The sequence below is a fragment of the Fodinicola feengrottensis genome, assembly GCF_010993775.1.
Classification (GTDB): domain Bacteria; phylum Actinomycetota; class Actinomycetes; order Mycobacteriales; family HKI-0501; genus Fodinicola; species Fodinicola feengrottensis.
Genome location: NZ_WOTO01000008.1, coordinates 1 through 199,274, shown reverse-complemented (window position 1 = coordinate 199,274; position 199,274 = coordinate 1). Strand labels below are relative to the sequence as shown.

Here is a 199,274-nt window from a genome sequence, read left to right as displayed (position 1 = left end):
GGCAAGGAGGGTGAGTGAGGCAAGGAGGGGCGGGTCTTCGCCAGTGATGTCGAGGTGCTGCACCACCGAGACATCGCCGAGCTGACCGTTGCCGAACGTGATCACCTGCGGCAGTTGATGACTACCCTCCGGCTGGATCCGCCACGCCGGCGGGCGCTGCGGTCCAAGCCGTCCCGGCGGGGCCGGCTGGACGCCAGCCGTACGGTCCGGGCGATGCTCGCCACCGGCGGCGAACCGGCTCGGCTCCGGCACGTACGGCGGGGTGACCGGCCGCGCCGGGTGGTGCTGTTGATCGACGTCTCAGGTTCGATGAGTCCGTACGCGGACGCTCTGCTGCGGTTCGCGCACGCGGTGGCCCGACGCAGTCCGGGCAGCACCGAGGTCTTCACCGTCGGCACTCGGCTGACCCGAGTGAGCCGGCAGTTGCGGTTGCGTGACCCGGAGGCGGCGCTGGCCGCCGCCGGCCGGGCCGTACCGGACTTCCACGGCGGCACCCGGCTCGGCGAAAAACCCTGCGTGCGTTCCTGGACCGCTGGGGTCAACGCGGGATCGCCCGCCAGTCAGTCGTCGTACTCTTCTCGGACGTGTGGGAGCGGGGAGACACCGACCTGCTGGCCGAGCAGATGGCCCGGCTGCGCCGACTGGCCCGTGCGGTGTTCTGGGTGAACCCACACGCCGGCCGGCAGGGTTACGCTCCGGTGCAGTCGGGAATTGCGGCGGCGCTGCCGCATGTTGACCTGTTGTTAGCGGGTCACAGTTTGGCTACTTTGCGGCGGCTGTGGTCACATGTCCTGAATTCGGCCGCCCCAGCCGGGTCCGTCCGGACGGAGGTTCCGCATGCGTGATGTCCTGGACGAGCTCTATCGACGCTGGCAGGCGGGCGAGTCGGTGGGGTTGGGAACGGTGGTGTCCACCTTCCGCTCGGCGCCCCGCCCGGCCGGCGCTGCCATGCTGGTCGGGACCGATGGCACCGCCAGCGGCAGCGTCTCCGGCGGCTGCGTCGAGGGAGCCGTTTACGAGTTGGCGAACGAGGTGCTTGGCGACGGGGAGCCGGTGCTCCAGCGGTATGGCGTCAGCGACGACGATGCCTTCGCGGTGGGTCTGACCTGCGGTGGCATCCTTGACGTATATGTGGAAAAGATCGATTCCGGCACCTTCCCCGAGTTGTCGCGGGTGGTGGAGTCCGTCCGTACCGAAGAGCCGGTGGCCGTCGCGACCGTCGTGCGCCACCCGAATCCGCGGTGGCTCGGCCGCCGGTTGGTCGTCGTCTGGCCCGACCGGGTCGCCGGCGGCCTCGGCTCCGAGCGGGCCGACGCGGCGGTCCTGGACGACGCTCGCGGCATGCTCAACTCCGGCCGTACCGGCTCGCTGCAATACGGCCCGGACGGCCAGCGGCGCGGTGAGGGCATGTCGGTCTTCGTGAACTCTTTCGAGCCACCGCCCCGAATGTTGGTTTTCGGCGCGATCGACTTCGCTTCCGCGATGGCGAAACTGGGCTCGTTCCTGGGATATCGCGTCACGGTCTGCGACGCGCGGCCGATTTTCGCTACCAACACCCGCTTCCCGGACGCCGACGAGGTGGTCGTCGACTGGCCACACCGCTACCTGAAGGCCGAGGCCGACGCCGGTCGAGTGGACAACCGCACGGTGGTCGCGGTGCTCACCCACGACCCGAAGTTCGACGTACCGGTGCTGGAAGTGGCCCTGCGGCTGGAGCTGGCGTACGTCGGCGCGATGGGATCCCGTCGCACTCACGACGACCGGCTCAAACGCCTCCGCGAAGCCGGGTTGACCGAAACGGAACTGGACCGGCTGGCCTCCCCGATCGGACTGGACCTCGGCGCTCGTACGCCGGAGGAAACCGCTGTCTCGATCGCCGCCGAAATGATCGCCCTGCAGTGGGGTGGCCAAGGTCTGCGCCTCGCCGAAGTCAGCGGCCCCATCCACAGCTGACGGCGGCAGTTCCGGCCGCTGGGCCGGTGCGGGACTCGATAGCGCGAAAAGTGGGTGGGGCGCGAAAAACTGTCGTACCCCTCCGGCAGATTTGCCCCCACCCAGTGACGGGTGGGGGGCGGGTTCGAGGACCGACGTTCAACTAAAAATTAAGGTCCACCTCTCGACCCACCCCCCGCCCGTTCAAAGGGAGGGGGAAAGAAAAACAGACACCTACGACAATTTCGCGCACCACTCGGCGTGTCGCGGGTGAGGTGAGTGGGCCGGTTGGTCACGAGCCCCGGGACTCCGGGTGGGGTGACCTGTCCGATCGGCGCGGTTCTGTTCCGCAGGCAAGGGACAATCGGCGGAATGTCTCCGCACCTGCGGAAACGCGGCTCCCGGCCGGGTGATCGGCACTTGTCTGAGCAGTCCGGGCGGGGCAGGCTTCGGGGTGAGCCGGATCACCCTGAGGGTGACTCGGCCGGCCGTGTCCGAACCGCCGCGGCAGCGGCGGCGAGTCCAGCACTGGAGGCCGGAATGCGCATCACCGTCACAGTGGACGGCACCAGCTACACCGACGATGTCGAGCCGCGCACGCTGCTGGTGCACTACCTGCGCGAGCAGGTGGGCAAGACCGGCACCGTGATCGGCTGCGACACCAGCAACTGTGGAGCCTGCACCGTGCATCTGAACGGCCAGAGCGTGAAGTCGTGCTCGGTGCTCGCGGTCCAGGCCGACGCCGCTGACATCACCACCATCGAGGGCCTCGCCAAAGATGGCCAGCTGCACCCGGTCCAGCAGGCATTTCACACACACCACGCGCTGCAGTGCGGCTACTGCACCCCGGGCATGATCATGCAGTCGATCGACCTGCTGACGGAGAACCCGGATCCGTCGGAGGAAGCCGTCAGGCACGGCCTGGAGGGAAACCTCTGCCGTTGTACGGGCTATCAAAACATCGTTCGAGCCGTGCAGGACGCGGCCGGCAAGGTCCGTGCCGCGCAGACGCCGGCCGAGCAGCCCGCGGGGAGCCAGTCATGACTTCCGTCGCCGAGCCCGAAGTCGGAAAAGCCCGTACTCGCAAGGAAGACGCCCGACTGATCACCGGCCGGACCCGCTGGACGGACAATCTCGTGCTGGCCGGCATGCAGCACATTTCGATGGTCCGCAGCCCGTACGCGAGCGCCCGCATCACCGGCGCCCATGTCGAGGCCGCTCGGGCGATGCCGGGTGTCAGCGCTGTCTACACCGGTGCTGACCTGGACGCAGAACAGTCCGGCCTGCCTTGTGGCTGGCCAATAAACGCCGATGACACGCCACCGCGGCACGTGTTCGCGGTCGACACGGTACGGTTCGCCGGCGAGATCGTCGCCGTCGTGGTGGCCCGTACGGCGGTGGCCGCTCGCGACGCGGCCGATGCGGTGGAGATCGACTACGAACCGTTGACGCCGGTCCTGGACCTGGAATCCGCGCTGTCTGAGGGATCCCCGCTCGTACACGCCGAAATGGGCAGCAACAAGTGGGCCTTCTTCCCGTTCGACGCGGCTGCGGCCGGCAGCGGTGGCGACGCCACCGTGGCGATCGCGGCCGCCGAAGCCGATCCTGACCAGATCGTGGTGAAACGCCGTTTCCGCCAGCAGCGGTTGATTCCGGCTTTCATGGAGCCGCGTTCTGTGGTCGTCGACCCGACCAGCGAACAGCTGACCGTGTGGTCGTCGACCCAGGTCCCACACATTCTCAAAACCATGATGTCGGTGACTTTGGGCCTGTCGGAAAGCAAACTGCGGGTCATCGCGCCGGACGTGGGCGGCGGTTTTGGCGGCAAGCTGCAGGTCACGCCGGAGGAAGTCCTGTCCGTGCTGGTGTCCCGCCGGCTCGGCCGGCCGGTGAAATGGACCGAGACCAGGTCCGAGTCGCTGGTTTCCGCGCACCACGGCCGGGATCAGATCCAGGACATCACCATCGCGGCGAAGCGGGATGGCACGATCACCGCGCTAAGGGCCGAGTTGATCGCTGACATGGGCGCGTATTTCGGCCTGTTCACCCCTGCCGTGCCGGTCTTCGGCTGCTTTATTTTCCCAGCCATCTACAAGATCCCGGCTTATTTGTTCACATGTACGGACGTGATGACCAACAAGACGCCGACAGACGCGTACAGAGGTGCTGGCCGCCCGGAGGCCACTTTCGCGATCGAGCGGATCGTCGACGAGCTCGCGGTGGAACTCGGCCGGGAACCGCTGGAACTGCGCGAACAGAACTGGATCAAGAACACCGAATTCCCGTATACGAACGCCGGCGGCCTGACGTACGACTCGGGAAACTACGAGGCGGCGACCGAAAAGGCGAAGGAGATCTTCGACTACGACGGGTTGCGTGCCGAGCAGCGGCGCCGCCGGGAAGCGAAAGACCCGGTGCAGTTGGGTATCGGGATTTCCACGTTCACCGAAATGTGCGGGCTCGCGCCGTCCCGGCTGTTGGGCGCTCTGGGCGCCGGTGCCGGTGGTTGGGAGCACGCGAGCGTACGAATGTTGGCCACTGGCAAGGTGGAGGTGGTCACTGGTTCGTCGCCACACGGCCAAGGCCACGAGACGGCATGGAGTCAGATCGCCGCGGACCAGTTGGGCGTTCCGTTCGAGGACATCGAAGTGTTGCATGGCGACACGCAGTCCTCCCCCAAGGGCCTCGACACGTACGGTTCCCGGTCATTGCCGGTCGGCGGCATCGCTTTGGTCAAGGCGTGCGAAAAAGTCGTCGCCAAGGCCAAACGAGTGGCCGCGCACCTGCTGGAGGCGTCCGAGGACGACGTCGAATTCGACGCCGGCAGGTTCAGCTTCGCGGCACCGACGCCGGGGTGCAGATCCAGGAAGTCGCGTTCGCCACCTTCCTGTCGCACAATTTCCCGGAGGGTATGGAACCGTCGCTGGACTCCGATGCCACCTTCGATCCGGAGAACTTCTCTTTTCCACATGGCACCCATTTCTGTGCCACCGAGGTCGACACCGAAACCGGCAGGGTCCGCATTCGCAAGTACGTTTGTGTGGACGACGTGGGCAAAGTGGTCAATCCGCTGATCGTAGAGGGACAGGTGCACGGCGGTCTCGCGCAGGGCATCGCGCAGGCGCTCTACGAAGGTGCCACGTACGACGAAAACGGCACGCTCACCACCGGCACGTTCGCCGACTATCTGCTGCCGTCGGCCGCCGACCTCCCGCATTTTGATACTGACCGTACGGAAACCCCGGCGACCACGAATCCGTTAGGTGTCAAGGGAGTGGGCGAGGCAGGCACCATCGCATCCACCCCGGCGGTGGTCAACTCCGTATTGGACGCGACCCGCCACCTGGGTGTCTCCGATATCGAGATGCCGTTGACACCGATGCGAGTGTGGGCAGCTGTCCATAGTGGACAGTCAGCGGCCGGTGGCGGCCTCGGGTCGATCGACGCGAGTGGAGGTGCCCGGTGATCCCGGCGGCATTCGAGTACGTCGCACCGTCCACTGTGGACGAAGCGGTGCAGGCCCTGGTGGCGGCCGGTGAGGACGCGAAGGTGCTCGGTGGCGGGCAGAGCCTGCTGCCGGTGCTACGGATGCGCCTCGCCGCACCGGAAATGGTGGTGGACCTCGGAAAGATCGAGGAGCTGCGCGGGTATTCGGGAGGATGGCGACGCGCTGGTGGTTGGTGCGATGACCACCCATTACGAGGTCGACCGCAGCCCACTGATCGCCGAGCACGCTCGGTTGATTGGGGCGGCTACCGCCACCGTCGCTGACCCGCAGGTCCGCCACCGCGGCACTTTCGGTGGTGCGCTGGCGCACGCGGACCCGGCCGGTGACCTGCTCGCACCCGCGCTCGCGGTGGAGGCCGAAATGGTCATCGCCGGCCCGGACGGGCGCCGGACGGTGCCAGCCGCCGAGTTCTTCGTCGACTACTTCACCACCGCGCTCGCCGCCGACGAGATCCTGGTGGAGATCCGGCTGCCGAAGCTGACCGGTTGGGGGGCGCACTACGAGAAATTCAACCGGGTGGCGCAGGCCTGGTCGATCGTGGCGGTCGGTGCTGCCGTACGAGTAGAGGGCGACACCATCGCGCAGGCCCGCGTGGGGCTCACCAACATGGCGTCCACTCCCGTACGAGCAACTGCCGTGGAGAACGCGTTGGTTGGCCAGCCGGCGACCGTGGAATCCATCCGCGCGGCCGCCGAACACGCCGCTGAGGGCACCTCGCCCGGCACCGACAGCAATGCGGACGCCGACTACCGCCAGCACCTCGCGAGAGTGCTGACCGGGCGTGCGTTGGTGGCCGCTGCCGGAGGCTAGTTCCGCGAGACAGTTAGGGTTGGTCGCGGAGCACATCCGACAAGGAGTCTGCGGCCCGCGGTGCCGCGGGGAGGTTGCACAGTGGAGCTGGAACACGAATTCTCCGTACCGGCGCCCATAGACGTGGTGTGGAAAGCGCTGACCGACCCGGAGAAGGTGGCGCCCTGCATGCCCGGCGCCACCCTCACCGAGGTCGACGGCAAGTCGTTCGCCGGCAACGTCAAGGTCAAGCTGGGTCCGATTTCGCTGCTCTACAAGGGCACCGGCGAGTTTGTGGAGATCGACGACGCGGCTCACAAGGCAGTCATCAAGGCGTCCGGCAAGGACAGCAAGGGAAACGGTACGGCCGCCGCCACCATCACCGTCACCCTGACCGAGGACGGTAAAGCCACCAAGGCCACGTCGACCACCGATCTGAACGTGACCGGCCGCCCGGCGCAGTTCGGTCGCGGGCTGATCAAGGACGTCAGTGACCGGCTGCTCGGGCAGTTCGCGGACGCGCTCGCGAAGCGGCTCGGCGACGAGCCGGCCGCCCCACCGCCGGCTGCCTCTGCGACCAAGCCAGCCGAGACCGCCGAGCCAACCGCAGTCGCCGGTCCGGCCGAGACCGCTGAGTCCGTACCGGCCGTGGCGCCGCGTCGGGACTTCGCGGACGAGCCCATGGTCGAGCCGATCGATCTGCTCGGCACCGCCGGCGGACCGTTGATGCAGCGGCTGGTGCCGATCGTGGCGGTGGCCGGGGTGGCCCTGCTGATTTTCGTCGTCGTACGTCGGCGCCGGAAACGCCGCGTCTAGCAGATTCGGTTTCGAGAGTCGTGAGGCATGTGCGGCGCGAAACTGTCGTAGGTGTCTGTTTTTCTTTCCCCCTCCCTTTGAACGGGCGGGGGGTGGGTCGAGAGGTAGACCTTAATTTTTAGTTGAACATCGGTCCTCAAACCCACCCCCCACCCGTCACTGGGTGGGGGTGATTTTTCGGATGGGGTACGACAGTTTCGCGCCGCACCTGGTGTTCGCGGGGACCGCGATCAGGCGCGTTTTTGGTCCGTACGGGAAAGCAACCGGCGGTCCCAGCGGGAGGCCAGCAGGCTGTACGCGACGCCGACGACCGCGTAGCCGAGGGCGACGCCGACCAGCACGGCGTAGGACTTTCCGGTGTCCGGCAGGGTCATCGCGCCGATCAGCAGGCCGGCCACCATCGCGACGTTGAAGAGCGTGTCGTATGCGCTGAAGACCCGGCCGCGAAAGTCGTCCTCGCATTCGACCTGCACCGACGTGTCCGTGACGATTTTGATGCCCTGGCCGGCGAGGCCGACCAGCAAGCCGCCGACGACCATGCCGGCAGGGTGAAAGGGCAGGCCGCCGGCGAGTTCGGCGGCTGCGGCGGCGACCAGCAACAGGGTGACCCAGCTCCGGGAAGCGATCTTGCGGGTCGCCCATGGGGTGACGACGGCGGCGATGAACGAGCCGGTCGCGATGGCGACGCCGACGTAAGCGACGCCGGTGAGGCCGCTGTGGAAGTAGTTGCGGCACAGCAGCAACGTAAGGATCGTCAGTACGCCGAAAAGCACCCGGTGGCCAGTGATCGCCAGCAGCAGATAGCCGGTGCTCCGCCGCTGGCCGACGTGCCGGATGCCGGCGGCCATCCCGCGTACGACGGACGACACGGTTTCCCGGCGAGCTCGTTCGTGTGCGTCGGGACCGAGTTGGTCCGATGTGAAGCCGGTCGCGAGCAGGGCCGCGATGAGGCAGCCGAGCAGCGCCGAAGCGGCCACCACCGCGTAGCCGTGATCGCCCCGCTCGGTGAAGTGTTTCAGGGCGATGCCGAGGCCGCCGCCGAGCGCGAAGAAAAGTGTGCCACCGGTGCTGGACACCGAGTTCGCGGTGACCAGTCGGTCCGGGTCGGTGACGTGCGGTACCGCGGCGGACAGGGCGGACAGCATGAACCGGTTGACGCTGAGAATCACCACCAGCGCGAACAGGAAAAAAACGGGATGCCCTGATCGCCGAACCACACACGCCGGCGACCACCGGCATCATGAGCGTACGCAGCAGGCTCGCCACCACCAGGATGTTCCGCCGCCGGAAACGGTCGATGAGGACGCCGGCGAACGGACCCACGAGCGAGTAAGGCAGCAGCAGAATCGCGAACCCGAGGGCTACTTTCAGTGCGTCCGCCTGTCGATCCGGGTTGAACAGCACCGACCCGGCGAGACTGGCCTGGAAAACCCCGTCCGCGACCTGGGTGGCGAACCGGACGGCTAGCAACCGCTGGAAGTCACCGCGAGCGAGGATCGCCCGCAAGTCGGTGACTGCCGTGGTTGCCATCCAGTCAGCCTAGGCGAGCGGCGCACTCCGCCGATTCGCCCGCGAGAGCGATCCGCGACGACATCTCAGGTATCACTGAAAACTGTCCGAGAGTCCACCACCGGGCGGGTGATTTCTGGCAGCATCGCCGACCGTGGGAGAAACGGCGGTTTCGACAGGCTGGCGGACGTCGATGGTGGCCAGCGGCTTGGTGCTGCGACGCGGTCGTACGCCCGAGCAGGACCGGCTCCTGCTGGTACGGCAGAGCCGGGCCAGCGGCGAGCGGTGGGAGTGCCCCGGCGGCGGTCAGGAGCCTGGCGAGCTGCTGGAGCAGACGGTGGTCCGGGAGGTGGACGAGGAGGCCGGGATCCAGACCGTCGCCGGTCCGCTGGTCTGCAGTTACCTGCTGGTCAGGCCGTCGGTACGGCGAAACAGCGTCGGCGCGTTCTTCGTCGCCGAGCCGGTCGACGACGGTGTCGACCCGCTGACCCGAGTGCCGGATGAGATCACCGAGGCCGCATACCTGGACCCAGCCGACGTGCCGGCGGAGCAGCTCGGCCCGGTCACGTCGGTCGTCATCGCCCGCTGGTGGCCGCACCGGCGTGGCCAGCCGCCGGAGCCGTTCCACGTGGCGGTCCAGCGGATCGACTCCGGCTACCGCCGGCTGGTTTAGCGCTCCACCTCGCCGCGGATGAACTGCTCGACCGCGTCCCGTGCCTGCGAGTCGGAATACTGCTCCGGTGGCGATTTCATGAAATAGCTGGCCGCCGAGAGCAGCGGGCCGCCGACCCCGCGATCCTTCGCGATCTTGGCGGCCCGAATGGCGTCGATGATGATGCCGGCCGAGTTCGGTGAATCCCAAACTTCCAGCTTGTATTCCAGATTCAACGGGACGTCCCCGAAAGCGCGGCCTTCCAGGCGTACATATGCCCATTTACGGTCGTCCAGCCACTGCACGTAGTCAGACGGTCCGATGTGGACGTTGCCGGCGCCGAGGTCGTGGGGGACAACTGCGAGGTGACCGACTGAGTTTTGGAGACCTTCTTGGATTCCAGCCGCTCCCGCTCCAACATGTTCATGAAGTCCATGTTGCCGCCGACGTTGAGCTGCATCGTACGATCCAGCACCACCCCGCGGTCCTCGAACAGTTTCGCCAGCACCCGATGGGTGATGGTGGCACACCGACCTGGGACTTGATGTCGTCACCGATGATCGGTACGCCGGCCTCGGTGAACTTCGCCGCCCACACGGGGTCCGACGCGATGAAAACCGGGAGGGCGTTGACAAACGCGACGCCCGCGTCGATCGCGCACTGGGCGTAGAAGCGGTCGGCCTGCTCGGATCCCACCGGGAGATAGGAAACCAGGACGTCCGCGCCGCATTCACGCAGTCTCCCGACCACGTCGACCGGATCGCCATCGGCTTCGGTGATTGTCTGCTGGTAGTACTTTCCCAGCCCGTCCATGGTTGGCCCGCGCTGCACGGTGACACCGGTCGGTGGCACGTCCGCGAGTTTGATGGTGTTGTTCTCGCTGGCGAGGATCGCGTCCGCGAGATCATGGCCGACTTTCTTCGCGTCCACGTCGAAAGCGGCGACGAACTCCACGTCATTAACGTGGTAGTCGCCGAACACCACGTGCATCAGCCCGGGCACCCGGCCACCGGGGTCCGCGTCCCGGTAATACTGCACGCCCTGCACCAGCGAGGAGGCGCAGTTTCCCACGCCGACAATGGCGACCCGTACCGATCCCATGTTTGGAGCCCTCCTGTTATTCGTTGTCAGTCTTGGTGATCCGCGGCGGCCGGCCGGCCCGCTCGGTGGCGATCAGTTCCTCCAGCCAGCGCACCTCCCGGTCCACCGACTCCAGGCCGTGCCGCTGGAGCTCGAGGGTGTACGCGTCGATCCGGTCCACCGTCCGGGCCAGCGCGTCCCGGAGGGTGTCCCGGCGCTCCTCGACGCGGCGCCGGCGGCCCTCCAGGATGCGCAGCCTGGTCGCCGCGTCCGTTCGGGAGAAGAACGCGAAGTGCACTCCGAATGCCGCGTCGTCGTACGTCTCCGGGCCAACCGCGGCCAGTAGGCCGGCGAACCGTGCCTTGCCGTCCGCGGTAAGCGTGTAGACCACCCGACCGCGGCGACCGGTCAGCGGTGGCGGCTCGTCGGCCGGATCAGGCTGGCGCTCGGAGATCCAGCCGGCGCACTGCATCCGGCGCAGGCTCGGGTAAAGCGATCCGTACGAAATGGCGGCCCGGAACGGACCGAGCAGCACCGAGAGCTGTTTACGAAGTTCGTACCCGTGCATGGGACTTCGGTGCAGCACCCCGAGGATGGCCAGTTCCAGCACGGCAACCCCCCTCGGACGCGCGATATATCGAGACGATACATCGAAACGAGACCCACCGGAACGCTGTGAATCCACTGTGGGTTGACCCGGTCCGTACGCGTGCAAGCTCCCCCAGGCCGTTATGGGCGCTGAGAATTTGATCACCGGACGAACGGGGTGGTCCCGGCGTAGTCTCGCCCCCGTGAGGACCCGACGACTGGTTGTTGACTACGCACTTCAGCGCCGTGCGCTGTTGCGCGAGGTCTACTCCGGCCGGGTCGGCACCAGCGAAGTCTGTGATGCGTCGCCCTATCTGGTAAGTGCCGCTAAGTATCACGGTGAGATGTCTGATGTTCATTGTCCGGTTTGTCGCCGCGAAAACCTTTGGCATGTTAACTATATTTACGGTGACGAACTACGCAGTTCGGCTGGTCAGGCCCGTGCTTCCGCGGAGCTGGCGACACTCGCGACGATCCACGATGCGTTCGACGTGTACGTTGTTGAGGTCTGCCGGGGCTGTTTTTGGAATCATCTCGTGGTGAAGTTCACCCTCGGCCATGATGGCCTCGGTACGTCGGACGAAGAGTCCACCCGCGCAACGGTGCGCCGCGCAGGCAGGGACGGCTAGAGCCTCCCTCCATCGGCCCACCGAGCGGGCGTCGGTTTCCCGCCCGGTGACATGCCGGCGGTTTGGAGATTGGAGCCGTCCTGTCGCATCGTGGGGCCATGGACTCTCCGAAGCCCATTCGCGGATCAGCCAGTGTCGGTTCCGGTCCGGGCGGCCCAGCCGACCCCACCCGCAGCCGACGCGAGTCGACCTACGGCTCGGCATCGGTGCCGCCACGCGGCACCGACAGCAGCCAACCGGGCCGCGCCTCGGTGCGTGGGCTCGTCGAGCGTCGGCTCCAGCGGCGGAACTCCGCGAATCAACTCATCCAGCGGCAATCCCCCGCCACGGCCAGCCGCGGGGCGCTCCAGCGGCAGCGCCCGGGTCGGCTCGGCCAGCGTCGGTGGTGGCGGCACGTACGGCCGACCGCCGGCCGGGCTACCGCCCCGGTCCGGTGACTCCTCGCGGGGCACCGTCTACGGCAGCGGCCCTGCCGGCCCGGGGGGCAGCGGCCCAGGTGGACCGGGCCGTCCTGGCGGACCCGGTGGACCCGGTGGGCCTCGCAAGCCGGGTGGCAACGGCAATGACCCTGGTCGCGGCGGCAAGAAGAAGAAGGACCCGCGCAAGCGCAAGCGGCGGCGCCGGATCGCGCTGATCGCCAGCTTCGTGGTGCTCCTGCTGCTCTTCGGCGGTGTCGGCGCCGGGCTTTGCGGCGGTCCAGGTGCCGCTGCCGAACCAGATCCCGAACAAGCAGGTCTCGACGATCTACTACGACGACGGCAAGACGGTCCTGGCCAGGATTGGCGCCCAGAATCGTACGGACGTCGACATCAGCCAGATCTCTAAGCCGATGCAGTTCGCGATGGTGTCGGCCGAGGACCGGACTTTCTACGAGAACAGCGGCATCTCCCCGACCGGCATCCTGCGCGCGCTGTGGTCCACCTTGACCGGCGGCGACGTGCAGGGTGGTTCAACGATCACCCAGCAGTACGTGAAGAACACCTATCTGACCAACGAGCAGACGGTCACCCGCAAGCTCAAGGAAATCGTGTTGGCCACCAAGGCCGACCAGAAGTACTCCAAAGACCAGATCATGGGGTTCTACCTGAACACGATCTTCTTTGGCCGCGGCTCGTACGGCATTCAGACCGCGTCGCAGGCGTTCTTCGGGATCAATGCCAGCCAGCTGTCGTACGCCCAGGGCGCGCTGCTCGCCGGCCTGGTCAAGCAGCCCGACGGCGGGTACGACCCCGGGCTGCACCCGGACGCGGCGCGCAAGCGTTGGGATTACGTGATGGACGGCCTGGTCACTCTCGGCAAGATCAGCAAGTCCGAGCGCGACTCGACTGCCTATCCGACGACGCTGCCCCGCAAGAACGGCTACGGCGTGTCATCGGGTCTGGACGGCTGGAAGGGCATCATCGTCCAGCGGATCGCCGCCGAGCTCGCTCAGCACGGCATCAACGAACAGCAGTTGGAGACCGGCGGTCTGCAGATCGTCAGCACCATCTCGCTACAGGCTCAGAACGCCATGGTCGGCTCGCGGACGACGGTGTTTTCCGACCAGCCCAAGGTGCTCGGCGCCGCGGCTGTGTCGGTCCAGCCCGGCACCGGGCAGGTCAAGGCTTATTACGGCGGCGAGGGTGGCTTCGGCGGGTTCGACGCCGCTGTCCACTCCCACCCACCAGGCTCCTCGTTCAAGGCGTACGCGCTAGCTGAGGCGATCAGCCAGGGGATCAGCATCAAGTCGGTGTGGAACGGCTCGGACAACCAGACCTTCCCAACGAGCCCAAGCCGGTGAAGAACTCCGACGGCGAGTCCTGCGGCAACTGCACGCTGATCGAGGCGACGAAGATGTCGCTGAACACGACGTTCTACGCCGTCACCAAGAAGGTCGGGGCTTCCAAGGTCCTGGACCGGGCGGCCGCGTCGGGGATCCGCACTATCAACGACAAGCCGATCGCCGACCTGACAGACCCGGCTATCCGGGACGTCGCCCTCGGACAGCTCAGCATTTCGGTCCTTGACCAGGCTGACGGTTTCGCCACCTTCGCCGCCAAGGGCGTGCACGCCGACGCGTATTTCGTGCAGACCGTCAAGCAGAGCAGCGGTGGCATGGTCTACCAGGGCACGCCCAAGACCACCCAGGCATTCAGCGCGGACGTGGCGGCCGATGCCACCTTCGCCATGCAGACGGTGGTCGCGTCGGCGCCGCATGGCCCGCTTGACGACGGGCGGATCGCCGCCGGCAAGACCGGCACGGCCCAGTACAAACACACCGACCAGAACGCGCACGCCTGGATGTGCGGGTTCACGCCGCAACTGGCCACCGCCGTGTGGGTGGGCCGTGCTGGGAATGACGGGCCCATTGTCAACAGCGCGGGCAACATCGTCTATGGCTCCGGCCTGCCGTATCTGGTCTGGCAGGGGACCATGAACGGCGCCCTGAAGGGCCAGGACGTCGAGGCGTTGCCGGACCCGAAGTACATCGGCGACGACAGCATGGGCAACGGCCATCTGGCGCCGCCCACCCCGACGGCCAACCCGAGCCTGAATCCGTCCGGGTCGCCGTCGCCGAACCCTGGTGGCCCGGGCGGTGGGATCCCGTCGGTGGGCCCGACAGGACGGCCCAGCCACGGAGTGCCAGGATTTCCAGGTGGCACGGATCAGTGAGTTCTCAGAACCCCCGCCCACCCGGCGGGGGTTCTTTCGTACGAGCGGGGGATCTTCGGCGTGAGTGAGGCCAGCGAGGCGGCAGCGATACCGGCAGCGACGACACGACAGCGGCACCACGGTGGTCGCTCCATCGCGTACCGACCGGTTCGTGGCCGGCATGTCGGGCCTGCTCGGCGGCCCGCTCGGCCAGCATGCCGGCGAGTCCGGCCGGCCGCGGTTCTGGACCCCGATGCGGGTGGTGCTGGCGATCACGCTGGCCGTGCTGGCGCTTGCCTGGCTGCAGAAGGAGCCCTGCGCGGACGGCCGGTGGACGAACAACAACCAGTACGTCCGCGGCTGCTACACCGACGTGTTGGCGCTCTACGGCTCGGAAGGGCTCGACAAGCACCGCATCCCATACGTACAGAAGCGGACCGACGACCCGAACGACACCCTGCAGTATGTGGAGTATCCGGTGCTGACGGGTGCCATGATGCTGCTGGCCGCGTTGCCGGTGTGGCTGGTGACCGCCCTGATCCCCAGCACCCAGGGCTCCCAGTTCACCATGTTCTACCAGGTCAACGCCCTGTTGTTAGCAATTTTCGCGGTGCTGGCAGTGTGGGCGGTCGTACGTACGGATGCGCAGCCGACGTCCGTTCGACGCGGCGATGCTCGCGGCCGCGCCGGCGATGGTGGTCACCGCCTTCGTGAACTGGGACATGCTCGTGGTCGCACTGTGCACGCTGGGGCTCTACGCCTGGGCGCGAAGAAACCCGGCCTGGGCTGGGGTCCTGCTCGGGCTGGCGGCGGCGGCCAAGTTCTACCCGCTGTTCATCCTCGGCCCGCTTTTTCTGCTCTGCCTACGACATCGCAAGATCAGGCCGTTCCTGACCACCGCGGGCTGCGCGGTGCTGGCCTGGCTGGCGGTCAACCTGCCGGTGATCTTCGCGGCCGGGGTGCCGGCCTGGAGCCAGTTCTACCGGTTCTCCGAGCAGCGGGCCGTCGACTGGGGCACCTTCTGGTATGTCGGCGCCAACCTGACCGGCGACAACACCGGCCCGCTGGCCGGCATCGCGAACAACGTCGGCACCCTCAACACCATCAGCGGGCTCGTCTTCGTGCTGTGGTGCGGGGGGCATCCATCGCGGTGCTGATTTTCGCCGCGCCAACGCCACCTCGGCTCAGTCAGCTGGCGTTCCTGGTGGTGGCCGGCTTCCTGCTCACCGGCAAGGTCTGGTCGCAGCAGTATGTGTTGTGGCTGATCCCGCTGCTGGTGCTGGCCCGTCCGAAATGGGGCGCCTTCCTGGTCTGGCAGGCCAGCGAGCTGTGCTATTTCGTGGCTTTTTACCAGACGCTGATCCGGGCTTCGGGCGGCAAGACCGAGCTACCCGAGTCGCTGTTCCTGCTGGCTTCGATGGCCCGCTGGGCCAGCGTGGTGATGCTGTGCGGGTTCGTCGTACTGGAAGTGCTGGAGCCGTGGCGGGACGTGGTCCGGTCCGAGCGCGACCCGGACCCGGACGGCGGGGTGCTCAACGACGTGGTCGAGTCGTACGAAGAGCAGGATGACGGGTTGGCGATCACCAGAACGGCCTAGGGCGTGTCTCCTCATCCCAGGCGGCGAGGGCCGAGCCCAAGCGTCGTCCTGCGAGCACCGGACGATCACACCCATACAACAAAGGTATGAGCGCGACCGCCCGGCACTCGCAGGACGACGCTTGGATCTCGACCCTCATCCACCTGGAATGAGGAGACACGCCCTAGCACCACAGGCTCGGTCAGAGCGTGTAGATGATGGCGGTGCCGGCGTACGTCCGCTTGATGCCGAGCCCGTCGATCGGCTTGCCGGACGCCTGCTGCCATGGGGTCCCATACGTGCTGTCCGGCACGAGCACGACCGTACGAATGCCGGCCTTGCGGAGGTAGTCGACGCTGCCGGCGTCGGGGAAGGACTTTGCGGAGTTGCGGATCTCGTCGGTCGACGGCGGACTGAAGGACGCAGCGCCATTGACCATCCGCTGGAAGCCGGCGGTGTTCCACCACATGGCCCTGCTGTCCCACCAGGAGTCGCTGGGCAGCATCAGCATCGGCCCGGCGGCGGCCTGCAGTTGGGCTGGCGGCGGCTCCGGAGCCGGGTGGTCGAGAGGGTGTTGACGCCTTCGATCGCCACCAGCAGCGCCGGCACCACCAGCGCGGCCGCACGCCAGCGGGCGCCGAGCCCCGACCGGTCCGCCCAGCGGGCCTCGAGATCGTTCTGGACCTGGGTGAGGAAGCCAGCCGCGAGCAGCCCGAGCAGCAGCATCACCCAGAGGATCAGCCGGCCCGGGGTGCGCATGCCGTCCCAGCCCGGCAGCACCAGCAGCGGCAGGTAAGTCACCGCGCCACCGAAGAAGTTCGTGCCCAGGCAGAGCAGAGTGCCGACCGCGAGACCGATGCCCAGCCAGATCCGCTGCCGGCCGCGCCAGGCGCTGTAGCTCAGCCCGGCAAAGGCGAGGACAAGTACGACAAGCCCCGGGAAGAGCGCCATCTCAGCCGGCGCCACGAAGGTCTTATAGACCGAGCTGGTGGCGTTGCCCCAGAGCCACGAAGTGGTCGGCGCGGTGAAGAAGCCCACCGGCGACGGGGAGAAGAGCTGAAGTTCGGCGACGTTCGTACGGCCGACGGGAAGGCGGTGGTCACCGCCAGATACGGCCGGGCCATCACGACCACCACGGCGGCGAACAGCAGGCCGCCCCCGAGCGTGCACCACAGCAGTGGTCGGCCCAGCGCCGGTCGGGCGCGGCCGGCCAACAACCAGCGGGCCGCCGCGACCAGGCAGCAGAGCAGCAGCAGCAGGTAGACGAAGGGCAAGCCGATCGCGTACCCGATGGTGACCTGCCAACAGGCCACCAGCCAACCGGCGATGATCCAGCCCGGCCGGACCCGCTCGGGCTGGTAGCCGCGGCTGAACGAATAGCCGAAGCCACGCGCCAGCAGCGCCAGCGCCAGCACGATCCCGCCGCTGGAGAGCACGTTCAGGTGGCCGGCGTGGGCCAGCCGCCAGGGTGCGTACGCGAAAGCCAACCCGGCCACCAGCGCGCCCGGCACCCGGGAACCTAGCTGCCGGGCCAGCGCGTACGCGCTCACCGAGGCGAGGGCCGCGACCCACCAGAACAGCAGGTTGTAGCGAACCAGCGCGGCGGCTGGGCCGGACCCGATCAGCCCGAACGGCGCATACCCGAGCATCGAGTCGGAATAGGCCAACGTCATGTGCTCGGGGAAGAAGTTACTGGCATCCCAGAGCCCTGCCGGGTTGGTCAGCAACGCGTGCCCGCCCCAGGCCACCACATACGACTGGGCCAGCGGGTCGCCCAGGTCGGCCGGCACGGTGCTGGCCGGATGCAACAGCGTCGGCCAGGTCAGCACAGCGCTGACCAACAGAGCGCCCAGGCATACCAGGAACAGCTCGCGGCCCAGCCTGCCCAGGCCCAGCCTGCCCAGGCTCATCCGCTGATGAGATGGTCGCGCAAATATGCGATATCGGCGGCTTGGCCGTCCACCCCGCCGGGCGTCTCACAGATCACCGGAGCACCGGCGGCCCGTACGACAGCGGCGATCGCCTGCGCTGAGATGGTGCCGGCGGCGAAGTTCTCGTGCCGGTCCCGGCCGGAGTCGAACGCGTCCTTGGAGTTGTTGGCGTGCACCAGGTCGATCCGGCCAGTGATCGCCTTCACCCGGTCCACCACACCGTCCAGGTCCTCGCCGCCAGCGTGCGCGTGGCAAGTGTCCAGGCAGAAGCCCGGCTCATATTCTCCGATCGCGTCCCACAGCATCGCCAACCGGTCGAACCGCCGGGCGATCGCGTTGTCGCCGCCAGCGGTGTTCTCGATCAGGATCGGCAACCCGAAGCCGCCAGTCTCGGCCGCCTTGGCGAACGCCTTCCGCCAGTTCTCGACCCCGACCGCCGGATCGGTGTCCTTGGTGACATGCCCGCCATGCACGATCAATCCGGCCGCGCCCAGCTCCGCGGCCGCCTTCGCGTGGTCGGCGACCAGGCCGCGGGACGGAATCCGGATCCGGTTGTTCGTACTGGCCAGATTGATCATGTACGGAGCATGCACATACACCGCGATGTCGGTGGACCGCAGCGCGTCCGCGTCCGCGCGCGGGATCGGCTTCTGCCACCCCTGCGGATCAGACAGGAAGAACTGCACCGCGTCGGCCTTCCGGGCAGCCGCCTCAGCCAGCGGATCCTCCGGCCCCACATGTGCCCCAATAGGTGGAAGTCCCATGCGGAGGAGCCTAGAGGGGTGGTCTGACAGATCTGGGCCTTGGTGGGGTTGGGCTTTGGTGAGTACGAGCGACTGGGGGGCTTTGGCGAGTGAGCGGCCGTTTGGTTGCGGCTTGGGTTTGGGGGCTTGGGCTGCGGGGGGGTGGTTTTTTGGTGATGGATGTTGTCGGGGTTGAGGGCGGTGTGTGCTGGGGGGGCCCTGGTTCGGTGTTTGCCGCGGTCGTGAGCGCCTTGGTTAAGGGTGTTTGCTGCGGAGGTGAGTGCCTTGGTTAAGGGTGTTTTCTGTGTGGGTGCGGCGTCTCGTCTACCAGGCACGGGAAACCCCACCCCGACACCAAAGGGCGGTGTCGGGGTGGGGTTTCCCCGTGCTTACTGCCGATCCGCCCGATGTTTCTGGCGCCTTCGGCGCGGGCGCCGTCGACTACGGCTACGAGAGCCGGTCCTCAGACCCTGCAAAACCCGCAGGGTCTGAGGACCGGCGCCCCTGCCGGAGGGGCGACAACATCGGCCTGGCGGCCGATGGCGCCGAACGGGGCTGGGTCCGTCGAAGTGGGCCAACTTGATGGTGAAGGTGGTGGTTTGCGCACGGGGTGGGACGGGTTGGGTTCCGTCTAAGTTGGCCAACTTTCGTGTGAAAGGACGGTCCGGCGCGGGGTGGGGTGCGCGGGGGCTCGGTCCTGTCTAAGGGGGGCGTCACGCGTGGGGTGAAGTCTGGCTATCGGACGGAAATGCGGGTATGCGCGGGGGGTTTTGGGTTGGGGGTGGCCTGAAAGTGTCGTTGTGGAGGGAATAAACGTATATAAATGCGCGGAAAAGGGCGGCGAGGTGGAGGTGGTTGGGGTGAGGGGCGCGCGGAGGGGGGCGGGGACCCGCTACCATCCGGTACGGTCAGTCGTTGGACTGGATGGCGAGCTTCGGTGGGAATGGGAGAATACGGCGTGTCGATGACAAAGAAGTCGTCTCGGATGTCGCGTCGCGTGGTTGCCGCGGCGGCCCTCGGCCTGATCGGCGGCGGGACCCTTCTGCTGGGTGGCACTCCGGCGCAGGCTGCGGACAACCCGACCGCGACCGTGAGCGGCGGCTGCCTGACCATCCTGGCGTGCAACATGAAGTTCAGCTCCGCCCAGTTCACCGTCCCGTCCGGTGGCCAGCTGGTGGTCAAGAACTCGATGAACGGCCTGCTGAACGGCCCGGTCACGGTGTCGGTTGGCGACCAGCGCAAGACAATCGGCTCCGGCGGCACCGCCACCTTCAGCTTCAGCCAGTCGGTCGACCAGCAGTCGTATTCGATGAGCGCCGCCAGCGCACTGATCAACAGCGGCGCGGCGTCGCAGGTGATGGTCGCTCCGATGGTGAAGCAGCCGACCCAGCCGAGCACGCCGCCCGCGTCGTCGCGCCGCCGGCCAGTGGTGGTTCGACTCCAGGCACCGGCAGCACCGGCTCTTCGACTGGCGGTGGCGTCCAGGCGCCTTCGCTGCCCCATGGTGGCGCCCCGCAGGGCCAGCCGCCGGCACTGCTGCCGCCCGGCCTCACCGGTCTGCCGACCAACCCGGCTGCCCGCCCGCTGCAGCAGCCCGCGCTGCCCAACGGTGCCGATGGCAACAGCACCCCGTCCGGAAACGTCGCTGGAGCGGGTTCGACCCCCAACGACCCGACCGCGACCGGTCGCTCCACCAGCGACACTCCTGGCCCGCTGACCCTGCTGGTGCTCGTCGCCGGAGTCGTGGTGGCCGGCGTCGGCTCCGCGGTGATCCGGACCATGATGGGCGCCCGCGGCCGGATGCGCGCTCTCACTCACTAGTCCGGAACACCTCTAGCCGACCGGTTAAACACCCTGCTAGAGCCACTGTTACGATCGTCCGGTTAGCTGTCTGCCTCCTGGTGGACGGCGACCGACGCTAATACCCTCCTGCCGCGGATGGACCGTGGCCGTTGAGACCACAGGAGGTGGGTACGCTGGCGCGTCACTACGAAGTCATGGTCATCCTCGATCCCGAGTTGGACGAGCGCACTGTGGCCCCTTCGCTCGACCAGTTCCTCACCGTCGTCAAGAACGACGGCGGCACCGTGGAGAAGGTCGACATCTGGGGCCGCCGTCGGCTGTCGTACGAGATCAACAAGAAGACCGAAGGCATCTACGCCGTTATCGACCTGCAGTCCGAGCCGGCCGCGGTGGCCGAGCTGGACCGGCAGCTCAACCTGACCGAATCCGTGCTGCGCACCAAGGTGCTCCGGCCGGAACTGCGATAGCTGTCCGCGCGCGGTTTTTCCGGCGGGGCCGGCAGTGATCGACCGGCGATGCCCGGCCAAACTGTCGTACCCGACAGGGATCGTCGATCGCATCGACGCGAAGACGAGCGCGCGCATGAGGAGGACATGACATGGCAGGCGAAACAGTCATCACCGTCGTCGGGAACCTGACAGAGGACCCCGAGCTGCGGTTCACCCCCAGTGGCGCGGCCGTGGCGAACTTCACCGTCGCGTCCACGCCGCGGATTTTCGACCGGCAGACCAACGAGTGGAAGGACGGCGACGCGCTGTTCCTACGCTGCTCGATCTGGCGTCAGGCGGCCGAAAATGTGGCCGAGTCACTCGGCCGGGGCACCCGGGTCATCGTGCAGGGCCGGCTGAAGCAGCGGTCGTACGAGACGGCCCAGGGTGAGAAGCGCACCGTGGTGGAGTGCGAGGTCGAGGAGATCGGCCCCTCGCTCAAGTACGCGACGACCAAGGTGAGCAAGACCAGTCGGTCCGGTTCGGGTGGTGGGTCGACCGGTGGCTACGGCTCCGGCGGTGGCGGCGGGCAGTCCCGGCCCAGTGGCGGCGGCGACGACCCGTGGGCCTCGGCCACACCGGCGGCGGCTCCGGCCGGTGGCGGTGGCGGCGGCGGTTACTCCGAAGAACCGCCCTTCTAAACAGACAGCTGACTTTTCCCGGTCGCGGGCCAGTCCCGCGGCCGGAGCATGGTGAAAGAGGAACGTATGGCCAAGCCCCCGGTGCGGAAGCCGAAGAAAAAGGCGAATCCGCTCGACAAGGACAAGATTAGTTATATCGACTACAAGGACACGGCTCTGCTGCGGAAGTTCATTTCCGACCGCGGCAAGATCCGGGCCCGCCGGGTCACCGGCGTGACCAGCCAGCAGCAGCGGCAGGTCGCGAAGGCGATCAAGAACGCGCGGGAGATGGCCTTGCTGCCGTACTCCAGCACGGCCCGTTAAGGAAGGGGAGAGACTGTGAAGCTCATCCTCACTTCCGACGTGACCGGTCTTGGTGCGCCCGGCGACATCGTCGAGGTCAAGGACGGCTACGGCCGCAACTACCTGGTTCCCCGCCGGCTCGCGATCTACTGGACCAAGGGCGGCGAGAAGCAGGTCGCGCAGCATCAAGCGGGCCCGCGGTGCCCGTGAGGTCCAGGACCTCGGCCACGCCAAGGAGATTCGGGCGCGGCTGGACGGCCTGGACGTCAAGCTGATCGCCCGCGCCGGCAAGGGCGGCCGACTGTTCGGCTCGATCACCTCCGCCGACGTGGTGGACGCGGTCAAGTCGGCCGGCGGCCCGGACCTGGACCGCCGCAAGGTCGAGCTGGCCCGGACTATCAAGGCCACCGGCAAGCACGACGTGCACGTCCGCATTCACCCCGAGGTCGAGACCACCCTGACCCTCGAGGTCGTCGCGGAGTAAGCGACAGTCACACCAGAAACCCGGGCCGCCTGTTGGCAGCCCGGGTTTTCGGCTATGAGAACGGGAAGGAGCCTCATGCTGATCGTGACCACGCCGGAGGTGCCCGGCTACCAGATCCGGATGGTTTTCGGCCCGGTGATGGGCAGATCGGTATATGTGTCCACTGGCATCGCGTCACTCACTAGCAATCGCGCGCGCGAAAGCTTTCCAGGACCTGCACCATGACGCGGCGCGATACGGGGCGAATGCGGTCGTGTCGATCCGGTTCGACGCACCGTCCGACGGCCTTGACTGGGTGGTGGGAACCGCGGTCTGGGTGGACCCGGTCAGCGAGGACGCGCGTGCTCAGTACGCGGCGACGCGGCGATGGTCGCTGCCCGGAGAGTGCCGTCGCAGGCACCGCCGGCCGGCACCCTGCCGGCGTATTTTGGACCACCCGTCTGACCCGAGTAAGGAACTTGGGCGCGGGACACTAGTGGGCGAGGCTGGACGCGCCCTCGTCCGTACGACCCTCCTGCGGCTGCGGCCGGCCGAATTTCTGGCCCTCCATCAACATCAGGTAAGTCGTTTCGATCTCACCCCACGGCAGCTTCTTCTGCATGTAGTGGATCTCCCAATAACGCTTCACCAGCTCGGTGTGCAGGTACTTGTTGGCCGCGTCCCAGGCGGTCTTGTGGATCTTGTCCTGTTGTTCGCCGGCCTTCTCGTCCATCACCGCGGCCGGCACCGGCAGGCCCTTCGCGTTGTCGCCGCTGATCACCTTCGCCCGCCATTCGGTCCCGCGCTTGAGACCTTCCGCGGTGTACTGGCTGCCGGACAGCTGTTTCCCGGTCGCGCCGGCGACGAAGCCGGCCACCAGCTCGTCCCGGCCCTGGCCGGCGGCGTCGATGGCCTTGGCCTCGTCCGTCCCGTCGTCGATCGTCGCCCAGAAGGCCGCGATAGTGGCCACTCCGACCAGGATCATGCTGCCGGCGATCAGCACCTCGCCGGTGATGACCTCGGCCGCTTCCTCCGCAAGCTTCTCGAAGATCTTCTTGTACTCCGGCTCGATGGAGCCCTTGAGCGTGAGCTTTGGGGTGACCTTGATCTTGGTGCCGTCGGCGGTGGTGTAGTAGCGCTCCTTCATCTTCCAGTCGACGCCGGCCTCGAGATTGAGGAACTTCACCTCCGCGCCTTCTCGCTCCATCAGGTTGAAGGCGAACTTCGGCTCGAAGGTGTCGCCCTCCATGGAGAACTCGATGCCGAGCTTGCCCTTGTCGGCGTTGCCCTCGCCGCCGAGTTTCGCCTTCGGGGTGCAGCCGGCGAAGATCCCGCTGGTTTCCTTCTCGAACTCGGCGGTGACCTCGGCCTGGTATTTGAGCCCTTCGGGGCTGGCCGACGCGCCGGCCGCTGGCTTCAGCTTCGTGCCGCCCTCATGTGGGGCCGCGCCTTCACCGCCGGCGTGTTCCCCGCCAGCGTGTTCCGCGGCCGCGTGCTCGCCACCTTCGTGGGCCGCTGCTTCGCCGCCACCGCTGGAGGGGGTGTATTCCAAGTCGTACGATCCGCCGGCGGCCAGCCCGAATTTGGCATAGCCGGCGTCTTTCTCGCCGATCTTCCAGTCCGGGAGGTTGACGGTGTGCTTGACCGTGGTCGCCTCGACCATGCCTTCGCGCTGCACCTGGGTCGCGGCGCGTTGGACGGCGGGCCGACGCTTGGTGAGCAGGCCCGCGACGGCGGCATTGCCGGCCGTACGTTGCAGCCCCAGGGCCGTACCAGCGAGCCCGACCTCCGGCTGGTCGACGCGGCGATGGGCCGGCGGCCGGTCGGGGCGCGCGCGGGGGGACTGGTGGGACGAGCTCCATTGGCGGCCCTTTCGACTGGTGCGACCCAGCGATTTTGCCTCTTGAGAGAGGGCCGTTCGGGGGACCCTCGCGCGATCATCGGGGCAGTCGGGTTTGCCCGGAAAGGCGATGGTCGACGGACCGTCGCAGGCCGCTGACCAGGAGTGTTCTCGGTCGGTAACGAGTCATGAACTCTTGGTTTAACACATACCGATCGCCGAAGAAGCAGGGTTTTAAAGTCGACTGGTCAGTCGAGAGACCGGACGAACTTGGCCGCCTCGGGGTCGCCCATTCCGGTCTCGTCTCGGACGAGCCGGATCGCGTCCGCTTCACGGCCCTGGCGGCGCAGTCCGCGGGCTCGGTCGGCGAGGCTCGGCTGGGCCAGCCCTATCCCGCGCTCGGGTGGGCGGTGCCCGGCAGCGATCGCCTCGGTCAGATACTTGGCGTCCGCCAGCCCGAGGCCGGTGGCCTGCCGGAGCTGCTTGATCGCGAGGACGCGCTTGTTCGCGCCGAGGCTGGCGTAGATCGCGGTAAGCGCGGCCGAGTCGATGGGCAGGTCCTGCAATTCGCGAGCTGGGGGCCGGGCCGACCGGCTGGACTTGCTTGACCTGAGCAGGATCCAGGCGAGCACGAGGACGGCGATCACGCCGATGGCGATGTACAGGCCGGTCATGCTGTCAGCGTACGGACCTGCGCGGTCCGTCCTCGGCGGAACCACCGTCTCCGTCTGGCTTGGTCGCTGCCAGCGCGGCCAGCAGCGCGGCGGTGGCCGGCGGATCCGGCGGCCGGCCGTAAGTGGCGGCGTAGACCTGGCGCCGCTGGCCGGTCTCCTGCACGTACGCGAGCGGTTCGCCGGTGCCCAGGTGGGGATCGTGTGCACCGGCGGTAACGCCAGCCTGGCCGAGCTGCGGGCCGTACTGGCCGAGGACTAGGGCGTGTCTCCTGACCGCCCGGCACCGGCAGCCAACGCTTGGATCTCGGCCCTCATCCACCTGGAATTAGGAGACACGCCCTAGGCCGTTTGCGGCTGGCCCGGCAGCGGCGGCGCGGACGGTCCGCCGAGCGGGCCGGGTGGCACCTGACCGGCCGCCACCATCGCCGCGTACTGGGCGCGAGCGTCGTCGGTGACCGGTTCCACCCAGGCTGCCGTGCCGTACGCGCAGACCTCGTTCCATCGGCCGGCCAGCTCGCCGGTGTCGAACCGCATCGCGAGGATGGCGTTCGCGCCCCGCCGGCGGGCTTCGTAGATCAGCCGGTTCATCGCCTCGTTGCGGCCCTGTAGGACCAGGTTGGTCATCTCCGGGACCTCGCCACCGCCGATGGACCGGAATCCGGCGGTGAAGCTGGTGCCGGCGTTCAGGCTGCGTACGGTCACGCCGAACACCTCCCCCAGCACCCGGGTGATGGTGAAGCCGGGAAGGTCATTGGTTGTCACGATGAGCATCGCGGTTACCTGTCTGTCGGTGTTGCCCAGAGCGTATCGATCCGCCTCAACCGGCTCGGTGGCGGCGGCCACGGCGTGGAAATCTTTCTTCTGTCCCCAGGCCGTGGATCTTGTTTGACCTGCCCAGGGCGTGTCTGTTCGCGATCATTCACAGGTTGTCCACAATCAGGCACACACGCTGTACACAGGCTGGTGGGTAGTTGTCCACAGGCTGCCCACCGAATGCTCCACAGGGCGGTTCGCTCCACGGCTGCGTACCCCGTAACGTCGGCGGCTCCGCCTCATCCAGCCGGAGAGGTGCCGGTCCACGCTTCGCGGCCAGCGGCCATTCTCGTACGTATGTACGATAGAATTATCGTGTCCGCGACCCGGTCGCCTCGGTGACCTCGGTGGCCTCGCGCCCGGCTGGGAGAGCGCGGCGAGCGGCCAGTCGCTCGTGTGGTTTCGGGCGTGTCATCGGGGATTTGCAAGGGGTAAGGAGCATCCGAGTGTCGGTGCAGGCGGCGGCTCCAGCCGGACGGTCCGATGACGAGCGGCCGCAGCTGTCCTCGCAGATGCCCGGGGTGCCGGAGTTCGACCGGACCCCGCCGCAGGACGTGGCCGCCGAGCAGAGCGTGCTGGGCGGCATGCTGCTCAGCAAGGACGCCATCGCGGACGTCATCGAGATCCTGCGCGACAACGACTTCTACCGGCCGGCGCACGCGATCATCTTCGAGATCATCCTCGACCTGTACGGCCGCGGTGAGCCGGCTGACCCGATCACCGTCTCGGCCGCGCTGACCGAGTCCGGTGAGCTGACCCGGATCGGCGGGGTTGGCTACCTGCACACTCTGATCTCCAGCGTGCCGACCGCGGCCAACGCCGGTTACTACGCTCGGATCGTGGCCGAGCGGGCGGTGCTGCGCCGGCTGATCGAGGCCGGCACCCCCGAATCGCCCAGCTGGGCTACTCCGGCACCGTCGGCTCCGGCCGGGACGTCGACGACGTGGTGGACCTGGCCCAGCAGGCCGTCTACGAGGTGACCGAGCGGCGTACCTCCGAGGACTACACGGTCCTGGAGGAGTTGCTGCAACCTGCGATGGACGAGATCGAGGCCATCGGCGCGCATGGCGACGTGATGAGCGGCGTGCCGACCGGTTTCGTCGACCTGGACCGCCTCACCAACGGCTTCCACCCCGGCCAGCTCATCATCGTCGCCGGCCGGCCGGGTTTGGGTAAGTCGACAGCTGGCCTTGACTGGGTCAGATCTTGCTCAGTGCGCAATCACTTGACCTCGTGCATCTTCTCGCTGGAGATGTCCAAGATCGAGATCGTGATGCGGCTGCTGTCCGCGGAGGCCCGGGTGCCGCTGCACAACCTGCGGTCCGGCCAGCTCTCCGAGGACGACTGGACCAAGCTGGCCCGGCAGATGGGCGAGATCTCCGAAGCGCCGCTCTACATCGACGACTCGCCGAACATGACGTTGATGGAGATCCGGGCCAAGGCCCGCCGCCTCAAACAGCGCCATGACCTGAGGTTCATCCTGGTCGACTATCTGCAGCTGATGAGCTCGCCCAAACGGGTGGAGAGCCGGCAGCAGGAGGTTTCCGAGCTGTCCCGTGGCCTGAAGCTGATGGCTAAGGAGCTGGAGGTCCCGGTCATCGCGGTCTCGCAGCTGAACCGTGGTCCGGAGCAGCGTACGGACAAACGCCCTCAGCTGTCCGACCTGCGTGAGTCCGGCTGCCTGCCGGCCGGCACCCGGGTGATGCGGGCGGACACCGGTGCCGAGATCACCATCGGCGAGCTGATGGCCAGTGGTCAGAAGAACATTCCGGTGTGGGCGCTGGACCCGTCGCTGCGATATGTGCCGCGGACGATGACCCACGCCTTCTCCAGCGGTGTGAAGGAGACGTACGAGCTGCGGCTGGCTTCTGGCCGCGAGGTGCTGGCTGGCGACCGCGAACCACCCGTTCCTGAGCTATGGCGGTTGGCGGGCGCTCGGCGACCTGGCCCCCGGGATGCGGGTCGGCGTGCCTCGGCACGTGCCAGCGCCATTGCGGACCCAGGCGTGGGCAGAGCCGGAGCTGCTGATGCTGGCGCATCTGATCGGCGACGGCACGTTCCTGCGCGGCCAGCCGATCCGGTATGCCAGCGTCGACCCGGCCAACCGGGCGGGTGGGTCACCAGGGCGGCACGGCATTTCGGCAGCGCCGTGGTCACCGAGGACCATCCGGCGGCTCGCCGGGTCACCGTGCGGCTGTCGGCGCCGGACCGGTTGCGGCGCGGGCTGCCCAACCCGGTGGCCAGCTGGCTCGATCAGCTCGGCCTGTTCGGCGTACGGGGCGATCGCAAGTTCCTGCCGGACACCATGTTCGCACTGCCCAAGGCGCAGGTCGCGGTTTTCCTCCGACATTTGTGGGCGACCGACGGCTGCGTCTGGTGGGACGACCGGACCGGCGGCCAGGCGAGCGTCTACTTCGGCACTCCGAGCCGGCGGCTGGCGGACGACGTGGCGCGGCTGTTGCTGCGATATGGCGTGCGTACGAGCATCCGAAAGGCGATGGTCAAGCCGATCGCCAAGCCCGGTTACCGGGTCAGCTATCACGTGGTGATCGGTGACCCCGACGATCAGCTGCGGTTCCTGCGCGGCATCGGGGTGTTCGGCGCTCGCTCGGCCGAAGCCGATCGGTGCCGCCGCGAGCTGGCGGCACGAGCTGTCGCTGCCCGCCCGGACACCGGGCCAGCGCAGGTCTGGGATCGCGTGCGAGGCCTGCTGGACGAGCGTTCCGGCGGCAATGATCTGACCGGCAACGATCTGACCGGCGGCACGGACACCAAGGTCCGCCAGAAAGTGTGGACACACGGCCCGAGCAGTCAGCGGCTGCGTGAGGTCGCCGCCGCGCGCTGGATGACGCCGGGTTGGAGATGCTCGCGACCAACAACGACATCTATTGGGACGAGATCGTGTCGATCACCAGCGTCGGCGACCAGCCGGTGTTCGACGCGACCGTGCTCGACGGGCACAACTTCATCGCCGACGGGGTGGCCGTGCACAACTCCATCGAGCAGGACGCGGACATGGTGATCCTGCTGCACCGCGACGACTACTACGAGAAGGAGTCGCCGCGAGCCGGCGAGGCCGACTTCATCGTGGCCAAACACCGTAACGGCCCGACCGACACCATCACGGTCGCGTTCCAGGGCCACTTCAGCCGTTTCGTGGACATGTCCACTGGCGGCTGACCAGTGCGAACGGCGCCGGTTCGGGATCTCTCGAACCGGCGTTGCGGGGCGCCCCGGAGACCGGACAAGCGACCCGATTCCGGGCGTAAGCGCGACACGCCCAAGGCCGAAAACCAGCTGACATGACAGCAGGTCGGCTGTCCGCCACTGCCGGGTGAGACATAGCCGCAGGTCACGCAGTGTCATGGGACGATTCAAGTCGTACGGCCGAAATGTCTGCTTCTCGACGCCACGCCCGACACGCGCGGATCTGGGTTGTATTCGGGTGATCTTCGGGATACGTTCCGACGCATCGTCAGCACAGGGAGTCATGTGGACAGCGTGGTCGCACTGGATCAGAGCCGTGCCGGCTCCGTTCTGGGCTGCCCCTCTGCAGCACTCCTGCGCCGTCTTGGCCTGCTGATCGGTCTCGCGGTCGGCGGCTGGATCGCGCTGGCACTGCTCACCTCGGTCGCGGCGCATGCCGCGTCGACCGATCCAGGCAACGCTCGTACGGACGTGCTCACCGCCTCCAGCCGCGCCGCCACTGGCGCGGACCCGGCGGCCGCGCCGATCACTGGCCTTAGCCAGACCCTGAATGCACCCGCCACCACCGACACCGCCCCGGCCACGACGTGGTGTCGCAGGCCAGTGCTCCGGTGGCCGGCACCATCGAGCGGCCGCTGACCGCGGTCGCGGCCACCGTTGGCAGCGTTGTCGAGCCGATCGGCTTCAGCCGTACGACTGGTCACCGACGCCCTTCCGGCGCTTGGCCTCGGGTCTTCCCGGCTGGTCGCCGCGGTGCACGTCACCGCTCGTACGAGCGGCTTCGCCCAGACGGTCGCGACGACCGTCCCGCGGCATCCCGCCGGCCTTCCGGCGATCATCAAACTGGTCCGTCCGCACTCGGTGGGCACCGCGCCCATCGCACTGCCGCGGCACCCGGTCCCGGCCGGCACCGCCGGTCTCCCGGACCTCGCCTCCGCTCCTGCTGGCACCGCGCACGTCGCGGGCGGCTCGGCCGCCGCGGCGATCCCGGCCGCACGGGTGACCGTGCCGGCCCCCACCGGCCTGGCGGCGACCCGCCCGGCCGGTTCCTGGCGAGTGCGTAACACCGCGCTCGACCCGTCGGTCTCGCCCGACTAGCTCCGCCCTCTCACAAAACGCGATCTCCCAACTGATCGTCGCCGCCGCACGGGCGTGGGTGCGGCACGTCTTGGGGTCGCATTCCGGTCAAGAAGTTCTTCCGGTCCAAGACACAGTGAGAGAAGGGTTCAGCACTCCATGAACAAGTGGGTACGTCGATCGCTCGAAGCGGCGATTCTGACTGCCGGATTTGTTGTGGTGGGCGCCGGAGCCGCGCACGCGTCCGAACTGGGCGCGAGCGGGCATGACGGCACAGCGAGTGGTCCCTCCGTGCAGCAGCAGGTTTCACCTGTCGCGCTCGGTGGTTTGACCGACTCCATCGCCCCAGCCACCGATCTGGTCAGCAACACTGTTCACGTGGTCGCTCCGCAGGGGCAGGTGACGCCGATGCGTCACACCCAGCCGAGCACGCACGCCACTACTCCCCACCACGCCAAGCCCGCCGCGGCGACCACCGCGCCGAGCAACAGCCAGTACGTCCCGCCAGCAGCGCAGGAGGACGCCATCTCGCGGGCCGGCCAGCCGGTCCCGATCAGCGCGCCGGCGCCGGCCAACCCGATCTCCGGGCTCGCCGGGTCGCCGCTGGGGCGGCCTGCCGATCAACAGCCTGCCGGTCCGCGGACCGCTGGGCGTTCTTCGCCCGCAGGACCTGCCGCTCGTCTCGACGGTCGTCCCAACCGACTCCGGCATGCTGGTGCCGGTTCAGGGCGTACTGCTGAGCAACGGCACCAGCCCGCTGGGCCTGCCGCTCGGAGCGCGCTGCCAGCGCTGCCGACCGGGCTGCCCACGCTCCCCGCCGGCCTCCCGACGGACGCTCTTCCGGCGCTCCCGACCGGTCTGCCGACGGGCGCGCTGCCGGCGCTGCCGATCGGCGCCCTGCCGACCGGTGCGCTGACCACCGGCGGGATCCCGGCGCTGCCGGTGGCTGGCCTGGCTGCGCTGCCGCTCGCTGGCATGGCTGCTGCTGCCGGCCTGCCGACCGCGGCCGTCCCGTCGCTGCCCAGCGGTGGACTGCCCTTCCTGTCGGGTATGCCGGTCGCGCTGCCAGCGCTGCCGATGAACCCGCTGGCAATGCTGCCGGTGTCCGCCCTGCCGGCGTTGCCGACTGGGACCGGCGTGGTGCCCAACCTGCCGCTGCCGACCGGGATGCCGATGCACACCCAGTCCGCGCCGGCCGGTCTGGGCCTGCCGACCACCGGCCTCCCGGTCTCCAGCCTGCCGGCTCTGCCCGCGGTGCCCGGCCTGCCGGGTCTGCCGGGCCTGTCCGGAATGCCGGGCGTGGCCGGGCTGGACGCTCTCGGGAGCGCCCCGACGCCGACTCAGCTCACTGGTGGCATCACCAGCATTGGCTCCAAGGCTCCGGAGCTGGCCCAGGGCATCCAGTACGTGCAGACCCAGAACGCGCACCCGGTGAAGGCACGGGACGGTCAGCTGATCGCCCCCGGGACCGGCGGCCTGCCGGTTGGCCTGGCCGTGGGCAGCGGGGTCATGGACGCCGCTAACCACGTGGACGGTGGCATCCCCGGCATGCTCGGGATGCTCAGTGGGTACGTCGTAGTACCGACCCAGACCGGTCACGAGATCGAGATCATCGACGCTGGCACCTCGCCTGACGCGTACGTGGGCGGACACCCGTCCTCGGGCGTACTGGGCGACTGGAACACCCCGCTGCACGCCACCGCGCTCGCCATCGACTCCGGTCGTGGCGTCCAGCAAGGTGCCGTCACGCAGGGCACGACCACCGACGGCGGCACCCGGCTGTTCGGCGCGTGGAACGTTCCGCTGGCCGCCAACGCGGGCACCATCGACGCCGGCAACGACGTGCAGAACAGCAACGTCACGCAGGGCGAAGGCGGCGGCTCCGGCGTCTTCGGCGTGGTGAACTCGCCGATCTCGGCGAACGGGCTGGCGCTGCACAGCGGCAACCACGCCCAGAACGGTGACGTGACCCAGGTCGCCGGCACCGACGCCAAGGGCTCCTCGTACCGGCTGATCGACGGCTGGAACGTGCCGCTGAACGGCCAGGGCATCACGGTCGACAACGGCAACGTCACGCAGAACGGCACCGTCGACCAGAGCCTCGCCGACGACTAAGCACCGGGTCGATCCTGACCGGTGGTGGCGACGTGAACCTGCCGGCCAACGCCAGCGGGATGTCCTTCGACTCGCACAACGTCACCCAGAACGGTGACGTCAAGCAGAGCGACATCCTCACCTCGTCCAACTCGATCGTCACGCTCGTCGACAACGCGAACACCCCGGTCACCGGCTCCGGCCAGGCCGGCGACATCGCGAACGTCGCGCAGAACGGCGACGTGACCCAGCAGAACACCACGTCGTCCGCGCCGAACGCGAACGGCTCGGTTGTCACCGGCGCCCGCAACTGGCGGATCCCGGTGGACGGCGCCGGCCAGGCCGGCGTGGTCGGCAACGGGTCGCAGAACGGCGACGTGTGGCAGACGGACAAGGCCACCGGCGGAACCGGCTCGGCCGTCTCCGTGGTGGACAACGCGATCCTCGAAGGCGCTGGCGCGGGCCAGGCCGGAGTCGTCGCGAACGGCGTCCAGAACGGCAACGTCAAGCAGTGGGAACGGCACTGACAGCGCCGCGATGCCGATGTCGGCCGGCGGCAGTGGCCCGTCCGGTGGCAGCGGCCCGTGGATGCCGGGTGGCAGCGGTGGCTCCACCGTCACCGGTGCCAAGAACCTGATCCTGGAGGTCTCCGGCGCGGGTCAGGCCGGCGACATCGCCAACGGCGCGCAGAACGGTGACCGCAGCCAGCGGGACACCACCTGCGACGGCAGCGGCTCGGTGCTCAGCATCGCCGACAACGCGCTCGTCCACGGTGACGGCGCGGGTCAGGCCGGCGTGGTCGGCAACGGCGCGCAGAACGGCGACGTCAAGCAGACGAACCACTCCACCGCTGAGGGGTCGACCGGGCCGGCAGGCGCGGCCGGGTGGGGCTCGTTCGTGCAGGGCTTCCGGAACTTCGACGGACGCGTGGACGGCGCGGGCCAGGCCGGCGACATCGGCAACGGCTCGCAGAACATGACCGTCGGGCAGAGCGACGAGCAGCAGCACGGACGGGCTCGTTCATCAGCGCGGCGGACAACGCCAACCTGCTCGGCGTCGGTGCCGGCCAGGCCGGCATCATCGGCAACGGCGTCCAGAACGGCGGCCTGAAGCAGCACAACGAGTCGGGCCACGGCGCTACCGCCAAGGCCGGCGACGCGTACGGCTGGGGCTCGGCCGTGCAGGTCTTCCGCAACATCAACCTGCTCGCCGCGGGTGCCGGCCAGGCCGGCGACATCGCCAACGGCGCGCAGAACCAGTACGTCTCGCAGAGCGACGTGGCCGAGAACCCGGGCTCCTTCATCGGTGCCGCCGACAACGCGAACCTGGCCGCCGACGGCGCTGGCCAGGCCGGTGTGGTGGTCGGCAACGGCTCGCAGAACGGCACGGTCAAGCAGCAGAACGCCGGTGGACCCGGTCAGCTGCACGGCTGGCAGTCGTACGGCTGGGGATCGGCGATCTCGCTGTTCCGCAACGTCAACCTGCCGATCATCGGTCAGGGCGACGGTGGCGTGACCGGCAACGGCTCGCAGAACTCCAATGTGAGCCAGCTGGCCGCGGCGGACAACCCCGGCTCGGTCGTCCGGGTCGCGGACAACGCTCGTACGCCAGTGGTTGGCCAGGGCGTCGGCGGCCTGCAGGGCAACGGTGCCCAGAACGGCAGCTCGTCGCAGGTCTACACCGCTGATGGCGGGCTGCTGACCGCGGACGGCAAGTCGTCCGGCTTCGGCTCCGCGCTGCGGGCGTTCGGGAACTGGGAAGTTCCGCTGAACGGCTCCGGCGTCGCGATCGAGGGCGGCAACGGCTCGCAGAACGCGAACGACACCCAGGTCGACGCTCCCACCGTGAACGGCGCGAGCCTCGGGCTGACCGACAACGCCAACGCGCCGATCGACGGCCAGGGCGTGGCCCTGTTCAACGGTGACGGCTCGCAGAACGGCAACGCCACCCAGGCGCATGTCGGCGACGGCGGGTACGGCCTGGACAGCACCCTGATCGGGCACAACGTCCGTACCCCGATCGACGCCGCTGGCGTCGCGGGCGCCACCGGGCATGGTTCGCAGAACGGCAACAGCGACGCGGTGAACGTCGGCAACGGTGCCAACGACACCAAGCTCGCCGGCAACTGGGACCTGCCGATCGACGGCAACGGGCTGATGATCCTCACCGGGAACGGCGTCCAGAATGTGGACACCTCCTTCGTGAACTCGGACCCGACGACCAACCACAGCGGGTTCCCGGGCTTCAAGCTGGACGAGAACTCGCACGACTGGTTCATCGGTGATGGCATCACGTTCCTGCACCAGGACCCGACTCCCGGGCACGCCGCCCAGGCGACCGGCCTGCCGGGCATCGGCGGCGCGCCGCTGATCCCGTCGCTGCCGGACGTGCCTTCGCTGAACGGCACCACGTCGGACGCTCCGGCTGGCAGCTCGGACGTCACTCCCACCAGCGGCCTTGGCGCCCTGCCGGCACTGCCCACCACGGGCGCCCTGCCGGCACTGCCGACCACGGGCACGCTGCCGGGCCTGGGCACCTTGCCGGCGATGCCGGCGCTGCCCGTCCTCGGTGGATAACTGAATAAGTACGGCTAGAAAACAGCAGGACCCGGGCAACGTCGCCCGGGTCCTGTTGTCTTTGTTCGTACGGGATTTGTACGAGGAAATCCTGAATCCAGGCGAGCGGGCCGTTTGGCGTGGGCCGACTCCAGCGGCCTCGACTGCGGGGTGGGAGCGGGTTGAACAGCGTCACTGCCGCGTACGGGCGTACGGATAGGTCGGTACGTTGGGGGCATGTCGACTACGCCGGGTGAGGGCCAGCCGAAGCGGGCCACGGGTGCGGTGCGCAACGCCACCGTCTTCGCGTCCGAGTTCGTTCACAACTTCCACACCACCGGCGCGATCGCGCCCAGCGGGAAGACGTTGGCGCGGGCGCTGAGCAGGCATCTGCACACCTGCCCGGCGGACGGGCCGCGGCGGCTGCTGGAGGTGGGGCCGGGGACCGGGGGTCGGTCACTCGGCAGATCGCGTTGCGGATGCGGCCCGGCGACACGCTCGATCTGGTGGAGGCGAACCCGCGGTTCGTGGACTGGATGACCGAGCTGTTGAAGACCGACCCGCAACTACGGCGAGTAGCGGACAGGGTCCGCATCCTGCCCGGCCTGGTGCAGGATGTTGATCTTCCGGATGGCTATCACGCGGCCGTCTCCGGACTGCCTTTCACCAACTTCGACGCCGAGACCGTTTCCGGCATTCTCGACATTCTTCTCAAGGCGCTGCAGCCGCAGGCAAGACTGTCATTCTTCACGTACGCAGCGTTGCGACGGCTGAAACTCCTGACGAGCCGCGAGCCCGAGTACGTCCGGATGGTGCGGGTCGAAGCAGTGGTGGCAGATCGTATGGAAAGCCACCAAACGGACCGCGAGTTCGTTCTGAGCAACCTCCCGCCGGCGTGGGTCTATCACCTTCGCGCATAATTTTCCGTTTCGGCGGAATGCCCTTATTTAGGGCGATTCAAACTGGCGTAATTCGGTCATCTCTGACACGCTTACGGCGGATTCGCTGGACGCGACACTCCCGGGCTTACCCGGCGTGTTTGGCGGGTCACCCGTGCCCTTGATAGCTTCCTCGTGCACTCACAGGGAGTGAGTCCAGAGGCACTACTGGTTAAGCGATCGGGGCGTGCGTGATCCACGGCAACGGAGCCACCGGCATCGAAAGTGATGCCAGCGTGCCCGCTATGCCCCGATCAATCCGCATAGTGCTCCAGCTGTCGCTGCTCGCCGCTCTCGCGGTCTGTGCGTGGTTGTTCGCGGGTGCTACCGCGGCTCAGGCCAGTACGACCGATGCGCCGATCGACACCACCCGGGCCAGTCAAACTGGTCTGACACCTGACCAGAATGTGACTGTCAGTCAGGCGGTCGACGCGGTGAAACGCGCCGAGCGGGCGCATCAGGCCGCGTTGGCCGAGCATCGGTCGGCGCTGCACCTTCGGCCGGTCCCCGCGACGCCGACGGACGGACCGGCCGGTCTCGGCCGCCCGTACGGTCGCCACCCGGGTCACCGCGGCGGTGGTGCACGACATCGACCGGTCCGTCGTACGGCCAACCGGTCAGCTGATCGACGCGGTGTTGGGTCCCAAGTCCGCGATCGGCCGTTCGCCGATCACTGGACCGATCGTCCACCTGCTGCCCGGGCTCGGGGTTCGCAAGCCCACCCTGCCGTTGCCCGGCCAGGGACCGCTCGGCTGGCCGCCGCCACCGTTGGGCGGCATCCTGCCGCCGCCGGTGACCGCGGCGCCCGCTGCCCCGATCGCGGTCCGGCCGCCGGCCGCCCTCGCGCCCGGAGCACGGTCCGAGTGGGCCACCGAGATCCAACGCAAAGCAGCGCACCAGTCGGGGCACGGCAAGTCGTACCCAACGCTGCACACGCTGTCCACCGGCAATCTCCCGGCCGCGCCGTTCTGGCCCGGTGGGAAGTCGGACGAACTGCCCTGCGCCGTGATCAGCGGCGTGGGCCCGGGGGGATTCTCCGTCCCGACCGGAATCGCGACCAGCGCCGGCGGTGTCCCGCCGGCTGACCTGGTCCCGGCCAGGGTCGGCGCCCAGGCGCTCACCCTGCCGTTGCCGAGCGGCTCCAAGAAGCCGTCGGTTTCGCCGGACTAACGGCGGCATCCAGAACGTAGTGGCGACGCAGGGACGCGTACGCCCTGAGCACGGTCGCCGTGCTCGCGTTCGATGCCGAGAAATGTCATCTGTAAACCGATCTCAGAGGAGAGATCTGTGAACATCTGGTTACGTCGTTCCCTTCAGGGCCTTGTGCTGACCGGTGGATTCGTCGTCATGGGCGCCACCGCCGCACACGCTTCCGACACCCTCGGCAAGTCCGCCCCGGCGCTGGGCATAACGTCCGCGACCCACGCTCTGTCCGGCGGGACCACCGGGGTCGCCCCGGTGAACCTGCCGGTTTCCGGCCTGCAGAACGCGACCGCCGGCATCGGCAAGGCGCTGACCACCAAGGCGCACGCCCAGCCGCAGCGCAACGCGTCCAAGGCTGCCGGCAAGACCAGCGGCGCTGGCTCGCTGCTCGGCGGCAACCTCGTACAGGCTCCGGTGAACGCCCCGGTCGCCGTCGCCAACAACGCGATCGCGGTGCTGGGCCTCGCGCACTCCGCGGGTGACACCCACGGTGCCGCCGGCAGCTCCGCGGCCGCCGCGCAGACCAACGGCAGCCACTCGATCCTGGGTGGAAACATCGTCCAGGCGCCGATCAACGCGCCCATCACGGTCAGCCACAACGCGGTGGCGGTGGCTGGGATCGCGCTCGCCGGCAACGGTGGCGGCGCGAACGGTGGCGGTGCTCCGGCCGCGGCCGCGCAGACCGATGGCGCGGGCTCGGTGGGCGGCGGCGCAACGTCGCGCAGGCGCCGATCAACGTGCCGATCACCATCACCGACAACGCGATCGGCGGCGACGCGTTCGCCGGTGGTCACGGTGCTCCGCACCCGCTGAACCAGCAGACCACCGCTGGCCACGGCACCGCCACTGGCTCGACCAACGGCAGCCACTCGGTCCTGGGCGGCAACCAGGTGCAGGCGCCGGTCAATGCGCCGGTCACCATCTGCGGCAACGCCATCGCGGTGCTTGGCGTGGCGGCGGCCGGCTGTGACGTGCCCGGCGGCTCCGGCGGTCCCACGGCGTCCGGCAAGACGAATGGCGCTGGCTCGATCGCCGGCGGGAACCAGGTGCAGGCTCCGGTCAACGCGCCGGTCACGGTCTGCGGGAACTCGATCGCGGTGCTGGGCCTCGCGGCGTCGGGCTGGGCTGCGACGTGAAGGGCGGCGCGGGCAGTGGCCCGAGCGCGTCCGGCAAGACCAGCGGCGCCGGCTCGGTCGGTGGGTGGCGGGAACCAGGTGCAGGCCCCGGTCAACGCGCCGGTCACCGTCTGCGGCAACGCGGTCGCCGTGCTGGGCACCGCGTACGCGGGCTGCGAGGTCAGCGGTGGCTCCAGCGGTGGCGGGCGGCTCCGGCCCATGGGGTGGCAGCGGTTCCGCTCCCACTGCCAACGCGACCACCAACGGCGCCGGCTCGGTGCTCGGTGGCAACCAGGTGCAGGCTCCGGTGAACGCGCCGGTCACCGCCTGCGGCAACGCGGTCTCCGTACTGGGCCACGCTTTCGCCGGCTGTGAGGTCGGCGGTTCCACCGGTGGTACGTGGGGCGGTGGTTCCGGAAGCAAGACCAGCGGCGCCGGTTCGGTCGGTGGCGGCAACCAGGTGCAGGCTCCGGTCAACGCGCCAGTGAACGCCTGCGGCAACGCGGTCTCGGTCATCGGCAACGCGGCAGCCGGCTGTGAGGTCACCTCCGGCAAGCCGGGCATGGGTGGCAGCGGCAGCACCAGCGGTGGCAGTTCAGTCGGTGGCGGCAACCAGGTCAACGCCCCGGTCAACGCTCCGGTGTCGGTCGGTCTGCGGTGCTGCGCAAACGCGGTCGCGGCGCTGGGCAAGGCCGGTGCTGGCTGCGACATCACCACCGGCACGTCGGCTCCGGGCACCCCGGGCAACACCAGCGGTGGCAGTTCGGTCGGTGGCGGCAACCAGGTCAACGCGCCGGTCAATGCTCCGGTGTCGGTCTGCGGCAACGCGGTCGCGGCACTCGGTACGGCCGGTGCTGGCTGCGACGTCAAGCCCGGTACCCCCGCTCCCGGCACCCCCGGTGGCACTAATGGTGGCGGCTCGGCCGGTGGCGGCAACGAGGTCAACGCGCCGGTCAATGCTCCGGTGTCGGTCTGCGGCAGCGCGGTCGCGATCCTCGGCCGGGCCACCGCGTCCTGCGAGGTCCTCACCCCGGTCGGCCCGACCCCGCCCGGTGGCGGCACCAGCGGTGGTGGCGGCGTCATCACCATCCCGATCACCATCCCGGTGACCGGCTGCGGCAACGCGATCGCCATCCTCGGCGACGCGACCGCTGACTGCGGCGGCAACCCAGGCAACCCCGGAAACCCGGGCAACCCCCAGGGAACCCCGGGCCCCGGCACCCCGGGCACTCCGGTTTCGCCGGTGGGCAACACCACCCCCACCCCGGTCGAGGGCGCCAACGGTGCCACCCTGCCGGTGACCGGCACTCCGGTCGGCCTGCTGGCCGGCCTCGGTTCGCTGTTCGCACTGCTCGGCGGTGGCCTGCTGGCCGCTACCCGGCGTCGCCGGATGGCTCGCGCGTAACAAAGACCCAGGAGGGCAACGGCGCCCTACCTGAGAGATGAAACAGCAAAAACCCGGCGGCCTACTCCGCCGGGTTTTTTGTTTGTCGAGGGCCGGGCTATGAGGCCTGGCGGAGGGTGGCGGCGTGCCGAGCGCAGGTGCGGCAGCCGAGCCTGGGGCGCAGGCCGAGGCCGCCGCGCCGGCGGACCCGGACTCGGGCGCCGCAGACGGCGGTGTTGGTTTTGTCGGAGACCGGTACGGCGTGCAGCACGGCGCGCCCGTCGGCGTACCGCTCCAGACCGATCATGAATCCGGCTTCCGGGGCGGCCACCGGTACGATGTTCAACTGAGTGGTCATGCGAACAATCGTCGGCCGTCAACGTGTCAGCCCGGTTTCGCGACAGTCAATTCTTGTGGTGCGCGACCTGTTTCACAGCCCGTGTCGGCGCCAGGACCTGCGCGCACACCTCCCTCTCGCGAGCGGCCGTGAACGGGTCCCGGTACGCGGCGACCGCGGCCCGAGTGTCCTGCGCGACGAGGTCCGCGTTGATCGCGGCACCGGCGCTCAGGCCGGCCGCGGCCGAGACGATGACCTGGGCCATCAGGTTGGCGACGTTCCCGGCCACCCAGACACCGGGGACCGCGGTCGCACCGGTCGGGTCGGCGGCGATGGAGCTGCCCATCAGCAGCTCGGTGGGCTGCAGCCCCAACGAGGACAACACGCCGGCGCGGGCGGTGAAGCGTGGCGCGACCACGATGGCCTGTCGCCCGATGACCTCACCGGACCGCAGTCGTACGCCGGTCAGCTGGTCGGCAGCCACCTCCACCGCCGCGACCTCGCCTTCCACCAGCGCGATGCCGCGGGCGGCCAGCTCCTCGCGTTCGGCCGCACTGGGCGGCGCAGCAGTGTGCTGGAAGAGGATCACGTCATCGCTCCATTGCCGGAACAGCAACGCCTGGTGCACCGCGGCCGGACCGGTCGCCAGCACCCCGATCCGCTGGTCGCGGACCTCCCAGCCGTGGCAGTACGGGCAGTGCAGCACCTCGCGGCCCCAACGCTCGGCCAGCCCAGGCACCTCCGGCAGCTCGTCCACCAGGCCGGTGGTCACCAGCAGCCGGCGCGCTCGTACGACGGCACCGCCGGCCAGCGAGACCTCGAAACCGCCGGCTACCGCGATGGCATCGGTGGCCGTCTCGTTGATCACCTCGGCGCCGTAGCCGGTCACCTCGGTACGCCCAATCGCCAACAGCTCGGCTGGCGGGGTGCTCTCGCGGCCCAGGTAGTTGTGGATGTGCGCGGCCGGCGCGTTCCGCGGCTCGCCACCGTCGACCACCAGCACCGCACCGAGCGACGGGCTCGGGCCAGCGTCAGCGCACCGCTCAGGCCGGCCGCGCCGCCGCCAATGACTACTACGTCGTACGTCTTCGTCTCCATGCGCAGGACTATGCGTCGGACCCTGCCGACTTGACAAACATAGTTGCCAAAGTGGCAAATAGAGGCATGGAAGACGACGAACCAGCTTTGGACGGGGTCTTGCAGAGCGTTGGACCCCGGCTGCGGGCCTTACGCCAGCAGCGGGCGGTCACGTTGGCCCAGTTGTCGACGACCACCGGGATCTCGGTCAGCACGCTGTCCCGGTTGGAGTCCGGCCAGCGCCGGCCCACTTTGGAATTGTTGTTGCCGTTGGCCAGGGCCCATCAGGTGCCGCTGGACGAGCTGGTCGACGCGCCGCCCACCGGCGATCCGCGGATCCACTCCAGGCCGATCACCCGCCACGGCATGACGATCCTGCCGTTGACCAGGCGTCCGGGCGGTCTGCAGGCGTACAAGATGATCATCCCGCCGCAGCAGCCACTGGAACCGACGCCCGAGCTGAAGGTCCACGAAGGCTACGAGTGGCTCTATATCCTCTCCGGCCGGTTGCGGCTGATGCTCGGCGAGCACGATCTAGTGCTCACTCCGGGCGAGGTGGTGGACTTCGACACGCACGTGCCGCACTGGTTCGGCAATCCCGGGCCGGAGCCGGCGGAGGTCCTGAGCCTGTTTGGGCCGCAGGGCGAGCGCCTGCACGTACGCGCGCGCTCGACCTCTTAACCGAATTTTGCCGCCCCCGAATTCGATGATCCGCTCGATGGCCGACAGTTCTTGGCCGCGAGGCAGGATGAAGGCGTGGCGCAGCATGTGATTGACAGTGATGGGCGGCCGTACGATCCGGAGAAGTTGCCGGCGAAGCCGGAGATCGACCTCGGCACCTTCTTCTCGGTTGACCTGCGGGTCGGGCGGGTGCTGGCGGTCGACGACTTTCCGAAGGCTCGCAAACCCGCCTGGCGATTGACCGTCGACTTCGGCCCGCACGTGGGTGTCCTGCGTACGAGTGCGCAGGTCACGAACTATTCGCGGGACGAACTGCTCGGCCGTGCGGTGGTCGGCGCGGTGAACCTGCCGGCCAAGCGGATCGGCGGCTTCGAAAGCGAGTTCCTGCTGATGGGCGGCCTCGCGCCGGACGGCACGGTCACCCTGCTGGAGCTGCCCGGTGACCTACCGCCCGGGAGTACGGTCGCCTGACTCCGCGCCGGGCGATAGGGTGGTTTGCAGCCGCACCTGCGGGTCGTAGGGTATCCCCTGTGCCGCAGTTCCGGATCTCAGAAGTAGCCAGCCTGTTGGGTGTCAGCGATGACACCGTCCGCCGCTGGGCCGAAGCTGGCCGCTTCCCCACCAAGCGGGCCGAGAATGGCAGGTTGGTGGTGGACGGCCGAGACCTCGCCGCCTTCGCCCAGAAACACGCTCACAGCCCCGATGTGTCGCTCCCCGCGCGCAGCGCCCGCAACACCCTCACCGGCCTGGTGACCCAGGTGATCGTGGACGGCGTGATGGCTCAGGTGGACCTGCAGTGCGGCCCGTTCCGGGTGGTGTCGCTGATGTCCCGGGAGGCCGTCGAGGACCTGGGCCTGGAGCCGGGCGTGCTGGCGGTGGCATCGATCAAGGCGACCCAGGTGGTCGTCGAAATTCCGGACACATCAAGAGAGCTGGTGACATGAGGGTCAAGGGCCCCCTGGTCCGGCGGGCATCGGGCCTGCTGGCAACGGTCGCACTGGTCGCCGCGACGGCCGCTTGCGGTGGTGGCGGTACGACCGGCGCGAACCCGTCGGCGAGCACCCCGTCCACGCACAAGATCACGGTCTTCGCGGCCGCGTCGCTGACCGAGTCGTTCGGCACCATCGGCAAGAACTTCGAGAAGGCCAACCCGGGCGACCAGGTGACCTTCAACTTCGGCGCCTCCTCGACGCTGGCCACCCAGATCACCCAAGGTGCCCCGGCCGACGTGTTCGCGTCCGCCAGCAAGGCGACCATGGACACCGTGGTGAAGGCGAACGACAACGATGGTGCCTCGCAGCCGTTCCTGACCAACACGCTGGAAATCGTGGTGCCCAAGGGAAACCCGGCGCACATCACCGGCCTGAAGGACTTCGCGGACTCCACCAAGAAGACGGTGTTGTGCGCGGAGAGCGTGCCGTGTGGTGCGCTGGCGAAGCAGGTCTTCGACGCCGCGCATATCACGCCGAAGCCAGTCGACCGTGGCACCGACGTGAAGGCGGTGCTGCAGAAGGTCGCGCTGGGTGAGGCGGACGCGGCGATGGTCTATAAGACCGATGTGCTGTCCGGTGGTCCGAAGGTGGAAGGCATCACCTTCCCCGAGTCGGCCAGCAAGGTCACCACGTACCCGATCTGCTCCCTCAAGGCGTCAAAGGACGCCTCGACGGCGAAGGCCTTCGTGGCGTACGTGCTGTCGCCGGCCGGTCGGCAGGTGCTCGCCGCGGCCGGCTTTGGCGCGGCGTAAGAAGTCGCGAGCTGGCGGCGGCGCCCTGAGCGCCGCCGCCGCTCCACGTCTGCTGCTCATTCCGGCGATCGTGGCGATCGCCTTTCTGGTGTTCCCGCTGGTCGGCTTGGTCGTACGAGCGCCGTGGTCGCAGGCTCCGCGGTTGCTGGTCAACTCCGAGGTGCTGGCCGCGCTGCAGCTCTCCGTGGTGACCGCCACCCTTTCCACCGCCATCTGCATGGTGGTCGGCGTCCCGCTGGCGTGGTTGCTGGCGCGTCCCGGCTGGCCGGGCCGGAGCGTGCTGCGGGCGCTGGTCACGGTGCCGCTGGTGCTGCCGCCGGTGGTCGGTGGTGTCGCGTTGTTCACCGTTTTCGGTCGTACCGGCCTGCTGGGCCGTCCGCTTTACGACTGGACCGGCTTCTCGCTGCCCTTCACCTCCGCCGCTGTCGTGGTGGCGCAGTCGTTCGTCGCGCTGCCGTTCCTGGTGCTGTCGGTGGAAGGCGCGCTGCGAGCCGCCGACCGCCGCTACGAGAGATGCCGCCGCGACCCTGGGCGCGAGTCCGTGGCGGGTGTTCGTACGCGTGACGTTGCCGCTGGTCGCACCCGGGATCGCGGCCGGCGCCGTACTGGCGTGGGCACGGGCGCTGGGCGAGTTCGGCGCCACCATCACCTTCGCCGGCAACCTCACCGGTACGACCCAGACGATGCCACTGGCCGTGTACGAGGAGCTGGAAACCAACCCGGACGCGGCCGTGCTGCTGTCGGTTGTCCTGCTCGCGGTGTCCATCCTGGTGTTGGGCCTGCTCCGGGAGCGGTGGGTGAGTCAGCTGTGACGCTCACCGCCGACATCGGAGTCGGCCGCGGCGACTTCCAGCTGCGGCTGGCCATCGAGGTCGCGGCCGGCGAAGTGGTCGCGCTGCTGGGGCCCAATGGCGCCGGTAAGTCGACGGGGCTGCGGGCGATCGCCGGCCTGCTCCGGTTGGATGCGGGCCAAGTGCGGCTCGATGGCGAGGTTCTCGAAGACGTCGACGCGCGGGCGTACGACTGCCGCCCCACCGCCGGCGGATCGGCGTGGTTTTCCAGGACTACCTGCTTTTTTTCCGCATCTGAGCGCGGTGGACAACGTGGCCTTCGGGCCGCGCAGCCAGGGCGTACCCAAGGCCGAGGCCCGCCGGGATGCGGCGCACTGGCTGGACCGGGTCGGTGTTGCTGCGTACGCGGCCGCCAAACCCCGGAGCCTGTCCGGCGGCCAGGCGCAGCGGGTCGCGTTGGCGCGAGCGCTGGCGACCCGGCCCGGGTTGTTGCTGCTGGACGAGCCGTTGTCGGCGCTCGACGCTCGTACGCGGGTGCAGGTGCGCGGGGAACTGCGTCGGCATCTGACCTCCTTCGACCAACCGGCAATCGTGGTCACCCACGACCCGCTGGACGCGATCGTGCTGGCCGACCGGCTGGTGGTGATCGAGGACGGCGCGGTCGTGCAGGTCGGCACGCCGGCCGACGTGTCCCGCCGTCCCCGTACCGACTACGTGGCCCGGCTGGTGGGCCTCAACCTTGTCCGCGGCCGGTCCAGTGGTGGCCGGATTCTGCTGCCCAGTGGCGCGGAGCTGGTGGCGCACTCGGCGATCGAGGCCGCTGAGGTCTTCGGCTGCTTCCGGCCGGCGGCGGTGGCGCTCTACCGCGAGCGGCCTGACGGCAGTCCGCGCAACGTCTGGCAGGCCACCGTGGTCGGTCTCGAACCGACTGCCGATGGAGTACGCGTGGAGCTGAGCGGCGACGTACCAGCCACCGCCGACGTGACCGCGGCTGCCATCGCCGAGCTGGACCTGTTGCCTGGCACGGTGGTGTGGGCGTCTGTCAAGGCTGCTGAAATCGAGATCTACCCGGCATAACGGTTGGTAAAGTTAGAGTAATGAAATGGCCTCGGCGCCCTAGCTGTGCGGCTGTGGACAGGCTGTGTGATGATCGCGGGCATGAAGCGAATGACACAGTGGGTGGGACGCCTCTCGGTGGCGTTGTCGGGGGCGATCGTGGCGGCGCTGGTGCTGCCAACGGTGGCCTGGGCACACGCCACTCCCGGCGTGAGCGAGGCGGTGGCGGCCGGCGGCGTGCTGACGCTGACGAAATACCGGAGTCGCAGCAGCGGCAGCGGCATCGGCCTGATCGGTGGCGGCGTGGTCTGCTGCCTCATCGTGGTCGTCGGCATCGTTTTCCTGGTCGTCTTCCTGATCCGCCGCAACTCGAACTAAAGCTGCACAATCGGATTCCGATTGTGCAGGTCTACATAGGGTGCGGCGCGAAACTGTCGTACCAACGTGAAATTTTGAGCCCCCGCCCTTCAAAGGGCGGGGGTGGGTACGTGGGTTTTAGACGTCACGTAAGTCACCGCGCGGGTAAGCGCGCGCTCTATGCGATAGCTGGAACCGCCCACGCTCAGCGGCGATGATCCCACCGCTTCCAGGTAAACCCTCACAACCACGTCTCGCGACCACGGTGGCGATGCGGCAGCCTCTCGCCGACGCCGCGAAGAGGCGGGGGCCGTACGCTTCGAGTGATGAGCGAGCTGAGTCATGTGGACGCCAGCGGGGCGGCGCGGATGGTGGACGTGTCCGCGAAGGACGTCACCGTGCGCACCGCCACCGCGACCGGGGTGGTGCGTACGACCACCGCCGTGATCGAGCTGATCGCCGCAGGTCAGCTGCCCAAGGGCGACGCGCTGGCGACGGCCCGGATCGCCGGCATCATGGCTACCAAGCGCACCCCGGATTTGATCCCGCTGTGCCATCCAATCGCGATCCACGGCGTGAGCGTCGAGTTGACGCCGGCGGCGGCTGAGGTGGGGATCAGCGCGACCGTACGAACCGCCGATCGGACCGGTGTCGAGATGGAGGCGCTGACCGCGGTCACCGTGGCCGGGCTGGCGCTGATCGACATGATCAAGGCCGTCGATCCGGCGGCGACCATCGACGCGGTCCGGGTCGAGCTCAAGACCGGCGGCAAGACCGGTCAGTGGCGCCGGCCGGCGGACCGATGAGTTTCACCGCGCGGGTGGTCGTGGCGTCCAACCGGGCCGCCGCTGGCGTGTACGCCGACACTTCCGGTCCGTTGCTGGTCGAAGGCCTGCGCGAGCTTGGCGCCGAGGTCGGTGAGCCGGTGGTCGTGCCTGATGGTGAACCGGTCGCAAAGGCGCTCCGGGCCGCGATCGCCGACGGTGTGAACGTGGTGCTCACCTCCGGCGGCACCGGGTGTACGCCGACCGATTTCACCCCCGAGATGACCCGGCCGCTGCTGGACCGCGAGGTACCGGGCATCGCCGAGGCGCTCCGGCACCGTACGGCCGACCGGGTGCCGCACGCGATCCTGTCCCGTGGGGTGGCCGGCATCGCCGGTCGTACGCTGGTGGTCAATCTGGCCGGGTCGAAGGGCGCCGCGAAGGACGGGCTGGTGGTACTCGGACCGATCCTCGCGCACACCGTCGACCAGATCCATGGAGGCGATCACTGATGCCAGTGACCATCGCGGAGGTCTCTGACCAGCCGCTGGACGTGGCCGCGCACGAGGCGGCCGTTGGCGACTCGCAGGCTGGCGCGGTGGTGTCCTTCGTCGGTGTCGTACGAGATCACGACGGTGGCCGGTCGGTGGCCGAGCTGGAATACACCTGCCATCCCAGTGCCAGCGAGCTGCTGGCCGCGGTGGCCGGCCGGATCGCCGCCGAGCCGGCGGTGCTCGCGGTCGCCGTCAGTCACCGGGTGGGGTTGCTGAAGATCGGCGACGCGGCACTGGTGGCCGCGGTCGCGTGTGCCCACCGGGGCGACGCCTTCGCCGCCTGTGCCCGGCTGGTCGACGAGGTCAAGGCGCAGATCCCGGTCTGGAAGCGGCAGGTCTTCGCCGACGGCACCGAGGAATGGGTCAACTCGGCCTGATCTGAAAGTCCCTCTGACCAGATTGTGGCGCCCCCGAATTCCACGATCCGGGTGGCGTCCGACAGTTTGGGCGACCAGCGCGGGTCGGTGAGGCGTAAAGAACGGCACCCGCGTACGGCGGAGAAATCGAACGAATTGGTGACGTCCGCGGGCGTGTGCTGCCCGGAGTTGCTGGTGCCGGGCACGATGGAGGTCTGGGCACGTGGAGGTGTTCGCCTCGGCGTGCTGTCATGGAGTTGTACGCCAATCAATCGCCTAGATCGGTCGTGTTTCGGTGCCCACTCGTACGGACCCGCGGTCCAGTTCGGCGGATACGGGCGGTAAGCATCCCCAGAGCACTGACAAGCTGCCTCCGGCGCGGATCGGGCCGCGGCTGCGTCTGCTGCTGAAGATGGCGCTCGGTCTGCTGGCGGCCGGGGTGGCGCTCGGTGTCGGCGAGCTTGTGGCGGTGGTGACCGGGCCGACCTCCGCACCGCTGACGGCGGTGGGCCAGGGCTTCGTGCGGATCACTCCTGAGTGGCTGAAAGAGTTCGCCACCAGCACTTTCTACGTGTACGACAAGCTGGCACTGGAAGTCGGCATGGTCCTCGTGCTGGCGCTGTTCGCCCGCGCGGTCGGCGTGGTGGCGTATCGCTGGTTGACCGTCGGCATGATTGGCGTCGGTGTGTTCGGGCTGGTGGGCGTGGTGGCCGCGATGACCGCGCCGGATGCCTCCCAACTGGACATCGCGCCGTCCGCGATTGGCGCGGCGGCCGGTGCGATCGTGCTGCGGATGTTGGTTCCCCGGCTGGTGGAACTGGCCGAGCCGGAGTTCGACGTGGAGCAGGCCCGGACCAACGTCCGGATGATGCTGAAGATGCGGGACCGGCGGTTCGACGAGGACCGGCGGCGCTTCCTCTACGCGGCGGCGCGGCGCGCCTCGCTGGGCGTCGCCGTGGTCGGCGGCGGGCTCGGTGGCGTCCTGCTGAACACCCGCGGCGATGTGTCCAAGGACATCGCCACCCTGAAGCTGCCGATGCCGGCGAGTAAGGCTCCGCGGCTGCCCGACGGGGTCGACCTGAACATCCCCGGCCTCGCGTCTTTCACCACCCCGAACCCCTCTTTCTATCGGATCGACACCGCCTTGGTGACGCCTCGCGTCGATCCAGCCACCTGGGAGCTGCGGATCCACGGGATGGTGGACCGAGAGCTGAAGATCAGCTTCGCCGAGCTGCTGAAACGGCCGATGATCGAGCGCGACATCACCCTGACGTGCGTGTCCAACGAGGTCGGCGGGAATCTGATCGGCGAGGCAAAATGGCTCGGCGCACCGCTGGCCGACCTCCTCAAGGAGGCCGGTGTCCATCCCGGTGCCGACCAGGTGTTCACCACCTCGGCCGACGGCTGGACCTGCGGCACCCCGCTGGAAGCCGTGATGACCACGCCGAACGCGATGCTCGCGGTCGGCATGAACGGCGATCCGCTGCCGGTCGCGCACGGCTTCCCGGTCCGGATGATCGTGCCGGGTTTGTACGGCTACGTGTCCGGCACCAAGTGGATCGTGGACATGGAGCTGACCACCTTCGCCGCTGGGCCGCAGGCGTACTGGATCCAGCGCGAATGGGCGCCGGCCGCGCCGATCAAGACCATGTGCCGGATCGACGTGCCACCGGCGAACGACGAGTTGCAGCTGGGTCAGTCAGTGAAGGTCGCCGGGGTGGCCTGGGCGCAGAACCGCGGCATCTCCATGGTCGAGGTGCGGCTCGGCGAGCAGGGCGAGTGGCAGCCGGCCCGGCTCGCGCCGGTGCCGAACAACCAGACCTGGCGGCAGTGGGTGTGGGACTGGACGCCCGGCGCGCGTGGGCAGCAGACGCTGTGGGCGCGGGCCACCGACGCGACCGGCGAGGTGCAGACCATCCAGATCGCCGACTCCTTCCCCGGCGGCGCCACCGGCCTGCCGAGCCTTCAGGTGTTGGTCAGGTAGCCACTGGCTCGGCCGGAGCCACCGGCCGGCCGGCGTGCGAGCCCGGATGGTCACAGATCTCCTGGGCAGTGGCCACCAGCGACCGAGCCGCCCGCTGCGAGATATGCAGGGCGCCCTGGACGTCGAGGGCACATCGCTGCTGGGCCCTCCACCTGACTGGCGCCGGCCGACAGAGCCCGCCGCAGCTGCTCGGCGATGACGGCCAGCTGGCAGGCCTCGATCCGGGCGATGGACCACTCGTACGACCAGCAGAGGTCGACCAGCTGCCGATAGGTCAGCTGGGTCGGATCGGCGCCGAACGCGATGCCGGTGTCAGCCGCCAGCAGCCGCTCAACGCTGGCCGCCACCTTGGAATCGTCCCGGGACTGGAGTGCGTCAAGTTCTTCTTCGAACATGTGTTCGATATTACTTCACCCGAGGGTCCGATGGAAGAGCGGGTCGGGGTGAAATGTGACTAACCGTACGGGCTGAATCACGGCGCGTCCATGGTCGTGATCCGCCGGGTGTTGGCCACCAGGATGTCGGTCGTACGCCGAATCCAGTCGGCGATCGCGAGCACCTCGTCCTGGTTGTATTTCGACCCGAGCTCAGTCATGTCTTCGATGAACGGCCCGAACGCGGTGGCCATCAGTGCGGCGTTTCGCTCGTTCGGCACCAATTTCACGACGACCTTGCGGCGGTCGTGCGGATCGCGCTCGCGTACGACGTGACCGGCCTTTTCCAGTCGATCCACCAATCCGGTGACAGCGCCGGTGGTCAGGCCGGTGTGTTCCCCGATCGCGCCGGCGGTCACCGGGCCCAGTCGGCGGAGGGTGTCGAGGCATTTGCGCTCGACCGGGCTGAGCCCGAGCAGTTTGCCGACGGCCTCGTGGAACACCACCATCGCGGTCGCGAACTCGGCGCCCACCATCGCGCCAGCGTCACGCTGTTCGGGAGTCACTTGCGCCATGAGCACAACATACCTTACTCTCCCATTATCTTGGTAGCTAAGAAGTTAATTGGCTAAGGTAACTGGAAGGGGCTGAGATGCGAGTGGTCGTGGTGGGAGCCGGCCTTGGCGGGCTTTGTGTGGCCAACGGTCTGCGAAAGGCCGGCGTGGACGTCGAGGTGCTGGAGGCACAGGACGGGATACACGACTTCGGCCAGGATACCGGATCAACGTCAACGAGACCGGGCACGACGGGCTGCGGGCCTGCCTGTCGAGCGAACGCTTCGACGCGTACGAGCAGTCGCTGCACACGGCAGAGCGACCGCGAGCGACCCGGCGGTCTACCTCTACACCCCCCGCATTGGACCTGCTGGCTCGGCACGACGCGCCAGGAGCGCCGGGCGCGATCGACCGCGGCACGGTCCGGCGGGTGCTCGCCCAGGGTGTCGCGGACCGGATCCGGTTCGGTCGGCGGGTCACGTCGATCGCGGATGTCGGTACGGCCGACCTGATCATCGCGGCCGACGGCGTCAGTTCGGCGGTGCGGCGGGAATTGCTGCCCGGCCGTGACCCGCTGCCGCTGGGCATTTCGGCGATCTTCGGGCGTGCTCCCCTGACCGCCGCGAACCGGCCATGGGCGGCCCCGGCGATCCTGCACGGCAGATTCTGCGGAGTCGTCGAGGGCTCCACAGTGCTGGCCCTTTGCGCGTACGACCCGCCCCCGCTTCCCAGCCGTACGTCATGTGGGTGCTGATGGGCCGGTCGGACGACTTTCCGCCGGGTGGCTCGTCCCCGGCTGAGCTGGTCCGATTCGCTCAGGAGCAGACGGCCGGTTGGGACCCTCGTACGACCACGGTGCTACCGGAAGCGATCGTGGCGGATACCTTCCTGACCCCGCTGCGCGCGATGCCGGAGATCCCCGAAATCCCGGCGCACGCCGGCGTGCCGGTCGCGTTCCTTGGCGATGCCATCCACGCGATGTCGCCGGCTCACGGCGAGGGCGCCAACACCGCGTTCGGCGACGCGGCCCTGCTGGTTTCCCACGTACTGAATGACAACACCGTCACCGATGCGGTGGCCGGCTATCACGCGGACATGCGCGTCACCGCTGGCGAAGCGATCCTGCGGTCGGCGAGCTACGGCGCTCCGGAGGCCTCAAATGCCTGACATCAGCACTGGCCGCAAGGTCCTCTACTTCGCGATCCTGATCGTGAACGCGGCGATCGACCTGCTCCTACCGACCCTGGTCCTGGTGGTCCTCGCGCCGCTCGGCGTGCCCGCCGCGGTAGCGCTGACGATCGGTGGCACCCTGCTGACCGGCAAGGCGATCGGCGGCCGGATCGAGACCGGCGAGTTCCGCTGGAGGCTGGCCGTGATCGCGGCCGGCGTGGCGACCGCGACCATCGTCGGCTGCTATCTCGCCGGTTTCGGCAACGTCCCGAGCATGGTTGCGGGCGCGGTTGTCTCTGGAGTGATCGTCATCGGCGACCTGGTGGTGACGCGCGTACGACACAAGACCGCGAGCAGGCTGGACGGCTTCGCGGTGGGCGTGCTGCTGGAGGTCGCTGCCAGCGTGGTGCTGACCTCAGTCAGTGGCGACGCGCGGTTCGTGCTGGCCCGGCCGGCGATCTACATCGCCATCGCGGGAGCTGTCATCCTCGCGACCACCTGGGCGCAGCGGCCGATCATGCGTACGGCCCTCAAACCGGTTGCTTCCCAAGGCGATCCGATCCGTGCCGAGGCCTTCGAACTGGCCTGGCAGCACTCGCGGCAGTTCCGCGGGCTGTATCGGGCGATGACCGCCAGCCTGGGCCTGGTCTTCCTGGTCGACGCGGTGTTGCAGGTGGTGATCATCTACAGCCGGCCGGCCAGCGCGGTCGTGCAGTCGTCCTTCACTTCCCAGGTTCCACTGTTCGTCCTGGTCGCGCTGTGGTTCGTCGTCGGCCGCTTCCTGATCGTCCCGCGCACCCTGCGGCTGTTGGAGGCGGAGCTGCCGAACGTGCCCGAGGCACCGCCCGTACAGCTTCCCGGCACCAGTAGCCCGCTGGCTGGTCATTAGGCTGTCAGCGTGGCCTACGACCACGCTTCACGGTGAAAGGGACTCCGGTGACCGCTCCAGCGTTGACCATCCAAGAGCTGACCGCCCAGCGTGACCGCGCTCGCGAGGATTTCGCGGCCCTGGTGGGCCGTGGTCTGAAGCTGGATCTCACCCGGGGCAAGCCCGTCGCCACGCCAGCTGGACCTCGCCAACGAGCTGCTGGACGTACGAGCGCCGGTGGTGTCGGCCGACGGCACGGATCTGCGCAACTACGGCGGGTTGAACGGTCTGGCCGAGCTGCGGGCGATCTTCAGCCAAGCCCTGCAGGTGCCGGTCGAGCAGCTGCTGGCGGCCGGCAACTCCAGCCTGGAGCTGATGCATGACGCGGTTGTGTTCGCGCAGCTCAGCGTGCTTCCGGGTGGCGAGCGTCGATGGGCTGACGAGCCGGAAATCGCGTTCCTGTGCCCGGTTCCGGGCTACGACCGGCACTTCGGGATCTGCGAGCGCTACGGCATCACGATGATCCCGGTGCCGATGACCGAGACCGGTCCGGACATGGACGTGGTCGAGCGGCTGGCCGCCGACGACGCCCGGATCAAGGGCATCTGGTGCGTGCCCAAATACAGCAACCCGGACGGCACCGTCTACTCCGCCGAGACGGTCCGCCGGCTCGCCGCGATGCCCACCGCGGCCCCGGATTTCCGCATCTTCTGGGACAACGCGTACGCGGTGCACCACCTCACCGACAAACCTGCCGAGATCGCCGACCTGCTCGCCTCGTGCGCCCAGAGTGGCAACCCGGACCGGGCGTTCGTCTTCGGCTCCACCTCGAAGATCACCTTCGCCGGCAGCGGTGTTGGTTTCTTCGGGGCCTCCGCCGCCAACGTCAAGTGGTGGCTGAGCCACACCGTCAAGCGCAGCATCGGCCCGGACAAGATCAACCAGCTCCGGCACGTACGGTTCCTGAAAGACGCGGACGGGCTCCGCGAGCACATGCGCCAGCACGCGGCTCTGATCCGGCCGAAGTTCGACGCGGTGGACAAGATCTTGTCCACCGAGCTGAGCGGCACTGGCCTCGCGTCGTGGACCAGCCCGGCCGGCGGCTACTTCATCCTTCTGCGGGTGCCGGCTGGGTGCGCTGCCGCGGTGGTCGCGAAGGCGAAGGAAGCCGGCATCGCGCTCACTCCGGCTGGCGCGACGCACCCGCACGGCGACGACCCGCAGGACCAGCTGATCCGGATCGCGCCGACCTTCCCGGAGCTGGCCGAGGTCGAGGCGGCGATCGACGCGCTGGCCACCTGCGTACGACTGGTCGGCACCGAGAAGCTTCTCGCTGACCGGCAGTAGCTATTCAGACGGGCGGCTGCGCAGCCAGCGGCCGAAATGCGGGACGGTGAAGGCGATGCTGCCCCGCTCCGCGGAGTAGATCAGCCCTTTCTTGATCAGCCCGTCGCGGGCCGGGGACAGGCTGGAAGGCTTACGTCCCAACGAAGTCGCGAGGTCCGCGGTCGGGACGGCCTCGCCGGCCGTGTGCTCCCCCACGGTCGCCATCGTCCGCAGGTATTCCCGCTCGGCCGGGGTGGCCCGCTCGTACCGGGAGCCGAAGAACCCGACCGCGAGTTCGGCGTCGGCTTCCGGGTGCCGCCACCGACACGTCCTCAGCCGTGATCGGTGAGGTGGCCGGCGCGTGGTCCCAGGCCGCTTTCCCGTACGCCTGCACGAAATAAATATGGATAGCCGCCGGAAATCTCGTGCATCGCGTCCAAGGCTTCGTCGGTCCAGCTGGCGTCCTCGCGCTTGGCCGGCGCGATCAGCGCATGGTCGGCGGCCGTACGATCCAGCCGGTCGATCCGGACGTACCGAAAGAGTCGCTCGGAATAGGACTTGGACGCGGACAACACGCTTGGCAGGTGCGGCAGCCCGGCGCCGACGACGACCAAAGGCGCGCCGTTCTGGGAAAGTTCGTGGCAGGCCGCGCACAGTGCCGAAACATCTACTGTGGACAGATCCTGCATTTCGTCGATGAACAACGCGACGCCCGCGCCAACGTCGGCGGCCAACGCGCGCGGCGTCGGTGAACAACTCCAACAGGTCGATTTCCATGTCACCGGAGTCGGCCCGGCCGACCGCGGCCGGCACGTCGATGCCGGGCTGCCAGCGGTCCCGGATCTTCGCGTCGCGTCCGCCGGGTTGGAACGCAACGCGAAAGCCTTGAGTACGGCCAGAAACTCCTCGACCCGCTCGGGTGCGCGATGGCGAGGTGCCAGCTCGCGGGCGGCCGCGTGCAGCGCGGCGGACAGCGGCCGGCGCAGCGACACCTCTGGCCGGGCCTCCAGCTTGCCGGTCCCCCACCGGCGATCCAGCGCGGCCGAGCGGAGGGCGTTGAGCAGCACGGTCTTGCCGACGCCACGCAGCCCGGTCAGCACCAGGCTGCGCTCGGGCCGGCGGCGCTCGACCCGTTCCAGGACCACGCCGAACTGGTCCAGCTCGCGGTCTCGGCCAGCCAGCTCCGGTGGCCGCTGGCCGGCCCCGGGCGCGTACGGATTGCGGATGGGGTCCATCTCTCGCACCGTATCGGCCCCTCTAGGGGATTCCCTAGAAATCGCTAGAGGCCACTATCGGCGTGTCGCGCCGATCAGTGGTCGTTGGCCTCCACACACAGGACGTACTTGACTGGTACGTCGTCGGAGCTGGCGTAGCTGCCGAAGCCATTGGCGGATTTGCATGGCGTCGAGTCCGTAGTGCCGTCGAGGCGCTGGATGACCCGCCAGGAGTTCGGCTCGCTGCACTGCACCGGCGCGCCTTCCTGGTATTCGGGCTGGCTTTCCACGTCCGAACCGAACTTCATGCACTGCCCGACCTTGAGGTCGCGGATGCTGACCGGGACGGACGAGTTGGCGGCCGAGCCGGTCGGCCTGCCGCTGGGCATCTGCCGGGACGTGTTGCCGCCGCTCCCGCCGCTGGTGGAGCGGTTGTTCGATCCGGTCGCGAAATACGTGATGCCGGCGCCGACTCCGCCGCCGCAGAGCAGCAGCAGGATGCCGCCGCCGATGATGATGCCGGCGATGGCGCCCCCGCCCATCCCGCGCCGCGGCGGTGGCTGCGGCGGTCGGTCCGCCGTACGGTTCCCCAAAGCCCATCTGAAACCCCCTTGACTTTTGTCACATTTGTGCTGGTCACAGCACTGCTGCACGATACCGCCGGTGGAATCCGGTGGCGAACCAAGGTGTCGTGGGACGTCTAGGGAAGTATTGGGTATTCCCTAGAAGACCTTAGATGGCGGTATCGCCGACGCTGTTGGCGTTGAGGTTTCCGGCTGGCCACGCGAGGATCGGGAGGTGCTCTGCCGACAACTTCAGATCGGAGTGCTCAGGTGGCGAGAGAACATGGCTATGCGATCGAGCTGATCTGGACCGGCAACCGTGGCGAGGGAACCACCGGCTATCGGCGCTATGGCCGGGAGAACGAGGTCTGGGCGTCCGCGCCGCTGCCCATCGAAGGCTCCGCTGACCCGGTCTTTCGTGGCGATCGTGACCGGTGGAATCCCGAGCAGCTGCTGGTGGCCGCGCTCTCGGAATGTCACATGCTCAGCTATCTGGCCGAATGCTCACGGGCCGCGGTGGTGGTCAGCTCGTACGAGGACAGTGCCAGCGGCATCATGCGAATGGACGGCAAGGGCAGCGCGGCCTTCACCGAAGTTCTCCTGCGGCCACGGGTCATGGTGACCCAGGAGAGCATGCTGGGCAAGGCCACCGAGCTGCACGACGCCGCCCATCGGCTGTGTTTCATCGCCAACTCGGTGAACTTCCCGGTCCGGCACCAGGCGACTGTCACCCTGGAATGCCGCTGATTTACGACTGGTTCTTCAGGCAGAGCACGTAGCTGTTGGCCCGTACGCGATCGGAGTGGGTGAAGGCGAGGTTGAATTTCTTCCCGCTGCTCCGGCACACATTGCTGTTGGTGGTCGCGTCGAACCGGGCCACCACCAGCAAGGTCTGCGGCTGGGTGCAGTCGGCCGGCAGCGCGGACGGCCGCCCGTCGATGCTCCGGGCCTGGCGTACGCACTGGCCGACCTGAATGTTCTGGCTGGCCGGCGTGCCGCCGCCGGGCACCGCGCCCGACGGCGACGATCCGGCACTGGGCTCGGCAGTGGGCTGGGCGGACCCGGAAGCCTTCGCCGAGGGCGGGCCGGCCGCTGTCGCACTCGTCTTGCCCTGGTTGTTGAAGTAGTAGATGCCACCGACCACACCACCGGCGACCAGCAGGAGCAACACCACGGCGCCAATCACGATCCCGGTGATCGCGCCACCGGACATCTTCTTCTTCGGCGGTTCCGGCGGTGGGAAGAGCCCTCCGCCGTACGGGTAGCCGGGCGGTGGGCCGTACGGGTTTCCCCCTGGCGGGCCGCTGGCCGGCAACGCGTACGGATTGGGATTGCTATTGGCATCTGGTGGGCCACTGGCTGGCCCGCCGTACTGGCTCATCGTTGAACCTCCGCGGATCACGCTTTATCGGTCAATGCACTCAGTGGATCGTGACCCATTGTGCATTCCGACGGCTATGCCGGGGGGTGCGGTCAGCGGTGTAAGAGGGTTGATCAGCCGCCCGCGAAAGGCGGCAGGATGTCGACGGTGCCGCCACCGGGCAGTCGTACGGCCCGGTCGGAGGCGGCGATCCCGTCCACCAGATATGAGCAGCGTTCCAGCACGTCGGCGAGCTTTTCGCCGTGCTGGTCGGCAAGTTGGGCGGACCAACTGGGCGACGGTGCTGTGCGGCGCGGTCTCGACCAGCTCGGCTTCGGTGCCGGCGGCGGCGCGGGCGGCGGCGAAATACCGAACCGTGACCGACGTTACTTCCACTGACGTACTCCCCAGAACAATCTGACTACTGAAAGTGACGAGCTATCCACCGATCGCCGACATTGGGCGGTCCGGCTGCAGGAAACTCGGGTCGTTGATCCCGTGGCCGGGCAGTTTCCCCCACATTGCCGCGCGCCAGCGGTCGGCCAGCTCGGCATCGCTTGCCCCCGATCTTAGCGGCGTCCGCAGATCGTTCTCGGACCGCGCGAACAGGCAGTTGCGGATCTGCCCGTCGGCGGTCAGCCGGGTTCGGTCGCAGGCACCGCAGAACGGCCGGGTCACCGACGCGATCACGCCAACCTTGACCGGCCCGCCGTCCACCACCACCACGTCTCCGCCGGCGACCCGCCGCGCTCGCTCGGGTCCGGCGTGAGGGTGAAGCGGGTCGACAGTCGATCCAGGATCTCCTGGCTGGTGACCATTTCCTCGCGCCGCCACGCGTGTTGGGCGTCCAGCGGCATCTGCTCGATGAATCGCAGCTCCAGGCCGTGCTCGACGGCGAACGCCAGCAGCTCAGGAGCCTCATCGTCGTTGAGGTCGCGCAGCAGGACGGTGTTGATCTTGACTGGCCGCAGCCCGGCCGCGTTCGCCGCGTGTACGCCGGCCAACACGTCGTCGAGCCGGTGCCGGCGGGTGATCTGGGAGAACCGGTCCGCTCGCAAGGTGTCAAGAGAGACGTTGATCCGGTTCAGGCCGGCGTCCGCGAGCGGCTGGGCCAGCCGGGCCAGCCCAATCGCGTTAGTGGTCAACATCGTCCTGGGCCGTGGTTCCAACGAGGTGACCTGATCGAGAATGCTCACCAAACCGCGACGCAACAACGGCTCGCCACCGGTGAACCGGATTTCCCGGATCCCCAGCATGGTGACCCCGATGCGGGCCAGCCGGACGATTTCCTCGTCCGTGAGCAATTCCGGTTTGGGCAGCCAATCCAGCCCTTCGGCCGGCATGCAATAAGCGCAGCGAAGATTGCAGCGATCCGTCAGCGAAATACGCAAATCGGTAGCAATGCGCCCAAATTTATCGACGAGGCCGGTGCCCGGAATGGTGCTGGCAGGGTTTTCCACGGCCGTCATTCCCCGAGACTAGAGCCGATGTCCGGACGGCGACAGATGACCGGAAAATGCTTCCTCACCTGCGGCAGGGCCAGGAAATACCGGCCGCAGGTGCGGTTTTCGTGGCGAATCTAACAGCGTCGGCAAGGCTATTACGCTGAACCGATGAGAGTCGGGCCGACGAATTCCCTCACCGATGTCGCGGGCCTACGGGTCGGCCACCACGAACGGACCGGCGACGGCTGGCTGACTGGCTGACTGGTACGACCGTCGTGCTGGCCCCGAGGGCGCGGTGGGCCGGTGTGGACGTACGAGGCGGCGCCCCCGGCACCCGCGACACGGACGCGTTGGATCCGCGCAACGTCGTGGAACGCGCCCACGCCGTCGTCCTCACTGGCGGCAGCGCGTACGGCCTCGCGTCCGCCTGTGGGGTGGCCGACGCGCTCGGTGACGCCGGCATCGGCTTCCCGGTCGGCGTCGGCGTGGTGCCGATCGTGCCGGCGGCGGTGATCTTCGACCTCGGCCGCGGCGGCGATGCCCGCCAGCGGCCCGGCCCGGACTTCGGCCTCGCCGCGTACCAGAACGTCAGCGCGGACGCGGTCCCGATGGGGTGCGTCGGCGCTGGTACGGGCGCGGTTGTCGGCGCGTTGAAGGGCGGCGTCGGATCGGCCAGCGCTCGACTGTCGTCAGGTGCGACGGTGGCGGCGATGGTGGTGGTGAACGCGGTCGGCTCGGCGGTGGACGCCCGGACCGGCGAGCTCTACGGCGCCCGTTTCGGTCTGGACGGCGAGTTCGCCCTGCGTAAGCCGGACGAGAACGACCTCGCGGCGGCCCGTACGAGGGCTGAGCTGGGCGCGCACGGCGGCAGCCGGAAGGCTCCGCTCGCGACCACGATCGGCGTGATCGGCACGGATCTGACTCTGACCAAAGCCCACTGCGCGAAGATCGCTGGCATCGGGCACGACGGCCTGGCCAGGGCCCTTCGGCCGGTGCACACGATGGTTGACGGCGACACGCTCTTCACTCTCTCGACCACCGCCCTCCCGGCGCCCGATCCGGAGCGGATGTACGAGCTGATGGAGGCGGCTGGCGATTGCGTTACCCGCGCGGTCGTACACGCGGTGCTCGCCGCCACTTCGGTCAAAACGCCTGCTGTGGACCTTCGTTCTTACGCCGACGCCTTCCCGTCGGCGGTTTTTGCTGACCGGTCAGTCAGCTCGCGGTTCCCGTTCCGGCTACCATCACGGCAAAGCCTTGCCTCCCAAGGCCGCACGGGTGACATCCCGAGGGGACACCGTGACCATCTGGTTGCCGGATCGTACGAGCGCGCCGCCGGACACTGGTTTCTGGAAGTTCCTGGTGCCCGAGCTGGTGTTCGGTGAGGGCGCGCGCGTCCGAGGCCGGGTACGCGGCTCGCCGGCTCGGCGCCCGGCGGGTGTTCGTGGTGACCGATCCCGGGCTGATCGAAGCCGGCTGGCCGGCCGCGCTGGCCGCCCAGCTGGGCGCCGCGGGGCTGCCGTACAGCTGCTGGTCAGGCGTCACCCCGAACCCCAAGGACCACGAGATCGCCGCTGGTCATGAGGCCTATAGCGCGTCCGGCTGCGATGTCATCGTCGGCATTGGCGGCGGCTCGGTGATCGACGCGGCGAAGGCCATCGCGGTGTTGTCCGCGAATGGTGGCCAGATCCTGGACTACGCCGGGGTCGACCAGATCGACCGGCCGATCCCGCCGTTGCTGATGATCCCCGTCTACGGCTGGTACGGGCGCGGAGTGTCGCAGTTCTGCGTCATCACCGACACCACCGCCCGTCGCAAGGAGATCCTGGTCGGCCGGTCGCTGGTGCCGGACATCTCGCTCACCGACCCGCGGCTGCTCACCACGATGGCCCCGGAGCTGGCCGCCACCACCGGCCTGGACGCGCTCACACACGGCATCGAGGCCTACGTGTCGAAGGCCGCCAGCGGCCTGACGGACCTGCACGCGCTGCAGGCGGTACGGCTGGTCAGCCAGCACCTTGAGCGGCTGGTCGACTCCAGGTCGGACGCGGACGCCCGTACGGCCATGGCGCAGGCGAGCCTGAGCGCGGGGCTGGCCTTCACCAACGCGATCCTGGGCGCCGCCCACGCGATGGCCCACCAGGTCGGCGGTGCGCTGGACCTGCCGCACGGCACGCTCAACGGCATCCTGCTGCCGCACGTCATCCGTTTCAACGCGACTTGCGGCCGCTATCGGGAGGTGGCGCAGGCATTGGGGCTGGACGTGACCGATTGGACACCGCGGAGGTCGCTTACCGGGTGGCTGATCACGTACGGGCGATGGCCGATCGCCTCGGCGTGCCGCGCGGACTCGCCGAGTTGGGCGTCACCGAAGCGGATTTTCCGGGGCTTGTCAGCGGCACCCTCAAGGACGTATGCCTGTCCACGAACCCGCGGGAGGCGTCGGCCGGCGATGTGACGGCGCTCTTCGCCGCGGCACTGTGACAGGGGGGTCCGCGTCGTGCCGTCAGGACCGTTACCCGAACCACCGCCCGTCGGTATCGCCGACCTGACCGGCATCCGGTCGTCGAAGCCGAGTTTCTACGCCGAATACCGTTCCGCGGCCGAGCACCTGAACCGTTCGCTGGCGTCCATGGAAACCATCTCCAGCGCCTTGGTGGCGACCGGCCGTGGCACCGAGGACCTCTGCCGGGCGGTGGTCAGCGCGACCGCGGAGCACCTGTCGGCGACCTGGGTGGTGCTCGCGCTCGCGGACCGCGCGTTGCCCGAGCGGCGCCGCGGTTCCTCGGCCGGGACCCGGCTGGCGAGCTTTTCGTGGACCGCGGCCGGCTGCCGGCGGCCCAGCGGGACCGGGTCTGGCAGCTGCTGCGGCATGGTGACGAGCTGCGTCCGGTGGTGGAGGACGGCGACCAGATCACCGTGCTGGTGCCGATGGTGCTTGAGGACCATGTGCAGGGCGTGCTGGCCGCCTGGACCTTCCCGAGCAACGGCGGCCGGGAGCTGGTGGACCGCACGGACCTCGCGGTGCTGTCCGTGCTGGCGAACCAGACCGTCGTGTCGCTGCGTGCGGCGGACCTGCTCTCGCACAGTGAAGCGTTGCGCAGGCGTACCGAACGGCTCTACCGGGAGGCCGCCCGGCAGACCGCTGAGCTGGCCCGCGGCAACCGCGAGCTGCGGGAGGCGCAGGACCGGCTGCTCGCGGCGAACCAGCAACGGGCGGTCGACGAGGAGCGCCGTTGGCTGGCCCGCGAACTGCACGACCGGGTGGGCCCCAGCAGCACGTACTCTCCGCCGGCATGGCGGTCGAGTGGTGCCGTTCCGAGGTGCCGGCCGATTCGCCCGTACGAGCCCAGCTGGACCGGGCCAAGCAGCTCAGCCAGACCGCGGTGGAGCAGCTGCGGTCGGCGATCGCGACGCTGTCGGCCGGCGAGGAGGACTCCGAACGAGACCTGGCTGGCCTGCTCACCCGGCTGGAAGTGCTGCACAGCGGCGCCGACGTGGACGTGGCGGTGAAGGTGGAGGGCCGGCCGCTGGTGCTGCCCGCCGCGGCTGAGCGGTCGCTCTTTCGGATCGCCAGCGAGTGCGTCTTCAACACCGTCGTCCATTCCGGCGCCGCCCATGCGGTCGTACGGTTGGTCTATCAGCCGCAGGGAGTTCAGCTGTCGGTGTCCGACGACGGCAACGGCTCCCCCGAGGTGCTCCGCCGGGTGGTCCGCCAGCAGGCCACCGGCAGCTCCGACGGCTATCACCGCGGCCTCGCGAACATCGCCGCCAGAGTCGGCGAACTTGGCGGCGTACTGCGCGGTTCACCCGGGCCAGGATGGGAGGCGTACGCGTGCAGGTCGAGGTGCCCGTACCAATCGAGGGAGACGGCGATGACTGAGCAGATCCGGATCGCGCTGGTCGACGACCACGCGATCGTCCGGCAGGGCCTGCGGTCGATGCTGGAACGGGAGCCCGGGCTGTCCATCGTGGCCGAGGCGGCCAGCGCGCCGGAAGCGTTGGCGCTGATCAACAAGACCGAGCCGGACATCGTGCTGCTCGACCTGAAACTGTCCACTGGCAGTGACTCTGAGGGTCTGTCCCTGTGCCGGCACATCGTGGCCGCTCATCCGACCATCGGCGTACTCGTCCTGACGACCTTCATCGACGAGCGTCTCGTGGTGGCCTCCATTCAGGCTGGTGCGAAGGGCTACGTCGTCAAGGACGTGGACCCGACCGAGCTGGTCAGCTCGGTACGCGCCGTCCATCGCGGCGAGAGCGCCTTCGACGCGCACGCGGCCGCCGTGGTGGTGAAATCCCTGCATTCAGGCGGAAACGAGGAGCGTGGCCGGAGCCTGACCGACCGGGAGCTGGAGGTGCTCCGCCTGCTCGCGCATGGCATGTCCAATGTGGACATTGGCAAGAAGCTCTTCATTTCCGAGACGACGGTGAAATTCCACGTCTCCAACGTGATGCGCAAACTCGGCGTGTCGCGGCGCGCCGAAGCCGTCTACGCGGCCAGCAAACTGGGCCTCATCTAACTACTCGCTGTCACTCCCACCTCCGAGGTCTTGTGCCGCGCCGGCCGCAGTGTTTAGCGTCAAGGCAAGATCCGCCGACTTCGGGAGGGCTCATGCCGGTGACCAGCGAGGCGTCTGTGGAGACCGAGGTGGCTCCGGCCGCCCCGGCGGCCGAAGTGGAGGTCGAGGAAGTGCTGGTCGAGGAGATCTCCATCGACGGCATGTGCGGCGTCTACTAGAGATCGGCCGTGGAGACCGGGTTCGACCTCGACCAGCGTGGTCGCTGCACCGTCAGGTGGCGCTGCGGCCGGAGCCGTTCGGGGCGATGCTCTACCACTTCGGCAACCGCAAGCTGTCGTTCCTGAAGAACCAGATCGTGGTCACGATCCTACGATCGCTGGCCGACCATCCGACCGCGCGGTCGGCTTGCGTCGCGGCCGGGATCGGCGAGACTTCGCTGCCCACGTACCAGAAAGCGCTGGCCGCACTGGCCCGGACGAACATGATTTGCCCGCGGGAGGCGGCATGACCGCAGTGGCCCAGCCGACCCGGCTGGTGGAGCTTTTCGAGCGCGGGTTGGACGCCCCGATCTGCCTGACGTGGGAACTCACGTACGCGTGCAATCTCGCGTGTGTGCACTGCCTTTCCGCGTCCGGCCGGCGGGATCCGCGGGAGCTGAGCACGGCGCAATGCAAGGCGATCATCGATGACCTGGAGCGGATGCAGGTCTTCTACGTCAACATCGGCGGCGGTGAACCGACCGTACGAGCGGTTCTTCGAGCTGCTCGACTACGCGGTCGAACGCCATGTGGGAGTGAAGTTTTCCACCAACGGCGTGAAAATCTCGCCGGAGGTCGCCCAGCGGCTGGCTGCCAACGACTATGTCGACGTACAGATTTCGTTGGATGGCGCGACCGCCGAGGTGAATGACGCGGTCCGTGGCACCGGCTCGTACGAGATGGCCTTGCGGGCAATGCGGAATCTCGCCGACGCCGGCATGCGGAATTTCAAGATCTCGGTGGTGATGACCCGGGAAAAAACGTGCCGCAGCTGGACGCATTCAAGGCGCTCGCTGACGCGTACGGTGCCCAGCTGCGGATCACCCGGCTGCGGCCGTCCGGCCGCGGCGCCGACGTATGGGACCAGCTGCATCCCACGGCCGTACAGCAGCGTGAACTTTATGACTGGTTGCTGGCAAACGGTGAAGGCGTACTCACCGGGGACTCGTTCTTCCACCTCTCCGCCTTCGGCGAACCACTGCCCGGATTGAACCTCTGCGGTGCCGGTCGGGTGGTCTGCCTGATCGACCCGATCGGCGATGTCTACGCCTGTCCTTTCGCTATTCATGAGGCATTCCTGGCCGGCAACGTCCGATCCGCCGGAGGTTTTCCCACGGTCTGGCGAGAATCGGAGCTGTTCACCGAGCTGCGGCAGCCGCAGACCGGTGGTGCCTGCACGAAATGCCAACACTACGACTCGTGCCGCGGCGGTTGCATGGCGGCGAAGTTCTTCACCGGCCTGCCGTTGGACGGACCTGATCCCGAATGTGTGCAGGGATACGGCGAAACCGCACTGTCCACAGTGGACAGTAAGCCACCGTCCGGTGCGGACCACTCACACCGCGGACCGGTCCGCGGCCAGCCGGTGCCGGTGACGATCGGCCGTCGCCCACCGGATTCCTGGTGTGACGAAAGCCCGCTCGCGGGTTTTGAGGCCAACCTGACCGCCTCATCGGGCAATCGACGGCTTCCTGAGTCCGGATCCGCGTAAACGGGGAAAAAGATCGAAGGGACGCGGACATGGCAGAGCTGGACGGGAAAGTCGCGCTCATCACCGGAGCGGCTCGCGGGCAGGGTCGCAGCCACGCGCTGAAACTCGCCTCGCAGGGCGCGGACATCGTCGCGGTCGACTTCTGCGGGTCGGTGCCGAGCCTGGGATATGCCATGGCTGGCAAGGAGGATTTGGACGAGACGGTAGCGGCCGTCGAGGAACTGGGTCGGCGGGTGGTGCCGGCAGTTGTGGACGTACGGGACGCAAAAGCGCTCGCGGACGCCGTCGCGGACGCGGTCGGGATGCTCGGACGCCTGGACATCGCGGTGGCCAACGCCGGCGTCGCCGGGGTGTGGGAATGGGACACCATCACGCCCGAGGTGTGGCGGGACGTTATCGACATCAACCTGACCGGCGTGTGGAACACCTGTGTGGCGGCCGCACCGCACCTGATCGCGGCCGGCGGTGGCTCAATGATCATCATCAGCTCCACCGCCGGGCTGAAGGGCCAGCCGTTCCTCGCGCCGTACGTGGCCGCGAAAACCGGCATCGTCGGGTTGGCGCGCTGCCTCGCCAACGAGTGGGCCGAGCACCGGATCCGGGTGAACACCATCCACCCCGCCGGAGTTCAGACCGGCATGTCGGCCGCCTTCGCCAACCTGCAGCCGATGATCGACCGGCACCCCGCGCTCGGTCCGATCTTCTCGAACACCCTCGACGTCGAGGTGGTCGAGACTTCTGACGTGTCCGCCGCGGTGGCTTACCTCGCCTCCGACGACGCCCGCTACGTCACCGGCACCGAACTGAAAGTCGACGCCGCAACACATCCGCTGACCAGCCCGCTTACCTCTCCGCGAAACTCGACGTTTCGCTGCCGACCCGCCGGCGGATTCAACAAAACGTCGAGTTCGCGGAATCTGGGCAGGGGTGCGGCGCGAAATTGTCGTAGGTGTCTGTTTTTCTTTCCCCCTCCCTTTGAACGGGCGGGGGGGGTGGGTTGAGAGGTGGACCTTAATTTTTGGTTGAACATTGGTCCTCGAACCCGCCCCCCACCCGTCACTGGGTGGGGGCAAATCTGCCGGAGGGGTACGACAGTTTCGCGCCGCACCTGGGTCTGGCGTGGTTTTGGTCGTCGAGTGCCGCACAAAACCCCGCACTCGATGTCGAGTGCGGGACATTGTGCTGCACTCGATGAGCCTGGTGGCTGTCCAGTGGCGCGGAAAGTGCGGCGTTCGTCGAGTGGCACAGTTTGGCGCCCAGGGGCCGCGAGGTTGGTGTCGACCAGGTGACCCTGTTCACGTTGCGGCGCGACCCGGGCAGGTTTATAAACAGTACAGCACTGTTTACTAACTGCCCTGGAGGTGGATCATGGACACCACGGTTCTGGTTGTGGGTGCTGGACCGACTGGCCTCACGTTGGCTTGCGGGCTGGCTCAGCGCGGCATTGGCGTGCGGGTCATCGACGCGGCGGCGGCCCCGGCCACCAGCTCCGGGCGCTTAGCCTGCAGCCGCGCGGCGCCGAGGTACTGGCCCGCCTTGACGCCCTGCGTGACCTGCCGGAACGGGCGATTCCAGCGCGCGGGACGACCCTCTATGCGGGTGACAACCGGCCGCTGGAGATTCCGATCTGGGCACCCGGAAAAAAAAGGGCAGCGGCCCCCATGCTTACTCCGCAGACGTTCATCGAGCAGGAGCTGCGGGAGCGGCTGGCCGAACACGGGGTGAAGGTCGAGTGGGGTCACCGACTGCTCAGCTTCGAGCCGAATGCCGCCAGCGTGACCGCCGCGGTGGAGAGCGGCGGCGGGCAGGAGAGCGTACGGGCGGACTGGCTGGCCGGCTGCGACGGCGGGCACTCGATCGTCCGGAAGCTGACCGGAGTGGGGTTCCCCGGGAACCCGGTGTTGGAGAAGGTGCTGCTCGCGGACGTACGGGCGGACTGGCCGATGACGCGGACCGGCTCGGTGATGGTCAGCCGAGGTCACAGGAGTTCGTGGGGATGCCGCTGCCGGGCGACATCTGGCGGCTGTTCGTACGGCTGGACGAAGACCGCGAGGACGCCGAGGCCACCGCGCGGGAAGTGTTGCGGGATCTGGTGTGTCCGCTGATCGGCGTCCCGGAAGACTCGGTGAAGTCAATTGTGTGGACCTCGATCTTCCGGATCCAGGAGCGGCTGGTCGACCATTACCGGTTCGGCCGGGTGTTCCTGGCTGGCGACGCCGCTCACCTGCACAGCCCGACCGGCGGTCAGGGCATGAACACCGGCATGGGCGACGCCGAGAACCTGGCCTGGAAGCTCGCGCAGGTGATCTCCGGACGGGCCGCCGACGGGCTGCTCGACACGTACGAGCTGGAACGTCGGCCGGTGGCCGAGGGCGTGCTGCGATTCACCACGTCAGGCACTCGGGTGCTCGCCGCGAACACCCGATGGACCCGGGCTCTGCGGACCGTGGCGGCCCCGCTGCTCTTCGTGCCGCTGGTACACCGCCCTGTGGCGGGCAGCCTCCGGTCTGACCGTTTCCTACCGCGGCGGTCCGCTCGGGGCTGGGCGTGTCGGCCGTTTCGCCGGCAAACCCGGCCCGGGCCGCAGCCCGATCGCCGGAGACCGAGTGCCGGACATCGCCTGCGTGGGCGAGGACGGCCGCCGTACGACCCTGCACCAGGGCGTGATGGGTGGCGCGTGGGCACTTTTGACCAGCGACAAAGCCGCCGCGGACCGACTGCTGCCGGTGGCCCGCGAACTGCTCGGACCGGACGTCGTGCCCGTATGGCCGGCGGCCGAGGGGCTCACCGATGCGATCCTGGTACGGCCGGATGCTCACGTTGGTTGGCGCGGCGAGCCGGACGAGGCGGCCCTGAAGGGGTGGTTGACCGAGGTGGTGCAAGCGCGATGAGCGAAGCCAAACGTGCCGGCGGTCGGCCGCGCGACCCGGACAACGACACGGCGATCCTGCAGGCGGCGCTGGAGCTGCTGATCGAGCGGGCCGACGGCGCCAGCATCGAGCAGGTCGCGAAGCGGGCCGGGGTCGCGCGGCTGACCGTCTACCGGCGCTTCGCGAACAAGGAAGAGTTGCTCATCAAAGCGGTGGAAACGGCCCGTACGATCGCGGCGCCGCGACTCGCCGAGCTCGCCAGCCTGTCCGTCGAGGAGCTGGTCGAGGCCTGGGCACTGGCGATGGCCCAGCCGGGCGCGCGAAACCTGCTCGCCCGGCTGCTGGGGGCACCCTGCCGGACAATCCACGGCTGTTCGGAACGTACTGGGAGGCCTATATCGAGCCGCGCCGCGCGATTTTCGCCGTCGTGGTGGAAACGCGAGCGAGACGCCGGCCGGCTGCCAGCCGACACCGATCCGGAGCTCTTCCAGGACACTGTCGCCGGCACGCTTTTCTACCGGCTGATGGTGAATCCGGTCGAGGTGACCGTGGACCAGATGCGCGACTACCTGCGCGCGGTGCTGCTGCACCAACTCGGCTATCGGGCCGACCCGACGGCCACCGTTCCGAGGCGGCGGGATCCGCAAGCGGAGTGACGCCGTTCAGGCGACCGTGACAGTTCGGTCAGCAGAGGCCCTATTCGGCACCAAATCACCGGAGAAACGGCAGGTGCGGCGCGAAATTGTCGTAGGTGTCTGTTTTTCTTTCCCCCCCCTCCCTTTGAACGGGCGGGGGGTGGGTTGAGAGGTGGACCTTGATTTTTATTTGAACGTTGGTCCTCGAACCCGCCCCCCACCCGTCACTGGGTGGGGGCAAATTTGCCGGAGGGGTACGACAGTTTCGCGCCGCACCCTATGAAGAGTTGGCCGATTCAGTGCCACTCGGCAGGCCTACGGGAACCCCTCAGCCGTGGATGGCGACGGCGAGTCTGCGGACGCCTTCGGACACGACCGCCGGTGCGGCTGAGCCGAAGGTCAGTCGCAGGTGTGGGGCAGGCGGGTCGTCCACGTACCAGGGCCGGCCGGCGTGCACGGCGACGCCTTGGCGGGCGGCCGCGGCGACCACCGACCGGTCGTCGAGGTTGTCCGGAAGTCGGGTCCATAAGTGCAGGCCACCGGCGGGTACGACGGCGGGTGTCAAGGACGGCAGGTGCGCCCGCAGGCCGGCGACCATCGCCTCTCGGCGGGCGGCCAGGGCCGGGCGCAGTGCGCGGAGGTGCCGCTGGAAGGCCGGCGACGACAGGAAATCCATCGAAGCCTCCAGCAAAGGACCGGAAACGAAGAGGTCGTCGCGTACGCAAGCGGTCCGCAGCCGGGCACCGGCCGCGCCGCGGGCGGCGATGCCGGCGATTCGTAGGCCCGGGGCGGCCGACTTGGTCAGCGACCGCAGGTAGACGACGTGTCCGTGCACGTCCTCGCTGGCCAACGGCAGTGCCGGGGTGCCGTCGATGGCCAGGTCACGAGCCCAGTCGTCCTCCAGCAGGAAGGCGCCGGCCGCGGCGACGATGTCCAGTACCAGGCCGCGGCGCCGCACTGACAAAACGCCGCCGTGCGGGTTGGCGTACAGCGGCTGGCAGTAGAACAGCCGTGATCCGGTCCGCTCGAAGGCGTCGGCGAGCAGGTCCGGCCGTACGCCGTCGGCGTCCGCTGGAACCGGGACCACTCGCATGCCGGCGCTGCGGGCGACCGCGATCGCGCCCAAATACGTCGGCGATTCCACCAGCACGGTGTCTCCGGGCCTCGCGAGTGCCCGGAAGGCGGTCGACAGCGCTGCTTGGCCGCCCGGGCAGACGACGACGTCGCCGGGTTGGAAGGCGCCGCCGGCCTGCCGGGCGAACCAGCCGCGCAGGTCGTCCGGCACGTCCGACCGCCCGCGCGCCCCCAGAAGCGGGTCGCCGGGCCGCCCGGCCCAGCGCGGCTCCGAGCGCCGCGATCGGTTGCAGCGCCGGGTCCAGATAGCCGCCGGACAGCGCGATGGTGTCCAGTGGCGGCACGGCGAGCAGGTCGGGCAGGGCTTCGTCGCCGTCCGCGCGCGGGCCGAGAGCGACCGACTGCCACCGCAGGTCCGGGCTTTCCGGTACGGTCGCCGCTGGGGCGGCGAATGTGCCCTGACCAGGGCGGACCTCGATGGCGCCCTCGGCGGCCAACCGTCGCATCGCGTGTTGGACGGTGACTGGCGAGACCCGCAACCGCGCCATGAGGGAGCGTACGGACGGCAACCGCTCGCCAGGCTGCGCCGCGGCGAGTGTGACGCGCATCGCGCGGATAACGGCGGCCTCAGCGTTATCGTTATCCATGACGGTGAAGGATAACGTTACTGCTCCCAGTCGAGTAACGGCTGGACTGTTCCTCGGCGCTCTCGGAGTGGTGCTGTTCAGCTTCTCCCTGCCGGCCACCCGGCTGGCAGTCGTCGGCCTGGACCCGTGGTTCGTGGCCTTTGGGCGGGCCGCCGGCGCGGGCGTACTAGCCGCCGGCTACCTGACCGCCACCCGTGCCCGCTGGCCCAGCGCCGCTCAACTCGGCCGGCTGGTCGTCGTCGCGATCGGGGTGGTGGTGGTCGGGTTTCCGCTGCTCACCTCGATCGCGCTCACCCAGGAGACCGCGTCGCACGGCGCCATCGTGATCGCCGCGTTGCCAGCCGCGACGGCGGTTTTCGCGGTCGTCCGCGGCGGGGAGCGCCCATCGGTACGGTTCTGGCTGGCGGCCAGCGCGAGTTTCCTTGCCGTGCTGGTGTTTGTCGGGGTGTCCGGCGGATTCGGCGGCGGCCTCGCGCTGCCGGACCTCTGGCTGCTCGCCGCGGTCGTCCTATGTGGACTCGGATATGCCGAGGGCGGCGCGCTGGCCCGGGATCTTGGTGGCGCGCAAACGATTTGCTGGGCATTGCTCATCTCGTTGCCGGTCACAGTGCCGGTGGCGACGGTTGTCTTCTCGCGTGGTGGCACCGAACAAGCGACGGCCGGCAGCTGGCTTGCCTTCGGTTATGTGACTGTGGCGTCGATGTTTCTCGGCTTCTTCTTCTGGTACGCCGGCCTCGCCCGCGGCGGAGTCGCCCGAATCGGCCAGGTGCAGGCGCTGCAACCGGTGCTGACGCTCGGTTGGTCGGTGTTGTTGCTGCACGAGACCGTCGGTCCGCTGGCCCTGGTGATCGGCCTCCTCGTCCTGGCCTGCGTTTTCCTCACCCAACGAGCTCGGTAAGACCGCTTTCCCAACCGCCAGGTGGGTTGCGTGTGACGATCCGGCTCCATAGCGTCGGAGGTCTGACTGGACGGAGGGGCGTGAGTGACGGATCGGGTCGCGGTGGCGGTCGTACGACAGGGTGTCTGGTGGGCTGGCATCGACCCAGCTGGGTCCCGGATGGCAGCGCTGTCTTTTGTCCGTACCAACGGAAATCACTCATGAGGTTGCAGTCGTTGCGGTGGAACGAAATCGACCGGGCCGGCCTGCTGTTGGTGCCGGTCGGTTCGCTGGAACAGCATGGCCCGCACCTGCCGTTGGACACCGACACGAGAGTCGCCACCGCGGTCGTGGATGCCGCCGCCGGGTCGGTCGACGGCCTGCTCTCGCGCCGCCGGTCGGTTACGGCGCGAGCGGCGAGCACGAGGATTTCCCTGGCACCATCTCGATCGGTACGGCCACCTTGCGGGCGCTGCTGGTCGAGTACGGCCGATCGGCGTGCCGCTGGGCGGACCGGTTGGTGCTGGTCAACGGCCATGGCGGCAACGCCGGCGCGCTGGTGGGAGCCGTCCAGCTGCTGCGGTACGAGGGCCGCGATGTCGCCTGGTGGCCGTGCGTGACGCCGTCCGGCGACGCACACGCTGGCCGCACCGAAACGTCGTTGTTGCTGCACATCGACCCGGCAGCGGTGCGGTCCGGGGCTGCGCCGGGCAACACCACGCCGATCGCTGAGCTGATGCCGCAGCTGCGTGCCCACGGCGTGCGGGCGCTCAGCCCGAACGGGGTGTTGGGCGACCCGACCGGCGCCAGCGCGCCCGAAGGCCGGGAACTGCTGGATGATCTGGTCGTTCGACTGGTGGAGGCGGTTCGCCGGTGGACGCCCCCGACGAGCGGGGGAAGTTGACGTGACGACCCGGGTGGCGGTGGTGACTGGCGCGGCCCGCGGGATCGGTGCGGCGGTGGTGCATGACCTCGCGAAGTCCGGCTGGGCGGTGGTCGCCGTCGACGTGTGCGCCAACAATCCGACGCTGCCATATGCGATGGCGAGCCGCGATGACCTCGAGGAGGTCGTCGAGCCGTACGGCGATGCCGTGTTGCCGGTCGTCGCGGACGTACGCGATCCGCAGGCGTTGGCCGCGGTCGTCAGCCAGGCCGTGACCAGGTTTGGTGGACTGGACGCGGCCGTCGCCGGCGCCGCGGTGCTCGCCGGTGGCGTACCGATGTGGGAGCTGCCCGACGCGACCTACGACGCGCTCTTCGACGTGGGCGTACGCGGCGTTCACAACCTGGCGCGGGCCGCCATCCCGGCGCTGCTGGAGCGACCGGTGCCACGGTCCGGGCGGTTCGTCGCGATCGCGTCGGCGGCGGCCAGCGAGCGCGGGCTGTGGCACCCACTCGCCACGTACTGCGCTGCCAAGCACGCGGTGGTCGGCCTGATCCGCGGGCTGGCCGCCGACCTGCGCGGCACCGGAGTGCTCGCGTCCGCGGTGGCGCCCGGGTCCACCCGTACGGACATGTTGGACGCCACCGCCGCGATCTATCACCTCGGCTCGGTCGAGGAGTTCGCCGCGCACCAGCTCACCGACCGACCGATTCTGGAACCGGCCGAGGTCGCGGCGGCGGTGGCGTGGCTCTGCTCGCCGGCCTCGTCGGCGGTCACCGGGAGTGTCCTGCACGTCGATGGCGGCTTCATCGGATGAGCCGGCCGGGAGTGGGCGCCGCACCCGAGGCGGTCCGGCTGCCGAAGGGTTTCGCGATCCAGCTCGACCCCGGAGTGCGGGTGCAGCCTGGCGGCCGGGTGCTGATCGGTGGTATGCCACTGCGGATCCTGACCCTGTCACGGACCGCCGCCGGCATCCTGGCCGACGGGGCTTTTGTTGTCAGCGATGACCTTTCGGCGCGGCTCGCGGACCGGTTGCTGGCCACCGGGGTGGCCCATCCGCGGCCGGCGCCGGCCGAGCCGGAGCGAATCACTGTCGTCGTACCGGTCAAGGACCGTCCGGCCGGGGTGGATCGGTTGCTGACCCAGGTACGGGCGACGGTGACTCCCGCTCCGGAGCTGGTGGTCGTCGACGACGGGTCACGCGACCAGCTGGCGATTGCCCGGATCGCTCGTACGCATGGCGCCCGGCTGGTCCGGCACCGGACGTCGAAGGGCCCGTCCGCGGCCCGAAATGCCGGGTTTCTGAGCGCGGAGACCAGACTGGTCGCGTTTCTGGACTCTGACTGCGCTCCGCTCGCCGGCTGGCTGGAGCCGCTGCTGGCGCATTTCGCCGACCCGTTGGTCGCGGCGGCGGCGCGCGCATCGTGCCGATGGGCGGCGAGTCGTGGTTGGACCGCTACGAGCGGGTCGCTGGTTCGCTGGATCGCGGCCCGGCCGAGGCGTCGGTCGGTGTTTCCCCGCAGTCGGGTGCCGTACGTCCCGAGTGCTGCCCTGGTGGTACGACGCGATGCCTTCGGCGCCGGCTTCGACGAGACCATGCGGGTCGCCGAGGACGTCGACCTGGTGTGGCGGCTGGTCGAGTCCGGCTGGCGGGTCCGCTACGAGCCGGCCGCGCAGGTCGCGCACGAGCACCGCACCCAGCCGGTCGAGTGGCTGCGCACGCGTGCCTACTACGGCACCGGGGCCGCGCCTTTGGCTCTGCGACACGGATCCGCGGTCGCGCCGCTGGTGATGGACCGCTGGTCAGCGGGCGCGTGGGCGCTGGCCCTGACTGGCGACTGGCGGGCCATGGTGGCCGCGCTCGGCGTCACCGCGGTCGCCGCCAGCAAGTTCGCCGTCCGGCTGCGCGAGGACGTGCCGGCTCTGGAGGACGCCGGCTCCACCGCGTACAGCCTCGTCCGCGGTGGCACCCTCGCCAGCGGCTGGCAGGTGGCCTCGCTGCTCACCCGGCACGCGTGGCCAGTCACGCTGGCCGCCGCCCTGGTGTCGCGCCGGGCCCGGCGGATCGCGCTGGCGGTGGCGGTCGGCGAGGGCGTCGCCGCGTGGATCCGGGACCGCCCACCGCTGGACCCGGTCCGATATGTGCTGGCCCGGCGCCTGGACGATCTCGCATATGGCACCGGGCTGTGGGTAGGGGCCGCGCGGCACCGCACCTTCGCCCCGCTGCGCCCCGACTTCACCAAGGTCACCCGCCCGCCGCGCCGCTAACCCCGACACGCCGATGGTGCGCGAAATTGTCGTAGGTGTCTGTTTTTCTTTCCCCCTCCCTTTGAACGGGCGGGGGGTGGGTCGAGAGGAAAACTGTAATTTTTAGTTGAATATTGGTCCTCGAACCCCCCCCCCACCCGTCACTGGGTGGGGGCAAATCTGCCGGAGGGGTACGACAGTTTCGCGCCGTACCGGTCATGTGGGCGGGGGTGAGCGAGAAAAGTCGAGCCCATTAGGGCAGCCGCCAGTCCACTGGCTCGCTGCCCTGTTCGGCCAGCATGGCGTTCGCGCGGGAGAACGGGCGGGAGCCGAAGAAGCCGCGGTCGGCGGACATCGGGGACGGGTGGGCGGACTCGACGCAGGGCACACCGGGCATCAGTGGGCGCAGGTTGCGGGCGTCGCGGCCCCACAGGATCGCGACCATCGGCCGGCCGCGGCCGGCGAGCGCCCGGATGGCCTGCTCGGTGACTTCTTCCCAGCCTTTGCCGCGGTGCGAGCCGGAGTCGCCGGGTGCGACCGTGAGCGACCGGTTGAGCAGCAGGACGCCGTGGTCGGCCCAGGGAGACAGGTCGCCGTTGGACGGCCGCGGCAGCTCCAGGTCCTCGCCGTATTCGCGGTAGATGTTCTGCAGGCTGCGCGGGATCGGGCGTACGTCCGGGGCCACCGAGAAACTCAGGCCGATGGCGTGGCCGGGGGTCGGGTACGGGTCGGGTCCTGGCCGACGATCAGCACGCGTACGTCGTCGAAGGGCTGCGTGAACGCGCGAAGAACGTGCTTGCCGGCGGGCAGATATTGCCGACCAGCGGCGATCTCGGCGCGCAGGAAGTCGCCCATCGCGGTGATCCGGTCGGCCACCGGGTCCAGCGCCTTGGCCCAGCCCGGGTCCAGAATGTCGCCCAGGTTCTTGCGCGCTGCCTCGTCCATTCCAAGCCTCCGTCTACAGATACAGGCGGGCGTGCTCCCCTGCCCGAGCACCGTACCCACCCCCGAAAAGCGCCGCGTGCACGACCAGCGGGTGAATCTGGTGCAGCGCCAGCCGATCCCGCCAGCCGTCGGCCAGCGGGCGCTGTTCCGCGTACGCGGAAAGGACGCGGTCCAGGTGCGGCGGGCTGAAAAGCGTCAGCATGGCGAGATCGGTTTCGCGGTGGCCGCCGTACGCTGCCGGGTCGATCAGCCAGATGGTGCCGTCCTGTCCACAGTGGACGTTGCCGGCCCACAGGTCGCCGTGGATACGGGCGGGTGGCTCGGCCGGTCCGGCCACCTCGGCCAGTCGGTCGAGCAGTTTCTCCACTGACGCCACGTCCGCCGGGCCGATCCGGTGCCGGTCGACGGCGAGCCGCAGCGCCGGTTGGATCCGCCGCTGCGCATAGAACGTCGGCCAGTCGTCGGCTGGTTCGTTGCTCACCGGCAGCGACCCGACATAACCGGGCCACGGTGCGCCGAAAGAGTCCGCGCCGGCCGCATGCAACTGGGCCAGCTGCCGCCCGAACGTGGCCGCGGACTCGGCCGTGGGACGGCCGGGCGGAATCCATTCAAGTACCAGCAAATCGTCCGCCACCGCGATCACCTCCGGCACCGGTACGGCCCGCGGCTCAGCCAGCCAGCGCAGTCCGGCGGCCTCGGCCGCGAACAGGCCTGGTGGCGCGTTTTCCAGCGTCTTGGCGAAAAGATCCGCTCCGTCATCGAGAGTCAGTCGTTGGGCCACGCAGATATCACCGCCAGGCACCGGAGTCATCCGGATCCGCTGGTGCTCGATCAGCCGGCTCAAGGTGCCGCCGTGTGCCCGTACATACGCGAGATCTATGCCGCCCTCCATCGCATTACTATCGCAGCGGCAGCGGCATCGCCGCGCTCAAGGTCGTACATTAGGGCCGGGCCCAAAACCCCCCCCTGAGGCTCCCCTAGGGATTTGGCCGTAGTACTTAAGACATAGGCCCTTACGCTCAATGTATAGGGTCAGGTCGCGACTAACGGATCACGACAGCGTGGGGTCCGACCGGCCAGGATTCTCGGTATGGCCGTCACCAGCGACTTCAACGACTCGTACGCGCTCAGCAAGGCTGCGCAGCAGAGTGAGTCCGCCGTACGAGCGCCAGTCAGCCCGGCGTTCCCGGTGCTTGCTGGCGTGGCCGCACTCCTGCTGGCGGTCCTGTCGGTGGGCTACCTGCACATGGTGGCGCCGGCGGCGCTCAGCCCGATCCGAGACACCGTCAGCGATTACGTCTACCTACATGGCCCGGGGGTTGTTCAACTTCAGCGCGGTCATGACCGCATTCGGGTCGGTCGGGCTGATGGTCGGGCTGCGATATTCCCGTTTGCGGGTGTCCAAGCTGACGTACGCGCTGATGGGACTGTGGTGTGCGGGCTTGGTCCTGCTTCCCACTTTCCCCACGGACCGGCTGCTGGCCGATCTGACGGTGACCGGCGCGGTTCACCGCTATCTCTCCCTTATTGCCTTCATCAGCCTGCCGCTGGCCGGGCTGGGAGTGGCTTCTGCGTTGGCCAGCAAGGAAAAGCTCCGGCCCCTCGCGCAGCGCTTACGAGTTATGTGCGCGGCTGGCTCGATGAGTGTGCTGGCCCTTCTCCTCACTCATCTGCCGGACCTGTATCCGCAGAAGTTCGGCAACCTGATGATCAGCGGTCTGGTCGAGCGGGTTTTGTTGGTGGTCGACTTCGGTCTGCTGGCCACCATCGCGATCGGCATCCTGGCCACCGGCCGAGCCGCTGTGTCCACAGTGGACGGTGGCCTTAAATGATCGCATTGGCGATCTCGTTCGCCGCGGTGGCCGCGGTTTTCCTCGCGCTGGCGGCGAGACTGCAGCATCGAGGCGTACGAGCGAGCGGCCCGTCCGAACGGGTGGGCCTGGGCACCATCGCGGCGATGCTGCGCAACCGGCAATGGCTGTCCGGCAGCGCGATGCTCGGCGCCGGCACCGGCCTGCACCTGGTCGCGTTGGCGCTGGCCCCGCTCGCGGTGGTCCAGCCGATCGGCGCGCTGGCGCCCGCGCTGACCACCGTCCTCAACGCCAGGGCGACCGGTCGGCGGCCCAGCCGGTCAGCGATCGCCGGCGCTCTCGCGGTTGCCGGTGGCATCGGGATTTTCGTTGTGGTGTCGGCGCAACAGCCGGTCGGCGGTACGACCGTACGGTACGCGGAGAGCATCGCCATCGGCCTGATCGGTTTGCTGGTCGCGGTGGCCGCCACGATCGCCTGGCGGACCAACGGCCGGATCCGGTGCTGTCCAGCGCGGTCGGCGGCGGCATGGCTTTTGGCCTGGTCTCGACACTTGTACGGGCCGGCGCTCAGGAATTCTTCGCCGCGCAACGGATTCCGGTGTTGCTGGGGACCGCTGTCGGGATCGGGGTGGCCGTCACGGTCGGTGCGTATCTGGTCCAGCAGGCATATTCCAGTGGTGCGTCCGATGTGGTGATCGCGGCCGTCACGGTTTTCGACCCACTGGTGTCGATCGGCCTTGGCGCGGCTCTGCTGGGCGAGACGCCAGCACCGACTTCCGGTGTGCTGGCGCTGGAAATCCTGGCCGCGGCGACCGCGGTGGCCGGCATTGTTCTGCTCGCCCGGAACCGGGTCGCGCATCGAACCGGTGTCCGCTCACTACGAACAGGAGACACTTGTGACCGCCGTCCCGCCGCGCGCGCATTCTCATCGGCGCCGACACCTTCCCGCCGGACATCAATGGCGCGGCGAATTTCGGTGCCCGGCTGGCGATGGGGCTGGCCGCTCGTGGTCACGACGTGCACGTAATCTGCCCGCAGACAATTCAGCCGGACGTGCCGCTGCCGGCCTTACCGGGCGTCACCGTACACCGTTTTCCGGCTTATCTCACGCCTATCCACCCGACTCTGAGCACTTGCCTGCCGTGGCAAATCGCCGGCCCAGTGGATGCGCTGATCGACGAGCTGCGGCCGGATGTCATTCACGTTCAGGCGCATTTCGTGATGGGGCGGGTGTTGGCGAAAGTGGCCCGGCGTCGGCAGGTGCCGCTGGTGGCGACCAACCATTTCGTGCCGGACAACGCTTTCGGCTACACCCGGATGCCGAAATGGACCAGGTCATCGCTCAGCAAGCTGGCTTGGAGCGACCTGAATCGCTTCCTACGCAAGGCAAACGCGGTGACCACGCCGACTCCGCGGGCGGCTCAGCTGCTGACCGACCACCACCTGGGTCAGCCGGTCGTCCCGATTTCGTGCGGGATCGATCTCGACCATTTCAAGCCGTCCGGCGGCACCTCCGTCGAGCCAACCATCCTTTTCGTTGGCCGGCTGGACGAAGAGAAGCGGGTGCCCGATCTCTTGCGGGCATTGGCCCGGATGGAGCGTCCGGACGTACGACTGGAGGTAGTGGGAGACGGCGGCTGCCGCTCAGAATGGGAAGCGCTAAGTGACCGGCTCGGCCTCGCCAGCCGAGTGACTTTCCACGGCTTTGTCAGCGATGACGAGCTGACCGCCGCGTACGCTCGATGCGATGTTTTCTGCATGCCCAGCACCGCCGAGTTGCAGAGTCTGGTCACGATGGAAGCAATGGCCGCCGGTAAACCAGTCGTGGCGGCGAACGCGATGGCGTTGCCGCATCTGGTACGTCCCGGGAAAAAACAGGTTGGCTTTTCGAGCCGGGAGACGTCGACGAACTGGCCGCGAGGGTGCGCGAGTTGATTGACGATCCGGCCACCGCGACCCGGATGGGAGCCGCCGCCCGCCGCCGTTGGTCGCGCAACATGGCATCATCGACGAGACAGTGGCTCGGTACGAGCAGGTCTACGAGTCGGTTCAGCCAACGCGGTCCCGCGTCGAGCGGGAAACCCGTCGGCTCGTACGAGCGGCATAACGGTTTCCGGGCGGCCCTTGATTATTGCCGGGTCGCCCGGTTAACCTCGGCCCCGACAACAAAACTGAAGAGCATCGCGGGAGCTCGCGCCGAAGCGGGCTGAGAGGGCGGCTGGAGTCGACAGACCCCGGTGCCGCCGACCGCCCGAACCTGACCGGGTAATGCCGGCGTAGGAAGGATGTGGCGATGACCTCTCTCGACGCACGGGTCAGCCCTGCCGTGACCACCGGGCCGATCATCGGCTCGCATAAGGTCTACTTGGGAGATCTCCAGGTTCCGGTCCGCAGAATCGAGCTCACCGACGGCGATCATCTGGATGTCTACGACACTTCCGGGCCGTACACAGATGATTCGGCGACCATCGATGTCCACAGTGGACTGCGGGAAAAGCGGGCCGACTGGATCGCGAACCGCCGGCCGGTGGGTGGTGCGCTCACTCAGTTGGCTTACGCCAGAGCCGGTGTTCTCACCGAGGAAATGCGTTTCTGCGCGCTGCGCGAAGGCGTCGAACCCGAGCTGGTACGTGAAGAAGTCGCGGCCGGGCGGGCGGTCATTCCGGTCAACCGCCGGCATCCGGAGTCCGAGCCGGCGATCATCGGCAAGAAGTTCCTGGTCAAAATCAACGCGAACATCGGCAACTCGGCGGTGACTTCCTCGATCGCCGAGGAGGTCGACAAGCTGGTGTGGGCGATCCGCTGGGGTGCCGACACGGTGATGGACCTCTCGACCGGAAAGCGCATTCACGAAACCCGGGAATGGTTGCTGCGCAACTCGCCGGTGCCGATCGGAACCGTGCCGATCTACCAGGCGCTGGAAAAAGTCGACGGCGATCCGACCGAGCTGTCCTGGGAGATCTACCGCGACACCGTTCTGGAGCAGTGCGAGCAGGGCGTCGACGACTACATGACCGTGCACGCTGGCGTGCTGCTCAGATATGTTCCGCTGACGGCAAAACGGGTCACCGGGATCGTGTCCCGCGGCGGTTCGATCATGGCCGCCTGGTGCCTCGCCCATCACCGGGAAAGCTTCCTCTACAGGCATTTCGACGAGCTCTGTGACATTTTCCGGTCGTACGACGTGACTTTCTCGCTCGGCGACGGCCTGCGCCCGGGTTCGATCGCGGATGCCAATGACGCGGCCCAGTTCGCCGAGTTGCGGACCTTGGGCGAGCTCACCGCGATCGCCCGGGCAAAAGACGTGCAGGTGATGATCGAAGGCCCTGGACACGTGCCCATGCACAAGATCGTGGAAAACGTACGATTGGAGGAGGAACTCTGCGGCGAGGCGCCGTTCTACACCCTTGGACCGTTGGCGACCGACATCGCGCCGGCGTACGACCACATCACCTCCGCGATTGGTGCGGCTATGATCGCCCAGGCCGGCACCGCGATGTTGTGTTACGTGACGCCGAAAGAACACCTTGGACTGCCGGACCGCGATGACGTGAAGACCGGCGTGATCACGTACAAGATCGCCGCCCATGCAGCTGACCTCGCCAAGCAACACCCGCACGCGCAGCAGCGGGACGACGCGCTTTCCAAGGCCCGCTTCGAATTCCGCTGGATCGACCAGTTCAACCTGGCGCTGGACCCGGATACCGCGCGGTCCTTCCACGACCAGACGCTGCCCGCCGAGCCGGCCAAGACGGCGCATTTCTGTTCCATGTGCGGGCCAAAATTCTGCGCCATGAAAATCACCCAGGACGTACGCCGTTATGCCGACGAACACGGTCTGACGGACGAAGCCGCGATCGCCGCTGGAATGACCGAGAAATCCGTCGAATTCGCCGCCCGGGGCAACCGCGTCTACCTTCCGACCATCCAGCCGTAGCGGTCAGGAGAGCAGCCCCTGGAGTGATACGTCCGGGTTGTTGATCGCCTGGGCGAGTGCGTCGCAGGCGGTGCGGAGCCGGACCTCGCAGCGGTCGCGCAGGTCCGGGTCGGCCATTTCGGCGCGTACGCCGACAATGCTGATCGCGCCGTGACAAGCCTCGTCGGGGGTGACGATCGGGCAGGCCATCGCGGCGAGCAGCGGGTCGACGGTGTCGTCGAAATGCGTGACCTGTGCTCGTACGCTGCTCAACAGCTCAGCGAGCGCCGCCGCCGCGGCTTCCGGCGACTCGGCGGATTTCAGCTCGGTCAGATAGCGACGGCGTTCGGGCTCGACCAGCTGGGAAAGCAGAACAATCCCGGCGACCGTGGAATGTGCCGGCCATCGCTCGCCTTCCCGATCGACCAGCCGGGCATATCGTACGGACCGGATCTCCGCAACGATCCGGGTGTCGAAGTTCTCCAGCACCTGCAGGTTGGCCATCAGCCCGAGCCGATCGGCCAGCCAGCGCAGCGCGACCCGGGACATCGCCGCCAGCGAAGTGGCGTGCAGCGGCGACCGGGCCAGCTTGAGCAGCGCCGGCCCGAGCAGGTAGCGATCCGAGCCGTCCCGGGCCACCCACCCCCCTCAACCAGCTCCGCGACCGTCCGCAGCGCGGTCGGCGGCAGCATCCCGGTGCGTTGGGCCAGGTCAGCGAGTCGGAGCGGCTCGGTGCTGTCGGCCACCACGAGGCACACCGCCAGCGCCTTGGAAATCGGGCTGCGGGTCCGCTGCTTCGCCGGCTCGGTGCTCATTGTGGGGATTGTATGGGGAGGGTTCAGTGCTGAGCGGCTCCTACGGCGGCCACGAAGCGGCCGAGCAGGGAGGGCACGTCGAGGGGGTCGGTGTAGGCCTCGATGACTCGCAAGCCGTTGCCCGCGGCTAGTGCGGTACGGAGCTCTCCGACTGTACGCGCGGGCCTGACCTGCACGTTTGGGCCGCACAAGGCGCGTACGAGTGCGGTGTGGTCCCAGTGCGCGATGTCGTTATAGACCGCGGCCGGCCCGTTGATGGCGCGTTCGATGGTGTAGCCGGCGTTGTTGACCAGCACGACAGTGATGTTCGCGTGCTGTCGGGCCATGGTGCTGAGCTCCTGCGCGGTCAGCTGCAGCGAACCGTCGCCGATCAGCAGCAGCACCCGCCGGTCCGGCGCGGCCACCGCGGCGCCGAGCGCGGCGGGCAGCGAATAGCCGATCGATCCCCACAACGTGCCGGCCAAGTAGCTGACCCCGCTGGGCAGCCGGTGGTCCAGCATCCCGAACGACGGCGTGCCCTGATCGACCACGACGACGTCTCCGGGCTGAATCGCCGCGGCTACCTCTGTCCACAGTGGATCCTGGGTGAGTTTGTCAGTGTCCGCCGCGCGTTCGCGGGTGGTGACGGTCGTTGAGTGCGTACGAGTGCCGAAAAGCTGGGCCAGCGCACGCAAAGCGTCGGCGGCGGCCACCGGACCAAAAGGCTTGCCCGCCACAGTGGCGTTTTCCGGCCGTACGACGATCATCGCCGACTCCGGCAGGACGGCCGAGAACCCGGCCGTCTCGGTGTCCGAGAAAACCACTCCGAGGGCCAGCAGACAGTCCGATTCCTCGACCGCCTCCCGGATGCCGGGACCGCTCGCGGGCCCGAGGTAGGTGCCGATCCAGTCGACCGCCTGCTCGTCGAGTTGCCCCTTGCCGATGGCGGTCACCGCGACCGGCAGCCCAAGCCGTTGGACCTCGTCCGTGAGCCCCAACCGGGCCAGCTCGTGACCGAGCAGGATCACCGGCCGGCGCGCTTTGGCCGCCAGTTTGCCAGCGGCGGTGGCGAAAGCGGCCAGCTCGCCGGGCGAGGAGGTGAGGCCGCGAATCTCGGCCAGCGCGGGCGCGGCGGACGGCAGGGCAGGTCGAGCATCGGCACATCCGACGGGATGCCGATATAGACCGGCCGACGCTCGGTCATCGCGATGTCCAGCGCGCGCGTCAGCTCAACCACCGCGTTGTCCGGCGTGAGGACCGTCTGCGCGGCCGTGACCTCGCCGTACGCGCGAATCACACCCGGCGCCAGTCGGCGTCGCCAAGGCCGTGGTGCACGACCCGGCCGGCGTCCAGGGTGCGCCGCGCGGGCAGGCTGCCGAGCACGACCAGCGGCACCCGTTCGGCGTACGCGCCGGCCACCGCGTTGATCGCGGACAGCTCTCCCACGCCGTACGTGAGAGAGAGCGCCCCGAGCCCGCTGATCCGCGCGTACCCATCCGCGGCGTAGCCGGCGTTCAGCTCATTGCAGTTGCCGACCCACGTGACCTCCGGATGCGCCAGAACCTGGTCGAGGAACGCCAGGCTGTAGTCCCCGGGCACCCCGAACAAATGCCGGACCCCGCGCCCGGCGAGCTCGGCCAACAGGTAATCGCCGATCTTCATCCGCCACCTCCACAACCGTCGTACGTATTACGTTAGCCGCAATACCGGTTGCGTTGAAAGAAACAGATGCATCACATCTTGGGATCGTTACGGCCCGACAAAACAGACGAAAACCGAAAAATCAGTGCAAAATTTCCCTCTAACCCACCCCCCACCCCAGAAAGGGCGGGGGTAATGAGAGCACGCGCGTACGACAAAACAGCGCGGCCTCCGCAGGTTGTCGTACCCGTGGCGGATAATTCCCCCCCCCTCGTCGATGCGGTCAAAACGCGGGGAAAGGCTGGAGCTACTGGGAGGCGTACGAGGTGCCGACGAGTTGGCTGAGGAGGGCGTCCAGCAGTGGTTGGCCGTCGTCGATGGCGTGCTGGAGGTGGCCGTTGACCTCCATCATGATCAGCCCGTAGACGCGCATCCAGTAGTCGAGCAGCGCGGCGGTGGCGGCGACGGACAGGTCGGCCACCGAGATCGGGATGCCAGCTTCGACGGCCCGGGTGACCAGCCGCTCGCGGTAGCCGACCAGGCCGGTACGCAGCTGCGGTGGCAGGGTGTCGTCGGCCGGGACCGGGAAGGGCTGGGTCGCCCACAGCCGCATGACGGCTTCCTCGAACACCCGGGCCAGCCGGGTGGCGGCCGGATACTGGTCGGTCGGCAGCGGGCTCATGCTGGCGAACATCAGGGCGAACTCCGGTCGGTGGCGCAGCGCCCAGGTCCGCAGCTGACGGCAGACGGCGACCACCTGGGCCGCCGGCTGTGCGCCGGACGCTGACTGGGCCTTCAGCAACTCGGCCGTGAGTTCGGCCGCGACCGCCTCGCGAACCAGCCCGAGCAGGCCGTCGCGGCCGTCCGCGTAGCGGTAAAGCGCGGGTGGTGTGACGCCGATCTGACTGGCCACGGCGGCAATCGTCACCGCGCCCGGTCCGTCGGCCACCACGAGGGCACGGGTGGTGGTGACGATGTCGGCCAACATCTCCTGGCGGTGCTGCTGCCGCCGGCCGGTGACCTCGCTCATGGTTCGCTGTTCCGCCTTGACGATCGTCCCGCCCACCTTCGCAGATTCGCGGTTGGGCGGTAGTGATGCTTGCACGGTGGACGCTCTTCGTACAGCGACGACACCGTGTGCCCGGCTGGTCGAGCGGGGGCCGGCATCGCGCCATGGCCGGCCGCGATCCTGGTGGCATCGCGCCAGCTTGGGCACGACCGTACGCGATCGGTGCGACAGCCTGTCACTGGCACCAGGGGAACGGCCCAGTGCAGTGGTTCGGCCGCGATCCCGCGATAAGTCATCGCGGCCGACTTTGCGGCTATCGGGTCAGGTAGATGACGATCAGCTGGTCACCGGCGACCAGCTGGACGGCTTCGGAGAAAGTGAGCGTGGTCTGTCCGTCGGTGGTGCTCAGCCGACCGTCCACCGTGCGCAGCCGCCGACCGTGTCGCAGCACGCTGATCGCTACTGATCCGCAGGTCGACGCCAGCTCGGTGGCGAAGGACCGGAGGGTGAGTTTTCCGTACCTTAGCTCGATGGTGCTGGTTTGCTCGTGCGGCCGGCGAGTCTGCCGATAAAGGCCCCAGCCGGCTGCCGTGGTAAATGCGCCGGCGAAGTTTTCCGGACCGATTTTCGGTGCGAAACCAAGCTTTCCGGCCGCCCGTGATAGCTGTAGCCGCAGGCGGCGAGATAGACGGCGTGGCTGTTCATGGCCCGGGCATAATGATCGGAGCACTCGACTTCGTTGTACGGGTTGCGCTTGGCCGCCGCGTACCGGTCATAAATCGCCCGGGTGACGGTCAAACCTTCGGTGACGTGCCCCTCGGCGATCAGGTGCGCCGCCAACTGGTATTCCTGTCCGGTCCACACCTCGTCCAGGTAGCCGACCAGCCCGGAGACCTCGGTGTCGCCGTACGGCCAGGTGCCCATCAGCGTGCCGGCCTCGCCGGGCATCGTGTAGACGCGCGGGTTTCCGTACAGTCCATGGGTTTTCACCCAGTCCGCTGGGTCGGGCAGGAAGTTGTTCTTGAAGATGTTCTTCAGCGCGATGTCGGTTTTCGCTTTGTCGAAAACCCGCGGAAGGCCGAGCTGCAAGGCATAGTTTTGGCCGTGCAGCTGGTCGATGTAGCACCCTCGGTTGGAGTTGAGGTTGTTCGGGTGAGCTGAATCCACCGGCGAGTAGAAATAGCCGTACTGGTCACTCCACATGTCGGTGCCCAGATGGGTGGTCCCCTGCGCGGCGATGTTCCGGCAGGTGGCGGCGAAAACCGGGTCGGCCATCTCGCTGGCCATCGCCGCGGCGGCCTGCAGCATCGCCACGTAAAGGCCGCTGATCCATGGAATTTTGCCGTACCAGTCCTGGTCGTCGGTGTTGCCCTGGCGGCCTTCCAGCACGCCGTCCGGAGCTGTGCCGTCCTGGCCGATCATGAACTGGATCGCGAGCTTGGTTTTCGGCCAGAGTCGGCGCAGAAAGCCGCTGTCCTCGGACATCTGATGTTCGCGATAGATCCGCAGGATGGTGGCGGCCTGACCGTCGGCGGCCCAGTTCAGATCCTGCTCCTGCCGGAACCCCATCTGCCCGGTGGTGGTGTTGAAACCTGGACCGAGATCGCCCAGCTCGCGGGCCGACCGCTCCAGTTCCGGGAACAACAACGCGCCACACTGTGTGCGTACGCCCAGACGTGCTCGCAGGTCCCGACGCAGCAGTAAATTCCCTCGTCCGCGTAGAACCGGCCGCTGTCGAAATACTGGCAGGTGAGTGTGCCGAGGGTGGAGGCCGGCGCGAACGTACGCTCCAGGAACCAGTGCGGCAGCGTCGAGTCCGCGTACCAGGTCTTCACCCAGTCGTCGGTTTGCTCTATCTGCTGGGAAACCGGCACGCCAGCCACCTGGCGAGCTGATGAGAAGGTGTTTTTTTGTAGTGCTTGCGCAGACTCGAGTACGACTGCACGCCGGCGTAGTTCTGGCTCAACCGTGGGAAGAACCACGACAACACGAAGGTGACCGATTTCGACTGGCCAGGCCGTAGGGTCACCGGCACGCTGACCGCGCCGGTGATGGTCTGGTCGTCGGCCGGCACCTCCGGCGGGCCGGGCTTGCCGGCGAAGATCGCATCCAATGAGGTCGCGCCCGCGATGGACGGCACCACGTGCGCGGCCGGATCCAGTGCGGCCAAAGCGAAAGTGCCACCATCGGGCAGGTCTTCGTACGCGAGCAACGGCTTGTCGGTGAAGGTGATCCGGTCGCAGTTGATATGCGCCCAGCCGCCGGTACGTTGGTCGACGATTTCGATGTGGGCCGTTTTTCCCTGGTGTTTGTGCACATCGGCGGCCTTGACGGTGAGCGGCTCGGCGTTGTTCCCGGTGAAGCTCGCGACGACTTGCCCGTCGACGACCACGTTCACGCAGGTGTCACCGGCCCAGGAGCCGCCGCCGACGTTCACCGTGAGATATCGCCGGGAAATGGTGAAGTCCGGGCTGGTCAGTTTGCCGGTAGCGCGGTCGGCGAGATCGATGTCGCCCTTGGCCGTACGGAAGTCGTGCGAGGTGACGAATCGACTGCCGGTGATATTCAGTGCGCCGAATCGCTTGAAATAGTCCGGGCATTCCGCTTCGGTGACCGGGCCGGGACCAAATGCGGTGCCTTCGGCGTCCATGGCGCGTACGTGTCGCGTTCCCAGTCCTCGAAAACGATGTCGTCCTGGATCGGGCCGCCGTCGCCGCCGTCCGCGCCGGAGAATTCCACCCCGCGCGCCGATCCGGCGGTGAACGCAGCGCTGCGCAGCTTGACCGCCTGCTGCAGCCGCGCGCCCAGGCAGACCGGCGAGTCCAACCAGCCGGCGAGAGTGGCGCTGATCGGATGGTGACCGGTGTTGCGCAGTGTGTAAGTCACGTAGGTGGCTGGAATGCTGGAGTCGGCGACCGAGGTGGGTACGAACGGTGACCGGGCTTGCAGAGTGACCGCGAGGGAACTGCCGGCATCGCGATATTCGACCGTACCGACCGGATATTGCCCGACGAACCCGACCTCGGTGAAACCGCTGGCATCCAACGGGCGAATTTTTTGTTGCCCAGCCTCGGAAACCTGGACAGCGAATCCGTTCCGGAACGGGTTCGTGGCGGTCAGCGGGTGTGCGCGTAATGCGGCCCCGTCGCCGGTCGCGCCACCCGGCCGGTAGTACGACTGGCTGTCCACGTCCCAGAGCCACAGCTGGCCGTCGCCGGCCAGGTAGACCTGGCCCGTGCAGACCCCGCTGACCGGCATCCCGACCTTGGCCATCGCGGCCGGATCGGTCACCCTGGTCGGGACACCCCGGGGGCGGTCAGAGCCGCCACGAACTCGCTCGACAGGTTCTTGTCCGCCGGCACCTCGACCAGGTTCTGCGGGCTGATGTTCAGCGCCGCGGCGGCCCGTTCGGGCAACGACATCGCGCCGACGCCCATCGCACCGAGTGTGAGAAAGACCCGCCGGCTGAGGGCGGCTGGGGCGGCCTGTGGTTCATGGTCGGTGGAGGTCATGGCTGGCTCCTGCCGTACGAACACGAGAAATCGATTTCTCGCGAAGGTAACCGGGACTGACGGCAGGGTCAAGGGCGTACGACCGCTTCTGGTCAGCAGCTGGTGTGCGCGGCGCCGAGGGTCGACAGCAGCAGCGAGAGCTTGCGGGTGTCGTCTTCGCCCAAAACCTCGACGACGTAGCGCCGAAGGCCGTCCGCATGCGCGGCCTGCGCCCGCTCGGCGACATCCCGCCCAGCGGGCGTGAGCTGCGCATATGTCATCCGGCGGTCACTCGGGCAGTCCCTGCGTACGAGCAACCCCGCGTTCTCCAGGCGGTCTGCCAGCTTGGTGAACCCGCCACTGGTGAGCGAAGCCTCGCGGGCCAGCCGGGTCATCGGGAGGCCGCGCTCGTCGTTCGCCCCCAGCAGCCGCATCAGCACCTCGAACCAGCCGGCCGGGAACCCGAACTCCTCGGTGAACTCGGCCATCAGCAGTTGGTGCGTACGCGCGAACCCGTCGATGACCTGACCCCACGCGGCGATGAGATCTCGATCCGAGATGGCCGCCTGGGTGCTCATACGGGCAAGTTTACCGCGCCGGACCGCTCCGAACGTCCGAAAGCGGACCCCTGACCAGTGCTTTCAACCCGTCCGAACGGCCGGTGCCGCCGACCGAGTAGCCGACCAGAAAGCCGGCTAACGGCCAGCCGCCAGCGCGCCGCGCACCCGTCGAGAAAGGCACTCCTGTGTGCCGCGGTCACCGACTCCGCCGGCGACTGGTCGGTGAGCGTCTCGGACGGTTGAGTTATCCCAGGTCGGGGACGGAAAAATCGGCGAAGTCGAAGCCTGGCGAGACCACGCAACTGACCAGCACCTCGTTGGCCGTGCCGTCCTCGATCGGCTCGGCGGACTGCCAGTGACCGGCCGGCACCAGCAGTTGTGGGCGTTGGCCGGCGACCAGCTCACCACCCAGAATGCGGGATTCCGGTTCGGCCGGACGCTCGTCGGTGCCGCCCAGCGTCAATCGCAGCGGCAGGCCCAAATGCCACAGCCACACCTCGTCCGACCGCACCCGGTGCCATGCCGAGAACTCGCCCGGCGCCAGCAGGTAGTAGATCCCGGTGGCGCTGGATCGCGGCCCCGGATAACCGTCCGGCTGGTACGTCGCAGTAGTTCGCCAGGTCTCGCCGTACCAACCGCCTTCGGGGTGAGGCAACAGATCCAGCGCCTCAGCGGTCGCCGACCGCGAGTCCAGCGACACATACGTGCCGGTCACGTCCCGCCGGGCGTAGCGGACCTCGACGACCGCGTCGCGGTCGATGGTTCCGTACACATGCGGGAAAAGCAGCCCGGGAGTGTCGTCGGGGGGGACGGCGGGTCGGCGGCCTCGAGACGTACGTACCGGCGGAGAGATTTTGGCGGTGTCCAGCACCAGCGCGACCATCGGCTCGGCCGCGTCGGCGTAGAAACGGTTCGCCACCTGGAGCATCGTTCGCTCGTCCGGTGAGCAGTGCACGAATCCCTGCGTGGGCAGCGAGTCCGCGGTGATCGGGCCGGCCTGCGACCGATACGTGCGTAACGGGAGAAGGTGGATCACACGATCAGGTGACACTGTCGACGGACCTTCCGGTGGTACGGGTGCCGAGCACTCCGACGTTGATGATCAACAGCACCATAGCAACCGCCACCACGGTGAAAACCCAGCCGGCACCACCGGAGGTCAGCACCGGCAACAAAATGAAGGGCAGCGCGCCAGTGACGATCTTCGACAGCGAGTACGCCGTTCCAGCCGCCGTGCCACGCATGGCGGTCGGGTAGAGCTCGGACAGATATACGTGGTATGCGTTGGAAAAAACGTTGCTCGCCAGCGTGTAGAGGAAACCGAAGGCGACAATCACCGCTGGCTGTCCGGAAAGTCCGAAACCGAGGCCGAAAACGGCCATCAGGGCGGCCGATCCCATCACCAGGTATTTGCGTTCCACCCGCTCGACGATTGGCACCGACAACAGCGAACCGAGCGGATACCCCAAATAAGACAGGGCGGTGTAGCCGATGCTCGCGATAATGCCGTAGCCGCGGGCGGCCAGGATAAGGGGCGCGAGTGTTCCGAAACCGTAATAACCGAAGACCTCGAGCGCGGACAGCGGAGCACCCACCCACAACATCACCGTACGACGCAAATACCGCGGGCTGAAGAGCCGGCTGATGGGTACGGCTTGGGGTTCAGCCGGCCGCAGATCCGGATCGGGCTCGGGCAGTGGGTCGGCTGCCTCGGCTTCCATTCGTGTCACGATTTCCTCGGCTTGCGCCTGGCGGCCAGCGATTTCCAGCCAGCGCGGCGATTCTGTCAGGCGGCGGCGCAAAAAAACACACGACCGCGGAGCCGAGCGCGCCCAGCACGAACAGCCAGCGCCAGCCGGCGATGCCCAGTGGCGCCTGTGGCACCAGCCACACAGAGCCAGAAAACCCACCGCCGGCACTCCGCAGCAGAAGGACACCGTGTAAGCCCACGAAATGAACCGGCCACGCTTGCCGGGCGGCAGCATGTCGGACAAGTACGAGTCGGCCAGCGCGTACTCCGCGCCAATTCCCAACCCGGCGCAGAATCGACTGACAATCAGCCAGGTGGCGTTCGGCGACAGCGCGCCGAGCAGCGAGAATCCGGAGTAGATGGCCAGGTTGATCAGGAAGGCCCGGCGCCGGCCGATCCGGTCGGCCAGCCGGCCGAGCACGATCGCGCCGAGGAACTGGCCGATGAAAGCGGACGCCAGCACCAGCTTCAGCTCGGTGCCGCCGAGCGCGAAGTCCTTCTGCAGCACTTTCGCGATGGTGCCGGCGAGGAAGTTCTCGTACGCGTCGAAGAAAAGTCCGATACCGATCACCGCGGTCAGCACCCGGTGGGTCCGCAGGATCGGCAGCCGATCCAGCCGGGCGGCCACGCTCACACTCGGCCGTACGGGCTCTGAACTGCTCGTATTCGTGCTCACAGCGAACGATCATCGCGCTTGGGAGGCCAGTTACCTCATAGGTCGTGACAAATGTCCGGCCGGGAATAGGCTGGCGGCGATGAACGGATCGGCCGAACGTGTCGACGTTTCGGTGGCGCATGCCGTCTGGCTCGCCGGCGATGCGTTCGTGGACGTACGAACGCCGGATGAATATGCGCATGGCCATGTGCCAGGCGCGCTGAACATCCCGCTGGACGACCTGCCCGTACGGCTGGCGGACCTGCCAGCGGGACAGCTGGTCACCGTTTGCACACTGGGAAACAGGTCCTGGCGGGCCGCGCGACTGCTCGCCGGACAGGGCAGGGACGTGCTGTGCCTGGCCGGCGGCACGAAGGCTTGGGACGCCGCCGGCTACCCCGTTGTTCGCGTTTCGGAGGCCGGCATGCGTACGCAGCCGGGGCATCGCCGCTGGTGGCGGATCCACCGCCAGGGCTGAAAATTCGTCGGTTCCATGGACGTACCTCGGGCGTACGATCAAAGACAGCAGAGGAGCCGGAAATGATCTTCGGAATTCTGATCGGGTTCGGTGTGGCCGTGGTGCTCGGGCTGAGCGCTGCTGCGCGGGTCGTCAAGCAGTACGAGCGGGGTCTGGTGTTCCGTTTCGGGCGGGTGCGACCGGCCGTCCGCGGTCCGGGCCTCGCGCTGATGATCCCGGCAGTGGACCGGCTGCAGAAGGTCAACATGCAGATCATCACCATGCCGGTGCCTGCGCAGGACGGCATCACCAAGGACAACGTGACCGTCAGGGTGGACGCGGTCGTCTACTTCAACGTCATCGATCCGGTGTTGGCCGCGGTGAACGTGCAGGACTACCGGTTCGCGATCCTGCAGGTCGCCCAGACCTCGCTGCGCTCGATCATCGGCAAGAGCGAGCTGGACGATCTGCTCTCGAACCGGGAAAAACTCAACGAGGGCCTGGAAATGATGATCGACAACCCGGCGCTCGCGTGGGGCGTCAACATCGACCGGGTGGAGATCAAGGACGTGGCGCTGCCGGAGTCGATGAAGCGGTCGATGTCCCGGCAGGCCGAGGCGGAGCGGGAGCGGCGGGCCCGGATCATCACCGCGGACGGCGAGTTCCAGGCCTCCGCGAAGCTGTCCGAGGCGGCGAAGGTGATGTCCGCGAACCCGGCCGCCTTGCAGCTGCGGCTGCTGGAAACCGTGGTCGAGGTGGCTGCCGAGAAGAACTCGACGCTGGTGCTGCCTTTCCCAGTCGAGCTGCTGCGGTTCCTGGAGCGAGCCGGCGGCCCGGAAGTGGCGTCCGCCGTCAGGGAAACGATGAAGAGCACCCCGCCGGGAGCGGAGCTGGAGCCGGTCGACCCGAGGCCGATCGTGCTGCCGGACGGCGATCTGCCGCAGCCGCGTACGTCCTAGGACTAGAGGGCTACTTCAGACGCCGTTTGGATCTCGACTCTCATCCGCACAAGAAGCCCTGTAGTCCTAACCGTGGTGGGAGCGGGCCACGATCGCCGCCTGTACGCGACTGCGCAGCCCGAGTTTGGCCAGGATGCGGCTGACGTGCGTTTTGGTGGTCGGCTCGGCCATCGCCAGCTCAACCGAGATGTCCTGGTTGGACAGGCCGCGGCCAATGCAGTCCAGGACCTCCCGTTCGCGGGCCGTCAGCGAGTCCAGGTCGGCCCCGGCGGCCAGCTCGGGGGGGCGGAGACCTGCGCGAACGCCGAGATCAGCCGGCGGGTGACCGAGGGCGCGATCAGCCCGTCGCCGCTGGCCACCAGTCGTACGGCTGAGACCAGCTGGTCCGCGTCGGAGTTCTTCAACAGGAAGCCGGCCGCGCCGGCCCGGAGCGCGCCGAACACGTACTCGTCGATGTCGAAGGTCGTCAGGATGAGGACGTCACAGACGCCGGTCAGCTCCCGGGTCGCCGAGATCCCGTCCAGCCGGGGCATCTGGATGTCCATCACCAGCACGTCCGGCCGCAGCTCACGCCCGAGCGCCACGGCCTGCTCGCCGTCGCTCGCCTGGCCGACCACCTGCAGGCCGGCGGCCGCGTTCAGGATCATCACCAGCCCGGCCCGGACCGCCGGCTGGTCGTCGGCCACCACCACCCGGATCGTCATCGGGTCCCCTCCGGGAGTTCGGCTCGTACGCGCCAGCAGCCGCCGTCCGCGCCGGCGGTGAAGTCCCCGCCCACGGCCGCTGCCCGCTCGGCCATCCCGACCAGCCCGGCCCCGCCGCCCGGCGCCTTCGCGAGCGGGCCGCCCAGCGGGCTTTCGACGGCGATGACCAGCGACTCCGCCCGATAGTCCAGGCGTACGGCCGCCGTCCCGCTGCCGTGCTTGACCGCGTTGGTCAGCGACTCCTGGACGATCCGGTAAGCGGCGAGGTCAATCGCCACCGGCAGCACCCGGCTCTCACCAGTGACCTTCAGAGTCGCCTCGACGCCGGCCGTACGCGCCTGATCCAGCAGTTTCCGCACGTCGTCGATCCGTGGGGTCGGCGCCAAGGAGGCCGCGCTGTCGGAGTCCCGCAGCAGGTAGACCATCTCCTTCATCTCGGCCAGCCCGTCGTTGCTGCTGCGCCGGATCACCCGGAGCACCTCGCGGACCGCCTCGGTGTCCAGGCCCGGCACCGAGAGCGCCGCGGTCGACTGGATGGAAATCGCCGACAGGTGGTTGGCGATCACGTCGTGCAAGCTCGCGGGCCATCCGGGAGCGCTCGGCGGTGATCGCGGCCTGCCGGTCCAGCTCGGCCAGCCGGGCCAGCTCGTGCGACCGGCCCCGCTCGGCGGCCGCGAGGTCCCGGTGCCGGCGAATGTCGAAGCCGGTCAGCACCGGCACCACCAGCACGAGTCCGAGCTGCAGCGGGATCAGCACGGCGGCCGACGGGTCGTGGGTGAACACCAGCGTCACCGCGGCGGCCAACACGGTGAGAGCGCTGACGCCGACGAGCAGGGGACGGCTGAGTTTGCGCGGCCCGTACACGGTCGCCGCGTAGAGCACATCGGTGAAGATCAGCGGCACCGCCAGCGACGGTCCGGCCGCGAGGTCGGCCAGGAAGGCAGCCGTACCCACCGCCAGGCAGAGCACCGGCGCGGATCGCCGGAACAGCTCGGCTATCCCGATGATCGCCAGCGTGACCAGCATGAACTGCACCGGCAGGATCTTCGGGAACTCCGGCGGGGAGCTGTACGCGCGGCAAGGAGAAGAGCACTCCGCCACCGGTCACGCCGGCCACCGCGATCAGCGTGTCGCGGCGGTTGAACAGCGAGGCTACCTGCACGTACCCATCACACCACTGCTGTTGGGAAGCTGCCTCAGGCCGTCGGCCGGGTCGCGGTCCGTCAAAGGATGTACGCCGGGATCGGCAGTCACGCCGACGCGATCGACGGTCCTGGGCGGGACGCTGGAAGCATGATCGTTGCTGCCATCATCGCCGGCGAGGTCGGCTTCTGGGTGTTTCTGCTCGGCGGCCTGGCCGTGCGCTACCTGCTCCGCAAACCCAAGGCCAGTGCGGTCCTGCTGGTCTGTGTCCCGCTCGTCGACCTGGGGCTTCTCGCGGTCACCGTCCTGGACCTGTCACGCGGCACCACCGCCACTCTCGCGCACGGCCTCGCGGCCGCTTACATCGGCTTCTCGGTGGCCTTCGGGCATCGGATGATCCGGTGGACCGACCAGCGGTTCGCGCATCGCTTCTTCGCAGGTGGCCCACCGCCGGTGAAGAACCCGAAATACGGCCGGGAGCGGGTCATTTTCGAATGGCAGGACTTCCGCCGTGCCGCGGTCGCGTGGGCCATCAGCTGCGGCCTGCTCGAGCTGGCCGTTCTGATCATTGGCGCACCCGCTCGTACGGCAGAGCTGTCGGGTTGGATCTCCCGGCTGACCGTCATCACCGCCATCTGGGGGATCTGGACGGTCTGCACCACCCTCTGGCCACCCAAACCCAAGGCCCCAGCCACCGACTGACCGCGGGTCCGGTGTGGCCGGTTGGGGACACCAAGAAACTTTGGTGAAGTCGCGCGCCATTGGCCCGGCATTTTGAGGCTTAACCTGCCGTAATGAGCCTCTTCTCGACTGCTCCGACCGGCATTTTCCGACGTAAGCCCGTGGACGCGATCGAACCGGAGACCGAGGGCGGCCAGCTGGCCCCGGTGCTCGGCCTCTGGCAGCTGGTCGCGTTGGGCATCGGCGCGATCATCATTGGCGCCGGCATCTTCGCGCTGGCCGGCGCGGTCGCCAGTACGACGGCCGGGCCGGGCGTGCTGTTCTCGTTCTTGATCGCCGGGGTGGTGAGCCTCGCCGCCGCGTTGGCCTATGCCGAGTTCACCGCGTTGATCCCGCGAGCGGGCACGGCCTACACGTACGGCTATGCGGTGCTGGGCGAAATCGTCGGCTGGTTTATCGGTTGGGATCTCCTGCTGGAATACACCGCGATCGTGGCGGTGGTGGCGATCGGGGTTTCCGGCTATGTCGGCAATCTGCTCGGTCAGATCGGCGTTCACCTGCCGGCCTGGATGCTGGGCGCGCCGGGCACCGGTCCCGGCCACGCGGTCGACCTGGTCGCGATGATTCTCTGCTTGCTGATCGCTTTTCTGTTGACGCGCGGGGGATCAGGTCCGCAGCCTGGGTGGAAACCGTGCTGGTCTGGATCAAGGTCGCGCTGGTTCTGGTGATTATCGGCGTCGGGGTTTTCTATGTGTGAACACGCACAACTACATCCCTTTCCTGCCGTACGGATGGAGTGGCGTTTTCGCTGGTGCGGCGGTGGTTTTCTTCGCGGTCTTCGGTTATGACGCGCTCAGTTCCGCCGCTGAGGAATCAGCGGATGCCCGTAAACACCTGCCCAAAGCGATGATGATCTCGTTCGCGATTTGCATGGTGCTCTACGTGCTGGTGTGCCTGGTGCTGACCGGAATGGTGTACTACCGGAAAATCGCGCCGCAGGCCGCGTTCGCGCACGCTTTCCAGGACGCTGGTTTGCCAGGCCTGGCCTCGATAATCTCGCTCGGCGCGATCCTGGGCATCGTCACGGTGATGTTCACGTTCATGTTCGCGGTGACCCGGATCTGGTTCGCGATGAGCCGGGACGGCCTGTTGCCGCGCTGGTTCTCCAAGGTCAGTGCGCGCCGACGCGTACCGGTCCGAGTGACCTGGATCGTCGGCGCCGCGGCCGCCCTGATCGCCGGTGTGACCCCCATCAAGGAAGCTGCCGAGCTGACGAATATCGGGATTCTGCTGGCCTTCGTGGTCGTCTGCGCGGCGGTCATCGTGCTGCGCTATCGCCGGCCGGACCTGGAGCGTACGTTCCGCTGCCCGGGAATGCCGGTGGTGCCGGCGATCGGCATCGTCGGTGCGATCTGGCTGACCGTCTACCTCGCGCCGCTCACGTGGTTCCGCTTCATCGGCTGGTTCCTGATCGGGCTGGTCATCTATGCCACCTACAGCTACCGGAAATCCGTGCTGGGCAAGCAACTGCGAACCGCCGCCGAGTCACGGCTCCCCACCAACCCGTAACTCTCAGCGGGGTGAGATGTAACGTGGGGTGAAGGGGCGGGAGCTACTTGGCGGCGGCCTTGCGGGCGGCGCGCTCGCGCATTCGGTCGCGCTGCTCCTCGAACTTCTTCGCCTGACCGTCCAGCGTGGTCATGAACGCCGACAGCTCCTCGCGAGCCTTCGCGCCTTCGCCGGTCAGGTCCTCACGCTCGAAGATCTTCCAGAACCGCAGGATCGGCATCACCACCTCGTCGTGGTGCAGCCGCAGGTCATAAATGCCGGCCTTGGCGATGGCCACTGCCTGGCGGGCGAAGTTGTCCATGGTGGAGCCGGGCATCTCGAAGTTCACGACCTCGTCGCGTACGGCCTGCATGGTTTCGTTGGGCGCCCGGTCGAAGGCGGCCTTGACCAGGTTCCGGTAGAAGACCATGTGCAGGTTCTCGTCGACCGAAATCCGGGACAGCAGCTGGTCGGCGATCGGGCAGCCGGCGGCGCGGCCGGTGTTGCGGTGCGAGACCCGGGTCGCGAGTTCCTGGAAGGAGACGTAAGCGACGGCCTCCAGCATCGTCTTGTCGCCGGAGTCGTAGCCGGCGATCATGTGCGCCATCCGCAGTTCTTCGAGCTTGACCGGGTCGACGCCGCGGGTGACCACCAGGTAGTCGCGTAGCGCGATGCCGTGCCGGCCTTCCTCGGCGGTCCAGCGGCCAACCCACTCGCCCCAGGCGCCGTCCCGGCCGAACCGGGTGGCGATCTCCCGGTGGTACGACGGCAGGTTGTCCTCGGTCAGCAGGTTGACGATCATGGCGGTCTTGGCGGTCTCGTCCAGCGCCGAGTCCTCGGGCTGCCAGTCCTCGCCGCCCAGGAAAGCGAAGTCGCGGCCCTGGCTCCACGGCACGTAGTCGTGCGGGTTCCAGCTCTTGGCAAGCTTCAGGTGGCGTTCGAGGTTCTGTTCGACCACCGGCTCCAGGTCGTACAGCAGATCCGACTGGAGCTTCGGGTCTTTCGCACGGTCAGCCGAGATCGTCACAGTTTCCTCCGGGGTCATGGGGGTGGCCCACTGACGGACAGGATGGCGCTTGCGGGGCGCTAACTTACGGGAACGTAGGTGTAGGTTACGGCACCGTAGGAAAGGCCGGCTAGCTACTGAGGTAGCCATCACTGGGTAATACCGAAGTACGAGGCAATCGGGGCCCGATTGCGGCCAGAAGTCCGGTTCTGGACCCCGATTGCACCCCTCACCAGCATATTCGCGCCGACCGCCGGTCCGGATGGGTCAGCTGACCGGTTCGGCTGGTTCGGTCGCGGACAGGGTGGCCGATCCGCTCGGCCGTTCCATCAACCGGGACAGGATGATCGTGCTCTTGGTCGAGTTCACGAACCTTTCCGCGCGCAGTCCCTCCAGCGCTTCCTCCAGTTGGGAGATGTCACTGACCCGCAGGTGCAGGATGGCGTCGGCGTCGCCGGACACCGTGTAGGCGGCTACCACCTCGGGATGCCGCAGCGCCGCCCGGCGGATCTCGGCCGGGGACGTACGGCCGGCGCAGAACAGCTCGACGAAGGCCTCGGTCGTACCGCCCAGCGCGGCCGGCGCCACCAGTGCGGTGAAGCCGGTGATGACCCCCTCGGCGCGCATCCGGTCGACCCGCCGCTTCACTGCCGGAGCCGAGAGCGACACCATGATGCCGATCTCCGCGTACGAGCGGCGGCGTCCTCGCAGAGCGACGCAAGAATCTTGCGGTCAATGGCATCGATCTGCAACGAACCGCTCCTCCAGGGCAATAACAACGGCTGTCTCGAACGCCGAGGGTAGCCGAAACTGATCATTGTGCAGACACGTCTCTCCGCTCTCCCAGTCGCCGGCCCACGGACCCCGGTGTCGCCAGCGGTCGGCTACCAGCCGGCCGCCGTCCCCGCGCGGGTGGCGACCCCGCGGACGTACCTGATGTGCCGCCCGACGTATTTCACCGTCACGTACGCGATCAACGCCTGGATGGACCCGGCGATCGGGGTCGACACCGAGCTGGCGATCGCCCAGTGGGATCAGTTGCGTCGCACGTACGAGCTGCTCGGGCATACCGTGCACCTGCTGCCGGAGCGGCCTGGCCTGCCGGACATGGTGTTCGCCGCGAACGGCGGGTTCAGCGTCGGTGGCGTCTTCTACGGTGCCCGTTTCACCTTCCCGCAACGCGCCGACGACGAGCGGCCGGCGCACCTGGACTGGTACGAGCGACACGGTTGGCCGGCGGTCCGGCCCGGCACCTTCACCAACGAAGGTGAGGGCGACTTCACGTACCTGCCCGGCCCCGACCTGGTCCTGGCCGGCTACGGGTTTCGTACGGACCGGCGTGCGCACACCGAGGCCGCCGCCGTGCTCGGCCGTGAAGTGGTGTCGTTGGAGTTGGTTGACCCGCGGTTCTATCACCTGGACACCGCGCTTTTCGTGCTGGATGACGAGACAATCTGTTACTACCCGGCCGCGTTCGGGGCACAGTCGCAGGATCTGCTCGCCCGGCGATTCCCGAACGCGCTGGTGGCGACCGAGGCGGACGCGCTGGCTTTTGGCCTGAACGCGGTCAGCGACGGCCGGCACGTCGTCCTTTCGGCCAGTGCCATCGATCTGATCGACCGACTCGCCGGCCTCGGCTATCAGCCCGTACCGGTCGCCGACTCCGAACTGCGCAAGGCCGGCGGCAGTGCGAAATGCTGCACCGCTGAGCTGCGTCGGTAGGCAGGCAAGCGAATTTATCGGACAAAACAACAGAAAAGAACCGGCCATTCGGGGTGAAATTCCGGTTTGTCCGCGCGGTCGCGGCGGAGGGCGATAACGTCATCACGACCGATCCTGTGGACGGTATGCTCCGTCCACACTGGACGTTCCAGGGGATAACCAGCGGCAGTGGCCCGGATCACCGGATGGTCGTACGGGCCTTGGCGGTGGCGATCCCGCCGGGACGAACCTCGGCGAGTGAGTATGCGCAAGCCGGAGAGGCAGATTGTGTCGTGGGCAGGCGCGAGGCAGGCTGGAGGGGTGCTGTCCGACCGCACTACCCCGGTCGCCGGGGCCTCGAAGCTGCTCGAGACCGTCGAGCAGCTCCTACGCGTCGTCACCAGCACCCGGTTCCCGCTTGACCTGCCCGGTGCGCCAGCGGCGCGCAAGGGGCGTACGGCGCTGATCAACCAGGCCGAGGACTACCTGCTGCCGCGGTTGTTGCAGCGAGCCGACGCGCCACTGCTCGCGGTGGTCGGCGGTTCCACCGGGTCCGGCAAGTCGACGCTGGTGAACAGCCTGGCCGGCAAGCAGCTCAGCCCGGCCGGAGTGCTGCGCCCGACCACTCGGTCGCCGGTGCTGGTCTGCCATCCCGACGACGTGCGCTGGTTCTCCGATGACCGGATCCTGCCCCGGCTGCGCCGGATCGCCGACCCGACCCGGCAGGACCGCCAGGAGGTCTCCCAGCTGGCGGTCGTCACGTCCGCCGCGCTGACGCCGGGGATCGCGCTGCTGCTGCTGGACGCGCCCGACCTGGACTCGGTGGTGGACGCCAACCGGGATCTGGCCGGTGAGCTGCTGGCCGCCGCCGACCTGTGGATCTTCGTCACCACCTCCAGTCGGTATGCCGACGCGGTGCCGTGGGACGCGTTGCGTACGGCAGAGTCGCGCGGCACCAGCGTGGCGGTCGTCCTGGACCGGCTGCCGGTCGGCGCCGAGGAGATCGAGCAGCACCTGAGCCAGATGCTCCGCAAGGAAGGCCTCGGCAACGCTCCGCTGCTGGTCGTGCCGCACAGCGCGCGCGCTGGCGGAGCGGCTGCTGCCGGCCGAGGCGGTGGCGCCGGTCAAGGCCTGGCTGGCTGAGCTCGCCTCCGACGGTGAGCAGTGGACGGCGATCTCGACCAAGACCCTGGACGGCGCACTCGCCAGCCTGCGGCCGCGGGCCACTGCGCTGGTCCGGCACGCCGTGGCGCAGGACGCGGCGGCGCAGGACCTGCGAGAAGACATCAACGGCGCGTACGCGCGCGAGTCCGAGCAGCTCTCCCGGACCATTGAGGGCGGCGACATCCTGCACGGCGAGGTGCTGGCCCGCTGGCAGGAGTTCGTCAGCACCGGCGAGCTGGCCCGTACGATCCGGGCCCGCGACGGCCGCTTCCGCAATCAGCTGGCGGCCGCGTTGTCCGGTCGTTCGCTGCCCGGCCAGGGGCTCAGCCGGGCGATCGCCGGCGCACTGACCGCGGCACTGGAACAGGCCGCCGAGCACGCCGCCGAGGCGGCGTCGCAGCGGTGGAGCTCCCGACCCGCCGGTGCCGCGCTGCTGGCCAGCGGCCCGGGCCTGGCCAGGGCGTCCAGTGGGTTCGGCGCGATGGCCCGGCAGGTAGTCACCGAATGGCAGCAGACCGTGCTTGATCAGACCGTGGTGTCTGGCGGCAAGGGTGCGGCCAAGTCCACCGCGTACGCATCCTCAGCCGCTGCCCTGGTGGTGATGACGGCCGCCGTGTTGCCGGTCGGTCAGCTGGTCGACGGGTTGCCGGAATCGCACCGACGCTCGAACGCCTCGGCCTCGCAGGAGCTGGTCTCAGCCGTAAGACGGACTTTCGAAGACGCGGACGCGCGTCGGCTGGCGAGCCGTGCCAGGTCCGCCTTGTTGCAGAGTGTCGGTGCTCTTATGGAGGGCGAGCGGCGCCGGTACGAGGCGCGGCTGACCGAAGCGGGTGTCGGCGAGCGGACCGGCGAGCGGCTGCGGGGCGGCCGCCGGGGTGGACGAGGCGCGGATCGCGGCCGGCGGCCGGGACCGGCCCCGGCCGAGCCGGGCCGCCTCTCGGGACCACTGGTCGCAGCGGCATGCCGCCGCGCCGGCCCGCCGGGAGCCGCCGACGAATCCGCGATCAGTACGGACCCGGACGTGACAGTGACCGAATCGCCCGAGCTGAACGGGGCGCTGGAGCGGGAGTCCGCGCAGCGTCTGGCGACCGTGTCCAACCGGCTGGACGCGCTGCGCCGGCTGCTGGAGTCGGGCGCCGACCGGGTCGACGACACCTTCCTCGCGCCCGGCCACCGGCTGCTGGAGCGTTCCGGTGAGCGGCTCGGGCTGTCCACCATGCACACCGTGGTCGCGTTGGTCGGCGCCACCGGGAGCGGCAAGTCGTCGCTGTTCAACGCGCTGAGCGGGCTGGAGCTGTCGGCCGTCGGCGTGCGCCGGCCGACCACCTCCACCTCGCTGCCGCACGCCTGCATCTGGGGACCCGATGGCGCCAAAGAGCTGCTCGACTGGCTCTCCATCGCGGCGCGCAACCAGGTGGTCCGGGAGTCCGTGCTGGACGGCGACGAGCAGGCCGAGCTGCGCGGGCTGGTGCTGCTTGACCTGCCCGACCACGACTCGACCAACGTGACCCACCGCCTCGAGGTGGACCGGATGATTGGCCTGGTCGACCTGCTGGTCTGGGTGCTGGATCCGCAGAAATACGCCGATGCCGCAATCCACCAGCGTTACCTGCGGGAGATGGCGAACCACGAACAAGCCACCGTCGTGCTGCTGAACCAGGTCGACACGCTGGAGCCGGCGGACGTTGGCGCTTGTCTTCAGGACGTACGCCGGCTGCTGCATGAGGACGGGCTGGGCGAGGTCGCGCTGCTGCCGGTGTCCGCTCGTACCGGCGCTGGCCTGGACGACGTACGCAAGCTCTTCGCCGCTGCGATCGCCGAACGGCGGACCGCGGTGGACCGGATCTCCGCCGACCTGGACCGGGTGTCGGTGGCGCTCGCGTCACTGTCCGGCCCGCCCGTGCCGGAAGAGGTCGACCGGGCGAACCAGAACGCGATCGTGGACGACCTCGCGCAGGCCGCCGGCATCCCGGCACTGGCCGAGGAGGTGCACGGCAGCTACCTGTGGCGGGCCGGCCGCTACACCGGCTGGACCTTCGCCCGGCTGGTCGGCCGGCTCCGGCCGGACCCGCGCTCGGCCGCCGAACGTGAACACGGCAACGGCCGCGCCGGCGCCAGCGGCGGGGTCGTGGTGCCGCGCGCGCGCGCGGCCGGGCCGAGGTCGACGGCGCTCTGCGCGGACTGTCCGACCGGCTGACCGAGACGATGCCACCGGCCTGGCACCCGACCGTTTCGCGCGCCACCCGCGTACACGCCGACGCCGTACAACCCGCCCTGGATCTAGTGCTCAGCGACACCGACCTGGGTCTGGACCAGCGGCCCGGCTGGTGGCGGGCGATGTGGCTGGCCCAGTGGCTGCTCGCGCTGGTCGCGGTGGCCGGCGGTGCCGACCTCATCGTGAACGCCGTCCAGCCGCACCTGCTGGCGGCGGTGCCGGCCATGCTCCGGGTGATCCTGCCGGCCGCGCTGCTCGGCGGTGGTTTGCTGCTCGGCGTGTTGTTGGCACTGATCACCCGCTCGATGGTCCGCAGCGGCGCCCGCCGCGCGCAGGCCCGGGTCGTCCAGCGACTTCGCGAGGGCGTGGTCGCCGCGGTCCGCGAATACGTGGTGGGGCCGATCCGCGGGGAGCTCACCGCTTACGCCACCGCCCAGGACGCGTACCAGGTGCTGACCCGCCGCTAAATCGCCGACCCGGCGGATTCGCTTCCGGCGGCTCGTGAGTGCCACCCAAATGGGTGTCGCTCGCCGAGTGCCACCAAAACCGCTCTACTGAGGTGTCGAATAACGCGATTTCGGTGGCACCCGCCGCACTTTTCGTGCCACTGGACCAACCTGGCTCATCGAGTGAGGCACAATGTCCCGCACTCACCATCGAGTGCGGGACATTGTGCCGCACTCAACACCAGCACCGAACTCCGAGAGCCAACTCGCCTTCGACGGGGCTGCTATCTAGGGTGCGGCGCGAAACTGTCGTACCCCTCCGGCAGATTTGCCCCCACCCAGTGACGGGTGGGGGGTGGGTTTGAGGACCAATGTTCAACTAAAAATTAAGGTCCACCTCTCGACCCACCCCCCGCCCGTTCAAAGGGAGGGGGAAAGAAAAACAGACACGTACGACATTTTCGCGCCGCACCTGGGTTTTGGGGAGTGGCACTGAATCGGTCTCGTTCCGAGAATGACACCGCGTGCCGCGGGGGCGTCGAGTGATCTGATTTCGGTGGCGTTCGGCGACTTCTCCGTCAGCAGGCCCAGCGATTTCCGAAAATGCCGCCCCCGAATTCGAGTCTTCCCGGTGGGGCTGACATTTTCGCGCCGCACTGGGTAAAGCCCGCAAACGTGAATTCGGGTCAGCGCCGGGGGTGTGGGGCGCGCCAGTTGTAGCGCAGGGCGAGCATTCGCAGGGCGAAGGTGACCGCGGCGGCGCCGACGGCGAGGGTGGGAGTGTCGATTCGCGCCCACTGGCCGAGGGCGATGACAGTGGCGCCGAGCAGGGCCGGGATGGCGTACATCTGGCTGTCCTTGCGCAGTACGGTCGGGTCCTGCCGGGCCAGCAGGTCGCGGAGTACGCCACCGCCGACCGCGCTGGTGGCGCCGAGGATCACTGCCGGCAGCCCGGCCAGCCCGAACAGCAGCGCCTTTTGGGTGCCCACCACGCAGAAAAGGCCGACTCCGGCGGCGTCGACCACCAGTACGAACCGTGCGACCCGTTCGAGTCGGCGGTGCCAGACGAAGACCACCGCGGTCGCGACGAGCGGTGTCACGAGGTACGCCGGCTGGGAGAAGGCGGCGGGGGTGGTGCCCAGCAGTACGTCCCGCCCGCAGCACCCCACCGCCCAACGCGGTGGTCTCGGCGAGGACGGCCATCCCGACCAGGTCGAAGTCCCGTTCGACGGCCAGCGACGCGCCGGACAGCGCGAAGGCGAAGATGCCGACCAGTTCCAAGATGAGAGACGCGTTCACGGCGGCAGCGTACGAGCCGCCGCGGGTTACGAGCCGGAGCTGGGTGGGGCGGGCGTGTTGCCGCCGGAATCGCCGGAGCCAGCACCCGAGTCGCCCGAACCAGAAGTGCCGGACGGGCTCGGGTCCGACGAACCTGAGCCGCCCGAGCCACCGGCCGGCGGGGTGCTGGAACCGTTCGGATCGGTGGAGCCACCCGAGGGCGGGCTCGGCGGCGGGTCCGCCGGCGGCGGGGTGGTGGAGCCGGTCCCAGTGGTTGGTGGCGTGCCCCAGGAACCAGTTGGCGGGGTCGGCTGCCCGAAGGAGATCGACGGCGGCTGGTCCGGCGTGCGGTGCCGGCCGTCGACCGGCTTGCGGTGCCGGCCGGCGTACGGATCGGGGCGCCGGTCGGCAGCGGGCCCGACCCAGGCGATCGGACGCCACCGGGCAGCGTCGCGCTCGGTGAACCGGTCGGGGAGCCACTGGGGTCCGGCGTCGGCCCGTCGGAGCCCGGCCGTTGGGCCGGGATGGGCGGCTGGTCGCAGGCGTTGGACGGCAGGACCACCGGATACGGCAACGGCCCAGCCGCCGGGTCAAGCGAAGGATCGACAGCGGGGTCAAGCGACGGGTCCAGTGCCGGCGTCAGCGCCGGGTCGGTGGCGGGCCTGGCCAGTTGCGGACTGGCGTTGGTCGTACGGCTGGCGGGCTGGGCGAACGGCACCGGAATGTGGATCTTGATGAAGCCGAGATCGATGTCGAAGCCGTTGTCACCGGGCGGGACGGGGAAGCTCGGCGACGACGGCCAGTCGCCGGTCGGCACTCCACGGCCGGGCACCTGGGCGACCGGCGGCTGGTTGGCCGGGCCACCGGGTGGCACCGGTCCGGCGCCGGGACCGCCGGGCCGCGGACCGATCGGGTTGATGATGACGATGCCGGTCTGGCCACCGGGCACTCCGGGACGGCCCGGCTGGCTGCCGGTGCCACTGGTCCCGCCCGACCCACCTGGGCCGGTGCCGGGCGGCGCGGCTGGCACCGAGTCGCCGCCGGCGGCGCTCACCCACGGGGGTACTGGAGACGAGCGGGAAGTTCAGCTGCGAAGTGCCGAGGCCGATCAGGACGGCGCTCGCGCCGGTCGCGATCGCCGACAGCCCGGCGATGCCCGCGAGCGGCCCACGTCCGGCCAACGGGCCGCGACGGATGGGGCGCGGCGTCAGCCGATCCGCTGTCCCCGCCACGACATCAGCCCCCTCCAGCCGCGTTCAGCTGCCGTGGGAACGGCAGTCGGCGCGCCTTCGCCTGCATACAAAACTGACCGTACGGACTGTTTCGCGAGTCCGGCACCGCGCGAACGATTCGAACGCACCGTCCGATCGGCCGAGGCCACCTCCCCCGGATGATGACGACTTGTCCCTGCACGGGACGTGTTTCCGGTGTCCTCTACCTCACCAGCCGCAGCTCAGTCTGACATGCTGGGAAACAGGGTAAGCGACAAGGCAGTCACGCGTTGTCGCGGCACGGTAACCCCGGTCGCGACACGCCGAAAACGGTGTTCTCACCCCGAGCGCACCGAAGGGTCCGCACCCGCGTACGGCGATCCCGTGCCGGGCGGTTCATGACGAGGAGAAGGCATGTCAGGCATGTCAGGGGGGGGGCGATCCCCGGCTCGTGCAACTGCTCACCCCGGAGGGTGAGCGAGTCGAGCATCCGGACTATCACCTGCAGCTCACCGACCAGGACTATCGCGACCTCTATCGCGATATGGAACTGATCCGCAGGGTCGACTTCGAAGCCACCGCCTTACAGCGGCAGGGCGAGCTGGGCATCTGGGCCTCGCTGCTGGGCCAGGAGGCCGCCCAGATCGGCTCCGGTCGGGCTCTACGGCCGCAGGACATGGCCTTCCCCGACCTACCGCGAGCACGGCGTGGCGTGGTGCCGCGGCGTCGACCCGGTCCGCATCCTCGGTACGTTCCGGGGCAACGACCAGGGCGGCTGGGATCCGGCCGACCACAACTTCCAGCTGTACACGATCGTGATCGGCGCGCAGACCCTGCACGCGACCGGCTATGCGATGGGCATCGCCAAGGACGGCCGGGTGGGCGGTGACGACCCGGCCAAGGACGAGGCCGCGATCGTCTACTTCGGCGACGGCGCCACCAGTCAGGGCGACGTGAACGAGGCCTTCATCTGGTCGAGTGTCTTCACCGCGCCAGTGGTCTTCTTCTGCCAGAACAACCAGTACGCGATCTCCGAGCCGCTGGAGCGCCAGACCCGGGTGCCGCTCTACCAGCGGGCCAGCGGGTTCGGCTTCCCGGGCGTACGGGTGGACGGCAACGACGTGCTCGCCACGTACGCGGTCACCCAGGACGCACTGAACAAGGCCCGCGGTGGCGAGGGACCGAGCCTGATCGAGGCGTACACGTACCGGATGGGCGCTCACACCACCAACGACGACCCGACCAAATACCGGATCGCGAGCGAGGTGGAGTCCTGGAAGCTGAAGGACCCGATCGCCCGGATGAAGTCGTTCCTGATCCGCCAACAGGTCGCCGACAACGACTACTTCGACTCGGTCAAGGCCGACGCCGACGCGCTCGCCGCCAAGCTGCGCGCGGACTGCCTGTCGATGCCAGAGCCGGCGCCGGACAGCATCTTCGACCACGTCTACCCGCACGGTTCGCCGGAGCTGGACGCGCAGCGCGCCACCTTCACCCGCTACCTGGACAGCTTCGCCGACGCACCGGCTGGAGGACACCGATGACCCGCACGATGACGCTGGGGAAAGCGATAAACGCCGGCCTGCGTACGGCCATGGAAGACGACCCGAAGGTCATCCTGATGGGCGAGGACATCGGCCGTCTCGGTGGCGTCTTCCGGGTCACCGACGGTCTGCAGAAGGACTTCGGTGAGGACCGGGTGATCGACACCCCACTGGCCGAGTCCGGGATTATCGGCACCGCCATCGGCCTGGCGCTGCGCGGCTACCGGCCGGTCTGTGAGATCCAGTTCGACGGCTTCGTCTATCCCGCGTACGACCAGATCGTGTCGCAGCTGGCCAAGATGCACTACCGCTCGGCCGGCCGGCTGACCCTGCCGGTCACCATCCGGCTGCCGTTCGGCGGTGGCATTGGAGCGGTGGAACACCACAGCGAGTCCCCGGAGGCGTATTTCGCGCACACCGCGGGCTTGAAGGTGGTCGCCTGTTCGAGCCCGGCCGAGGCCAACGTGATGATTCGGCAGGCCATCGCGTCCGACGACCCGGTGATCTTCCTGGAGCCCAAGCGGCGCTATCACGAGAAGGGCGAAGTCGACCCGGAAATCTCGGTCGAGGGTGCCTTCCCGTTGCACGCGTCCCGGGTGCTGCGTGAGGGCACCGACTGCACGGTTGTCGCGTACGGGCCGATGGTCCGGGTCGCTATGGACGCCGCTGCGGCCGCAGCCAGCGAGAGTGGTCCGTCGCTGGAGGTCATCGACCTGCGGTCGCTGTCGCCGCTGGACATGGACCCGATCTTCACCTCGGTACGCAAAACCGGCCGGATGGTCGTGGTGCACGAGGCTCCCGGCACGCTCGGCCTCGGTTCCGAGCTGGCCGCCCGCGTACAGGAGGAGTGCTTCTACTCGCTGGAAGCGCCGGTCCTGCGAGCCACCGGCTTCGACACCCCGTACCCGCCGGCCCGGGTCGAAGAGCACTACCTGCCCGACCTGGACCGGGTGCTGGATGCCGTCGACCGCTGCTTGGCGCATTGAGGAGCCTGATTTGTCGAGCGTGAAAGAATTCAAGCTTCCCGACCTGGGCGAAGGCCTGACCGAGGGCGAGATCCTGCAGTGGCTGGTCAAGCCCGGCGAGACGATCGTGCTCAACCAGCCGATCGTCGAGGTGGAGACCGCGAAGGCGGCGGTCGAGATCCCGTCGCCGTATGCGGGCGTGGTCGCCGAGGTGATGTTCGAGCCGGGTACGACGGTGGATGTCGGTTCCACGATCATCCGGATCGAGACCGAGCCCGGCACTGCGTCGGCCGAGGTGTCGGCCGCGCGCGACGGCCGCACCGACGGCCGCTCCGGCCGCGAAGAACGGTGACGACCCGGACGAGGGCAAAACCGCTCTGCTGGTCGGCTATGGGCCGAAGGCGGTCAGCGCCAGCCGCCGGCCGCGCAAGCAAGCGGCACCGCAGGTGCCGGTGGACGGGCCGGAGCTGCCGCTGCTCCCCACCATTCCGGACTCGGTCGCCAAGCCTGTTCGGCACGGCGGGCTGGAGGTCGGCCGGGCCTTCGAACGAGCCGCCGCGGCCGCGAGCGCGCCGGTACGAGCCAAGCCGCCCGTACGACGGCTCGCCCGTGACCTCGGCGTCGACCTCGCCACTATCCGGGCCACCGGACCGCACGGCACGGTGACCAGGGACGACGTACAACGGGCCGCCGAGGTCGCCACCGAGCCGGTTCCCGTACCAGCGCCACCAGCGGCCGTACGGGTCGCGGTCGGGCCGCGGGAGGAGCGGCGGCCAGTCAAGGGCGTCCGTAAGTTGACCGCGGAGGCGATGGTCAGCAGCGCGTTCACCGCCCCACACGTCACCGAGTTCATGGCGGTCGACGTGACCCGCACGATGGAGCTGGTCGAGCGGCTGAAGAAGGCGCGCGAGTTCGACGGGCTGCGGGTCAGCCCGCTGCTGGTGGTCGCCAGGGCGGTGCTCGCGGCGATCCGCCGGCATCCGGACGTCAATGGCGTGTTCGACGCGGCCGCCGGCGAGATCGTCATCAAGCACTACGTGAACCTCGGGATCGCGGCGGCTACTCCGCGCGGGCTGATCGTGCCGAACGTCAAGGACGCCGACGCGATGACACTGCCCGAGCTGTGCGCGGCGCTGAACAGGCTGGTCGCGGTCGCCAAGGAAGGCCGGACACCCGCCGGCGGAGATGGCCGGTGGGTCGATCACGATCAGCAATGTCGGCGTGTTCGGCGTGGACGCTGGTACGCCGATCATCAACCCGGGCGAGGCGGCGATCCTCGCGATCGGCGCGGTCAAGCTGATGCCGTGGGTGCACGACGGCGAGGTGAAGGCGCGGCAGGTCATGCAGCTGTCGCTGTCCTTCGACCACCGGATGATCGACGGCGAGCTCGGGTCGCTCTTCCTGGCCGACATCGCCCGTGTCCTGGACGACCCGCAGACGCTCCTGCTCTGGAGCTAGTGTCCTGCCCGTACGTCCGCAACGCCTCGTTGCTTGTGCTAGCCGCAAGCACCGGGGCGTTGCGTGCTTCAGGAGGACAGATGGTGAACAGATCGTGGGTGAGTGAGCGTACTCACCTTCGAATCGCTGGAAATCTAGGCGGATGAGCGGTGTAATTAGCGGGTAGCCAAAGACGCCTACGAGAGGGTTACACCGTGGAGAGAGCATCGTTCGTAAGTACCGCCGCCAGAACCGGGCTGTCGCCCGTCGCAACCGCGCGATCAACAGCGCCATCGCCTCGGCCACCTCGCCCTCGATGCGCGAGGAACTACTGGCGATCGCCAACCGCGACTTCTCATAAGACCGGGCGTTCCGTCTGTCCCCCGATCGGCGGGACGCCCTCCAGATCGGTGTCATGTACAGCCACCGATCGCACGCGCACCGGCATCTGCCGCCGGTGCGCGTTTCTTTTTGTGATGACCCGGCAGTAGGGACATCGCCAACCGGCCGAGGGCCTGCTTGGGTGACTCGATACCGTTGCCCGTAAGGGCTTGGCCATCATGCCGGTGGACCCGCCCACAGCAGGGAGGAGTCGAGGTGCCCGACGCAGGCGACACCGAATCGCGGCCGTCGGCCGGGACCCCGTCCCGGCCCGGTGATGCGGGCTCGTCGCCGGCCGAGAGCTGGCCGGTGGCGCCGGCCACCGACGCCGCCGCGGCCGAGGGGTCCTTGGGGGAGGCCGACGAGGGCGAGACCCAGGCGATCGACCCGGCACTGCTTCGGGTGGCCCGCAGCGAAGCGGCCCGGGCAGCGGCCAACACCCAAGTCTCTGAGGTTGGTCGTACGCGCGCTGAGCCCGTCGATCCGGCGCGTACGAGCGCTGAACCCACGGCGTTGTCGGAGCCTGCGAGTACGACCAGTGAGCCTGATGGCACGGCTGCCGTGGCGCCGCTAGGGCTGGACAAACCGCCGGCCGGGGCCACTGGCCTGGAGCCGACCGAAAAGCCCGCAGCATCAGCCTCGGCGGCGACGGCCGGTGAAATGCCCACAGCGGAGGCCAAGCCCAAGCGGCTCGGCCCCAAACCGCCGGAATTGCGTGGCAGCCGGGTGCCGGAGCCGAATCTGCCTCCCAACGCCTTGCCGCCTGGTCCGATGCCACCGAGCACCATGCCGCAGACCACGATGTTGCCGCAGCGTGGTGGCTACCGCCCGGCCCCCGGACCGCCGCCTGGTCGTCCGATGCCGCCACCGCCGATGCCCCCGCCTCCGATGCCTGGTGCCCAACCGCCGCACGGCCAGTTACCGTCTGGGCCGGTCCCCCCAGGTCCGATGCCGCCGCCGATGCCCGGCGGTCCCGTACCAGCCGGTCCGCCGCCGTCGCCCTGGGCGCGTCCCGGCGGCCAGGCCGGCCCGCTGACCAAGGCCGGACCGGGGATGGCACCGCACGGCGGCATGTCGCATCCCGGCACCGGGATGACCGGCCAGCAGCCGGCCATCCCAGCGTCCGCCGCCCCCAGCCCGTACTCAGCCGGCGGATACGCAGTGGCTCCCCCGGGCCCTGTCCCACCCGGCATGCCGATGCCCGCTCCGCCGCGGCGAAAGTCCGGGAAACTCTGGTGGATCATCGCGATCGTCGCGGTCGTGCTGGTGGTGCTCGGCGCCTGCGGCGTCGGAGCCGCTTTCCTGATCATTCCGGACATGGCGACCCCACTGATCGAAAAAGGCGACTGCGTCCGGCGTACCGCCAACAGCACCCTGATGCTGGCCCAGTGCAATGCGTCTGGTGCCCTGAAGGTGGAGGACCGTCTGGAGGACACCACCGACTCGGCCAAGTGCCCGAAGGCGACCACGGTCACCGTCTTCACCCACCGCGAAGACGGGGGAACAACTACGTCCTCTGTCTCGGCAAGCCGTAGTTTGCGTCCAGGGTTTGCGAGGGGCTTTGTCCAAGACTGTACGCATGAATGTGATCAGGTCTGTGGCGGAGCAGGTGGCCGCGTTGCCGCACGAAGGTGTGGTGAAGGTCGGCGTCGATGGTGTCGACGGCGCCGGCAAGACAGTCTTCGCCGGAGAACTCGCGGACGCGATTTCCGGGCGGCCGGTCATCCGGGCCGGTGTGGACGGTTTTCACCAACCGCGTTCCGTTCGGTACCGGCGTGGACGGACCAGCCCGGAGGGCTATTTCCGCGATTCGTACGACTATCCGGCTTTGCACGCGGCACTGCTTGATCCGCTGTCCACTGGCGGCGGCGCCCGGAAATATCGACGTGCCATGTTCGACCACGTCGCGGACCGACCTGTCGAGGTACCGGTGGAACAGGCGGCCCCGGACGCTGTGTTGGTGTTCGACGGCATTTTCCTGCATCGCCCGGAACTGGCCGGATACTGGGATTACAGCATCTTCCTCGACGTCCAGTTCGCGGCTTCTTTCGCCCGGATGGCCGGCAGGGACGGCTCGAACCCCCATCCGGACGCCCCCGCCAACCAGCGCTACGTCCGTGGCCAGATGCTCTATCTGGCCACCTGCCGCCCAGCCACTCTCGCGTCCATCGTCATCGACAACAGCGATCTTGATTGTCCGCGTGTTGTCCGGTGTCAGACGTAGAAATAGGGGTCGAGCACGCGCACCTCGGTGATCCGATCGACCGGAATTCCGTTATTGTCGGCCGCTGCTCGGATCGCCTCCGGCGATGGCGCGTCGTAAATACAGAAAGTCGTGGTTTTGTCGGTGGTAACGTACGAATGCACCCAGGTGACATCCTGCTTCGTATTGGTGTCCACGATAGTCCGGCAGGCCTTGGCGCCGTCCGCGGTCATTGGGATGGCGAGGCCGTCCTGGAATGTGCGCTCAACGAGATAACGAGGCATTGTCTTCTCCCTGTATGGACGTGAGCCCGTCGCCCAGGTGGGCGGCGGCTCCTTCTTCCTGCGGTCGGTAAGAAGCGCGTGACACAGGTGTGCCATTGCCTGTTCGGGAAGGCAGCCCTGCCTGAAGCTCCACAAAGGCGACCGTGTCGTGAAGATTTGCCCGGATTTCCAGCGCAGGTCTGCGAATCGCTTGTATTCCTCGGCCGCCCAGCATCCCAGTGCGGCGCGAAACTGTCGTACCGACCCCGAAAAATCGCCCCCACCCAGTGACGGGTGGGGGGTGGGTTTGAGGACCGATGTTCAACTAAAAATTAAGGTCCGCCTCTCGACCCACCCCCCGCCCGTTCAAAGGGAGGGGGAAAAAAAAAAAACAGACACGTACGACAGTTTCGCGCCGCACCCACCCGTACGAAGGGACAAAAAAAACTCGGGCCCCGAGTCCGCAGCGGTGTGCGGGACTCGGGGCCTGAGAGGGAGACGTGATCTAGTGCCGGACGACGGCGCCGGTCTTGGGGTCGAGGATCAGTGGTCGGGTGTTCGGCCACTGGTAGAAGTTGAACATTCCGCCCCAGTTCGCGGCGAGGCTGGTGGCCTTGGCGTCGTAGGAGCCGCCGCCGACGCGGCCGACGTTCCAGTTGTCCTCGACGAACTTCAGGATCGAGGTCTGGTCGGTGAGCCGGTGGTCAACCGCGTTCGTACGGCTGTAGGGCGAGATCACCAGGAGCGGGGTGCGGGGGCCGTAGCCGCAGCGGTCCTGCTGGTCGTTGCCGACCGGCTTGCCCTGGCAGGCGGCCTGGTCCAGGTTCGGGTCCTTGGAGCCGTTCACCAGCGGCGGGGTGACGTGGTCGTACCAACCGTCGGAGTCGTCGTACGCGCGACGACGACGGCGGTGGACTTCCAGTCCGGGGACTTCTGCAGCTGGTTGATCTCCCGTACGACGAAGGCCTGCTCGTCCAGCGGGTCGGAGTAGCCGGCGTGGCCGTCCTGGTATTCGCCGGCCTTCAGGAAGCTCACGGCCGGCAGGTGGCGGGACGCGACAGCCTGGTCGAAGTCGCTCAGGTCGTACTGGTGGTTCGCCTGGTCGGTGCTGCCGATCGCGGCCACCGACGACGGCGGCAGGTGCTGGGGATTCGAGGTCGACTGGTAGTACTGGAACGGCTCGTGGTGCGCGCTGTAGTCGACGACGGAGTTGCCGCCAACGTTGGTGTGGGTGGCGCCGCACACTGAGTAGCCGTTGGCGGTGCCGGTTGGCCGGAAGCCGCCCTGGAACCAGCCCCAGCTGACCTTCTTCTTGTTCAGCAGGTCGCCGACGTTCGGACCGGTCATCACGCCCAGCGCGTTCTTGCTGGTGTGGTTGCTGTCCGAGCAGTTGTCGAAGGCCGGCCGGTCGGGGTCGTTGGTCATGGTGCCGACGCCGTTCGCGTCCGGCGACTGCACCGTGTACGCGTCGCTGACCTTCGCGCCAGTCACCGAGTCCACCGCGTAGATGCCGTGGGTCTGACCGGAGATCAGGTTCACCGCGCCGGGCGAGGACGGGCCGTAGACGCTGTTGAACGAGTTGTCGCTCATCGCATAGTTCTGCGCGTAGTTCCACAGACCGGTGACGGTGTTGCCGTCGTAGTAGTCCATCACCAGGCCCGGCTCACCGAACAGGATCGGCTGGCCGGTGCACTTGTCGGTCTCGGTGTGCTGGACGAACTGGTCGGCCTTGCCGCCGTTGTACGCCTGCTGCTCGTTCTTGTAGTTGTGGTTCTGGTCGCAGGTCATCGCCTGCGACGGCGACAGCCGTTTTTGGGTTGTAGAGGTTCGGGTTGTGGTTGAGCAGCGAACTGCTCAGCCCGTTGACCCGCGGGGTGTCCCACTTGGCGCGGAACGGCGTGCCGTTTTCGTTGGTGGCGTGCGGGTACGTGCCGAAGTAGTGGTCGAACGAGATGTTCTCGTCGAAGATCACCACCACGTGCTTGATAGGCGTCGCGGTCCGCGTCTGGCTGGCCAGCTGTGCCTGGGTGACCGAGCTGCCGGTCACCTGCGCATAGGCCGCCCCGCCGGTGGCCGCGAGCAGCAGCGCCGAGGCGCCGGCCACCGCGATCGCCACCGGGTGGCGTTTTCGTAGCACCTGCATTTTCTTGATCATGTGCGGATTTACCCCTCTGATCGGACCGAGAACATGCTCCGCCCCAGGTAGTCGGTGCTGTCCCGTACGCCTGGCAGCACATAGAAATAGCCGCCGCCGTACGGGGAGATGTAGTCGACCAGCGGCTCGTCGGCGAGCCTGGTCTGTACGGCCTCGAACTGCCGCACCAGATCTTGCTGATAGCAGATGAAAAGCAGCCCCATGTCCAGGTTGCCCACGGAGTCGACACCGTTGTCGTAGTTGTACGGCCGGCGCAGCATGCGGCTGGCGTCGGTTTGCGGGGTCCGCGGATTGGCCCGCCGGATGTGGCTGGTCAGCGGGATCGCCGAGCCGATCGGGTCGGCGGCGAAATTCGGGTTGTCGAGTTCGTGGTTGCCGTCCAGCGGCGCGCCGGTGTCCCGGCGCCGACCGAACATGTTCTCCTGCTCGGAAATCGCCACCCGGTCCCAGAATTCCACCAACATCCGGATCAGCCGGACGACCTGGTAGCTGCCGCCGCTGACCCAGGCTGGCTCGGTGGCGGTTTTTCCGACCCAGACAAGCTTTTTCATCAGCGAAATGTCAGCGGTGCTCGGATTGGCTGTGCCGTCCTTGAAACCCATCAGGTTCCGCGGTGAGCCATCCGGCCGAGATGGTGACATGAATCCGTCGGCGCGCCAGCGGATCTGCATTCCGCCGCGAGTGTGCCGGGCAAGGTCACGCAGGGCGTGTACGACCGTGTCGGCATTGTCGGCGCAGAGCTGGACGGAAATGTCCGTGGCACAGGGCTGGGGTCAGATCGTCGTTGGGAAACATCGTCATCGGCTTCAGTCGAGCCGGTTTCTGGGCGGCGAGACCGTAGCGCTGGTCGAAAAGGGACGACCCGACGCCGACGGTGACGGTCAGCCGGTCCGGCAGTACGTCCGGTCCGAGCACGCCGGAGTCGTTCGGTGGAGCCGAAATCCCGGCGTCGAAGGGCGTTCCGCCGGTGGTCAGGAAACGCGCCCGCTCGGTGATTGTCTTGAAAAGCTCGACCAGGTCGTCTCGACTGTCCACAGTGGAGTCAAAGGAGACGATCGCGCCTTGGCGCTGTTGCGAGGTGACGATGCCGGCCTGGGTGACGCCGTGGAAAGGCACTGACGCGAGGCCGGCTGGCTCAGCGGCCGGTGCGGTCGTACGACTGCCGAAGCCGGCATCCAGTCCGACCGCGGCACCCGCCGCGGCGGCGAGGCCGGCGCCGCCGCGCACACCGGCGATCAGCCGCCGGCGGGGAATCTGTGGGCCGCTCATGAGGTCCTCCGCGAGTCGCAGATGACCGCGATCGGGGCCAGCCGCTCCAGGGCGTCGCCGAGAGCGCCGTTGACGGCCTCCCGCTGTGCCGTGGAGAGGTCGTTGACCGACTTCCATGCCGCTCCCGTACGACCGGCATCCAGCGCCTTCTGCAGCCGGTTAAGGGACGCGTCCAGGGCCGGCAGGTCGGCGTACCGGCCCTGCAGCACCGGCCGCAGCACGCCGAGCACCATCCGGGTGCCGTCCAGGTCGGCGGCCGCGCTGGCCAGCATGCTGGCACTGCCCTCGTCGGTCTTGCCGGTCAGCTCGAACCGCAGCGCGTCCTCCAGGATTTCGTGCGTACGCAGCCCGAGGTCGCGCGGATCGACCTGTGCGTCGGCGAACTGGGACTGCAGGCTCTGGGTGTCCTTCAGCAGCTGGTCGGCGAACGGGGCCAGCGAGGCCATCGGCGCGTTGTGCCACAGCCCGTACTCGATCCGGTGGAAACGGTGAAGCCCGCGTCCGCCACCCCGCCGGCCAGTCCGGCCGTGGTGCCGTTTATCGAGCCGTCCAGGTCACCGAAGGCGTCGTACGCGGCGCCGAGGCGCTGGTACGCGAGGTGGGCCGTCAGCCACCAGGCCTGCGCCGCGTTCCGGTCGCCACTGGCCACCGCCTGTTTGAGGGCGCCAGTATTCTGTACGAGCGTGCCGATGCCGGCCAGGACGAGCCGTTGGTAGTCGCGTACGGGACCGACCAGGTCGTTCTGGGTGACCGGCTTGACGCCCACGCTCGCGGCCTTCGCGGCGCCGGCGATCCTGACTGTCGGGCCGGTGATCGGGTCGTTGTCCTCGACGACACAGCGCAGCGCGTACGCGCCGGCCGGCAGCGACACCCGCAGCGGCCGGGTGGTCGCCGGTCCGAGGCCCTCGGCCTCGGCATAGATCGCGCCGTTGGCGGTGTCCACGATGTCCGCTTCGGCGCTCAGGCTGTCGACGTTGTGTACGGTAGAGTGTCTGGTCGCCGGCTTGCGGAGCGTTCCAGCCCTGCCCGCAGCCGCTCCGGGAGACCGTCAGCACGTTCGAAGGTTGCGCCGGGCCGGACGCGACCGCGCGGGCGACCAGGAAGGCAGCCACGAACACCACCAGGGCGGCCAGCAACGCTACCGGCCAGCCCCAGCGGCGGGCGGTCAGAGCGAACACCGGGTTGGGCAGCGCGCCACCGACGGAACCTCCACGACTTCTTTACCTTTTCATGACGTAAGATTTACCACGATTCGCGTTCCGTCGGATATCTTGACTGGCCGTCGGGTCCGAGGCAAGACACAGGCAGATACACGCGAAGTGAACAGTGCCGAAAGAAAGCAAATAATTCGAGGAGCTAATAGGGGCAAATGTCCCGAGCGTTGTATTTCTGGCGGGAGTGCCTGTCGCGACCACTCTCATTCGCGACTGACTTCGGGCTGGGTGAGCCGAGCTACCGACTGAGCTGTGCGGTCTGCTCGTCGTCGTAATGTTCCCGAGATGCGAGGATGCGGTCGAAATTGGTCTGTGACCAGGTGCTGAGCGCTGTCAAGTATGCGGCGACCTCGGTGCCCATGTCGGTGAGGGCGTACTCGACAGTCGGTGGCGTGGTCGGGTGCACCGTCCGGCTGACGAGTCCGTCCCGTTCCAGCTGACGCAGATTCTGGGTCAGCATCTTCTGGCTGATGCCGTCCACCGCGCGACGCAACTCGCCGAACCGGTGCGAATGACGGGCGAGCGCCCCCAGCATCAACGCCGTCCATTTGTTGGCCACCAGGTCCAGGACGTCACGGCAGGGACAGTTTCGCAGGTAGACGTTCCACGGCCCGCCCTGCTCAACGGTGGTTTCCATCAGGTACCTACTTTACCGAGAAGTGCCTTCTAGCCAAGAGTGACTACCTCTGGCCAGCATAGAGACCTCAGGATGACGGAAGAAGGAGCTTTTGATGCGTATCGTGACTCAGCAGGTCCTCGGTGGACCGGAGGTGCTGCAGGTCAGCGAAGCAGCGCGCCCGGAACCTGGGCCTACCGAGGTCCTGGTGCGGGTGGTGGCCGCTGGAATCAATCCGGTGGACTGGAAAGTACGGGCCGGTGGCGGGTTCCTCGGCACGCCACCGTTCACGGTGGGCTGGGATGTCGCCGGCGTGGTTGAGGAAACCGGGTTCGGTGCCAGCGGGGTCGGCAAAGGTGACGAAGTCCTCGGCATGCCCTGGTTTCCGCGACCGGCCAATGCCTACGCCGAGTACGTCACCGCCCCTTCTCGCCATTTCGTCCGCAAACCGGCAGAACTGTCACACGTCGAAGCAGCCGCACTTCCGCTGGCCGGGCTTACGGCATGGCAGGGGCTGGTCGACATCGGCGCGGTTCAGAGCGAGCAGCGGGTGTTCATCGACGCCGCCGCGGGTGGAGTCGGACACCTCGCGGTGCAGATCGCCAAGGCTCGGGGCGCGTACGTCATCGGCACGGCGAGCGCCGGCAAGCACGTTTCCTCCGCGAACTCGGCGTCGACGAGCCGATCGACTATCACGACAAGACCGCCACAACATCCGACGTAGATGTCTTTTTCGGCTTGGTTGGTGAAGAAAGCGACTTGCGCTGGCTGTCGGCAATCAAGGAAGGCGGTCTGCTGATTGGCGTACCCGGCGGCGTTGCTGAACGCGTTGAAACCGCTGCCGCCGTGCGGGGTGTGCGGACGACGAACATTCTGGTCGAGCCCGACCGCGTCGGTCTCCTCGGCCTTGTCGAGCTTGTCGAGGCGAAGCAGCTGCGGGTGCAAGTCGAGCAGACTTTCCCGCTGGATGACGTTGCCAAGGCCCACGAACTCGGCGAATCCGGGCGGGTCAGTGGCAAGCTCGTCCTGACAATCTGACGCGGACGGGGAAACCCGCCGGCAAGCCGTTGGTCAAAGTCAGCCCTTGAGGCCTGAGGTCTTGATCGACTCCACCAGCCGGCGCTGCAGGAAGAAGAACAGGATCATGGTCGGGCAGCGCGGTCAGCGTCGAGCCGGCCAGCAGGTACGACCAGTTGGCGCCGCCGCCGACGGTGACCTGGTCCTGGAGCAGCTGCAACCCGACCTGCACGGTGAAGTACTTGTCGTCGGCGAGCACGATCAGCGGCCATACGAAGGCGTTCCAGTTGGCCAGGAAGAAGAACACCGTGAGCGCCGCGAGGATGGGCCGGGACAGCGGCAGGATCATGTTCCAGTACACCCGCCAGTAGCCGCAGCCGTCCACGATCGCGGCTTCTTCCAGCTCCTTCGGGATGGTGATGTAGTACTGCCGGAGCAGGAAGATACCGAAGGCGTTGAACAGCGCCGGCACGATCAGGCCGGCGTAGTTGTTCAACATGTGCAGCTCTCGTACGACCACGAACAGCGGCACCAGAATGACCGGCGCGGTCACCAGAAGGGTCGCGAAGACCAGCATGAAGACCGTGTCCCGGCCGCGGAATCGGAGCCTGGCGAGCGCGTACGCGGCCATCGAGTGGAAGAACAGCGCGACCACGGTGACAATCGCCGAGACGAAGAAGCTGTTCAGCAGATAACGCAGGAACGGCACCTGGGTGAAGATGAAGACGAAGTTGTCCAGGGTCGGGTGGGACGGCCAGAAAGCGCCGGTGCTGGCCTCGGTCTGGGTCTTGAACCCGCCGGTGAACAGCCACAGCAACGGGAAAAGCGCGAAGACGGCGACCGCGATCGCGGCGACCAACTGGAACATGGTGGCCGGCCGCATCCGCCGCCGGGCCGGCACGATTCGCTCAGTCGCCATAGCTGAAACGCCCTCCCCGGGTGGTCACGAAGATGGCCGTCGAACAGGCCAGCATGATCAGCACCAGGAAAGTGCCGATAGCGGCCGCGTAGCCGTATTCGCCGTACTGGAAAGCCTGTTGGTAGATATAGAAGATCAGCACGTTCGTGCTGTTCGCCGGGCCACCTTTGGTGAGTACGTAGATCATGTCGAAAGCGCCGGTGAGGGCGGCCACCGTGGAAGTCAGGAGTACGAAGAAACTGGTCGGCTTCAGCAGTGGCCAGGTGATGTGCCGGAAATTCGCCCACGCGCTCGCGCCGTCGATTCGGGCCGCTTCGTAGAACTCGGTGGGAATGTCCTGCAGGCCGCCGAGCAGGATGACCATGTAGTAACCCATCTGCACCCAGATGGTGACCACCACCGCGGTGCCCAGGGCCAGCTGTGGGTTGCCCAGCCAGGACTGCGGCGGGATACCGACCCAGCCGAGCACCTGGTTCACCACGCCGACCTGGTCGTCGAGCATGAAACGCCAGATCAGTGCCACTACGACAATGCTGATCGAGAACGGCAGGAAATAGGCCGTCCGGAAGAAGCCTACGCCGGGCAGTTTCTGTCGAACCAACAACGCCAACAGCAGGCTGGCGACGAAGCCGCCAGGGACCAGGCAGACCACGTAGATGAGGGTCGTACGCAGGCTCGAGTAGAACACCGGGTCGGCGAAAATCCGTTGGTAGTTGGCGAAACCGATGAACGTGTACTGGCCGAAGCCGCTGACCTGGAAAAGGCTCAGGACGAACGACAGCACCATCGGCAGTCCGATGAAGATGGTCAGGCCGATGACATCCGGGGCCAGGAAAAGCGCGGCGGCCCAGCCTTCGCGCTGCCGCCGGTTGAGCTTCGGGCTTTTGGCCGCGGTCGCGGGCAGCTCGCTGGACGCCGTCTTGGAGGCTGTTCTGGCCGAGGTAGGTGCGGTCACAGGATTTTCGCCCCCTCATAGGACTTCAGGTAAGCGTCGATGGACGCGCCGGCGATTTCGGCTTCGTCGGCCGCTTTGTGGCCAGCCAGCATGGTGTTCTGGATCGCGTCGGAGATCGCCTTGTAGATGACCGGTGGATAGCGCGGTTCACCGCGCGTACCAGGATAGATGTCGTCCTTGAACTGTTTCATGATCGGCGTGCTGTAGCCGCCTCGGGCGGTGCCCAGGTCCAGCGCCGACTTTCGCGGCGAGATATCGCTTTTGGCCACCGTGCACCAGTCCGCGACGCGCTTGACCGAGGCCGGGTCCATCGAGCCGACCGCCTCCACGCAGAACTTCGCGGCGGCCTCCGGATTGCGGCCGTTCTTGTTGGCCACGAAGGCCCATCCGCCGGCGATGGTGGCGTACCGGCCACCCGACGGGGTCGGCAACCGGAAGATGCCGTATCTCGTTTTGGGTAGCCGCAAGCGAAAGTCCGCGACATTCCAGATACCGCTCTGCCACATCGCGGCCTGGCCCTTGTCGAGCGCTGCTGGCAGGTCGCCGGCGGCCGGGTTGGTACGCGGCGACACTCCCTTGACGACACCGTCCTGGAACAGCTGCAGGGCCTGGATCGCCCCTTTGGTGTCGAAAGCCGACTTCCCGTCGCCGCCGACCGCGTCCGCGCCGCCCTGCCACATCCACGGATACCAGGTGAAGTTCTGGAAATAACCCTGGCCCGGCTCGAAAACCAGCCCGGCTCGATCCTTGGTTTCCAGTTTCGCGGCCAACTCCAGCATCGCGTCCCAGGTCTTCGGGATGTCCCCTTCGGAGAGGTGGGCGTCCTCCCAGACCTTTTCGCTGTAATAGATGGCCAACGGTTCCTGTTCCATCGGCAGCGCGTAAAACATGGCCGTCGACCGTACGAGTGTCCAGCGCTCCGGGCAGGAAGTCGGCGATCGCTTCCTTGGTCATGTACGGCGTGAGGTCCTGCAACACGCCACCGTTGTAGTAGCGCAGGAAATCGCCGGGGCTCATCAGGAAGATGTCCGGCCCGCTGCCGGCCGCGAACGAGGTCTGCACCTTGTTCGTACCGGTGTAGTTCGGGATGAAAATCGGCTTGACCTGCTGTTTGTTCTTCTTGTTCCAGTCCGCGATGAACGTGTCGAACCAGCCGCCCTGGGCGATGGACGTGGGCGTACGCAACGGGTTCGGCGTGTAGAAGTTCCAGAACTCCAGCGGTTCGGAGCTGCCCGCGGTCGTCGTACGCCCGCAGCCGGCCAGCGCCGCAGCGCCGGCCGTCGCTGCGGCGGCCGTGCCGATTCCCGCCTTCAGCAGGGTGCGGCGGGAGATGCCGTTGGCCATGTGGCCTCCAGAAATGCTAGATGACCTCAATGTGGTCACGGTGCGGGGTAGCCGGGTTGGCGCCGGCCGGCTCCGCCTGATACCAGAACGCGGTGGAGGCGATGTCGTCCTGCAGCGGCAGGTATTTGCCACTCGGGCCGCGCCAGCCCAACGCCTGGATGGTCACCTTGATGTCCTGCGCGAACCGGATCGGGTCCGGAACATGCCAGCGATACATGCCAAAACGCTGTTGGCTCTGATAGAGCCCGTCCGGCTTGATGACCTGGTTCAGCCCGAGGAACGGTGTGGTGAAAACCTGGTAGCCGATTTCCGGGAGCTCGAAATCCCAGGCACCGCCGAAGTAGTCCTCGGTGCCGGTGCCGCAGATGGTCGGGAATTCCTGGTCGCCGTCCAGGTAGAACTTGATCTCGCCCTCGCCCCACCAGCCGTTGTTGTTGACGCCCCAGGCAAGGTACGTCCCGACGTAATGCCCGGCACCTTGGACGCCTTCCAGGATGGTGTGCACTTCGCCGTACGGCAGCGGATTGTTCCGCCGCCACTGGGCGTGGAAATAGCTGGCCTGCTCCGGCACCTCGGTTTCGCTGTAATCGACCTGGTAATAAAGCACCACCTCGTCGTCGCCGACGTTTTCCAGGGTGATCTTGGCGGCCGTCCGGAACGGCATTTCCCAGTAGCTGTTGAAACCGCCGTTCGGGTTGACCGCGATCGGCAGCGAGCTGACCTGGCTGAACTCGCTCCAGCCGTTGCAGAAGAAATCACCCAGTGGCACCTCCACCGCGGGGGTGGCCTCGCCGTCCCAGTAAAACCGCAGAATCGTGCGCCGCCACGCCTTGTAGTGGGTGGTGAGCCACATGTGCTGGATAACGCCCGGACCGGTGATGTCGGCGATGGTGTACGTCTGGCCGGCGGCGATCTTCACGCTCGGCGAGACTTTCCAGCCGCGGCCAAGGTCGGAGGCCGCGTGCGAGCCGGTGCCCTCGGTCGCCATCGCGCCGCGGCCCTTTTCGCCGGTGACGTTCTCGGCGCTGATGGAGCGGGTTCGCGCGGTCGTACGCACCGACAGCTGGCCCAGACCTCCGCCCACGAAACCTGATGTCACGGTCATCCCTTTGTTAACCCGGAGTAAGTAAACCAACGTGAGTAAACGATTTCTCGTGACCCTAGGTCCGCCATGTGACCTACGTCAAGGACTCCCGTCCCAGGCCTCCCGTTATGGCCGGAATGCGGGCCGCAACCGGTCTCCCAGCTTGCGAAACCCGGTCACCCGGTGAGCCCGTACACACGCTGCGCGGTGCCGGCCCGGACCGTGTGTTGTTCGGTTGGCGAGAGGTCTTTGATCAGGTCGTCAGCGGTGGCCAGCACGCGTTCGTACGAGCCGGCCAGCGTGCACACCGGCCAGTCCGAGCCGGCCCATCAGCCGGTCCGGCCCGAAGGCGGCCAGCACCACGTCCGCGTACGGGCGCAGGTCGTCGAGCGTCCAGCGGGCCCAGTCGGCCTCGGTGACCAGCCCGGAGAGCTTGGAGGTGATGTTGGGCCGGCGGGCCAGATCGCGGATGAGCGAAGCCCACGGCTCGATCTCGCCAGTCGCTACCGGTGGCTTCGAACAGTGATCCAGGACGAACCGCACGTCCTCCAGCGCCGTCACCGTCTCGGTGGCGGCCGCCAGCTGCGAAGGCAACGTCAGCAGCTCGTACGCGAGCCCCGCCGCGCCCACCGCGCGCAGGCCCCGGCGTACGTCCTCACGGCAGAGCCACCGGGGGTCGGGCTCGCCCTGCACCTGATGCCGGATCCCCTTGAGGAACTCCCCGCCAGGCAGCTCCCGCAGCTCCGCCAGCCGCTCGGCCACACCGTCCGCGGTGAGGTCCACCCATCCCACCACTGCCGCTAGCAGCAGCGCCTCCTCGGCGGCGATCGCCAACAGCTCAGGTGTCTCTTCCGCCACCGACACGGTCTGGACGACCACCGTCGCATCGACGCCGGCCTTCGCGGCCAGCGGCTTCAGGTCCTGAATCCCGAAACTCCGCCGGATCGGTGCCATCGCCGCGCCGGTGATCCACTCCTGATCCCGTACGTCCAGATCCCACAGATGATGATGCGCGTCGACCACCATCTCAGTTCTGCGACTTCCCACTGGTGAGGCGGGTCAGGATCAGGGCGACCAGGATGATCGCGCCGTTGATGGCCGGATTCCACAGCGGATCGACGCCGGCCAGCAGCAGGATGTTCTGGATCAGTCCGAGGACGATGACCCCACACAGGGCGCCGAACAGGGTGCCCCGCCCACCGTTGAGGCTGATGCCACCGATCACCGCCGCGGCGAACACCGTGAAGATCATCCCGTTGCCCTGGCTGGCGGCCACCGACCCGAGCCGGCCGGCCATCATCACGCCAGCGAGGGCGGGCCAGAAACCACCTATCGCATAGACGCCCCATACTGTGCGGCCGGTACGAATGCCCGCTGCGCGGGCCGCGTCGACGTTGCCGCCGATCGCGTACAGCGCCCGTCCGGCACGGAAATACCGCAGTGTGACGATGCCAATCGCGTACGCCGCGATGCAGACCAGGATGGAGACTGGAATGCCGAACCAGCTCGCCGAGCCCAGGTAAGAAAAAGACGCCGGTTCCTGGAAAAGGCTCTTGCCGGCGCTTGTACCGGTCTGCAGACCGCGCAGCACGATCAGCATGCCGAGCGTGACAATGAACGCGTTCAGCCCGAAACGGACCACCAGGGTTCCGTTGAAGACGCCGATCAGAATGCCGACGCCCAGGCAGATTGGGACCGCCCAGACCGTCGGCAAGCCAAAATACATCGGTACGAGCAGGCCGAGTGCGGGTGCCAGACCAATGGTGGATTCCAGCGAGAGGTCGAAACGGCCGGTGATGAGGATGCACGCCTCGGCCAGGGAGAGCAGCGAAAGCTCGCTCTGTTGCTGAAGGACGTTCATCAGGTTCTCGACACTGAGGAACGTGTCCGGCGCGATGATGAAGCCGACGATCATCAGCACGACGATGACTGGGATCATCGCCATCTCGCGTAACCGGTTGACCCAGATGATCGCGTTGGCGCGACGGGCTATCGGCACCTCATTACTAACGGTCGTCACGCGTACCTTCCATTCCGGCCACGAGGTCGGCGTCCTGCCAGCCCTTGCTCTGTTCCGCGGTCAGCCGGCCGGCGAACATCACCAGCACTCGGTCGCAGCCGCGCAGGTCGTCCAGCTCGTCGGAGACGATCAAAGCGCCCGCGCCGGCCGCGGCCGCGGCGTCAATGGCGGCCAGAAGTGTTTCCTTGGCGCGAATATCCACCCCGGCGGTGGGGCCGATGAGGACCAGGGCGCAGGGTTCACTGGCCAGTGCTCGGGCCATCACGACTTTTTGTTGGTTGCCGCCGGAAAGGCCGTAGAGCGGGGTAGTGATCGACGGCGTCTTGATGTCCAGCGTTCGTACGGCTTCGTTCGCCAGCGCCGCTTTTCGGCGCGGGGAAAGGAAACCGGCCCGGCCGAGCCGCCGGGGCACGGTCATGGTGGCGTTTTCGGCCATCGACAGCTCCGGTACGAAACCGGTGGCGCGGCGATCCTGCGGTACGAAGCCGATGCCGGCCTTCAGCGCGTCCGGCACGCTGCCCGCTCGTACGCGCTGGCCGGCGGCCTCCACGACACCGGACGTGGGCGATCGCATGCCGGCCAGGGTCTCCGCGAGCGCCACCGCGCCGCTGCTGGCCGAGCCGGCGACTCCCACGATTTCCCCTGGGGCGACCGAAAACGACACCGATTCGTACGAGCCGGCCAGTGTCAGCTCGCGTACGGCCAGCGCTGGCGGGCCGGATTTGCGGGTACGGCTGGAAGTCTCGCCCAGCAGGTGGCTGGCGGCCGCCTCCGGGCCGGTCATGGCGGCGACCAGCGCGTCGGTGTCCAGCTCGTCGACCGGCGCGGTGATGATGTGCCGGGCGTCGCGAAGCACGGTGACCCGTTGGCAGAGCTGGTAAATCTCCTCCAGGTGATGCGAGATGTAGCAGAAGGTCACGCCGCGCTCCTGCAGCGCCCGCACTTTGCGGAACAGTCGGGCGATCCCGCCGGCGTCCAGCTGCGCGGTCGGCTCGTCCATGACGACAAACCGGGCGCCGTGGCTGAGCGCCCGGGCGACCTCCACCATCTGCCGCTGCTCGACGGTCAGGTCCCCCGCCAGCTGCTCGGGGTTCACGTCCACCTCGTACGACTCAAGCAGCTCAGCGGCCCGTCTGCGCAGTCCTGGCCAGGAAATCGGGCCGCGCTCGCTTTGCCGGTTGAGAAACAGGTTTTCGGCCACGCTGAGCGTTTTGATGATGGTCGAGTGTTGGTAAACACAGGCCACTCGCTGCCGCCAGCCATCTCGATCCGAGATCGCCGGCGCGGCTTCTCCGTTGAAAAGCACGGTTCCGGAGTCCGCGCCGGTCAGGCCGGTCAGCAGCGACACCAAAGTGGACTTGCCGGCGCCGTTGCGGCCGACCAGCGCGTGGGTCTCGCCGGGCACGATCGACAGCGACACGTCGTCCAGAGCGACCGTCGTACCGAAGCGTTTGGTGACTCCGCGCGCCTGCGCGATCGGGGTTACTGGTTCGCCCACAGGCTCTTGTCCGTCGAGGCGATCGTCTGGTACGAGCCAATTTTCTGCGGAGTCAGGGTGACCAGTGGTGCTGGCAACTGGTCCTCCAAACCGTTCGGCAGCTGGATGATCGTGCTGCCGTGATCGGTCGGACCGGGCTTGAAGGTCCTGCCGGCCAGTGCCGCCTTCGCGTAATAGAGGCCGTAATACGCGTACGTGTCAGCTGGCTGCGACACTGTCGCGTCGATGTCCCCGCTGGCGATGCCGCTCAGCTCCTGCTTGATGCCGTCATTCGACACGATCTGGATATATGCCGGGAGTGCGCCTTCTTCAGCAGACCTTTCTGTTTGAGCAGCGCGATCGTGGGCGCCAGGAACACGCCACCGGCCTGCATGTAGATGCCCTGGATGTTGTTGTTGGTCTGGCTCAGCACGGTCTGCAGGCCCGCCGAGGCCTTGTCCGCCAGCCACTGGGTGGGCACCTCGTGCACCACGATCTTCGGGTAGTTCTGCTTCATGCAGGTGGCGAAGGCTTCGGACCGGTCGCGGCCGTTGATGGACGCGAGGTCGCCCTGGAATTCCACCACGTTTCCGGCGCCGTGCAGGGTTTCGCCAAGGTACGTGCAGGCTTTCTGGCCGTACGCCTTGTTGTCGGCCCGTACGACCATGAAAACCTTGCCAGCGTCTGGCCGGGTGTCCACCGACACCACCGGGATCTTCTTGGTGTCCAGACTGTCCAAAGTGGACTTGATGGCACCGGTGTCCTGTGGCGCCATCACGATCGCCTTGGCGCCCCGGGTCACCAGCGACTGGACGTTCGCGACCAGCTTGCCGATGTCGTTCCCGGAGTTGGTCGGCGGCAGCAGTGAGACGCCGAGGCCGGCTGCCTTCTGCGGCACGAAACTGTTGTAGGAGTTCCAGAAGTCCGAGTCCGAGCGCGGAAAATCGATCCCCACCTTCGCGCCCGCGATGCTGCCGGAGCCGCTGCCGCAGCCGGTCAACAGGCCGGCGCAGGCCACCGCCGCGACGGCGAGAAGGGCGGTAAAGCGTGATCGGTGCATACGAAACCTCGCCAGCTGACCGAAGATCCTATAGGGTGTTTCATCTTCTGGGTCGCGGGCGTGCCTGTCAAGTGAGCGCTCCGGGTTTGTACGCGCTGTCGAGCAATCCAGCATGGACCAGCTCGTCCCACAGCGCGGCCGGCACGTCCCGTTCGAACATGTCGACACCGTCGGCGACCTCGTCGGCACTGCGAGCGCCCAGCAGGACGGTCGCGACCGCCGGATGGGAGGCGGCGAAGGCCAGCGCGGCCGCCTTCAGGGCACCCCGTGCCGCTCGCAGACCTCCTGCATCCGCAGCGCCCTGTCCACCACTGGCCGCGGCGCAACGCCGTAGTCGTACCGCGCCTGTGCCTGCGGATCAGCCAGTACGCCGGAGTTGAAAACACCGCCGATGACCACGCTGACGCCTCGCTCGACGCACGCCGGCAGCAGGTCCGCGGCGCCGCTCTGGTCCAGCAGCGTCCAGCGGCCGGCCAGCAGGACCGCGTCGATGTCGGTTTCCCGGACGAACCTGGTCGGGATCCGCGACTGATTCATGCCGACCCCGATCGCACCGACCACGCCCTGCTCCCGGAGTTCGTGCAGGCGCCCGTACGCGGTGTCCAGGGCGGCCTCTTCGTGGTCGTCCGGGTCGTGGATATACGCGATGTCGACGCGGTCCAGCCCGAGTCTGTCCAGGCTGGCCTCCAAAGATCGGGAAATTCCGGCGGCGCTGAAGTCGAAGACCAGGTCGGCCGGTTCGCCGTCGGCGAAGATGCCGGTCGGTCCGCCTGGCCGCGGGTGCACGAGCCGGCCGACCTTGGTGGACAGCACGTACGAGTCACGGTCCCGGCCAGCGAGCGCACGGCCCAACCGTCGCTCCGACACCCCGTGCCCGTACCCGTACTGCGGCGGCGTGGTGTCGAGATAGCCGATGCCCGAGGACAACGCGGTGGCGATGGTGGCCTGCGCGCCGGACTCGGCGACATGCTGGAAAAGTCCGCCGAGCGCCGCACAGCCCAGCCCCAGCCTGGTGACAGATACTGTGCTGTGGCCCAGAACGCGGCGCTGTTCGGCGAGATGCGTCATGCTGATCTCATTTCCTACATCGAATAGGCTATAAGTCTCGGCACCGGCTCCGGCTGGTGCCAGCGACCGAGAAGGGGGCCGGCTGACATGACATCCGTACCGGCGGACCGCGCGAGCGTACGGCTCCCGCAGCGAAACGTGCTTTCCGACGACGTCTATGAATCCGTGAAAGTGAAAGCGTTGATCATGGACCATATCGTCGAGCCTGGCGCGCGGATGTCCATCGACGGGCTGGCTCGCGACCTGCAGGTGTCGCCGACGCCGCTGCGGGAGGCGCTGGCCCGGCTGGAGTCGGACGGCCTGGTGGTGAAGCAGCCGCTGCGTGGCTATCGGGCCACTCCGTTGCTGACCACCCAGGAGCTGACCGCCTTGTACGACTTCCGGCTGCTGATCGAGCCGTGGGCCGCCGCGCATGCGGCCGAGCGGGTGAACGACGCCGGCGTCGCCGCGTTGGAAGCCGAGATGGACAGCGGCGCGGACGTGCCGGAAAGCGGCGAATACGACACTTTCAAGTCGCTGACCATGCATGACTCTCGTTTCCACGACCTGGTTGCCCAACTGTCGGGCAACGAACCGCTTCGGCTGGCGCTGGAGCGTACCCACTGTCACCTGCACACCTTCCGGCTCTACTACTCCAGCGGCATCGGGTCGCAGGCGGTGGCCGAGCACCGTGCAGTGGTGAAGGCGATTGTCGGCGGCCGGCCGGAAGCGGCCGAGAAGGCCATGCGCCGACACCTGGAAAAGGCGTTGCGCAGGCTGGTTGTCGCCACCAGCACCGACTGACACGTGGCCTCCTCCCGAGTGTGCGCTAGGCCATCAGGGAATTTCCTATAGGAAATCTGGCGAGTTTGCTAGGGTCGTTCGCAAGATGTTCCTGCCTGGACACCAAGGGGTTCTCCTATGCCGCGTATCAGCGCCCTCACCGTTTCGGACGTGCGGTTCCCCACTTCCCGGGAGTTGGACGGGTCGGACGCGATGAACCCGGACCCGGACTACTCCGCCGCGTATTTGACGCTGCACACCGAGGCCGACCCGGTCGCGTACAGCCTGGTCTTCACCATCGGCCGCGGTAACGACGTGGTGGCCGCGGCAGTCGAGTCGCTGTCGCCGTACATCGTCGGCCGGGACGTGGACGAGCTGTGCGACGACCTGGGCGGATTTTTTCCCGCGCTCTGGTTTACGACTCGACTCGCAACTTCGCTGGCTGGGCCCGGAAAAGGGCGTCATGCACATGGCGATCGGGTGCCTGGTCAACGCCGTCTGGGACCTCGCTTGCCGGCGAGCCGGCAAACCGCTATGGAAGTATTTGGCCGATCTCAGCCCCCAAGAGCTGGTCGAGCTGGTCGATTTCCGCTATCTGACCGACGCGTTGACCCCGGATGAGGCAGTTGAGCTGCTACGGGGGAAAAGCTCTGGTCGGGCGGAGCGGGAGGCGTTGCTGCGAACCGAAGGTCACCCGGCGTACACGACGACCCCGGGCTGGCTGGGCTATTCGGACGAGAAGCTGGCCCGCCTCGCTCGGGCCGCGGTGGACGCCGGTTTCGGTCAGATCAAACTGAAAGTTGGCGACAACCTGGACGACGACAAGCGCCGGATGGCGCTCGCCCGTGAGGTGGTCGGGCCGGACATCGGGGTAGCCACCGACGCCAACCAGCGCTGGGATGTGGCCGAGGCGATCACCTGGATGAACGAGCTGCGCGACTTCCGGCCGGCCTGGATCGAGGAACCCACCTCGCCGGACGACATTCTCGGCCACGCGGCGATCCGCCGCGGGGTGGCGCCGATCCCGGTGGCTACCGGTGAGCACGTCCAGAACCGGGTGGTTTTCAAGCAGCTCCTGCAGGCCGAGGCGCTCGATGTCGTACAGATCGACGCCTGCCGGGTCGGTGGCGTGAACGAGAACCTGGCGATCTTGTTGCTGGCAGCCAAGTTCGGCGTCCCAGTGTGTCCCCATGCCGGCGGAGTGGGGCTGTCCGAGCTGGTCCAACATCTGGCCATGTTTGACTATGTGGCGGTGTCCGGCACTCATGACAGCCGGCCGCTGGAGTGGGCGGACCACCTGCACGAGCATTTCCAGGTGCCGGCCCGGGTCAGCGGTGGCCGCTATGTGGCGCCGGACAGTCCGGGGATCGGGGCGCAAATGCATCCGGATTCGGTGGCCCGGTTCAGTTTTCCGGATGGTCCAGAGTGGAGGGCGCAGTGAGCGACGAATTCGACAGCATGATGGCCGGCGCACTGACCGGCGCCGATTTCGCCGGCACGGCCGCGATAGTCACTGGCGGAGCGTCCGGCATCGGGCTGGCCACCGCCGTGCTGTTGGCCAGTCGCGGCGCTCAGGTGGCTTGCCTGGACCTCTCCGACGAGGTGCCCGAACCGTTGCTGGGCCTCAAATGTGACGTACGGGACGACGCTGCCGTACGCGCCGCGGTCGCATTGGCGGTGCAGCGGTTCGGACGCCTGGACGTGGTGGTGGCCAATGCTGGCATCGGTGCCCAGGGCACCGTCGAGGACAACTCCGATGACGAATGGCATCGGGTTTTCGACGTGAACGTGCTCGGCGTGGCGCGTACGGTCCGAGCCGCTTTGCCGGCCCTGCGGGATTCCGATCGAGCGGCTGTCGTGGTGACATCGTCTATTGCCGCGGTGGCTGGGATTCCGCAACGCGCGCTTTACAGCGCTTCCAAAGGTGCGTTGGCGCGCACTGACGTTGGCGATGGCGGCCGACGCGGTGGCCGACGGCGTACGAGTGAACGCCGTCGCGCCTGGAACCGCGGACACTCCCTGGGTGGGCCGGTTGTTGGACTCGGCGGCCGATCCGGCAGCTGAGCGGGCCGCTTTGGCAGCCCGGCAGCCGATGGGACGGTTGGTCTCGGCCGAGGAAGTCGCGCACGCTATTTGCTACTTGGCGTCGCCCCTTTCCGGGTCGACCACCGGAACTCTTCTCAACGTCGACGGCGGAATGTTCGGCCTGCGGTTGCGCCCGAAGGGCTGACGCGCGGTTACTCGACGTGAGGGTTATGTGGCGGGCACTGCGGTTTTCCGGGTGTTCTGAAAGAAAGCAAATCGCCAGCCGGTGTTTGCACGTACGGCCGTGAGGGTCACCACTGAGGTCACGGGTGCGTGGTCCGGCTTGCCGCCGTCGGCAATTACCAAGGCGACATCTGGTGTCAGATAACGGATATCGAGAGCGAGCGAAGCGTCGGCGCCGTCGCTGGGCATCTTGACGCCTTTGAGTGGGCCGTTAAAGAGAAAACTATGGCTGGCCTCAATGGCCGCGCGCCCGCTGTCGCGAGTGCCCAGCCAGCTGATGTAGTCGGCGTTTTCGGCGAACAGGGCGGCGTACGCGGTGGCGTCCCCCTTGTTCCATGCCGCGGTCAGCTGGCGCAGCAGGTCCTGGATCTGGCTGGTGTCGGTCTCGGCGGACATTGAATTTCTCCTTCTAGAGGTGGAATTACCAGGGCAAGCGGTGCCCGTCATCTTGCGGTTCTCCGCAGAACGGATCGCGCCCTGATCGTATGCTGCGATCCGCTATATGGCAAGCTGCCATAACGTCGGGCCTGGAGATGCACCGAAAGGTGGCGGGAGAAACTAGGAGACGAGGAACAGGCTGTCCAGGACGCGTACGACGTCATCCTGGAGATTGCCGGCGGCATCTTCGTGGCCGGCGAGCTGGTGGAGCAGGGCCAGTTGGAAGACGCCGTCGAACATGGCATATGCGGTGCGGGGCGTGACCGTCAAAGGCGTGCTGGCGAGTTCGGCATAGCGGCTGACGATTCGCCAGATCATGTCCTGCAGAACCTGGTCGATTTCCAGCGCGTCCTTGCGAAAACTCTCCTCGAAAAGGCTCTGGTTGCGCAGGTCGTACCAAAGCCGGTGCATGTGCGGTTCTTCGCACAGCGTTTCGGCCATCGCGGCGGCGAAACCGGTGCGCAGCTCGCTGGCTGAGGTGGCGGCGGCGACGAGGTCGTCGTAGCGGGTAGCGCACTCGATTTTGTATTCACGGACGCAAAAGGTGATCAGGTCGACCTTGTCCGTGAAGTAGTAGTGCAGCACCCCGTGCGAGAACTCGGAGTTCTGCGCGATCTCGCGCAGGCTCGTACGGGCATAGCCGAGCTCGGACAGGGTCTTGAGCGCGGACGCGGCGAGCTGGCCGCGGCGCTCGGTGAACTTGTCCACCGGCGGCCGGCCGGCGCGGGGTCTTCGCCCTGCTTGCCTTCGCCACCTGCGTCATCACGAATCTCCCGGTCAGCCCACGTCCATCGCGTCAAGTCTAACCCGGCACCCTACCCGTACGGGCGGAGTCTTGACAGTCGTCCAAGAAAGTCTTGACGAGTGTCAAGATGTTGCCTAGCGTGTGACCCGAGTCACCGGGCGCCGATCGGGTCCGGAACGGCCCCGGACGGGGGCCCGAACCATCTCTGGGAGGCGGAGTCGGATGAGCGTGTACGACCTGACCGGACGCAAGGCGTTGGTGACCGGTGGCGGACGAGGCCTCGGGGCGAGCATGGCGGAGGCGTTGGCGGCGGCGGCGCGGCGCGGGGGGCGGTGGCCGACATCCAGGAGGACACCGGCAAGGAAACCGCTGGCAAACTGCGGGATTCCGGTGCGACGGCGGCTTTCGTGCCGTTGGACGTGACCGACGACGCGAGTTGGGAGTCGGCGATCACCGCGACCATCGGCGAGCTCGGTGGGCTGGACATTGTCATCAACAACGCCGGAGTGGAGATTTCCGGGCTGTTGATCGACATCGACTCCGCGGACGTACGAAAGATGTTGGACGTCAACGTTGTCGGCACCGCGTTGGGTATCAAGCACGCTTTCCGGACCATGAAACCGGGCGGCGCGGCCGGCAACGGCGGCGCGGTGGTGAACATCGCGTCGGTCGCCGCGACCATCGCTTTCCCAGGAATAGCCGGCTATTCCGCCACCAAGTCGGCGGTCGACCGGCTCACCCGGGTGGCCGCGCAGGAGTCCGGCAAGCTCGGCTATGGCGTACGGGTCAACTGTGTTTATCCGGGTCTGGTGCCGACCGTGATGGGCATGCAGCTCGCTCAGGACATGGTGACGCTCGGGCTCTATCCGACCGTCGAGGCGGCGGTCGGCGCGGTGATCGACCTGACTCCGCAGGGTCGGCTCGGCGAGCCGGCGGACATGGCCGACGCGGTGGTCTTCCTTGCCTCGGACGCGGCCGGTTCATCACCGGCGCGGGGCTGCCGGTCGACGGCGGCATGGGCATGTGACCGACTTTTCCTTGAACGTACGAGAAAGGCACTCCCATGACTGACAAACCAGTTGTCGTTTACGGCGCCTCCGGCTACACCGGCCGGCTGGTCTGCGAATACCTGCGCGAGTTGCATGTCCCGTTCGTGGCCGCCGGTCGGGACGCGAAGCGCGTCCAGGAGGTGCTGGACAAGGTTCCGGGCATCGAGGATGTCGAGCACGAGGTGGTCGAGGTCGAGCACGACGTGGACGCGCTGACCGAACTTTTCAGCGGCGCCAAGGTCGTCAGCAACATGGTCGGCCCGTTCATCAAGCATGGCCCGGAAGTCGCGCAGGCCTGCCTGAACGCTGGTACGCATTACCTCGACACCACCGGCGAACAGGACTGGGTGCTCGCCGCCCAGGAGCAGTTCGGTGCTCAGTTCGCCGCGAAAGGCCTGCTGCTTTCCCCTGGCATCGCCCAGATGTACACCACCGGCGAGATCGCGGCGAACATCTGCCTGGAGACGCCAGGCCTGGACACCCTCGACATTCTGGTGCTGTGGAAGGGTTTTCCGACGTACGCGTCGACCCAGACGATCTTCACGATCCTCAAGGCGGACTGGTTCTACCTGGAGAACAACCAGCTGCGGAAATGGGATCCGCGGTCCAAGTTCGAGGTGAACGTGCCCGGCCAGCACGCGACCGCGCTGGCGGTGCCGTGGGGCGGCACGAGTCATCCGGTGTGGTTCAAGAACGACCCGCGAGTGGCGTCCTGCAAGGTCGTCGGCGGGGGGGTTTTCGACCGTGCGGTGATGGAGGGGGTCGTCGCGACGGTGAATCTGGTGGAGGAACAGATCAAAACCCTGCCCGCCGACCAGCAGGACGCGGCCCTGGCCGAGGTCGCCGCTTCCGTCCAGGCGGGCATGCCGCCACGGGAGAACCCGCGGGTCAACACCTCGCTGGACTCGGTGTACGCGTCCGGCCCGCTCGGTCGCGCACATTGCGTGATCCACGGGAACAGCAACTACAAGCAGACCGGTCTTTTGCAGGCGTACGCGGCATATTCGCTGCTGCAGCAGGCGCCTCGGCGGACCGGCCTGGCCTCGGCCTGCCAGGCATTTGGGCACCGGGAGTTGCTCGGAGTGCTGAAGAATTTCGGGTTGGTTCTGGAGCCCGAACTCACTGTCAACTAGCGGACCGGCGGCGGGTTCCCGGCATGGGGAGCCTGCTGCCGGCTGGTAGCCAAAACCGAGGGCGGCGCCGTGCGTTTGACCGACTACCTGGACAAAGGGGCCTCGCTCGGCCCGGATCTACCTTGCCTGACAACCGATAGCCAGACGCTGTCGTACGCGCAAGTGCAGGACCTGTCGTGGGGAATCGCGCGGGCGCTGGACCGGTCCGGGGTGCGACCGGGCGAGAAGGTGGCCATCCTGTCGGCCAACGATCCGCTCGCGTTTTTTCGTGTGTTTTCGGGATTTCTCGGGCCGGCGCGGTGTGGTGCCCGATCAATCCGCGCAACGAGGCCGACGAGAACCGCGAACTGCTGGATTTCTTCGACTGCAGCTGCCTGATCTTCCAGGCGTCCTTCGCGCCACTGGTCGAACGGATTTTCCCGCTACTGCCCCAAGTGAAGACACTGGTCTGTCTCGACCAGGACCTGCCGACGGCGATCCACTTCGACCAGTGGGTGGCCGGGCTGCCGGCCGGGCCATGGCAACGGGAGGCGGTCGACGACACCGCGATGATCGTGGGTACCGGCGGCACCACCGGCAAGCCGAAGGGTGTGATGCTGACCGGGCGGAACATCGAAACGATGACCGCGTTGACGCTCATGAGCTACCCGATAGGGGACCGTCCGGTCTATCTCGCGCTGGCCCCGCTGACGCACGCGGCCGGAGTGCTGTGCTTCCCGATTCTGGCTTCCGGCGGCCAAATCATCATCATGCGAGCTCCGGACCTGAAAGTTTTCCTGGAACTGGTGAAAAAAGTCACTCGGTCACGCACACTTTCCTGCCGCCGACACTGATCTACATGCTTCTCGGGCAACCTGATCTGCCGTACGCGGACCTCAGTTCGTTGCGATGTCTTTGGTACGGCGCGGCGCCCATGTCGGCGGCCCGGCTGGCCGAGGCGCTGGTGCGTGTCGGTCCGGTGATGGGGCAGCTGTTCGGTCAGACCGAGGCGCCGATGATGATTTCCACGATGGCGCCGGCCGACCATTTCCATCCGGACGGCACGCCGGCGACCGAGCGGTTCGCGTCCGCCGGCCGGCCGAGCCCGCTCGTACAGGTGGCGATCGTGAACGACGACGGAAAGCAGTTGGCGGCCGGCCAGCGCGGCGAGATCGTGGTACGGAGTTCACTGGTGATGGCCGGCTACTACAAGAATCCGGAAGCCACCGAGGAAGTCGGCCGGCACGGCTGGCATCACACCGGGGGGATATCGGCTATCTCACCGAGGACAACTACCTTTTCATTGTCGACCGGCCAAGGACATGATCATCACCGGTGGCTTCAACGTCTACTCGGCCGAGGTGGAGCAGACGCTGATGGAGCACCCGGCCGTACGAGACTGCGCGGTTGTCGGCCTGCCGGACGAAAAATGGGGCGAGCGGGTGACCGCGGTGATCCAGTTGCACCCTTGGCAGAGTGTGTCCACCGAGGACGTACGCGCCTTCGTGAAGGCCCGGATCGGCAGCGTGAAAGCCCCCAAACAAGTGGAGATCTGGGCAGACCTGCCCCGCTCGAAAGTGGGCAAGGTGCTGAAGGCAGAAGTCAAGGCACAGCTGAAAGCGTTCTAGGAAAGCAAAAATGGGCCCCTCCGGGTGGAGGGGCCCATTTTTCGTTGCCAGGATTAGTGCTGGAACCCGAGGGTGGCCAGGAATGCCTCGCCGTTCGGGGTGCCCACGCCGGTCACGTCGTCATAACCGGACCGGACCCAGATGCTCGTCTTCACGTTGAACGTACGCAGGACGGTCGAGGTGTGCCCGCGCTCGCGTCGACGCTGTTGTTGTAGTTCACCCGGGCGACCGCCGGGATGGACAGGTTGCCGCGCACGTCGTGCAGCGCGCCAGTGCCGGCCAGCTTGTAGAGCGCCGGGTTCACGAAACCGTGCGGGCGCCCGGAAACCTGGTCGGCAAGCGCCATGATGCCGGCGGTCAGCGGAGCCGAGAGGCTGGTGCCACCGATCCGGTATTCGGCGTACTTCACCGAACCGTCCAGGAAGGTCTGCGTCTCGCCGACCCGGAAACCGGTGTTGGCGTCCGCCACCGCGGCGATGTCCGGAATGGTACGGGCCGGGGTGCTGCTGTATTTCTTCGAGATCGAACCCGGCACCACACCCTGCTGGTACCACGGCTGGGTGAACACCTTGCTGGTGCCGCCGCCGGCCGCGCCGGAGATCGTGCCAGCCAACGGGGTCGCCCACTGACCGTTGGTCAGCGTGGTGGAGAAGGTCGACCAGCCGGTCTCGCCGCCGTAGCCGTTGGACTTGGTGACCGCCAGCGAAGTGCCACCGACCGCCGTCACCAGCGGGTCGGACGCCGGGAAGTTGATCTCCGGCTGGTGGTCGTCGGAGACCGTCGAGTCGTCGCCGTCGTCACCGGTGGAGAAGTAGAAACCAACGCCCTGCAGGGCACCCTGGAAGAAGACCTGCTGGTACGCCTGCAGGAGATCGGGGTCCTCGTTCTCGCCGATGCTGCTCCACGAGTTGGAGACGATGTTGGCGAGCTTCTTGTCGACGATCTTGTTCAGCGCGTCCAGGAAGTCACTGTCGTTGCAGCTCGCGCTGGCCACGAAGTTGACGTTGGCGCCCGGCGCGACCGCGTGCACGGCCTCCACGTCGAGGGTTTTTCCTCGCCGTACCAACCCTGCTCACCGCACTGGTCGCCGTTCACCTTGTCGTCGTAACCGTACGAGAACGAGGGCGGCAGCGTCTGCTTGAACTGGTTCCCGTGGAACGCCGGCTGACCGTGGTCGGTGGCGTATTTGTTGGCGTCGGCGAGGATGGTCGGCGCCGCGTACGCGTCGACGATCGCGACCGTCACACCGCGGCCGTCGAAGCCGTGCTGGACGGACCGGGTCAGCCCGTACGCGCCCTGCAGTTGCGCGGGGGTGTAGCCGCACGTCACGTACGGCGGCACTTGGCCGTAGGCGGTCGGCAGGCCGGTGCCGGGTTTCTGCGCGAAGTAGTCCGAGCAGGGCGGCGCCGGCACGAAGGCGGGCGGCGGCGGTGCGTCCGGGCTGGCCTTGGCCGACCGGGTCGCGGCCCGCTGGGGCTGCGTCGTCGTACCTCCCTCGACCGTGTGGTCGTTCTTCATGGTGTTGCCGACGCTGGCGATGCCGGACACCGCGGTCACCACGCCGGACAGGCTCGCCGGGACGGTGGTCTGGGTGGCGGCGGCCCGGATGGTCTGGCCGTCCTTCTGGTACTGGCGTACGGACGTACCGAAGGCCTTCTGCACGTCCGCGACTGAGCCGGTCGCGCTGATGTAGAGGCGGTTGTCCGGCACCGCGCCGGCGTGCAGGTTGTTCGCGGCGAGGAACTGCCTGACCGCGGCGAGGCTGTTGTCGCTCGGGGCGTACTGCGCCCGGTATTGCTCAGGCGACAGGTAATGGCGATATTGCGGGCTGGCCGGGTCGCTGACCGCGCGGGCCGCGGCGGCGAGGCCGGCCTGGTTCTGACCGGCCAGGTAGAGCTTCACGCTCAACTGCTGGTTCTGGTCGACAGTGCCGGTGGGTGCGGAGTGCTGCACCCAGTCGGGCTGCGAGTCGCTGATGGCAGCTCGCCCGCTGGGAGCCGCCGAGGCCGCCGTGGCGCCGAATGGCACGCACAGCGCCACCGCGGCACCCACCGCCGCGGTGGCGATCAGGTGTTGTTGACGCATCCGGATGTGATTCCTTCCGTCGGGCCCGCATCGGACTCAGATCGCCGCGACGGCTGGTGACCGCGACGGATGTGATTTTGTGACAAAGGGTCGGACAGACTTTCTCCCGTGCCGCCGCCGCTTGCAAGCACAATGCAAATACTTGTCCTTTCGGGTTGCCGGGGTGTCCGACTTGTACCGGCAAATAATGACAAGAAAGGTCCACGAGGTAAAGCTTTGTTGGGCCCCTTTCTCGCGTTTCCGCAGTTCTTTCCGCCCGTTCACGCAGGCTCTCTCGCTGCCCACCCGCGGGAGGCACGGCAGCCATAGACTCTGGGCGTTGACGACGAGGGGGCCTGCGGAATGTATGACTTCGACCTGCTGGTGCTTGGTTCTGGGCCGAGTGGCCAGAAGGCCGCGATCGCCGGCGCGAAGCTGGGTGGCCGGGTGGCCATCGTGGACCGCCGGCACATGGTCGGCGGGGTTTGCATCAACACCGGGACCATCCCGTCCAAGACACTGCGTGAGGCGGTTCTCTATCTCACCGGCCTCAACCAGCGGGAACTGTACGGCCAGAGCTACCGGGTCAAGGACGACATCACGTTCGGCGACCTGGCGGCCCGTACGCAGCACGTGATCAGCCGTGAGATCGACGTGATCCGCAGCCAGCTCTCGCGCAACCGGGTGGCGCTGCTGCCCGGGTCGGCGCGTTTCCTGGACGACCACACGGTGGCCATCCGGCAGGACGACGGGTCGGACGAACGCAAGGTGTCGGCGGAGCGAATTGTCATCGCGGTCGGCACCAAACCGGCTCGACCGTCCACTGTGGACTTCGATGGTCGTACGGTGGTGGACGCCGACCAGATCCTGCGGATCGACCGCATTCCGCGCTCGCTGGTGGTGGTCGGCGCCGGGGTGATCGGCATCGAGTACGCCTCGATGTTCGCCGCTCTGGGCTCGAAGGTCACCGTGGTCGAGTCCCGCGAGCGAATGCTCGACTTCTGCGACCTGGAGGTCGTCGAGGCGCTCAAATACCACTTGCGCGATCTGGCGGTGACCTTCCGGTTCCGCGAGACGGTGGCCGCGGTGGAACGCCATGAGGACATGACGCTCACGCATTTGGAAAGCGGCAAGAAACTGCTCGCCGACACCGTGATGTATTCGGCCGGCCGGCAGGGCGTCACCGACGAGCTCAACCTGGAAGCGGCCGGGTTGGCCGCTGACAAGCGCGGCCGGATCACCGTCAACGAGAACTTCCAGACCGAGGTCGGCCACATTTACGCGGTCGGTGACGTGATTGGTTTCCCGGCTCTCGCGGCCACCAGCATGGAGCAGGGCCGGGTAGCCGCGCACCACGGTTTCGGCGAGCCGGTGGACCACCTTTCGGACCTTTATCCGATCGGCATCTACTCGATCCCGGAGATCAGTTTCGTCGGCAAGACCGAGGATGAGCTGACCGAGTCGTCGATTCCGTTCGAGGTCGGGGTGGCCCGCTACCGGGAGCTCGCGCGTGGCGCGATTATCGGTGACTCGTACGGAATGTTGAAGATCCTGGTCTCCAACGACGACCGCAAGCTGCTCGGCGTGCACGTCTTCGGCACCAACGCCACCGAGTCGTCCACATTGGACAGGCCGTGATGGGGTGCGGTGGCACGGTCGACTATCTGGTGGACGCGGTCTTCAACTACCCGACGTTGGCCGAGTCGTACAAGGTGGCAGCATTGGACGTGCTCAACAAGATGCGTGCGGTTCAAAGGATTTCGGCTGTCCCAGTGAGCCCGAGGATCGGGGAAAAGGCCGTACGCCCCGCCACATCAGCGGCGAAGAAAAAACGACCTCCTAGGAAGCATAACCGCCAAGCGTGGTCCACTGGCCGGTCGTTGGAGCGTTTTGCTGGGCGGTGTAAGCCCAAACCGAGCCGGTGGTCGTACGTACCAGCACGACCATGCGGCCGGGCGTTTGGGTGACGACGGTCGGCGTACAGGCGATGCGCTGCACCGCGAGCCGGGGCGGCACGCCGACCGAGGCCGGCTTTCCGGCTCCTGGCCACACCCAGAGGCCGCCTTCGACGCCGCGGAACCACACCACCGCGGCCGGTTTCTGCGCGCCGCCGCTGTGAGCGGGGTGCCGATCGCGGCGCCGGAGGCGATCTGGTCGCCGAACGGCTGGTGCCAGCCAGCGGACGAGCCGTCCGGGCAGACGGCGGTCACGTACAGCCGGCCGTCCTGAAAGCCGCGAGCGCTCACCGGAACGGCGTTCACGCAGCCAACAGTCGAGACTGGGCCGGCCAGCGGTGCCGAGTACGCATCGAGTCCGGCGATTGTTCTCCAGCTGGGTTTGTGGCTGGGGGTGTCCAGGTCGACTCGCGCGTACGAGACCTGCAGGCCGCTCGTACGGGCGGTGACAAAGAGCTGGTGGCCGCCGGTTCCGACGATCGACGGCGCCGAAGTGGTGGTGCCGCCGAGGGAGACCCACCGCGTCCAGGTGTCGCCGTCCTGCCAGCGCAGGAGGACGTCTCCGGCGTCGCCGCGGGCGGCGATGTAGACCCGGCCGTCCACAGTGGCGGCGGCCGGCGAGGTGCTCACCACGCCGTCCAGCGCGATCCACTGGCCGGAGCCCGCGGGACGTACGTTCACCCGTCCGTCTGACCCGCGGGTGGCGATCAGCACGCCGTCCGGGGTCGGTGCGCCGGCGACCCGCTGCGGCGAGATGTCCCCGAGGACCGCGGCCGCCCGGGCCGGTCCGGCCGGCCCTGGCAACGCTGCCGGCCCAGTGGCCGCCGCGGACGGGTCCGGTCTGGCCGCGATCGGGGCCGGGGTGGGCGCGGAATGGCCGGTCAGCACGGTGGCCGCCGTACCGATGCCGACCACCGCTACCCCGACCACGGCGGCGAGGTTCACGGCCAGCCGGCGACGGCGTACTTGTCGGGTCCCGTCGACCACCGCCTGGCCGATGTCGATCGCCGACGGAACTGATGTTTCCGCGGCCAGCCCCAGCAACCGCCGGGCCTCAGTGGTCTGCAGGTCGTCGTCGCTCATCGGCTTGCTCCAGACGAGGACGCGAGCGGTGCCTCCGGTGGGTTGAGCGCACCCTTGAGTGCCTCCAGCCCGCGCGGTCTGGCTTTTCACATTGCCCACCGAGCAGCCCAACACCTCGGCGGTCTCGTTGACCGAGAGGTCCCCAAAGAACCTCAGAACGAGCACCGCCCGTTGCCCTTTGGGGACTTGCCGGAGGGCCGTACGGACCGCCATCGCGTCGGCCGGATCGCTGGCGGTATAGGCCGACTCCGGCATCGTGTCGAACAGTCGTACGCTCGCCCACTTGCGGCGGCGGTCGTCGATGAACACCCGGTAGAGCATCCGCTGCACGTACCGATCGATATTGTCCGCCCCACTGGCGCGTTTCCACTGCACAAAGAGCTTTGTCAGGGTCTCCTGCACGAGGTCGTCGCCGCGGGCCGGATCGCCGGCCAACAGGGTGGCGATCCGGCGTAGCCGAGGGGAACAGCGGGAGACGTACTCCACGTATGCCTCCCGCTCTGCTCCCCGCACTCTGCCCGTTGTAGTGCATGGGAGCTCAAAGCACACCGGGTTAGTTGCCGTGCTTGCGAGAGATGACCGACATGCCGGAGCTAGACCGCCGATCCGCCCAGGCTCGTCCAGACGCCTCCGGTGACGTTTCCGAAGCCGCCCGGCGGGGTGTAGAGCCAGGCGTGGCCGAGGTTGTCGCGTACCAGCACCGAGTCCGGATCCAGCGAGCTGACGACCCACGGTCGTACGCGGGCTCCGGAGACGGTCGGCGTACAAGCGACCCGGAGGCCGGTGGCTGGTACGCCCACCCTGGTCGTGTTGTTCCATAGCGCGCCGTCGGTGCCGCGATACCAAAAGCCGTTCTGGAAGTCCTGGGCGATGCTGGACGCCGTTCGCCCGACGGTTGGCTGCCACTTCGGTCCGGGCTGGTCGCAGACCGCGCGGTGGATGCCGGTGCCGGTGGCGGACCGCCCGTTGACGAAGGCGACGGTGGGAAAGCCGTCCGGGGCCTGGCAGTTCACCTGCACTCCGAGCATGGGCGCCGACTGCAGCACCTGCTTGTCGAACTCCGTCCACGTCGAGCGATCCCGTACCGCCGTGGTGACAGCGAGCCTGGCTGGAACAGTCGCAGCTGCGCCGTACCGGCGGCGGTCTGGGCGGCCACGGCCACGTACGCGGGTGGGCCGGCTTCGGCAGGGATCGCCTGCAGGGCCGGCGCGCCGTACGTGTTGCCGCCGATGTTGTGCCAGCCCGTCCAGGTCCCGGCCGCTTCGCGCCAGCGGTAGAGAACGTTTCCGTTGCTGGCCCTGGCCGCCACGTAGATCCGACCGTTCTCATCCACGGTGGCCGCCGGCGAGCTGGCCACCGTCGTACCCATCTGCACCCAGCCGCTCTGGTGGCCGTTCGGCGAGATGATCTTCTGGTCGAGGTATCCGTTCGGATTCCGGGCGAAGACATGCAGGCCGTCGCTGGCGTACGCACCGCCCACCCGCTGCGGCGAGATGTCGTACGGCGCCGCCTGAGCGGCCACCGGGGCGGCGAAGACCGCACCCACTCCCAGGGATACTCCGGTGACCGCCAAGCGATTCGCCGGGATGCGGTGGATCTCATCTGCGAACTCTTCCCAGTACCAGCTGGCCGCGAACTGCGACCGTCACATTCAGTGGACGGGGTCGGCCCGTCGATCGGTTGCACAGGTGCGGGGACCACCGTTGGGCAGTCCCCGCACCTGTTCGGAAAGCAAGAAACCGTGGATAGACAGTGGATCAGGTGGCGATGCCGCCCAGGTTCGTCCAGGTGCCGCCAGTGCCGTCCTCTTCCACCGGAACGTAAAGCCAGCTGGTGCCCTGGTCGTCCCGGACCAGCACGGAGCGCGGGTCCGTCGGCGTGCCACCGTTCTTCGGCACCTGGTAGCCGGCGACGGTCGGCGTGCAAGCCACCCGACGCCCGGCAGCCGGAACACCTACCCGGGTCCCGTCCCAGAGCGCTCCGTCGGTGCCTCGGAACCAAACCCCGCCGTGCGAGTCGCTGGCGATACCGGAGCTGGTGCCCTCGGAGTTGAGGAACCAGGTCGCCGGCGCCGGCGACGGCGCGTCACCGCAGACCTCCCGCTGCATGCCGTTTCCGTTGCTGCCTCGTCCGAGCAGGACGACCGCGTTCGGCTGGGCCGAGTCGGGTGCGCCGTCCCGCGGGGTGTCCTGGCATCCTTGGGCGGCGCCGAGCATCGGAGCGGCCTGCAGCACCTGGTCGTCGAGTCCCACCCAGCTGGCCCAGTGTGCGATCGGTGGCGACAGGGTCCCGGGCGTGAAGGCCCGGGCCTGCGGCTGGCCGGCGCTGTTCTGGGCGGCGATCAGAACCTCGGGGTATTGCCCGTTCTGCGCCGGAATGGCCTGCAGGGCCGGCGCGCCGTACGTCGTGCCGCCGATGTTCTTCCAGCCGGTCCAGCTGCCGTTGGGCTCCCGCCACTGATAGAGGACATTGCCGTTTGTTGCCCGTACGGCAAGGTAAACCCGGCCTTCACTGTCCACAGTGGACGCAGGCGAGCTGGCGACCTGGGTGGTGTCGAAAAAACGGTCCAGGAACCCTGCTGCCCGTTCTTGGCGATAACTTTCTGGTACAGATAGCCAGTCGTGCCGCGTACGAACACGTGCAGGCCGTCCGCCGCGTACGAACCGGCCACCCGCTGCGGTGAGATGTCGTACGGTGCCGTCGCGGCCTGCGCTGCCGCCGGAATCGAAGCGATGCCAGCGAAAACCGAAACACCGGCAAGTACGCCCGCGAACGCCCTGGATCGTTTCGTCGTCATTCGAGAGTTCATCAGAAGAAATCCTTCCCCGAATCTTTCGGAGCCGCTCCATGACGACCCCTACACGGGAAGGACGGGACCGGCGGCGAAACCCGTTGCATGGGATTCGCCGGGACTGCCCCAAGGGGCGATACGGTTTCTCGGCACGAAAAAAAACGCAGGTCGCGTGACCTGCGTTTCTTCGCCTTGTGGTGGGGTTGAGGCGGATCCTAGAAAGCCTCTTCCGGAATATCCATCAGGTCGAGGTTGGTGGTTTCCACCACGGTACGGCGGGCGGTGAGCTCCGGCAGAACCGTCTGGGTGTAGAATCGCGCGGCGGCCAGCTTGCCGGTGTAGAAGGCCTCGTCCGCGGGCTTGAGGCCACCCGCGTCCAGTGCGCCGAGTGCGACCTCGGCCTGGCGTACGAGCAGCCAGCCGACCACCAGGTCGACCAGGGACAGCAGCAGTCGGGAGGTGTTCAGCCCGACCTTGTAGACGTTGCGCCGCTCTTCCTGGCTGGACATCAGGAAACCGACCAGCGTGCCGACCATCCCCTGCACGTCGGCGAGCGCCTGCCCGACCGCGGCCCGCTCTTGCTTCAGCCGGCCGTTGCCGCCGTCCGCGGCGACGGTTTCGTTGATCTGAGTCGCCAGCACGGTCAGCGCCTGGCCGTTGTCCTTCACGATCTTGCGGAAGAACAGGTCCATGCCCTGGATCGCGGTGGTGCCCTCGTACAGCGTGTCGATCTTGGAGTCGCGGATGTACTGCTCGATCGGATAGTCCTGCAGGAAGCCCGGAGCCGCCGTACGTCTGCAGGGTCTGCGACCCGAGCAGCTCGTACGAGCGTTCCGAACCGCCGCCCTTGACCAGTGGCAGCAGCAGGTCGTTCAGGTGCTCGGCGGCCTTCTCGGCGGCCGCGTCGCCGGCGAACCGGGCGGCGATCACGTCGTCCTGCACGCTCGCGGTGTACTGCACCAGGGCGCGCAGGCCCTCGGCGTACGACTTCTGCAGCATCAGCGAGCGGCGTACGTCCGGATGGTGGGTGATGGTCACCCGCGGTGCGGCCTTGTCGGTCTGCTGGGTCAGGTCGGCACCCTGGACCCGCGACTTCGCGTAGTCGAGCGCGTTCAGGTAGCCGGTCGACAGGGTGGCGATGGCTTTCGTGCCGACCAGCATCCGGGCGTACTCGATGATCTTGAACATCTGCCGGATGCCGTCGTGCACCTCGCCGACCAGCCAGCCGACCGCCGCCGCACCGCACCGTCGCCGAAGGTCAGTTCGCAGGTGGTGGAGAGGCCTTCAGGCCCATTTTGTGCTCGACGTTCGTCACGTACGCGCCGTTGCGCTCACCCAACTCGCCGGTCTCGTCGTCGAAGTGGAACTTGGGGACCATGAACAGGCTGAGGCCCTTGGTGCCCGGGCCGCCGGCGCCGGCGGTGTCCACCGGCCGGGCCAGCACGTAATGAATGATGTTGTCGGTCATGTCGTGCTCGGCCGAGGTGATGAACCGCTTGACGCCCTCGATGTGCCAGGTGCCGTCGGCCTGCGGGATCGCCTTCGTACGACCGGCGCCCACGTCGGAGCCGGCGTCCGGCTCGGTGAGCACCATGGTGGCGCCCCACTGCTTGTCGACGAAGATCTGCGCCCATTTCTTCTGCTCGTCGGTGCCCAGCCGCCAGAAGGTGGCCGCGAAACCGGGACCGCCGGCATACATGAACGCGGCCGGGTTGGCGCCCAGCACCAACTCGGCGAGCGACCACCAGAGCGCCCGTGGGGCGAGTGTGCCGCCGAGTTCCTCGGGCAGGTCCAGGCTGACGTAACCGGTGCCCATCAAGCGCTGGAAGGACGCCTTGAAGGCGGCCGGCATCGTCACCGAGCGCGTCTTCGGGTCGTAGACCGGCGGGTTGCGGTCGGCGTCCGCGAACTGCTCGGCGAGGTCTTCCCGGACAAACCGGTCGACCTCGGACAGGATGCTGTGCACCGTGTCGGAGTCCAACTCCGCGTACGGACCCTTCGCCAGCCGGTCACCGGTTCCAAAGACCTCAAACAGGTTGAACTCGATGTCCCGGAGGTTGCTCTTGTAGTGCGCCATCGTGATCGCTTCCTCCACTAGCAGCAGGGAGTGCCAGCCTCGATTACTCGTCAGTAACTAAGGATATTACCCGCAGGTAACGGCCGCAAGAGACGTGCTTCACGAAATCCCCCACTCAACCTCCGGCGAGGTCCGCACGTTGACAGGGGGAGACGCTGGACCACCAGCGCAAAGGGTGAAGGTGGGATATATCTGACGGTGTCAATTGCGGTGCGCCGGCCGAAGGCGGAAGCGATGGGAGCTGTGACCGGACAGCCCTATGAGGCTTGCTTCCGTGATCTTTTCGCGATCGCGTACCGCGTCGGCTACCGCATTCTCGGCGACCGCAGTCAGGCCGAGGATGTGGCCGCCGAAGCCTGCGCTCGGGCGTACGCCCGGTGGAAGACGGTCTCCGGCCACTCCGAACCGTGGGTGGCGCGGGTGGCCGGCAACCTGGCGTTGGACGAGGTCCGCCGGCTGACTCGCTGGCGCAGGCGCGAGAGCGCGCTGCACGAACGGGACCTCGGCGGCGATCCGCATCGCGCCGAGCGGCTGGACCTGCAGCAGGCGCTGCAGCGGCTGTCCAAGCGACAGCGCGAGGTGCTGATCATGCGATACGTCGCGGACATGTCCGAGCGGGATGTCGCGGAAACCCTTGGCTGCTCGGTGGGCACGGTGAAATCCACCGCATCCAGGGCGATGGCGTTGGTACGAGCTGGACTGACCGCTGGAGAGGAGGTGCGCAATGATGCCTGACCTGGATTTTCGTCACCTTGACGATGGCGAGCCGCCGTACGCGTCGGAGCCTCGGCTGGACGCCGTACGCACCCGTGGCCGGGCCATTCGGCGCCGCCGCCTCACCATCGCGACCGCCACCGCGGTGACCGCCCTGGTGCTCGCCACCGGCGGTGTCCTCGGCGTGGCCGGCCCGTATTTGCGGCACCACCAGGCGATCTCCGCGGCCGGGCAGGGCGGCAACTTAGCGACCGGGTCCGGCGAGCCGTCGCAGTCACCGGACGCCACGCCGACGTACGCGGGGCACGTGCCGGCCGGGGGCACCAGCGTCTCGGCCACCTTCACCACGACCGGTGTGGACCCGTACTACCTCAACGTCAACGTGCAGGCACTGCTCAAGTCCGGATGGTTGACCCCGGCCAAGAGCGGCGCCGATGTCTGTGTGAAGAACGCGTCCTACCAGGCGGTCGGGCCGCATCAGCCGGGCGACCTGCTGATCAGCGCCGACGCCGCCGGCCGGATCGTGCTCGTCGAGACCAGCAGCCCCGCATATCGCACCCCCAGCGGCATCGCGGTGGGCAGCACCGAGGACCTGTTGGTAAGGACGTACGGCAACCTGTCCTCGATCCCGAACAAGACAGGTGTCATGGCCTACACCGAAACCGTCGGCGGCTATTCGATCGGGTTCGTGGTGAAGAACGCGATCGTCGCGCAGATGTACGCGGGCAATTTCGCCAACGTCAGCGACTTGCTGAACGGCGCCTTGGTGCGGTGCTCCAGCCCTCCCACCGGCCGATAGCCACCCACCGGCCGACCGCGGTCGGTCACTCCTCGACGGCCGCGTCCCACTCCCAGGCCGGGATGGGCTGGCCGGTGGCCGTGCTGCCGGCGCCCGCGTATTCCAGCAACACCAGCGCGATGTCGTCGTCGAGCAGGTTCCGCACCCAGTCGCGCAGGGCGTTTTCCAGCGACATCAGGCCATCCTTGACGGTGCCGTGGCCAAGGATCCGCCAGGACCGCTCGGCCAGCGGGAAGAACTCGCCGTCGCGGCGCGCCTCGGCGATGCCGTCCGTGTAGAGCAGCAGCCGGTCACCAGGCTGCAGCCGTTCGATCCGCGGCCGGGCCACCGGCAGGAAGCCCAGCGGCGGCGCTGGGGCCGGCGGGTCCAGGGGAGTCACCCCGCCGTCGCGTAGCAGCAGGGGTGGTGGGTGACCGCAGTTCAGTACGGTCAGGGTGCCGCCGCGCTCTTCGATGACGGCCGCGGTGACGAAGTCCTCGATGCCGACCGACCGGGCGACCGCCCGGTCCAGGTCCGCGACGACCGCCCGCAGGTCGGCGCGCTCGTGCGCGACATGGCGGAAGGAACCGAGCACGGTGGAGGCGAGCCGGACGGCGTCCAGGCCCTTGCCGCGCACGTCCCCGATCAGCAGCCGGACACCATACGGTGTGTCCAGGGCCTCGTAGAGGTCGCCGCCGATCTCCGCGCCCCGAGTGGCCGAGATATAGCGGTGCGCGACTCTGAGCTGGCCGATCTCCGGGTCGATGTCCCGCAGGATCGCCTGCTGCGCCTCCTTGCCGGCCCGGCCCATCTCGGCGACCGCCTCGCCGTCCCGGCTGCGCAGCGAGGCGAGCAGGCACCCGACGCCGGTGGCCGCGACAACCGCCGCGGTCTGGGTGGCCGAGTCCACCGTGAGCTCGTACGCCTGGATATACGTCCACAACAGGCACAGGCCGGTGCTCAGTGCGCCCACCAGGGCGACCTGCCGGGCCGAGCAGTAGGTCGCGGACAGCAGTGGCGGGCCGACCAACATCGCCACGTACGGCGTGCCGGGGCCCTGTACCCAGTCCAGCACGATGATGAGGAAGGCGGCGGCTATCGCGCCGAGCAGGCAGATGGTCGGGATCGACCCGTTGCGTGCGTCAGATGACCTTGCCACCTGGTCAGCATGCACTCCGCGTGCTCGCGGCGGCACACTAACCCCCTGTTTTCGGGCGGTGGCCGACCGCAGTGACGGTTCCCATCCGCGACCTCCGCTCGGCATCGGTCAGCTGTGTGGCCGGACCGTACCGCGCCGCCGGTCCGCCCTCCTCCAGTTTCGTGCAATCCTCAGCATGTCGCGGACGTGGGTTGAGACCTTTTCCGGACGGGCGGCACTCTCGTACGGCCGGCGCATGAGAGGGTTTCTCCGGTGACCACCGCTTCTTATGAGCAGCTGATCCGAGAGCCGATCGACAACCAGTACAAGGGCTTCCCGCCATCGGAAACCACGTACACGATCGGCACGGTGGCCGCCGCCGGCTGGAACGTGCTGGCCGGCGACCTGCTGTTACCCGCGCTGGTGCTGCACCAGGACGCCCTCGACCACAACCTCGCGCTGATGGCGAAATGGTGCGCCGACCGGAACGTGTCGCTCGCTCCGCATGGCAAGACCCCGATGGCTCCGCAGCTGTTTCTCCGTCAGCTCCAGGCCGGTGCCTGGGGCGTCACCGCGGCCACCGTCAGCCAGGCCCGGATCATGCGTTCCTTCGGCGTACGGCGGATCGTGCTGGCCAACGAGCTGGTCAGCCCAGTGGGCCTGCGCTGGGTCGCGCAGCAGCTCGACGCGGACGAGTCGTTCGAGCTCTTCTGCCTGGTCGACTCCGCGTACACGGCCGACCGGATGGCCTCGATCCTGGCCGCCGCCGGCGCGGTCCGACCTCTCCCGGTGTTGCTGGAGGTCGGCCTGCCGGCCGGCCGTGCGGGCGTACGCGACGACACCGAGGCACTCGCCTTGGCCGAGCACATCGCTGGCCTCCCCCAACTTCGGCTGGCCGGTGTGGAGGCGTTCGAAGGCGTCGCCGGATCCAACCGCGAGCCGGTCACTCTCGCGGCGATCGACGCCGTCCTCGGCCGGATGACAGCCCTGCTCACCGAGATCGACAAGCGCGGTCTCTTCGACGGGGATGAGGTCCTCTTCACCGCCGGCGGCAGCGCGTTCTTCGACCGGGGGTGGTGGTGGCCGCGGAGCAGATCGGCACGCTCAGCCGGCCGGTGCGTACGGTCCTGCGCAGCGGCTGTTACGTCACCCACGACCACGGCTCGTACGAGGTGACCTCCCCGCTCCGGTCCGGCGGTGACGGCCCCGCGCGCTGCGGCCGGCCCTGGAGCTGTGGGCCGAAGTGCTCTCCACCCCCGAGCCCGGCAAACGCCATCGTCGGCTTCGGCAAACGGGACGTCTCGTACGACCAGGAACTCCCGATCCCGCTGACCTGGATCGACGCCGCCGGCACTCGTACCGACGTCACCGGCCGCGCGAAGGTGGGCAAACTCAACGACCAGCACGCCTTCCTTCGATCAGATCTGCCATTGCGACCCGGTGACGTACTGACCTTCGGCATCGCGCACCCGTGCACCGCCTTCGACAAGTGGCGCCTGCTCCCCGTCATCGACACCAACACCACAGTCGTCGACGCCATCCGTACGTTCTTCTGAACCGACCCCCAACTGCGGGCTGTTAGCGAGTCCGGCTATACTCGAACATGTGTTCGAAGAGTGTGGCGGCTGGGTCCGGGGCGGAACGGGTCGCTGTGCTCCTGCCGAGCGATGCGTCGTTATGCCAGTGGCGGCGCCGCGCGACTGTCATCAAAGATGCTGACAGCGTGACGAATTCCAGCCCGATCCCGAGGAGTTGTGGCCACTCTCCGGGATCGGGCTCTTTTCGGTCGTAGGAGGCGGATTACTCGGAGAAGGTGACTTCTGGGGGCGGGCGCCGGAAACCGCGGGTCAGGTAGACCAGGATCACCACTCCGATGACCAACCAGCAAAGGCCGATAAGCAGGGCGTTGCTGTCCAGGTTCGTCAGCAGCCACACGTCGACCGCGGCGCCGATCAGCGGGATCACCAAGTTGAGAATCCATCCAGCCGGGCCCCGTAGGGTCCGCTGCCGCAGCGCGTACGCGATCACGCAGAGATTGACGAACGTGAATGCGGTGAAAGCGCGCGAAGAAGTTGATGAACGATGCCGCCGTGGAGATGTCCAGGAAAATGCCGATCAGCCCGACCGCGCCGGTCAGCAGGATGTTGATCAAAGGGGTGTGGAACCGTTCGTTGACGAACCCGAAAATCTTCTTCGGCAAGACCGAGTCGCGGCCCATCGCGTAGAGCAGCCGGGAGGCGCTGGCCTGCGCGGCGATGCCGGAGGCGAACTGGGTGATCACCAGACCGGCGAGGAAAATCGCGGAGAAAAGCCGGCCGCCAATCACCGCGGCGATCTCGAATGCGGCCGAGTTCGGGTCCTTGATGTGCACGCTGCTCGCCACGAGCTGCGTCGCGTACGAGGCCACCACGAAAATCACGCCGCCGATGATCGTGACCAGCACGATGGCTTTCGGGACCGTACGTTCGGGATCGCGGGTTTCCTCGGTCAGGGTGGTGATGGCGTCGAATCCGAGGAACGAATAGGCGGCGATCGCGGCCGCGGCGGCGATGCCGGAGAGCGTGCTGCCCGGGATGGCCGAACGGGGTGGCGGAGAGGATGCCGGCGGCGCCAGCGGTGGAGGCGGCATGACCGAAAGACAGCACAATGAAGAAAATCAGTACCAAGACCTGCATCGCCATCAGCAGCAGGTTGATGTTCGTCGCCAGTTTCAGGCCGAGGATGTTCAAAATGGTGGTCAGCGCGATAAAAGCGACGATCCACAGCCAGGTCGGTACGCCGGGGAACTCGGCCGAAAGATATGAAGCACCGATCAGCCAGATGACTGTGGGAAGCCAGAAATAGTCCAACAGGACTGCCCAGCCGACGAGGAAACCGACGCGGGAGTCGATGGTTCGGCGGGTGTATGTGTAGGCCGAGCCGGCGACCGGGAAGGCGCGTGCCATTCGGCCGTAACTGATCGCGGTGAAGAGCATCGCCACCAGCGCCAGCAAATAGGCAGTGGGCACGGTGCCATTGGATGCTTTGTCCAGAACGCCAAAAGTGCCGAGCACGATCATCGGTGCCATATACGCGAGGCCGAAAAGGACCAGCGGGCCGAGGGTGAGCGTACGGGTCAACCGTTGCGGGGAATCACTCATGGGGTGCCCTCCTGCTTCGGGGTCCAGGTTCTCGGGTCGATCCGGCCGCCGTAGACGGGCAGCTCGAGCGGCTCGTCGTCGGGCCGGAACTGGTGCCACATCCGGTTCAGCCCAGCCGTGCCATAAGCGCGTACGCGCGCCACCTCGTCGAAGTCGATCACGTCGGTGAGCACCTCCGCGGCCCGGCCGGCGCGCACCCGTACGCGCCCTTCCGGGTCGACGACCAGGCTCTGCCCGACACCGGTCGGCGCGGCCGCGTTGGGGCTCACCACGAAGACCTGGTTGACGATCGCGTTCGCCCTGGTCAGAACCAGTTCCTGGGCCCGGTCGGAGGTGGTGGTCTGGGTGGGATTGATGATCACCTCAGCTCCCATCCAGGCCAACTGCCGGGCCACCTCGGGGAACCACGCGTCGTAACAGATGGACAGCCCCGGCCGAGCCCGGGCAGGTCGATGACGGTGAAGCCGGTGCCTGGACGGTACGGCTCGTACGGCCGCCAGGGGAAGCATTTGCGGTATGTTCCGGCCAGTTGGCCGTCCGGCGAGAACAGCGCGGCGGTGTTGTAGACAGCAGTACTGTCCGCGCGCTCGCAAAGCGTCCCGGGCAGCAGCCAGATGCCCAGCTCGCCGGCCAGCTCGGCCAGATCGCGGGTTCGGCGGCCGCCGATGGGCTCGGCCAGCTCCGGATTGCCAGCCTGGTCACCAAAAAGATGCAGTTCCGGATAAACGACCAACCGGGTTTGTGGAAAGCGATCCAGGGTCGCGCGTACGTCCGCGGCGAAAGCGCCCAGGTCCACGCCGGACGTGCGCACCGGCAGCGGGTCGGACTGCACCAGGGCGATCGGCAACCAGCGAGGCATCAGCTCAGCATGCGGCCGCTCTCGCCGCCGCGCCATCCACGGGACGGTTGTGGTCACCACAACGCTGAAAAAAGAAAAATCGGCGAAGGCGGCATAGATTCGCTAGGGCTGTGGCGTCTGAGTGTGGGTAAGACCGAGAAGGGGTGGAGTGGACAGCGAGGCGAAGCGGCAGTTCGGGGAGTTTGTGGCGGCACGGACCCCGGCGCTGATGCGCCTTGCGTACCTGCTCGCCGGGGACCAGCACCGGGCCGAGGACCTGCTGCAGACCGCGCTCACCAAAACCCTGGTGAGATGGCGGACCCTGCGGCACGAGGATCCCGAGGCGTACGTGCGCAAGGTTCTCTACCACGAGCAGGTCAGTTGGTGGAGGTGGGCGGCCCGCCGCCGGGAGACCACCGTCCAGCAACTGCCGGAAACCCCGACTGCCGATCCGAGCCAGCAGACCGACCTGCGGCTGCAGGTCCGGCAGGCGCTGATGCGCCTGACCGGGAAGCAGCGCACGGTGTTGGTCCTGCGGTATTTCGAGGATCTCTCCGAGACGCAGGTCGCGGAAATCCTCGGTTGCTCGGTCGGGCACTGTCCGAAGCCAGACCCACAAGGCCGTCGCACGGCTACGCGTACTAGCGCCCGAGCTCGCCCGCCGCACCGAAATCCTGGAGGCCAGGTCTTGAGCAGCCAGTTGGAGGACGTGCTTCGGGACACGCTGCGCGATATCTCCCAGGAGGCAGTTCCCTTGAATCTCACCGACCAGGTCGTCCGCCGCAGGGTCCGTCGACGGATCGCGCTGACCACCGCCGGGGTGGCGGTGCTCGGCGCCATCGGCCTCGGCGCGGCTCCGTTTGCCTTCGCCGCCAGTTCGACTCCGAAACCGGCGCCGGTGGCTCCGCTGCCGGTCAAGCCGCCCTGTGCGGTGCCGGCCCCGCTGCCGGTGAAGCCGCCGGTCAAACGCAGCGGCGCGCCGACGGCGGTGAAACCGGACGTACCGCCCATGCCCGCGTGCACGACGCAGCCGCGGCCGCCGCGGCTGGGCACCCCACCCGTGTCGCCGCCGCGTGCGGTGCCTGCCAAGCCGGGAGCGGCGCCAGCGCAGCCGGCGAATCCGCCGCACGCCGCGCCCGCGCCGGTCCGGCCCCCGCACACAGTGCCCGCGCCGGCCCAGCCGCCGCGCATCGCGCCCGCGCCAGCGCGTCACCGCTGACGTACAAACAAAAAAAAAAGTGCGGCGACCCCGAGCGGGTCGCCGCACTTTTCGTTGTCAGATCCTAGAAAGCCCGACCGGGCAGGTCGTTGCTGAGCCCGGGCGCAGCCTTGGCCTGGCTCTTCGCAGCGGCCGCCGTCGGCGTCGGATGCGGGTCGCCAACGCAGGTCACGTCGGTCTTGGGCAGCTTGCCAGTGAGCAGGTAGTCATTCCCGTACCCGAGGGTGCAGGTGTTCTTGCTCTGGTAGAGGTACTGGCCGTGGTTGAACTGGCCGGTCACCGTCACCAGCTTGGATCCGCGCAGCGCCTTGTGCATGTTCAGCGCCCCGTCGTACGGCGTGGCCGGGGTCACCGGTCGCGTTGAACAGGAGGATGTGTTCGGCACGTTGGTGCTGCCGACCCTGGTGGCCTGCCGGGCACCGTACGGCCAGAAGGCGCACGGCATGTTGAACCACAGGTTGCCGTAAACCAGGAACGGATACTTCTGGTATTGCTTCGCCGCGTCCCCGTACCACTTCTGCAGGTTGTGCGGCCACACCTGGTCGTTGCAGCTGACCACGGTGTAAATGGTGTTGCCGTTCTCGCCGGCGAGGTCCGTCGGGCCGTACTGCGCCAGGATCCCGGCGTCGTCGTGCTTGTTGACGTAGTCGCTGACCGCCTGCGCCAGGGCCGGCCAGGTCGAGTCGGAATACATGTCGCCGGAGCCCGCGTTGTCGAACTCCGCCGCGCCGACGACTCCGCCGGCCGGGTTCTTCTTCAGCGCGGCACGCATGCCGTACCAGGCCTTGGAGACCTTCGCCTCGGTGGTGCCCAGGTGGAACACCGCGTCGTTGCTGGCGATCCACCGGAGGAACTCGTGGAAGGACTTGTCGAAGGCGACGTTCTGGCCGAGGTTGTCGTCGTACCAGACACCGGTCGGGTCGACGTTGCTATCCAGGATGAACCGGCGTGCGTGGGTCGGGAACAGCGTCGCGTAGACCGAGCCGAGATAGGTGCCGTACGAGTAGCCCAGGTAGTTGATCTTCTGCTCACCGAGTGCGGCCCGGATCACGTCCATGTCCCGCGCGGTGTTCGGCGTGTGTTGTAGAACTGCACGTCCGAGCCGTTCTTGGACAGGCAACCGGCGGCGTACTGAGCGGACCGCCCGGTGTTGATCGCGATGTCGCGGCGGGAGGTTGGGATCGGGTCCGGCACCGGCGCCTGGTAGAAGGTGGCGGGGGGGTCGACGCAGTAGATCGGGTGCGACAGGCCGACGCCACGCGGGTCGAACCCGATGATGTCGTACGCCTGCTTTAACGAGGTGGGCAGCCGGTTCTGCACGCTTTGCGCGTACGCGACACCGGTGCCGCCAGGCCCGCCACGGTTCACGAACAGCACGCCCTGACGCTGCGCCGCGGTGCCGGTGGCTTTCGCCCGGCTGATCACGATGTTGATCTTTTTGCCGTACGGGTGCGCGTAATCCAGCGGGACCGACACGGTCGAACACTGAATCGTGGCCGGATATCCGGCGGGGCAGGCGCCCCACACCACCGACGAGGTCGTCGTGGTCGGCGGCGAGTTTGCCTGTGGTGCCGCTGAAACCGCTACCGGGCTGGTCAGGATCCCCATTCCGACAGCAGCCACCGCACCGACCGCCATGAGTCTCTTCATAGAGCCTTCCCTCCTGCCGGCCGCACCGGTCTGGTGAAGCCGCAGGTCAGGATGCTTCCAGAGATTTCCGGGCGGCGAAGCCGGTCCGGTAAAGACGCTATGGGAATTCCCCGATACCTGTGCCGATGGGTGTTTTTCCTGACCGCGAGGGCAACCCCGAATCGATGATGTGACGTACTGCATTGACGCGTTTGTCGGCAAGGTCAAGGTCAACTGTGGCATCCATGGGAAACCGGGACGCCTGGGACGACAACGGTGAGGACCTCCCCGCCGAGTTGGTCCAAGTGCGCCAGTTGGTCGCGGCCGAAATCCACCGGCAACTGGCCATGCGGCACGACCTCATCCAACTCCCGGACGTCACCGAGGTCGCGTACGCGGTGGCCGAACGGCTCGGGCAGGCCTTCCGGATCGAATGGGCCCCCGTCTGGGAACAGGACCGCAGCGACGACGACGAGTCGCTCGGTCCGGACGGTGCCGCCTTCTACGGGTCGCGGCTCGCCCAGTCCGATCGCTACCCGATCTTCGACCACGACTGGCCAGCTCGCCAGTAGCCACTCTTTGCGCAGGTAACCGGCAAAACCGATCCGCACGGTGAATCTCCCCCGGCGAGACGGCAGAATGGGACCTTATGAGCGAAGAACGGCGAGATAACTGGTTGGCGAAGGCCTACCGAGAGGCGTCCGCCGCCGGCGACGCCGCCCGGCCACGGCCGAGAGGCATCTGCTGGAGCTCGTCGAGCTGCACCCGGAATCGGCCTGGCTCTGGTTCAACCTCGGACTTTTCGCCAAGCGTCGCCGGGACTGGGCGCAATGCGCCCGGCTGAACGAGCGCTCGCTGGAAATCGCGACCGAAGCGGAGGATCCGGCGGCCTGGAACCTGGGCATCGCCGCCACCGCGATGGGCGACTGGCCGGTCGCGCGGCGGGCGGGCGTGGTCGACGTACGGCGTCACGATGCCGGACGGTGACGGCGAACCGGTGATGGACTTCGGTCTGGTGCCGATCCGGCTCAACCCGGAGCCGCGGCACATCGGCGAGACCCGGCTCCAGATCGACGGACAGTTGCACGACACCGAGGTGGTCTGGTGCCGCCGCATCGATCCGGCCCGGGCGATCATCCAGAACGTGCCGACCCCGGAATCCGGGCACCGGTTCGGCGATCTGGTCCTGCACGATGGCGAACCGGTCGGATCCCGGAAGATCGATGGCCAGGAACGCGGAGTTTTCCAGGAAATCGCCCTGTTGCGTCCTTCCGAGAAGCCGACGCTGCGGTCGGTGGTCTTCTGCCCGTCCGAGGCCGACGCCCAGCAGCTGCAATCGGCCTTCGAAGCGGCTGACCTGGGCGCCGAGGACTGGACGCAGAGCGTCCGGATGCTGTGTAAATCGTGCAGCGAGGGCAATCCCGACCCGAGCCACGACCATGGACCGGTGGAGTGGGATCCCGAGCGCGACTACGGCATCGGTGCCACCTTTGGCGAGGCCGACCAGGTGCTGCGCCAGTGGGCACTCAGCGGGTCTGACCGCTCGTACAGCAGCCCGGAGCGGGCCTTCTGACCTCACATTCGCGAACTCTTTGGACTAAAGTGCCGGAATCGATTGGCCGTCGCGCTCGTCGTCCCAGGCCATCGAGCTCATCTTCCAGCCGTCCGGGGTCCGGACGAACTGGGTGGAGATGACTCCGCGTCCCTGGGTCGCGACGCCGTCCAGCACCCCGGTTTTCGCGTACGTGCAGAGATGGTGAGCGACCTGCCCAAAAGTGTCGATCCGGTGCTCGATTTCGGTCTCTTCGAAGGAAGTCAGCCGCCCAACGTCCACCAGCGCCTGCCGGGGGGCGATGAACTCCGCGACGGTCATGATCTCCGGCTTGGACTCGGAGTTCTTGATCAGCAGCCCACCCTCGATGAACAGGTCGTAGATCTGGTCGTACCGAGGCTTTCCGGCTGTCTCGAACGAGACCGCGCGGAAGAATTCGGCCGTACGCGCGGTGAGTTCCTTCTCCACCAGGTCCAGTGACTCCATTTCACCAGCCTGGCTTACCCCACTCGGATTCTTCAAGCCGTGGACCCGGAGTCTGCCCGTTCGGCTCCCGTGATCGACGGTGGTCGTGGTTGGCTGGAGGTTCGCTTGTGAAGGGCGGATGTGTGAGGGGATGCGTGGCGGCGGCATGGGCGCCCAACCATGCGCCGGCGCGTACGCCCAGGTCATCCATCCCGGCGCGATCCGCCTTGGTGACCCGTACAACTGGCGTGACTAACGTTGGGGACCAGTCGAAGGTTGCCTCAAGTTGGGGGACTACACATTGAATGGAATTCGTATAAGTTTCTGACAAGCTGGGACGCATGCATTTATTGCTTGTTCCTCTTGTCTTGCTGTCCGGCCTGACGGCCCCTGATTCCCTGCCGGCGTATTCCGCGACCACCAAAACGGTGACGGCCGCCGACCTCGGTGCCACCTGGCATTCGGGCTGCCCGGTCGGACCGGCTCAGCTGCGAATGATCAGCCTCACTTATTATGGAATGGACCAAAAAGCGCACGCCGGACAGTTGGTGGTCAACACCGACCGGGTCGACCAGACGATCAAGATCTTCGGTGAGCTCTACCGGATGCGTTATCCCATCGCGAAAATGGTGACACCGGACCATTACCCCAACGCCGACGACGAATTGTCCATGGAAGACAACAACACTTCGGCGTACGACTGCCGGGACATTCCCACCAGTGGCGCCTTGTTGTCGTACCACGCGTACGGCCGCGCGATCGACATCAACACCCTCATTAACCCTTACCACGACTCGCAAGGCGTGCAGCCCAAGAACGGCGGTCCCTACCTCGACCGTACGAGAAAAGACCCCGGCATGCTGCACGATGGTGACAAAGCCGTACGGGCCTTCACCGGCAACGGCTGGACCTGGGGCGGCGACTGGCACACCCTCAAGGACTACCAGCACTTCGAGCTGGCGTAACCGCTTCCGCGCCTGACGACGCGACCGTCGGGCCCCGCCTTCTGCTCCCACCGCGGCGCCAACCACGGTGACGTCACTGAGAAAGCGCAGCGCCGAGAGCGGCTCGGCTAATGGCCCATTGATGGCCTGCTCCCCGAGCATCCACCGAGCCACGAGTGATGACGGCGCATGCCCAGCTTCGTCCCGGGGTAGGTGCGCACGGTGAGGGTGACGATCCGGCCGCCGCCATTGCCGATTTGCGGATCGCGGTCGCGGTCTGATCGGAGTCCGGGGCGCTACAGGAGCTCACAATGACATTGCATGTCGCCAAAGTGGAGCGGATGACGGGAATCGAACCCGCACTCTCAGCTTGGGAAGCTGAAGTTCTACCATTGAACTACATCCGCAGAGCGCTTCGAACACTCTAGCAACCCGGCCCCGCGACCGAGGCAAGGGCTGCCGCCAGTACGCTCGCGGACGTGCTGCTCTCTCGATCGTGACCTGCTGAAGGCCATTGACGAAGGCCGGTTGGGCCTGGATCCGTGGGAGCCTGAGCTCATTCAGCCTTCCAGCATCGACGTACGGCTGGACCGCTGGTTCCGGGTCTTCAACAACTTGAAATACACCCACATCGACCCCTCCCGGCAGCAGGACGACCTGACTTCGCTGGTGGAGACCGATCCGGACCAGCCGTTTGTGCTGCACCCGGGCGAGTTCGTGCTCGGGTCGACGCTGGAAGTGGTCAGCCTGATGGATGACCTCGCGGCCCGCTTGGAGGGCAAGTCGAGTCTTGGGCGGCTGGGGTTGGTGACGCATTCGACGGCCGGTTTTATCGACCCTGGGTTCTCCGGGCACGTGACATTGGAGCTGTCGAACCTCGCCAACCTGCCGATCCAGTTGTGGCCGGGGATGAAGATCGGCCAGATCTGTGTGTTCGAGCTGTCGTCGCCGGCGGAGCATCCGTACGGAAGCGACAAGTATGGCTCGCGTTATCAGGGCCAGCGCGGTCCGACCCCGAGCCGCTCGTTCCAGTCCTGGCGCACCTGGCCTACCAGGTAAAACGGCCTACCAGGTAAAACGCTCGATCAGCGGGCGCTGACGGGGACGCCGCCGACGACTGCGGCGAGCACGTCGTCCAGGGTTAGTACGCCGAGAGAACGACCGCTGTCGGAGACCAGGACGAGGTGCGATCGGGTCCGGCGCATGATCAGCAGCACCTCACCCAACGAGGTGGCTGGCGCGACCACGGTCAGCGGTCTCACGGCGTCTTCCGGCAGCGCCGACCGGCGGGCGGTGCCGGAAACGCCGAGCGCCTCCTTGACGTGTACGAAGCCCAGGACCGCGCGGGTACGCCGGTCGACCACCGGAAAGCGGGACAGGTTGGTGGCGACCGACAGTGCTTCCAGGGAGGCCGGGGTGACCTCGGCGGTGACCGTACGCACCTGGGACCACGGCGACATGAAGTCGGCGGCCGTACGGGAAGTCAACGTCAGCGCGCCAGTGATTCGGCGGTGGTCGTCGGCGTCCAGCAGGCCCTCGGTACGCGACTCGGCGACCAGACTGGCGAGCTCCTCAGCCGTATAGACGGTCTTGACCTCGCTGGGTGTCTCGATCCGTACCAACCGCAGCAGGCTGTCCGAAATCCACCGCAGCGCGAGCAGCACCGGTCGGGTGGCGACGCAGAAGGCCAGCATTGGTGGCCCAAACCAGAGCACCAGCCGTTCCGGCCCGGACAGCGCGATGTTCTTCGGCACCATTTCGCCCACCACGGTGTGGCCGTACGTGACGATGGCCAACGCGAGCACGAACGAGATCGGGTGCAGCAGCTCGGCGGGCATACCGACCGCCTGGAACGGGCCTTCGAGCAGGTGCGAGAACAGCGGCTCGGCGATGGCGCCGAGGCCCAGTGAGCAGATCTGGATGCCCAGCTGCGCGCCGGCGATCATCAGCGGCACCTGGGCCATCGCCCGCAGTGCGGCGCTGGCCCGCCGGGAGCCGGCGGCCGCGAGGGGTTCGATCTGGGTGCGCCGGGCCGAGAGGATGGCGAACTCGGAACCGACGAAGAAACCGTTCCCAAGGAGCAAAAGGATGGTCGCCGCGATCTGCAGGCCGCTCATGAGCCGTTGCCGTTCTCGGGTTCGTCGGACTCTTCCGGCGGCTGCACGCGGACCTGTTCGACCCGGTGCCGTTCCACCGAAGTGACGGTGAATTCCCAGCCTCGCTCGGTGACAGTCTCGCCCTCGGTCGGGATGTGCCCGAGCCGGGCCATCAGGAAACCGGCCAGCGTCTCGAACGGGCCGTCCGGCAGTCGAAAGCCGGTGTGCTCAGCCAGCTCGTCCTCCCGCAGCAGGCCGTTGACCAGCACGGACTGGTCGGTCAGCGGCGAGGTGACGGTCGCGGACTGGGTGGTGAGCGCGGTCGCGGTGACTGGTACCGCGTCTACTTCGGGTTCGTCGAACTCGTCGTCGATCTCGCCGACCAGTTCCTCGGCGAGGTCCTCGACGGTGACGATCCCGTCGGTGCCGCCGTACTCGTCGACCACCACCGCCATCTGGATGCCGCTCTCCTGCAGCCGGGACAGGGTGGTGTCCAGCTCCAAGGTCTCCGGTACGAGCAGGGGTTCGCGAGCGATTTCTCGTACGCCCGTGCTGGCCCGCCGATCCGGTGGCACCTGCAGCGCGTCGATCACCGCGGCCACTCCTATAACGGTGTCCAGCGTGCCGTCGTAGACCGGGAAGCGGGTGTGACCTGACTCCAACGCCAGCGTCAGCAGCTCCTCGGCGGTCGAGGAGGCCGGCAGCCCGACCACGTCGACCCGCGGGGGTCATCGCCTCCGCGGCTCGCTTGTCGCCGAAGCGGATCGTGCGTTGCAGCAGGGTGGCGGTCTCGCTCGGCAGCGCACCGGCGCGGGCCGAAATGGCCGCCAGCAGGCCGAGCTCTTCCGGTGACCGGGCCGAGGCGAGCTCCTCCTGCGGCTCGATGCCGAGCAGCCGTACGACAGCGTTGGCGGTGCCGTTGAGCAGCGCGATCACCGGGCGTAGGACGGCCGAGAAGATCCGCAGGACCGGCGCCGACCAGCGGGCCAGCGGCATCGGGATCGACAGTGCCGCGTTCTTAGGCACCAGCTCGCCGAAAAGCACGGTGAAAAGGGTGGCGAAGATCAGCGCCACAGCGGTCGCGATGCCGTCCGCGACCGGCGCGGACACGCCGACCGACTGCAAGCTGGGCTCGATCAGGTGGGCGACCGCGGGCCGGGCCAGATAACCGGTCAGCAGCGCGGTCAGGGTGATGCCCAGCTGAGCGCCGGACAGCTGGAAGGACAGCGATCGTACGGCCTTGGCGACCTGCTTGGCCCGGCCGTCGCCAGCCGCGGCCTGCTCCTGGACGAGCGCACGGTCGACGGTGACCAGCGAATACTCGGCGATGACGAAAAAGGCGTTTCCCGCGGTCAGGAGAAAGAACGCCACCAGCGCCAGGACGTCGATTGTCGGCTCCCCATCTTTACCTGGCTTTCGATCGTACGGCGCGGGTATCCGCAGCTAGGGAGTGACCCGCCCGCGGGAGGTCAGGCCGGCCTCGGCGACCTCGCGGGCAGCGCCGCCGTCGAGCCGGAAGATCCGGGCCGTCTGGGTGCCGTGGCCCTGCTGCACCTTGAAGGTGCCGGCGGCCTTGCAGCCGCTCATCGGGAAGGGCGTGCCCTCGATGCTGGCGTCGGTCTCGTTGCCCCGGTCGGTGCCGGCGATGTGCGGCTGCCCGGCCTTGTCGACGGTCAGCTTGGTGACACACCGACGGTCAGCTGATAGCGGCCGACCGGGCCGGTGGCCGTCCAGCTGATCGGATAGCCGGTCGGCTGGTCGGCGGAGCGCAGGGTCAGGGTCGTGTGCTGGCAGTTGCCGGGCGGCAGCTCGCTGTTCGGGTTGGCCACGATGAAGCCGGCGCCGAGCGCCACGAAAGCCACCAGGGCGACGATCAACCATTTCGTCGGCAGCCTGGGAATCCGGCCGAACGGCAGGCCAACGTGCGGTTCGAGGCTCTGCAGCGACGGCTCCTCAAGCCGCCGGCGCGCGTCCGACCGGTCGTACGCGCCCTCGTACTGATCGCCCTTCACGCTCCTGAAGGTAGCGGGTCAGTCTGTGGCCTTGGCCTTCGCCGGCTGGATCGTCCGCAGCAACACCTGGGAAACGTCCAGAACCTCGACGCCCTGGCCTTCGCCGCTGGCCTGCTTCTCGGAGACGCCGTCGGAGATCATCGTCAGACAGAACGGGCAGCCGATGGCGATCACGTCGGCTTAAGAGACAGAGCTTCCTCGGTGCGGTTCACGTTGACCCGCTGCCCGATCTTCTCCTCCATCCACATCCTGGCCCCGCCGGCGCCGCAGCAGAACGACCGCTCGGCGAACCGCGGCATTTCCTTGTACGTCGTACCCGGCAGGCCCTGTAGGACCTCGCGCGGCGGCGTGAAAACGCGGTTGTGCCGGCCGAGATAGCACGGGTCGTGGTACGTCAGCGTCGTCTCCAGAGGCGTGACCGGCGTCAGTTTCCCGTCGGACACCAACTGGGACAGCAGCTGCGTGTGGTGGACCACGTCGTAGTCGCCGCCGAGTTGCCCGTACTCGTTGCCGAGGGTGTTGAAGCAGTGCGCGCAGGTCGCCACGATCTTGCGTTTTTCCACCGGACGCTCGCCAAACGCCTCGTTCAGCGTCTCGACATTCTGCTGCCCGAGCATCTGGAAGATGAACTCGTTGCCCATTCGGCGGGCCGGGTCACCCGTACACGTCTCGCCGTTGCCCAGGATCGCGAACTCGACGCCAGCCGTGTGCAGCAGCTCGGCGACCGCGCGGGTGACCTTCTTCGCGCGGTCGTCCAGCGCGCCGGCGCACCCGACCCAGAACAGGTATTCCACCTCATCCGGGATGGTGCCTTCGACTCGACGCACCTCGAAGTCCAGACCCTTGGTCCAGTCTTCCCGTTCGTGCGGGTTCTGGCCCCACGGATTTCCCTTGTTTTCCAGGTTTTTCAGCATCACGCCGGCCTCGGACGGGAAGGCCGACTCGATCAGCACCTGATAGCGGCGCATGTCCACGATGTGGTCGACGTGCTCGATGTCGACCGGGCACTGCTCGACGCACGCGCCGCAGGTCGTACAACTCCAGAGCACGTCCGGGTCGATGACCCCGCCCTCTTCGACCTTGCCGACCAGCGACCGCTCAACCTCTTTGCGGACGTTTTCCGGCAGTGCGGCCAATTTCTCGTCGGACAGCTTCTCGTCACCGGTCGCGCTACGCCGCCGCCGGCGAGCAGATAGGGCGCCTTGGCGAAAAGGTGGTCGCGCTGGTCGGTGATCAGCAGCTTCGGGGACAGCGGCTTGCCGGTGTTCCAGGCCGGGCACTGGCTCTGACAGCGGCCGCACTCGGTGCAGGTGGCGAAGTCGAGCATGCCCTTCCAGGTGGTGTGCTCGATCGCGCCGCGGCCGAAAAGGTCGTCTTCGCCCGGGTCCTCGAAGTCGATCGCCTTGCCGTTGGAATACATCGGCAGCAGCGCGCCCAGCGCCCGCGGCCGGCGCGAGAACAGGATGTTCGGCGGCGCCAGCGCGATGTGCATGTGCTTGGAATAGACCACAAAAAAACGCCGAAGCCGAGCACCACGCCGAGCTGCAGCAGCAGGCCTACGGTCTCCAGAACCTCGTTGACCGCCAGTCCGAGCGGGTGCAGCAGGGCACCCACCGCGTACGACGCGAAGGCCCCGCTCTTGTACGGGAAAACGCCGGTGTTGACCTGCGCGGCGCATCAGCAGCAGCGTCCAGACCACGTTGAAGATCATGAACAACACGAACCAGGCGGCGCCCGTGTGGGACTTGTAGAACCGCGAGGCGCGGCCCAGGTTTTTGGGCTGCTGCTGGAAACGGAGCAACGTGAAGGTGGCCAGCGCGAGCACGATCGCGACCGCGAAGAAGTCCTCAAGGAAGCCGACCACCGGCCAGGTGCCGATCAGCGGAATGGCGAAGTCCTTCTTGAAGAGCCCGCCATAGGCCTCGATGATCGTCAGCAACAGGACGATGAAACCCCAGAAAGTGACGAAGTGCGCGATGCCGGGGATCGACCATTTCAGCAGCTTGCGCTGGCCGAAGACCTCGGTGACCTGGGCACCGAGTCGGCGCGGCCAGTCGTTCGTACGCCCGACCGCCGGCTGGCCGGCGCGGAACAGACGAAACAGCCACCACAGTCGCTGGCCGGCGACGGCGGCCGCGACAACGGTCATGAGCAGGCCGAGGACGAGCCGGACAACCATCGCGTTCCCTCCACAGGTGTCTTGCCTGGAGCAGGACTGGCCGTCAGCGTACGACCGTGCCGGTTTCCCGGCATCACGCAGCCGACCCTTACGCTACCGACAAGTAACTTACCGGCTCGGCGGCCGCGTCGGTGGTGAGACATGCCACGTACGTGCCGGCGGAGATGCCCGATCGGCCGCCCTTGGTCTTGGCTGTCCAGGGGCCTGCGGCGTTCTCCGGAGGTAGGTTAGGTGGGGTTGAGTCATCAGTCAGGTAGGGAGTGCGAGCGTGGGAGCCGGCCAGCCTGTGCGGGTGCTCGGCATCGGCGGCTCGACCCGGCCCGACTCGACGTCTGAGCGCGCGCTGCGGATCGCTATGGCGGCCGCCGAGGAAGCCGGCCTGACCACCGAGTTCATCACCGGCCGAGCGCTCATACTGCCGATCTACGACACCGAGGTGAACGTACGGTCCGGTGAGGCCGCCGCCTTCGTGGCGGCCGTCCGCCGAGCCGACGCCTTGATCGTCGCTTCGCCGGGCTATCACGGCACGCTGTCCGGGCTGATGAAGAACGCACTCGACTACGTCGAGGACACCCGGCTCGACCCGCGGCCATATCTGGACGGCCTACCGGTCGGCTGCATCGCCGTCGCGCACGGCTGGCAGGCGACCGTGTCGACGCTGACCAGCGTTCGTACGGTCGTGCACGCCCTGCGCGGCTGGCCGAGCCCGTTGGGTGCCACCGTCAACGCGGCCGCCGGGGTTTTCGACAAGACTGGCGAACTGATCGACGACACTGTCCGCTTTCAGCTGGAAACCGTTGGCGTACAGGTCGCCGAATTCGCCCTCGCCCGGCGGCTGGCCGCACAGGCCCGCGGCGAGTCTTTCCGGGAACGCCCCGACCGCGCCTCCTGACCCGAATTCTGGTCAGAAATATTCCGGGCGCTGTCGGTGGTCCGCGAAATTGTCGTACCAGCCTGGAAGGCTCGACTTCGGGGCGACATTTCGTCGCGCGGCGTTTTCCGGTACGGGTGATCAAGGACTTTCCCGCTATTACTTGGATTTTGTGCACCCCGAGCCCTTGATCACCCAGCCGGGGCCGTATGGTCAAAGGCAAACGGGCGGGCCACATCGTCGTAACGGCCGCAAAACCTCTGCTCATCCTGGACGGCCCGCGTGATCGAGGTGATGGCACGGCTGCATCGGCGTAGCAGCGCCAAAATCCTCGGTCATCGCCTGACAAATGTGGGTCTTTCAAGCCCACCTACCCACCCTCTGATCCAGGGTGGGGCGCTCATTCTGTCACGGAAATTGCCCTGGACAAAGGTTTTCCGAGAGTGATTTTCGCGCTGACTATCGATACCGCGCGCGCCATCGCGGCCGTGGTGGCGGCAAGCCGGGCGCGCAGTTCGGGTGGGTCGAGGACCTCGGCGTTTTCGCCCATCCGCAGGATCGCGCCGGCGAGGACGTCGTACGACTCGGTGGGGATGGTCATCTCGACCCACCCGTCGGCGTCCCTCGGGCCCGGCCGACGCGATCGCCTCGGTCGCGGCGGCCGGGTCCAGGGCGATTCGGAGCAGCCGGTACGCGGATGTGCGGATCCGGCAGCGGGCCCGCAGGCGCAACATCGAGCGGGCGAAGTCGTCCATCGACGCGGCCCAGTGAGCGGCCAGGTCGAAGTCGCCCGCCCGCTCGAAGCGCTCCGGCCGTGGGTCGGCCGAGACGATCCGGCTGACCCGGTACGACCGGATGTCGGCGCCTTGGCGAGCGACCAAATACCACGTACCGGCCTTCATCACCAGGCCGAGCGGGTCGACCCGGCGGGCCACCACCTGGTCGGAGCGCTGGTACGACACGTCCAGCTGGTGGTCGCTCCACAGCGCGTCGGCGATCGCGGCCAGTGCGGGCGTGTCCTCCGGCTGTCGAAACCACCCGGGCGCGTCCAGATGGAACCGCTCGGCCACTCGGCGGGCGGGCCGCGCAGCTCTGGTGGCAGCGCGGCCAGCATCTTCAGCTGAGCGGCCGCGAGGACCGTGCCGAGTCCCAGGTCAGCGGCCGGTCCGGGCAGGCCGGCCAGCAGCACCGCGTCGGCCTCGTCGGTGGTCAGGCCGGTCAGCCGGGTCCGGTAGCCGTCCACCAGCCGAGCGCCACCGGCCCGGCCTGGCTCGCTGTAGACGGGTACGCCGGCTGCTGACAGTGCTTCGAGGTCCCTATAGACCGTGCGTACGGAGACCTGGAGCTCACTCGCCAGCTCCGGAGCGGTCAGCTGGCCGCGGGTCTGCAACAGCAGCAACACCTGCACCAGTCGGCTCGCCCGCATCGGTCCAGCGTACGGATAAACCTTGACACTCGTTGACAAGGTTTGGCGATAGCGTCGTAGTCATGACGACCTGGAAAGAGTTCGCTCAAGCCGCTCCGCGCATCGCCGAGATCTTTCTCCGGCGACATGCCGCCACCGGCAACCTCTGCATGCTCGGCACCCTTCGTTCGGACGGGTTTCCGCGGATCAGCCCAGTCGAGCCACGGATCTTCGAAGGCCAGTTGGCGGTTGTCGGCATGCCGGACACCACCAAGTTCAACGACCTGGCCCGCGATCCACGGTTCTGCCTGCACACCGCCACCGTCGACACGCACGTCAAGGACGGCGACGCGCAAGCTCTTCGGCACAGTCACCAACCTGCAGGACACCGAGCTGCACCAACGATTCGCGCGCAGCAGCTGTACGACGACACCGGTTTCGACCTGCGCGGCCGGGAGTTCGACCAGTTCTACGTGGCCGACATCACGGTCGGATCGGCGGTCGAGGTGGGCGACGGGCATCTGGACGTGACGATCTGGAAGCCCGGAGAGGCAGAGCGCGTGGTCCGTAAGCACTGACCCCTCAACCAGCGGGAATGCACTCCGGTAGGCTGGCGTTCGACTCAACGAGAAAGTTGCGGCGAGCGGGCTCAAGTCTGGTTTGACGATTGAGCGAGAGCGTGTGCAAACTTGAGTCCGAAGCGCTCAACTCGGGACAGCCTATGGAGGATGTAATGGCACGTGCGGTCGGTATCGACCTCGGTACGACGAACTCGGTCGTCTCTGTCCTGGAGGGCGGTGAGCCGACCGTAATCGCCAACGCCGAGGGCTCTCGGACCACACCGTCGATCGTCGCGTTCGCCAAGAACGGCGAGGTGCTCGTCGGTGAGGTCGCCAAGCGCCAGGCAGTGACCAACGTCGATCGCACAGTCCGGTCGGTCAAGCGCCACATGGGCACCGACTGGAAGATCGACATTGACGGCAAGAACTACACCCCGCAGGAGATTTCCGCGCGGGTGCTGCAGAAACTCAAGCGTGACGCCGAGTCTTATTTGGGCGAGCCGGTCACCGACGCGGTGATCACACCGTCCCGGCGTATTTCGAGGACGCGCAGCGTCAGGCCACCAAGGAAGCCGGCGAGATCGCCGGCCTGAACGTGCTGCGGATCGTCAACGAGCCGACCGCGGCGGCCCTCGCGTACGGCTTGGACAAGGGTGAGAAAGAGCAGACCATCCTGGTCTTCGACCTCGGTGGCGGCACCTTCGACGTGTCCCTGCTGGAGATCGGCGACGGCGTCATCGAGGTGAAGGCCACCAACGGAGACAACCACCTCGGTGGCGATGACTGGGACCAGCGGGTCGTCGACCACCTGGTGAAGACGTTCAACGCGCAGAACGGCATCGACCTGTCCAAGGACAAGATGGCGATGCAGCGGCTCCGTGAGGGCGCCGAGAAGGCGAAGATCGAGCTGTCCGGTTCGCAGTCCTCGACCATCAACCTGCCGTACATCACGGCCGGCGCCGACGGTCCGCTGCACCTGGACACCACGATCAGCCGGGCCGAGTTCCAGCGGATGACCCAGGATCTGCTGGAGCGCTGCCGGAACCCGTTCCAGCAGGCCATCAAGGACGCTGGCATCCCGACCAGCGACATCGACCACGTCGTGCTCGTCGGCGGTTCCACCCGGATGCCCGCGGTCACCGAGCTGGTCAAGGACTGACCGGTGGCAAGGAGCCGAACAAGGGCGTCAACCCCGACGAGGTCGTCGCGGTCGGCGCGGTCCTGCAGGCCGGTGTGCTGCGCGGCGAGGTCAAGGACGTGCTGCTGCTCGATGTCACCCCGCTGTCGCTGGGCATCGAGACCAAGGGCGGCCTGATGACCAAGCTGATCGAGCGCAACACCACGATCCCGACGAAGAAGTCCGAGGTCTTCACCACCGCTGACGACAACCAGCCCAGCGTGCAGATCCAGGTCTATCAGGGCGAGCGGGAAAATGGCGGCGTACAACAAGAAGCTCGGCATGTTCGAGCTGACCGGGCTGCCGCCGGCACCGCGTGGAGTGCCGCAGATCGAGGTCACCTTCGACATTGACGCCAACGGCCTTGTGCACGTCAACGCCAAGGATCTGGGTACGGGCCGCGAGCAGTCGATGACGATCACCGGCGGCTCCGCGCTGCCCAAGGACGACATCGAGCGGATGATGCGGGACGCCGAGGCGCACGCCGAGGAGGACAAGAAGCGGCGCGATGACGCGGAAACCCGCAACCTCGCCGAGTCTTTGCAGTATCAGACCGAGAAGTTCCTGGCCGAGAACGGCGACAAGATCCCTGAGGACAAGAAGACCGAGATCGGCGAGGCGCTCGGCGACCTGCGGTCCGCGCTCGGTGGTTCGGACCTGGACGTTATCAAGGCCGCGCAGGAAAAAAAAAACTGGCCAAGGCCAGCCAGGAGGCCGGGGCGGCGATGTATGCCAACACCCAGGCTTCGGCTGGCTCCGCGGACGCCGGCGCTGGTGACTCCAGCTCGCAGTCGGCGACCGGTCAGGGTGGCGGCACCGCGCAGTCCGCGGATGACGTGGTGGACGCCGAGATCGTGGATGAGGACGACAAGAAGTCATGACGCCACAGCAGGGGCGCGATCCCGACCAGGAGGAACCCCGCGTCGTGATCCGAGACCGCCGGCGGATCGATCCGGAAACGGGTCAACCCCGCCGGCCCTCGCCCGGCCCCCAGGCTGCGGCGGAGCCGGCGCCAGCCGAGGAATCACCGGCTGGCGGTGCGGTCGAGGACGTGGTGAGTTCGGCCGAGGTGGAGGCAGTGCAAAAGCAGTTGGATGAGCGTACGACCGACTTGCAGCGGGTGACCGCTGAGTATGCGAACTATCGCCGCCGGGTGGACCGGGACAAGTCGGTGGCCGCCGAGTTGGCGACCGCGGCGCTGATCACCGCGCTGTTGCCGGTGATCGACGACATTGACCGGGCCCGCGAGCACGGCGACCTGTCCGGCGCTTTCGCCGCTGTCGCGGAGAAACTCCAGGGCACCCTGGGCAAGGTCGGGCTCACCGCGTTTGGTGAGAAGGGTGATGCCTTTGATCCGAACCGGCACGAGGCGGTCATGCACGCGGAGCCGAGCGACGTTTCCGAGCCGACCTGCGTCAGGGTGTTCCAGCCGGGCTATTTGCTCGGTGAGCGGCTGATCCGGCCGGCGATGGTGGCGGTTTTGGACCCCGCTGGGCCGGCCGCCGCACCAACTGACCCGGTCGCCGGGCCACCGCCGGCCGAAGAGCCGGTTGCCGCGCCGACCGACAGCGCGAGTAGAGACGAAAACATGGAGAGGAGGGGCGCCCGGTGAGTGCGAGGGACTGGCTGGAAAAGGACTTCTACAAGGCGCTGGGCGTCTCGAAAAAAGCTAGCCAGGACGAGATCAAAAAGGCATACCGTACGCTCGCCCGCGACCTGCACCCGGACAAGAACCCCGGCAACGCCGAGGCCGAGCGCAAGTTCAAAGAGGTCTCCGAGGCGAATGGTGTGCTCTCCGATGTCGCCAAACGCAAGGAATACGACGAGGCGCGGTCGCTTTTCGGTGCCGGTGCTTTCCGCCGACAGGCCGGCGACACCGGTGCTGGCGGCGTGCCTTTCGACCTCTCTGACCTGTTGCGCGGTGCCGGCCAGAGTCCCGGTCCGAGCACCGGGCCGGCCGGTGGCCTCGGTGACCTCTTCGGTTCGGTTTTTGGTGGTGGGGGCCGGGCATCTGGCCCCAACCGGGGCGGTGACATCGAGGCCGAGGCCACGTTGAATTTCGACGAGGCCGCGCATGGCGTCACTTTGCCGCTGACGCTGAACTCCCCGGGCACCTGCGACACCTGCCACGGATCGGGCTCGAAACCGGGCACCGCGCCGCGGACGTGTCCGGTCTGTCACGGCAGTGGCCTGGTCAGTCGTGATCAGGGCTCGTTCAGTTTTTCTGAGCCATGCCGCGAATGTCAGGGCGCCGGCACGGTGGTGGACGAGAAATGCCCCTCCTGCCGGGGAACCGGTGGCGTCACCAAGACGCGGACTCTGAACGTACGCATCCCGCCGGGTGTCACCGATGGGCAGCGGATCCGGATCCGCGGCAAGGGCATGCCCGGCCGCCGCGGCGGTCCTCCTGGCGACCTTTTCGTCATCGCACACGTCCGCAAGCACGAGCTTTTTGGGCGTAACGGTGACGATCTGACGCTGCGCGTGCCGGTCACCTTTCCGGAGGCAGCGGTCGGCACCTCCATCCGGGTGCCGACCCTGGATGGCGCGGTCACCGTCAAGGTGCCCGCCGGCACCCCCAGCGGCCGGACCTTGCGGGTGCGTGGCCGTGGAGTTTCCAAGCCCAAAGGCGGCATTGGCGACCTGCTGATCACGATCGACGTGGTCGTACCGAAAAACCTCTCCGAGGACGCGCAGACCGCGCTGAAGGCGTATGCCGAGCTGGTCGACGAGAACCCACGCGCCGACCTGGAGCGAGAGGTGGGTCGCCATGGTTGATGATGTCATCGGCGTACCGGAAGACGCCAAGGTCTTCGTGATCTCGGTGGCCGCCCAGTTGTCCGGTATGCACCCGCAGACCCTCCGCCAGTACGACCGACTTGGGCTCGTGCAGCCCGGCCGGACGGCTGGCGGAGGCCGCCGCTACAGCACCCGCGATGTGGCGCTGTTGCGGTCGATTTCGCGGCTGTCACAGGAAGACGGCGTCAACCTCGCCGGCATCAAGCGGATCATCGACCTGGAGAACCAGGTCGTCGCACTGCAGGAACGAGTGCATGAGCTTGTCGCCGACCTGGAAGCCGCGCACCGCCACGTCGCCGAGGTCCAGGCCGCGGTGCACGCGTCGTACCGTCGCGACCTCGTCCCGATGAGCCAGAACGCGCTGGTCGTCTGGAAACCGAAGAAACGCGGCCGGTGAAGGTGACCACTGCCAGCGTTTTCGTTTGCCACACGTATGCTGGAACCATGACCAGCAGGGAAAAATTGTTGAACCTTGTCCAGGGACTGAACGACGCGCAGGTGGATGAGCTGCTGATCGTGGCCACCAACCGATTCCCCATCCCGAATGCGCACGGCGTGGTCGCCGACACCGGTCGTCACGATGCCTCGTGGCGTGCTGAGGAGCTCTTCCAGGACGGTTCTCGCTAACCGCCTTCCGCAAAGTAAAAGTCCGGCTGCTCAGCGGGTCGGGCGGTGTGGTCTCGGCGGGTAGCGTGGGTGGGGTGCGGGTGTTGGTGGGCGCGCGATGGCCGCGGGGGTTGAGGCGTACGTTTTGTCGCGGGTGTGGACCGCGTGTTGGTAGAGCTCTTCGAGGTTTGCGTGGGTCTGTAGTCCCTCGAGTTGTTCTGGTTGTGCCGGTGCTGTGGGGAATGTCATGTAGTCGTCGGCTTGCCGGTCGGTGAGCGGCCCGGTGAATGCGTTCAGTGGCTGGGATTTCTGTCCCGCGGCCGCTTCGGCGGCGGTGAGCGGTGCGTGGGTGAATCCGGCGTACGTGATGTCGTCACGGGTCGTGTGGCCGTTGCCCAGCGCGGCCGGTCGTTCGTTTTCGAACCAGGTCTGCCGCTCGTACGGCGCCGTATTGATCACCGCCACCGGTCCACCGGCCTCCCGCGCATACTGCGCCGAAAGCCCCTCCTTCCACACCAACGCCGCGAATTTCTTCAAGTCGGCCCGGCCATGAGCGCCGCGAATTCGCTCGGGCCAACTCTGGTCGCGATGCTGCCATGGAGTCCAGATAGGGCTGCAGCGGCTTGGTCAACTTGGTGTCCCATAAATTCAGCCGGTCGATAGTTGCCGCGTCGCCAAGGCGCTCCAACGTTGTTGCCGGGTATTCCTGGGCCTGCAGATGATCGACAGCCCGTTCTGCGATCGCTCGTGAGGGAACCAGGCGTTCTGTGCTACCTGGCTGCTGCGGGGGTCGCATACGAAACCACCGTAGAAAAATCGCATTCCCGTTGCGGCGAATGGTAGCCAGCTGCCGTCATCGGTACGGTAGGAAGCCAAGTCGAAACCTGGCTGCCCTTCTTGGACGGTGGCCACGCAGTGCGCCAGGTATCCCAGCAGCTCCGGCACATTCCGTACGTGAATGCCTCGAGCCTGCAGCTCCGCGATTGCCTGTGCCAGTCTTTGTGGGACTGGTGGCTCGACCGTTTGTTGATTTTCAACTGCTAGAACTTCATCGCGGAGCTGCTGAAGGCTGGGGATTGTCGCTCTTGGTCTTGCGGGGTCAGCCACGGCGATCACCAGGTCGCACATCCAAGCCGATCGAAAAATATGCGTCTTCGTCAGCGAACAGCGGGCCGTACTGGCCGGCGACGAGCCTGATGATCCCGTTCGTTCGCTGCCAACCTGCTATGGCACCGGGAAAATCCACATCCAGAGGTTGCTCGGTTTCGTTACCTGACACGGCGACAGGACCAATTTCTGGCGCACCCAGCAGTGCCGCGATTCGGTGGGCGTACTCATTCGTCGCGGCGATCGCCAGCGAGCGGGCTGCGTCAACTGCGTCCGTCGTCACGCCTGCCGCTTCAATCCGCAGGGACCACAGCGGGTCGGGCCGCTTCACGCTGACGACGGTCGCCTCGGCATCGACGCAGCCACCACAAGGGAGTTGGAATTCAACGGACGTGGTTCCGTTTGGCATTTCGGAGTTGGGTAGGTGGGGAGTCCAGCCGGTGGCCGTACGGACGCGTTCGGCGTAGTCGCGGCCGAGGAATGACGAATTGACCGGGTGCCAGAAAACCGACCAGTCGTCGATCGCGGCCAAGTCTCGTACGACGGCGTCCAAAAGGTCGAAGTCCTTGATCACCGGTGTCGGCACGCTCATCTCGTCTCCCCGTCAGTCACTCTGCGTCCATCATGCCCGTAGTCCACGGTGCGAAACAGGTCTTTGGCCCCACTCACGAGTACAACGGAATAGCCCCGCCACTATCAGGGGTTCGCGAGGTTGTGTTGGTGGGCGTAGCGGGTGGCTTCGGTGCGGTTGCGGGCGCCGATCTTGGCAAAGGCGTTGTTGATGTGCGTTTTCACCGTGGTTTGACTGATAAAAAGCGTGCTGGCGATGTCGGCGTTGCTGAGGCCTTGGCCGATCAAGCCGAGGACCTGCGCCTCCCGTTCGGTGAGACCGTCCGGAGGCGTACGGCGGGGCGGCGGTGTGTCCGTACGGGTCAAGGCGGCCACGAGGCGGCGGGAGACGGCTGGGGAAGGTGGACTGGCCGGCGGCGGCGGAGTGCAGGGCGGCGGCGATTTCCACTCGGCCGGCGTCTTTTGTGAGATAGCCGCGGGCGCCGGCCTGCAGGGCGGATGCGATGGAGGTGTCGTCGTCGTACGTGGTGAGGATGAGGACGGCGGTCTCCGGGTGCCGGGCGGTGATGATGGGCGGGTAGCTGCCACACCGTCGAGTACGGGCATACGCAGGTCCATAAGGACGACGTCGGCGGTGGTTTCGGCCAACAGGTCGAGGGCCGCCTGGCCGTCGCCCGCGTCGCCGACCACGTGTACGTCGTCGAGCAGTCCGAGGAGCGCGACCAAACCGTCGCGCATGATCTGTTGATCGTCCACCACCAAGACGCGGATCACGTTGCTGGCACTTCCGCGACGACCAGCCATGAGCCGTCGTCGCGGCCGGCGGACAGGGTGCCGCCGACCAGCGCGACTCGCTCTCGCATGCCGGCCAGTCCAAAGCCGTTGACCGTGGTTGGGCGGCACGGCAGCGGCGATATTTCGTACGCTCAAACGAATACTCTCCTCGGTGTAGTCCAGGGCCATCGACACCGGCGAACCGGGAGCGTGCTTGGCCGCGTTGGTCAGGGCCTCTCGGGCCGTACGCAGCAGTGACACCTCAGCGGCCGGGGACAGTGCCCGGTGCGGGCCGGTGACCTGGAAGGTCGCCTCGACATCATGGTCGCGCTGGTACGCGTCGGTCAGCTCGGTGAGCGCGTCGCGCAGCGGCGGGATGTCGGCGCGGAGGGCGGCCACCGCGGCCCGAGCCTCGGCGAGGCCTTCAACGGCGAGTCGGCGGGATCGGCGTACGCGGGCCAGGGCGCCCTCGACATCGCGCTTCTCGCTCAGCAGCCCTTCGGCGACATCGAGCTGCACGCTGAGCGCGCCGAGCGAGTGCGCCAGCACGTCATGCATCTCGCGAGCGATCCGGGCCCGCTCGTCCAACGCCGCCGCCCGGGCCTGCTCGCGTTGCGCGAGCCTGGTCTGTTCCAGCAGCAGCTCACGGGTCTGTTCGGCGCGCAGCCGGTAGCGCCGGCGGGCCAGCCCGAAAGCGGTCAGGATCAACAGCACCACGAAGTCGCTGACGATCTCGACCGGGCCGCGGTGGTACGTGAGCAGGCTGGCGCAGCCAATCGCGGCCATCAGCACTGCGACCGCGATGACCAGTGCGACCCGGACCCGCAGGTGGGCGGCGAAGACCGCGAAAGGGATGAAGACCGCGAGGGATGCGGTGCTGTCCGGGCTCGGGCCGAGCAGGACGGTCGGCAGCGCCGCCGACAGGGCCAGCGCGACCACTGACTGCCAGCCCAGTCGCCCATCCAGGAGTGCGGCGAACACCCAGGCCAGAAACCCGACGATCAGCACCGTCCAGCCGACCACGGCAGGCTCGCCGGGGCGGGCCAGGATCAGGTTGGCGATCAGCAGCGCGGTGCCGAGCAACCGGATGGCCCAACCGGTTTCCGGGTCGGAGCTGGAGAGCAGCTGGGTCCAGCCGTACGACGAAACCCCTGGTCACCCGAACCCCGTTACTTGACGAACTTCTTGTAGATGATGGCCAGCACGAACAGCAACACGATGATGCCGACGAAAATACCGGCTCCGACGACAACGCGCTCAAGCAGCAGCTCCATCAGGATGTTCATGACCGGTCACCGTTCTTCTGGTTGACCGGCAGCTGCTTCTCGATGAGCGCCGAGACCCCGCCGCGATTTTTCAGCTGCTGCCGTACGAACGGCTCGGCCAGCTCGCGAGTGCGATGCCAGAGCCCGAGCTTCTTCAGGATCACCATCGCGACGAATACCAGGATGATGAGGCCGACCGCGATCGCGCCGAGATAGATCATCCGGTAAAGCATGAAGTCCAGCAGTGCTGCCATTTGTCCCACCTGCTTTTTCGTTGGCTTGTTTGACAAACCAGACGTTAGGCGGCGAGGTGGGTGGATAAGGACCTCCCGCTGGTGGAGATCAGGGTGGAGATGGCAGGTGGAGACCGCTCACCCGCAGTGAGGTCCTTCCTCCGGCAAGAGGAGCGGCTACGAAGGGTTAGCCCTTGCTGAGCATGACCACTACGCCGATGACGATGGCGGCGGCGTAGGCGAGGAAGCAGAGGGCCGCGAGGGCCAGCCAGGCGATGCCACCGCTGGCCGGCTCGGTGGACTCGGTCTTGCCGTCCGTACGAGCGCGCAGCGGCGCTTTGCTGACAGCCACGATTCCGAGCGCGTACAAGGTCACGATGAGGACGCCGCGATCAGCGCAGCGCGGTGACGATGACCTGGGCAAGGGCGCTGACGTTGATCAGACTGTTCATGTTCAGGCTCCTACCCCGGTGGCGACGGCGACCGGCTGCGGCGGGTTCACCGAGTCGTTCACGTTGTTGGCGCTGACCGAGTTCCGCCGGGACAGCAGGTAGATGCCGAAGCCGAACGCGGCGACCACCACGGCCATGATCCAGATGCCGGGTGCGCCCAGCAGGCTCGCGCCCTGGCCAACCAGCGCCCCGACGATCGCGGCGGCCGGCAGGGTGAGCAGCCAGGCCACCGCCATCTTGCCGGCGACGCCCCAGTGCACCCGGGCGAGCCGCTTGCCGACCCCGGCGCCGATGATCCCGCCGGAGCAGACATGCGTGGTGGACAGCGGGAAACCGGCGTGTGAGGAAGCCAGGATGACGACCGCGGAGGCGGTCTCGGCGGCGAAGCCCTGCGGGCTCTCGATCTCGGTGAGGCCCTTGCCCAGCGTACGGATGACTCGCCAGCCGCCGATGTACGTGCCGGCCGCGATGGACAGGCCGGCGGCGAGGATGACCCAGACCGGCGGCGCCGAGTTGGCTGGTAGCAGGCCCGCGGTGATCATCGCGAGGGTGATCACGCCCATCGTCTTCTGCGCGTCGTTTGTGCCGTGTGCCAACGAAACCAGCGAGGCGGACGCGATCTGGCCGATCCGGAACCCGGTCTTGACCGTGGACTGGCGCTGTTTGTCGGTGAGTTTGTACGCCACGTACGTCGCGATCCCGGCCACCAAACCGGCCAGCAGTGGGGAAATCACCGCCGGAACCAGCACTTTGGAGATGATGCCGGCGAATTTCACCGCGTTCGGTCCGACCGCCACCAGGGTCGCGCCCACCACGCCGCCGATCAGCGCGTGCGAGGAGGAGGACGGCAGCCCGAGATACCAGGTGACGAGGTTCCAGGCGATGGCACCGACCAGGCCGGCGAAGACGACCTGCGGGGTGACGACTTTCGCGTCCACCACGCCCGAGGCGATGGTCGCCGCCACCGAGATGGACAGGAACGCGCCCACCAGATTGAGGACCGCGGAGACCAGCACCGCGATCCGGGGTTTCAGGGCGCCGGTGGCGATCGAGGTCGCCATCGCGTTCGCCGTGTCATGGAATCCGTTGGTGAAGTCGAACGCCAGCGCGGTGACGACGACAACGATGATCAGCCCTGTAGTCACCCCCTTATGGAGCGGCAGCGAGGGACTCCGGAGCAACCGCCGACAGCAGAGTTCACCTGGAGGTCGCCAACAGGTCACATATGTTCCGACATTCCGGACTGGGCACGGGCGTCGACACCGAGTCATACGATGACGCCGGGGAGCAGGCAGACCGGAGTGGCATTTTGGGACCTGACGAGGTGTCGGTGGTACGGCTGGAGGTGCTCGGTCCGCTCCGGGCATTCCGGCGGGCCGCGGCCGCCGAGGTGGAGATCCCCCTCGGCGGGCCCAAACCGCGGGCCGTGTTGGCGTTGCTGGCGCTCGCGGCCGGCCGCCCGGTGTCCCGCGACGCCCTTGTCGAGTTCATCTGGTCCGAAGCGCCGCCACCGAGCGCGGTGGCCGCCTTGCAGAACTATGTCGCCGCACTCCGGCAGGCGCTGGAACCAGACCGGTCAAGCCCGGTGAAGCACCGCCTGATCAGGTCATCTTCCGGTGGCTACCTGCTGGACACGGCGGCGGTCGAGGTGGATCTGGAGCGCTTTCGCCAGCTGGTGAACGCGGCCCGGATGGCGGACCGCAGCGATCAGGCGGCCGGGTTGCTGCGCGCGGCGATTGGCCTTCGACGCGGTCGTACGCTCGACGACCTCGGCGGTCTGCAGGGCATGCAACCAGCGGTGACAGCCGTCGAGCAGGAATATCTCGGGGCCGCGTTGGACTGCGCCGATGCCCAGTTGCGCGCTGGCCAGCAGGGCGACCTACAGACGTGGCTGCCGCCGCTGGCCGGCACCGAACCGCTCAACGAACCGTTGCAGGCCCGGGTTGTCCGGCTCTACCAGGCGCTCGGCCAGCGGGCGAACGCGTTGACGACGTACGAGCGGACTCGGCGAGGCCTGCGTGCGGAGCTGGGCGTCAGCCCTGGTCCGGAGCTTCGCGAAGCGCATCTGGCGGTGCTCCGGGAGGACGAGCCGGAGCTGGAGCCCGGACCCGAGCCACTGCGCCGCAGCTGGATCGGCCGTGGTCCGGAGCCGCAGCCGCTGATCGGCCGCGACCAGCTGCTCGCCGACCTGGCTCGCTCGACCGCCGACCACACCGGGTGGTGACGCTGGTCGGCCCGGGCGGCGCCGGCAAGACCGCGCTCGCGCTGGCCGCCGCCGAGCTGGTCGCGCCGGATCACGCGTACGGCGTGGTGGTGATCGAATGCGGCCGGCTGCCGGCCGAGACTGCGGCCCCGGACGGCCCGAACCTGGTCGCCGAGGCGCTGCGGTCCGCGTTGGACGCCCCGATCGGCCGCGAATCACCGCTGGCCGCCACCGCTCAAATACTGCAGGGGCAGCAGCGGCTCATCGTCTTCGACAACGCCGAACACGTACGACGTAGCTGCGCCCGCCTGGTCGACCATCTCAGCCGGTCATGCCCGCGCGTACGCCATCTGGTCACGTCCCGGCATCAGCTGGGCCTGCCGGCCGAGACTGTCTGGGAGGTCGAGCCGCTGCCGGTGCCCGCCGCGGAGACCTGGCAGTCCGACCAGATCGCCGCCAGCCCGGCGGTCCAGCTCTTCACCCGGTTGGCCCGGCAGATCCGACCCCGGCTGGACGTGGCCAGCCAGCTGACCGCGGTGGCCGGCATCTGCCGGGACCTCGGTGGCCTTCCGCTGGCTATCGAGTTGGCAACGGCTCGGCTCCGCGCGATGTCCATAAGTGACCTCGCAGACCGGCTGACGGCCAATCAGGCCGTACTCACCGCCACCGCCGACCACCGGTTGCCTCACCAACACACGCTGCAGAGCACTTTCGAGTGGAGCGAACAGCTCCTGCCGCCGGCCGAACGCCTGTTGCTGGCCCGGCTGGCGGTTTTCCCGGCCACCTTCGACCTTGCCGCGGCGGAACAGGTGTGTGGGCATGACCCGCTCCCGGTCGCTGACATCGCGCCGCTGGTCACCAGCCTGGTTGACCACTCGATGATGCAGACCGTCGACAGCGGCACCGAGCTGCATTACCGACTGCTCCCACCGATCCGCGAATTCGCGCCACCCACCGGGCCGATCCGGCCGAGTCCCAAGCCGCCAGACGCGGCCATCTGCGCTGGTGCGGCGCCCTTTTGCAAGCGGTCGAGGACGCCCCGCGAGACGAGCCGGCGGCGGTCGCGGCGGCCGCCGCGCACCTCGACGACATCCACACCGCCCTGGTGTGGGCGCTTGACTCGGACGATCCAGCACTGTGGGCCGCGAGTGCCGAGATGCTGGCCGCTGGGCGACCGGTTTTCGAGCAACCAAGGGTAAATCTCGATATCGTACGAAGGCTCACCCAGCGTGCTCTCGCGCGCGGCGACGACCTGCCGGTGCCGTTGCGTGCCCATCTCTCGCACTGGGCCGGGCGGCTCGCATATCTGCATGGCCGCCCGCGGGAGGTATCGACGCACCTCACCACGGCGTTGACGCTGATCGACGAGGATGATCCGGCCGAGGCCGGTCGCCGGGTGGACATCGGGATCGGTCTGGTCGCGTCCAGCGAGATGCTGGCCGATCCAGCTGCGTCGAGCAGGCCGGCGGGTTGGGTACGAGCGGCCGAAGCGACGACCGCGGATCCCGTCACCCTGGTGATCACCCTGACGGACATGGCCAACATCTCTGGCGAGTGGGGCCATTATGGGAAGGCCGGAGAGCTGTTGGGCCGCGCCACCGCGATCGCGGACCTGATCGAGGAAAATGCCGCGATCCGATATCGGATCGGCTATCGGGGGGCAAGTGTGGCGCTCTGGAGTGGGCATCCCGACGAAGCGCTCCGGCAGGCCGAGGCACTGCTCGCGGCCCGGGCGCCGTTGCGGCTGAACTGGCTGATCGAGACGTTGGCGTACTGCGGTTGGGCGTACGCGCGGCTGGGCCAGTTCGAGCGTGGCCGGCAGCGCCTGACCGAGAGCCTGGAGCTCAGCGGCGCCAACCACCGGACGAAACTGCGAGGGGTGGGCCTGCTCGCGTACGCCGACCTGGAACGGCTGGACCACCATCCCCACACCGCCCGCCGGCACCTTCGGGACCTGCCTCACCGCTTGCCTGTCGGTATCGGATCTGCGGACGACTACCCGTGCGGTCTGGCTCGCCGCGTTGCTGTGCGAGCCGCCAGAGGCCGACCGGCTGCGTGAGCTGTCGGTCCGCGCCCGTGAACTCACCAAGCTTCCCAGTTGGCCGTTGGACGACAAGACATTCGTTGCCTGGTCAGAGAAATTTTCCTCGAAGAAGTGCGACGAGCAGGTCGGCGAAGACCGCCAAAGCCTGCTCGTCGCGGCGGCCGAAACCGCACTCGTCTGCCTGAGATCCGGACTGGCACCGGCCAGCTTTCTCAGACCTGCCTGACAAACGATCACCAGCACGAGGGGTGGCGACGGATCCGCGGGTCGAAGGTAGCCTCAGTTGGACGGGCACCGGACGACGAGCAGGAGCCACATGACAGGGTCGAGAATCGCGGCAGCGCCGATTTCGTGGGGGGTGTCCGAGGTGCCCGGCTGGGGCTATCAGCTGCCGCCCCGCCGGGTGTTGGCGGAGATGCGCGAGCTGGGTCTCGCGGCCACCGAAGCCGGTCCGGACGGATTCCTGCCAGCGGCCGGGCCGGCCCTGCGCGAGGCGTTGGAAGCCGAGTCGCTGACGCTGGTCGGCGGGTTCACCCCGCTGGTGCTGCACGACGCCAGCCGCGACTGGCGGACCCCGCTCGCCGAGTGCATCGAGCGCTTCAAGAGCGCCGGCGGCGATTCGGTGGTGCTGGCCGCTGCCACTGGGTTGGACGGCTATGACGTACGACCGGAGTTGACGACCGCCGAGTGGGACCAGCTGCTGGCCACCGCGGACGCCGCCGTCGCGGTGTGCGCCGAAGCCGGGCTGGCCGCGGTCCTGCACCCGCATGTCGGGACGGTTGTTGAGCAGCCGGCCGAGATCCAGCGTGTCCTGGACGGCTGCGGCATCCCGCTCTGCCTGGACACCGGGCACGTGGCTTGCGGCGGCGGAGATCCGGTCGCGCTGGCCACCAGGCATCCGGAGCGAGTCGGTCACGTACATATGAAAGACGTCGACGAGGAAAAGGCGGCTCTCGTAGCCGGCGGCAAGCTTGCTTTCAGCGATGCCGTCACCGACGGTGTCTTCCGGCCTCTTGGCGCCGGCGATATAGACATCGCGGCGGTCGTACGAGCGTTGAGCGGTGCCGGTTATCAGGGCTGGTACGTCCTCGAGCAGGACATCAAACTGGCCGGTGCGCCCACCGGTGACGGGCCCAAGGCCGATGTGGCGGCCAGCGCCGCCTATTTGCGCTCCCTGCTCTGAGATTTTCCGGGACGGGTCCCGGCGCTGCGCTCCTATTCTGCCGGAATGACGTCCTCTGGTTGACCGGCCGGCAGTCACCGCCGGATATGTCAATGACAGCGCTAAAACACTGCCGACCGGCGGCACTCTCACGGCGGCCGCGATCGGTGGGCGGTCACGCCCTGGGCCCGATGCCCGGCACCTGTTCCGTCACGATGGAATGCGACATTCATCCGAATTTCATGGCCGCCATCACACCGCCGAACGGTGTACGCGCAACGGTCGCCACGGACATCGACTGCAGCGTGCACGATCCTGACTATCCGTGCTGACCTGTTCTTCCCATTCGGCCTCCGACGGAATTAGTTGTCCCTATCATGACCACCATGAACGACTCTGGGTGGAAACGCCCTGACGGGGAAGAGTCGACCGGCGAAGAGCCTGTCGCAGTAGTGCCAGAAAAGGCGGACGCTGCGGCGCCGCCGGATCAGGTTTCGCCGGCTGCCAGTCCCCCGGCCGACACCCCCGCGCCGGATGTGCCGTTGGCGCCAAACCCGCCTGACATCCCTTTGCCGGTGAGTGGTCCGGCCGTCGTGCCGGCGCCGATGCCGTCGTTCGCAAAGTCGGGGAGCCGCCCGCCGTACGTGCTGCTGGCGCTCACCCTGACGGCGTGGGTGGTGGTGTTGGTGCTGGCCATCGGCGCATTCCCGGCCATCTCGTTCTACCGAGCCACTCACGACGGCACGGTTCCGTTGGTGACCAGCTTCCTGGACGCGTTGCGTCGCAAGGATGTGGCCGGCGCATTGCGGATCGCCCGGCCGACCACCCAACCGGATCTGAAACGGGAACAGTTTCTGGACAAGGGCTTCCTGCGTACGGACTGGAAAGTGACCTCGGCGGTCGAGGCTGGCGATCCTTTTCCGCAGAACCAGACGGTGGAGCGGCTGGTACGAATCAAGATCACCGCCGCCGACGGCACTTCCTCCACCGGCAGCATTTATCTGGTCGCGGATCCGCATCCGCCAGTCGGACAGCCGGGTTGGCGCATTCCAGTCCCGTACGCACAGGTCACTCTGGACTCGCCGCAGGCGTTCGAATATCTCACTCTCAATGGGAAAAGGGCGACCTCGGTGCCCGGGCCGACGCTTTTCCAGGTTTTCCCGGGCAGTTATGTGCCGCAGTCGCTGGAGCCTTCGATGGTGACCTCCGCTGATCCGCCATTGATTGTGGCCACCGCAGGATATTCCGGTGCCGGAGTGGCCACCCTGCCGATGGAAGCCACCCTCACGCCGGCAGCCAGCCACCTCTACGAGCAGCAGATCCGCACTCAGCTCAATATCTGCGTACGCTCGAGCGCGCTGGCTCCGCAGCCGAACTGCCCGTTCCGACTGAATGATCCGACCACCTTCCGCGATGGCACGCTGATCGGCCACTTCAGTGCCCTGCGGTGGAAAATCAACTCTTTCCCGGCCCTGGGCGATCCGGTGCACGCGCCGGACGGCTCCTTCATCGTTGACACGACGACGCCGGGTGAGGCACAGGTAGACGGTCAAGGAGTCGGGGTCAATAACGGCGACCAATATGGGATTACCGTGCCGTGCGAGATCACGGCGCGCTATCTCGTGATGCCAGCCCCGCCGAATGCGTTGACCGTCACACTGGAACAGGAAAATCCGGCGCCTGCTTGCTGACGTCAGCCGGCCGCATACATTCCACGGCTGGCCGCGTGCAAGTAGACCGGGTCGGGCGACTTCTGGTGTTCTCGCAGGCATGCCTCGGCGAGTTTGATGGCATGCGCGTCACCGCTCGCGACCGCGGCGGCCACCGAGACAGCGGGCTGCTGGCCGGCTCCGGTGGGCGGCTCGTCCTGCGGTTTTCCCTGACCAAAGGCGGTGAAGAGGGTCGCGCCGACGTGCCAGAGCGCGTCGTGGCTGGGCCGCCAGAGAGCTGCCGGCAAAAACGGCAGGATGGATCGTACCGCCGTCGGGGCGGTCACCGCGTGCACCAGGCCAATCGGGCTGTTCCGTCCATAGTGGACGTACACGTCGGCGAAAGTCCTTGTCAGGGTGCCAAAAGCGGCATCGATCGCGGCCGGGGGGCGAAGCTCGCCGACCGCTTCTTGGAATGCCGGCGAGGTCACCACCGGCGCGACCTGCCCGGTGATCAGCTCGGCGTCGGCCACTTCGACAGCGGGCATCGCCGCCAGCGCCTGCGCCGGCGACCGCGAACCGGACCCGAGTTTTCCGCGCCGGGCAGCTCGAAATACCGAGCCGCCCAGTAGGCCAGGCCGGTCGCCAGTTCGGTCCGTCGGTATGGACTGGCCGCGTCGTCGGCGAGGCCGCGGATCGCTTGTGACGTACGGATAACGCCGTGTGTCGCGCCGGCGATCATGCCAGGCAGCAGTCGGGGCCACCACTGCGCCACCACGTCCCGCCACGGCGCGGAGGTGAGTTGGTCGACGAAATACGCCTGCCAGTCGCCGACCCGGCGGTAGTCGCCCAGCGCGTCCCGCCAACCCTCCTCGGTGATCCGGGCGGCCGGTCGCGGTCGCTCGTCGAGTTGGGGCAGATAGCCGTCGACCCAGTGCTCCACGTCATCGTCGCAGCCGAGCCGTACCAACGCCTCCACCACCATCGGGCCGTGGTTGCTCAGCCCGCCGCGGAACTCCGGGCCAGTTGCGGACAGCCGGTCGAGCGCTTCGTCCAGCACAACGTTCATAGCGCCTCTCCTATATTGAGAATCAGCTATATAGGGATATGGCGTTAAGCTAGCACCGTGCTCGACGAAGTGGAAGTCCTCAAGGCGCTGGCGCACCCGGTCCGGCTCGGCATCGTCCGCCGGCTGGCGCGCGAGCCGGACACCTGTGCCTGCGATTTCACCGACTATTTCGACGTCGCCCAGCCGACCATTTCGGCGCACCTGAAGGTGCTCCGGTCTGCTGGAGTGGTCACCACCCGCCGAGAGGGCACTACTATCTGTTACTCACTCGTACCCACCGCGGTCGAGTTGGTGGCGGGGATCTTCGAGGCGGTGCTGGCGGACGTACGAGCCGACAAACCGGTGCCAAACCACACCTGAGCGGCCCCAGTTGCCGGGAGTGATCCGGGCAACTAGCGTGCCCGGAGCCTGCCCGTGTCGTACGGACTCCGGAGGTCTGAATGGGACTGCGCGTCAGTCGTACGCTGGCGGTCACCGTCGTCGCGGTCTTGGCTCTGTCCGGGTGCACCACACAGCGCTACTGGGGTGGCACCAGCACCGCGGGGCACGGCGGGCCGGCCAAGATCGGGTTGGTGACCAAGACCGAGACCAACCCGTACTTTGTCGTGCTGCGCCAGGCCGCGAAGGCCGAGGCAGCCAGTAAAGGTGCTTCCTTTGTTGCCTTGGCTGGAAAGTTTGATGGCGACAACGACGGTCAGGTGACCGCGATCGAAAACCTCATCCAGCAGGGCGTCACCACCATCCTGATCACGCCGAACACCGCGAGCGGGGTGCTCGGCGCGATCGCACAGGCCCGGGCGCGCGGCATTCTGGTCATCGCGCTGGACACCGCCACCGAGCCGGCCAGCGCGGTGGATGCCACCTATGCCACCGACAACCAGGCCGCTGGCCGCCAGCAGGGTGCCTATCTCAAGGCTGCCCTGAAAGGCGCGCAACCGCACGTGCTGATGATCGACGGCACGGCCGGCGCCACCGTGGACACCCAGCGCCATAACGGATTCCTGCAGGGCATCGGCCTGACCAACAGCTCTCGCCGGCGATCCTGGGGCACCAGTCCGCCAATGGTGACCAGAACAAAGCCCAGCAGGCGATGGAAAACCTGCTGCAGCGCAACCCCAACGTCAACGTCGTCTATTCGATGAACGAGCCGAGCGGCCGCGGTGCGTACGCCGCGATCAAGTCGCGTGGACTGGCGTCGAATATCACCATGGGCTCGATTGACGGCGGTTGTGAAGGCGTTCGAGATGTGGCCGCCGGCCAGTTCGCCGTCACGGTCATGCAGTTCCCGCGCAAGATGGCGATCGAGGGCGTCGACGCGGGCGTCGCGTACGCCGCTACCGGTGCCAAGCCGAGCGGTTTCCACAACACCGGTTCAGCGGTCATCACGGACCGTCCATTGGCCGGTATCGAGAGCCAGAACACCACTTGGGGCCTGAAAAAACTGCTGGGGATAAGGAGCGTGCAATGACGGCTGCGCTTTCCAGGCGTACCAGCCTCGGTGAGCTCTTGCGCCGAGCGCCGGCGATCGGGCCGGCCCTCGCGCTGGTCGTCGCGGTCATCGTCTTTTCGTTGACCACCAAGACCTTCTTCGACCTGGACAACATGTCCCTGGTGTTGGAGCAGTCGCTGGTGGTGGGCACTTTGGCGCTCGGCCAGACACTGATCATCCTGACCGCTGGCATCGACCTCGCGAACGGCTCGATCGCCGTGCTGGCCACGCTTTTGATGGCGAGTTGGGTAGCCGCGGGAATGCCCGCGGTCCTGGCGCTGCTGGTCGGCCTGGCCGTCGCGACCGCGCTCGGCGGGGTCACCGGCGGGCTGGTCACCAGCATCCGGCTGCCACCTTTCATCGTGACACTGGGAATGTTCAGCATCATCACCGCGCTCAGCCTGATTTATGCCGGCGGCCAGAGCATCCAGGTCCACAGTGGACTGTTGAGCTATCTGGGCACCCGGCGGTATTTGTTCGGCGGCATCGAAGTCACGTACGGGATGACGCTCGGGCTGATCATGGTCCTTTTCCTCTGGTACGTGTTGACTCGTACGGCATGGGGAAAACACGTCTACGCGATCGGCAGCGACCCGGAGGCGTCCCGGCTGTCCGGCATTCACGTTCGGCGAACCCTGCTCAGCGTCTACCTGATCGCCGGCCTGGTGTACGGGATCGCCGCCTGGCAGGCGCTCGGCCGGGTGCCCAACGCCGACCCGAATGCGTACCAGAACGCCAATCTTGAGTCGATCACCGCGGTCGTCCTCGGCGGTACGAGTCTTTTTGGTGGCCGGGGCGGAATCTGGGGCACCCTGCTGGGCGCATTGGTGGTGTCGGTGTTGCGGTCGGGGCTGACGCAGGCCGGCATCGACGACCTCTACCAGGACGTTGCCACCGGCGTACTCGTGATCGCCGCGGTGGCGTTGGACCGGCTGGCCAGGAGGCAGCAGCGATGACCGAACCCGTGCTCACCGGCCGGGGCCTGGTCAAGCGCTATGGCCATGTGGTCGCGATGGACAACACCGACTTCGACCTGAACGCGCGAGGTGCTCGCCGTCGTCGGCGACAACGGCGCCGGCAAGTCCACGCTGATCAAAACCCTTGCCGGCGCGGTGATCCCGGACGCGGGCGACATTCGACTGGACGGCAAGGTGGTCCGATTCCACGGCCCGTTGGACGCACGCCAGCACGGCATCGAGACCGTCTATCAAGACCTCGCCCTCGCGCCCTCGCAGGATATCGCGACGAATCTCTTTCTTGGCAGGGAAAAACGCCGCCCAGGTGTGCTGGGCAGCATTTTTCGAATGCTGGACGCAAAATCCATGCGTACCGAAGCGTCGAAGATCATGGCCGAGCTCGGCATCGGCATCACTTCGGCGCAGCAGACCGTGGAAACTCTCTCCGGTGGCCAGCGGCAGGGGGTCGCGGTGGCCCGCGCGCGCGCTTTCGGCACCCGGGTGGTGATCATGGACGAGCCGACCGCCGCGCTCGGGGTAGCCGAGTCCGCGAAAAGTGCTGGAACTGATCGGAAAGATCCGCGACCGCGGCCTCGCGGTCGTACTGATCAGCCATAACATGCCGCATGTTTTCGAGATCGCGGACCGTATACATGTGCACCGCCTTGGCCGGCGGGTGGCGCTCGTGTCACCCAAGACACACGGGATGACACAGGTCGTGGGGCTGCTGACGGGCGCGTTGGAAATCGACGCCGACGGCAACGTGGTCGAGGTCAGCGAGGCGGTCACCACCGGCCTGTCGTGACCGGTGGTCACTCACGGGGTGGTGTGGAGCTCCCCGAGTTTCTCCTCGGCCATGCTCGACCAGAACTTCGGCCGCATCCGGATCAGCAGCGTGGGCCTGGCCAGGTTGCTCGTGACGAACTCCCGCGCCTCCTCCGGCCACAGGTAGCGGGCCGCCATCGCGGTCGCCACCTCGGTCGGCACCGGCTCTTCCCACCCGGTCACCGGACCCTCGGCGGTGACATAGCGGTACGGCCGATTGGTCCGCTGCACCGAGAGACTGAACCGGCCGGCGGCCTTGATCAGGCCGACCTTGACCATGCTCGGCTCAGTCCAGACCAGCACCTCACCGCCGGGTGTGTAGTCGTACCAGATCGGGATGGTCAGTGGGGCGCGTCCGGGGCGCTCGACTCCGAGAACTCCGACATACGGCTCGGCGAGAAACTGCTCGCGTTCGGTCACGGTCAGTGATGTGATGGACATGGACGGCTCGCTTTCCAACGACGGGTAACTGATTCCAGTCAACCGAGCCGATGCGAGACGAGCTATGTCTGGAAGTCTCCTTTTGATGTCTGCGCGTCTAGCATGTCAGCGTGGATGCCCTCACAGACCTGCTTAGCTCGGCGCGCGCGGAGGGCGCGTTGTTCGGCCAGACCTACCTCGCCCCGCCCTGGTCGCTGCGGTTCGCGGTCGAGGCGCCGCTGACGCTGGTGACGATGGCGCGCGGTACGGGTTGGCTGGTGCCGCCGAACGGCGAGCCGGTACGACTGGCGGCCGGCGACATCGCGATCGTGAACAGCACCGAACCATTCACCGTCGCCGACCCGCCTGGCTGGCACGCCGACGCAGGTGGTGGTCCACCCGGACGACCGCTGTACCAACCCGGACGGAACCGGCATGGACGAGCTGCTGCACCTGGGTCCGCGTACCTGCGGCCTCACCGCGGACGGCCCGTCCGTACTGGTCACTGGCACGTACCAGGTCTCGGGTGCGGTCAGCCGGCGACTGCTGGATGGACTTCCGTCGGCACTGGTCGTACCTGCCGTGGACATCCGCTGCCGAGTCGCGGAGGTGGCGCTGTTCGAGATCGGCGTCGAGGAGCCCGGCCAGCAGGTCATTCTGGACCGGCTGCTGGACGTGATGCTGGTGTCGGCGCTGCGTGCCTGGTTCACTCGCCCCGGAGCCAACGATCCTGGCTGGTATCGGGCGCTCGCCGATCCGGTCGTCGGACCGGCTTTGGGCCTGTTGCACGAAGATCCGGCATATCCGTGGACGGTCGGACTGCTGGCGGAGAAGGTCGGTAGTAGCTCCCGGGCGGCCTTCGCGCGGCGGTTTCGTACGACCGTCGGCGAGGGACCGATGAGCTACCTCACCAGTTGGCGGATCTGTCTCGCGGCGGATCGGCTGCGGGACACCACCGACACGGTGGATGCGGTCGCCCGGCGAGTGGGTTACGCGAACGCGTTCGCGCTGAGTGTCGCCTTCAAACGCGAATGCGGCGTCAATCCGACGGCCTTTCGGCGCGGATGAACGAGATTCCGGGTGGATACGGCGCATCCACCCGGAATTCGGTCGAGCTTATCTTGGGTCGAGTTTCTTGACCCGGGGTCTGGAACGGCGGCCTTGGCCTAGGCCTGGGAGTCGCCGTCCAGGTTGGCGAGGGCCTCCTGGGCGGCGGCGAGCTCGGCCTGGAGCTGTTCCACCCGGGTGCGGTGCTGTTCGCGGGCGGTTTCCAGGATGCCGTCGATCGCCTCGGCGATGTCTGGGTGCAGGTCCTTGGCGGCCGCCACCACGGCGGCGGCGGAGACGGACAGCTGGGGCACCACCCGGGTGGTGCCGTGGACGACCTCGGCCTGCCAGTCGGCGCCGTCCTGGGACCCGGTCACGGTCAGGGTCAGGGCGACCTGCCGGGTCTTGCGTGCCGCGGTCTTGCGGGGGCGGCCGCGGGTCGGTTTCTCGGCGGCGTCGTCCTCGGCCGCCTCGGCGGGCATGTCCGCATCTCCAGCAGCGGTGACCTGCGCCGGGGCCGAAGTCTCAGCGGCCGCGGCGGCGGCGGCCACCGGCGTGTCCTCGGAACGCTCGGTCGGGCTCTGCTCGGCCATGTTTTCCCTTCCATGACGGGTGATGTGACTCGTGTCGCCGTCCGCAACACACACTCGGCGACGGGGCTGGAGTCGTCGACGTCCGATCGACTCCAGCGCGGCACAGAATACGCTGTCATTAGTACGAGTGTTCGATAAGGGTGGGTCCGGCGTGTCGCGACCGAGCGATCAGGCGAGTCCGAGGTCCTCGCGCGAGAAGGCGTACCGATAGTCCAGGCCAGCGGCTCGTACGGCGGCGCCGGCACCGCGGTCGACCACGACGGCCACGCCGCAGACGGTCGCCTCGGCTTCCTTCAGCGCCGCCACGGCGGCCAGCACGCTGGAGCCGGTGGTGGAGGTGTCCTCGACCGCCAGCACCTGCCGGCCGGCCACGTCCGGGCCCTCGATCCGGCGCTGCAGGCCGTGCGCCTTGCCTTCCTTGCGGACCACGTAGGCGTCCAGCTTCCGGCCGGCCGCCGAAGCCGCGTGCAGCATGGCGGTCGCCACCGGGTCGGCGCCGAGGGTGAGCCCGCCGACCGCGTCGTACGCCCAACCGCCGGTCACCTCGAGCATCACCCGGCCGATCAGCGGCGCGGCCGCGTGATGCAGGGTCACCCGGCGCAGGTCAACGTAGTAGTCGGCCACCGCCCCGGACGACAGGGTGACCCGGCCGTGCACCACGGCGAGGTCGCGGATCAGGGCCAGCAGCTCATCGCGATCAGACACCCTGGCAGCCTATCGGCCGGGGAGAGGGTGTTATTTCGCTGGTTTGTTGCGGAGCCAGCGACCGGTTGCTGGTAGGAGCAGCAGCACGGCGGCCGCCGCGGTCAGCAGGATGAGGATGCCGCTGAGGGCGCTGTTGAGGGTGTGTAGTACGCGGCCGAGCCCTGCAGTCCGCCGGTGGCCAGGAAGGCGATCTGCGCGACCAGCCACAGCCAGGCGAGGATCTCCGCGATCAGCCGGGCCTTGCGCTTGCGGCGCATCACGAACAGCGCCACGATCGCGACGACCAGCGCGTACACACTGGAGACGCCGCCGAGCACGTAGATCAGGATCTGCACGAGCTGCCCTACTCCGGAGGGCTCGAAGCCGGCGAACGTCGGCGACTTCACCGTCTCCGCGACGATGCTGTCCTGGTTGAGCAGCATCAGGCCGAAGCTCAGCAACGCGACGGCCAGCCCGGCGAGCAGGCAGATGACGGCGGTGTTCACCGTGCCCGGCCGGACGTTCGAAGGCGCGGCGGGCGGCACCGAAGCGGGCATCGCCGGCATGCCGGCGGGCGGCCGGCGATGCCGGCGCCCACGGAGCCGCCGGGACGGCAGCGGGCTGGCCGGCAGCCGGCGCGGCACCGGGCTGGCCAGGCACGTCGAAGCCGAGGTCGCCGGTGTACTGCGCGGAATACTCGGCTGGGTCGTAGTCCTCGCCATAGCCGTCGTACGGCACTCCGCCGGAGCCCTGCTCCGGATACTGCTGTGCGTAACCGGCTTGGTACGGCACATCTCCGGTGGTCTGCCCGGTGTAAGACGGCTGGCCCTGCTGGTACGGCGTCTCGCCGGTGGATTCCACCGGCGCCGGTTGGTACGGCGGTGGGGGCGGCGGGGTCCCCGGATCCACCGCGCCGTCGCCGGTCGGCGGAATTTGACGCGTCGGGCCGGCGCCCTGGTCCTTGTTGTACGACACCGAAGATTCCCTTTCACAGCGCGGCGTGTCGAGCAAGCCGGTCCGGGTCGACGCAGTGGGATGAAAGTTGCGTTTCGTTGGCCATCCGGATGATGAACGGTCGTGGCGGGACCCATCCCGGCTGGTGCGGATACTAGCCTAAGCAGCGGCTGCGTACCCTGGCGCCAAAGTTGCCCGGGCTGGCCGGGACGTTGCCCGAAAGCGCACCTGACGGCCAGATAGGGAGGAAGCGAGTGGATCTGTCCGACACCGCCGACGAGGCGGCCTTCCGGGACGATCTGCGCGGCTGGCTGGCCGCGAACCTGCCGGCCGACTGGGGGCAACGCGCGCCGCAGGCCGGACGCTGGGACGAGGACTTCTCCCGGACGTGGAGCAACAAGCTCTTCGGCGCTGGTTATGCCGGCCTGACTTGGCCGGAAGCCTTCGGCGGTGGTGGGAAGCCGCCGGCCTACCAGGCGATTTACCTGGAGGAGACGGCGCGGGTCGGGGCGCCGGACCACATTGGCGTGATCGGCCTCGGGATGGCCGGCCCGACCGACGATCATCGCGCACGGCACCGACAAGCAGAAATCCCAGCACCTTAAGGCGATCCTGTCCGCCGAGCAGATCTTCTGCCAGGGCTTCTCGGAGCCCTCCAGCGGCTCGGACCTGGCCAGCCTGAAGACCCGCGCGGTCCGCGACGGCGACCATTTCGTGGTCAACGGTCAGAAGGTCTGGTCGTCGTACGCGCACATCGCCGACTACTGCATCCTGCTGACCCGGACCGACCCGGACGGGGAAAACCACCGGGCGTTGACGTACTTCCTGCTCGACATGCGCACCGAAGGTGTGACCGTACGACCGTTGCGGCAGCTCACCGGCGACCCGGAGTTCAACGAGATCTTCCTGGAAGACGTGCGGATTCCGGCGGAGTGCGTGGTCGGCCAGGTCGGCGCCGGCTGGCGGGTGGCCATGACGACCCTGCTGCACGAGCGCGGCACGCTCGGGTTCGCGCTGACGGCCCGGCTGGACGTGTCGCTGCAGAACCTGATGGCCACCGCGCGGCGGACCGGTGCGGACGCCGACCCGCTCACTCGGGACCGGATCGCCAGCCTGTGGATCGAGATGCAGGGGCTGCGCTACACGGCTTATCGCTCGCTGGCGGCGCTGGCCCGTACGGGAGTGCCCGGCCCGGAGGCGTCGATTACCAAGCTCCGCTGGTCGGAGACCAACCAGCGACTGACCAAGCTGGCGCTGGAGTTGCTCGGCCCGGACGCCCAGATCGACGGCGAGGACGGTTTTTGGTCCGGCTACTGGCAGTATCAGCAGCTGCGCAGCCGGGGGAACACCATCGAGGCCGGCACGTCGGAGGTGCTGCGTAGCATCGTCGCCGAACGCGTGCTCGGGCTGCCCCGGTCACGCTGAGCCAGGCCAAAGGAGCGTCCACAGTGGATTTCGCCTTCTCCGACGAACAGGAGACGTTGCGTACCACCGCGCACGACTGGCTGGCCAAGCGCTGGCCGGTCGAGCGGGTGATCGCCTGGACCGGTGAGAAGGCTGCCGCCGAACCAGCGCAAAAGCCGACGGAACCAGCGGAAAAGCCGGTTGAGAAGGCAGTGCAGAAGCCGGTTGAGAAGGCCGCGCGGAAACCGGCGGAGAAGGTGGTGGAGAAGCCGGCTGCGAAGGTTGAGGAGAAAGCGCCCAAGGCGGCCGCTCCTGACACGCCGGACAAAGCCTGGGATGAGCTGAGCCAACTGGGCTGGCTGGACGACGAGCTGACCGTTTTTGGATCTCGCGGTGATCGCTGAGGAGGCCGGCTATGGCCTGTTGCCGGTGCCGTGGCTGATGCACGTGTCGATGGCCGCTCCGGTGCTCGGCGGCGGCGCGGCGGCAAGACCTCGACGATGGCCTGGGCCGATCATGGCGCGTTGACGCTGGCCGCCGCGGCGACCGCGGTGGACTGCCGCGCCGAGGAGGCCGGCGACGGTTGGCGGCTGTCCGGCGTCAAGACCCGGGTGCCGGCCGCGTCGACCGCGCATTACGTCGTGGTGGGTCGCCCAGGCCGAGGCTGGCGTCGGACTTTTCGTCACCCGCCCGGATCCGCGCCGGCTCCGCCAGCTCTCCACAGTGGACACCACCAGGCCATATTCGGAGCTGACCCTGGACGGCACCCCAGCGGAGGTGGTCGTTGCGCCCGGCCGGGCCCGCCCGGTTCTGACGGCCGTACGCCAACAGACCGCGGCGTTGCTGGCCTGCGAAGGCGTCGGCGTGATGCAGCGCGCCCTGGACACGGCCGTCGCGTACGCGAAGCAGCGGGAGCAGTTCGGCAAGCCGATCGGCTCGTACCAGGGCGTGTCGTACCAGCTGGCCGATGTCTACACGGACCTGCAACTGGCGCGGTCGCTCGCCTACCGGGCCGCTTGGGCCGTACACACCGGCGCCGAAGAAAAAACCGAGGAGGCCGTTGCGGCCGCCTCGGCATGCGTTTCCGAGGTCGCCCCCAGTGGCTGCGAGCGGGCCATCCAAGCCCTTGGCGGCATCGGCTTCACCTGGGAGAACGCCCTACAACGCTGGTACAAGCGAGCCCAGTGGATCGCGTCCTGGGAAGGCTCGGCAACCAACTGGCGGGAAGAACTGGCCTCCTGGCTCCTGGACGCCTGACATTTCCGGCCGCCGAAACCCCGGTGCGGCTCAAAACTGTCGTACCGATGCTGTTTACTAGCCCCCTCCCTTAAACGGGCGGGGGGTGGGTTTGAGGACCGACGTCCAACTTAAAATTCAGCCCTTGCCTCTCGACCCACCCCCCGCCCCTCTGAAAGGGAGGGGGCTAGAAAACCAGGTGGGTACGACAATTTCGCGCCGCACCTAGGGGTTTGGCTCGGTGAGCTTTGAGGTTTTTCGCGGCCACCTTGCGGGTGCGACGGCGTTACTTGACCGCGTCGATGACGTGCGCCATCTTCTCGGCCAGGTGTTGGTGGACGGAAATGTACGAAAAGCCGTAGCGGTCCCGCCGCTCATGCAGTTGGTCGACGATTTGCTGGACTGTCCCGACCAGCACCATCGGCGTCCGCAGGATCTCCTCGGCGGGCATCCCCTCGAGCGTGTCGGCGGCCAGTCTGGCGACGGCCGCGTCTCGGTCGTCGGTGATTTCCACGGCTTGTACGAGCACGTTCAGCTCGATCTGGTCGAACCGGTCGCCGGCCCGCTCCCGGATGAAACCGATCCGCTCGTCCGTCTCGGCCGCGGTGGCCAGCCGGAACGTGCCCGGCGGCTGCCCTTTCTGCTGCCACAGGCCGCCGTAGCCGAAGATGTCCGCGTGCTCGGCGGCCACCTCCAGCATGCCGTCGCCGGTGCCGGCCAGCAGCAGCGGCGGTCGGGGCCGTTGCACGACGGCCGGCCGGTGGTCGAGGTCGGTGAGCAGCCGGTCCAGCTCGATGATGGTGTCCCGCAGCCGGTCCGTACGCTTGCCGACCGGCTCCCACTCGATCCCGGCCTGGTCAAACTCGGACTTCATGTGGCCGGCGCCAAGGCCCAGCTCCAGCCGACCTCCGGACAGCCGGTCGACGCTGGCCACCTCGCGGGCCAGCAGGGCCGGGTTCCAGAAGCCGATGTTGAGCACCAACGTCCCCACCCGGAGCCGCTCGGTCGCGTCGGCGGCGGCCATCATCACCGGGAACGGCGAGGGGGCCTGTAGGTGGTCGGGTAGGTGCAGCGTGTCGAACCCGCTCCGCTCGGCCCACCGACAGCGCTCGACGAACCGCTCCCGGTCGTCGATTTCCCGGGTGTTGAGGCCGAACCGGAAAGCGCGCTGCGTCATCCGCCCAGCCTAAGAGGCGTCGGGAAACTGTGGCGGCCGATAGCCGAGCCCAAACGCACTCTAAGGTGGCCAGTCACTTCCGGACCCGGGTGGAGCGGATCATCGCCGCGTTGATGACCGGCCGCGGCAAATGCCGCAGCAGCCCGGCGATCGCCTTGTAACGTACGGTCGGAACGCTGACCGTACGACCGCGGCGCAGGTCGTCCAACGCGGTCGCGACCAGCGCGTCGGCGTCCAGCCACATCGCGCCACGCCGGTCGCCCACGTCCAGGCCGGCTCGTTCGTGGAACTCCGTTCGCACCAGACCTGGACACAATGCCATCACTCGTACGCCGGAATTTCGCACCGACAACTGGACCGATTCGCTGAACGCCGTGACCCAGGATTTCGTTGCACCATAAGTAGATCCAGGCGCGGTCGTACCAAATCCAGCCACCGAAGAAACATTAATGACTGATCCGTTGCCGCGCGCCACCATCGGTGGCAACGCTGCATGAGTGAGCCGGAGCACCGCCCGTACGTTCAGGTCCAATTGGCGCAACTCGTCGTCGAGGCTGTTCTTCAGGAACGCCCGGGCCAGCCCGATGCCGGCATTGTTGACCAGCAGCCCGATCGGATTGTCCACATCGGACAGTCGCTGCTCGACCGCGGCGCAGCCGGTGTCCTGGGTGAGGTCGGCCGGCAAGACCGACGCCGTGCTGCCGTACGCACCGCGCAGGTCTGTGGCCAGCTTTTCCAGCCGCATCCGGTCGCGGGCCACCAGCACCAGGTCGTGCCCGCGCGCCGCCAATGCGCGGGCGAAGGCCGCGCCGATGCCGGCCGTTGCGCCGGTGACCAGAGCCGTTTGCGTCATGCCAACGACGGTAGCCGGCCGGTACGTTTGGGTGATCGCAGCCTGGGGAACTCTGCCCAGAAGCGCGAATTCCGGCCTGGGAGAGAAAATCATGAGCATTGTCCGCAGAGTCGCCCGACCACTGCTTGCCGCCGTTTTCATCAAGGAAGGCGTCGTCGCGTTGCGGGACAAGGACGCGGCCGCGGAGCTCGCGGAGGGTTTCGGTGCCCGCATCGCGCGGCCGCTCGGCTTGGAGGAGACGCGTACGGACGTGGTCGTACGGGCTAACGCGGGCGTTCAGATTGGTGCCGGTGTGCTGCTGGCCACCGGCCGCTTCCCGCGGTTGGCGGCGGTCGCGCTGGCCGGCTCGCTGGTCGCCACCACTATCGCCCGTGACTCCTTCTGGTCGGCATCAGTCGCAGGACCGGCCAGCCAAGCAGGCCCGTTTCGTCACGGACCTCGGACTGCTCGGCGGCGTACTCCTGGCCGCCGTCGACACCGTCGGCCGCCCGTCCGTCGGCTGGCAGGCCCGCCGGGCCGCCAAGCAGGCGAAGAAGGTCGCCGCTCATGCCCGGGACGCGGTGGCTGACCGGGTCAGCGACCTCTCCAGTTAGAAAACCGCAGGTCACGGCCAGTCATTCGACTATAAGCACATTGACAATTTTTCTTGTCTTGACAAATTTGACTTTCCTTGCGAGAGTCTGCTCATCCAGCTGAAAGGACCACTGAGATGAGCAGCACCGCAGTACGGACCACCGGCACCCACCGCCGCGGGCTCAACGTCACCCTGTGGGTGCTCCAGGGGGTGATCGCCCTGTTCTTCCTGGTCGCGGCCGCCGGGCCGAAACTGCTCGGCAACCAGTACGCGATCGACATGTTCACCCAGATGGGCGCCGGCCAGTGGTTCCGGTCGGTACGCGATTGGACTGCTGGAGTTGGCTGGCGCGATCGGGCTGCTGATTCCGCGGCTGTCCGGCCTCGCCTCGCTCGGCCTGGTCGGGCTGATGATCGGCGCGGTCGCCACCCAGGTCTTCGTCCTACGCGCCCCGGCGATGGTCGTCACGCCAGCGCTACTGGGCGTCATCGCCGCGCTGATCGCCTGGGGCCGCTGGTCGCAGACCAAGCGGCTCGCGGCCATGGTCAAGCGGTAGAGCGCAACACCCCCCCAAAGCCCGCTCGCCCACCGCGAACGGGGCTTGACTTTCGGCAGTGTCGGGCCGCCCTGCCGCGCGGGTACGTTCAGCGGCATGGACGGCGTAAGGGAGCTCTATGCCGGCCGCTCGGGCCGGCGCCGGCTGCTGGTCGACGGCTTGCTGCTGGCCGTCGTCACCGCCGCCGCCATCATCGAGGACCGGTCAGCGCTGCTTTGGTGGGTGATTGCGGCGAGCACCGTGGTGACGGCGGCGATCCTGGTCGTCGGCCGGATGCACCCGCTGGTCGCGATGTCCGCGTCGGCGGCGTTCAGCCTCGCGTACGCGCTGTGGCAGGCCGTTCACCACGGTCCGTTCCTCCAGTCGTATTTGCTGATCACTGTTGTGACGAGCTGCCTGGCCGGGCGCCGGTTGGCCGCGACGGGCCCGGCGCTGCGGTCCTTCGCGGCGATCACGGTCGCCGCCGTGGCGCTCACTGTCGTCGTGGGCGTCGCGACCGGCGCGCCCACGATGGTCACCACTGGTGGCCTGCCGGGCTGGGTGTCGGCGCTGACGATCGTGGCTTTCTTGCTGGTAGTGCCCTGGCTGGCCGGTCGATATCGGCGGCTGCAAACGGAATTGGCGACGGCTGGTTGGGAGCGGGCCCGGCAGTTGGAGCTCCAGCAGTGGATGATCGCCGACCGGGAGCGACTCGCTGAGCGCACCCGGATCGCCGATGACGTTCACGACTCGCTCGGTCACGAGCTCAGCCTGATCGCGCTCCGGGCCGCCGCATTAGAAGTGGCGGACTTACCCGAACATCATCGCGCCGCGGCCACGCAGCTGCGTACAGCGGCGGCTAGCGCGACCGAACAGCTGCGCACCGTCATCGGCATGCTCCGCGAAAAAACGCCGACCACGCACCTCTCCAACCGGTTCGCGAAAGCATTGCCGAGCCGGTGGAACGAGCGCGTTCGGCCGGCATGGACATCCAGCTGGAGCTGGTCGGCCAAGCCCCGGGAATCGCGCCGTTGACCGGCATCGCCATCGGCCGCGTCGTGCAGGAAGCGTTGACCAACGCGGCGAAGCACGCGCCAGGAACAACCGTGGTCGTTCGAGTTGAGCACACGTCCGCCGAAACTTTGGTCACTGTCCATAACAACCTGTCGACGGGCGAGCCGGCGGTTTGGCAACGGACGTGGGCTGATCGGGTTGGCGGAGCGGGTACGACTAGCCGGCGGGATGCTGCGGGCCGGGCCACTGGGGCCCGTTTTCGAAGTGTCGGCGCGATTGCCGTACGAGCCGGGGAAAGTCTCCGCTTTGGCCCATGAGCCGCCGCCACCAACCGAGGTCACTCGCCTGCAGATGCGCCAGCAGCTGGTCAGGACCGTCGGCACCTCGGTCGCGATCACCGCGGCCGCGGTGATCCTCGTGCTCGGCGGCTATTTGGTGATTTCCTACGATAGTGTGCTTCCGTCCGAGCGCTATGCCCAGCTCGCGGTCGGGCAGAGCCAGCGTACGGCGACGGATTCGTTGCCCTGGATGCAAATGGTCGACTGGCCGGTCAAGGGTCCACCGTTCGACCACCCTGGCTGGGACTGTCGTTATTACCGTACGAGTTTCGAGCTCGCGGCCGTACACACCGCCTATCGTCTGTGTTTCGACCGAGACCGGCTGGTGGGCAAGGGCGTTGTTTCCCGTACGACTGGAAAAGAGAGCACCGCCAAGTGATCCGACTGCTGCTTGCCGACGACGAACCGATGATTCGGGCCGGCATAAGGGCGATTCTCTCCGCTGACGCCGATATCGAGATCGTCGCGGAGGCGGCCGACGGCCGCGCCGCCGTCCAGTTGACCCAGCGACACCGCCCGGATGTCGCGCTGCTCGACATCCGGATGCCCCAGCTGGACGGGTTGGCCGCGACGATGGAGATCCGCCGTACGACACCCAACACTGGGGTGATCGTTCTGACGACTTTTGGCGAGGACAGCTATATCGCCGACGCACTCGGCAATGGAGCCAGCGGCTTCCTGCTCAAGTCCGGAGACCCGCGCGAGTTGTTGGCCGGCATCCATGCCGTCGCGGCTGGCGCAGCCTATCTTTCCCCAGAGGTGGCCAAAAAAATCATTGCTGAGCTGAATTCCTCCGGCGCTGCGGCGAGAAAGACCCGGATCGCGACGGCCCAGCAGCGGGTGGAGCAGCTCACCAACCGCGAGCGCGAGGTTCTTTCGCTGGTGGGCTCCGGTCTGTCCAACGCCGAGATCGCCGGCCGGATACATGTGGTCGAAGCACGGTCAAGACGTATGTGAGTGCGATTTTGTCGCGTCTGGCGGTAAAGAATCGAGTTCAGGCGGCGATTGTCGCCTACCAGGCCGGGCTGACCGACGACTGATCAGAACCAGGACGAGCAGAGCGACGAGACACAGCCAGGCGAAAAGGTCGCCGAACAACCGGTAGATCGTTGCCGCACTCCTGGTCGGAACATCGGCCACCAGAGTTTGCGAAGCGTTGGTGGAATAGTCGCTGTAGGCGATGGTCCGCCCCTGGAAGTCGGTCACCGTGGCGACGCCGTTGCTCGCCTCTCGTACGATCGACGTGCCATCCTCAATCGCGCGGATGGTGGCCAGCTGTGCGTGCAAATCTGCGAATCCACTCCAGTCATTCGCCGGCACGAGCAGAATGTCGGCATTCGCTTTTCCCGCGAGGGCAGGGAAATCCAGGTCATAGCAGATAAGAGTCCCGATTCGACCGTACGGTGTCATGAGTGTTGGCGCTGGCTCGCCGCCGT

210 protein-coding genes, 1 tRNA gene, 51 pseudogenes and 1 riboswitch are annotated in these 199,274 nt (G+C 67.6%); of the genes and pseudogenes, 149 read left to right on the top strand and 113 right to left on the bottom strand.

The window, feature by feature from the left end; translation table 11 throughout:
* Nucleotides 1-30: 30 nt before the first annotated feature.
* From GNX96_RS10240 to GNX96_RS10215, 6 genes and pseudogenes are all read left to right on the top strand, one after another.
* A pseudogene (locus GNX96_RS10240) lies at nt 31-845 on the top strand (vWA domain-containing protein); the annotation flags it as partial.
* Nucleotides 838-1,953 carry an XdhC family protein gene (locus GNX96_RS10235; protein WP_163567889.1) on the top strand — a complete coding sequence of 372 codons (1,116 nt, stop codon included), beginning with the start codon at nt 838-840 and terminating at the stop codon, nt 1,951-1,953. The pseudogene GNX96_RS10240 and the gene GNX96_RS10235, both read left to right, overlap by 8 nt.
* 519 nt (nt 1,954-2,472) lie before the next feature.
* Nucleotides 2,473-2,976 carry a (2Fe-2S)-binding protein gene (locus tag GNX96_RS10230; RefSeq protein WP_163567888.1) on the top strand — a complete coding sequence of 168 codons (504 nt, stop codon included), beginning with the start codon at nt 2,473-2,475 and terminating at the stop codon, nt 2,974-2,976.
* A pseudogene (locus GNX96_RS10225) lies at nt 2,973-5,398 on the top strand (xanthine dehydrogenase family protein molybdopterin-binding subunit). Before GNX96_RS10230 ends, GNX96_RS10225 begins: the two are co-directional and overlap by 4 nt.
* Nucleotides 5,395-6,250 (top strand): annotated as a pseudogene (locus tag GNX96_RS10220) (FAD binding domain-containing protein). The pseudogenes GNX96_RS10225 and GNX96_RS10220 overlap by 4 nt, the downstream one beginning before the upstream one ends.
* Nucleotides 6,251-6,331: 81 nt before the next feature.
* Nucleotides 6,332-7,045, top strand: a complete 714-nt coding sequence (locus GNX96_RS10215) for an SRPBCC family protein (protein WP_163567887.1) — start codon at nt 6,332-6,334, stop codon at nt 7,043-7,045.
* Between the two features lie 230 nt (nt 7,046-7,275).
* Here the strand turns inward: GNX96_RS10215 and GNX96_RS10210 are convergent, their stop codons facing one another.
* The gene (locus GNX96_RS10210; RefSeq protein WP_279579926.1) at nt 7,276-8,214 is read right to left on the bottom strand and encodes an MFS transporter; all 939 of its coding nucleotides are present in this window, start codon (nt 8,212-8,214) and stop codon (nt 7,276-7,278) included.
* Between GNX96_RS10210 and GNX96_RS50525 the strand changes: the two genes are divergently transcribed.
* Nucleotides 8,189-8,512, top strand: a complete 324-nt coding sequence (locus GNX96_RS50525) for a hypothetical protein (protein WP_279579925.1) — start codon at nt 8,189-8,191, stop codon at nt 8,510-8,512. The two genes, GNX96_RS10210 and GNX96_RS50525, sit on opposite strands and share 26 nt — an antisense overlap.
* A 235-nt stretch (nt 8,513-8,747) precedes the next feature.
* Nucleotides 8,748-9,227: an NUDIX hydrolase gene (locus GNX96_RS10205; protein WP_163567885.1), complete on the top strand. Its 480-nt coding sequence runs from the start codon at nt 8,748-8,750 to the stop codon at nt 9,225-9,227.
* On the opposite strand, the pseudogene GNX96_RS10200 reads toward GNX96_RS10205, so the two are convergent.
* Both GNX96_RS10200 and GNX96_RS10195 read right to left on the bottom strand, forming a co-directional pair.
* Nucleotides 9,224-10,307, bottom strand: a pseudogene (locus GNX96_RS10200) (inositol-3-phosphate synthase). The gene GNX96_RS10205 and the pseudogene GNX96_RS10200 overlap by 4 nt on opposite strands.
* A gap of 16 nt (nt 10,308-10,323) precedes the next feature.
* Entirely contained in the window at nt 10,324-10,896 is a 573-nt protein-coding gene (locus GNX96_RS10195; RefSeq protein ID WP_163567884.1) for a PadR family transcriptional regulator, read from the bottom strand.
* Nucleotides 10,897-11,017: 121 nt separating this feature from the next.
* On the opposite strand from GNX96_RS10195, the gene GNX96_RS10190 reads away from it, so the two are divergent.
* Entirely contained in the window at nt 11,018-11,503 is a 486-nt protein-coding gene (locus tag GNX96_RS10190) for a DUF5318 family protein (protein WP_279579924.1), read from the top strand.
* A 125-nt stretch (nt 11,504-11,628) separates the two neighbouring features.
* Here the strand turns inward: GNX96_RS10190 and GNX96_RS10185 are convergent, their stop codons facing one another.
* On the bottom strand, nt 11,629-11,955 hold the full coding sequence (locus tag GNX96_RS10185; RefSeq protein ID WP_163567882.1) for a hypothetical protein: 327 nt from the start codon (nt 11,953-11,955) through the stop codon (nt 11,629-11,631).
* A 248-nt stretch (nt 11,956-12,203) separates the two neighbouring features.
* On the opposite strand from GNX96_RS10185, the gene GNX96_RS10180 reads away from it, so the two are divergent.
* The gene (locus tag GNX96_RS10180; RefSeq protein ID WP_163567881.1) at nt 12,204-13,283 is read left to right on the top strand and encodes a transglycosylase domain-containing protein; all 1,080 of its coding nucleotides are present in this window, start codon (nt 12,204-12,206) and stop codon (nt 13,281-13,283) included.
* Nucleotides 13,280-14,155: a penicillin-binding transpeptidase domain-containing protein gene (locus GNX96_RS10175; RefSeq protein WP_163567880.1), complete on the top strand. Its 876-nt coding sequence runs from the start codon at nt 13,280-13,282 to the stop codon at nt 14,153-14,155. Before GNX96_RS10180 ends, GNX96_RS10175 begins: the two co-directional genes overlap by 4 nt.
* Nucleotides 14,156-14,159: 4 nt before the next feature.
* Here the strand turns inward: GNX96_RS10175 and GNX96_RS50520 are convergent, their stop codons facing one another.
* Nucleotides 14,160-14,546 carry a hypothetical protein gene (locus tag GNX96_RS50520; protein WP_279579923.1) on the bottom strand — a complete coding sequence of 129 codons (387 nt, stop codon included), beginning with the start codon at nt 14,544-14,546 and terminating at the stop codon, nt 14,160-14,162.
* Between the two features lie 229 nt (nt 14,547-14,775).
* On the opposite strand from GNX96_RS50520, the gene GNX96_RS50515 reads away from it, so the two are divergent.
* Entirely contained in the window at nt 14,776-15,291 is a 516-nt protein-coding gene (locus tag GNX96_RS50515; protein WP_279579922.1) for a glycosyltransferase 87 family protein, read from the top strand.
* The gene (locus tag GNX96_RS50510) at nt 15,285-15,731 is read left to right on the top strand and encodes a hypothetical protein (protein ID WP_279579921.1); all 447 of its coding nucleotides are present in this window, start codon (nt 15,285-15,287) and stop codon (nt 15,729-15,731) included. Before GNX96_RS50515 ends, GNX96_RS50510 begins: the two co-directional genes overlap by 7 nt.
* Before the next feature lie 181 nt (nt 15,732-15,912).
* On the opposite strand, the gene GNX96_RS10165 is transcribed toward GNX96_RS50510, so the two are convergent.
* From GNX96_RS10165 to GNX96_RS10150, 4 genes are read right to left on the bottom strand one after another with little or no spacing between them, the layout of a single operon-like run.
* A complete protein-coding gene (locus GNX96_RS10165; RefSeq protein WP_163567879.1) occupies nt 15,913-16,215 on the bottom strand; it encodes a hypothetical protein in 303 nt (100 codons plus the stop codon).
* Entirely contained in the window at nt 16,215-16,661 is a 447-nt protein-coding gene (locus tag GNX96_RS10160; protein WP_163567878.1) for a hypothetical protein, read from the bottom strand. The genes GNX96_RS10165 and GNX96_RS10160 overlap by 1 nt, the downstream gene beginning before the upstream one ends.
* On the bottom strand, nt 16,610-17,620 hold the full coding sequence (locus GNX96_RS10155) for a hypothetical protein (RefSeq protein ID WP_163567877.1): 1,011 nt from the start codon (nt 17,618-17,620) through the stop codon (nt 16,610-16,612). Before GNX96_RS10155 ends, GNX96_RS10160 begins: the two co-directional genes overlap by 52 nt.
* The gene (locus GNX96_RS10150) at nt 17,617-18,405 is read right to left on the bottom strand and encodes a deoxyribonuclease IV (RefSeq protein WP_163567876.1); all 789 of its coding nucleotides are present in this window, start codon (nt 18,403-18,405) and stop codon (nt 17,617-17,619) included. Before GNX96_RS10150 ends, GNX96_RS10155 begins: the two co-directional genes overlap by 4 nt.
* Nucleotides 18,406-19,369: 964 nt before the next feature.
* Here GNX96_RS10150 and GNX96_RS10145 point away from each other — a divergent pair.
* The 6 genes and pseudogenes from GNX96_RS10145 to GNX96_RS10120 all read left to right on the top strand — a co-directional run bounded on the left by GNX96_RS10145 (nt 19,370) and on the right by GNX96_RS10120 (nt 22,307).
* Entirely contained in the window at nt 19,370-20,101 is a 732-nt protein-coding gene (locus tag GNX96_RS10145) for a hypothetical protein (RefSeq protein WP_163567875.1), read from the top strand.
* Between the two features lie 259 nt (nt 20,102-20,360).
* Nucleotides 20,361-20,654, top strand: a complete 294-nt coding sequence (gene rpsF, locus GNX96_RS10140; protein ID WP_279579933.1) for a 30S ribosomal protein S6 — start codon at nt 20,361-20,363, stop codon at nt 20,652-20,654.
* A gap of 131 nt (nt 20,655-20,785) precedes the next feature.
* Nucleotides 20,786-21,316, top strand: a complete 531-nt coding sequence (locus GNX96_RS10135; RefSeq protein ID WP_163567874.1) for a single-stranded DNA-binding protein — start codon at nt 20,786-20,788, stop codon at nt 21,314-21,316.
* Nucleotides 21,317-21,364: 48 nt separating this feature from the next.
* Nucleotides 21,365-21,619 (top strand): 30S ribosomal protein S18, encoded by a 255-nt coding sequence (gene rpsR, locus GNX96_RS10130; RefSeq protein ID WP_425551939.1) that lies wholly within the window; start codon nt 21,365-21,367, stop codon nt 21,617-21,619.
* A gap of 15 nt (nt 21,620-21,634) precedes the next feature.
* Nucleotides 21,635-22,082: pseudogene (gene rplI / locus GNX96_RS10125) on the top strand (50S ribosomal protein L9).
* Nucleotides 22,083-22,157: 75 nt separating this feature from the next.
* On the top strand, nt 22,158-22,307 hold the full coding sequence (locus tag GNX96_RS10120) for a hypothetical protein (RefSeq protein WP_163567872.1): 150 nt from the start codon (nt 22,158-22,160) through the stop codon (nt 22,305-22,307).
* A 247-nt stretch (nt 22,308-22,554) separates the two neighbouring features.
* On the opposite strand, the gene GNX96_RS50505 is transcribed toward GNX96_RS10120, so the two are convergent.
* Together GNX96_RS50505 and GNX96_RS10110 are read right to left on the bottom strand one after the other, a co-directional pair.
* Nucleotides 22,555-23,739, bottom strand: coding sequence for a hypothetical protein (locus tag GNX96_RS50505; protein WP_279579920.1), 1,185 nt, complete (start codon nt 23,737-23,739; stop codon nt 22,555-22,557).
* Between the two features lie 410 nt (nt 23,740-24,149).
* Nucleotides 24,150-24,575 carry a ribosomal protein L7/L12 gene (locus tag GNX96_RS10110; RefSeq protein ID WP_163567871.1) on the bottom strand — a complete coding sequence of 142 codons (426 nt, stop codon included), beginning with the start codon at nt 24,573-24,575 and terminating at the stop codon, nt 24,150-24,152.
* Between GNX96_RS10110 and GNX96_RS10105 the strand changes: the two genes are divergently transcribed.
* A complete protein-coding gene (locus GNX96_RS10105) occupies nt 24,574-24,834 on the top strand; it encodes a hypothetical protein (protein WP_163567870.1) in 261 nt (86 codons plus the stop codon). The two genes, GNX96_RS10110 and GNX96_RS10105, sit on opposite strands and share 2 nt — an antisense overlap.
* Before the next feature lie 80 nt (nt 24,835-24,914).
* Here the strand turns inward: GNX96_RS10105 and GNX96_RS10100 are convergent, their stop codons facing one another.
* Nucleotides 24,915-25,346 (bottom strand): YbjQ family protein, encoded by a 432-nt coding sequence (locus tag GNX96_RS10100; protein WP_163567869.1) that lies wholly within the window; start codon nt 25,344-25,346, stop codon nt 24,915-24,917.
* A gap of 554 nt (nt 25,347-25,900) precedes the next feature.
* Here GNX96_RS10100 and dnaB point away from each other — a divergent pair.
* From dnaB to GNX96_RS10055, 11 genes and pseudogenes are all read left to right on the top strand, one after another.
* Nucleotides 25,901-27,072, top strand: a pseudogene (gene dnaB, locus GNX96_RS63060) (replicative DNA helicase); the annotation flags it as partial.
* Nucleotides 27,073-27,090: 18 nt separating this feature from the next.
* Nucleotides 27,091-27,921 (top strand): annotated as a pseudogene (locus tag GNX96_RS63055) (LAGLIDADG family homing endonuclease); the annotation flags it as partial.
* A gap of 308 nt (nt 27,922-28,229) precedes the next feature.
* A pseudogene (locus GNX96_RS67125) lies at nt 28,230-28,568 on the top strand (DnaB-like helicase C-terminal domain-containing protein); the annotation flags it as partial.
* Nucleotides 28,569-28,880: 312 nt separating this feature from the next.
* Nucleotides 28,881-29,234, top strand: coding sequence for a hypothetical protein (locus GNX96_RS10090; protein WP_279579919.1), 354 nt, complete (start codon nt 28,881-28,883; stop codon nt 29,232-29,234).
* 18 nt (nt 29,235-29,252) lie between these two features.
* Nucleotides 29,253-29,693, top strand: coding sequence for a hypothetical protein (locus GNX96_RS10085; RefSeq protein ID WP_163567867.1), 441 nt, complete (start codon nt 29,253-29,255; stop codon nt 29,691-29,693).
* Between the two features lie 270 nt (nt 29,694-29,963).
* A complete protein-coding gene (locus GNX96_RS10080) occupies nt 29,964-31,787 on the top strand; it encodes a hypothetical protein (RefSeq protein WP_163567866.1) in 1,824 nt (607 codons plus the stop codon).
* Nucleotides 31,788-31,819: 32 nt separating this feature from the next.
* Nucleotides 31,820-32,293, top strand: a complete 474-nt coding sequence (locus tag GNX96_RS10075; RefSeq protein WP_163567865.1) for a hypothetical protein — start codon at nt 31,820-31,822, stop codon at nt 32,291-32,293.
* Between the two features lie 16 nt (nt 32,294-32,309).
* Nucleotides 32,310-32,876, top strand: coding sequence for a hypothetical protein (locus GNX96_RS10070; RefSeq protein ID WP_279579918.1), 567 nt, complete (start codon nt 32,310-32,312; stop codon nt 32,874-32,876).
* Nucleotides 32,877-32,944: 68 nt separating this feature from the next.
* The gene (locus tag GNX96_RS10065) at nt 32,945-34,342 is read left to right on the top strand and encodes a hypothetical protein (RefSeq protein WP_163567863.1); all 1,398 of its coding nucleotides are present in this window, start codon (nt 32,945-32,947) and stop codon (nt 34,340-34,342) included.
* 216 nt (nt 34,343-34,558) lie between these two features.
* Nucleotides 34,559-34,861 (top strand): hypothetical protein, encoded by a 303-nt coding sequence (locus GNX96_RS10060; protein WP_163567862.1) that lies wholly within the window; start codon nt 34,559-34,561, stop codon nt 34,859-34,861.
* Nucleotides 34,828-35,241 (top strand): hypothetical protein, encoded by a 414-nt coding sequence (locus GNX96_RS10055; RefSeq protein WP_279579917.1) that lies wholly within the window; start codon nt 34,828-34,830, stop codon nt 35,239-35,241. Before GNX96_RS10060 ends, GNX96_RS10055 begins: the two co-directional genes overlap by 34 nt.
* Before the next feature lie 272 nt (nt 35,242-35,513).
* On the opposite strand, the gene GNX96_RS10050 is transcribed toward GNX96_RS10055, so the two are convergent.
* The gene (locus tag GNX96_RS10050) at nt 35,514-35,849 is read right to left on the bottom strand and encodes a hypothetical protein (protein WP_163567860.1); all 336 of its coding nucleotides are present in this window, start codon (nt 35,847-35,849) and stop codon (nt 35,514-35,516) included.
* Here GNX96_RS10050 and GNX96_RS10045 point away from each other — a divergent pair.
* The 5 genes and pseudogenes from GNX96_RS10045 (at nt 35,839) to GNX96_RS10025 (ending at nt 38,982) form a co-directional block, all read left to right on the top strand.
* Nucleotides 35,839-36,429 carry a hypothetical protein gene (locus GNX96_RS10045; protein WP_163567859.1) on the top strand — a complete coding sequence of 197 codons (591 nt, stop codon included), beginning with the start codon at nt 35,839-35,841 and terminating at the stop codon, nt 36,427-36,429. The two genes, GNX96_RS10050 and GNX96_RS10045, sit on opposite strands and share 11 nt — an antisense overlap.
* Nucleotides 36,430-36,546: 117 nt before the next feature.
* Nucleotides 36,547-37,275, top strand: a complete 729-nt coding sequence (locus GNX96_RS10040) for a chaplin family protein (protein WP_163567858.1) — start codon at nt 36,547-36,549, stop codon at nt 37,273-37,275.
* On the top strand, nt 37,200-37,598 hold the full coding sequence (locus GNX96_RS10035) for a chaplin family protein (RefSeq protein WP_163567857.1): 399 nt from the start codon (nt 37,200-37,202) through the stop codon (nt 37,596-37,598). Before GNX96_RS10040 ends, GNX96_RS10035 begins: the two co-directional genes overlap by 76 nt.
* 15 nt (nt 37,599-37,613) lie before the next feature.
* Nucleotides 37,614-37,730, top strand: a pseudogene (locus GNX96_RS63040) (chaplin family protein); the annotation flags it as partial.
* 34 nt (nt 37,731-37,764) lie between these two features.
* A complete protein-coding gene (locus GNX96_RS10025; protein WP_279579916.1) occupies nt 37,765-38,982 on the top strand; it encodes a chaplin family protein in 1,218 nt (405 codons plus the stop codon).
* A 97-nt stretch (nt 38,983-39,079) separates the two neighbouring features.
* Here the strand turns inward: GNX96_RS10025 and GNX96_RS10020 are convergent, their stop codons facing one another.
* Both GNX96_RS10020 and GNX96_RS10015 read right to left on the bottom strand, forming a co-directional pair.
* The gene (locus GNX96_RS10020) at nt 39,080-39,319 is read right to left on the bottom strand and encodes a hypothetical protein (protein WP_163567855.1); all 240 of its coding nucleotides are present in this window, start codon (nt 39,317-39,319) and stop codon (nt 39,080-39,082) included.
* Nucleotides 39,320-39,365: 46 nt separating this feature from the next.
* A pseudogene (locus GNX96_RS10015) lies at nt 39,366-40,396 on the bottom strand (NAD(P)/FAD-dependent oxidoreductase).
* A gap of 66 nt (nt 40,397-40,462) precedes the next feature.
* Between GNX96_RS10015 and GNX96_RS10010 the strand changes: the two are divergent.
* The 12 genes and pseudogenes from GNX96_RS10010 to GNX96_RS09960 all read left to right on the top strand — a co-directional run bounded on the left by GNX96_RS10010 (nt 40,463) and on the right by GNX96_RS09960 (nt 48,662).
* The gene (locus tag GNX96_RS10010) at nt 40,463-41,056 is read left to right on the top strand and encodes a helix-turn-helix domain-containing protein (RefSeq protein WP_163567854.1); all 594 of its coding nucleotides are present in this window, start codon (nt 40,463-40,465) and stop codon (nt 41,054-41,056) included.
* 75 nt (nt 41,057-41,131) lie between these two features.
* The gene (locus tag GNX96_RS10005; RefSeq protein ID WP_163567853.1) at nt 41,132-41,527 is read left to right on the top strand and encodes a tRNA-binding protein; all 396 of its coding nucleotides are present in this window, start codon (nt 41,132-41,134) and stop codon (nt 41,525-41,527) included.
* A 59-nt stretch (nt 41,528-41,586) separates the two neighbouring features.
* On the top strand, nt 41,587-42,000 hold the full coding sequence (locus GNX96_RS10000) for a TOBE domain-containing protein (protein WP_163567852.1): 414 nt from the start codon (nt 41,587-41,589) through the stop codon (nt 41,998-42,000).
* On the top strand, nt 41,997-42,800 hold the full coding sequence (gene modA, locus GNX96_RS09995) for a molybdate ABC transporter substrate-binding protein (RefSeq protein WP_163567851.1): 804 nt from the start codon (nt 41,997-41,999) through the stop codon (nt 42,798-42,800). The genes GNX96_RS10000 and modA overlap by 4 nt, the downstream gene beginning before the upstream one ends.
* A gap of 25 nt (nt 42,801-42,825) precedes the next feature.
* Nucleotides 42,826-43,612 (top strand): annotated as a pseudogene (locus GNX96_RS09990) (ABC transporter permease).
* Nucleotides 43,594-43,761 (top strand): annotated as a pseudogene (locus tag GNX96_RS50500) (ATP-binding cassette domain-containing protein); the annotation flags it as partial. The pseudogenes GNX96_RS09990 and GNX96_RS50500, both read left to right, overlap by 19 nt.
* Nucleotides 43,762-43,894: 133 nt before the next feature.
* Nucleotides 43,895-44,668 (top strand): ABC transporter ATP-binding protein, encoded by a 774-nt coding sequence (locus GNX96_RS09985; protein ID WP_279579915.1) that lies wholly within the window; start codon nt 43,895-43,897, stop codon nt 44,666-44,668.
* A 69-nt stretch (nt 44,669-44,737) separates the two neighbouring features.
* Nucleotides 44,738-45,025, top strand: coding sequence for a hypothetical protein (locus GNX96_RS09980; protein WP_279579914.1), 288 nt, complete (start codon nt 44,738-44,740; stop codon nt 45,023-45,025).
* Nucleotides 45,026-45,330: 305 nt separating this feature from the next.
* Nucleotides 45,331-45,810, top strand: coding sequence for a cyclic pyranopterin monophosphate synthase MoaC (gene moaC / locus GNX96_RS09975; protein WP_163567849.1), 480 nt, complete (start codon nt 45,331-45,333; stop codon nt 45,808-45,810).
* On the top strand, nt 45,807-46,280 hold the full coding sequence (locus GNX96_RS09970; protein WP_163567848.1) for a MogA/MoaB family molybdenum cofactor biosynthesis protein: 474 nt from the start codon (nt 45,807-45,809) through the stop codon (nt 46,278-46,280). The genes moaC and GNX96_RS09970 overlap by 4 nt, the downstream gene beginning before the upstream one ends.
* Complete coding sequence (locus GNX96_RS09965; RefSeq protein WP_163567847.1) at nt 46,280-46,699, top strand: molybdenum cofactor biosynthesis protein MoaE; 420 nt, start codon at nt 46,280-46,282, stop codon at nt 46,697-46,699. Before GNX96_RS09970 ends, GNX96_RS09965 begins: the two co-directional genes overlap by 1 nt.
* Before the next feature lie 391 nt (nt 46,700-47,090).
* Nucleotides 47,091-48,662 (top strand): molybdopterin-dependent oxidoreductase, encoded by a 1,572-nt coding sequence (locus tag GNX96_RS09960; RefSeq protein ID WP_163567899.1) that lies wholly within the window; start codon nt 47,091-47,093, stop codon nt 48,660-48,662.
* A gap of 50 nt (nt 48,663-48,712) precedes the next feature.
* Here GNX96_RS09960 and GNX96_RS09955 read toward each other — a convergent pair whose 3' ends face one another.
* Both GNX96_RS09955 and GNX96_RS09950 read right to left on the bottom strand, forming a co-directional pair.
* Nucleotides 48,713-49,057: a hypothetical protein gene (locus tag GNX96_RS09955; RefSeq protein WP_163567846.1), complete on the bottom strand. Its 345-nt coding sequence runs from the start codon at nt 49,055-49,057 to the stop codon at nt 48,713-48,715.
* A 77-nt stretch (nt 49,058-49,134) separates the two neighbouring features.
* The gene (locus GNX96_RS09950; RefSeq protein ID WP_163567845.1) at nt 49,135-49,611 is read right to left on the bottom strand and encodes a MarR family winged helix-turn-helix transcriptional regulator; all 477 of its coding nucleotides are present in this window, start codon (nt 49,609-49,611) and stop codon (nt 49,135-49,137) included.
* A gap of 77 nt (nt 49,612-49,688) precedes the next feature.
* Between GNX96_RS09950 and GNX96_RS50495 the strand changes: the two are divergent.
* From GNX96_RS50495 to GNX96_RS09925, 5 genes and pseudogenes are all read left to right on the top strand, one after another.
* Nucleotides 49,689-49,808, top strand: a pseudogene (locus tag GNX96_RS50495) (NAD(P)-binding protein); the annotation flags it as partial.
* Between the two features lie 143 nt (nt 49,809-49,951).
* Complete coding sequence (locus GNX96_RS09940; RefSeq protein ID WP_279579934.1) at nt 49,952-50,344, top strand: Rossmann-fold NAD(P)-binding domain-containing protein; 393 nt, start codon at nt 49,952-49,954, stop codon at nt 50,342-50,344.
* On the top strand, nt 50,332-50,757 hold the full coding sequence (locus GNX96_RS09935) for an FAD-dependent monooxygenase (RefSeq protein ID WP_163567842.1): 426 nt from the start codon (nt 50,332-50,334) through the stop codon (nt 50,755-50,757). The genes GNX96_RS09940 and GNX96_RS09935 overlap by 13 nt, the downstream gene beginning before the upstream one ends.
* Nucleotides 50,750-51,649, top strand: coding sequence for a VC0807 family protein (locus GNX96_RS09930; RefSeq protein ID WP_163567841.1), 900 nt, complete (start codon nt 50,750-50,752; stop codon nt 51,647-51,649). The genes GNX96_RS09935 and GNX96_RS09930 overlap by 8 nt, the downstream gene beginning before the upstream one ends.
* 47 nt (nt 51,650-51,696) lie before the next feature.
* Nucleotides 51,697-52,975 (top strand): annotated as a pseudogene (locus GNX96_RS09925) (aminotransferase class I/II-fold pyridoxal phosphate-dependent enzyme).
* Here GNX96_RS09925 and GNX96_RS09920 read toward each other — a convergent pair.
* The 3 genes from GNX96_RS09920 to GNX96_RS09910 all read right to left on the bottom strand — a co-directional run bounded on the left by GNX96_RS09920 (nt 52,976) and on the right by GNX96_RS09910 (nt 54,710).
* A complete protein-coding gene (locus GNX96_RS09920) occupies nt 52,976-53,179 on the bottom strand; it encodes a helix-turn-helix domain-containing protein (protein ID WP_279579913.1) in 204 nt (67 codons plus the stop codon).
* Nucleotides 53,180-53,286: 107 nt separating this feature from the next.
* Nucleotides 53,287-54,189 (bottom strand): ATP-binding protein, encoded by a 903-nt coding sequence (locus GNX96_RS09915; RefSeq protein WP_163567839.1) that lies wholly within the window; start codon nt 54,187-54,189, stop codon nt 53,287-53,289.
* A gap of 74 nt (nt 54,190-54,263) precedes the next feature.
* Complete coding sequence (locus GNX96_RS09910) at nt 54,264-54,710, bottom strand: LppU/SCO3897 family protein (protein ID WP_163567838.1); 447 nt, start codon at nt 54,708-54,710, stop codon at nt 54,264-54,266.
* Between the two features lie 291 nt (nt 54,711-55,001).
* Between GNX96_RS09910 and GNX96_RS09905 the strand changes: the two genes are divergently transcribed.
* Nucleotides 55,002-55,478, top strand: coding sequence for an OsmC family protein (locus GNX96_RS09905; protein ID WP_163567837.1), 477 nt, complete (start codon nt 55,002-55,004; stop codon nt 55,476-55,478).
* A gap of 1 nt (nt 55,479) precedes the next feature.
* Here GNX96_RS09905 and GNX96_RS09900 read toward each other — a convergent pair whose 3' ends face one another.
* The 3 genes and pseudogenes from GNX96_RS09900 to moaA all read right to left on the bottom strand — a co-directional run bounded on the left by GNX96_RS09900 (nt 55,480) and on the right by moaA (nt 57,560).
* On the bottom strand, nt 55,480-56,112 hold the full coding sequence (locus GNX96_RS09900) for an LppU/SCO3897 family protein (protein ID WP_163567836.1): 633 nt from the start codon (nt 56,110-56,112) through the stop codon (nt 55,480-55,482).
* Nucleotides 56,113-56,225: 113 nt separating this feature from the next.
* Nucleotides 56,226-56,502, bottom strand: a pseudogene (locus tag GNX96_RS09895) (MoaD/ThiS family protein).
* A gap of 27 nt (nt 56,503-56,529) precedes the next feature.
* Nucleotides 56,530-57,560, bottom strand: a pseudogene (gene moaA, locus GNX96_RS09890) (GTP 3',8-cyclase MoaA).
* Nucleotides 57,561-57,704: 144 nt separating this feature from the next.
* On the opposite strand from moaA, the pseudogene GNX96_RS09885 reads away from it, so the two are divergent.
* The 3 genes and pseudogenes from GNX96_RS09885 to GNX96_RS50485 form a co-directional block, all read left to right on the top strand.
* A pseudogene (locus tag GNX96_RS09885) lies at nt 57,705-58,732 on the top strand (P1 family peptidase); the annotation flags it as partial.
* 185 nt (nt 58,733-58,917) lie between these two features.
* Nucleotides 58,918-59,739, top strand: a pseudogene (locus GNX96_RS50490) (iron-containing alcohol dehydrogenase); the annotation flags it as partial.
* Nucleotides 59,740-59,855: 116 nt separating this feature from the next.
* Nucleotides 59,856-60,020 carry an iron-containing alcohol dehydrogenase gene (locus tag GNX96_RS50485; RefSeq protein ID WP_279579912.1) on the top strand — a complete coding sequence of 55 codons (165 nt, stop codon included), beginning with the start codon at nt 59,856-59,858 and terminating at the stop codon, nt 60,018-60,020.
* A gap of 96 nt (nt 60,021-60,116) precedes the next feature.
* Here GNX96_RS50485 and GNX96_RS09875 read toward each other — a convergent pair whose 3' ends face one another.
* Entirely contained in the window at nt 60,117-60,410 is a 294-nt protein-coding gene (locus GNX96_RS09875; RefSeq protein ID WP_163567835.1) for a hypothetical protein, read from the bottom strand.
* 18 nt (nt 60,411-60,428) lie between these two features.
* Between GNX96_RS09875 and GNX96_RS09870 the strand changes: the two genes are divergently transcribed.
* The 12 genes and pseudogenes from GNX96_RS09870 to GNX96_RS63015 all read left to right on the top strand — a co-directional run bounded on the left by GNX96_RS09870 (nt 60,429) and on the right by GNX96_RS63015 (nt 67,334).
* Nucleotides 60,429-61,049: a hypothetical protein gene (locus GNX96_RS09870; RefSeq protein WP_163567834.1), complete on the top strand. Its 621-nt coding sequence runs from the start codon at nt 60,429-60,431 to the stop codon at nt 61,047-61,049.
* Nucleotides 61,013-61,330, top strand: a pseudogene (locus GNX96_RS63035) (sensor histidine kinase); the annotation flags it as partial. The gene GNX96_RS09870 and the pseudogene GNX96_RS63035, both read left to right, overlap by 37 nt.
* An 81-nt stretch (nt 61,331-61,411) precedes the next feature.
* A complete protein-coding gene (locus GNX96_RS09865; RefSeq protein ID WP_163567897.1) occupies nt 61,412-62,059 on the top strand; it encodes a MadR family response regulator transcription factor in 648 nt (215 codons plus the stop codon).
* Between the two features lie 98 nt (nt 62,060-62,157).
* Nucleotides 62,158-62,277 (top strand): mycofactocin precursor MftA, encoded by a 120-nt coding sequence (gene mftA, locus GNX96_RS09860; RefSeq protein ID WP_279579911.1) that lies wholly within the window; start codon nt 62,158-62,160, stop codon nt 62,275-62,277.
* Nucleotides 62,262-62,567, top strand: a complete 306-nt coding sequence (gene mftB / locus GNX96_RS09855) for a mycofactocin biosynthesis chaperone MftB (protein WP_279579910.1) — start codon at nt 62,262-62,264, stop codon at nt 62,565-62,567. Before mftA ends, mftB begins: the two co-directional genes overlap by 16 nt.
* A pseudogene (gene mftC / locus GNX96_RS09850) lies at nt 62,564-63,808 on the top strand (mycofactocin radical SAM maturase). Before mftB ends, mftC begins: the two are co-directional and overlap by 4 nt.
* A gap of 29 nt (nt 63,809-63,837) precedes the next feature.
* Nucleotides 63,838-64,626, top strand: a pseudogene (locus GNX96_RS09845) (mycofactocin-coupled SDR family oxidoreductase); the annotation flags it as partial.
* A 550-nt stretch (nt 64,627-65,176) separates the two neighbouring features.
* Nucleotides 65,177-65,251: pseudogene (locus GNX96_RS63030) on the top strand (FAD-dependent monooxygenase); the annotation flags it as partial.
* Nucleotides 65,230-65,913 carry an FAD-dependent monooxygenase gene (locus GNX96_RS50480; RefSeq protein WP_279579909.1) on the top strand — a complete coding sequence of 228 codons (684 nt, stop codon included), beginning with the start codon at nt 65,230-65,232 and terminating at the stop codon, nt 65,911-65,913. The pseudogene GNX96_RS63030 and the gene GNX96_RS50480, both read left to right, overlap by 22 nt.
* Nucleotides 65,805-66,137: pseudogene (locus GNX96_RS63025) on the top strand (FAD-dependent monooxygenase); the annotation flags it as partial. The gene GNX96_RS50480 and the pseudogene GNX96_RS63025, both read left to right, overlap by 109 nt.
* 277 nt (nt 66,138-66,414) lie before the next feature.
* Nucleotides 66,415-66,699 (top strand): aromatic-ring hydroxylase C-terminal domain-containing protein, encoded by a 285-nt coding sequence (locus tag GNX96_RS63020; RefSeq protein WP_390623965.1) that lies wholly within the window; start codon nt 66,415-66,417, stop codon nt 66,697-66,699.
* A complete protein-coding gene (locus GNX96_RS63015; RefSeq protein ID WP_163567831.1) occupies nt 66,696-67,334 on the top strand; it encodes a TetR/AcrR family transcriptional regulator in 639 nt (212 codons plus the stop codon). The genes GNX96_RS63020 and GNX96_RS63015 overlap by 4 nt, the downstream gene beginning before the upstream one ends.
* Before the next feature lie 307 nt (nt 67,335-67,641).
* Here GNX96_RS63015 and GNX96_RS09830 read toward each other — a convergent pair whose 3' ends face one another.
* A complete protein-coding gene (locus GNX96_RS09830) occupies nt 67,642-68,598 on the bottom strand; it encodes an aminotransferase-like domain-containing protein (RefSeq protein ID WP_279579907.1) in 957 nt (318 codons plus the stop codon).
* A gap of 434 nt (nt 68,599-69,032) precedes the next feature.
* On the opposite strand from GNX96_RS09830, the gene GNX96_RS09825 reads away from it, so the two are divergent.
* The 4 genes and pseudogenes from GNX96_RS09825 to mftF all read left to right on the top strand — a co-directional run bounded on the left by GNX96_RS09825 (nt 69,033) and on the right by mftF (nt 73,062).
* On the top strand, nt 69,033-69,932 hold the full coding sequence (locus tag GNX96_RS09825; protein WP_163567830.1) for a DMT family transporter: 900 nt from the start codon (nt 69,033-69,035) through the stop codon (nt 69,930-69,932).
* A gap of 200 nt (nt 69,933-70,132) precedes the next feature.
* A pseudogene (mftE, locus tag GNX96_RS09820) lies at nt 70,133-70,815 on the top strand (mycofactocin biosynthesis peptidyl-dipeptidase MftE).
* A gap of 1 nt (nt 70,816) precedes the next feature.
* On the top strand, nt 70,817-71,611 hold the full coding sequence (locus tag GNX96_RS09815; RefSeq protein ID WP_163567829.1) for a mycofactocin-coupled SDR family oxidoreductase: 795 nt from the start codon (nt 70,817-70,819) through the stop codon (nt 71,609-71,611).
* Entirely contained in the window at nt 71,608-73,062 is a 1,455-nt protein-coding gene (gene mftF, locus GNX96_RS09810) for a mycofactocin biosynthesis glycosyltransferase MftF (RefSeq protein ID WP_279579904.1), read from the top strand. Before GNX96_RS09815 ends, mftF begins: the two co-directional genes overlap by 4 nt.
* Before the next feature lie 232 nt (nt 73,063-73,294).
* On the opposite strand, the pseudogene GNX96_RS09805 reads toward mftF, so the two are convergent.
* From GNX96_RS09805 to GNX96_RS50465, 3 genes and pseudogenes are all read right to left on the bottom strand, one after another.
* Nucleotides 73,295-73,986 (bottom strand): annotated as a pseudogene (locus GNX96_RS09805) (uracil-DNA glycosylase).
* 13 nt (nt 73,987-73,999) lie between these two features.
* The gene (locus GNX96_RS09800) at nt 74,000-74,878 is read right to left on the bottom strand and encodes a fructosamine kinase family protein (RefSeq protein ID WP_279579903.1); all 879 of its coding nucleotides are present in this window, start codon (nt 74,876-74,878) and stop codon (nt 74,000-74,002) included.
* 159 nt (nt 74,879-75,037) lie between these two features.
* Nucleotides 75,038-75,232, bottom strand: coding sequence for a hypothetical protein (locus tag GNX96_RS50465; RefSeq protein ID WP_279579902.1), 195 nt, complete (start codon nt 75,230-75,232; stop codon nt 75,038-75,040).
* A 61-nt stretch (nt 75,233-75,293) separates the two neighbouring features.
* Here GNX96_RS50465 and GNX96_RS09795 point away from each other — a divergent pair, with 61 nt between their 5' ends.
* The 6 genes from GNX96_RS09795 (at nt 75,294) to thiC (ending at nt 79,734) form a co-directional block, all read left to right on the top strand.
* A complete protein-coding gene (locus GNX96_RS09795) occupies nt 75,294-75,818 on the top strand; it encodes a DUF998 domain-containing protein (RefSeq protein WP_163567828.1) in 525 nt (174 codons plus the stop codon).
* Nucleotides 75,815-76,492, top strand: a complete 678-nt coding sequence (locus tag GNX96_RS09790; protein WP_163567827.1) for a hypothetical protein — start codon at nt 75,815-75,817, stop codon at nt 76,490-76,492. Before GNX96_RS09795 ends, GNX96_RS09790 begins: the two co-directional genes overlap by 4 nt.
* On the top strand, nt 76,426-76,824 hold the full coding sequence (locus GNX96_RS09785) for a hypothetical protein (RefSeq protein WP_163567826.1): 399 nt from the start codon (nt 76,426-76,428) through the stop codon (nt 76,822-76,824). Before GNX96_RS09790 ends, GNX96_RS09785 begins: the two co-directional genes overlap by 67 nt.
* Nucleotides 76,788-77,732: a glycosyltransferase gene (locus GNX96_RS09780; RefSeq protein WP_279579901.1), complete on the top strand. Its 945-nt coding sequence runs from the start codon at nt 76,788-76,790 to the stop codon at nt 77,730-77,732. Before GNX96_RS09785 ends, GNX96_RS09780 begins: the two co-directional genes overlap by 37 nt.
* Nucleotides 77,729-78,007 carry a hypothetical protein gene (locus tag GNX96_RS50460; protein ID WP_279579900.1) on the top strand — a complete coding sequence of 93 codons (279 nt, stop codon included), beginning with the start codon at nt 77,729-77,731 and terminating at the stop codon, nt 78,005-78,007. The genes GNX96_RS09780 and GNX96_RS50460 overlap by 4 nt, the downstream gene beginning before the upstream one ends.
* Nucleotides 77,971-78,098, top strand: a riboswitch (TPP riboswitch). Its footprint overlaps the gene before it by 37 nt.
* Complete coding sequence (gene thiC, locus GNX96_RS09775; RefSeq protein WP_163567825.1) at nt 78,091-79,734, top strand: phosphomethylpyrimidine synthase ThiC; 1,644 nt, start codon at nt 78,091-78,093, stop codon at nt 79,732-79,734. Its footprint overlaps the riboswitch before it by 8 nt.
* 3 nt (nt 79,735-79,737) lie before the next feature.
* Here thiC and GNX96_RS09770 read toward each other — a convergent pair whose 3' ends face one another.
* The 16 genes and pseudogenes from GNX96_RS09770 to GNX96_RS09700 form a co-directional block, all read right to left on the bottom strand.
* Nucleotides 79,738-80,352 carry an IclR family transcriptional regulator domain-containing protein gene (locus tag GNX96_RS09770; protein WP_163567824.1) on the bottom strand — a complete coding sequence of 205 codons (615 nt, stop codon included), beginning with the start codon at nt 80,350-80,352 and terminating at the stop codon, nt 79,738-79,740.
* 14 nt (nt 80,353-80,366) lie between these two features.
* A pseudogene (locus GNX96_RS63010) lies at nt 80,367-80,528 on the bottom strand (helix-turn-helix domain-containing protein); the annotation flags it as partial.
* 23 nt (nt 80,529-80,551) lie between these two features.
* Complete coding sequence (locus tag GNX96_RS09760) at nt 80,552-81,535, bottom strand: thiamine pyrophosphate-dependent enzyme (protein ID WP_163567822.1); 984 nt, start codon at nt 81,533-81,535, stop codon at nt 80,552-80,554.
* Nucleotides 81,532-81,804 (bottom strand): hypothetical protein, encoded by a 273-nt coding sequence (locus GNX96_RS09755; protein WP_163567821.1) that lies wholly within the window; start codon nt 81,802-81,804, stop codon nt 81,532-81,534. Before GNX96_RS09755 ends, GNX96_RS09760 begins: the two co-directional genes overlap by 4 nt.
* Nucleotides 81,801-82,169 carry a thiamine pyrophosphate-binding protein gene (locus tag GNX96_RS09750; RefSeq protein ID WP_163567820.1) on the bottom strand — a complete coding sequence of 123 codons (369 nt, stop codon included), beginning with the start codon at nt 82,167-82,169 and terminating at the stop codon, nt 81,801-81,803. Before GNX96_RS09750 ends, GNX96_RS09755 begins: the two co-directional genes overlap by 4 nt.
* Nucleotides 82,170-82,455: 286 nt before the next feature.
* Complete coding sequence (locus GNX96_RS09745; protein WP_279579899.1) at nt 82,456-83,178, bottom strand: TetR/AcrR family transcriptional regulator; 723 nt, start codon at nt 83,176-83,178, stop codon at nt 82,456-82,458.
* Nucleotides 83,179-83,470: 292 nt separating this feature from the next.
* The gene (locus GNX96_RS09740) at nt 83,471-83,608 is read right to left on the bottom strand and encodes a hypothetical protein (RefSeq protein ID WP_163567818.1); all 138 of its coding nucleotides are present in this window, start codon (nt 83,606-83,608) and stop codon (nt 83,471-83,473) included.
* 71 nt (nt 83,609-83,679) lie between these two features.
* The gene (locus GNX96_RS09735; RefSeq protein WP_279579898.1) at nt 83,680-84,726 is read right to left on the bottom strand and encodes a GH116 family glycosyl hydrolase; all 1,047 of its coding nucleotides are present in this window, start codon (nt 84,724-84,726) and stop codon (nt 83,680-83,682) included.
* Nucleotides 84,699-85,031, bottom strand: coding sequence for a hypothetical protein (locus GNX96_RS09730; protein ID WP_163567816.1), 333 nt, complete (start codon nt 85,029-85,031; stop codon nt 84,699-84,701). Before GNX96_RS09730 ends, GNX96_RS09735 begins: the two co-directional genes overlap by 28 nt.
* Nucleotides 85,010-85,807 (bottom strand): hypothetical protein, encoded by a 798-nt coding sequence (locus tag GNX96_RS09725; RefSeq protein ID WP_163567815.1) that lies wholly within the window; start codon nt 85,805-85,807, stop codon nt 85,010-85,012. Before GNX96_RS09725 ends, GNX96_RS09730 begins: the two co-directional genes overlap by 22 nt.
* A complete protein-coding gene (locus GNX96_RS09720) occupies nt 85,723-86,448 on the bottom strand; it encodes a GH116 family glycosyl-hydrolase (RefSeq protein ID WP_163567814.1) in 726 nt (241 codons plus the stop codon). Before GNX96_RS09720 ends, GNX96_RS09725 begins: the two co-directional genes overlap by 85 nt.
* Nucleotides 86,445-86,669, bottom strand: a complete 225-nt coding sequence (locus GNX96_RS09715; RefSeq protein ID WP_163567813.1) for a hypothetical protein — start codon at nt 86,667-86,669, stop codon at nt 86,445-86,447. Before GNX96_RS09715 ends, GNX96_RS09720 begins: the two co-directional genes overlap by 4 nt.
* Nucleotides 86,670-86,761: 92 nt before the next feature.
* The gene (locus GNX96_RS09710) at nt 86,762-87,226 is read right to left on the bottom strand and encodes a MarR family winged helix-turn-helix transcriptional regulator (RefSeq protein WP_163567812.1); all 465 of its coding nucleotides are present in this window, start codon (nt 87,224-87,226) and stop codon (nt 86,762-86,764) included.
* Nucleotides 87,227-87,452: 226 nt separating this feature from the next.
* Nucleotides 87,453-87,902, bottom strand: a complete 450-nt coding sequence (locus GNX96_RS50455) for a cupin domain-containing protein (protein WP_279579932.1) — start codon at nt 87,900-87,902, stop codon at nt 87,453-87,455.
* Between the two features lie 51 nt (nt 87,903-87,953).
* A pseudogene (locus GNX96_RS50450) lies at nt 87,954-88,244 on the bottom strand (DUF952 domain-containing protein); the annotation flags it as partial.
* A gap of 4 nt (nt 88,245-88,248) precedes the next feature.
* Complete coding sequence (locus GNX96_RS09700) at nt 88,249-89,586, bottom strand: MFS transporter (protein WP_279579897.1); 1,338 nt, start codon at nt 89,584-89,586, stop codon at nt 88,249-88,251.
* Nucleotides 89,587-89,713: 127 nt separating this feature from the next.
* On the opposite strand from GNX96_RS09700, the gene GNX96_RS09695 reads away from it, so the two are divergent.
* Together GNX96_RS09695 and GNX96_RS09690 are read left to right on the top strand one after the other, a co-directional pair.
* Nucleotides 89,714-90,091 carry a rhodanese-like domain-containing protein gene (locus GNX96_RS09695; RefSeq protein WP_163567809.1) on the top strand — a complete coding sequence of 126 codons (378 nt, stop codon included), beginning with the start codon at nt 89,714-89,716 and terminating at the stop codon, nt 90,089-90,091.
* A gap of 62 nt (nt 90,092-90,153) precedes the next feature.
* Nucleotides 90,154-91,029 (top strand): slipin family protein, encoded by an 876-nt coding sequence (locus GNX96_RS09690; RefSeq protein WP_163567808.1) that lies wholly within the window; start codon nt 90,154-90,156, stop codon nt 91,027-91,029.
* A gap of 66 nt (nt 91,030-91,095) precedes the next feature.
* Here the strand turns inward: GNX96_RS09690 and GNX96_RS09685 are convergent.
* From GNX96_RS09685 to GNX96_RS63005, 3 genes and pseudogenes are all read right to left on the bottom strand, one after another.
* Nucleotides 91,096-91,733 (bottom strand): annotated as a pseudogene (locus tag GNX96_RS09685) (response regulator).
* Nucleotides 91,730-92,092, bottom strand: a complete 363-nt coding sequence (locus tag GNX96_RS50445; RefSeq protein WP_279579896.1) for a sensor histidine kinase — start codon at nt 92,090-92,092, stop codon at nt 91,730-91,732. The pseudogene GNX96_RS09685 and the gene GNX96_RS50445 overlap by 4 nt, the downstream one beginning before the upstream one ends.
* 102 nt (nt 92,093-92,194) lie before the next feature.
* Nucleotides 92,195-92,299, bottom strand: a pseudogene (locus tag GNX96_RS63005) (hypothetical protein); the annotation flags it as partial.
* A 38-nt stretch (nt 92,300-92,337) separates the two neighbouring features.
* Here GNX96_RS63005 and GNX96_RS63000 point away from each other — a divergent pair.
* The 5 genes from GNX96_RS63000 (at nt 92,338) to GNX96_RS60960 (ending at nt 95,126) form a co-directional block, all read left to right on the top strand.
* Nucleotides 92,338-92,610: a hypothetical protein gene (locus GNX96_RS63000; protein ID WP_390623961.1), complete on the top strand. Its 273-nt coding sequence runs from the start codon at nt 92,338-92,340 to the stop codon at nt 92,608-92,610.
* Between the two features lie 9 nt (nt 92,611-92,619).
* Complete coding sequence (locus GNX96_RS62995) at nt 92,620-93,030, top strand: hypothetical protein (protein ID WP_390623960.1); 411 nt, start codon at nt 92,620-92,622, stop codon at nt 93,028-93,030.
* Nucleotides 92,964-93,578 carry a hypothetical protein gene (locus GNX96_RS09670; protein ID WP_279579894.1) on the top strand — a complete coding sequence of 205 codons (615 nt, stop codon included), beginning with the start codon at nt 92,964-92,966 and terminating at the stop codon, nt 93,576-93,578. The genes GNX96_RS62995 and GNX96_RS09670 overlap by 67 nt, the downstream gene beginning before the upstream one ends.
* 140 nt (nt 93,579-93,718) lie before the next feature.
* Complete coding sequence (locus GNX96_RS60965) at nt 93,719-94,285, top strand: amino acid permease (protein WP_313885617.1); 567 nt, start codon at nt 93,719-93,721, stop codon at nt 94,283-94,285.
* Between the two features lie 25 nt (nt 94,286-94,310).
* Nucleotides 94,311-95,126: an amino acid permease gene (locus GNX96_RS60960; protein WP_313885616.1), complete on the top strand. Its 816-nt coding sequence runs from the start codon at nt 94,311-94,313 to the stop codon at nt 95,124-95,126.
* A 43-nt stretch (nt 95,127-95,169) separates the two neighbouring features.
* Here the strand turns inward: GNX96_RS60960 and GNX96_RS09660 are convergent, their stop codons facing one another.
* Nucleotides 95,170-96,132: an acyl-ACP desaturase gene (locus GNX96_RS09660; RefSeq protein ID WP_279579893.1), complete on the bottom strand. Its 963-nt coding sequence runs from the start codon at nt 96,130-96,132 to the stop codon at nt 95,170-95,172.
* A 246-nt stretch (nt 96,133-96,378) separates the two neighbouring features.
* A pseudogene (locus GNX96_RS09655) lies at nt 96,379-96,863 on the bottom strand (Lrp/AsnC family transcriptional regulator).
* Nucleotides 96,864-96,978: 115 nt separating this feature from the next.
* Here GNX96_RS09655 and ddaH point away from each other — a divergent pair.
* From ddaH to GNX96_RS09635, 4 genes are all read left to right on the top strand, one after another.
* Nucleotides 96,979-97,833, top strand: coding sequence for a dimethylargininase (gene ddaH / locus GNX96_RS09650; RefSeq protein WP_390623964.1), 855 nt, complete (start codon nt 96,979-96,981; stop codon nt 97,831-97,833).
* A 300-nt stretch (nt 97,834-98,133) separates the two neighbouring features.
* Nucleotides 98,134-98,955 (top strand): dynamin family protein, encoded by an 822-nt coding sequence (locus tag GNX96_RS09645; RefSeq protein ID WP_163567803.1) that lies wholly within the window; start codon nt 98,134-98,136, stop codon nt 98,953-98,955.
* Entirely contained in the window at nt 98,927-101,173 is a 2,247-nt protein-coding gene (locus GNX96_RS09640) for a GTPase (RefSeq protein ID WP_163567802.1), read from the top strand. Before GNX96_RS09645 ends, GNX96_RS09640 begins: the two co-directional genes overlap by 29 nt.
* 8 nt (nt 101,174-101,181) lie before the next feature.
* On the top strand, nt 101,182-101,658 hold the full coding sequence (locus tag GNX96_RS09635) for a hypothetical protein (protein ID WP_163567739.1): 477 nt from the start codon (nt 101,182-101,184) through the stop codon (nt 101,656-101,658).
* Between the two features lie 665 nt (nt 101,659-102,323).
* Here GNX96_RS09635 and GNX96_RS09630 read toward each other — a convergent pair.
* Nucleotides 102,324-102,806 (bottom strand): trimeric intracellular cation channel family protein, encoded by a 483-nt coding sequence (locus tag GNX96_RS09630; protein WP_279579891.1) that lies wholly within the window; start codon nt 102,804-102,806, stop codon nt 102,324-102,326.
* Between the two features lie 46 nt (nt 102,807-102,852).
* A pseudogene (locus GNX96_RS50435) lies at nt 102,853-102,936 on the bottom strand (hypothetical protein); the annotation flags it as partial.
* A gap of 329 nt (nt 102,937-103,265) precedes the next feature.
* Here GNX96_RS50435 and GNX96_RS09625 point away from each other — a divergent pair.
* From GNX96_RS09625 to GNX96_RS09600, 7 genes and pseudogenes are all read left to right on the top strand, one after another.
* Nucleotides 103,266-104,309: a hypothetical protein gene (locus GNX96_RS09625; protein ID WP_163567801.1), complete on the top strand. Its 1,044-nt coding sequence runs from the start codon at nt 103,266-103,268 to the stop codon at nt 104,307-104,309.
* 268 nt (nt 104,310-104,577) lie between these two features.
* A pseudogene (gene pdhA, locus GNX96_RS09620) lies at nt 104,578-105,670 on the top strand (pyruvate dehydrogenase (acetyl-transferring) E1 component subunit alpha).
* Entirely contained in the window at nt 105,667-106,656 is a 990-nt protein-coding gene (locus GNX96_RS09615) for an alpha-ketoacid dehydrogenase subunit beta (protein WP_163567800.1), read from the top strand. Before pdhA ends, GNX96_RS09615 begins: the two are co-directional and overlap by 4 nt.
* The gene (locus GNX96_RS62990; RefSeq protein ID WP_390623959.1) at nt 106,628-106,987 is read left to right on the top strand and encodes a biotin/lipoyl-containing protein; all 360 of its coding nucleotides are present in this window, start codon (nt 106,628-106,630) and stop codon (nt 106,985-106,987) included. The genes GNX96_RS09615 and GNX96_RS62990 overlap by 29 nt, the downstream gene beginning before the upstream one ends.
* Nucleotides 106,875-108,239: a 2-oxo acid dehydrogenase subunit E2 gene (locus GNX96_RS67120; protein WP_452124466.1), complete on the top strand. Its 1,365-nt coding sequence runs from the start codon at nt 106,875-106,877 to the stop codon at nt 108,237-108,239. Before GNX96_RS62990 ends, GNX96_RS67120 begins: the two co-directional genes overlap by 113 nt.
* Nucleotides 108,240-109,113: 874 nt before the next feature.
* Nucleotides 109,114-109,899 (top strand): annotated as a pseudogene (locus GNX96_RS67115) (hypothetical protein); the annotation flags it as partial.
* 139 nt (nt 109,900-110,038) lie between these two features.
* Complete coding sequence (locus GNX96_RS09600) at nt 110,039-110,677, top strand: nucleoside/nucleotide kinase family protein (RefSeq protein WP_279579889.1); 639 nt, start codon at nt 110,039-110,041, stop codon at nt 110,675-110,677.
* On the opposite strand, the gene GNX96_RS09595 is transcribed toward GNX96_RS09600, so the two are convergent.
* The 8 genes and pseudogenes from GNX96_RS09595 to GNX96_RS09570 all read right to left on the bottom strand — a co-directional run bounded on the left by GNX96_RS09595 (nt 110,668) and on the right by GNX96_RS09570 (nt 116,194).
* The gene (locus GNX96_RS09595; RefSeq protein ID WP_163567797.1) at nt 110,668-110,940 is read right to left on the bottom strand and encodes a DUF4242 domain-containing protein; all 273 of its coding nucleotides are present in this window, start codon (nt 110,938-110,940) and stop codon (nt 110,668-110,670) included. The two genes, GNX96_RS09600 and GNX96_RS09595, sit on opposite strands and share 10 nt — an antisense overlap.
* Nucleotides 110,941-111,424: 484 nt before the next feature.
* On the bottom strand, nt 111,425-111,766 hold the full coding sequence (locus GNX96_RS50425) for an alkaline phosphatase family protein (RefSeq protein ID WP_279579888.1): 342 nt from the start codon (nt 111,764-111,766) through the stop codon (nt 111,425-111,427).
* Entirely contained in the window at nt 111,763-112,707 is a 945-nt protein-coding gene (locus tag GNX96_RS50420; protein WP_279579887.1) for a phospholipase C, read from the bottom strand. The genes GNX96_RS50425 and GNX96_RS50420 overlap by 4 nt, the downstream gene beginning before the upstream one ends.
* A gap of 52 nt (nt 112,708-112,759) precedes the next feature.
* Nucleotides 112,760-113,062 (bottom strand): annotated as a pseudogene (locus GNX96_RS50415) (alkaline phosphatase family protein); the annotation flags it as partial.
* A 20-nt stretch (nt 113,063-113,082) separates the two neighbouring features.
* Nucleotides 113,083-114,343, bottom strand: a pseudogene (gene efeB / locus GNX96_RS09585) (iron uptake transporter deferrochelatase/peroxidase subunit).
* Nucleotides 114,340-114,789, bottom strand: coding sequence for an EfeM/EfeO family lipoprotein (locus GNX96_RS09580; protein WP_163567796.1), 450 nt, complete (start codon nt 114,787-114,789; stop codon nt 114,340-114,342). The pseudogene efeB and the gene GNX96_RS09580 overlap by 4 nt, the downstream one beginning before the upstream one ends.
* Complete coding sequence (locus GNX96_RS09575) at nt 114,753-115,286, bottom strand: imelysin family protein (RefSeq protein ID WP_163567795.1); 534 nt, start codon at nt 115,284-115,286, stop codon at nt 114,753-114,755. Before GNX96_RS09575 ends, GNX96_RS09580 begins: the two co-directional genes overlap by 37 nt.
* Nucleotides 115,287-115,795: 509 nt before the next feature.
* Nucleotides 115,796-116,194 (bottom strand): winged helix-turn-helix transcriptional regulator, encoded by a 399-nt coding sequence (locus tag GNX96_RS09570; protein WP_163567794.1) that lies wholly within the window; start codon nt 116,192-116,194, stop codon nt 115,796-115,798.
* 94 nt (nt 116,195-116,288) lie between these two features.
* Between GNX96_RS09570 and GNX96_RS09565 the strand changes: the two genes are divergently transcribed.
* Both GNX96_RS09565 and GNX96_RS60955 read left to right on the top strand, forming a co-directional pair.
* Nucleotides 116,289-116,897 carry an NADP-dependent oxidoreductase gene (locus GNX96_RS09565; RefSeq protein ID WP_313885615.1) on the top strand — a complete coding sequence of 203 codons (609 nt, stop codon included), beginning with the start codon at nt 116,289-116,291 and terminating at the stop codon, nt 116,895-116,897.
* Nucleotides 116,858-117,211, top strand: a complete 354-nt coding sequence (locus GNX96_RS60955; RefSeq protein ID WP_313885620.1) for a zinc-binding dehydrogenase — start codon at nt 116,858-116,860, stop codon at nt 117,209-117,211. Before GNX96_RS09565 ends, GNX96_RS60955 begins: the two co-directional genes overlap by 40 nt.
* Here the strand turns inward: GNX96_RS60955 and GNX96_RS09560 are convergent.
* The 12 genes and pseudogenes from GNX96_RS09560 to GNX96_RS09520 form a co-directional block, all read right to left on the bottom strand.
* Nucleotides 117,183-118,109: a carbohydrate ABC transporter permease gene (locus tag GNX96_RS09560; RefSeq protein ID WP_279579886.1), complete on the bottom strand. Its 927-nt coding sequence runs from the start codon at nt 118,107-118,109 to the stop codon at nt 117,183-117,185. The genes GNX96_RS60955 and GNX96_RS09560 overlap by 29 nt on opposite strands.
* Complete coding sequence (locus GNX96_RS09555) at nt 118,099-119,064, bottom strand: carbohydrate ABC transporter permease (RefSeq protein ID WP_279579885.1); 966 nt, start codon at nt 119,062-119,064, stop codon at nt 118,099-118,101. The genes GNX96_RS09560 and GNX96_RS09555 overlap by 11 nt, the downstream gene beginning before the upstream one ends.
* Nucleotides 119,061-119,954: an extracellular solute-binding protein gene (locus GNX96_RS09550; RefSeq protein ID WP_279579884.1), complete on the bottom strand. Its 894-nt coding sequence runs from the start codon at nt 119,952-119,954 to the stop codon at nt 119,061-119,063. The genes GNX96_RS09555 and GNX96_RS09550 overlap by 4 nt, the downstream gene beginning before the upstream one ends.
* 76 nt (nt 119,955-120,030) lie before the next feature.
* A pseudogene (locus GNX96_RS62975) lies at nt 120,031-120,201 on the bottom strand (extracellular solute-binding protein); the annotation flags it as partial.
* A 223-nt stretch (nt 120,202-120,424) separates the two neighbouring features.
* Nucleotides 120,425-121,513 (bottom strand): glycoside hydrolase family 172 protein, encoded by a 1,089-nt coding sequence (locus GNX96_RS09545; protein WP_163567793.1) that lies wholly within the window; start codon nt 121,511-121,513, stop codon nt 120,425-120,427.
* Between the two features lie 155 nt (nt 121,514-121,668).
* A complete protein-coding gene (locus tag GNX96_RS50410) occupies nt 121,669-121,770 on the bottom strand; it encodes a hypothetical protein (protein WP_279579883.1) in 102 nt (33 codons plus the stop codon).
* Nucleotides 121,754-122,518, bottom strand: a complete 765-nt coding sequence (locus GNX96_RS09540) for an amidohydrolase family protein (RefSeq protein WP_279579882.1) — start codon at nt 122,516-122,518, stop codon at nt 121,754-121,756. Before GNX96_RS09540 ends, GNX96_RS50410 begins: the two co-directional genes overlap by 17 nt.
* Nucleotide 122,519: 1 nt before the next feature.
* Complete coding sequence (locus GNX96_RS09535; protein WP_279579881.1) at nt 122,520-123,512, bottom strand: ABC transporter permease; 993 nt, start codon at nt 123,510-123,512, stop codon at nt 122,520-122,522.
* A complete protein-coding gene (locus GNX96_RS09530; protein WP_163567792.1) occupies nt 123,499-125,010 on the bottom strand; it encodes a sugar ABC transporter ATP-binding protein in 1,512 nt (503 codons plus the stop codon). The genes GNX96_RS09535 and GNX96_RS09530 overlap by 14 nt, the downstream gene beginning before the upstream one ends.
* On the bottom strand, nt 124,995-125,288 hold the full coding sequence (locus GNX96_RS50405; RefSeq protein WP_279579880.1) for a hypothetical protein: 294 nt from the start codon (nt 125,286-125,288) through the stop codon (nt 124,995-124,997). Before GNX96_RS50405 ends, GNX96_RS09530 begins: the two co-directional genes overlap by 16 nt.
* Nucleotides 125,258-126,049, bottom strand: a complete 792-nt coding sequence (locus GNX96_RS09525; RefSeq protein WP_279579879.1) for a sugar ABC transporter substrate-binding protein — start codon at nt 126,047-126,049, stop codon at nt 125,258-125,260. The genes GNX96_RS50405 and GNX96_RS09525 overlap by 31 nt, the downstream gene beginning before the upstream one ends.
* 255 nt (nt 126,050-126,304) lie before the next feature.
* The gene (locus GNX96_RS09520) at nt 126,305-127,117 is read right to left on the bottom strand and encodes an aldo/keto reductase (RefSeq protein ID WP_279579878.1); all 813 of its coding nucleotides are present in this window, start codon (nt 127,115-127,117) and stop codon (nt 126,305-126,307) included.
* Between the two features lie 87 nt (nt 127,118-127,204).
* Here GNX96_RS09520 and GNX96_RS09515 point away from each other — a divergent pair, with 87 nt between their 5' ends.
* The 5 genes from GNX96_RS09515 to GNX96_RS50395 all read left to right on the top strand — a co-directional run bounded on the left by GNX96_RS09515 (nt 127,205) and on the right by GNX96_RS50395 (nt 130,109).
* Nucleotides 127,205-127,900 (top strand): GntR family transcriptional regulator, encoded by a 696-nt coding sequence (locus GNX96_RS09515; RefSeq protein WP_163567791.1) that lies wholly within the window; start codon nt 127,205-127,207, stop codon nt 127,898-127,900.
* A 117-nt stretch (nt 127,901-128,017) separates the two neighbouring features.
* Nucleotides 128,018-128,500 carry an enolase-like domain-containing protein gene (locus GNX96_RS50400; RefSeq protein WP_279579877.1) on the top strand — a complete coding sequence of 161 codons (483 nt, stop codon included), beginning with the start codon at nt 128,018-128,020 and terminating at the stop codon, nt 128,498-128,500.
* On the top strand, nt 128,424-129,320 hold the full coding sequence (locus GNX96_RS09510) for an enolase C-terminal domain-like protein (RefSeq protein ID WP_279579876.1): 897 nt from the start codon (nt 128,424-128,426) through the stop codon (nt 129,318-129,320). Before GNX96_RS50400 ends, GNX96_RS09510 begins: the two co-directional genes overlap by 77 nt.
* Nucleotides 129,317-129,943, top strand: coding sequence for an SDR family NAD(P)-dependent oxidoreductase (locus GNX96_RS09505; protein ID WP_279579875.1), 627 nt, complete (start codon nt 129,317-129,319; stop codon nt 129,941-129,943). Before GNX96_RS09510 ends, GNX96_RS09505 begins: the two co-directional genes overlap by 4 nt.
* Entirely contained in the window at nt 129,831-130,109 is a 279-nt protein-coding gene (locus GNX96_RS50395; RefSeq protein WP_279579874.1) for an SDR family oxidoreductase, read from the top strand. The genes GNX96_RS09505 and GNX96_RS50395 overlap by 113 nt, the downstream gene beginning before the upstream one ends.
* A 23-nt stretch (nt 130,110-130,132) precedes the next feature.
* Here GNX96_RS50395 and GNX96_RS09500 read toward each other — a convergent pair whose 3' ends face one another.
* Nucleotides 130,133-130,543, bottom strand: coding sequence for an SgcJ/EcaC family oxidoreductase (locus GNX96_RS09500; protein ID WP_163567790.1), 411 nt, complete (start codon nt 130,541-130,543; stop codon nt 130,133-130,135).
* Nucleotides 130,544-130,705: 162 nt separating this feature from the next.
* A complete protein-coding gene (locus tag GNX96_RS09495; RefSeq protein ID WP_163567789.1) occupies nt 130,706-131,293 on the bottom strand; it encodes a TetR/AcrR family transcriptional regulator in 588 nt (195 codons plus the stop codon).
* A gap of 259 nt (nt 131,294-131,552) precedes the next feature.
* Here GNX96_RS09495 and GNX96_RS09490 point away from each other — a divergent pair.
* The 3 genes and pseudogenes from GNX96_RS09490 (at nt 131,553) to GNX96_RS09480 (ending at nt 135,119) form a co-directional block, all read left to right on the top strand.
* A pseudogene (locus tag GNX96_RS09490) lies at nt 131,553-132,357 on the top strand (SDR family NAD(P)-dependent oxidoreductase).
* A 36-nt stretch (nt 132,358-132,393) separates the two neighbouring features.
* Nucleotides 132,394-133,512 (top strand): DUF5938 domain-containing protein, encoded by a 1,119-nt coding sequence (locus tag GNX96_RS09485; RefSeq protein ID WP_163567788.1) that lies wholly within the window; start codon nt 132,394-132,396, stop codon nt 133,510-133,512.
* A 69-nt stretch (nt 133,513-133,581) separates the two neighbouring features.
* Nucleotides 133,582-135,119 (top strand): annotated as a pseudogene (locus tag GNX96_RS09480) (AMP-binding protein).
* A gap of 151 nt (nt 135,120-135,270) precedes the next feature.
* Here GNX96_RS09480 and GNX96_RS09475 read toward each other — a convergent pair.
* Both GNX96_RS09475 and GNX96_RS09470 read right to left on the bottom strand, forming a co-directional pair.
* The gene (locus tag GNX96_RS09475; RefSeq protein ID WP_163567787.1) at nt 135,271-136,149 is read right to left on the bottom strand and encodes a S53 family peptidase; all 879 of its coding nucleotides are present in this window, start codon (nt 136,147-136,149) and stop codon (nt 135,271-135,273) included.
* Complete coding sequence (locus GNX96_RS09470; protein ID WP_163567786.1) at nt 136,068-137,204, bottom strand: protease pro-enzyme activation domain-containing protein; 1,137 nt, start codon at nt 137,202-137,204, stop codon at nt 136,068-136,070. Before GNX96_RS09470 ends, GNX96_RS09475 begins: the two co-directional genes overlap by 82 nt.
* 342 nt (nt 137,205-137,546) lie before the next feature.
* Here GNX96_RS09470 and sthA point away from each other — a divergent pair.
* Nucleotides 137,547-138,949 (top strand): annotated as a pseudogene (sthA, locus tag GNX96_RS09465) (Si-specific NAD(P)(+) transhydrogenase); the annotation flags it as partial.
* 48 nt (nt 138,950-138,997) lie between these two features.
* Here sthA and GNX96_RS50390 read toward each other — a convergent pair.
* The 5 genes and pseudogenes from GNX96_RS50390 to GNX96_RS09445 form a co-directional block, all read right to left on the bottom strand.
* On the bottom strand, nt 138,998-140,707 hold the full coding sequence (locus GNX96_RS50390; protein WP_279579873.1) for a sigma-70 family RNA polymerase sigma factor: 1,710 nt from the start codon (nt 140,705-140,707) through the stop codon (nt 138,998-139,000).
* 107 nt (nt 140,708-140,814) lie between these two features.
* Complete coding sequence (locus GNX96_RS50385; protein WP_279579872.1) at nt 140,815-141,234, bottom strand: hypothetical protein; 420 nt, start codon at nt 141,232-141,234, stop codon at nt 140,815-140,817.
* Complete coding sequence (locus GNX96_RS09455; protein ID WP_279579871.1) at nt 141,231-141,743, bottom strand: hypothetical protein; 513 nt, start codon at nt 141,741-141,743, stop codon at nt 141,231-141,233. Before GNX96_RS09455 ends, GNX96_RS50385 begins: the two co-directional genes overlap by 4 nt.
* Nucleotides 141,744-141,978: 235 nt before the next feature.
* The gene (locus GNX96_RS09450; RefSeq protein ID WP_163567784.1) at nt 141,979-143,070 is read right to left on the bottom strand and encodes a hypothetical protein; all 1,092 of its coding nucleotides are present in this window, start codon (nt 143,068-143,070) and stop codon (nt 141,979-141,981) included.
* A gap of 157 nt (nt 143,071-143,227) precedes the next feature.
* Nucleotides 143,228-145,089, bottom strand: a pseudogene (locus GNX96_RS09445) (acyl-CoA dehydrogenase).
* A 234-nt stretch (nt 145,090-145,323) separates the two neighbouring features.
* Here GNX96_RS09445 and GNX96_RS09440 point away from each other — a divergent pair.
* Both GNX96_RS09440 and GNX96_RS09435 read left to right on the top strand, forming a co-directional pair.
* Nucleotides 145,324-145,824, top strand: coding sequence for a sigma-70 family RNA polymerase sigma factor (locus GNX96_RS09440; protein ID WP_163567783.1), 501 nt, complete (start codon nt 145,324-145,326; stop codon nt 145,822-145,824).
* The gene (locus GNX96_RS09435) at nt 145,814-146,602 is read left to right on the top strand and encodes a hypothetical protein (protein ID WP_163567782.1); all 789 of its coding nucleotides are present in this window, start codon (nt 145,814-145,816) and stop codon (nt 146,600-146,602) included. The genes GNX96_RS09440 and GNX96_RS09435 overlap by 11 nt, the downstream gene beginning before the upstream one ends.
* A 25-nt stretch (nt 146,603-146,627) precedes the next feature.
* Here the strand turns inward: GNX96_RS09435 and GNX96_RS09430 are convergent, their stop codons facing one another.
* Nucleotides 146,628-147,776, bottom strand: coding sequence for a PP2C family protein-serine/threonine phosphatase (locus GNX96_RS09430; protein WP_279579870.1), 1,149 nt, complete (start codon nt 147,774-147,776; stop codon nt 146,628-146,630).
* 216 nt (nt 147,777-147,992) lie between these two features.
* On the opposite strand from GNX96_RS09430, the gene GNX96_RS09425 reads away from it, so the two are divergent.
* Nucleotides 147,993-148,895: an alanine racemase gene (locus GNX96_RS09425; RefSeq protein ID WP_163567780.1), complete on the top strand. Its 903-nt coding sequence runs from the start codon at nt 147,993-147,995 to the stop codon at nt 148,893-148,895.
* Nucleotides 148,799-149,275 (top strand): type III PLP-dependent enzyme domain-containing protein, encoded by a 477-nt coding sequence (locus tag GNX96_RS09420; RefSeq protein WP_163567779.1) that lies wholly within the window; start codon nt 148,799-148,801, stop codon nt 149,273-149,275. The genes GNX96_RS09425 and GNX96_RS09420 overlap by 97 nt, the downstream gene beginning before the upstream one ends.
* A gap of 119 nt (nt 149,276-149,394) precedes the next feature.
* Here the strand turns inward: GNX96_RS09420 and GNX96_RS09415 are convergent, their stop codons facing one another.
* From GNX96_RS09415 to GNX96_RS62965, 3 genes and pseudogenes are all read right to left on the bottom strand, one after another.
* A complete protein-coding gene (locus GNX96_RS09415; protein ID WP_390623958.1) occupies nt 149,395-150,348 on the bottom strand; it encodes an APC family permease in 954 nt (317 codons plus the stop codon).
* Nucleotides 150,349-150,361: 13 nt separating this feature from the next.
* A pseudogene (locus GNX96_RS62970) lies at nt 150,362-150,778 on the bottom strand (APC family permease); the annotation flags it as partial.
* A gap of 77 nt (nt 150,779-150,855) precedes the next feature.
* A pseudogene (locus GNX96_RS62965) lies at nt 150,856-151,718 on the bottom strand (carbon-nitrogen hydrolase family protein).
* Nucleotides 151,719-151,866: 148 nt separating this feature from the next.
* Here GNX96_RS62965 and GNX96_RS50370 point away from each other — a divergent pair.
* A complete protein-coding gene (locus GNX96_RS50370; RefSeq protein ID WP_279579867.1) occupies nt 151,867-152,916 on the top strand; it encodes a SigE family RNA polymerase sigma factor in 1,050 nt (349 codons plus the stop codon).
* Nucleotides 152,917-152,980: 64 nt separating this feature from the next.
* Here GNX96_RS50370 and GNX96_RS09395 read toward each other — a convergent pair whose 3' ends face one another.
* Complete coding sequence (locus GNX96_RS09395; RefSeq protein WP_163567777.1) at nt 152,981-153,973, bottom strand: alpha/beta fold hydrolase; 993 nt, start codon at nt 153,971-153,973, stop codon at nt 152,981-152,983.
* Nucleotides 153,964-154,566 (bottom strand): alpha/beta fold hydrolase, encoded by a 603-nt coding sequence (locus GNX96_RS09390; RefSeq protein ID WP_163567776.1) that lies wholly within the window; start codon nt 154,564-154,566, stop codon nt 153,964-153,966. The genes GNX96_RS09395 and GNX96_RS09390 overlap by 10 nt, the downstream gene beginning before the upstream one ends.
* Nucleotides 154,567-154,790: 224 nt before the next feature.
* On the opposite strand from GNX96_RS09390, the gene GNX96_RS09385 reads away from it, so the two are divergent.
* A complete protein-coding gene (locus tag GNX96_RS09385) occupies nt 154,791-155,117 on the top strand; it encodes a hypothetical protein (RefSeq protein ID WP_163567775.1) in 327 nt (108 codons plus the stop codon).
* A gap of 115 nt (nt 155,118-155,232) precedes the next feature.
* Here the strand turns inward: GNX96_RS09385 and GNX96_RS50365 are convergent, their stop codons facing one another.
* Nucleotides 155,233-155,517, bottom strand: a complete 285-nt coding sequence (locus GNX96_RS50365) for a hypothetical protein (RefSeq protein ID WP_279579866.1) — start codon at nt 155,515-155,517, stop codon at nt 155,233-155,235.
* Nucleotide 155,518: 1 nt separating this feature from the next.
* Here GNX96_RS50365 and GNX96_RS09380 point away from each other — a divergent pair, with 1 nt between their 5' ends.
* On the top strand, nt 155,519-156,118 hold the full coding sequence (locus GNX96_RS09380; protein WP_163567774.1) for a hypothetical protein: 600 nt from the start codon (nt 155,519-155,521) through the stop codon (nt 156,116-156,118).
* Nucleotides 156,119-156,142: 24 nt separating this feature from the next.
* Here GNX96_RS09380 and GNX96_RS09375 read toward each other — a convergent pair whose 3' ends face one another.
* Nucleotides 156,143-156,583, bottom strand: a complete 441-nt coding sequence (locus GNX96_RS09375) for a hypothetical protein (RefSeq protein WP_163567773.1) — start codon at nt 156,581-156,583, stop codon at nt 156,143-156,145.
* 347 nt (nt 156,584-156,930) lie between these two features.
* Here GNX96_RS09375 and GNX96_RS09365 point away from each other — a divergent pair, with 347 nt between their 5' ends.
* On the top strand, nt 156,931-157,527 hold the full coding sequence (locus tag GNX96_RS09365; protein ID WP_279579865.1) for a M15 family metallopeptidase: 597 nt from the start codon (nt 156,931-156,933) through the stop codon (nt 157,525-157,527).
* A 312-nt stretch (nt 157,528-157,839) separates the two neighbouring features.
* Here the strand turns inward: GNX96_RS09365 and GNX96_RS09360 are convergent.
* Nucleotides 157,840-157,913, bottom strand: a tRNA-Gly gene (locus GNX96_RS09360).
* A 94-nt stretch (nt 157,914-158,007) separates the two neighbouring features.
* Between GNX96_RS09360 and dcd the strand changes: the two genes are divergently transcribed.
* Nucleotides 158,008-158,565, top strand: a complete 558-nt coding sequence (dcd, locus tag GNX96_RS09355) for a dCTP deaminase (protein ID WP_279579931.1) — start codon at nt 158,008-158,010, stop codon at nt 158,563-158,565.
* Between the two features lie 26 nt (nt 158,566-158,591).
* Here dcd and GNX96_RS09350 read toward each other — a convergent pair whose 3' ends face one another.
* The 5 genes and pseudogenes from GNX96_RS09350 to GNX96_RS50345 form a co-directional block, all read right to left on the bottom strand.
* Complete coding sequence (locus tag GNX96_RS09350) at nt 158,592-159,623, bottom strand: hemolysin family protein (protein WP_163567771.1); 1,032 nt, start codon at nt 159,621-159,623, stop codon at nt 158,592-158,594.
* Nucleotides 159,620-160,315 (bottom strand): hemolysin family protein, encoded by a 696-nt coding sequence (locus GNX96_RS50360; protein WP_279579864.1) that lies wholly within the window; start codon nt 160,313-160,315, stop codon nt 159,620-159,622. The genes GNX96_RS09350 and GNX96_RS50360 overlap by 4 nt, the downstream gene beginning before the upstream one ends.
* Before the next feature lie 136 nt (nt 160,316-160,451).
* A pseudogene (locus GNX96_RS62960) lies at nt 160,452-160,973 on the bottom strand (CNNM domain-containing protein); the annotation flags it as partial.
* A 302-nt stretch (nt 160,974-161,275) separates the two neighbouring features.
* Complete coding sequence (locus tag GNX96_RS09335; protein ID WP_163567769.1) at nt 161,276-161,614, bottom strand: hypothetical protein; 339 nt, start codon at nt 161,612-161,614, stop codon at nt 161,276-161,278.
* 48 nt (nt 161,615-161,662) lie between these two features.
* Nucleotides 161,663-163,103, bottom strand: a pseudogene (locus GNX96_RS50345) ((Fe-S)-binding protein); the annotation flags it as partial.
* Between the two features lie 958 nt (nt 163,104-164,061).
* On the opposite strand from GNX96_RS50345, the gene GNX96_RS09325 reads away from it, so the two are divergent.
* Entirely contained in the window at nt 164,062-164,685 is a 624-nt protein-coding gene (locus GNX96_RS09325; protein ID WP_163567768.1) for an NADPH-dependent FMN reductase, read from the top strand.
* 379 nt (nt 164,686-165,064) lie between these two features.
* On the opposite strand, the gene GNX96_RS67110 is transcribed toward GNX96_RS09325, so the two are convergent.
* From GNX96_RS67110 to GNX96_RS67100, 3 genes and pseudogenes are all read right to left on the bottom strand, one after another.
* Nucleotides 165,065-165,547: a hypothetical protein gene (locus GNX96_RS67110; RefSeq protein ID WP_452124467.1), complete on the bottom strand. Its 483-nt coding sequence runs from the start codon at nt 165,545-165,547 to the stop codon at nt 165,065-165,067.
* Nucleotides 165,546-165,626: pseudogene (locus GNX96_RS67105) on the bottom strand (WYL domain-containing protein); the annotation flags it as partial. The gene GNX96_RS67110 and the pseudogene GNX96_RS67105, both read right to left, overlap by 2 nt.
* Before the next feature lie 305 nt (nt 165,627-165,931).
* Nucleotides 165,932-166,090, bottom strand: a pseudogene (locus tag GNX96_RS67100) (helix-turn-helix domain-containing protein); the annotation flags it as partial.
* Nucleotides 166,091-166,152: 62 nt separating this feature from the next.
* On the opposite strand from GNX96_RS67100, the pseudogene GNX96_RS09315 reads away from it, so the two are divergent.
* From GNX96_RS09315 to GNX96_RS50325, 6 genes and pseudogenes are all read left to right on the top strand, one after another.
* Nucleotides 166,153-166,647, top strand: a pseudogene (locus GNX96_RS09315) (pyridoxamine 5'-phosphate oxidase family protein).
* 155 nt (nt 166,648-166,802) lie between these two features.
* A pseudogene (gene dnaK, locus GNX96_RS09310) lies at nt 166,803-168,687 on the top strand (molecular chaperone DnaK).
* A 197-nt stretch (nt 168,688-168,884) separates the two neighbouring features.
* Nucleotides 168,885-169,418 carry a nucleotide exchange factor GrpE gene (gene grpE / locus GNX96_RS09305; protein ID WP_279579930.1) on the top strand — a complete coding sequence of 178 codons (534 nt, stop codon included), beginning with the start codon at nt 168,885-168,887 and terminating at the stop codon, nt 169,416-169,418.
* A complete protein-coding gene (gene dnaJ, locus GNX96_RS09300; protein ID WP_163567765.1) occupies nt 169,415-170,584 on the top strand; it encodes a molecular chaperone DnaJ in 1,170 nt (389 codons plus the stop codon). The genes grpE and dnaJ overlap by 4 nt, the downstream gene beginning before the upstream one ends.
* Complete coding sequence (locus GNX96_RS09295; protein ID WP_163567764.1) at nt 170,577-171,002, top strand: heat shock protein transcriptional repressor HspR; 426 nt, start codon at nt 170,577-170,579, stop codon at nt 171,000-171,002. Before dnaJ ends, GNX96_RS09295 begins: the two co-directional genes overlap by 8 nt.
* Nucleotides 171,003-171,049: 47 nt before the next feature.
* Entirely contained in the window at nt 171,050-171,232 is a 183-nt protein-coding gene (locus tag GNX96_RS50325; RefSeq protein ID WP_279579860.1) for a hypothetical protein, read from the top strand.
* Nucleotides 171,233-171,262: 30 nt separating this feature from the next.
* On the opposite strand, the gene GNX96_RS09290 is transcribed toward GNX96_RS50325, so the two are convergent.
* From GNX96_RS09290 to GNX96_RS09260, 6 genes are all read right to left on the bottom strand, one after another.
* Nucleotides 171,263-171,748, bottom strand: a complete 486-nt coding sequence (locus GNX96_RS09290) for a hypothetical protein (protein ID WP_163567763.1) — start codon at nt 171,746-171,748, stop codon at nt 171,263-171,265.
* A gap of 562 nt (nt 171,749-172,310) precedes the next feature.
* Nucleotides 172,311-172,850, bottom strand: a complete 540-nt coding sequence (locus tag GNX96_RS09285; protein ID WP_163567762.1) for a hypothetical protein — start codon at nt 172,848-172,850, stop codon at nt 172,311-172,313.
* Between the two features lie 164 nt (nt 172,851-173,014).
* Nucleotides 173,015-174,745 (bottom strand): helix-turn-helix transcriptional regulator, encoded by a 1,731-nt coding sequence (locus GNX96_RS60950; RefSeq protein WP_313885614.1) that lies wholly within the window; start codon nt 174,743-174,745, stop codon nt 173,015-173,017.
* Nucleotides 174,746-174,944: 199 nt separating this feature from the next.
* Nucleotides 174,945-175,181, bottom strand: coding sequence for a hypothetical protein (locus GNX96_RS09270; protein WP_163567761.1), 237 nt, complete (start codon nt 175,179-175,181; stop codon nt 174,945-174,947).
* A gap of 166 nt (nt 175,182-175,347) precedes the next feature.
* On the bottom strand, nt 175,348-175,536 hold the full coding sequence (locus GNX96_RS09265; RefSeq protein ID WP_279579859.1) for a hypothetical protein: 189 nt from the start codon (nt 175,534-175,536) through the stop codon (nt 175,348-175,350).
* 78 nt (nt 175,537-175,614) lie between these two features.
* Complete coding sequence (locus GNX96_RS09260; protein ID WP_279579858.1) at nt 175,615-176,757, bottom strand: inorganic phosphate transporter; 1,143 nt, start codon at nt 176,755-176,757, stop codon at nt 175,615-175,617.
* Nucleotides 176,758-176,921: 164 nt separating this feature from the next.
* On the opposite strand from GNX96_RS09260, the gene GNX96_RS09255 reads away from it, so the two are divergent.
* The 6 genes from GNX96_RS09255 (at nt 176,922) to GNX96_RS09235 (ending at nt 182,712) form a co-directional block, all read left to right on the top strand.
* Nucleotides 176,922-177,836, top strand: a complete 915-nt coding sequence (locus GNX96_RS09255; RefSeq protein ID WP_279579857.1) for an AfsR/SARP family transcriptional regulator — start codon at nt 176,922-176,924, stop codon at nt 177,834-177,836.
* On the top strand, nt 177,833-179,014 hold the full coding sequence (locus GNX96_RS09250) for an ATP-binding protein (RefSeq protein ID WP_163567757.1): 1,182 nt from the start codon (nt 177,833-177,835) through the stop codon (nt 179,012-179,014). The genes GNX96_RS09255 and GNX96_RS09250 overlap by 4 nt, the downstream gene beginning before the upstream one ends.
* A complete protein-coding gene (locus GNX96_RS09245) occupies nt 178,972-179,874 on the top strand; it encodes a hypothetical protein (RefSeq protein ID WP_163567756.1) in 903 nt (300 codons plus the stop codon). The genes GNX96_RS09250 and GNX96_RS09245 overlap by 43 nt, the downstream gene beginning before the upstream one ends.
* Nucleotides 179,837-180,085, top strand: coding sequence for a hypothetical protein (locus GNX96_RS50320; protein ID WP_279579856.1), 249 nt, complete (start codon nt 179,837-179,839; stop codon nt 180,083-180,085). The genes GNX96_RS09245 and GNX96_RS50320 overlap by 38 nt, the downstream gene beginning before the upstream one ends.
* 90 nt (nt 180,086-180,175) lie before the next feature.
* Entirely contained in the window at nt 180,176-181,042 is an 867-nt protein-coding gene (locus tag GNX96_RS09240; protein WP_163567755.1) for a TIM barrel protein, read from the top strand.
* A 554-nt stretch (nt 181,043-181,596) separates the two neighbouring features.
* Complete coding sequence (locus tag GNX96_RS09235; RefSeq protein ID WP_279579855.1) at nt 181,597-182,712, top strand: hypothetical protein; 1,116 nt, start codon at nt 181,597-181,599, stop codon at nt 182,710-182,712.
* A gap of 2 nt (nt 182,713-182,714) precedes the next feature.
* Here GNX96_RS09235 and GNX96_RS09230 read toward each other — a convergent pair whose 3' ends face one another.
* Together GNX96_RS09230 and GNX96_RS09225 are read right to left on the bottom strand one after the other, a co-directional pair.
* The gene (locus tag GNX96_RS09230) at nt 182,715-183,218 is read right to left on the bottom strand and encodes a hypothetical protein (protein ID WP_163567753.1); all 504 of its coding nucleotides are present in this window, start codon (nt 183,216-183,218) and stop codon (nt 182,715-182,717) included.
* Nucleotides 183,185-183,739: a questin oxidase family protein gene (locus GNX96_RS09225; protein WP_163567752.1), complete on the bottom strand. Its 555-nt coding sequence runs from the start codon at nt 183,737-183,739 to the stop codon at nt 183,185-183,187. Before GNX96_RS09225 ends, GNX96_RS09230 begins: the two co-directional genes overlap by 34 nt.
* 57 nt (nt 183,740-183,796) lie before the next feature.
* On the opposite strand from GNX96_RS09225, the gene GNX96_RS09220 reads away from it, so the two are divergent.
* The 5 genes and pseudogenes from GNX96_RS09220 to GNX96_RS09205 all read left to right on the top strand — a co-directional run bounded on the left by GNX96_RS09220 (nt 183,797) and on the right by GNX96_RS09205 (nt 186,989).
* Complete coding sequence (locus GNX96_RS09220) at nt 183,797-184,099, top strand: ArsR/SmtB family transcription factor (RefSeq protein WP_163567751.1); 303 nt, start codon at nt 183,797-183,799, stop codon at nt 184,097-184,099.
* An 80-nt stretch (nt 184,100-184,179) separates the two neighbouring features.
* Nucleotides 184,180-184,881 carry a substrate-binding domain-containing protein gene (locus GNX96_RS09215; RefSeq protein WP_279579854.1) on the top strand — a complete coding sequence of 234 codons (702 nt, stop codon included), beginning with the start codon at nt 184,180-184,182 and terminating at the stop codon, nt 184,879-184,881.
* The gene (locus tag GNX96_RS50315) at nt 184,830-185,207 is read left to right on the top strand and encodes a substrate-binding domain-containing protein (protein ID WP_279579853.1); all 378 of its coding nucleotides are present in this window, start codon (nt 184,830-184,832) and stop codon (nt 185,205-185,207) included. Before GNX96_RS09215 ends, GNX96_RS50315 begins: the two co-directional genes overlap by 52 nt.
* Nucleotides 185,204-186,184, top strand: coding sequence for an ABC transporter permease (locus tag GNX96_RS09210; RefSeq protein WP_163567750.1), 981 nt, complete (start codon nt 185,204-185,206; stop codon nt 186,182-186,184). Before GNX96_RS50315 ends, GNX96_RS09210 begins: the two co-directional genes overlap by 4 nt.
* Nucleotides 186,181-186,989 (top strand): annotated as a pseudogene (locus GNX96_RS09205) (ATP-binding cassette domain-containing protein). The gene GNX96_RS09210 and the pseudogene GNX96_RS09205 overlap by 4 nt, the downstream one beginning before the upstream one ends.
* 11 nt (nt 186,990-187,000) lie before the next feature.
* On the opposite strand, the gene GNX96_RS09200 reads toward GNX96_RS09205, so the two are convergent.
* Entirely contained in the window at nt 187,001-187,450 is a 450-nt protein-coding gene (locus GNX96_RS09200) for a pyridoxamine 5'-phosphate oxidase family protein (protein WP_163567749.1), read from the bottom strand.
* Nucleotides 187,451-187,560: 110 nt separating this feature from the next.
* Here GNX96_RS09200 and GNX96_RS62955 point away from each other — a divergent pair.
* A pseudogene (locus GNX96_RS62955) lies at nt 187,561-187,770 on the top strand (cupin domain-containing protein); the annotation flags it as partial.
* Nucleotides 187,771-187,864: 94 nt separating this feature from the next.
* The gene (locus GNX96_RS09195) at nt 187,865-188,497 is read left to right on the top strand and encodes an AraC family transcriptional regulator (protein ID WP_390623957.1); all 633 of its coding nucleotides are present in this window, start codon (nt 187,865-187,867) and stop codon (nt 188,495-188,497) included.
* A 98-nt stretch (nt 188,498-188,595) separates the two neighbouring features.
* Here GNX96_RS09195 and GNX96_RS09190 read toward each other — a convergent pair whose 3' ends face one another.
* The 3 genes from GNX96_RS09190 to GNX96_RS50305 all read right to left on the bottom strand — a co-directional run bounded on the left by GNX96_RS09190 (nt 188,596) and on the right by GNX96_RS50305 (nt 190,259).
* Nucleotides 188,596-189,069 (bottom strand): DUF6319 family protein, encoded by a 474-nt coding sequence (locus tag GNX96_RS09190; RefSeq protein WP_163567748.1) that lies wholly within the window; start codon nt 189,067-189,069, stop codon nt 188,596-188,598.
* A gap of 168 nt (nt 189,070-189,237) precedes the next feature.
* The gene (locus tag GNX96_RS09185; RefSeq protein ID WP_163567747.1) at nt 189,238-189,774 is read right to left on the bottom strand and encodes an orotate phosphoribosyltransferase; all 537 of its coding nucleotides are present in this window, start codon (nt 189,772-189,774) and stop codon (nt 189,238-189,240) included.
* A gap of 101 nt (nt 189,775-189,875) precedes the next feature.
* On the bottom strand, nt 189,876-190,259 hold the full coding sequence (locus tag GNX96_RS50305) for a hypothetical protein (protein ID WP_279579851.1): 384 nt from the start codon (nt 190,257-190,259) through the stop codon (nt 189,876-189,878).
* Here GNX96_RS50305 and GNX96_RS50300 point away from each other — a divergent pair.
* The 6 genes from GNX96_RS50300 to GNX96_RS09165 all read left to right on the top strand — a co-directional run bounded on the left by GNX96_RS50300 (nt 190,243) and on the right by GNX96_RS09165 (nt 193,368).
* Nucleotides 190,243-190,821, top strand: a complete 579-nt coding sequence (locus GNX96_RS50300; RefSeq protein WP_279579850.1) for a hypothetical protein — start codon at nt 190,243-190,245, stop codon at nt 190,819-190,821. The genes GNX96_RS50305 and GNX96_RS50300 overlap by 17 nt on opposite strands.
* Nucleotides 190,822-190,961: 140 nt before the next feature.
* Nucleotides 190,962-191,312, top strand: coding sequence for an acyl-CoA dehydrogenase family protein (locus GNX96_RS50295; RefSeq protein WP_279579849.1), 351 nt, complete (start codon nt 190,962-190,964; stop codon nt 191,310-191,312).
* Entirely contained in the window at nt 191,269-192,132 is an 864-nt protein-coding gene (locus GNX96_RS09175) for an acyl-CoA dehydrogenase family protein (RefSeq protein ID WP_313885619.1), read from the top strand. The genes GNX96_RS50295 and GNX96_RS09175 overlap by 44 nt, the downstream gene beginning before the upstream one ends.
* 23 nt (nt 192,133-192,155) lie before the next feature.
* Entirely contained in the window at nt 192,156-192,515 is a 360-nt protein-coding gene (locus tag GNX96_RS09170; protein ID WP_163567745.1) for a hypothetical protein, read from the top strand.
* Entirely contained in the window at nt 192,505-192,639 is a 135-nt protein-coding gene (locus GNX96_RS50290) for a hypothetical protein (protein ID WP_279579848.1), read from the top strand. Before GNX96_RS09170 ends, GNX96_RS50290 begins: the two co-directional genes overlap by 11 nt.
* 195 nt (nt 192,640-192,834) lie before the next feature.
* Nucleotides 192,835-193,368, top strand: coding sequence for an acyl-CoA dehydrogenase family protein (locus GNX96_RS09165; protein WP_163567744.1), 534 nt, complete (start codon nt 192,835-192,837; stop codon nt 193,366-193,368).
* 265 nt (nt 193,369-193,633) lie between these two features.
* Here GNX96_RS09165 and GNX96_RS09160 read toward each other — a convergent pair whose 3' ends face one another.
* Together GNX96_RS09160 and GNX96_RS09155 are read right to left on the bottom strand one after the other, a co-directional pair.
* The gene (locus tag GNX96_RS09160; RefSeq protein ID WP_163567743.1) at nt 193,634-194,524 is read right to left on the bottom strand and encodes an LLM class F420-dependent oxidoreductase; all 891 of its coding nucleotides are present in this window, start codon (nt 194,522-194,524) and stop codon (nt 193,634-193,636) included.
* Nucleotides 194,525-194,597: 73 nt separating this feature from the next.
* The gene (locus tag GNX96_RS09155) at nt 194,598-195,377 is read right to left on the bottom strand and encodes an SDR family NAD(P)-dependent oxidoreductase (protein WP_163567742.1); all 780 of its coding nucleotides are present in this window, start codon (nt 195,375-195,377) and stop codon (nt 194,598-194,600) included.
* Between the two features lie 91 nt (nt 195,378-195,468).
* On the opposite strand from GNX96_RS09155, the gene GNX96_RS09150 reads away from it, so the two are divergent.
* Nucleotides 195,469-195,945 (top strand): DoxX family protein, encoded by a 477-nt coding sequence (locus tag GNX96_RS09150; RefSeq protein ID WP_279579847.1) that lies wholly within the window; start codon nt 195,469-195,471, stop codon nt 195,943-195,945.
* Nucleotides 195,946-196,061: 116 nt separating this feature from the next.
* Here the strand turns inward: GNX96_RS09150 and GNX96_RS50285 are convergent, their stop codons facing one another.
* Nucleotides 196,062-196,232, bottom strand: a complete 171-nt coding sequence (locus GNX96_RS50285) for a hypothetical protein (RefSeq protein WP_279579846.1) — start codon at nt 196,230-196,232, stop codon at nt 196,062-196,064.
* A gap of 44 nt (nt 196,233-196,276) precedes the next feature.
* On the opposite strand from GNX96_RS50285, the gene GNX96_RS50280 reads away from it, so the two are divergent.
* From GNX96_RS50280 to GNX96_RS62950, 5 genes are all read left to right on the top strand, one after another.
* The gene (locus GNX96_RS50280) at nt 196,277-196,507 is read left to right on the top strand and encodes a DoxX family protein (RefSeq protein WP_390623963.1); all 231 of its coding nucleotides are present in this window, start codon (nt 196,277-196,279) and stop codon (nt 196,505-196,507) included.
* Nucleotides 196,508-196,552: 45 nt separating this feature from the next.
* The gene (locus tag GNX96_RS09140; protein WP_163567741.1) at nt 196,553-197,521 is read left to right on the top strand and encodes a histidine kinase; all 969 of its coding nucleotides are present in this window, start codon (nt 196,553-196,555) and stop codon (nt 197,519-197,521) included.
* Nucleotides 197,522-197,698: 177 nt separating this feature from the next.
* On the top strand, nt 197,699-198,217 hold the full coding sequence (locus tag GNX96_RS09135) for a hypothetical protein (protein WP_279579845.1): 519 nt from the start codon (nt 197,699-197,701) through the stop codon (nt 198,215-198,217).
* Entirely contained in the window at nt 198,214-198,795 is a 582-nt protein-coding gene (locus GNX96_RS09130; protein WP_279579844.1) for a response regulator transcription factor, read from the top strand. Before GNX96_RS09135 ends, GNX96_RS09130 begins: the two co-directional genes overlap by 4 nt.
* On the top strand, nt 198,792-198,878 hold the full coding sequence (locus tag GNX96_RS62950; protein ID WP_390623962.1) for a helix-turn-helix domain-containing protein: 87 nt from the start codon (nt 198,792-198,794) through the stop codon (nt 198,876-198,878). The genes GNX96_RS09130 and GNX96_RS62950 overlap by 4 nt, the downstream gene beginning before the upstream one ends.
* Before the next feature lie 142 nt (nt 198,879-199,020).
* Here GNX96_RS62950 and GNX96_RS62945 read toward each other — a convergent pair.
* Nucleotides 199,021-199,248 (bottom strand): annotated as a pseudogene (locus tag GNX96_RS62945) (hypothetical protein); the annotation flags it as partial.
* Nucleotides 199,249-199,274: the final 26 nt, after the last annotated feature.

Coding starts and splice junctions, on each gene's coding strand:
- GNX96_RS10235 (WP_163567889.1), top strand. CDS start 838: ATGCGTGATGTCCTGGACGAGCTCTATCGACGCTGGCAGGCGGGCGAG.
- GNX96_RS10230 (WP_163567888.1), top strand. CDS start 2,473: ATGCGCATCACCGTCACAGTGGACGGCACCAGCTACACCGACGATGTC.
- GNX96_RS50525 (WP_279579925.1), top strand. CDS start 8,189: ATGAACCGGTTGACGCTGAGAATCACCACCAGCGCGAACAGGAAAAAA.
- GNX96_RS10205 (WP_163567885.1), top strand. CDS start 8,748: ATGGTGGCCAGCGGCTTGGTGCTGCGACGCGGTCGTACGCCCGAGCAG.
- GNX96_RS10190 (WP_279579924.1), top strand. CDS start 11,018: ATGGGCGCTGAGAATTTGATCACCGGACGAACGGGGTGGTCCCGGCGT.
- GNX96_RS50515 (WP_279579922.1), top strand. CDS start 14,776: ATGCGCAGCCGACGTCCGTTCGACGCGGCGATGCTCGCGGCCGCGCCG.
- GNX96_RS10165 (WP_163567879.1), bottom strand. CDS start 16,215: ATGCTGCCCAGCGACTCCTGGTGGGACAGCAGGGCCATGTGGTGGAAC.
- GNX96_RS10160 (WP_163567878.1), bottom strand. CDS start 16,661: ATGGCGCTCTTCCCGGGGCTTGTCGTACTTGTCCTCGCCTTTGCCGGG.
- GNX96_RS10155 (WP_163567877.1), bottom strand. CDS start 17,620: ATGAGCCTGGGCAGGCTGGGCCTGGGCAGGCTGGGCCGCGAGCTGTTC.
- GNX96_RS10150 (WP_163567876.1), bottom strand. CDS start 18,405: ATGGGACTTCCACCTATTGGGGCACATGTGGGGCCGGAGGATCCGCTG.
- GNX96_RS10145 (WP_163567875.1), top strand. CDS start 19,370: ATGTCGCGTCGCGTGGTTGCCGCGGCGGCCCTCGGCCTGATCGGCGGC.
- GNX96_RS10135 (WP_163567874.1), top strand. CDS start 20,786: ATGGCAGGCGAAACAGTCATCACCGTCGTCGGGAACCTGACAGAGGAC.
- rpsR (WP_425551939.1), top strand. CDS start 21,365: ATGGTGAAAGAGGAACGTATGGCCAAGCCCCCGGTGCGGAAGCCGAAG.
- GNX96_RS10120 (WP_163567872.1), top strand. CDS start 22,158: ATGCTGATCGTGACCACGCCGGAGGTGCCCGGCTACCAGATCCGGATG.
- GNX96_RS10105 (WP_163567870.1), top strand. CDS start 24,574: ATGCTGTCAGCGTACGGACCTGCGCGGTCCGTCCTCGGCGGAACCACC.
- GNX96_RS10110 (WP_163567871.1), bottom strand. CDS start 24,575: ATGACCGGCCTGTACATCGCCATCGGCGTGATCGCCGTCCTCGTGCTC.
- GNX96_RS10100 (WP_163567869.1), bottom strand. CDS start 25,346: ATGCTCATCGTGACAACCAATGACCTTCCCGGCTTCACCATCACCCGG.
- GNX96_RS10070 (WP_279579918.1), top strand. CDS start 32,310: ATGTCGGCCGGCGGCAGTGGCCCGTCCGGTGGCAGCGGCCCGTGGATG.
- GNX96_RS10060 (WP_163567862.1), top strand. CDS start 34,559: ATGTCGACTACGCCGGGTGAGGGCCAGCCGAAGCGGGCCACGGGTGCG.
- GNX96_RS10050 (WP_163567860.1), bottom strand. CDS start 35,849: ATGTCGTGCACCACCGCCGCGGTGACCCGGGTGGCGACCGTACGGGCG.
- GNX96_RS10020 (WP_163567855.1), bottom strand. CDS start 39,319: ATGACCACTCAGTTGAACATCGTACCGGTGGCCGCCCCGGAAGCCGGA.
- GNX96_RS10010 (WP_163567854.1), top strand. CDS start 40,463: ATGGAAGACGACGAACCAGCTTTGGACGGGGTCTTGCAGAGCGTTGGA.
- modA (WP_163567851.1), top strand. CDS start 41,997: ATGAGGGTCAAGGGCCCCCTGGTCCGGCGGGCATCGGGCCTGCTGGCA.
- GNX96_RS09980 (WP_279579914.1), top strand. CDS start 44,738: ATGATCGCGGGCATGAAGCGAATGACACAGTGGGTGGGACGCCTCTCG.
- moaC (WP_163567849.1), top strand. CDS start 45,331: ATGAGCGAGCTGAGTCATGTGGACGCCAGCGGGGCGGCGCGGATGGTG.
- GNX96_RS09970 (WP_163567848.1), top strand. CDS start 45,807: ATGAGTTTCACCGCGCGGGTGGTCGTGGCGTCCAACCGGGCCGCCGCT.
- GNX96_RS09965 (WP_163567847.1), top strand. CDS start 46,280: ATGCCAGTGACCATCGCGGAGGTCTCTGACCAGCCGCTGGACGTGGCC.
- GNX96_RS09960 (WP_163567899.1), top strand. CDS start 47,091: ATGGCGCTCGGTCTGCTGGCGGCCGGGGTGGCGCTCGGTGTCGGCGAG.
- GNX96_RS09955 (WP_163567846.1), bottom strand. CDS start 49,057: ATGTTCGAAGAAGAACTTGACGCACTCCAGTCCCGGGACGATTCCAAG.
- GNX96_RS09950 (WP_163567845.1), bottom strand. CDS start 49,611: ATGGCGCAAGTGACTCCCGAACAGCGTGACGCTGGCGCGATGGTGGGC.
- GNX96_RS09935 (WP_163567842.1), top strand. CDS start 50,332: ATGTGGGTGCTGATGGGCCGGTCGGACGACTTTCCGCCGGGTGGCTCG.
- GNX96_RS09930 (WP_163567841.1), top strand. CDS start 50,750: ATGCCTGACATCAGCACTGGCCGCAAGGTCCTCTACTTCGCGATCCTG.
- GNX96_RS09920 (WP_279579913.1), bottom strand. CDS start 53,179: ATGGCGACCGTGGGGGAGCACACGGCCGGCGAGGCCGTCCCGACCGCG.
- GNX96_RS09915 (WP_163567839.1), bottom strand. CDS start 54,189: ATGGACCCCATCCGCAATCCGTACGCGCCCGGGGCCGGCCAGCGGCCA.
- GNX96_RS09910 (WP_163567838.1), bottom strand. CDS start 54,710: ATGGGCGGGGGCGCCATCGCCGGCATCATCATCGGCGGCGGCATCCTG.
- GNX96_RS09900 (WP_163567836.1), bottom strand. CDS start 56,112: ATGAGCCAGTACGGCGGGCCAGCCAGTGGCCCACCAGATGCCAATAGC.
- GNX96_RS50485 (WP_279579912.1), top strand. CDS start 59,856: ATGGCCGATCGCCTCGGCGTGCCGCGCGGACTCGCCGAGTTGGGCGTC.
- GNX96_RS09875 (WP_163567835.1), bottom strand. CDS start 60,410: ATGCCGCAGCAGCTGCCAGACCCGGTCCCGCTGGGCCGCCGGCAGCCG.
- GNX96_RS09865 (WP_163567897.1), top strand. CDS start 61,412: ATGACTGAGCAGATCCGGATCGCGCTGGTCGACGACCACGCGATCGTC.
- GNX96_RS63015 (WP_163567831.1), top strand. CDS start 66,696: ATGAGCGAAGCCAAACGTGCCGGCGGTCGGCCGCGCGACCCGGACAAC.
- GNX96_RS09825 (WP_163567830.1), top strand. CDS start 69,033: ATGACGGTGAAGGATAACGTTACTGCTCCCAGTCGAGTAACGGCTGGA.
- mftF (WP_279579904.1), top strand. CDS start 71,608: ATGAGCCGGCCGGGAGTGGGCGCCGCACCCGAGGCGGTCCGGCTGCCG.
- GNX96_RS09800 (WP_279579903.1), bottom strand. CDS start 74,878: ATGGAGGGCGGCATAGATCTCGCGTATGTACGGGCACACGGCGGCACC.
- GNX96_RS09795 (WP_163567828.1), top strand. CDS start 75,294: ATGGCCCGGGGGTTGTTCAACTTCAGCGCGGTCATGACCGCATTCGGG.
- GNX96_RS09790 (WP_163567827.1), top strand. CDS start 75,815: ATGATCGCATTGGCGATCTCGTTCGCCGCGGTGGCCGCGGTTTTCCTC.
- GNX96_RS09780 (WP_279579901.1), top strand. CDS start 76,788: ATGGGGCTGGCCGCTCGTGGTCACGACGTGCACGTAATCTGCCCGCAG.
- thiC (WP_163567825.1), top strand. CDS start 78,091: ATGACCTCTCTCGACGCACGGGTCAGCCCTGCCGTGACCACCGGGCCG.
- GNX96_RS09750 (WP_163567820.1), bottom strand. CDS start 82,169: ATGAAGATCGGCGATTACCTGTTGGCCGAGCTCGCCGGGCGCGGGGTC.
- GNX96_RS09745 (WP_279579899.1), bottom strand. CDS start 83,178: ATGAGCGAGGTCACCGGCCGGCGGCAGCAGCACCGCCAGGAGATGTTG.
- GNX96_RS09735 (WP_279579898.1), bottom strand. CDS start 84,726: ATGGGGTTCCGGCAGGAGCAGGATCTGAACTGGGCCGCCGACGGTCAG.
- GNX96_RS09725 (WP_163567815.1), bottom strand. CDS start 85,807: ATGGACGCCGAAGGCACCGCATTTGGTCCCGGCCCGGTCACCGAAGCG.
- GNX96_RS09715 (WP_163567813.1), bottom strand. CDS start 86,669: ATGACCTCCACCGACCATGAACCACAGGCCGCCCCAGCCGCCCTCAGC.
- GNX96_RS09710 (WP_163567812.1), bottom strand. CDS start 87,226: ATGAGCACCCAGGCGGCCATCTCGGATCGAGATCTCATCGCCGCGTGG.
- GNX96_RS09695 (WP_163567809.1), top strand. CDS start 89,714: ATGAACGGATCGGCCGAACGTGTCGACGTTTCGGTGGCGCATGCCGTC.
- GNX96_RS09690 (WP_163567808.1), top strand. CDS start 90,154: ATGATCTTCGGAATTCTGATCGGGTTCGGTGTGGCCGTGGTGCTCGGG.
- GNX96_RS09670 (WP_279579894.1), top strand. CDS start 92,964: ATGTACGCCGGGATCGGCAGTCACGCCGACGCGATCGACGGTCCTGGG.
- GNX96_RS09635 (WP_163567739.1), top strand. CDS start 101,182: ATGCCACCGGCCTGGCACCCGACCGTTTCGCGCGCCACCCGCGTACAC.
- GNX96_RS09615 (WP_163567800.1), top strand. CDS start 105,667: ATGACCCGCACGATGACGCTGGGGAAAGCGATAAACGCCGGCCTGCGT.
- GNX96_RS62990 (WP_390623959.1), top strand. CDS start 106,628: ATGCCGTCGACCGCTGCTTGGCGCATTGAGGAGCCTGATTTGTCGAGC.
- GNX96_RS67120 (WP_452124466.1), top strand. CDS start 106,875: ATGTCGGTTCCACGATCATCCGGATCGAGACCGAGCCCGGCACTGCGT.
- GNX96_RS09595 (WP_163567797.1), bottom strand. CDS start 110,940: ATGCCTCGTTATCTCGTTGAGCGCACATTCCAGGACGGCCTCGCCATC.
- GNX96_RS50420 (WP_279579887.1), bottom strand. CDS start 112,707: ATGACCTGCGACCAGAACCACAACTACAAGAACGAGCAGCAGGCGTAC.
- GNX96_RS09580 (WP_163567796.1), bottom strand. CDS start 114,789: ATGGCCTCGCTGGCCCCGTTCGCCGACCAGCTGCTGAAGGACACCCAG.
- GNX96_RS09570 (WP_163567794.1), bottom strand. CDS start 116,194: ATGGAAACCACCGTTGAGCAGGGCGGGCCGTGGAACGTCTACCTGCGA.
- GNX96_RS09565 (WP_313885615.1), top strand. CDS start 116,289: ATGCGTATCGTGACTCAGCAGGTCCTCGGTGGACCGGAGGTGCTGCAG.
- GNX96_RS09560 (WP_279579886.1), bottom strand. CDS start 118,109: ATGGCGACTGAGCGAATCGTGCCGGCCCGGCGGCGGATGCGGCCGGCC.
- GNX96_RS09550 (WP_279579884.1), bottom strand. CDS start 119,954: ATGTTTTACGCGCTGCCGATGGAACAGGAACCGTTGGCCATCTATTAC.
- GNX96_RS09545 (WP_163567793.1), bottom strand. CDS start 121,513: ATGACCGTGACATCAGGTTTCGTGGGCGGAGGTCTGGGCCAGCTGTCG.
- GNX96_RS09540 (WP_279579882.1), bottom strand. CDS start 122,518: ATGGTGGTCGACGCGCATCATCATCTGTGGGATCTGGACGTACGGGAT.
- GNX96_RS09525 (WP_279579879.1), bottom strand. CDS start 126,049: ATGCACCGATCACGCTTTACCGCCCTTCTCGCCGTCGCGGCGGTGGCC.
- GNX96_RS09520 (WP_279579878.1), bottom strand. CDS start 127,117: ATGACGCATCTCGCCGAACAGCGCCGCGTTCTGGGCCACAGCACAGTA.
- GNX96_RS09515 (WP_163567791.1), top strand. CDS start 127,205: ATGACATCCGTACCGGCGGACCGCGCGAGCGTACGGCTCCCGCAGCGA.
- GNX96_RS50400 (WP_279579877.1), top strand. CDS start 128,018: ATGCCGCGTATCAGCGCCCTCACCGTTTCGGACGTGCGGTTCCCCACT.
- GNX96_RS50395 (WP_279579874.1), top strand. CDS start 129,831: ATGGCGGCCGACGCGGTGGCCGACGGCGTACGAGTGAACGCCGTCGCG.
- GNX96_RS09500 (WP_163567790.1), bottom strand. CDS start 130,543: ATGTCCGCCGAGACCGACACCAGCCAGATCCAGGACCTGCTGCGCCAG.
- GNX96_RS09485 (WP_163567788.1), top strand. CDS start 132,394: ATGACTGACAAACCAGTTGTCGTTTACGGCGCCTCCGGCTACACCGGC.
- GNX96_RS09470 (WP_163567786.1), bottom strand. CDS start 137,204: ATGCGTCAACAACACCTGATCGCCACCGCGGCGGTGGGTGCCGCGGTG.
- GNX96_RS09450 (WP_163567784.1), bottom strand. CDS start 143,070: ATGGAGCGGCTCCGAAAGATTCGGGGAAGGATTTCTTCTGATGAACTC.
- GNX96_RS09440 (WP_163567783.1), top strand. CDS start 145,324: ATGGGAGCTGTGACCGGACAGCCCTATGAGGCTTGCTTCCGTGATCTT.
- GNX96_RS09435 (WP_163567782.1), top strand. CDS start 145,814: ATGATGCCTGACCTGGATTTTCGTCACCTTGACGATGGCGAGCCGCCG.
- GNX96_RS09415 (WP_390623958.1), bottom strand. CDS start 150,348: ATGCCGCCTCCACCGCTGGCGCCGCCGGCATCCTCTCCGCCACCCCGT.
- GNX96_RS09395 (WP_163567777.1), bottom strand. CDS start 153,973: ATGGACGTGATCCGGGCCGCACTCGGTGAGCAGAAGATCAACTACCTG.
- GNX96_RS09390 (WP_163567776.1), bottom strand. CDS start 154,566: ATGAAGAGACTCATGGCGGTCGGTGCGGTGGCTGCTGTCGGAATGGGG.
- GNX96_RS09385 (WP_163567775.1), top strand. CDS start 154,791: ATGGGAAACCGGGACGCCTGGGACGACAACGGTGAGGACCTCCCCGCC.
- GNX96_RS09380 (WP_163567774.1), top strand. CDS start 155,519: ATGCCGGACGGTGACGGCGAACCGGTGATGGACTTCGGTCTGGTGCCG.
- GNX96_RS09375 (WP_163567773.1), bottom strand. CDS start 156,583: ATGGAGTCACTGGACCTGGTGGAGAAGGAACTCACCGCGCGTACGGCC.
- GNX96_RS09350 (WP_163567771.1), bottom strand. CDS start 159,623: ATGAGCGGCCTGCAGATCGCGGCGACCATCCTTTTGCTCCTTGGGAAC.
- GNX96_RS09295 (WP_163567764.1), top strand. CDS start 170,577: ATGGTTGATGATGTCATCGGCGTACCGGAAGACGCCAAGGTCTTCGTG.
- GNX96_RS50325 (WP_279579860.1), top strand. CDS start 171,050: ATGACCAGCAGGGAAAAATTGTTGAACCTTGTCCAGGGACTGAACGAC.
- GNX96_RS09270 (WP_163567761.1), bottom strand. CDS start 175,181: ATGGCAGCACTGCTGGACTTCATGCTTTACCGGATGATCTATCTCGGC.
- GNX96_RS09245 (WP_163567756.1), top strand. CDS start 178,972: ATGCTGGCCGCTGGGCGACCGGTTTTCGAGCAACCAAGGGTAAATCTC.
- GNX96_RS09240 (WP_163567755.1), top strand. CDS start 180,176: ATGACAGGGTCGAGAATCGCGGCAGCGCCGATTTCGTGGGGGGTGTCC.
- GNX96_RS09230 (WP_163567753.1), bottom strand. CDS start 183,218: ATGCCCGCTGTCGAAGTGGCCGACGCCGAGCTGATCACCGGGCAGGTC.
- GNX96_RS09225 (WP_163567752.1), bottom strand. CDS start 183,739: ATGAACGTTGTGCTGGACGAAGCGCTCGACCGGCTGTCCGCAACTGGC.
- GNX96_RS09215 (WP_279579854.1), top strand. CDS start 184,180: ATGGGACTGCGCGTCAGTCGTACGCTGGCGGTCACCGTCGTCGCGGTC.
- GNX96_RS50315 (WP_279579853.1), top strand. CDS start 184,830: ATGGAAAACCTGCTGCAGCGCAACCCCAACGTCAACGTCGTCTATTCG.
- GNX96_RS09210 (WP_163567750.1), top strand. CDS start 185,204: ATGACGGCTGCGCTTTCCAGGCGTACCAGCCTCGGTGAGCTCTTGCGC.
- GNX96_RS09200 (WP_163567749.1), bottom strand. CDS start 187,450: ATGTCCATCACATCACTGACCGTGACCGAACGCGAGCAGTTTCTCGCC.
- GNX96_RS09195 (WP_390623957.1), top strand. CDS start 187,865: ATGGACGAGCTGCTGCACCTGGGTCCGCGTACCTGCGGCCTCACCGCG.
- GNX96_RS09190 (WP_163567748.1), bottom strand. CDS start 189,069: ATGGCCGAGCAGAGCCCGACCGAGCGTTCCGAGGACACGCCGGTGGCC.
- GNX96_RS50300 (WP_279579850.1), top strand. CDS start 190,243: ATGACGGCGGTGTTCACCGTGCCCGGCCGGACGTTCGAAGGCGCGGCG.
- GNX96_RS09160 (WP_163567743.1), bottom strand. CDS start 194,524: ATGACGCAGCGCGCTTTCCGGTTCGGCCTCAACACCCGGGAAATCGAC.
- GNX96_RS09155 (WP_163567742.1), bottom strand. CDS start 195,377: ATGACGCAAACGGCTCTGGTCACCGGCGCAACGGCCGGCATCGGCGCG.
- GNX96_RS09150 (WP_279579847.1), top strand. CDS start 195,469: ATGAGCATTGTCCGCAGAGTCGCCCGACCACTGCTTGCCGCCGTTTTC.
- GNX96_RS50285 (WP_279579846.1), bottom strand. CDS start 196,232: ATGTCGATCGCGTACTGGTTGCCGAGCAGTTTCGGCCCGGCGGCCGCG.